The following is a 230,686-nucleotide window of genomic DNA, read 5'->3' on the forward strand; positions in this document are numbered from 1 at the left end:
GGGGGGGTGCTCCCCACCCCCCCCCGGGGGGGGGGGGGGGCGGCGGGCCGGGGGGGGGGGCGGGGGCCCGGGGGGCCCCCCCCCCCCCGTCCGTGTACTGCGGGCCCCGGCAGCCCGTCCGTGTACTGCGAGGTCCCGGCAGCCCTTCCGTGTACTACGTCCCGAGGAACACAGGGTTGGTGAACGCGGCGAGCGGACCCGGCAGCCCCGGCACCAGAACCGGGTGCCGGACCTCGGCGCGTACATAGGTCGCGTACTCCGGCGTCGTCCGCCACTCCACCGTCCCCGTGCCCGACGCCGGCAGGGTCACCGTGTGCAGCACGCCCTGGTCGGTCACGAACCGCGCCGAGCAGCCCGGGGCGCCGGTGACCTCAAGGCGGACCGTCACCGGGGCGTCCTCGTCGACGCGCAGGCGCTCACCGATCCCGGCCTGCTTGCCGCGCCCTCCGGTCGCCGAGAACGACAGCGACACCGCCTTCGACTCGGCGACATAGCTGCGGCCCGCCCTGATGCCCTCGAGGATCGCCTCCCGGGTCAGGTCGTCGGCGAGCACCACGGTCTGCGGGGTCCCGATGGGGTCCGGGTCGCGGTGCGCGTCGCTGTTGCCCATGGCCGGGGTCCAGCGCCCGCGCGAGCGGGCGGCGACGGCCAGCGTGCTGTCCCAGTCCGCGAGCGACACCTCGTCGTCGGGGGTGTAGGGGCCGTTCCACACCTCCAGCGCGTCCGCCTCGGCGAAGCCGAACTTCCAGTTGCAGCCGATGCAGGTGGCGTGCGGGTGCGCGGGCACGACCAGACCGCCGGCCCGCCGGATCTCGCCGGCGTAGTGCCCGAAGCGGTTGTCCCTGGCGCGGTAGCGCCAGTCGACGAAGGTCCCCGGGTCGGTGCCGAGCGCCAGGACGTGCCCGTTGCGGGTCGTGACCTCCTCGCCCGTCAGGATGAGCAGATCGTCGCCCGCGAGGTCCGCCCAGTGCGCGTGCGCGGAGTGCGTGTTGTGCTCGGAGGAGTTGATGAAGTCGAGCCCGGCGGCGCGCGCCAGCGTGGCGATCTCGGCGAGGGTGCGCCGCCCGTCCGAGTACACGGAGTGCACATGGCAGTCGCCCCGGTACCAGGCCCGGCCACGGCCCTTGGCCCGCTCCGGCGGATAGACGGGCTTCGGCGTCCGGCCGGGGGCGCCGTACCGCAGGGTGATGGTCACCTCGTACGCGAGACCCTGCGGCGCCACGGTGTACGGCCCGAGCGCGATGTGCCACGTCCCGGCGCGCACGGGCCCCGGGATGTACCCGGGCGTCGCCTCGTCGGCCCGGATGAAGAACTCGGTGCGGGCGCCGCCCGACCAGCCGCGGAACCCCTTCCCGCCGAGCGCCGTGCCCCGCTCGTCGAAGATGCCGATGTCCAGGGCGTTGCCCTGGGTGCCCGCGGGTACGACGGGCCGCTCGTAGCTGTACGCCACGTGCAGTTCCCGTACGCCCCGCGGGATCTCGACGGGGAGGTACACGAAGTCGGGCGAGCCCGGCGGCAGGGTGCCGCGGACGACCTCGGTGTGGTCGCCGGTGTCGTCCCCGGCGCCGGCGGGCGCGGCGTTCGCGAAGCTCACAGTGCCCAACGTAAGGGCGGCTGCGGCTCCCGTCACGAGCAGTCCGCGTCTACCCAGCGCGTGTTCGTCCTTGCACATGGCGTCGGCTCCCCAGGGGCGGTGAGTGGGACAGGAGTGGTGTACTCAAACCCTGGTATTGAGCCGTGAACTGCCGTGCAAGGGAAGGGGTGCGGCGGGTTGCGCGTGCCTTTCGGGGCGGGTTTCAGTCGCTCTTCCTCCGCCGCTGCACGAGGAGCGCGATGATGACGATCAGCGCGACGATGATGATCAGGCCGATGATCAGCCCGGCCCCGAAGCCGCCCTTCTTCTTCTTTTTCTTCTTCTTGCTCTTCTTGCCCTTGGCGACCGTGGAGGCCTCGGTGTCGGCCTGGGCGACGGTCGACGAGACGCCGGCCGGGGCCGCCGAGCCCGGCTTCTGAACCGCCGTCACCCCGGTCGGCGCGGGCGATGCCGAAGCGACCGGCGCACCCACCAGCAGCGCCCCGGACAGCACCAGGGCCGTGGTGGCGATACGTACACGCATCATGAAGCGGAACCTCCCCGTTGTGGCCGAGGGCCTGATCCAGAAGACAGGCCCTGGCCCGGTGTCGCCGGGCTCTCGGCATCTGGCACCGTACGGCATACGTTTGGGCCGCCACCAGAGACGATGACGGAGGGTTCCGTATGCGGATCTCGACCACGATCTTCCTCACCGACGAGACGATCACGCCGGTACGGCTCGCACGCGAACTGGAGGAGCGGGGCTTCGCCGGGCTCTATCTGCCCGAGCACACCCACATCCCGGTGGAGCGCGTGACGCCCTACCCCGCGGGCGGCGACCTCCCGCCCGAGTACGGCCGCACGCTGGACCCCTTCGTGGCCCTCGGCCAGGCGGCGGCGGTGACCTCGGGGCTCGGCCTCGGCACGGGCATCACCCTGATCGCCCAGCACGACCCGATCGACCTGGCCAAGCAGATCGCCACCCTGGACTTCCTCTCCGGTGGCCGCTTCACGCTGGGGCTCGGCTTCGGCTGGAACAAGGAGGAGGCGGCGGACCACGGCGTCGAGTGGACGACGCGCCGCGAACTGGGCCGCGACAGGATGCGCCTGATGCGGGCGCTGTGGACGGCGGAACCGACGGCGTACAAAGGCGAGTTCGGCTCGGTCCGCGCCTCCGACGCCTACCCGAAGCCGATCAGCGGCCCCCGCACCCTGATCGGCGGCGCGGCGGGCCCGAAGCTGTTCTCCCACATCACGGAGTACGCGGACGGCTGGCTCCCGATCGGCGGCCGCGGCCTGTCGGAGTCGCTCCCGGTCCTGCGCGACGCCTGGTCGGCGGCGGGCCGCGACGTCGCGACGCTCCAGGTGGTCCCGTACGCGGTCCTGCCCTCACCGGGCAAGCTGGCGCACTACGCGGAACTGGGCGTGGAGGAGGTCGTGCTGCAACTCCCGCCGGCGGGCGAGAGCGAGGTGCTGCGGGTGCTGGACGAGTACGGGCAGTACGTGGAGAGCTCACCCGCCCCGGGGGCCTGAACGGTCGGAGCGCCGCTGCGGGGCCCCTGAAGGGGCACGAGGGCGGCGGCGGGTACGGCGGCGACGGTGAGCAGAGCGACGAGGACGAGCCGTGAGGTGGTCACGCCCCCAGAGGCTGCCGCGATCTTGGGGGCGGGCCGGGGAGACACGCGTGCGGGGGTGCGGGTGGTACCCGGAGGGGGGATGGGTCGTGTACCGAGGTCCGGGTGGGTGGGGCTTTCGGTACGCGAGGGGGAGCGGGGCCCTTAGGGCGAAGCCACTCCCGAGGCCGCCGTGAGGGGTAACGCTCTGCCCTCGGGTTATGCCATGTCCTCCGGTCCGTCGGCGGGCGCCGACGGACCAGCGGCCAGAATGCTTCCCCGGACGAGGCCCGACATCGTCCCACCGGTCAGATGCACCTTCGCCGTATGCATCACGTCGAAGGCATCGACGTCCTGGCCGTACCGCTCGATCCTGTCGAGGCGCAGCCGAACCGTTCCACTCGGGCGATTCGGGCTGGCCTCGAGCATGAATATCTGCCCGACCCGGGCGACCCCTCCGACACACCGCACGATGCAAACGCCGCCGGAGCCGGTCTCCTCGACCACTTCGTATATCTGGATTCTGCTTGACTCCCTCATGCCCCGTCCTTTGGTGTGATGTTGGACCGTCTGAACACGCTGACGATCGGAAGGCTGGAGGCGTTAGTTGAGTTGCGGTGGGGGCCGCGCTCGCTCCCACCTTCGCCAGCCCTCTGTGCCGCAAGGTGAATTGCGAACACGTGACGTGTGAGTGGCGCCCGCTGGTGATTACGGGACAGCTCTCAGGTCGAGATGCCATAGAGGTATAGCGGGCGGTTATGCCTCCTGCGCGGTTCGCATCCATGTGTTGAGGAGACGAACTGAGTCCGTTCGGCTACGGAAGGTTAGCGGCGATATCCGCCACGCGACGTCGGAGGTCTTCGTCACTCATGTCGTCCTCGTCTCGGAGGCTTGGATCTATGACGTACTCCTCGAGCGTGTAGAACACTTCGTCCAGCGCATTCGTGAGGGCGGCCCCCAAGCGCTCCCCGATGTTCAGTGCGTCGCGACGCGCAGCGAGCCACTGTCGAGCAAAAGTCGGCCCATCCAGAGTGTTTGATGCGAGGTCCCCCATCAGGGCCAGCTGTCGCCCAGTGTGGCTACGGTCGGGGACCTCAGCAGCTGATTTCCATGATCGGTTGGCCGGCGGGAAATTTGTGGCAACTTCCATGATGTCGGGCCTCCTATCTTCGACCTTTTGCGCGTACCGCAGGAAGTTGGTTCTGGCGCTGGCAATTCCTTCCGGCACGGCTCCTCTCATGAACTCGCTGGAACCCGCAAAGAGGGCGTATCCAGGCCTTATCAGTGCCGCCCCGAGAAAATTTTCAGCGACGAGTAGTAGCCCGGTTTCACATCTTATCCGGACTGCCACTCCAAGCAACTCCTCGGCGTCGAGCGGCATTTCGGCGACTGGGACCGCGTTGAGGTTCAGGTTGAGCGGCGACGCCAACACCTTTACCGCGCCGACTTCTCGGGAGCCGGATACCACTCGCCCAGCCGTTGCAGGGCTGGGGCTGGAATGGTCAGGCACGGGCGCGAGGCTTTTGGTGCTCACCGCGAGCCAGTCACTGCGAAACCTTTGCGAAGGAGACAAAATGCTTTCGATCAACTCGAAATTATTCATGCGGCTTGCTCATTTCCTACCTCAGGAACCCACGGTCAACGATACTGCGGAACTGACTCTCGCCGAGATTCCACGCCGACCAAAACTTTCCATCGGCGTGCAACATGACCATCCGCTTCGTCCCTGGATCGATAAATCCTATGGCTTGTCCCTGGCCGCGATAGTCGTACCTGTAGATCTTTGTGTCGGGTGCGGTCATATGGCTTCGCATGTTCTGTTCGAATTCTGTCATTGACTGTTTGTTCCGGTTGCCGGTGACGCCGAAGTCTGGAGCGTGTGCATCGAACTTCTTGCTCATCACCTTCTGGCTGGAAAAATCGGCCTTTTGCTCCCACTTGGCTTTTGCGTCTGGACAGGGGCTGAGCCCGAGAGGGTCTGACCACGTGTGTGGATTGTGTACGTAGGTAGAGGGATTGGGGGCTGGGGACAAGCCGAGGGGGTCGGAGGAGAGATACCGTGCTGTCTCAGGCTCGTAATGGCGAAGGTAGTTGTAGTGATGGCCGGTCTCAAGATCGTGATACTGGCCGGGAAACCGCAGCGGGGTGTAGGCGTTCGCGCTTCTGGTCCAAGCAGTGGCCCCCCATAGAGTGGTCATAGATCGCCAGGCAACGAGTCCGTCTTCATCTACTAGTTCGGTAGGAGTGCCGACGAGGTCGGTGATCACGGCGAAGAATCGAGAGTCGATCTCCTCTTGTGGTGCTTCAGTCGCTGTGATGCGCTCGACCTGGCAGATCGGGATCAGGCCATCGTGTTCCCAGGTCAGGGTTACGGGATTGGGAAGTGTTCCAGACTCGGCAGTCTCCTCGCACAGGGTGGTGTCATCCCAAGTGAAAACGGTCCGCTCGGCGACGGTCGTACCATCGTGGGCCATCTGTAGTTTGGCGATACGGCGGCCTAGGGGGTCATAGACATAGCGCCAAAGCACGCCGTCCGGGGTGATGACGCTGGTCAGGCGATCTTCGACATCCCACTCGTACCGCCAGGTATCGGGCTTGCGTGACAGCCGGCTCTTCTGCCGGAGGACGACGCGGCCGTGGACGTCGTGCTCGTAGCGGACGCTGCCGGCGCGGGTGATGCGGGTGCCCGAGCGTGTCCGCGCACCCGTGGCTTCATGGCCTGGGTGCGTGCCCGGCCAGTACGCTTCGGTCTGGTTGCCCGCCGGGTCGTAGGCGTAGTGCTCGCCCCAGTTGGCCGCGTGGACTGCGGTCACGCGGCTGGCGGCGTCCAGGTCGAAGGTGCGAGTGCCCGAGAAGTGGTCATCGACGCGGACCAGGTTGCCGTCCGGGCGGTACGTGTACCCGCGGCGTTGGAGGCTGCCGCTCGCACCGGTGACTTGCTGGTCAACGAGACGGCCCATCGCGTCGAAGGCATGGGTGAACGTAACCGCCTCGCCGATGTGGCGCGCCAGCTCCTGTCCCAATGCGTCACGTTCGAATGTGAGGGTGCGGCCCGAGACTGCCAGCTGCGTACGTCGTCCCGCCGCGTCGTACGACCAGGTGCTGACGGTCCTACCCGGCGTCGTCCTGCCAGTACGGCGACTCAGGGCGTCGTACTGGAAGGCGAGCTCTTGGCCGTTTACCGTCTCGGACCTGAGCCTTCCGTAGCGGTCGCGCATCCGGGTCAGCGTCGCGTCCTGGTTGGCTGCCGTCGCGAGCTCGTCGAATATGTCGTACTCGTACGTGGTGACGGAGCCGTCGGCGTCTTTGCGGGTGATCTGTCCCAAGGCGTTGCGCTCGAACCGCACACTCTGCCCGAGGCCGTTCGTCCTGGCGGCAAGTCGGCCCGCCGGGTCGAACACGTAGGTCAACACGCGGTCGTCGAAATCCGTTTCCGAGACCAGCCGCCCCGCCGCGTCATATGAGTAGTCCCACGTCAGGCCCTGCGGATTGGTGACCCGGGTCAGCCGCAGGTTGCTGTCGTGGCTGAACTCGTACCTCACGCCGTCCGGCCCCGTGCGAGCCACCAGAAGGTCGAAGTCCGTGTACTCGAAGGTCGAGACCGCGCCCATGGCGTCGGTGTGGCTGACGCAGTTGCCTTCGCCGTCGTAGGTCCACGACTGCTCGGTGCCGTCCGGCTCGATGCGCCGGGACGGCTTGCCCTCCACCGACCACGCCAACTGCGTGGCCGCGCCGAGGGCGTCAACGACGCGGACAGGCCGCCCGAACGCGTCCCGCTCGTAGCGGGTCGTCGCCCCCAGAGGGTCGGTGATCTCGACCGGTAGTCCGGCGCGGTCGACGCGCACGGACGACGTGTGCCCCAGAGCGTCCGTTACCGATGCCAGGTGACCCGCCGCGTCGTACGAGAACCGGGTCGTCGCCCCCGAGGGCTCCGTGACCGACGTGCGGTTGCCCCGATCGTCGTACGTCTGCCGCGTAACCGTGCCGTCCGTGCCCCGGATGTGTACCGGGAGCCCCAGCTCGTTGTACTTCGCGTGCAGCTCACGTCCGTCCGGGCGTACAACAGTGATCGGGCGGCCGGATTCGTCGTACACGGAGCGGCTGGTGCGACCCAGCGGGTCCGTGACGGACAGCAGCCGGTTGTGGTCGTCGCGTTCGAAGAGGGTGCGCGCTCCCGTCGCGTCGATCTCGCCGACGACCTGAACACGTTCGTCGATGAGGTAGCGCTCGGTATGGCCGAGGGCGTCCGTCACCGAGTTGACCCGCAGGCCGGTGTCGCGGTCGACCTCGTCCCAGCGGAACGTCGTCGCGAGATGCCCGTTCGTTCCGGATTGGGCGACGCAGCGGTCGTGTTCGTCATAGACGTAGTCGAAGTGACTGCCGTTCCTGTCCGTCCAGGATGTGATGCGACCGTGCTCGTCGCAGCCGAAACGCAGCGGCAGACCCGAGGAGTTGATCACCTCGGTGAGGTGGCCGTCGGTGTACCCGTACCGCAGGATCTCCTGGTCGGAGCCGTCCGCGGCGGCGCCGGCCAGGTGCAGGGCTGTGATGCGGCCGTCGTCCGTGGTCAGCTTCAGGTGGTAGCCGCTGTGGTGGACGATCGACGTCGGCGCGCCGTCCTCGTCGTACTCGAACGTGATCCAGCGCCCGTTGCGGTCATCGACCTGTGCCAGCAGAGCGAGTTCGGGGTTCCGTGTGGTGAAGTGCCGGACACGGCCCGAGTCGGGGTCGGTGATCGTGTAGCCGCCGCCCGCGTCGATCTCGAGGGGCCACTCTCTCCCGTGCGTGGGCAGCACCGGAACGCCTGGCGCCGGGTGCGGATACGCCAGCAGGCTGACGTCGTCGCAGATGAACACGACGCCCTCGGGATCGATCTCCAGGCGCTGGTCGGCGGTGCTCGACCATGCCGGGCCGAACCAGCCACCCGCTCGGTACGACGACTCGAAGGTCCTTTCAAACACCAGCGGCAGCGACGCCGGCAGCGCGATGTCCGTCTGCGGCAGGATCATGCGTCCCGTGGCGACATCGACGGGGTCCTTCTTGCAGACCTTCTCGCCGCACTCGCGACTGTTGCCCTCGGGTTCCTTGTCGTGCCCCGCACGCCCCTTCCCCGGCGGCTGGTCCGCAAGGTCCTTCGCCCCGGTCTTCAGCCCGGCACGCAAACCTCCCCGAGCCAGGCCCGTGCCCTTCGTTCCGAGCACCTCCGGCACCAGTCGCCCGAAGAACTCCCCTGGGTCGCCTTTCGCCGCCTCCCACGCGTTCTTCAGCGCCCTGTCCGGGTTCGCCGCCGTCGAGGCCAGGCCCGCAAGCGTCGTGTTGAGGCCCTTCCAGTACTCCGCCGGGTGCGTGATGTTGTACGGGTCGATCGGGTTCACCGAGCGGACGAAGTTCACCAGGCCCGCCGTGCCCTTGATGACGCCGCCGCCGAAGTGGGCCAGTTCGACTCCCTGGCCCATGCCGTAGTCCGCGAGCTCGAGCGTCAGCTTCTCGCGGCCCGTCGGCTCCTTCGGCGCGTGCGCCATCGCCGCCGTGACCGCCGACTTCGCCGTGTCCGCCGCCTCGTTGCGGTGGCGGCGTGCTTCCTTGAGGATCTCGTGCGCCCGCTCGCGCTTGGCGACACCCGGGTCGGAGAAGGGTTCGGGGCGCGGCGGCGGGTTGTCGCTGTTGCGGGCCGCGTTGTAGGCGTCGACCTTCTTGTTGTACGTGTCGGCCGCCGTCTTGGAGGACTCGTTGCCCTCCTTGTAGAGGGCGATCGCCTCCTTGGCCTTGCCCTGCGCGCCGGTGACCGCCTTGGAGTACGTCTCCAGTGCCTTCGCCGCGTCCTCGAAGGCGTCCGCCGCGCGCAGCCAGTCCGTGGGCAGGGTCTGGAACTTCTCCCGGAAGGTGTTGGCCGCCTCGCCCTTCCAGTGGCTGGAGTCGAGCTTCTTCATCCCGCCGCCGACCAGATCGAACGCCTTCTGGAAGTCCCGCAGGTTCTTCACGGTGGCGGCTATCTTGCCCGGGTTGCCGTGGATGAGCTCGTTGGCCTCCTCGGTCTGGCCCAGCTGCTGTTCGCCCACCTCCGCGCCGAGCGACGACGCGGTCTCATCGCCCCAGTCCTCGACGGAGTCCGCCCAGTCGTGCGCGCCGACCTTGTCCAGGCCGTCGCCGACCTTGTCCGTCGCCCAGTCGACACCCTCGCCGACCTTCTCCTTGGCCTTGTCGATGCCGCCGTCGATGGCATCGATGCCCTTGTCGGCCCATGCTCCCCAGTCCGGCATCAGCGGTTGTCCCCCCAACGCGGCTCTTCGGCCTGGGCGATGGTCTGCTCATCCGGATCGAACGTCTCCCGCAGATCCGCGTCGGCCGCGTCCCGCACCTTCGGATCGATGAGACCCGACCGCTCCATGGAGTCCAGCTGGGCGTCCATCACGTCGTAACCGGTGTTCTTCCAGGTCTGGTTGACCTCTTTCTGGGCTTCGGAGAAGGACTCGCCGCTCCAGGTGGCACCGTCGAACGCGGACTGGGTGCTGATCTTGTCCCAGCTCATGCCCTTGACCTCTTCCTCGGTCAAGTGCGGGTTCCCGTTGAGGGAGTTCACCCCGATCTTGATCGAGTCCTTGACGTACTGCTCCTGTTCGGCGAACGAGCCCGCCGACAGGCCGACGCCCTGTGCGAAGCCGTTCCCGCGCAGCGTCAGCGCCCGCACGCCCCACTCCCAGCGGTCGCAGAAGGTCTGGAACTGGTCGGTCAGGCCGGTGTGGCCCAACTCCATCCCGGACAAGGCCAGATCAGAGAAGCCGCGCCCCACGCTCGCCTCGCCGATCATGCCGAGGTCCTTCAGCTCGGCATGCGCCAGGTTGATGCCCTTGGCGATGTCGGCGAGAGCCGCCGGCGGTACGTTCAGATCAGAGCCTTCGCCGCTCACTGTGTTCCCCCGAGATCGACCGCCACCGCGTCGGGCACGATGCCCTTCACCGGCGGAAAGAGCATTCCGTCGTCGCTTGCCGCATCGAGCGCGACACCGGCGGGCATGCCGAGCATCGGCACCATCACATCCAGCAGCCGTGCACCGAGGATCGTGCGGTACGTCCACTCACGGGCGGCGCCGCCCTGGGCCTCGGCGAACCGGGCCAGGGACTCCTCGTTCGAGAACGCGCAGATCCAGCGGACGCCGTTCTGATCAGCGGTCCACAGGCTGCCCTGGTCGTCGAACGGCACCAGTACCGCCGTACGCCGGAATTCGCCGAGCAACACGGCAAACTCGTGCTTGCCGCGTGCTACAAGGACCTCTTCCGACGGTGGCTCCGCCCCGCCCGCCCCTGGTGAAGTCGCCGTCGAGCCAACCAAATCGGCCAGCCTCGACTGCTGACCCGGCTCCTCGGAGCCGCCCCCGTTCTCCGTCATGCGTAGCATCGTGCCATGGTCGTTTTTTCGAAAGCAACGGGGTAAATGTGGATTAATGAGGGGTGAACCGAACGAATGTGCCTGATTGATGCCTCAACCACTCCCGTCGGCGTCACCGGCGTCCAGCACCCAGTCGGCCCCGCCACCAGCTCGTACGGCCCGCTGGACGGTTCGAGCGCCGGATCAGCCCAAGCTGACGCTCCACACATCGCCGTGCCCCACCCAGGAGTCGCGCTCTTCATGGTCGTTGTTCACGATCACCGACACCTTCGTCGCCGCTGCCCGGTACTCGAGAAAATCGCCCTGATCCGTCATCGCGAGGGCGGGGGAGTCGGGAGTCCGAGCGAGTTCCTCTCGCAAGTCGGCCCATGTCAGGTACTGCGGGAGGTCGACCTGCATGTCCTGACGCCACATCTCGGCTCGCTCGTATCCCGACGCCAACCTGTGCAGTTCGAGCGCCCCGCCGCTCACCACCCAGTCCGGCCCCGGGTTGAAGTAGAACTCCAGGAAGCCGTAGTCCCGTCGTAGGGAGTGGCCGCTCTCGTCCACCACGTCCACGTGGCTGGAGGGAATGGCCCGGTCGACCTCGCTGAGGGTCGAGCCGATCCCGACCCCGTGCAGCCGACCCGTCACGATGAACGAGGCGATCAGTTGAATGGCGGTCACGGCCAGTTCTCCGGTTTGTCGATGAGGTCCTGCACTTCTTCGGCGCGGTTGTGCCTGGAGCCACCCCCGTCGCCCCCTACCCACCACACCACCAGCTCGTATCCTCGACCCCATGACCGATCACCAGCCCGAACCCCCCGCGCGGCCCACCCGGAACGCCATGCGGCGCGCACTCAAGCGCGCCCGGGACGGGGTGGCTCTCGATGTCGGGGAGGCCGCCGTGCTGTTGCAGGCGCGGGGGGAGGATCTCGACGATCTCTGTGCGTCCGCCGCCCGGGTGCGGGATGCCGGGCTGGAGGCCGCCGGGCGGGCCGGGGTCATCACCTACTCCAAGAGCGTGTTCATCCCGCTCACCCGGCTGTGCCGGGACAAGTGCCACTACTGCACCTTCGCCACCGTCCCCGGCAAGCTCCGGCGTGCCGGGCACGGGATGTTCATGTCGCCCGACGAGGTGCTCGCCATCGCCCGGCGCGGGGCCGAGATGGGGTGCAAGGAAGCCCTCATCACGCTCGGCGACAAGCCCGAGGACCGGTGGCCCGAGGCGCGGGAGTGGCTGGAGGCCGAGGGGTACGACGACACCATCGCGTACGTACGGGCCATGGCCATCCGGATCCTGGAGGAGACCGGGCTGCTGCCCCATCTCAACCCCGGGGTCATGACCTGGACCGACTTCCAGCGGCTCAAGCCCGTGGCGCCGTCCATGGGGATGATGCTGGAGACCACCGCGACCCGGCTGTGGAGCGAGCCCGGCGGGCCGCACCACGGGTCGCCCGACAAGGAACCCGCCGTGCGGCTGCGCGTGCTGGAGGACGCCGGGCGCAGCTCCGTGCCGTTCACCAGCGGGCTGCTGATCGGGATCGGCGAGACCTACGAGGAGCGCGCGGACTCGCTGTTCGCGTTGCGCCGGATCTCGCGGGCGTACCACGGCATCCAGGAACTGATCCTGCAGAACTTCCGCGCCAAGCCGGACACGGCGATGCGCGGTATGCCGGACGCCGAGCTGGACGAGCTGGTGGCCACCGTCGCCGTCGCCCGGCACATCATGGGCCCGTCCGCCTGTCTTCAGGCGCCGCCGAACCTCGTGGACAGCGAGTACGGACGGCTCATCGGCGCCGGCATCGACGACTGGGGCGGGGTCTCGCCGCTGACCATCGACCATGTGAACCCGGAGCGGCCCTGGCCGCAGATCGACGTCCTCACCGAGCAGTCGGCCGCCGCGGGCTTTCGGCTGGAGGAACGGCTGTGTGTGTACCCGGAGTTCGTCCGTCGCGGTGAGCCGTGGCTCGATCCGCGGCTCATGCCGCACGTACGGGCACTGGCCGATCCGGAGACCGGGCTCGCCAACCCCGAAGCCCCCGTGCAGGGCCACCCGTGGCAGGAGCCCGACGAGGGCTTCACCGCCGCCGGGCGTACCGATCTGCACCGGACCATCGACACCGACGGCCGCACCCACGACCGCCGTGACGACTTCGACGAGGTGTACGGCGACTGGGAGTCGCTGCGTGAGGCCGCCGCCCCCGGGATGGTGCCGCAGCGCATCGACACGGATGTGCGGGGCGCGCTGAAGACCGCGGCCGACGATCCGACCCGGCTCACGGACGACGAGGCACTCGCCCTGCTGCACGCCGACGGGCCGGCCCTCGACGCCCTGACGCGGATCGCGGACGAGCTGCGGCGCGATGTCGTGGGCGACGACGTCACCTACATCGTCACGCGCAACATCAACTTCACCAACGTCTGTTACACCGGCTGCCGTTTCTGCGCCTTCGCGCAGCGGCGCACCGACGCCGACGCGTACACCCTCTCCCTCGACCAGGTCGCCGACCGGGCGGCGCAGGCGTGGGACGTCGGTGCGGTGGAGGTGTGCATGCAGGGCGGTATCCATCCCGACCTGCCGGGCACGGCGTACTTCGACATCGCGCGCGCCGTGAAGGAGCGCGTCCCGGGGATGCATGTGCACGCGTTCTCCCCGATGGAGGTCGTCAACGGCGCCTCCCGGACCGGCCTGTCGATCCGCGAGTGGCTGACCGCCGCGAAGGAGGCCGGGCTCGACTCGATCCCGGGCACCGCGGCCGAGATCCTCGACGACGAGGTCCGCTGGGTGCTGACGAAGGGCAAACTGCCCACCGCCACCTGGATCGAGGTCGTCACCACGGCGCACGAACTCGGCATCCGGTCCAGCTCGACCATGATGTACGGGCATGTGGACCAGCCCCGGCACTGGCTCGGCCACTTCCGGACGCTGGCGCGGATCCAGCAGGAGACCGGCGGGTTCACGGAGTTCGTGACCCTGCCCTTCATCCACACCAACGCGCCCGTCTATCTCGCCGGCATCGCGCGGCCGGGGCCGACCGCCCGCGACAACCGCGCCGTGATGGCGATGGCCCGCCTCCTGCTGCACCCGCACATCACCAACATCCAGACCAGCTGGGTGAAACTGGGCACGGAGGGCGCGGCCGAGATGCTGCGCTCGGGTGCCAACGACCTCGGCGGCACCCTGATGGAGGAGACCATCTCCCGTATGGCGGGATCCAGTTACGGCTCGTACCGCTCGGTGAAGGATCTGGTCGCGATCGCCGAGGCGGCGGGGCGGCCGGCGAAGCCGCGGACGACGCTGTACGGCGAGGTGTCCGAGGAGCGGCAGCAGGCCGCCGCCGCGTCCGACGGGCATCTGCCGGAGCTGCTGCCCCTGGTGGACTGACGCACGCCGCACGGTCACGCGCCGGGAGGATCTCGACCGGGCGGACCTGCCGGCGCCGGACACCGCGGCGGCGGTGGGGGAGCGCGGTGAGGTGTACCGCTTCATGGGCCGGGAGGAGGAGGCGGTCGAGCAGTCGACCGGGCTCTGGCGCTCCATCCGGTGTACACGTGGGCGCCCGGCAGCCGGGCGATGGCGTACGCGGCGCCGGGGCGGCCCGAGAGGGCGTTGGCGGACCTGGAACGGGCCCTGGCGCTCGACCCGGACCACGCGTGGGCCCTGGCGCAGCGGGAGCGGCTGCGGGGCGGAGACGCGCCTGGGTGAAGGGGCCCGTGACACGGGGCGCCGGCAACTCGGCGAGCGTCCGTGGCAGGGGTCGCCGACAGCGGCAAGGTCGGCACGGCAGGCGCCGTGAACCCTGCCGCCCCACGCATGCAGAGATCAGCACCCTGTTCAGCACCACGCACAGCACCGGTCCGGCACGCCGTGCGGACCGACCACCGTCACCAAGGAGCCGACATGTCCGTCAGAGCCCTCGTCGTGGACCCGTCCGCGACCGACGCCGTTCGCCTGACCGAAGTGCCCGAACCCGTACCGGGGCCCGGACAGGTGCTCGTGGACGTCCACCACGTCTCGCTCAACCACGGCGACCTCAACGACGCCCGGTCGGGACGCGTACCCGAGGGGGCCGTGCTGGGCTCGGACGCCGCAGGCGTGGTGGTGCGGTCCGAGGGCGCGGGACCCGCGGTGGGCACCCGGGTCGTCGCCCTCTCGTCCGGCGCCTTCGCGGAACGGATCGCGGTGGACGCGGACGCCCTGGCCGAGATCCCGGACGGCCTCTCGCAGGCGGAGGCGGCGGCGCTGCCGGTCGCGGGGATCGCCGCGCTGCGGTCCCTGCGGGCCGCGGGTCTCGCCCCGGGCAAGCGGGTACTGGTCACCGGGGCATCGGGCGGCGTCGGACGCTTCGCGCTGCAACTCGCCGCGGCCGCGGGTGCCCGGGTGATCGCGTCGGTGGGCTCGGCCGCCCGCCGCGAGGGGCTCGTCAAGGCGGGTGCGGACGAGGTGGTGGTGGGCCTGGAGGGTCTGCGCCGGCCGGTCGACGTGATCATCGACAGCGTCGGCGGCCCGCAGATGGTCGCGGCCTGGGAGCTGCTGGCGCCGGGCGGCAGCCTGCAGAGCGTCGGCTGGACCTCGGGGGAGCCGGCCGTCTTCCCGCCGTACTCGACGATCGGGCCCGCCAAGTCGCTCACGTCGTTCGTCAACGACCTGTCCGCCCCGGCCGCCGACCTCGCCCTCCTGGTCGGGTACGCGGCGGAGGGGAGCCTCGCGGTGGAGATCGGCTGGCAGGGCCCGTGGGAGCAGTTCGCCGACGCGGCGGACGCCCTGCGCCGGCGCACGGTACGGGGCAAGGCGGTGCTGCGGGTGACGGCGACGGTGTGAGTCACCGGCACCCGGCGGAGGGCGACGGTCGCCGGGCGGGCGGTGCGCGGTGGCGCGGCGAGGAGCCTGTTGAGGCCGAGGCCCCTGGGGCTCCTGAGGCGCGACTCGCTCAAATCCGGCCCGACGTGCGACCCATCACATACCGCATCGGCCCCCTTACAGCCCTGAACCGATCTCCCGCGGTCGATTAAAGTGCTCCGCCAGGTGCATACGTTCGACGTCCAGGGAGGGACGCGCGGTGAGCGCAGCAGCCACAGCCGTCTGGGGGCGTGCGGAACAGCAGGACTTCCGTGCCCGGGTGCGCGGCGCCCTGCTCGGCGGTGCCATCGGCGACGCGCTGGGCGCCGGGGTCGCGTCCCTCACGCTGGACGAGATACGCGCCACACACGGGCAGGACGGCATCGGCGATCTCGTACCCGCCCACGGCCGTCGCGGCGCCGTGACGGCGGCGACCCAGCTCACCCTGTTCACCGTCGACGGGCTCATCCGCGCACAGGTCCGCCGCGACACCGGCGCCTGGCATCCGCCCACCGATGTGCACCGCGCGTATCTGAGATGGGCCGCCACGCAGCGCGACTGGGGACCCGACGAGCGCCGCAAGGACAACGGCTGGCTCGCCCGCGAGGAGTGGCTCTACACCCGCCGCGACCCCTCCCGGTCGACCCTGGTCGGCCTCGGCGACGAGACGATGGGCACCCTCGAAGCGCCCAAGAACCCGACCGCGCGCGATGGCGGCGCGCTCGCCCGGTCCGCTCCGTTCGGGCTGCTCGTCGGCTGGGAGCCGCAGCTGGTGTTCCAGTTGGCGGTGGAGTGCGCGGCCCAGACGCACGGGCACCCGACCGCGTATCTGTCGGCGGGGGCCTTCGCGGTCATCGTGCACGGACTGGCCCGCGGGGAGACGCTCGACGGCTCCGTGCAGCGCGCGCTCGCCCTGCTGGCCGCCCGCCCGGGGCACCAGCCCGTCACAGACGCCCTCAAGCACGCGCTCGGCGCCGTACGCCAGGGCATTCCGAGCCCGGCACGCATCGCGTCCCTCGGCGAGGGGCATCACGCCGAGGACGCGCTCGCCATCGCCGTCTACTGCGCGCTCGTCGGCGAGGACATCCGGCACGGCCTGCGGCTGGCGGTGAACCACGACGGCCCCTCGGAGACGACGGGCATCGTGACCGGCTCGCTGCTCGGGGCGCTGCACGGCGAGACGGCGCTGCCGCCCGCCTGGCTGTCCGAGATCGAGGGCCGTCCCACGATCCTGGAGCTCGCCGACGACTTCGCGATGGAGATGACCCAGGGGCCGGCGCTGCACGGACCGACGATCAACTCCCCGGGCTGGCTGGCCCGGTACCCCCGCAGCTGACCCGGCCGGTCGCGCTTTCGGCACCGGCACGGACCTGCACCGGGGCCCGGCTCCCCCCTCGGGAAGCCGGGCCCCGGTGCGCAGGGGGCGTCCGTCAGCGCGCCGTCAGCCGTCGGCCCCTTCGCGGCCGAGGACCTTCTCCCCGGCGGGCGCCGTCTGTCCCGGCACGGTCGCCGCCGCGGCACCCACCTCCGGGCCGTCGTCGTCCGAGTTGATCCGGGCGATCACCGCATCGCGCTCGGGGGTGTCCTCCGGCTTGAGGAAGCCGATCACGATGTAGAGCACCAGCGAGATCGCGAGCGGTACGGACACCTGGTACTGGAGGGCCACATCGGTCCTGGCGGTGCCGTCGATCTCGTAGTTGAGGAAGAAGAACGCGATCAGACCGGCCGCCCAGCTGGTGAGCGCCGCCGTCGGTCCGGACCTGCGGAACGGACGCAGCAGGCCGAGCATGAACGGGATCGCGATCGGTCCCATCAGCCCCGCCACCCACTTGATCACGACGGTGATGATGTCCTTGAACGTGGGCGAGTTGACCTGTGTCGCGATCGCCATCGACAGCGCGAGGAACGCGATCGTCGACAGACGGGCGGCGATGAGCCCCGACCGCTCGCTCCAGCCCCGGGCCTTCTTCGACAGCACGGGTGCGATGTCCCGGGTGAAGACGGCGGCGATGGCGTTGGCGTCGGACGAGCACATGGCCATGGTGTGCGAGAAGAAGCCCACGATGACCAGGCCGAGCAGTCCGTGCGGCAGCAGCTGCTCGGTCATCAGCGCGTACGAGTCGGAGGCGTCCGGCTTCTTCGCCTCGATCAGCAGCGGCGCGCACCACATCGGGAAGAAGAGCACCAGCGGCCAGACGAACCACAGGATCGCGGAGAGGCGGGCGGAGCGCGTCGCCTCGCGGGCGTTGGCGGTCGCCATGTAGCGCTGCGCCTGGTTCCACATGCCGCCGTTGTACTCGAAGGTCTTGATGAAGAGGAACGCCAGCAGGAAGGTCACCGTGTAGGGGCCGGCGGTCGCGTCCGCGTGGCCCTGCATCTCCGGCTCGTCCCACACCGTCCACAGCGTGCTGAACCCGTCGAGTTCGCTCATGACGGCGAACAGCATCGCCAGACCGGCGAACAACTGGATGATGAACTGACCCAGTTCGGTGAGGGCGTCGGCCCACAGACCGCCGATGGTGCAGTAGACGCCGGTGATGACACCGGTGATGAGGATGCCCTGGTTGAGCGAGATGCCGGTGAAGACGGAGAGCAGGGTGGCGATGGCGGCCCACTTGGCGCCCACGTCCACGATCTTCAGCAGCAGGCCCGACCAGGCGAGCGCCTGCTGGGTCTTCAGGTTGTAGCGGTTCTTCAGGTACTCCAGCGGGGACGCGACGTGCAGCTTGGAGCGCAGCCGGTTCAGCCGCGGGGCGAAGAGCTTCGCGCCGATGAAGATGCCGATGGCGATCGGGAGGGACCACGTCACGAAGGACGTGACGCCGTACTTGTACGCGATGCCCGCGTAGCCGGTGAACATCACCGCGCTGTAGCCGGACATGTGGTGCGAGATGCCCGACAGCCACCACGGCATCTTGCCGCCCGCGGTGAAGAAGTCGCTGACGGTGTCCACGCGCTTGTGCGACCAGAGTCCGATCGCGACCATCACACCGAAGTATCCGATGAGCACGGTCCAGTCGAGACTGTTCATGTGCCCCCTCCTGGGGTCCGCCTTGTGAACGTCCATGGCACTTCGTCAGTACGTCCGATCAGCGGCGCCCCCGTGCGGGATCGGGGACTTCCGGGATTGAACCGCCTGTTCGGGCGGCGGGTCAAGGGTTTCCGTGGTCATAAATGTGAACGCAGATCAGAAAGCAGAACGATTTTGCTCGTTCTTGACCTTCGAGGGCGTTGTCGTGAACGTGACGACGGCCACACCATGAGCAGGCACTTCGTCAGGCTCCGGCCACAGAGAAAGACCGCACGGGATGCGGGTCCCGTGCGGCCGAGGAAAGGTGAGGCCAACTGCCCCCATGAGTAAGCCTGTTGGCGCGACAGCGCTGGGGGCCTGTTCGGATCAGGTCCTACCGCATGAGTTCGCCGGCGTTGACCAGCAGCGACTGACCCGTGATCGCCCGGGCCCGGTCGGAGGCGAGGAACGCGGCCGCCTCCGCGACATCTCCGTCCGTCGCCAGCTCGGGCAGCGCCATCCGCTCGGTGAGCCGGCCGAGCACCTCGGTCTCGGACACCCCCTCGGTGTGCGCGGTGAACTGGACGTACGCCTGGACCGGCGGGCCCCACATCCAGCCCGGCAGCACCGTGTTCACCCGGATCCGGTCCGGGCCCAGCTCCCGGGCCAGCGAGTACATCGCCGAGGTCAGAGCCCCCTTGGACGCCGCGTACGCCGCCTGCCACACCTGTGAGGGCGCGGCGACCGCCGACTGCGTACCGATGATGACGACCGAGCCGCCGCGCTCCTTCAGGGCGGGCAGGCAGGCCCGGGTCATCCGCAGGGTGCCCAGCAGGTTCACATCGATGACCTGCTGCCAGGTCGCGAAGTCGGCGTCCGCGAGACCGCCGAAGTAGCTGTCCCAGGCGGCGACATGGACGACCGCGTCGACCCCTCCGAAACGCTCCACGGCGAGCGCCGCCAGGGCCTCGCACTGCGCCTCGTCGGTGATGTCGGTGGGCCGGTAGGCGGTCCGGGCGCCCTCCGGATCGATCTCGCCCGCCGACTTCGCGAGGTTCTCCTCGGTGCGCGCCCCGAGGACGGCGCGGCCCCCGTCGCGTACGACGGTCGCGGCGATCTGATGGCCGAGCCCGGCGCCGACGCCGGACACGATGACGGTCTTCCCCTGCAGCAGCATCTCGGCGGCTCCCGGCTCTGGCGAAACATCTGACGGCCCGTCAGAGTAGGGGCGTCCGCGGACGGAGGGAAGGGAGACGGTGGAATGAGCGACCGTACGACGAGCGACACCCGCAGCGAGGTGTACGCCGAACTGGCCGGTGTGGGCCCGTACGGAGTGCGCCCCGGCCATGCCCTGATCACGATGGTCGAACCGCACCCGGGCCACGAGTACGCGTACAACCGCTGGTACGAGGACGACCACTACTACGCCGGCGCGATGGCCATGCCGTGGATCTACGCGGGCCGCCGCTGGGTCGCCACCAGGGACCTCCAACTGCTGCGCTACCCGGAGAAGTCGGCGGTGGCCCAGCCGGTCACCGCGGGCTGCTACATCTCCACGTACTGGATCACCGACGGCCGCTACGCCGACCACATGAAGTGGACGGTCGGCATCAACAAGCGCCTGAACCGCGACGGCCGCGTCTACCAGGACCGTACGCACGTCTTCACGGCCTTCCAGGACCACGAGGCGACGGTCTACCGCGACGGAGCGGCGGGTCCGCGCGACCATCACGCACTCGACCACCCCTACGCCGGCCTGGTCGTCGAGGTCATCGACACGGACGGCCCGGAGCAGCGAGCCGAACTGCTGGACTGGCTGCGCACCCGTCACCTCCCGAAGCGCCTCGCGGGCTCCGGCACGGCCATGGTGACCGTGTTCCGCCCCACCCCGCTGCCGGGCGACCGCATGACGTACGTCAAGCAGGTGGAGGGCGTCGACACGCGCCTGACGCTGCTCTGGTTCCTGGAACAGGACCCGCGGGAGCGCTGGGACGCCGACTTCGCGGATCTCGACGGGGAGGTCGCCGCGTCGGGTCTCGGGCGGGTGGAGCTGGTGGCGCCGTTCATTCCGACGGTGCCGGGGACGGACCGCTACGTGGACCGGTTGCGCTGACGGACCCGGCCCTGCATGTGGCCGAGCCCCCTCGGCCGGGACGGCGGACCAGTCGAGAGGGCTCTGTCAGGTGGTACGTGGACAACAGGTGCTCTTCGGTACTCGGCGTACGGCTCAGCCGAGATCGAAGGCTCCCTGTCCGACCTCGTTCACGAACGCGTTCCACGATTCGGGGACGAAGCTGATCGACGGGCCCGCGGGGACCTTGGAGTCCCGGACGGCGATGGCTTGCTCGACGGGTGACTTGACCTCTACGCAAGCACCGTTGCCCGTGGAGTACGAGGACTTGGTCCAGGTCTCCGTGGCGCCCTGAATGATTGCCATGTTCGCTCCGCTTGTGCGAGTGATGGTGATGTGCGCCAACCTTCGTGCTGGCGTGATCGACGCTACTCGCCGCCATCGGCCGGTGAGGCAGCCGTTCACTCGACCGGATGGCATATTCCAGATGACACCTCCGCCGCACCTGGCGGGGGTGTACCTTACGGTTTTCATCGTTGCGAACGCGTTCCTGACGGCCTTTCGGCCAACTCCTAGCGCGCGTAGTCCTTGGCGATGTCCGCGATGAAGGCCCGCGTCTGGTCCACGTTCAACGCCTGGGCGCGCAGGTGCTCGTACATGACGCTGTACTTCTGGACGTCGTTGGCCTTCTCCAGATACAGGTCGCTCGTCACGCCCTCGATGTAGACCACGCTCGAGTCCGAGGCGTCCGGGAACTCCAGGATCGCGTACTGGCCGTTGATCCCCGGGTGCGCGCCCATGTCGAAGGGCAGCACCTGCACGGTGACATGCGGCAGCTGGGACAGCTCCACCAGATGCTCCAACTGCTCACGCATCAGGTTCTTGCCGCCGACGAGCCGGCGCAGTGCGGCCTCGTCGATGACGACCCACAGCCGCAGCGGATGGTCGGAGTCCTTGATCCGGTCCTGGCGGCGCAGCCGGACGCTGACCCTCTTGTCGATGTCGGTGGTGCCGGTCTCCGGCAACGCGCCCGCGATGAGGGCCTCCGCGTACTGCCGGGTCTGCAGCAGACCGGGCACGACCTGCGGTTCGTACACCCGCAGGCTCGCCGCGTCCGTCTCCAGGCCGATGTAGACGCTGTAGGGGATGTCGCCGAAGGCGTGCCACCAGCCCTGCTGGCGGGAGTCCTTGGCCATCTGCATCAGGGAGTCGACGATCCGGTGGTCGTCGACCTCGTACACGCCGCACAGGTCGCGGACATCGCGCTGGCTGATGGAACGGCGGCCGTTCTCGAGGCGGCTGATCTTGGACTGCGACACCAGCAGGCGTTCCGCGACCTCTTCGGCCGTCATGCCCTTCAGCTCACGGAGCCGGCGCAGCTCCTGGCCCAATCGGCGTCGCCTGACGGTGGGATTGACACTGGACGCCACGGAAACTGCACCTCCGGCTGCGTTGCTGAGCGTATCTACCGCTCAGCAGACTGCCACCAATGGTCATGGCCGCGCTGAGAAATAGCCACACGCGCGGCACGCACCGTACGGAGTCCACCACCATGTGGTCACAACGGGAGCACAGGCGGAAGGGCATGCGGCACCGGACGCGAGGCCGCGAAGGACACGCGGACGTGAAGGACACGCGCGGACGCGCGGGGCGGCCGTGAGGCTGCCCCGCGCGTCATGTGCGGCTCCCGAACCGGGTCATGGGGACGTCGGTGCGGCGAAATACCGGTGGTGCTGTCCTGCTCTCGGTGCGGATCGTGCTGCTGAACTCAGTGCGCCGGGATGCGGGCCATGGTCCCGCGGTGCGGCTGCATCGACGCGGCGGCCACCTGACGGCTACCGGTCGCTGCGGCGGGATTGCGGCGTGGCTGAGCGGCCACACCGTTCTGGACGTCCATCACGGCGTGCGCCACGAGACCGCCCATGGGGTCGTGCCTGATGAGATCCCGCAGACGGGATCGCGAGGAACGCCCCTCATTCCCTGGGTACAGATGCTTGCCGAGTCCGACCGCGTGGGCCAGCGCGGCGAGCGCCGCGGTCCGCGGGTCCGGCGGTACGCCGGTGCGGATCGCACTGTCCAGCCGGGCTCTGATGTCCCGGCTGATCGCCGTCTCCGTCGCCTGGTAGCGCGTCGTCGGCAGCACCCCGCACATCTGGCCCGCCACGGCATGCACCATGCCGCACCGCTCCAGATGGGAGAGGTAAATCTGGCGCAGCCCCAGCCGGGGCCCGCCAATCCAGTGAACTGCGCGAACCGGGCTGCCGCGTCTGCGCAACAGCTCCAGTGCGGAGTCCAGTGTCGGATCTCCTGTCGGCCGTGGCATCACCACGGCGATACGATCCCCGTCCGGGGCTATCCGTCCTGCCAGAGCCAGCTCCACTAGCTGAGCTCCGGCCAGGCCGAGGTCGAGCGACTGCGGCTGCGCTGTGGTACCCGTGGTCGGGTCCAGAGCGAGCAGCAGAAGCTCTTCCGGAAGTGTTCTGCGGCTCCTGCCCATCCATGCCTCCCCGCGTGGATGAATGACAGGGTGACCCCTCTCACATTGGTCTGTCGAGAGCGCGTGGGTGCTTCGTACTGGAACCGACACGTATGTCGTTCTCGTCTAGGCGCAAGGGGCGCACTCTCACACAGGACACTGGTAGATGGTTCGGACAACACGGGCTGTCGTTGCCGGCGGCGCCCCAGGGCGTACGTACGGCAGATGACGCATGACTCATGGAGGAGGCACGGTGGCGGGCGAGTCCCCCGACAAGTCGGAGCAGCGGAGGTCGTCGGGGGAGACGACTTCGGGTGAACGTGACCCGCGGCTCGCCGTGTTCCGCCAGGCCCCGGCCCCGGCCGTGGACCAGCCGACAGCGGTCTTCAAGATGCCGGAGGCTCCCGAGCCCGATCCGGTGAGCCCCGATCCGGCCGGCCCCGAACCGGGCACGGAGTCGGGCTCGGTGGAGAACGACGCGAGGCTGCGGGCCGCGGTGGCGGCCTGGGTGGCGTCGGCGGACGACGAGCCGGCGAAGCCGGACGCGGAGTCGGACGCGGGATCCGGTGCGGAGGAGGGTTCGGCTTCGGACTCGGCTTCGCGCTCGGGCTCCTCGGCGGACGCCGGGGCCGAGTCGGACAGCGAGCCGGAGTCGGTGGCGCAGACGTCGGAGCTGCCGGAGCCGGCGGCGACGGCGGAACTCCCCGTGACGCCGGACGAGGTGGAGGCGGAGGAGCCCGCCCCGAACGAGGAGCCCGAGGGCGCGCCCGCGGCCGCGAGCGCGCCGGACACGGCTGAGCCTGCCGTCCGGGACGAGGAGCCCGCGTCCGACGACGACCAGCCCGCACCGGCCGACCAGTCCGAACCGGCCGTCGCGCCCGCCGCGGTGGTTGCCGAGGACGCGGTCCCGGTCGAGGACACGACCGAGGCGGAGACGCCGGAGGACGCCGAGCCGGCCACGGCCGATGACAGCGTTGCCGAGGCTGAGGCGGACGCCGTTGACGAAGCCGAAACCGAAACCGAAGCCGAAGCCGACGAGCCTCGCTCGTCCGGTACGGCAGCGGCCGACGCCCCTGCAGAAACGTCCGCACCCGAGCGCCCCGCCGACAGGACCGATGGCGACACCGGCAAGGACGCCGACACCGGCAAGGACGCCGAGGCCGAGAACGGCCCCTCCGACTCCACGGCATCCGACGGATCATCCCCCGCAAAGGTGGACGTCGCCCCCGCAAAGGAAGACGCCGCCCCCGCCAAGCCTGCCGTCGACCAGCCCACCGCCGTCTTCAAGGCGCCCCGGAAGCCTCCCGTCGACAGCCCCACCACCGCGCTCAAGATGCCGCCGGCGCCCCGGCCCGGGGCCGACCCCGCGCCCGTCGAGCGGACCAGCACCTTCGTACCGCTGCGTGTCGACGACGGCGTGCGGACGCCGAGCGCGAAGAGGCCCGAGGCCGCTGCCCCGGCGGCGCCCGCGAAGCCCTCGGCCGTACCGGGCAAGCCCGCGGCACCCGTGAAGCCGGCGGCCGCCGCACCCGCGTCCGCCGCCGCACCGGACTCGCTCACCGAGGCCGAGCGCACCCGGCAGCAGCCCATGCCGCCGCTGCCCCCGCTCGACCTGCTCGCCGAGCTGACCAATACGCCGCCCCCGCCGCAGACGGCCGTGCGCACGGTCTTCCGGCGGTTCAAGATCTGGACGCCACTCGTCGTCCTGCTCCTGATCGTCTTTGCCATCGCACAGGCCGTGCGTCCGCTCCCCGAGCCGGAGCTCGCGCTCTCCGTCGACCCCACGTACACCTTCCAGGGCGGCAAGCTCAGCCTGCCGTTCCCGGGTGAGGGCCAGGGCGCCGTCGAGGTCGAGGGCGTCGGGACCATCGGTACGTACGGCGCCCAGAAGCCCGCGCCGATCGCGAGTGTCGCCAAGACGATGACGGCGTACGTGATCCTCAAGAACCACCCCATCACCGGCGAGGAGGTGGGGCCGAAGATCACGGTCGACCAGCAGGCCGAGGACGAGGGCCGGAACGAGGACGAGTCGACGGCGAAGATCAGGCAGGGGCAGCAGTTCACCGAGCGTCAGATGCTCCAGCTGCTGATGATCCCCTCCGGGAACAACGCCGCGCGGCTGCTCGCCCGCTGGGATGCCAAGACGGAGGCCGAGTTCGTCAAGAAGATGAACGACGCCGCCAAGGAACTCGGCATGACCAACAGCACCTACACGGACCCGAGCGGCCTCAAGGCCACGACCGTGTCCACGCCGCTGGACCAGCTGAAGCTGGCCAAGGCGGTCATGCAGAACGACATCTTCCGCGAGATCGTCGACACTCCCATGACGACTATCCCCGGTATCAACGGCTCGATCAGGAACAACAACGACGAGGCCCTGCTGAAGGACGGTGTCGGCGGCATCAAGACCGGCTCGTCCACCCCGGCTGGCGGCAATCTCCTCTGGGCCGCCAACACCATGGTCGACGGCAAGGTCCGCCGCATCGTCGGCATCACCATGGGCGTCCAGAACGCGCAGATCCTCAACGACAAGCTCGAGCTGGCCATCGACCACAGCATCAAGGTGATCGAGGCGGCCCAGGGCGGCGTCACCTCCGCGACCGTCGTGAAGAAGGGCGCCGTCGTGGGATACGTGGACGACGGGTTCGGCGGCCGTACCGCCGTAGTCGCCACCAAGGACCTCAAGGCCGTCGGCTGGGGCGGTCTGGAGATCAGGATCGCGATCAACGACGGGGGCAAGAGCCTGCCGCACACCGCCTCGGCGGGCGACATCGTGGGCCAGGTCTCCGTCGGCTCCGGCACCGGCAAGGTGACGGCACCGGTCGCGCTCCAGAAGGACCTGGCGGAACCTGGGTTCGGCGACAAGCTGACGCGCATCGGCTAGGACGGCCCGAGCCGTACGGCCGACGTACGTCGGCCAGGACGGCCCGAGTCGTAACGGCCGGTGCGGGACCTGCGGACCGGGGTCCCGCACCGGCCACGCGGGCGCCCCGGTACCGGGGCGCCCGCGTGCTAGCGTCCCGGGCAACTCGCCGGGCAACTCGAAGACGCCGGGACAGCGTCCTTGAGGATGGAATCGCCGGCGACGGCGCGCCGCGCACAGCGAGCCGGACGACAACGGCCCGCGGCGCACGGCGGGCCCGACGACAACGGCACACGGACGGGGAAGACGGGGAGAGCCGCAGTGACCACTGCTGAGCCGGCCCAGGCGGACGGCAGCAGCACCGGGGCGGGGCCGCGAATACGCGGGCCCCTGACCGGCTCCGACCGCGCCCGGAACGACTCCGACGCCCTCGGCGACGGCCCCTCCGACGGATCCTCCGACGGTTCGGACGGACCTGCGGGCGGGTCCTCGGGAGCCGACCGCGGACCCCTCGCCGATCTCCGCGACCGTCTCTCACGCCGTCCCGTGCTCGTCGCCACCGCTCTCGCGGCGTTGGTGCACCTCGTCTGGTTCTTCTTCTTCGCCAACAGCGGCGGCGACATCGCCGCCCAGGACGCCTGGGCGGAGTTCGTCGGCCGCCATCCCGACTCCGCGTACAACCTCGCCTGGTACGGCGGGATGCACCCGGTCTCGTACAGCGTCGTCTCGCCGTATCTGATGTCGCTGATCGGCGTCCGCTCGACGATGATGGTCGCCGGTACGGTGTCGGCCGCTCTGACCGCGCTGATCCTGGTGCGCGTGCGTGCCGTCCGCAATCCGCTGGCCTGCTCGCTCGCCGGGGTCTTCGCCTTCCTGTGCAACGCCCTGTCCGGGCGGGTCACCTTCGGCCTCGGCATGATGTTCGCGCTCGGCGCCGTCGCCGCGGTCTTCTGCTGGCCGCACCGCTGGCGGATGAACCGCTGGGCCAAGGCGTCCGTGGCCGCTCCGCTCGCCGGTCTCGCCACCGCGGCCAGCCCGGTCGCCGGTCTCTTCCTCGGCGTCATCGCGGCCGCGCTGTTCCTGAACGGGCGCCGGCCGGGGGCGTACGCCCTGGGCCTCGCCCCGGTCGTCGTCGTGGCGCTGTCCGCCTGGCTGTTCCCCTTCTCCGGCACCCAGCCGATGTCGTTCTGGTCGACGTCCCTCCCCTTCCTGTACGGGGTGTTCGTTCTCGTCCTCGTACCGAAGGACTGGCGCACGGTCCGCACCGCGGCGGCCGTCTACGCGCTGGGCACGCTGCTGACCTGGCTGATCGACTCCCAGATCGGCTCGAACGTCTCCCGGCTGCCGATGCTGTTCGCGGGCGTGGTGCTGCTGGCGGCGCTCCCGTTCACCCGGCCGCGCTCGCGGAAGTGGTACGCGCTCGTCATCGTCTTCGCGGGCCTGAACTTCTGGATCGGCTTCAAGGCCGTGGACGACATGGTCCGTACCGCGCCGACGGCGTCCTGGAACCGTGAGCTGGCCCCGCTCGTGAACCGGCTCCAGCAGGTGAACGCCGAACGCGGCCGGGTCGAGGTGGTCCCGGCAAGCAGTCACCGCGAGGCGTCCGCCCTCGCTCCGTACGTCAATCTGGCCCGCGGCTGGAACCGCCAGGCCGACATGAAGCGCAACCCGCTCTTCTACGACGACGACAAGACGCTCACCTCCGCCGGCTACCGCGCCTGGCTGGACCGGTGGGCGGTGCACTACGTCGTCCTGCCCAAGGGGTCGCCCGACGAGAGCGGCGCCCGCCAGGAGGCGGAACTGGTCCGCGAGGGACAGCCCTACCTCACGCGCATCTGGGGCGACGGCAACTGGCAACTGTTCGCCGTCAAGGACCCGATGCCGCTGGCCGACCCGCCGGCCACGGTGGACCACGCCGGCGCGGGGGACCTCACCATCCAGGTGAAGACGGCGGGACGGGTGCTGATCCGGGTGCCGTACTCGCCCTGGCTGAGCCTCGTCGACGAGGACGGCAAGAAGGTGGAGGGTCCCCAGGAGACGGAGGCGTCGAAACTGCGCGAGGACGGGCCGAAGAGCTTCACCAATCCGAACGGCTGCCTCATCAAGGTGGAGCAGGACACGGAGGGCGACGAGTGGACCGAACTGCTCGCGCCCCGTCCCGGCGTCTACCGGCTGGCCGCTCCGTACGGGCTTTCGCGCGGCACCGCGTGCCCGGATGAACTTCGATAGCCCCCTTACCCGCGTTAACACCTACAGGGCCCTGGCCTGCTGATGCATAGTGGACACGTTTTCCATACCGAGCAGTTGGTCTAGTGGTGCGGGTGTGACATGGCGTGCGAACGATGCGACGGCAACGGCGGTGGCGCGCTGTCGGGTCGGCGCTGCCCGCAGTGCGGCGACACCGGGACAGGCGGGCCGTACGGGCACGCTGGGGGCGGGGACTGGATGGCACGCACGGCAGTGACGGGACGAGTGCCTCGCCTCTCCCGTGGAGGAAGGATTCTGCTGATCGGTGGAGTCGGGCTGACAGCGCTGGCGCTGGCGGTCTCGGCGGCCGCGATGTACGGGGGTGACTCGCCGTCGGACGCGTCCGACGACTCCGGGTCCCGCTTCGACCCCGGCACCATCGGCGGGGCCCCGCAGCGGATCGAGCCCTCGGTCGAGCCGTCCCGCTCGGCATCGGACCAGCCGTCCCCCGGAGAGGGGGAGGGCGGCCGGAAGTCCCCGAAGCCACCGCAGAACGGCAAGCGTCCCGCGTACTCCGCCTGGGCGGGCCCGGGTTGCGACGGCGGCGGCCGGTACGAGGAAGAAGGCCGCTTCCGCGACGGCTTCGCGGGCTGGTACACGGTGAACGTCGGCGGCCACAAGGGCGACGGCTGCGACGGCCGGTTCACCTCGATCCCCATGTCGGGCAGCGCCACGAAGGACACCGACGGCACGGCGACCTGGTCCTGGTACGTGGGCAGCGGCTACACGACCTGCTCGGTGGCGGTGGTGGTCCCGAAGGGCGGCCGGGACGAGGACGTGGCGGGCGACCCCACGGTCTACAAGGTGCTGGCGGACCCGGACGATCCCGGCAGCCTGATCAAGACGTTCCAGGTCGACCAGGTCGCGCTGCGCGACAGAGGCGCGGTCATCCAGAAGATCCCGGTCCGCGGCCAGCAGCTGACGGTCCAGCTCGTGGACAGGGGAGTGGACTTCGGCGCCGGCCGCGAGGGAGCCCACCACGCGGCGGCGCAGATGCGGGCGGACTGCACGGTCTGACCCGGCAGGGCCCTGGTACTGCTCGGTCGACACGCGCCGCGCGGGGAGGCGTTGGCGGGTCGACCGAGCGTATGCGGCGGCGCGTTGCCGGCGGCCGGACGGGGGGCTCCTGGCGTCAGCCCGTCGCGGAGGGGGCCTTGGCCGTCGCCGAACGGACGGCCTCGTCGCAGCCGTCGCACGTCAGCCCGCTCCACCGCGGCGCATGCCACGCGTCGGGGTCGGGGGCCGTGTGCGAGGTCTGCTCCATGTCCGACGCCGGCTGTCCGCACATGGTCCGCGCCTCGACCCACTCCGCACCGTCGGGGTCGGGCCACTGGACGGCGTGCACGCGGACCGGCCGGCGGATGTCATGACCGCTCGGGCCGAAGTGTTCGTGTTCCTGCGCGGCGGCCTGTATCGCCGTGGCGTACTGACTCATGCGCAGACCTTAGGACGGAACCCCGTTTTCGGAACCCCGTGTGCGCACCAAATTTTCGCCTTCCCGGTCAGCGGCACAAAGCGGTTCCGGAGCTCGCGGGGCCGGTCCGCCGGCCCGGCGGAACAGGACCTTCACCCGGCATTTCCCTCCTTTCGGGACCCCTCTGAACAGCGAACTCCCGGTAACCCTCGGGGATTTCGCAATGTTGTTTCGCAACGCCTACCCACCGGAATGACCTTGCTGCATAGTGTCGCCATGACGTGCAGGGGATGTGGGCGCAATCACAGGGGTGCGCTCCCGGGAATGCGGGCGGACAGCTGTTCCCTCGATGCCGTGGCGCTGCCGCCGGCGGACTCGCGGTACGACTGGAACGAGCAGTGGACCCCCGAAGGCCCCGCGCACGCCCGGACGCCGGTTCTGACGCGCGTCAGAACGGCGATGCTCGGGACGGGCATCGCCCTGGTCCTCGGAGCGCTGGTGTCGAGCGTGGCGCTGGCGGGCGGAGGCGACGGCACGTCCGAGTACACCCCGCTGGACGGTGACCTCGGCGGCCGCCCGAACCTCATCACCCCGGCGGCCCCGCCACCTGCCCCGTCCCCGAGCGCCACCTCCCGCACCCCGTCCCCGGACCGCACCCGCGAGGTGGTCCCCGCGACGGAGCGCCGCCGCGAGCCCACCCCGACCCCGACGAAGTCGACCACTCCCGAACCGACGCCGAGCGCTACCCCGACGGTGGGGGCGTCGATCCAGCCGTGGCCCGAGTACACGTGGCGCGACGAGGACGATGACGACTGGCGGGACGACGACGACTGCCGGGACGGGCAGTACGGCGACCGGGACGGCCATCACCACGATCATGGGTGCTGGTGAGGGGGAGTCAGACGGGCGGGCGGGGCACACGGTCCATTCGCCGCCGGTAGCGCTCGGCCCCGGCCGCTACCGCCTGAGAGCCCTGTACCGCTTGAGAAGGACGGCGATCCTCTCGGGCTCCGCCGAGCCGTTCAGCTCCCGGAGGAGCTCGTCGGGGCAGAGCTCGTACAGGTCACCCCACCACCGACGTCCTCTGTTGTCCCAGATGCGATAGCCACCGGGCACGCCTCTGGCCACGTACCGTCTTCTGCTCACAGCGGCGCATCCACTCCCTCGGTCGAGTGCGCAGGATGACACGCCGGCGAGCCGCGAGGGTCATGGGCCGGTGGTTCTGAGTACTCCCGCTCGCAGCAACCCTCCCGCGCGTGCACGTTGGAGTCGTGGGAATGGCCCATGACCTCCGTGCACCCCGCGTCGGCCGATGCCGTCCTGACGTTCACGTCCGTGCGCGACTCACCCGTCGGGACCACCCGGGTCGCGTTCCGGGCGCCGCGCGGATCTTCTGGACCCATGAGCAACCCAGGCGGTGAGCCGGGCTCGAACCGGGAGCGCAGCGAGATCGACGAGCTCCGGCACCGGGTGGGCGCCCTGGAGGGCGCCGCGCCCCCGTCGGCGCGGCACCCGTTGCGTTCCACGGGCTCGGTCCTGCTGATCCTCTTCGCGGCCCTGCTGTCGGTGCTCGCCGTCGTCGCCGTCTGGGCGAACAGCATCGTGCGGGACACGAACCGCTACGTCGCCACGGTGGGGCCGCTGGCCTCCGATCCGGATGTGCAGCAGGCGGTCACCAACCGGGTCACCAACGAAGTGCTGGCACGGATCAACGTGGACGCGTTGGTCAAGGAACTCCAGGCCGCCGTGTCGGAGCGGGGTGTCCCGCCGAGGGCGGCCGAGCTGGTCGGCAATCTGGAGAAGCCGATCACCAACGGTCTGGAACAACTGGTCAGCCGCACCACGGAGAGGGTCGTCAGCAGCAGCGCCTTCGAGACCGTCTGGGTCGACGCGAACCGCTCGGTCCACAGCGCTCTGGACAAGGCTCTGACGGGGAGCAGCGACAGCGCGGTCTCCCTGAAGGGCAACCAGGTGGCCATCGACGTGGGGCCGCTGGTCGCGAAGGTCAAGCAGAAACTGATCGACGCAGGACTCGGGGTGGCCGCGAAGATCCCGGACGTCCAGACCGACTTCGTGGTGTTCCAGTCGGATGACCTCGGCAAGGTGAAGACCTACCTGAGGGTGCTCCAGATCATGGGCGCCTGGTTGCCCTTCATCGCCCTGCTGATCGCCGCCGCGGGTGTGTACACCGCGTTCAACCGTCGCCGTGCGCTGATCGGCGCCGGGCTCGCGGTGTTCGTGGCCATGCTGTTGCTCGGAATCGCGCTCACCGTTTTCCGCGACGTGTACCTCGACCATCTGCCCCCGGAGGTGTCCCAGGCCGCCGCCGGCACGGTGTACGACGCGCTCATCACATTCCTGCGCGCGGGTGTACGGGCGCTGGGCGCCGTCGCCTTGATCACCGCTGTGGGCGCGTTCCTCTGCGGACCGTCGCGGATCGCCGTCTTCGTCCGTACGGGATGCACCAGGAGCATCGGTGCTCTACGGGGCGTTGCGGTGTCGGCGGGCCTGCGCCTGGGCGCGGTCGGCAGGTTCGTGCACCGCTTCAAGCGGTGGATCGGGGCCGCGATCCTGCTGGTCGCCGTGATCGTCCTCTTCACCTGGAGCTATCCGACCACGATGGTGGTGGTGTGGACGACGCTGATCGTGCTCGCGGGCTTCGCGATCCGGGAGTTCCTGGACGACGACTCCACGACGCCGTCCGACTCCACGACGCCGTCCGGCTCCGCGGCGGGTGCCGCGGCCGGCTGACGGCCGACGGGACTGAGGGGGCCGTAACGCCTCACCCCGCCGGCGGCCGTCGCAGCCGACGCCTCGTCAGCGAATCGCGCTCGTGGTTCGCTGACTGCCGCCCGCGCCGATGCCGCCGTGAAGGTCAGAACCATCCGGGCTTCGCAGTTCGGTCGAGAACGGTCGACTGCATGGTCACGGTCAGTCAATACCCGAGATCTCGATGGGATCGTACGTTCCGTCGCGGAAGTCGAAGACGGTCACCGCAGTGTCGTAACAGTCGCGGAAGTGGCCTCCGTAGCCCGGGTGAGCGATGTGTGGGGCGAGCAGGTCCAAGAGGTCACGGAGATAGAGCATGGAGTCGTCGATCCAGTCGTTGCGTGCGAAGAGCTCCCACTCGTACCGCTCGCCGGACTGAGTGAACCCCTGCACTGTGCGGCGCAAGGAGACGATGTCCCCACCAGGTATACGGCTGTTGTCATTGCCCGGAGCGAGCAGCGGGCGGAGCTGCCCGTCGTCCAGGTCCTCGGGGTCCTCGGCATCCATGCCCAGATGCCAGCGCAAGTCGTTCATCACCGATGCGGGGGTGTCGTCCCGCAGGAAGCAGGAGAAGACGACTTCGTAGTGATCACTCATGACCGCATTGTGTACGGCGGCACCGACACCGGTGCGAGGGTCGATCTTGAAAACCGTGGCGGCGGTAATGCCCGGCTGCTCCAGGCGGCGGCCCGGTCGCGAGTGACCCCCCGCGCTGGTGCCGCCTTGAACATCAAAAGGCCCCGGACCATGATCGGCCTGAGTCCTTGTCCGGTCGGGCGCGGTTGCGGGGCACGGGGAACTGCCACGGGTCACTGTCCCTGGGGATTCGCCCAATAGATCATGCGGCCGTAAGGAACGAGTGCTGAAGGATCCGGCTCACCCACGTGAATCCTGGCCTCGATCAGCGGATGGTCTGCGGAGAAGAGCGCGTCCAGCTCGAAGACCGCCTGCTCGACATCGTCGTCGAGTTCGGTCGTACGACGGCGCACCCAGAAGTTGAGCGCCACCTTCTCCGTCGCTGCCAGTACTGCCACTGCGACCACGTCCGTGGAGATCAGTCCCAACAGGGGATGTGGCACGGGCTTCCATCCGCTCTGACGGGTCGCGTCACCGACCCCGCACCCGACAACACGTTCACCCGAATGGCCCAACATGACGTGCCACCCAAATGGGTGAAGATCAAGCTGGATAGTGCCCTAACCGAGGCAATCTGTGAAAGGCGAACCAAATGCGCATTCGACGAATTCTCGCCGCGGTCTTCGCCACGGCAGCCCTCGCCGGACTCGGCCTCACAGGCGCCGCCACCGCGAGCGCCACCGCCGTCAGCGCCATTCCGGCCAGTGTCACGCCGGGTGAGTGCACGGATGGCGGCGGAACGATCGATCGGTCGACGGCCCCGCTCCCGACGTGCAGAGGCGGTGCGCACAACGGGCAGACGGTCGACTGAACCCCACTAGAGCCCGTTGTGAAAGTGGATCGGCGCCCCGCAGCCACGCGTTGCGGGGCGCTCCCTCGCGAGCGTTCCCCCTCGGCTGACGGCTCAACATACCTGGGAGGCGTGACGATCGCACACGGGCCCGATGGGGTCGGCGGGAGCGGCTTTGGGCTGGAGCTGCCATGGGGCGAGAGATCGGGGCCCCTCCCCGCGTCGTGATGGAGATCCTTGGTCACAGCCGGATCGGCATCATCATGGACGTGTACACGCACGTTGTGCAGGACACGCAGCGGGAGGCGATCAGCCACATGGACCGGCTGCTCAAGAGGCGGCCCGGCCGTGAGTGACCGTCACCGTTGATGTCAGATGCTGATGTCAAAGGCCCCGGACCATGACCGGTCCGGGGCCTTTGCGCTGGTGCCGCCGGCAGGATTCGAACCTGCGACACCCGCTTTAGGAGTTCGATCAACCGATCTGCGTGCCTGGGTGCCGAGCACGCGACAGGACTGGTGAGTACGCGGGGACGTGCCCAAGACCGGTCCAGTCTGCCGACGTTGCCGTCAGAGTCCGCCGTCACGACGACTTCATCCTGAACAGGGTCCGGACGCTCTTGGCACGGACGTGCCGTGCACAGAGCATCGCCTGGCCCGATGCAGAGCGATCGTCGCTGGCTGAAGGGTGGTGGGGCCACGATCGAGCGCCCGGTCCACGTCCGTCGCCAGGGATGCCTGGTGGCGGGTTGTGCCGAACCAACCACACGTCGCAGCTGGGCGATCTACCGTATGTAGTCACGTGGCGTGGGTCGGTGGGGAGGCGGACTTGCAACCGTTGACGAAGGACGAACTTCGATCTGCTTATCCTGACGAGGGCGAGCAGAAAACCATCTTCCGCCTGATGATCCTAAGCGAACTACTAAGCTATTGCCTAATTGCACGTGACTACAAGCCGTCAACCAGTCTAAATAATCACATCAAATTGACCAATTACGGTCACGAGAAAATTCAGGCCTTTGCCAAGAAGAGGATTCCGATCCCCGAGGCGCGGGCAATATGCTTTCTTGAATTCTCCTGGATCGACTTGCTGGTCGACCATAAGGCCACGGACCCGAAGGCCGTTCAGAGGGAAATTGGGAAGCAGATCCGAGACCGCGCGATCATATTTCCGTTTGTCTTCGGGCGTGAACTGTACGACAAGGCTTACGAAAAGCTGGACCCAGAAAAGAGAGAGCTAGACGTAGCTGACACCCTGGACTTCCTCTCGGACACTCCGCAGGGTGTTTTTCAGATGCACGAGTATGTGACTGGGCCATTTGGCCTACTCAGCAGCGAAGAAGTGAGATTTTATCAGCCTCAGCGGTTCGCAAACTTGATTCACTGTAGCGACAAAAGCTGTCACGATCTACACGCCGTTCAGTTCTCGACGGCCAATGAAGCTCCTATAAATAAGCACCGAACAGAGGCCAATAGGGTAATAACGAGAGAAAGTGAGATCCCTAGCGCTTGGGCCTCTTTTCTGGTGGACGTCTACTCCAACCTCGCGAATCCTGCCCGTGAAAATATGGGAGAGACTTTGATTCCCATCCTTGGGGACTGTCTCACCAAAGCAGAGATCGAGGAGCTAACGAAGTGGCTCCTGGATAACACGGGCGGGTTGCTTCGGGGGACTTGTAGCGATCTGGGGCTTCGCGGCAGCGCGACGGAGATTGTGGAGTCGATGGATCGGGCTCAACTCATGCAGTTGTGCCTTACCGTGAGTGATCGGCATCTCACGCAGGGGATCGACACGCTTGTGCATCAAGGGGCCATTCGAGTACCCAGCTCGGAAATTCGGGTACCGCCAATAAACGCCGACTCCACTTTCGGTAAGTTCCGCCTAAGCGCGGAATTGGGATACCACGGCATTCGCGCTCGATCAGGGCGTATGAACTTGGCGCCCCTTAGGCTGCGAAGTTTGATCGAGCGCATGTATCGACTTTCGGATGTCGTCGACCGTGAGGAATTGGAGTGGCAGCTACGAGATATTGATGGAGAAAGTCTAGAGGCGCGCCTAGAAAAGTATCTCCTCGACTGTTCGCCAGATTCTGTGGTTCGGAGTTTGGTTCTGGCGCGCAAGAGCAACGCTGTAGCGGCCTGCGAGATATTGCATCTACGCGAAGGGGCGACTGAGAGCAAGGACTTCATTCCCCTTATCCTCTGGAAGCTAGGGTTTGGATCACCCAACGAAGCTGATCCTCACGCCGACTTCTGGAGGCTTCACGAGGAGATGGAGAGAATGGCTAGAATGGGGCCAGGTCGACCCCTGTCTCCCTCGGTTGAAGACTTTCGAGGAGCGGCAGCAAACTACTTCGTCCACCTCGAAAGCGCTTTGGACGACGCAATTGCCTTCACTGTCTGGGCCCTCTCTCACGACCACGTAACTGACGGGCGCCCCTTTATCTACGAACCAGATCGACAGCGAGATAGCTCTTACGAATGGCTGCAATCTGCTGTTGGAAATTCAACAGACAATGAACTCACGTACGGGGAGAAGAATACTCTCTACGCTCTATGCCGCGGGTTTCAATGCCTTGGCTCCGAGCTGAAAAGAATAGCTGCGGCGCGTGTCGCGCACGAGCGAGGAACTGACCGTCTTCCAAAGTGGGTCGAACATCAAACGCTGCAAAGATTCCCCTTCTCTCACGACGTGCCATTTCTAGATCTGACGGACGACTCGCGGGAGATGATTCTTCGGAATCTACAGGAAATTAGTCGCATGCTTGTGTCTGAGCGGATCTATGACGCTCGCAACAGCTGGCTGCATGGCGGCAAGCAGAATCTCGACTTTGGCAATGTGCGCGCAACCCTGTCGGCGATTCGAGATGCCATTCAGTTGATCGAGGACTGTGGATTCTTGAGAACGAATTTCGCCATCGTCTCTCGCCGATCGGACGGTTTCGGCCGGCGGGTCACCACTGTACGGAACCCTCGGGGCGTCACGCTGAATTTCCACGAACCGTCGCCATACTCCTGGCTGGGCCTGCCAAGTGTGGGCAGCGGCGTACACGTAATTACCGCAGCCTGCTTCTCTGCCCCTAGTAACTTCCTCAGATTCCGATCTGAGGTTTCCTCCCCGTTCACTGAAATGTGGTCAGACTATCCACGAAGGAAGCCTCAATCCCAGAAGGTAGGGCATGCTCTGGATGCGGTCGCCGGAGCTGCGAGCAGCCAGGGCAGGGGCGACGGTGCTATCCCACCCATGACTTGATGCGTCTGCACGGAAGCCGCGTCCCGGGCGGATAAGTCCCGTTGTCGATCTCGCGGCGCAGAGCATCCGCGACTTGCCGGTACTTCGGCTGCTTGCTCATGACCCCATCATGACGCACTCGCTCAACTTGTTGGTACATGTCAGCGAGCCGGCGCCGCAGGGTCGTCCCGATGCCCGCGCTGTGCATCGCACCGCTCCGCTGGCACCGGCTGCGGCAACGGGAGACGTTCGCCGCTACGGGCGTCTCTTGGTCCGAGGACGGATACATCTTTGCGACGAGGAACGGCCGACCGGTGGAGCCCCGGAACGTCTACCGGTCCTTCACTCGGGTCGCCGCCGACGCGAGTCTGCGGGTGGTCCGGCTGCACGATGCCCGACACGGCTGCGCCACGCTGCTGACGGCGGCCGGCGTCGCCCCGCGGGTCATCATGGAGATCCTCGGGCAACAGCCAGATCAGCATCACGATGGACGTCTACACCCACGTCGTCCATGACACCCAGCGGGAGGCGATCAGCCATATGGACCGGCTCCTCAAACGCCGCCTGCCCGCAGCGTGAAGAGCGTGGCGGTCTGCTGAAGATGCAGAGGGTCCGGGCGGGCGTCTCGCTAGGCATCCGCCCGGACTACGTAGCGGCGGTACGTCGAAACACGCCCACCGGGTCAAATGTCTTTCCAGAATGGCGAGATGGAGATGACAGAGAGTTTCGCCACCACGGCTGCGGCCGTGGCCCCCCTGTTGTGGGCAATCGGCACAGTGGAAGTTCAACAGGTCCGCAAGCACTTGCGTAGCTGGATCGATGAACAAGAGCGCCGGTACAACGAGGCTGTTGTAGCCATGACTGAAGCGTCGGATGAGGAGAGCCTGGCTCGTGCCCGAGGGCGCTGGGAGCGGGCGCAGCGGGGGTGGGTGGGCTCGCTTCCGACATTGGCTCTGTACCAACTTTGGGCCTGCTTGAGCATCGCAATGTGTTCGTGCACCATCGTGGCGCTCAGGTGGTTGTCTGAGGACGGCGGACCAGGCAAGGTCTCAGGGCCGGATCCCGGCGATGCCGAGTTCATCTTCTACGCGCTCGCGGGTGCGTTGCTGTTCATCACTGCGCTCCCGGGATGGGTCGTGACGTCCGACCTGATGGGCTGGCGGGAGCACCGGAAGAGCGCGGGGAAAGCTTTGGAGCACTTGGACGCTCAGGCTCAGGCCCGAGTGCAGGCCCGCACGGCGGACCCGTCAACCGATGAACTCCCACAGCCCTGAGGGTTCAGACGCGACTGCCGTCAACTGCTGCCGTCAAAGGCCCCGGACCATGACCGGTCCGGGGCCTTTGCGCTGGTGCCCCCGGCAGGATTCGAACCTGCGACACCCGCTTTAGGAGAGCGGTGCTCTATCCCCTGAGCTACGAAGGCGCTGCGGGGACAGTGTAGCGGGTGGTCGATCGTCGGCCGAGGCGGTTGATGCGGTGTTGTGTGTGGGGTACACGCAGTCGTCTTGACCTGTCTCCCCGCTGCGCATAGCGTCGCGCTCGTACTGAGCGAGCGCTTAGAGAGGTGTGACCGTGCCGCAGACGGAAGAGATCCTCAGCGCCCCCGGCGCGCCCTTCGCCGTCGTGCGGGGGGAGGACGGCGGGCTGCTGTACGCCGATGGGCCGCGGAGTCTGCGGGAGGTCGTCGAGGCGACCTGGGCGTACGGGGATCAGCCCTTCCTCGTGGGGGAGCACACCGTCTACACGTACCGCGAGTTCTTCGCCCGCGCCTCCGCCCTCGCCGGGCGGTTCGTCGACGAGTACGGGCTGCGGCCCGGGGACCGTGCCGCCGTGGCCATGCGGAATCACCCCGAGTGGCAGATCGCCTTCTGGGCAACGCAGTTGGCCGGGCTCGTCGCCGTGCCCCTCAACGCCTGGTGGACCGAGGAGGAGTTGGCGTACGCCCTCGACGACTGCACCCCGCGCGTGCTCCTCGTCGACGGTGAGCGGCTGCCGCGCGTGGATGCCTGGCGCGAGCGGGCCGGGGCGCGTGCCGTCGTCTTTCATGGGGGGTTCCGCGACGGGGACCCGGTGCCCCAAGGCGTCGAGCGGTACGAGGACTTCGGGACGCCCGACCCCCTCACCGCGCCGCCCGCCGTGGAGGTGCGGGCCGAGGACGACGCCACCATCATCTACACCTCCGGGACCACCGGGCGGCCCAAGGGTGCGGTGGCCACGCAGCTCGCGCAGGCCGGGGCGGCGCTGCATCCGCGGTTTCATGCCAGTGCCGCCGCCCTCGCGCGCGGCGCCATGCCCGGGCAGGCGCCGGCCCCGGTCACGCTGATGACGTTCCCGTTCTTCCATGTCGCCGCGTTCACCACGCTGTACTCCACGATGGGCGTGGGCGGCACGCTCGTGCTGATGCGGAAGTGGGATGCCGAGCGGGCTCTCGCGCTCATCGACGAGCACCGGGTCACCCACTACTCCGGCGTGCCGACCACGGCGCTTCAGCTGCTGGAGGCCGCCGAGCGGACCGGTGCGGAGCTGGAGACGCTCTCCCACCTCAGTACCGGCGGGGCCGCCGCGCCGCCCGATCTCCTCGCGCGGCTGGCCTCTCGTCATGGGCAGCGCATCGAGCCCCGAAGTGGCTACGGCCTGACCGAGACCAGCGGTGGCGTGCTCGCCAACTTCGGTGATGCCTACCGCGAGCACCCCGGCAGCGTGGGCCGGCCGTCGCCCGCCACCGAGGTGCGGATCGCCGGGCCGGCCGGGGAGGCGCTGCCCGAGGGGGAGGTCGGCGAACTGTGCCTGCGCGGTCAGTCCCTCGTCCGCGGGTACTGGCGCGACGAGCAGGCGACCGCCGCGGCCTTCCGGGACGGCTGGTTCCGGACCGGGGACCTCGCGACCGTGCGGGACGGGCGGGTCAGCATCGTCGACCGCATCAAGGACATGGTGATCCGCGGCGGCGAGAACGTGTACTGCGTCGAGGTGGAGGCGGTCCTGCACTCCCATCCGGGTGTCGCCGACGCCGCCGTCCTGGGCGTTCCGCATCCGGTGCTCGGTGAGGAGGTCGCCGCCGTCGTCCAGGTGCGCGCCGGGACGACGGTCACCGTCGACGAGCTGAAGGAGCATGTCGGCAGGGAACTGTCCGCGTTCAAGGTGCCGGCGCATCTGCTGCTGCGGGAGGAGCCCGTGCCGCGCAATCCGACGGGCAAGATCCTCAAGCGGGAGCTGCGCGGGCCGGTGGAGGAGTACGTGCGCGGAGGCGCGTGAGCCGCCGGGATGCGCAGCAGTTCAGGAGCGGGTGACGCGTACCTTGTGCACACCGCCGCTGTCCGCGCGGATCACTGCGATCTTGATGCCGTTCTTCTTGTCCACGAAGGACTCCCCGGGCTGGTACGGAGCGTCGGAGAGCTCCGAGTGCACGTTGGGGCGCCGGGTGCAGCCGCCGCTGTCCCGGGTACTGTCCGAGACCGTTATCGGACCCTGGCCGGTGTCCACGTCGGTGTGCACGCGGTAGATCAGTACGCCCGGTGCGCACACGGCCTCGTCGTTGCCGGCGCGCGTGCGGACCTCGACGGCGTAGCCCGCGTCCTCGGTGACCGGCACGATCACCATCTTGGCGCCGCCGGCGGTGGCCAGCGGGGTCAGTGAGTACTCGGTCGTGCCCGGTGTGGAAGCGCACCCGATCTGGTGGGAGTCGAGCCAGCCCAGTTTCCACTTGTGCCAGCCGAGCAGGTCGTTGTTGGCCCCCCAGTCCTCGCTCATGATGTCCCAGTGCCCGACGGAGCCGCCGCCCTCGGAGGTGTAGAGGTCGGGCAGCCCGAAGACATGGCCGTTCTCGTGGGGGAGCACCCGGTAGCCGGTCTCGGCGTACGAGCCGGAGCCGTCGTCCTGCCGGCTGTAGACGAAGGACGTGTTGGCGAGCGGCACGCCGTCGGCGACCGGGGCGTCGTGGTTCCCGGAGAAGGTCACGGACAGCACGGTGTCCAGCGCCGAGGGCCCGGCGTTGGGGGTGACCAGTATGTTGACCAGGTCGTACTCGCTGAAGTCCACCTTCGGGTCGGCCACCGAGACGATGTCCTCGACGAGGTTGCGATAGCCCGGCTCGTAGGGCGAGCCGCGCTCTATCCCGTACGCGGCGAACGGTGTGGGCATCCGCAGCCACTCGGTCACCGGTGCGTGCGGGATGTAGCTGAGGCGGCCGTACGAGCTGGTCCTGAACCAGTCGGAGGTCTGCGGGAAGAACTCGGCGAGCCGGTCGACGGCCCGTCCCTGGCCCACGGCGTCCGAGAAGTCGATCATCAGGTTGAGGGCGCGGATCTCGCCGGTGGAGGGGGAGTAGCCGGGCGGAGTCGGTATGCCCTCCGACATCTGGATACCGAGCGTGGTGGGGATGCGGCACGGTCCGAGCCCGGTCTCGTCGGCTGTCGCCACCGGTCCCGCCGACGCCCTGGTGGGGGTGGGGAGCGTGGCACTGGCCGTGGTCAGGGCGGCGAGCGCGAGGGCCGCGAGGGCGGCGAGTCCGCCGAGGCGGCGGGATCGGCCGGTCCTGCGTATCCGGTGGCGCGTGTGCTGCATGCAAATCGCCTTCGGGCCCACGGCAGCAGGCCGGGCCCTGGCTGCGCTCTGTGCGATCAGCCTGTGACGGCCGGTGCGCACCCGCTCGCCGGGTGGGCCGATCGTGGGATCTCCGAGGCCCCTTCCCTGATGTGACGCAGGTCACATCCGGGACGGGAAATAACCGGGGATCGTTTCCCCGTTTGCATATCTGTCCCCGCGAAATGGGGAAGCGGTCCCCGCTTACGCAGAGCTGTGAGGCGGATACGACCGGTGGACCCGAGCTCGATACGAGACAGACGCCTGAGAGGTGGAGTTGTGACCCCCGCCGTGGAAACCGAAACGCGCCGCACGCCCCGGCCGAGGGCGGACGCCCTGCGGAACCGGGAGCGGATCGTCTCGGCGGCGCGCGAGATGTTCGTGGAGTTCGGGGCCGACGTCCCGCTCGACGACATCGCCCGCCGTGCGGGCGTCGGCAACGCCACGCTCTACCGACACTTCCCCGACCGCTCCGGACTCGTCCGAGAGGTCGTCATCTCCGTCATGTCCCGTACGTGCGACCGCGTCGACCAGGCCGTGGCGGAGGAGGAGGATCCCTTCGCCGCCGTGCGCCGATTCGTCCACGCGGCAGCCGACGAGCGCATCGGGGCCCTGTGCCCGATGCTCGCCGGCGGGTTCGATCAGGACCACCCGGATCTGCACGCCGGACGCGAACGCCTCGAGGAGTCCGTACTGGGGCTCATCGAACGGGCGCAGTCGGCGGGCCGGATGCGTACCGATGTCGCCGTCGGCGATCTGATGGTGGCCCTCTCCCAGCTCACGCGGCCACTGCCGGGCATCGGATGCCTGGGAATCGACCGCTATGTCCACCGCCATCTGCAGCTCTTTCTGGACGGACTCGAAGCACCCGCTCGCTCCGAACTGCCCGGCAAGGCGGCGACCATGGAGGACCTGCGAACCACGCAATGACGCAGTGACACACCGCAGTTCGTGAGGCATCAGGGACGCGGGGCGCGACAGCGAGGTCGGGTCCGGCGCCGGGGGGAGGCCGCCCGGACCGCGTCCGGGCCCGGCGGCCGAGACCGATGAATCGCGCGCCCGCCTCACGTCCCACAGACGACCAAGACGATCACACGACGACTCAGACCGACTTCGACTGACACATACGACGGCTTCGACCCGTACACGACGGCTCGTGCACGGGGGCATTGACCACGTCCGTTATGACTTCTTCGCACCCATAGGTGGCCCTTCCCATGCCAAAAACACCCGACATATCCCTTGCCGACCCGAAGCGCTGGAAAGCTCTGGTCTTCATCGCCCTCGCCCAGCTGATGGTGGTGCTCGACGCGACGATCGTGAACATCGCGCTGCCCACCGCCCAGCAGGACCTGGGAATCTCCGACGGAAACCGCCAGTGGGTCATCACGGCCTACGCCCTTGCCTTCGGCGGACTGCTCCTCTTCGGCGGCCGTATCGCCGACCTGTGGGGCCGTAAGCGCACCTTCGTCGTCGGCCTGCTCGGTTTCGCCGCGGCCTCCGCGCTCGGTGGCGCCGCCACCGGCGAGGCGATGCTGCTCGGCTCCCGCGCACTGCAGGGTGCCTTCGGCGCACTGCTCGCGCCGGCCGCGCTCTCCCTGCTGGCCGTGATGTTCACCGATGCCAAGGAGCGCGCCAAGGCGTTCGGCATCTACGGCGCGATCGCCGGTGGTGGCGGTGCCGTCGGCCTGATTCTCGGCGGCTTCCTCACCGAGTACCTGAACTGGCGCTGGACCTTCTTCGTCAACATCCCGTTCGCGATCGTCGCCGCCGTCGGCGCGTACTTCGTGATCCGTGAGCCCGCGGGCTCTCGCAACCGCTCCTCGCTCGACATCCCCGGTGTCGTCCTGTCCACGCTGGGTCTCGTGGCCCTGGTGTACGGCTTCACCCGCGCCGAGTCCGCCGGCTGGTCCGACGGTCTGACCGTGGGCATGTTCGTCGCCTCCGCGGTGCTGCTCGCCGCCTTCGTCGTCACCGAGGCCAAGGTCAAGGCCCCGCTGCTGCCGCTGCGTGTCCTGACGGAGCGCAACCGCGGCGGTGTCTACCTGTCGCTCGGCCTCGCCATCATCGCGATGTTCGGCCTGTTCCTCTTCCTGACCTTCTACCTCCAGGTCGTGAAGGGCTACTCCCCGGTCATGACCGGGTTCGCCTTCCTGCCGATGATCGCGGGCATGATCGCGGGCTCGACGCAGATCGGCGCCCGTCTGATGACCCGGGTGGCTCCGCGGCTGCTGATGGGCCCCGGCTTCGTCCTCGCCGCGCTCGGCATGCTGCTGCTGACGCAGCTGGAGATCGACAGCTCGTACGCCGGGCTGATCCTGCCGGCGCAGCTGATGCTGGGCCTCGGTATGGGTACGGCGTTCATGCCGGCCATGTCCCTGGCCACGCACGGTGTGAACCCGGCCGACGCCGGTGTCGCCTCCGCGATGGTCAACACCTCGCAGCAGGTCGGCGGCGCGATCGGTACGGCGCTGCTGAACACCATCGCCGCCTCGGCGACCAGCTCGTACATCGCCTCGCACGCGGCGGGAGCGACCAACCCGAAGCTCCTGGAGATGCAGGGCCTGGTGCACGGCTTCTCGTCCGCGATCTGGTGGGCGGTCGGCATCCTGGTGGCAGCCGCGGCCATCGCGTTCACGCTGATCAACACCGGGCGTCCGGACGCCGGTTCGCTCACCGCCGCCTCGGGTGACGGTGTCGAGGACGAGGTCAGGATCCCCGTGGTCGCGCACTGACCCACGCGAAGAAGTCGGACGACAAGGGCCCTGCCCGGGGTGAACCCGGGCAGGGCCCTTCGCCCATGTGCACGCGGATCAGCGCAGCCAGGGGAGGTCCGCGCCGGACTCCTGCGGCTGGAGCGCGTCGGACATGATCCGCATGATCTCGCCCAGCTGGTCCACCTGTTCGGGGGTGAGCCGGTCGAACAGGGCCTGGCGCACCGCCTCGACATGGGCGGGTGCGGCTTCCTTCAGAACCTCGAAGCCGGCCTCCGTCAGGACGGCGTTCTGGCCGCGCTTGTCGGAGGGGCAGTCCTCGCGGCGCACCCAGCCGTTCTTCTCCAGCCGCGCGATCGCGTGCGAGAGCCGGGAGCGGGTGATCTTGGCGTCGATGGCCAGCTCCGTCATCCGCTTGCGTCGGTGCGGGGACTGGGAGAGCTGGACGAGCAGGCCGTAGTACACGTGCGGCATACCGGCGTCCCGCTGCAACTGGCGGTCGAGGTGGTCCTCGAACAGCATGGTGGCGTGCAAATAGGCGCGCCAGACGCGCTGTTCGTCCTCGGTGAGCCAGCGCGGTTCGCTCTCGCCGCCACCGGTGGATGCCGTGTTCATGTATTCCACTATTCCACGGTACGCCCCAGTTCTTGAAACTTGAACAAAGTGGCTCTAGGCTGTGGTGTAGCTTGAAACTTCAAGCAGATCGGGAGTCGCCTCATGAACGCCACGCCAGTCACGGAGCGGATGCCCGCCCTCTATCTCTCGCACGGCGCCCCGCCGCTCGCCGACGACCCCGTGTGGCCCGGCGAGCTCGCCGCGTGGTCCGCCGATCTGCCCCGCCCGCGCGCGATCCTGATGGTCTCCGCCCACTGGGAGGAGGCCCCGCTCGCGCTCGGCGCGACCGAGTCCGTGCCCCTGGTGTACGACTTCTGGGGCTTCCCCGAGCACTACTACCGGGTGCGGTACGACGCGCCGGGCGCTCCCGCGCTCGCCGACTCCGTACGCAAGATGCTCCGCACCGCCGGGATGCCCGTGCAGGACATCCCGGACCGTGGGCTCGACCACGGCGCGTATGTGCCGCTGGTCGAGATGTTCCCGGGTGCCGACATCCCCGTCCTCCAGATCTCCATGCCCACCCTCGACCCGCGGAAGCTGATGGAGATCGGGCGCAGGCTGGCGCCGCTGCGGGACGAGGGCGTACTGATCGTCGGCAGCGGGTTCTTCACGCACAATCTGGCGGCGCTGCGGCAGGGCGGAATCCCCGGCTGGTCGGCGGAGTTCGACGACTGGGGTCAGCGGGCACTGGCGGCCGCCGATGTGGACGCGCTGCTGGACTTCGAGCACAAGTCCCCGGCCGGGAAGCTCGCCCATCCGCGCACCGAGCACTTCGCGCCGCTGTTCGTCACCCTCGGAGCGTCCGAGGGTGATCTCGCGACCGGGAAGAGCGTGATCGACGGCTTCTGGATGGGCCTGGCGAAGCGGTCGGTGCAGTTCGGCTGACCGGCAGGCCGTGCACCCGGAGAGCCGGCCGTGCTCCTCAGAGGAAGGGCTCGTTCAGCTCGATCGAACGGACGGCCGCGGCCAGGGCGACCGGATCACCGATGTCCAGGGCGGTGTCGGTGAACTTGATCGTGTGATCGTCGCCGTGCGCGGCGGCCCGCTCGAAGATCTCCTCCGGGCTCGCCGTCGTGGGCCGGTACGGGGCGGCCTCGGCCGGTGTGTACGCGGCCGTCACCGCGGCACTCGCCGCCCAGGCGGCCCCGAGGCTCGGCACCCACAGCTCGCGGGGGAGCGCAGGCAGCGTGCGCAGCACGGCATTGGGCGCGGTCGCCGCGTGCACCAGCATGACCGGCTCGCCGTGCCCGTGACTCGCGTAGCGATGGGTGGCGGCGGTGACGAGCTCGACGAGCTGCGCGCGGGCCGCTTCCGGGTCGGCCGTGGCGCCGGGCCAGGCGGGAAATGCGGTCAGCCGACCGAGCCGGCCCAGAATGCCGCCGCTCTGATCGGGTACGGCCGGAACGGCGTCGAGCGCGGCCGCCGCGGTCGCCTCCGCAGGCAGGGCGCGCAGCTCGGGCAGCGGCAGATGCCGGGCGGCCCAGTAGCCGAGCGCATGCGCCAGCTCGGTCACCCGCGGACCGGTCTCCTCTCCGGTCAGCAGGGTACGTACGGCGTGGCCCACCCGGATCGCCGGATGTGTGGCCCCGCCCGCGATGCCGGGCAGCAACCGCGGCCACCACTCGGCGAGTACGTCCCGCCAGGGGCGTTCGGCGGTCTCGCGCTCGAAGTACACGGCCCAGTCGGCGATGCGGCGCGGATCGCCGAGAGCCTCGCGCCAATCGGACGCCGTCACCGGGGTGCTCGGCTCCGGCATGTCCTCCAGCTTGCTGCCGTAGTGGTCGAGCCAGCGGTGCACGGACGACGACCTGCCGTGCCGCACCAGCGCCTCGACGGCCATCGGACCGTGATTGCTCAGCCAGCCGTCGCGCTCGGGGCCGGACGAGTGAAGCCGCTCCAGTGCTTCGTCGAGGGTGCCGGTGGTGTCTTCGAGGGTGCCGGTGGTGTCGCCCGTGATCTCCATGAACGCCGACCCTAGGGGCGGCGCTCCCGCCGCGTAACGGTCCGGCGACCTAGTCCTGAGGGCCCAGCTTCTTCTCGTACCAGGCGACATCCCAGTACCGGTCGAACTTCCGGCCCACCTCCGCGTACGTCCCGAGATGACGGAAGCCGAAACGGTCGTGCAGGCGGACAGATGCCTCGTTCGGCAGGGCGATCCCCGCGTACGCCCGGTGCAGATCCTCACCGGCGAGCGCCTCGAAGAGCGCCGTGTAGAGCAGCGTGCCGATGCCGCGGCCCGAGGCTCCGGGCGCGCAGTAGACGCTCACCTCGACCGACGTGGAGTACGCGGGCTTGGGGCGCAGGGGACTACTCGTGGCGTAACCGAGCAGGCTCTCCCCGGGTGACGTCCTCGCATTCGGGGCATCGCGAGCAACCAGAAGACGGTGCGGGCCGTCTTCAGGGTGGGAGCGCAACCAGGGGCGGCGCTGCTCGGGGGTGAACGGGGCCGTGTCGAATGTGACGGCCGTCTCACGGATGTAGTGGTTGTACAGCTCGGTGAGGGCCACGAGATCGGCCTCACTCCCGGGCCTGACCTGCACTTCTGTACGTCCCTGCGGCATTCGTCCTCCGGTGGTGGCCGGACAGGGTACTGCAAGATCACCAAAATCGACGCAGCCCCGGGGAATTCTGTCCGGATTCCAGTCGTTGTTTCCTTCGGATGCAGGGCACCCGAGAGGGTGTCGCGACCTACTCAGTAAGGGAGCTCGCATGGCAACCCGTGCCGTCGCCCGCCGTCAGTCCGAGACCAGTGGGACCGACCGGGCAAGCAGCGTTCGCGCAGGCGGGGAGATCGCCGACCGCGACCTGGTCGGCATGTACCTCGACGAGATCGCGCGTACGCCGCTGCTCGACGCCGCCAAGGAGGTCGAGCTGTCCCAGACCATCGAGGCGGGTGTGTACGCCCAGCAGATCCTCGCCAAAGAGGTGGAGAGCGAAGCCGACGGAGCCACGCGCGAGGAGCTCGAGGCACTGGTGGCCGAGGGCGAGCGCGCCAAGGACGTCTTCATCCGCTCCAACCTCAGGCTCGTCGTGGCTGTCGCCCGTCGCTACCCCCGCAGCGGACTGCCCCTGCTCGACCTGATCCAGGAGGGGAACGCCGGCCTGGTGCGCGCGGTCGAGAAGTTCGACTACGCGAAGGGCTTCAAGTTCTCCACGTACGCGACGTGGTGGATCCGCCAGGCCATCACCCGCTCCATAGCCGACCAGTCCCGCACGATCCGTCTCCCCGTCCACCTGGTGGAGGAGCTCGGCCGCATCCGCAGGGTGCAGCGCGAGTTCAACCGGGAGAACGGCCGTGAGCCGGAGGCCACGGAGATCGCGAAGGAGCTCGACTCCACGCCCGAGCGCGTCACCGACGTCCTCGACTGGGCACGCGACCCGGTCAGCCTCAACATGGCGGTGGACGACGCGGGCGAGACGCAGTTCGGCGACCTCCTGGAGGACACGTCGGCGGTCTCACCGGAACAGTCGGTGCTCACGCTGCTGCGCAGCGAGGAGCTGGAAGACCTGATCGGCAAGCTCGACAACCGTACGGCGTCGATCATCCGCATGCGGTACGGCATCGAGGACGGCCGCGAGCGTACGCTGACAGAAGTGGGCAAGGAGCACGGCCTGACGCGCGAAAGGATCCGCCAGATCGAGAAGCACGCGCTGCTCGAACTGAAGCGGATGGCCCGCGACACGGGCTTCGACGCGGCAGCCTGACCCTCGGCGGACATCCCGCCCCCTATACGGACCCCGGCACCCTCCCCCCCGGTGTCGGGGTCCTCGTCTGTCCGGAGGGCTGCACCTGCCCGGTGTGGGGAAGCGGGCCTTGCGGGGCCGCGCCCCTTTGCGCGCGGCAACTTCGCGCCGCCCCGGGGGCCGCACTTGTCCGGTGCGGGTGGGAATGGTCTTGGTGGCTGCGCCCCCAGGCCCCGGTGCCTGCGGAGTTCGCGCCCCCACGCCGTCCTGGTGGACGAACTGGTTCATGCGGGGCTGCGCCCCGCACCCCCTGGCTGCGGCAGCTTCGCGCCGCGCCGGCTGGTCGCCCCGGTCAGGTGCGGGTGGAGGTGATCCTTTGGGGCTGCGCCCCACACCCCCTCTGCGGCAGCATCGCGCCGCGCCGGCTGGTCGCCCCGGTCAGGTGCGGGTGGAAAGGTGAACCTTTGGGGCTGCGCCCCACACCCCCTGGCTGCGGCAGCTTCGCGCCGCATCCCATCTCCCGGCCGCCCGAATCGGCTCGGGTTCGCATGTGCCCGCACTGCCACCGGCCGGGTCCTCGACCCGCCGGGAGGGGGCGTGCAGGGTCGTCCCCGCAGGGGATCGGCGGCAACACCCGGGTGCTCAATACAACAGACCTGTACGCCGCCGACCCCGAGGAGTCGAGCCCGGAGGGCCCCCGGACCCGACGCCGGACAAGGACCCGAGGCTCAAGTGCCAGGCCCCGCCCCGGGACCCGACGCCCGACAAGAACCCGAGGCCCAAGTACCCAGGCCCCCGCCCCCGGGACCCGACGCCCGACAAGAACCCGAGGCTCAAGCACCCGACGCCCGACAAGAACCCGAGGCTCAAGCACCCGACACCGCACCCCTCACCCCGACGCCCTCACCAACCGACTCCCCAGCTCCGTCACGTACTCCACCAGCACCCCCGGCCCATTCACCCTGAACTCGCAGTCCACCAGCGCCAGTCGCAGCGCCAGCCACTCCACCGAGTCCACCGAGCGCGTCCGCAGCCGGCATCCGCCCCCCGGTGTCGGTACCGGTGAGCCGAAGGACTCCGGCAGCCTCGCCACCACGAACTCCGCCGGCGCATCGAAGCTGACGTCCACCTCCAGCTCCGGCTGCCGCGACATCGTCGCTCCCAGCAGCGCCTCCGCGCTCCCCGTCGGCAGCTCCCTCGGCTCGAACCTCGCCCCCGTCGCGAACGGCTCCGAGATCCGGTCGACCCGGAACGTGCGCCAGTCCTCCCGCCCCCCGTCGTACGCCACCAGATACCACCGGCGCCCCGTCGAGACCAGCCGGTACGGCTCCACCAGGCGCTTTGTCTCCGTGCCGTCGCCCGCCCGGTAGCCGAACCGCAGCCGCTCCCGCCCGCTCGCCGCCCCCGCGATCACCGTCAGCGTCTGCGGGTCGATCGTCGCGCCGTCACCCCGCGTCAGCGGAACCGTCGCGGCCTGGAGAGTCGTGACGCGGTGCCGCAGCCGCGACGGCAGCACCTGTTCCAGTTTGGCCAGCGCCCGTACGGACGCCTCCTCGATGCCCTCGATCGCATGGCCCGCACCGGCCCGCAGCCCCACCGCGATGGCGACCGCCTCCTCGTCGTCGAGGAGCAGCGGCGGCATCGCGGCGCCCGCCACCAGCCGGTACCCCCCGACCGCGCCCATCGTCGCCTCGACCGGATACCCCAGGTCGCGGAGGCGGTCGATGTCGCGCCGGATCGTCCGCGGGCTCACGGCCAGGCGTTCGGCGAGCTCGCTGCCCGGCCACTCGCGCGGAGTCTGGAGGAGGGAGAGCAGATTCAGCAGTCGTGCCGGAGTGTCCGTCATGTCTCTCAGGATGCCTCGCATCTAGGACATGAGCTGACCTATATCACCTCTAACTTTCTTCTTATGAGTTCACAGCCCGCCGTACCCGATACGGCTTCGGACCGAAGGCGCTGGATCGCGCTCGCCATCGTCATGACCGCGGCCTTCATGGACCTGGTCGACGTCACGATCGTCAACATCGCGATCCCCAGCATCGAACGCGACCTCGGGGCGTCGTTCGGCGCGATCCAGTGGATCACCGCCGGATACGCGCTCGCCTTCGCCGCCGGTCTGATCACGGGCGGCCGGCTCGGCGACATCTACGGCCGCAAGCGGCTCTTCCTCATCGGCATCACCGGCTTCACGCTCGCCTCGGCCCTGTGCGGGTTCGCGGCGAACGAGGAGATGCTGGTGGCCTCGCGTCTCCTTCAGGGCGCGACCGCGGCCCTGATGGTGCCGCAGGTCCTGGCGATCATCCACGCCACCTTCCCGGCCCATGAACGCGGCAAGGTCTTCGGGATGTTCGGCGCGGTCATCGGTCTCGGCGCGGTATCCGGCCCGCTGCTCGGCGCGCTGCTGACCCAGTGGAACCTGTTCGGTCTCGAATGGCGGCCGATCTTCCTGATCAACCTGCCTGTCGGCATCGCCGGTCTGATCCTGGGCCGCAAGTACATCACCGAGTCCCGCGCCCCGAAGGCGCTGCGGCTCGACCTGATCGGTGTCGTGCTCGTGACGCTCGGCCTGCTGATGCTGATCTACCCGCTGACCCGCGGCCGTGAGCTGGGCTGGCCGCTGTGGGGTCATCTGTGCATGGCCGGCAGCCTGTTGGTGTTCGGCGCGTTCGTGGCGTACGAGAAGCACAAGACGCGCAGGGACGGTTCGCCGCTGGTCGAGCTGTCGCTGTTCCGGGTGAAGAGTTTCGCGGCCGGCATCGCCGTGCAGCTCACGTTCGGCATCGTCTGCGGAGTCTTCTTCCTGGTCTGGACGCTCTACATGCAGATCGGCCTGGGCTGGAGCCCGCTGCGGGCGGGACTGACCGGTGTTCCGTTCTCGATCGCGGTGTCGGCGGCGGCCGGCATCTCCGTACAGAAGCTGGTGCCGCGCTTCGGACGCAAGGTGCTCCAGGCCGGCGCGGTCACGATGGCCGCGGGAATGCTGCTCTACATCTGGGAGGCCGGGCGGTACGGCACGGCGATCCACTCCTGGCAGATGATGCTGCCGCTCGTCGTGATGGGCCTCGGCATGGGCCTGATCGTGGCGCCGCTGACGGACGCGGTGCTCTCCGACGTGCCCCACGAGCACGCCGGTTCGGCGTCCGGGCTGATCAACACGACGATGCAGATGGGCAACGCGCTGGGGCTCGGACTGGTCTCGGTGGTCTTCTTCGGCTCGATCGACGACAGGATCGCGCCGAGCGCGGTGGGCAAGGCGTTCGGCGAGGCGTTCCAGAACTCGCTGTGGTGGGCCGTCGCGGTACTGGGCCTGATCTTCGTGGTGATGTTCGCACTGCCCTCGCGGCCGAAGCAGCATCTGGAGGGCGCGGAAGCGTCCGGCGGGACGGCGGCGGAGCGGGAGCCCGCGCTGACGCACTGAGCCTCAGACGTACCCGCAGAAGGAAGGGCCCGGCCCGGGACGAGATCCCGGGCCGGGCCTTTCCGCTGCCCGCGCCATCCGTCGGCCGGCCCGACCCCAGGCGCAGACGGCGCAGCCCGAACGTGTCCGTCCGCCGCCCGTATCTGTTTACTTTGCCGAAATCTGAGCGTACTCTCCCCTCAAAACCACAGGGTCGGGCATGGAACGGATGTAAAACCACATGTACGCACCGGAGCGCCAGCAGGAGATCCTGCGTCTCGCCCGCGACGGCGGGCGAGTCGACGTGCTCTCCCTCGCCGAGGAGTTCCAGGTCACCGCCGAGACCATCCGGCGCGACCTCAAGGCCCTCGACCGGGCGGGGCTCGTGCGCCGTGTGCACGGCGGCGCCATCCCGGCCGGGCGGCTCGACTTCGAGCCCGACCTGTCCGAGCGCGAGTCGACGGCGGCCGACGAGAAGGACCGCATCGCGCAGGCGGCCCTCGCCGAACTCCCCACCGACGGCAGCGTGATCCTCGACGCAGGCTCCTCCGTGGGACGCCTCGCGGGAATCTTTCCGCTGGAGTGCTCCCTCACCGTCGTCACCCACGCCCTGCCGGTGGCCGCCCGGCTCGCCGACCATCCGGGGATCGACCTCCATCTGGTGGGCGGCAGGGTCCGGCACCGTACGCGCGCGGCGGTCGACGCCTGGGCGCTACGGGCGTACGGAGAGGTCCGCGCCGATGTCGTCTTCCTCGGCGCCAACGGTTTCTCCGCGGAACACGGCCTCACCACCCCGGATCTCGCCGAGGCTTCCGTGAAGCGGGCGATGGTCTCCGCCGCCCGGCGCGTGGTGCTGCTCGCGGACTCGGCCAAGCACGGCGAGGAGCACTTCGCCCGCTTCGGCGACCTCACCGACGTCGACCTGCTCATCACCGACAGCGGGCTCGCCCCGAAGGACGCCGCGGCGATCGAGGCCGCGGGCACGGAAGTCGTACGCGCATGATTCTCACCGTCACCCCGAACCCGTCGCTGGACCGCACGTACGAGATCCCGGCGCTGGACCGCGGCGAGGTACTGCGCGCCACGGCCGAGCGGATGGACCCGGGCGGCAAGGGCGTCAATGTCTCGCGGGCCGTCGCGGCGGCCGGGCACCGCACGGTCGCTGTCATGCCGCTCGGCGGGGCGCCCGGCGCGCTCGTCGCGGAACTGCTCGCCGGGCAGGGCATCGAGGTCGCCGCCGTGCCGGTCGGCGGCGGGACACGTTCCAACATCGCGCTCGCCGAACCGGACGGCACCCTCACCAAGATCAACGCGCCCGGACCCGAACTGTCCGCCGCGGAGGCCGAGTCACTCCTGTCCATGGCCAGGGCGCACTCCGCGTCGGCGTCGTGGATCGCCTGCTGCGGCAGTCTGCCGAGGGGCCTCGGACCCGAGTGGTACGCCGAGTTGGTCACCCGCGCGCACGCGGCAGGCGCCCGGGTGGCCCTCGACACCTCGGGTCCCTCCCTGCTCGCGGCGCTGCGCTCGCACCCCGACGTCGTCAAGCCCAACGCCGACGAACTCGCGCAGGCCGTCGACCGCCCCCTCGTCACCGTCGGCGACGCGGTCAAGGCGGCCGAGGAGCTACGGGAGCTGGGGGCGCGTGCGGTACTGGCCAGCCTGGGCGGCGACGGCCAACTGCTGTCCTGCGCCGAGGGCACCTGGTTCGGCAGCGCGGCCGTGGACGCCGTCCGCAGCAACGTCGGCGCGGGCGACGCCTCTCTCGCGGGATTCCTCGCGGCGGGCGGCGAGGGCCCGGGCGCACTGGCCGCCGCCGTCGCGCATGGAGCCGCCGCCGTGCAGCTGCCGGGCAGTGTGATGCCGACCCCGGCCGACCTCGACCCGTCCGCCGTCGCGGTGACGGCGGACATCCCTCTGGACCGAGTACTCACCGAGCAAGGGAGCCCGCGATGAGCGAGATGATCACCGCGGACCTGGTCGACCTCGACCTGGCCGCGACGACGAAGGAGGCCGCGGCCCGCTCGCTGGCCGAACGGATGGTGGCGCTCGGCCGGGTCACGGACCTCGAGGGGTTCCTCGGGGACGTGGCCGCACGCGAGGCGCAGATGCCGACCGGTCTGGACGGCGGCATCGGCATCCCGCACTGCCGCAGCGCCCATGTCACGGAGCCGACGCTGGCGTTCGGCCGCAGCGCCGCGGGTGTCGACTTCGGTGCGCCGGACGGTCCGGCGGACCTGATCTTCCTCATAGCCGCCCCGGCGGGCGCGGACGACGCGCATCTGACGATCCTGTCGTCGCTGGCCCGCCGGCTGATGGACGAGTCGTTCACCTCGGCGCTCCGGACGACGGCGGATGCAGCCGCGGCGGCCTCCCTGATCCGCGGCGAGGCCCCGGCGACGGAGCCTGAGACGGCTGCCGGGTCGGATTCGCCCGGTGAACCGGAGACGGCAGCCGGACCGGCCGATGCGGCAGTCACGCCCGCACCCGCGGAGGACGCACCCGCGGAGGCCGCATCCACCCAGGCCGCACCTGCCCAGACCTCACCCACCCGGACATCACCCGCCCGGGACGACGACGCGCCCTTCCGGATCGTCGCCGTCACCTCCTGCCCCACCGGCATCGCCCACACCTATATGGCCGCCGAATCGCTCCAGAAGGCGGCCGAGGCGGCCGGGGTCCACATCGACGTCGAGACGCAGGGCTCGGCAGGATTCACCCGGCTCGACCCCGAGACCGTGCGAGCCGCGGACGGTGTGATCTTCGCCCACGACGTCCCCGTACGGGACAAGGCCCGCTTCGCCGGGAAGCCCACCGTCGATGTCGGCGTGAAGGCCGGTATCAGCAGGGCGGCGGCGCTCGTCGAAGAGGTACGGGGCAAGGCCGAACGCGGTGAGGTCAGCGCGGGGGCGGGCTCGGCCGCGCCCGCCGACTCCGCCGGAGACCCCGGTGACGGCTACGGCACCCGGCTGCGCAAGTGGCTGATGAGCGGCGTCAGTTACATGGTGCCCTTCGTCGCCGCCGGCGGGCTCCTCATCGCTCTCGGCTTCGCCATCGGCGGCTACGAGATCTCCGACGCCAAGTCCGTCGCCGAGCACTTCGCATGGACCGACCACACCAGCTGGGCCGCGCTCCTCTTCCAGGTCGGCGGCCTCGCCTTCAGCTTCCTGGTGCCCGTACTGGCCGGATACATCGCCTACGGCATGGCCGACCGTCCCGGTCTGGTCCCCGGATTCGTCGGTGGCGCGATCGCCCTCACCATCAACGCCGGATTCCTCGGCGGCCTGATCGCAGGTCTTCTCGCGGGTGCGACCGTCATGGCCGTCCAACGCGTCCCGATCCCCACTCCACTGCGCGGCATCATGCCCGTGGTCGTGATCCCGCTCGTCTCCTCCGCCGTCGTCGGCTTCCTGATGTTCCTCGTCGTGGGCAAGCCCATCGCCGAGCTCCAGAAGGCGCTGACCGACTGGCTGTCCGGCCTCTCCGGCGCCAACGCCGTGATCCTGGGCGTCATCCTCGGGCTGATGATGTGCTTCGACCTCGGCGGTCCGCTGAACAAGGTCGCCTACGCCTTCGCGGTCGGCGGGCTGGCCAACCCCAACGAGGGGTCGCTGAAGGTCATGGCCGCGGTGATGGCCGCCGGCATGGTGCCGCCGCTGGCGATGGCCCTCGCCACCGTCGTCCGCAAGCGGCTGTTCACCACGACGGAGCGGGAGAACGGCAAGGCCGCCTGGGTGCTGGGTGCTTCGTTCATCACGGAGGGCGCGATCCCGTTCGCCGCGGCCGACCCGCTGCGGGTGATCCCGGCGGCGATGGCGGGCGGCGCGGTCAGCGGCGGGCTGTCGATGGCCTTCGACTGCACGCTGCGCGCTCCGCACGGCGGCATCTTCGTGGTGCCGCTGATCGGCAACCCGTTCCTCTACCTCGTCGCGATCCTCGCCGGCACGCTGGTCAGCACCGCGACGGTCGTCCTGCTCAAGGGACTCCGCACGGCACAGCCGGAACAGGCGTCCGCGCAGGCCGAAGAGGAGACCAAGGTCCTCGCCGCCGCCTGACGGCCGCGCCGGACCCCCGGGCGACAGGCCCGGTCAGCGCACCCGCGCGCGGAGTTCCATGGCTTCGCGCGCGGTGTGCTCCGATCCGTACACCTCGCACATGTGGCGGCCGTCCGGGGTGGCCGTGTGCTCGACCTCCCACAGGCTCGTCTCGGTGCCGTCGAGCAGCAGGAACGCGTGCTCGTACAGCGTGAAGCCCGCGTCCTTGCCGTCCACCCGGTACTGACGGCCGAAGACCTGCGTGATGTGGTGCGCGAACGCCGCGCGCAACGGCCCCGCGGTCTCCTCGCCCGGCCGGTCGCCGTTCTCGGCGCGGCGCAGGACCCGGCGGGCGTGGTCCGCGGAGTTGTCCGGGACATACATCCGGGGGAGCGCGGCCGGGGGCGCGGTCATGAGGGCGGCGAGGAGCTCGAAGTCGGCGTCGAGGTCCGCGCCCAGGTCGCTGATGCTCAGCCCGCCGGCCCCGGAACCGGAATCGCCGTCCGCCGTGGCGAACCCGGGGAAGCCCGAGGGCAGGCGGGACGCGGCGAGCCGGGCCTCCGACTCCTCGGTGTAGAGCTCGTGTTGCTCGGAGCCGCTCCGCCCGGTGCTGTGGACGAGCTCCCACAGGACGAGCGAACTGCCGTCGCTGAGCAGATACGCGTGCCGGTACGTCACGCGGTCCAGGACCGCGCTGTGGTGCGAGGAGTGCAGCGAACTCGCGTGAGCCAGCGCCGAGTCGAGCCGCCCGACCGTGGCATCGGGCAGATCGAAGGAGTTGAGCGCCCGACCGAGGAGTCGCTCGAGGTGCGCCTCGGTTGTCTCGTACGGATCGTTCAAGGTGGGTCTCCAGGCCGTCGCCGCAAGTCACTTGGTGGTTGCTAAACGTAGCCCCTGGGTCTGACAACGTGTCCTGCGTTCGGGAAAACGAAGGGGCTCATTGTGAAGTTCCCCGCACTCGACGGACCGTCATGTCACGTAGGTCGGCCGATGTCGTACAGCTCCCGGTACGCGGGGAAGACCCCGCCCGGTCCCTCGATGCCCTGTGCCGCGAGGACCGCCTGCACGATGGCCCGCGTCACCACGTCCGCGCCGGCCGCGAGAACGTCGTTGAGCGCGAGGGGATTCGCCGCATCCAGCGGCAGCGCACCGGTGGCGAGGGTGAACACGGTGTCGCCGTCGCTGAGGAGATGCACCGGCCGTACGGCGCGCGCGATGCCGTCGTGCGCGGTGCCCGCGAGCTTCTGGGCCTGGGCGCGGGTGATGGCGGCGTCGGTGCCGACGACGACAAGGGTGGTGTTGAGCGGTGGTGGGCCGCCCGCCGCCCGCGCCTCCTCCAGCCGCCGGGTCGCGGCCGTGTGCACCTCCGCGGTCGGATACCGCACCGGCCCCTGGATGTACTGCCCGTAGAGCACGCCGGTGACCGGATCGACCGCCGAGCCCGCCGCGTTCGCGACCACGAGGGCCGCGACCGTGATGCCGGAGTCGAGCACCGTGCTCGCCGTGCCGACACCGCCCTTGAGGCCGCCGATCACAGCGCCCGTGCCTGCCCCGACGCAGCCCGTCGCGACCCGCGCGCCGGTCTCGGTGCGAGCGGCATCCTCGACGGCCGCCCGCCCGGTCGACGCGTCGGGCCGCGCCTTCCAGTCACCGCCGCGGCCCAGGTCGAAGACACAGGCGGCCGGCACCACCGGAACGACCCGGCCGGGTCCGCCGACCGGAACGCCCCGCCCCTGCTCCTCCAGCCAGGCCATCACACCGGCCGTCGAGTCCAGCCCGAAGGCGCTGCCGCCGGTCAGGACCACGGCGTCGATCCGTTGAACCAGATTGCGCGGGTCGAGCGCGTCAGTCTCATGTGTACCGGGGCCGCCTCCCCGCACGTCGACGGCAGCGATCGCCCCACCTTCGGGAGCGAGGACGACGGTGGTGCCGCTGAGCGCGCCGTCGCCCGCCACGCGTGCGTGGCCGACGCGCAGCCCGGCCACATCGGTCAGTGCGTCGTGGCGGGTCCTGTCCGCTGACTGGGTCATGTCCCTTGCGTATCACGGGGATAGGCGTCCGGGTGCTGGGTGCTCAGGATCACGCCCACGGCCACCGTCGCCGCCGCGGCCAGCCCCGCCAGCAAAACGGCGAATTCCCCCGCGAACGTACAGGCGAGGATCACCACCGCGCCGGCCGGCAGGTCCAGCTGCTGCGCCTTGCCGCGCTTGAAGTAGCGCGCGTGCAGCAGCCAGACCATGAACATGAACAGCGCCGCCGGGACGGTGACGGCCGCCGCCGCCGCGAAGGAGCTGATGTGGGCCTTGCCGATCGCGTGCTCGACCGCCACCTCGATGCCGGCACCGATCGCGGCGGCCGACCCGAAGATCAGGAGGTGCCCGTAGCCCCAGGGAATGGCCTGCCGGTTGGAGACCAGTCGTTCGTGGGCCGGCACGGCGAAGTAGACCCACCAGGCGGAGAACACGATCAGCAGGCCACCGCATGCGATGGGCAGCAGTTTCCCGATGGCCTCGTTCTCGTCCAGAGCGGACTGCACGGCGACGGTGCTGGCCGCCATGGTCTCGCCCAGCACGATCAGGGTGAACAGGCCGTACCGCTCGCTGATGTGGTGGGCGTGCCACGGCGTCTGATGGTTGCGTTCGGCGATCATCGGGATCATCAGCTCGGCCACGACCACGACGAGGAACAGCCAGCGCTTCCAGTCGTCCGGCACGAACAGCAGAACCACCCAGCCGGCCTGGCACACCACCAGGCTGGCCGCGTACGTCAGCGTCGTCCTCCTGGCCGGGCCGCTCTCGGCCCGGGCTGCCCGCAGCCACTGCGTGGTCAGGGCCGCCCGCATGATCAGGTAGCCGACGACGGCGACGGTCCAGTCGTTGTCGTTGAAGGCGCGGGGCACACCGGCCGCGTAGACGAGGACGCCGGCGATCTGGAAGAACGTGGCGATGCGGTAGGGCACGTCGTCGCAGTCGTAGGCGGAGGCGAACCAGGTGAAGTTCATCCAGGCCCACCACACGCCGAAGAAGACGTAGGCATAGCCGATGACGCCGGTACCGGGGTGGCCCTCGGCGAGGGCGTGGACGAGCTGAAGGCCCGCCTGGGCGACCGCGACGACGAAACACAGATCGAAGAAGAGTTCGAGCGGTGTGGCCGCGCGGTGTTCCTCGTCGCGACTGCGGGGAGTCATGCGGCGCAGTGGCCCGAAGCCGGGTCCGGTGGCTGAGGACGTCATGTACCCAGCACAGCAGAGCGGACGCGCCCCGGCACCCAGAGGCGCGGAACCCGGACTCGCGGCGTCCGTGCGGACCTGCGCCATCAGGGTCCCGTGCGGGCGCGCGGGGCGTCAGGCGAGGGGCGGACCCGGGTGCGGGCCGGGATGGGGAGCGGGGCAAGGACCGACCCCAGCCGGCCCGTGCGCTGCCCGGGCCGCGAGGAGGGGCTGGATCGGCGCCGGGAGATCGGGCCGGGGCCGACCTGATCGTGTTGTTCGGGTCGCGACGGCGGGCCGGGTAGGGGTCGCGAGCACGGACCGGTTCTGGGCCTCGGTCACGTACCGCTTCTGGGCCTCGGCCACGGGCCGGGCCCGGGCCGGGAGGAGGGCCCTGACCGTCGCCGTACCCTGGAGGGATGAGTGCCGCCCCCGCCCCCGGACCGCGAGACGCGAAGCAGCCCCGGCAGCAGCCCCCGAAGCCGAGGATCGACTTCGACGATCCGCTGGACCAACAGTCATCGGACGATACGGACCGCGGGTGGGGTGAGCGGCCCTCCGCCGGCGGTGGGAGTGCCGATGACCTGGCGCGCTTCCTCGACGAGAAGCCGCCCCACCACATCTGAGCCCCAGCCCGTCCGGGCCGCCCCTGTCCGGGCCGCCCCCGTCCGGGCCGCCCCTGTCCGAGCCGGTGCGAGCGGGTCGGCGCCCCCGGGGTGGCGAGAGACGCTAGGCCCTGTCGTGCCCCGAACCGCGCTGAGACTGGGCCACGACGGCGTCGCGGATCTCCTTCAGCACCTCCAACTCGCTCAGCTCGACGATCTCCTTCGCGCCTTCCTTCGCCGCGTCCCGCTCCGCCTTCCTGGCCAGGTACTTGGACATCGGGAGCACCATCAGGAAGTAGACGACGGCGGCTGTGATCAGGAAGGTGAGCGTCGCGCCGAGGACGGAACCCCACATGATCTTGATGCCGTCGATCTCGCCGTTCACCTCCCGGCAGGTTCCCTTGAGGCAGGAGCTGTAGGAGTCGAGGTTCTTGGTGCCGAACGCGCCGACCAGCGGATTGATGACGCCCTTCACCACGGCGTTCACGATCTGGGTGAATGCCGCACCGATGACGACCGCGACGGCCAGGTCGATGACATTGCCGCGCATCAGGAAGGCCTTGAAGCCCTCCAGGACGCTGACCTTCTTCTCGCTCACCAATGAACCCTTCTTCGCATGTGCAGGTCACCGAAACAAACCCTCGCAACCTACGACAGCGCCCGGTCGTACTGTCCAATCGCCGGGGGGAGGGGAGGTGACCTGACGGCACGCCAGTGCGACTGGTGACCGACCACCGGATGCTCGTCGCTCGCGTCGGGGTCAGCACACCGTCACCGCCAGCCGTGAGGTCGTGCCCGCGCCGGCGAGCTGGGCGGCGGTGGCCCGTGGAACGGACAGCACCACCAGGGCGCCGCTGTCGGCGCCGGAGTCCGCCGGGCCCGGTACTTCGGCCACCCGGGCGCCGGTGGCGACGACCCGAGCAGCCGGCTCGGCCTGCCCCACGGGGGAGTTGGGCGCCGCGATCACATCCACCCGGTCACCCGGCCGCAGAAGCCGCACGGTCGCGGCATCCGCGATCCGGACGGGGGCGGACACCATCTCGGCGGCGGGCTTCGGAGCTCGCGGCGGAGTGACCGCATGGGCCCCACCACCCGGCGCGTCCGCTCCCCGGGCGCCCGATGCGGCGAGGGCAGCCGCTGTCAGGGCGAGACCGGCGGCGAGCGCCCTTCGTCGGCGACGCAGCGCCCGCCGCAGCCGGTGTGCTCCGCCGCGCACGCGCAGCGGAGGGAAGGGCGGGACGCCTGTGGGAGCGGGCGCGGAGGAGGGAGGCAGGAGCGACATGGCACGTACCACCTGTCGTGAGAGGGGGAGTCGAAAGACCGAACGGTCCTCACGATCCACCTCTCACGGGCCTCCCGCCGGAGCCTGTGGACGGTCCACCGCATGTGGACAACTCCCTCACCCCGGCGGGCGACCTACCTCAGCGACCCACCCCAGCGACCCGATCAACATCCGCCCCCTCAGGGCAGTTCGATCCCCAGGTCCCAGCCGTCGTGCGCGTGCGTGCACAGGCAGTCCCGGTCCTCGTTCGCCGGCAGCGCGCCCACCGCGTCGAAGAGCACCTCGCGCAGCCGTCCCACGTTCTCGCCGAAGACCCGCAGCACCTCGGTGTGGGAAACGCCCTCGCCGGTCTCGGCGCCCGCGTCCAGGTCCGTGACCAGCGTCAACGACGTGTAGCAGAGGCCCAGTTCACGGGCGAGCACGGCCTCCGGGTGCCCGGTCATGCCCACCACCGACCAGCCCGCCGACGCGAACCACTTCGACTCCGCACGCGTGGAGAAGCGCGGCCCTTCGATGACCACGAGCGTTCCGCCGTCCACCGGCTCCCACTCGCGGCCGCGCGCCGCCTTGAGAGCGGCCGCGCGCCCCGCGGGGCAGTAGGGGTCGGCAAAGGTCGTGTGGACGACGTTGGGGATGCTTCCGTCGGGCAGCGGGAGACCGTCGAAGTACGTCTGCTCGCGCGCCTTCGTCCGGTCCACCAGCTGGTCCGGAACGAGCAGCGTGCCGGGCCCGTAGTCCGGGCGCAGCCCGCCCACCGCGCACGGCCCGAGCACCTGCCGTGCGCCGACCGAGCGCAGGGCCCACAGATTCGCGCGGTAGTTGATGCGGTGCGGCGGGAGGTGGTGCCCGCGTCCGTGCCGGGGCAGGAAGGCGACCTTCCGGCCGGCCACCTCACCGAGGAAGAGGGAGTCGCTCGGACTGCCGTACGGGGTGTCGACCTCGACCTCGGTCACGTCCTCCAGGAAGGAGTAGAAGCCGGAGCCGCCGATCACGCCGATCTCTGCGTTCGCGTTCGCCATACCGATCACACTATCGACGCGGCAGAGGACCGAGGGCAGGGCCGTAGGTCCTACCCGACGGGCCCGGCAGGCGCGCCGCAACGAAACGCATCCGAGCACGGGTACGGCGAGGACCCCGCCGTGCGGAACGGCGGGGTCCTCGGAACGAAATCAGTGGGTCAGGCGGCCGAGCTGCCGGAGCTCGACGACGAGCTCGAGCTGCTGGAAGAGCCCGACGAAGAAGACGCGGACGACGACGAAGAAGACGACGTCTTCGAGTCGGACGACTTCGACTCCGAGGTCTTCGTGCCCGTCGACGAGGACGACGTCGACGACGGCGAGCTGCTGGACGACGAGCCACGGCTGTCGTTGCGGTAGAAGCCCGAGCCCTTGAAGACAATGCCGACGGCGGAGAACACCTTCTTGAGGCGTCCCTCGCAGTTGGGGCACACGGTCAGGGCGTCATCGGTGAACTTCTGCACCGCCTCGAGGCCCTCGCCGCATTGGGTGCACTGGTACTGGTAGGTCGGCACTGGTCTTCCTCCTGGCACTCTCACTCAATGAGTGCTAACGACGGTCCATAGTGACGTATTCCGCTGGATCAGTCCACCGCCACCGGCACTCGGTGACCGACGCCACGCGCCATGATGCGTCCCGGGTTCTTCGGCGAGAGCCGTGAACGCAGGGCCAGCAGGGTGACGAGGGCGAGTGCGGTGCCCGCCAGCGGGACCACGAATCCGGCGCTCGCGCCGTGCGCGTCGGCCAGTCGCCCGGCCACCGTGACGGCCGCCGCCTGGCCGAGGGCCACCGCGCCGGTGAGCCAGGTGAAGGCCTCGGTGCGGGCCGTGGCCGGCACCAGCGGTTCCACCAGCGTGTAGCCGCTGATCAGCGCCGGAGCGATGCACAGGCCGACGATCAGCCCGAGTCCGCCGAGCAGGGCCACCGAGTGGACCGACCAGAGGAGGGAGGCCGCCAGGGTGAGCCCGGTGTAGCCGAGGATCATGCGGCGGCGCGGGCTGCTCTTCCAGGCGATCGCGCCGCAGGCGATGCCGGCGAGCATGTTGCCCGCCGCGAAGACGCCGTACAGCAGTCCGTTCGCGCCGGGGTTGCCGATCTCCTCGGAGAAGGCGGTCAGGGACACCTGCATGCCGCCGAAGACCGACCCGATGCCGAGGAAGGCCACCGCGAGGACCCGTACGCCCGGCACGGACAGTGCGGAAACGCGCGGGGCGGAGTCCGCGGTGAGGGGACGGACGGCGGGCTGCGTACGGCTCTGGGCCGCGAAGAGCAGGCCGCCGGCCAGGGTCAGGGCGGCTTCCGCGATCAGACCGGCCGCCGGGTGGACGCCGGTGCAGAGCGCGGTCGCGAGGACCGGTCCGACGACGAAGGTGAACTCGTCGGTGACGGACTCGAAGGCCGCGGCCGTCGGCATCAGCGGCGAACGTTCGAGCTTGGCGGCCCAGCGGGCACGCACCATCGGGCCGACCTGGGGCACCGAGGCACCGGCCGGAACCGCGGCGGCGAACAGCGCCCACAGGGGGGCGTCCGCCAGCGCGAGAGAGGTGAGGGCCACGACGGACGCGGCGTGCACCAGGACGCCCGGCAGCAACACGGCGCGCTGGCCGAAGCGGTCGGCGAGCTTGCCGCTCTGCGGCGCGAACAGTGCCATGGAGACACCGGTGACGGCGGCGACGGCTCCGGCGCTGCCGTACGAACCGGTGGTGTGCTGGACCAGCAGAACGATGCCGATGGTCAGCATCGCGAAGGGCTGTCGCGCGGCAAAGCCGGGGAGCAGGAAGGTCCAGACGCCGGGAGTGCGCAGCAGCTGCCCGTAGCCCGGGCGCTTGCCGGTGGTGACCGTGGATGCCACGGTCCGTGCCTTTCTGCCGCCTGGTAGCGCTCCCCTGGATGTACGGGAGCCGCCGAGAGCTGTCCTCTTGCGCGGAACTGCGGTAGATGCCGGGGCCCATGGAAGGGGCACGCCGGCCGCCATACGGTCGCGCCAGCTCTGCGTCAGGCAGAGTTGGTCGATCAAGTGTGCCTTCATGGTACAGGTGGTACGGGGTGCCGTGCCTGGGAAATGCGCCACACTCCCGGATGTACACCTGGGATTAATCGGACGTACGCAATGCGGCACGGAGCCCGGCCCGGCATCCCACCCCGGCTGCCCGAACGGGCTCGGCTTCGCGTGTGCCCGCACCCCAACGAGGCACGTGCTCGACCGCCGGGAGGGGGCGTGCAGGGCCGTCAGCTGAGTCCCCCCGTCCCCAGCCACCCCGCGAGCTTGCCCCCCTGGCCGACCGCCCGCAGGCGTCGCTCGGCCGCGTCCCGGACCGGATCCGTCGCCACGACCAGCAGCTCGTCGCGCCGGCGCAGCACGGTCGAGGGCAGCGGTACGAAGCTCTTGCCCTCCCGCACGACCAGGGTGACCGCGGAGCCCGCGGGCAGCCGCAGCTCCGCAACCTCCACACCGTGCATCTTGGACTCGTCCGGGATCGACACCGAGAGCAGATGTCCGCGCAGCCGCTCCAGGGGTGCCGACTCGACGCCGAGGTCGGCGGCGTCCGTGGAGCCGAGTTTCAGCCACTTCGCGAGCCACGGCAGCGTCGGCCCCTGGATCAGGGTGTAGACGACGACCAGCACGAAGACGATGTTGAAGATCCGGTCGCTGCCCTCCACGGCCGCCACCATCGGGATGGTGGCGATGATGATGGGCACGGCGCCACGCAGGCCCGCCCAGGACATCAGCACCTGTTCCTGGCGTGGGATGCGGAACGGCAGCAGGCTGATCATGACCGACACCGGTCGCGCCACCATGGTCAGCACCAGGCCGACGACGACGGCGGGCCAGAAGTCGTCGACCAGTTCGTGCGGGGTGACCAGCAGGCCCAGCAGGACGAACATGCCGATCTGGGCGATCCAGCCGAGGCCCTCGGCGAAGCCGCGGTTGGCGGGCGCGTGCGGCAGTTTCGCGTTCCCGAGGACCATCGAGGCCAGATAGACGGCGAGGAATCCACTGCCGTGCGCCATGGCGCCGGCCGCGTACGCCACCACCGCGATCGCCATCACCGCGATCGGGTACAGGCCCGACGCGGGCAGTGCCACATGCCGCAGCCCGAACGCTCCGAGCCAGCCCGCCGCCAGGCCGACGCCCGCGCCGATCGTCAGCTCCAGCGCGATCTTGCCGACGAGGACGTACCAGTCGTCGACCGGACCGGCCGCGGAGAACGCGACCACCAGGATCACCACGGGGGCGTCGTTGAAGCCGGATTCGGCCTCCAGCACACCCGTCACCCGGGAAGGCAGCGGGACCTTGCGCAGGACGGAGAAGACGGCCGCAGCGTCGGTCGAGGAGACCACCGCGCCGATGATGAGCGCCTGCCGCCATTCCAGACCGACGAGATAGTGCGCTCCGGCCGCGGTGACGCCCACGCTCACCGCGACGCCGACGGTCGACAGTGCGACCGCCGCGGGCAACGCGGGTTTGACCTCCTGCCATTTGGTGCCCAGACCGCCCTCGGCCAGGATCACCACGAGCGCGGCATAGCCGATCACCTGCGTCAGTTCGGCGTCGTTGAAGGTGACGTCGAAGATGCCGTCCTGCCCGATGGCGACGCCGATCCCGAGATACAGCAACAGGCTGGGGAGCCCGCTGCGCGAGGAGACGCGGACCGCAGCCACGGCGAAGAGCAGGATCAGCGAGCAGATGAGCAGGAGTTCGTTGAGCTGGTGGACAGTCAGTGGCCGATCCTTCCCCTCGCGCCTACGTGCCGGAGCGCTCCTCCAGCAGGCGACACTTCGTTACCTTACCTAATCTTTAACGTTTTCTTGACGCCCTGGATCACCTGTTCGAGGGATCGGTCCGTTGGCCTGCTTACGGATACCGCGTCCGGACCGCCTCGACGCTGCGCCTATGGTTGCTCCAGCACTCCCAGGATCAGCCTGCGCCTCGAAGGACAGCGATGCCCGCCAACACAACCGCCTCTTCCCCCAAGAAGAAGAAGGGGCGACGCGCCCGCCTGCTCGTGATCGTCCTGGTGCTGGCGCTTCTGGCGGGTATCGGGTTCGGCACGTACTGGAGCATCAGTACGGTGCGCGCCTCGTTCCCGCAGACGACCGGGTCGATAGAAATCGACGGTCTCAGCGGCCAGGTCGACGTCAAACGCGACGACTTCGGCATCCCGCAGATCTATGCGGACACCGACGAGGACCTCTTCCGCGCCCAGGGCTTCGTCCAGGCGCAGGACCGCTTCTGGGAGATGGACGTCCGCCGCCACATGACGGCCGGCCGGCTCTCGGAGATGTTCGGCTCCGGTCAGGTCGACACGGACGCCTTCCTGCGCACGCTGGGCTGGCGCGAGGTCGCGCAGCAGGAGTACGACAAGATCCTGTCGCCGCAGACGAAGAAGTTCCTCCAGGCTTACGCCGACGGCGTCAACGCCTATCTGAAGGGCAAGGACGGCAAGGAACTCTCCGTCGAGTACGCCGCCCTCTCCTTCACCAACGACTACAAGCCCGAGCCCTGGACGCCGGTCGATTCGGTGGCCTGGCTCAAGGCGATGGCGTGGGACCTGCGCGGCAACATGCAGGAGGAGATCGACCGCTCGCTGCTGACGAGCCGGCTCGACGCGAAGCAGATCAAGGATCTGTATCCGGACTATCCGTCCGACCGGAACAAGCCGATCGTGGACAAGGGCGGCATCGACCCGGTCACGGGCAAGTTCGACCCCGCGGCCGAGCCCTCCGGCGAGTCGGACGGGTCCTCGGGCGGCGACGGCGGGAACGGCGACGGCAACGGGAACGGTTCGGGCGACAACGGCACCGGGCAGGGCACCGGCAGCGGCCTGAACAACGGCGGCGGCAGCGCGGCCGACGCCGCGCAGGGCCTGAACTCCCAGCTCTCGGCGCTCTCCAAGACTCTCGAGACCATCCCGGAACTGCTCGGCCCGAACGGCAACGGCATCGGCTCCAACTCCTGGGTCGTCGCCTCCAAGTACACGACGACCGGCAAGCCGATGCTGGCCAACGATCCGCACCTGGCGCCCCAGCTGCCCTCGCTCTGGTACCAGATGGGCCTGCACTGCCGGAAGATCTCGGCGTCCTGCCAGTACGACACCGCGGGATACACCTTCTCCGGTCTGCCGGGCGTGATCATCGGTCACAACCAGAACATCGCCTGGGGCTTCACCAACCTCGGCGCGGACGTCACCGACCTCTACCTGGAGAAGATCAGCGGCGACAGCTACCAGGTCGGCAACCAGCAGAGGAAGCTGACCACCCGCAAGGAGGTCATCAAGGTCGCCGGGGGCAAGAGCAAGACGATCACCGTCCGCTCCACCGGTCACGGCCCACTGGTCTCCGACCGCAGCACCGAACTGGAGAAGGTCGGCCAGCAGGCGCCGGTCACCAACGCTCCCGACCGCGCCACCGGATACGGCGTGGCACTCCAGTGGACCGCGCTCCAGCCGGGCAAGTCGATGGACGCGGTGTTCGACCTGAACCGCGCCAAGGACTTCAAGACCTTCCGTGCGGCGGCCAAGAACTTCGAGGTCCCCTCGCAGAACCTCGTCTACGCGGACTCCGCCGGCAACATCGGCTACCAGGCGCCCGGCAAGATCCCGGTCCGCGCCAAGGGCGACGGCTCGGTGCCCGCTCCCGGCTGGGACCCGGCGTACAAGTGGAAGGGCTACATCCCCTACGACGAGCTGCCGTTCGAGGAGAACCCGGAGCGCGGCTACATCGTCACCGCGAACCAGGCGGTGATCGACGCCGAGAAGTACCCCTACCTGCTGACCGAGGACTACGGCTACGGCGCCCGCAGCCAGCGGATCAACGATCTCATCGAGACGAAGATCCAGGGCGGCGGCAAGATCTCCACCGAAGACATGCGCACCATGCAGATGGACAACAGCAGCGAGATCGCCGAGCTGCTGACGCCGTACCTTCTGAAGATCGACATCTCGGACCCGTACGTCCGTGAGGCGCAGAAGCTTCTGGAGGGCTGGCGCTACACCCAGGAGCCCGACTCCGGTGCCGCCGCCTACTTCAACGCGGTCTGGCGCAACGTCCTCAAGCTCGCCTTCGGCAACAAGCTGCCCAAGGAGCTGCGCGTCGAGGGCCAGTGCCTGAACGTCCTGCCCGCCGACAGCACGGCGCCCGAGGACGAGCTCACCGAGCGGGTGCGCGAGTGCGGCCAGCGCGACACGGACACCGCGCAGCCGGACGGCGGCGACCGCTGGTTCGAGGTGGTGCGCCGGATACTCAAGGACGAGAAGAACCCGTGGTGGCACTCGCCGGGCAACCGTACGGAGAAGCCGACCGACACCCGTGACGAGCTGCTCGCCCGTGCGATGGACGACGCCCGCTGGGAGCTGACGGCCGAGCTGGGCAAGGACGCCTCCCGCTGGAGCTGGGGCCGTCTGCACCAGCTGACGCTGAAGAACCAGACGCTCGGCACCGAGGGCCCGGGCTTCCTCCAGTTCGTGCTCAACCGCGGTCCGTGGAACCTGGGCGGCGGCGAGGCCGCGGTCAACGCCACCGGCTGGAACGCGGCGGGCGGTTACGACGTGGTCTGGGTACCGTCGATGCGGATGGTCGTCACCGTCGGGGACTGGGACAAGTCGAGGTGGATCAACCTGACCGGCGCCTCGGGGCACGCCTACAGCGCGCACTACACCGATCAGACCGACAAGTGGGCCGACGGTGAACTGCTCGACTGGTCCTTCAGTGAGCGGGCGGTGTCCGCGAACACGGTGGACACCCTGAAGCTCATGCCGAAAAACGCCTGACGGCATCGGGTGTGACGACGGCATGGACGGGGTGGTCGTGCGGTTCCCGCGGAACGTGCGCGACCACCTCGTCCGCGTACAGCAGCACCACCAGCGCGGGATCGGCACCGGCCGCCGCGAGCCGGGCGAGCACCCGGTCGTAGGAGCCGCCCCCGCGGCCGAGCCGCATCCCCTGTCCGTCCACGGCGAGCCCGGGAAGGAGCACGGCATCGGCCTCCAGCACGGCGTCCGGCCCGAGGCGTGTTCCGTCCGGCTCCAGCAGCCCGCGCCCGGCGCGCACCAGTTGCCCGGCGCCCTCGTACACGGCCCAGTCCAGGTCGTTGTCCGGCAGCAGGACGGGCAGCAGCACGCGTACGCCGCGGTCGCGGAGCGCGTCGAGCAGCGCGCGGGTGCCCGGTTCGCGGCCGACCGAGACATACGCGGCGACCGTGGCCGCCTCGGCCAGTTCGGGCAGGGCGAGCGCCTGTCGCGCGAGGACCGCGCCGGCGGCGCGGACGTCCTCGGGGGACAGCAGGCCGCGTGCGTCCAGGAGTTCACGGCGAACCGCACTCTTTCCGGACAAGTCACTGCACATGGTGACTTCACAAACCTCTCGTATACGTCTTTATGAGAAGGAAGTTAACCGGAGGCTCATCTTCAGCCCATACTCACCGGTTATTGTGCAGCGCATGACTCCTCCGAAGCCCAGGATCAGCAAGGCTGTCATCCCGGCCGCCGGTCTCGGCACGCGGTTCCTGCCCGCCACGAAGGCCACTCCCAAGGAGATGCTGCCTGTCGTCGACAAGCCCGCGATCCAGTACGTCGTCGAGGAGGCGGTCTCCGCCGGTCTCTCCGACGTGCTGATGATCACGGGCCGCAACAAGCGGCCGCTGGAGGACCACTTCGACCGGAACTACGAGCTGGAGCAGGCGCTCACCCGCAAGGGCGACGAGAGCCGGCTGAAGAAGGTCCAGGAGTCCAGCGACCTGGCCACCATGCACTATGTGCGCCAGGGAGATCCGCGCGGCCTCGGTCACGCCGTCCTGTGCGCGGCGCCGCACGTCGGCGACCAGCCCTTCGCCGTCCTCCTCGGCGACGACCTCATCGACCCGCGCGACCCGCTGCTCGCGCGCATGGTCGAGATCCAGGAGCGGGAGGGCGGCAGTGTCATCGCCCTCATGGAGGTCGACCCCGCCCAGATCCACATGTACGGCTGTGCGGCCGTCGAGGCCACCGGCGAGAACGACGTGGTCAAGGTGACCAAGCTGATCGAGAAGCCCGACCGGTCCGAGGCCCCGTCGAACCTCGCCATCATCGGCCGGTACGTCCTGGACCCGGCCGTCTTCGACATACTGCGCGAGACCGCGCCCGGCCGCGCCAACGAGATCCAGCTGACCGACGCCCTGGAGAAGCTCGCCGAGGACGAGACGATCGGCGGGCCGGTGCACGGCGTCGTTTTCCAGGGCCGCCGTTACGACACCGGCGATCGCGGCGACTATCTGCGGGCCATTGTCAGACTGGCGTGCGAACGTGATGACCTGGGACCCGAGTTCCGGACCTGGCTCCGCAGTTTTGTGACCGAGGAGATGTAACACGGTGAGCAGTACGACCTGGTCGGTGGACGACCACCTCGAGGACATCCTCGCAGCGATCCGCCCGCTCGACCCGATCGAGCTGCAACTGCCGGACGCCCAGGGCTGTGTCCTCGTCGAGGACGTCACGGTCCCGGTCGCGCTGCCGCCGTTCGACAACAGTTCCATGGACGGGTACGCCGTCCGTACGGCCGATGTGCGGGGCGCCACCGAGGAGTTCCCCGCCGTCCTCACGGTGATCGGCGATGTGGCGGCCGGCAGCGGCGGGCTGCCGACGGTCGGCCCCGGCCAGGCCGCACGGATCATGACCGGTGCCCCGCTGCCTCCGGGCGCCGAGGCCGTCGTCCCGGTCGAGTGGACCGACGGCGGCACCGGCGGGGGAGCGGCCACCACGATGCGCCCCGCCGGCGAGGCCCCCGAGGGCGCGAGCGGTGAGGTCCGCGTCCACCGGTCCGCCGAGGCCGGCGCCCATGTCCGCTCCCGCGGCAGCGACGTCCAGGCCGGTGACCTCGCCCTCGCGGCGGGCACGGTGCTCGGCCCGCCGCAGATCGGCCTGCTCGCCGCGATCGGCCGCGGCACCGTGCGGGTCCGGCCGCGTGCGCGCGTGGTCGTGCTCTCCACCGGCAGCGAACTGGTCCAGCCCGGCGAGGCGTTGGGCGAGGGCCAGATCTACGACTCCAACAGCTTCGCGCTCGCCGCGGCCGCGCGGGACGCGGGCGCGATCTCCTACCGGGTCGGCGCGGTCACGGACGACGCCGAGACCCTGCGCGCCACCATCGAGGACCAGCTGATCCGCGCGGACCTGCTGGTCACGACGGGCGGCGTCAGCGTCGGCGCGTACGACGTGGTCAAGGAAGCCCTGTCCTCGGTGGGCGACGAGGACGTCCCGGGCAGCGGCATCGACTTCCGCAAGCTCGCCATGCAGCCCGGGAAGCCGCAGGGTTTCGGCACGATCGGCCCCGAGCACACCCCGCTGCTGGCGCTCCCGGGCAATCCGGTCTCCTCGTACGTCTCCTTCGAGCTGTTCGTCCGCCCGGCGATCCGCCGTCTGATGGGCCTGGCGGACGTCCGGCGGCCGACGACGCGCGCGACCCTGAAGGCCGACAAGGCGCTCACCTCGCCCTCCGGCAAGCGCCAGTTCCTGCGAGGTGCGTACGACTCCGGCTCGGGCGCCGTCACTCCCGTGGGCGGTTCCGGTTCCCATCTGATCGCCGCCCTCGCGCACGCCGACTGCCTGATCGTGGTCCCGGAGCAGGACACCTCGGTCCAGCCCGGCGCGGACGTCGAGGTGGTCCTCCTCGGCTGACCTGCTTACCGTGGCGGTACCGTGTCTGCCCACACAGGCCCCGAGGGCCCGGACGGGAGCAGCGCACCGACATGAGTACCCAAGGCAGGCTGACGCACATCGACGAGGCGGGGGCGGCCCGTATGGTCGACGTCTCCGAGAAGGACGTCACCGCACGCACCGCCCGGGCCAGCGGCCGGGTCCTGGTCTCCCCACGCGTCGTGGAACTGCTCCGGGGTGAGGGCGTCCCCAAGGGGGACGCCCTGGCGACGGCCCGTATCGCCGGGATCATGGGCGCCAAGCGCACCCCGGATCTGATTCCGCTCTGTCACCCGCTCGCCCTCTCCGGCGTCACCCTCGATCTGGCCGTCGCCGATGACGCCGTCGAGATCCTCGCGACGGTCAGGACCACCGACCGCACGGGCGTCGAGATGGAGGCGCTGACCGCCGTCTCGGTCGCCGCGCTCACGGTCGTCGACATGGTCAAGGCCGTGGACAAGGCGGCCGTGATCACGGACGTCCGGGTGGAGGAGAAGACCGGCGGCAAGTCCGGCGACTGGAGCCGGCAGTGATCCGGGCGGCACGCGCCGGAGAGGTGCACAGCCACAGTCACGGCCCCGGCCCCGACGCGGTCCGCCGCGCCCTGGTGATCACCGCGTCCAACCGCGCCTCCGCCGGGGTCTACGAGGACAGGGGCGGCCCGGTGCTCGTCGAGGGGCTGACCGCGCTCGGCTTCCGGGTCGACGGTCCGCGCGTGGTCCCGGACGGCGAGCCGGTCGAGCGGGCCCTGCGCGAGGGTGTGGCTGCCGGCTACGACGTCATCCTCACCACCGGCGGCACCGGCATCTCGCCGACCGACCGCACCCCCGACGTCACCCGGTCCGTCATCGATCACGAGGTCCCCGGCATCCCGGAGGCGATCCGCGCGTACGGGCGCGAGAAGGTGCCGACGGCCGCCCTCTCCCGCGGCCTCGCCGGTGTCGCCGGCCGCACCCTGATCGTCAATCTGCCCGGTTCGACCGGTGGGGTGCGTGACGGGATGGCGGTGCTGGAACCGCTGCTGCCGCACGCCGTCGACCAGCTCCGCGGCGGGGACCATCCGAATCCGGGGAGCCCGACCTGAACGCGCCCTGGCCGGTCATCCTGGCGGACGGCGACATCGTCCTCCGCCCGATAAAGCTGCGCGACCAGCGGAGCTGGCGCGAGGTCAACCGGCGCAACCGTGACTGGCTGCGGCCCTGGGAGGCGACGATCCCGCCGCCCGGGCCCGGCGCACCCCTCACGCAGCGCCCCACGTACCGGCAGATGGTCCGGCACCTGCGGGCGGAGGCCAACGCGGGCCGGATGCTGCCGTTCGTCATCGAGTACCAGGGCAGGCTGGTCGGCCAGTTGACGGTCGCCGGCATCACCTGGGGTTCGATGTGCTCGGGCCATGTCGGCTACTGGGTCGACCGCGAGGTGGCCGGCCGCGGGGTGATGCCGACCGCGGTGGCGCTCGCCGTGGACCACTGCTTCCGCTCGGTCGGGCTGCACCGGATGGAAGTCTGCATTCGGCCGGAGAACGTGCCGAGCCGCCGCGTCGTGGAGAAACTCGGTTTCCGGGAAGAGGGTCTGCGCCCCCGATATCTGCACATCGACGGTGCGTGGCGGGACCATCTGGTCTTCGCGCTCACGGCCGAGGAGGTCCCCGACGGTCTGCTCCGCCGCTGGCACCGGGCACGACCGGGAACACCACGAGAAATAAAATAAACGTTCGAAATTGATCGGCACCGACCATGCGGTGATCTGAACAATCGCAAAAAAAGTCAGTGATATCGGCCGGATCGTGCGACACACCGGGCCAATTGGCGGATGCCCTTGCGCGAATCCCTCTACGGTGTGATGCGTGAGCAGCAGCGGCCTCATCTACGCAGTCATCGTCGGGGCCTGGGCCGCCTACTTGGTGCCGATGTGGCTCCGCAGGCAGGACGAGCTGAACGAAGCCCGTCCGACGGAACGCTTCTCCACCGCCATCCGGCTGCTGTCCGGACGCGGGGCGATGGAGCGCCGGTACGCCAGGGAGCTGCGGGAACGCACCGCCGAATCGGCGGAGCCGTCACACGGCGACGCCGACGAGGCAAGGCGGCCGGGCGAAGGGCGCAACGAACCCGACGCGGACCCGGATGTCGCCACGGACCCGATGAGTTCCGTGGACGTCCGGGCCTTCGCCGCGCCCCGCACCGAAGCCCGGATCCCGGTCCCCGCACCCCGTTCCCGCCGTCCGCGCCAGAGCGGCCCGGCCGCCGAGCGCGCACGGCGGAGCAAGGTGCTCGCCCGTCGCAGACGCACCACCGTGATGCTGTTCCTGGCCTTCACGGTGGGCGCGGTGGTGGCGGCGGTCGGCGGACTCGGCTTCCTGTGGGCACCCGGTGTTCCCGCCGTCCTTCTCAGCGCGTACATCATGCATCTGCGCGCGCAGGAGCGACGGCGCTTCGTGGTGGTCATGGACCGGCGCCGTGCGGAGATCGCCGCGCAGCGGCTGCGGGAGAACCGGCCCCGCCGGCATCAGGCCGCGGCAGCGTCCGCCGCCGAGCCGGACGAGGAGCCCGAAGCCCGCCCGGAGCCCGACGCCGCCAGGCTCTCGCCGCAGGAGGCGGGCCGCCGGGCGCTGGTCGAGCAGACCGACCACGCGGAGTGGGTGGACCAGCAGCGCGACCGCGGTCCGGCGACGGGCGACAGCTGGGACCCGGTCCCGGTGCCTCTGCCGACGTATGTCACCGCACCCGTCGCCCCGCGGGCGACGAGTGGCGTGGACATGAGTGACCCGGAGACCTGGAGCTCCGCCCGCTCCTCGACGGCGGAGCCCGCGGCCGACCAGGCCGAGGAGGCGGAGCCGGCCCCGAGCCGCCGCGCACCGCAGCCCCGCCGCTCCTCGCGCGACCGTGGCCGCACCCCGCTGTTCGACCAGTACGCGGACCAGGACCGACCCCGCGCCGCCAACGAGTGACCCTCGTGACCAGCGAAGGAACGGATTTCCAAGCACCCCGATGGGGATGCTAGAGTTTCATTCGTTGCAAGGGCCTGTGGCGCAGTCTGGTAGCGCACCTCGTTCGCATCGAGGGGGTCTGGGGTTCAAATCCCCACAGGTCCACCGCAGCTGAGAGCCCCTGTCGGAGTCATCCGACAGGGGCTCTCTCTTGTTGTCCGGCGCCGGCGGCGCCCACCGGCCCCAACTGGTGTCCGCACGGCGGCCGGTGGTCCTGGCCGGTCCACGGGTCGTTCGGATCAGGTCGTCAGCAGCCGGTCGAAGAAGGACCGGTACTGGCGCAGCGCGATCCGCAGGTCCTCGGTGGCGACCTCGTTGCCCTGGTGCCACTGCTTCTCCAGGCCGTCCTTGTGCTCGGCGAACGTCGTGGCGAGCAGTTGCATCACCTCGGCGACCAGAGCGTCCGCGGATCGTACGGCCGCTTGCGGGTCGTCGACGAAGCCCTGCTGGATGTCGCTCCAGCGGGAGCGCATGTCCCCTTCCGTGCCGGAGTCCAGAAGCGGAACGGCCTCTTCGTCGTGGCCCGGGGTGTCCGTCTTCCGCGGGCTCTTCGGGGTCGTCTCGGTGGCCGACGGCCTCATGTCCTCCGTGGCCGGGGCGGTGCGCTCGCCGGGCTCCGCGGGCGCCGCGTCCGTCATCTCCTTGCGGGACGGCATCGCCGGCTTCGCCGGGGGACTCGCCGGTGCGGACGGCGCCGCAAGCCGGGGCGCCTGCGCCGCTTCCGTGTCCGTCCTGGCGATGTCCTCGGTGGACAGCTTCTCCTCGCCCGGTGCGAAACGACCGGGGTTCTCTCGCCCGAGTCCGCCTTCTCGCTGCATGTCACTCTCCCTTGCTCACGGCTGTCGTCGGCCGGTGTCGGGTGAGCTGTCGGTCTCGTCCCTCAACAGCTCGTCGAACAACGCGCGGTAGTGGACCATGGCGCTCCGTAGCTCTTCGGTGGAGGTGTTCCCGACGCCGACCCGGCTGTTGATCTCATGGGCCGTCCGGTAGTGCTCCAGCGTGCGGGCGTGATCGACCGACAGGTCGCGCGTCTGCTGCTCGTAGCCCTCGGTCGGGTAACCGCGTTCGCCCATCAACAGGATCACCAGCCGGTCCGCCTCGCCCACCGCCTGGCCGGGACTGTCCACGAACCGTTCCTGCACCGCGTTCCAGTCCCGCGCGTAGCGGTCCCGGGTCGCCGGCGGCAGCGCTCTGATCTGCAGGTCCTCATGGCGCTGTTCCCGTGCGGCGAGGTCGCGCTCGGCCTCTCGTCGGCTCTCGCCCTTCTGCACCGCGCGGTCGTACTCGGGGCCGAAACGCTCCTGGAGGCGTCGGCGCCGCGTGGTCTGCTGCGCGGTCATGGCGAGCAGCGCGACGACGATCACAGCAACCACGATGATGACGATCAACCACACCGTATCCATGGCACTCTCCGCTCATGAGCAGCCAGGGGACCGCTTCACTCATCGGGTTCCACGTTCGTCGCACAAAATGCGCAATTCTGTCCATCACTCCTGAATCACCCCGCCTCGGCGGTGACCGGACGGGCCGCGCCCCGGTCGTCACGATCCGGCAGGGCCTCGCCGTTGCGCCCACACTCTCGGCGGAATCAGCTATTTAATGCCTGATGTCCCTTTGGTCTCGCTCGGTCGGGAGAAGCCATGCTGCGTCGGCTCGGTGAATGGTGTGCTCGGCGCTGTATCTGGGTGATCGTGATCTGGCTGGTCGGCCTGGCCGGGCTTCAGGTGCTCAATCACGCCTACGGCGGGGACTACTCCGACAACTTCGCGCTTCCGGGTGTCCAGTCGACGGAGGGGTTGGACGTACTGAAGGCGCACGACCCCGCGGCCGGCGGGTACGGCAGCCAGATCGTGCTGCACGACAGCGAGAAGCCGCTCACCGCCTACAGCTCGCAGATGTCCACGGTGATCGGCAATCTGCAGAAGCTGCCGGACGTGCTCTCCGCCCAGAACCCGTTGCCGCCCGCGGGCAGCACACCCCCGCCCCCGCCGCCCGGGCCGAACGTCGGACCGCTGTCCACGGACGGCGAGACCGGCTACATCACCGTCCGCTTCGCCGTGCAGCCCTCGACGCTGCAGGAGTCGTACCTCGACGGTGTCGACGAGGCCGTGGAGCCGCTGCGGGCCGCCGGGGTGGAAGTGGAGTACGGCGGGCAGCTCGGCGAGCTGGCGCGGCCCGAGGCCAACGACCGGATCAGTGAGCTGATCGGCTTCGGGGTCGCGATCGTGGTGCTGCTGATCGGGTTCGGCAGCGTGCTCGCCGCCGTACTGCCCCTGGTCACGGCCCTGGTCAGTGTGATCTTCGGGCTCGCGGGGCTGGGGCTGCTCGCCGCCGCGTTCACCTTCGCCACGGTCTCGCCGACGCTCGCCACCATGATCGGTATCGGTGTCGGGATCGACTACGCGCTCTTCCTGATCACGCGGCACCGGCAGAACCTCATGGACGGCGTCGATCCGGTCGCCTCGGCCGGCAGGGCGGTCGCGACCAGCGGACGGGCGGTGCTCGTCTCCGGCTGCACGGTCATCATCGCCCTGACGGGTCTGTCGGTCTCCGGGATCAGCTTCATCTCGCTGCTCGGGGTGGCCGCCGCCGTCACCGTCGTCTCGGCCGTCCTGGGCGCGCTCACCCTGGTGCCCGCGCTGCTGGGGCTCATCGGGCGGGCGATCGACAAGTACCACGTGCGCAAGCCGATCGCGGAGACGGACACGGAGCCGGGCCAGGAGGCGCACGGCACCTGGCACCGGTACGCGATGCGTGTGGAGCGGCGGCCCTGGTGGTTCCTCGCCGGGGGAGTGATCGCCATCGTCGTCCTCGCCATCCCGGTCTTCTCCATCCAGCTCGGGCACATCGGGGACGGCGCGGATCCGAAGTCGTTCACGGACCGGCGCGCGTTCGACCTGATGTCGGACGCCTTCGGGCCGGGCTCCAACGGCCCGCTGACCATCGTGATCGACCAGACCTCGGTGGCCGCGGCCGACCGGCCGGCGCTCGCGAGCCAGGCGCAGAAGGCACTCACCGACGTCCCGAACGCCGCGTTGATCACTCCGCTGAAGCCGACGCAGGACGGAGACGTACTGGTCGGCACGGCCTACTCGACGCAGGCGCCGCAGGACGAGCGAACCACCGAGCTGACCAATCACCTGGTGGACGACGTCCTGCCCGAGGCGGTCGCGGGCACCTCTGCCAAGGGCTATGCCGCCGGCACGACGGCCGCGCAGGTCGACTTCCTCGACATCGTCTCCAGCCGGCTGCCGGTGATCATCGCTGTGGTGGTCGCCCTCGCGTTCCTCATCATCCTGATCGTCTTCCGCGGTGTGCTGGTCGCGGTCAAGGCGGCCGTGCTGAACGTCCTGTCCATCGCCGCCTCGTACGGCGTGGTCGTGGCGGTCTTCCAGTGGGGCTGGGGCGGCCCGGCGCTCGGGGTGTCGGGCACGGTGCCCATCGAGAGCTATGTGCCGATGATGATGTTCGCGATCGTCTTCGGTCTGAGCATGGACTACGAGATCTTCCTGCTCTCGCGCGTCCACGAGGCGTGGGTGCGCACGGGCGACCCGAAGGCCAGCGTGGCGCACGCACTGGAGATCACGGCCCGGGTGATCACCTGTGCGGCACTGATCATGGTGAGCGTCTTCGCCGCCTTCATCGTCAGCGACAACATCGTGATCAAGATGATGGGTCTCGGGCTGGCGGTGAGCGTGCTCATCGACGCGACCGTGGTGCGGCTGCTGCTGGTGCCCGCGGTGATGACGCTTCTGGGCAGTGCGGCCTGGTGGACGCCGCGCTGGCTGGACCGGATCCTGCCGCATGTGGACACCGAGGGGGAGCACGAGAAGGGGAGCCCGGCCTCCCGCTGACGCAGCGTCATATGGGCGTGGGAGTGCCCGTGGTGACGGTGTGACACAGGTCATTCACGGGGTCGGCGGGAACGTCCTCGGCGGCTGCGGCGCGTGTGGGATCGTACGGCCGGTTGTTACTCGTCGGTATTCGCGAGTCCCTTCCTGTTGCGCGTACCCCCCACCACACGCTCCGAGGATTCCTACGTGCCCAAGCTGTCAGTCAGACACGCCCTGTTGGCGACTCTGGCCTCCATATCCCTGCTGACCACCGGCTGTTCGGCAGCCGCCACGGCGACGGCGCCGACCGCCGCCGATGTACCGAGCAGCACTGCTCCCACCCCCGACCCCGGCCCGTCGAGGCGGCTCGCCGTCGCCGGGGCGCCGGAGGGCCGGCCCACCGCCGTCGCTCGCTCGGGCAAGGACGGGCAGGCCCGCAAGTCCCCGCTGAAGGTGGCCTCGTACGACCGCGCGAAGCGCCGGGCCGTCATCTCCGCGGAGGGCATCGGGACATCGCCGCAGAAGCCGGCGGAGAAGGCCCCCGCGGTAGGGGACATCATCGCCAGCGGGCCCGCCCCGGGAGCTCCCGACGGGCTGCTGGCCAAGGTCACCGACGTGGCCGGGAAGACCTCCCGGGGGACCGAGGTCGCCACGGAGCCGGCCACGCTGGGCGCGCTGCTCGGTGACGACACCGCGCGGGGCACGGTCCCGGTCGACCCCGCCACGGTCGATGTCGAGCCGCTCGTCGAGGGTGTCAAGGTCTCGTGGGCGAAGAAGGGCAATGTCCATGTCGGCCCGCAGGGCGCGAAGGTGCCGCTCGGCAGCCTGCGTATCGACGTCGGGGCCTCGGTCCCGCTCCCGGTCACCGAAGGCGTGCCCGTCGCCGGTGCGGCCTCGGTCGCCGGCCATGTGCAGCTCGCGCCCGAGGTCGAGTTCTCCTACGACGGGTCCTCGGTGCTCTCGCCGGACTCCGCGTTCCTCGGGCTGAGCGGGCAGTGGACGTCCGGCTGGGAGCTGAAGGGCAAGCTGACGGCCGGGAACAAGCCCGTCCGGATCCCCTTCGCCAAGCTGCACGCCGACCCCGTGATCCAGGTCGGTCCGGTGCCGGTCGTGGTCAACCTCGACCTCACCGTCTACGTCCAGGTCGCCGCCGACGGCAGCGTCAGCGTGGAGGTCGCGCAGGACCTCCGGGGCGGCTTCCGTGTCGGCGGCGGCTACACCAAGGCGGAGGGGTGGAAGCCGGTCAGCGCCTCCGACATGACCGGTACCCCGGTGCGGGCGAAGGTCACCGCGGCCGGCAAGGTCAAGGCCGCGCTCGGCGCCGAGGCCTCGATCGGTCTGTACGGCGCGGTCGGCGTGACCGCCGATCTCGCTCCCTATCTGCGCGGTGAGGCCGCCGCGTCCGCGACACCCGGGTCCGTCGTCGGATCGTGGAAGCTGTACGGCGGCGTCGATCTGAGCGGCTGGCTGCAACTCCAGCTGTCCGTCTTCGGCACCCCGGTCTTCCAGCACCGCATCCCGCTCGGCACCCTCAACCGCGAGTGGCCGCTGGCGTCGGGCGAGGCCGCCCTCGCCTGACGCGGCGCACCACGTGAGAGCCCCTGCCGGGAGTCCGGCAGGGGCTCGTGCGCGTCAGGCCACCTGCGCCTTGTCGTAGACGGCCTTGGCGTCGTTGCCGAAGTAGGGGCCGAACATCCGGTTCGGCAGGAAGACATAGCCGAAGCTGTTCACCGACGCCTGGAGTCCGGTGCCGGTGGCCTCGTCGAAGGACGTGAACCAGGGGCCGCCGCTGGAGCCGCCGGTCATGTTGCAGCCGAGGCTGTGGTCCTGCGAGAAGAGGAAGTCGCGGGAGGAGTTGCCGCTGCAGTGGATCAGCTTGCTGCCGTCGTAGGGGGCCGCCGCCGGGAAGCCGAAGGCGTACATCGCCTTGTTGTAGCCGCCGTTGAAGTTCAGGCCCTGTGCGCCGACCGCCGCCGCGAGAGTCGTGCCGTTGAGCGGGGCGACGACCGCCGCGCCCACGTCGTAGTTGATGTCCTCGCGCGCCACCCACTGCGGTGTCGAGAACGTCTGGGTGGCGGACCACTGGCCGTACGGCGCCTGGCCGTTGTCGTAGCCGGGGACGAAGACCCAGTTGGTGTGCCAGGCGCCCTGGTACTTCACGCAGTGGCCCGCGGTGATCACCGTGCTGCCGTTCTGGCTGGTGACCGAGTTGCCGGAGCACGATGCCGTCCGGCCCTGGAAGGTGAAGAAGACCCGGCCGGACGTCTTGACGACGGCGCCGCCGCTCGTCCAGGGGCCGCCGGGCTGCGGGAAGGACAGGACCGATGCGCCGGATGCGGTGCCGGACGGGAGGGTCGGCGGGATCACGGTCGGTGTGCCCGCCGGCGCCGGGGCCGTGAGCGTGCTCCGCCGCTCACGCGGCAGCAGGTCGAGCGGTGTGGCGCCGCGCATCCGATCCGCGGTCCAGAAGCCCTTCGTGTGCTGCTGGGTGAAGGCGGTGGGTGTGGGGGCGGGGGCGGCGTGCGCGGTGGCGGCCGAGAGGGCGCCTGCGAGCAGGGTGCCGACGGTCAACAGGATCCCGGCGGCGGTGCGATGGCGTCTCACGCATGTCTCCTTCTGCCGCGCCCGCGCGTGAGGCCGCGCGGGCAGGGTGGGGGATGAGCCGGTGCGGATCGGCGTGCGTGAGGCAGAGTGCCACGGGAAGCGTGGGTTGTCAGGAGCGCGACAAGACCTTGGCGAAGCAGCGGCTGCTGTCGTACTCGCGGTAGTGGCCGAATTTCTGCGGCGCGGGGGTGTACCCGCTGGAGAGGTAGAGCGCGATCGCCTCGGGCTGAGCGGTGCCCGTCTCCAGCACCATCCTGGTCCGGCCGGCGGCCAGGGCGTCCGCCTCCAGGGCCGCGAGGATCCGGCGGGCGAGACCCAGGCCGCGCGCCTCGCGGATCACGAACATCCGCTTGAGCTCGGCGTCGCCGTCCTCGTACCCCTCGCCGCCGGCGGCGTCCTGGGACCGCCAGCCGCCGGTGGCGACCGGGCTGTCCCGGTCGTCGTACGCCATCAGATACAGGCCGCGCGGCGGGGTGAACATGGATGCGTCGAGGGGTGTCACATCACCCTCGTCCCCGTACCGCTCGGCGTACTCGAGCTGGACCTGGTCGTTGAGTTTGGCGGCATCGGGGTGGTCGAAGGCAACCGGGCGCACATGCATGGCATCGAGCGTACGTGCAGCGCTTTCGCGGTCGTGGGTAAGGTGCCCGGATGCTCACCGTGACCTCCGTGAATGTGAATGGGCTCCGCGCCGCCGCCAGGAAGGGCTTCGTGGAGTGGCTGGCCGGCACCGCCGCCGACGTGATCTGTCTCCAGGAGGTGCGGGCCGAGCCGCAGCAGCTCCCGGAAGAGGTGCGGCAGCCGGACGGCTGGTACACGGTGCACGCCCCGGCCGCCGCGAAGGGCCGCGCGGGCGTCTCCCTCTACACGCGCCGGGAGCCGGACCGGGTGCGGATCGGATTCGGGTCGCAGGAGTTCGACGGCAGCGGACGCTACGTCGAGGCGGATCTGCCCGGTGTCACGGTCGCCAGCCTCTATCTGCCGTCCGGCGAGGTGGGGACGGCGAAGCAGGACGAGAAGACCCGCTTCATGGACGAATTCCTGCCGTATCTGGCCGGACTGAAGGAACGGGCCGCGGCCGACGGGCGCGAGGTCGTCGTGTGCGGCGACTGGAACATCGCGCACCGCGAGGCCGACCTCAAGAACTGGCGCGGCAACCGCAAGAACTCCGGCTTCCTGCCCGAGGAGCGGGCCTGGATGTCCCGCGTCTTCGACGAGGTGGAGTACGTGGACGTGATGCGGGCGTTGCACCCCGACCAGGAGGGGCCGTACACCTGGTGGTCCTACCGCGGGCGGGCGTTCGACAACGACTCGGGCTGGCGCATCGACTACCAGGTGGCGACGCCGGGGCTGGCGGGGCGTGCGGTGAAGGCGTGGGTGGAGAGGGCGTCGTCGCACGGGGAGCGGTGGAGCGACCACGCGCCGGTGAGTGTGGCGTACGAGTCGGCGCTCGGGTAGCGAGGGGTTCGGCCGGCCGGGCGGGCGGATCGGGGCCGAGCGTTCAGGCGGATCGGGGCCGAGCATTCAGGCGGCCCGGCCCGGCTCGGCTCGGTGGGCCCGGCCCGGCCCGGCCCGGTCGGTCGGGCTCGGCTCTTGTGCCCGGCCCGGCCTGAGTGGTTCGGCGTGGCCGGTCGTCGTCGCCCCGCCTCAGTCCCCCGCCGGAGCCGGACCCGTGTTCTCCCGCAGCCGCCGGTCCAGGGCCATCGACAGTTCCGCCTCCACCACGCTCTTGGCCAGCGGCCGCAGTTTCTCCACGTCCGACGCGGCCGTGTGCGCGCTGAGGACCTCGACGAACAGGTCCGCCAGCGCCTCGGCGTGCGTCCGCACCCGGCGGCCCGCGTCCAGCACCGCCGCCAGCGGTACGCCTTCCCGTACCAGGGCCGCCGACACGTCGAGCAGGCGGCGGCTGATGTGGACGATCTCGTCGCCGTCCGTGGCGAGATAGCCGAGGTCCAGGGCCGCCGCGAGGTTCTCCGGGGTGACCTCGCCCTCGAAGTAGTCGGCGAGTTCCTCGGGGCTCAGCCGCACCGGTGTCTCCTCGGTGGGTTCGCCGAGGCCGAGCACCTCCCCGACGTCCCGTCCGCTCTCGAAGGCGGTGGCGAGGTCGGCTATCCCGTTCAGGGTGTGCCCGCGCTCCAGGAGCGCGGCGATCGTGCGCAGTCTTGCCAGGTGGTGTTCGTCGTACCAGGCGATACGGCCCTCCCGGCGAGGCGGCTGGATCAGCCCGCGCTCGCGGTAGAAGCGCAGGGTGCGCACCGTGATGCCGGCCTTCGAGGCCAGCTCCTCCATGCGGTACTCGCGTACTTCAGCCACGGGGGAAGCCTATGTTGTACCGCCGGTAACTTGTCGCGCCGTACCCCTACCGCTCGGTATGGCGCTGCTCTAGTCTCCCAACTGTGCCAGTGATTGCTGGCATGGTTTTCGGGTCGGGTTGTGACGTTCAGCGAGAGGCGGCGGCATGGGCCAGGGGAAGCAGGCAGCGCACGAACATGTGCGGGTGGCGGTGATCGGATCCGGGTTCGGCGGCCTGGGGGCCGCTGTCCGGCTGCGCCGCGAGGGGATCACCGACTTCGTCGTCCTGGAGCGGGCGGACTCCGTCGGCGGGACCTGGCGGGACAACAGCTATCCGGGCTGCGCCTGTGACGTGCCCTCGCATCTGTACTCCTTCTCCTTCGCCCCCAACCCCGACTGGCCCCGCACCTTCTCCGGCCAGGAGCACATCCGCGCCTACCTCGAACACGTCGCGGACACCTTCCATCTGCGTCCCCACCTCCGCCTCGGCCACGAAGTGCGGATGATGACCTGGGACAACGAGAAGCTGCACTGGACGATCGAGACGTCCCGGGGCACGTTCACGGCGGACGTCGTCGTCTCGGCGACCGGGCCGCTGTCCGACCCGAAGGTCCCCGACATCCCGGGGCTCGCCGGCTTCCCCGGCCAGGTCTTCCACTCCGCCCGCTGGGACCACGACTACGACCTGCGCGGCAAGCGCGTGGCGATGATCGGGACCGGGGCGTCCGCGATCCAGATCGTCCCCGCCATCCAGCCGGAGGCCGGAAAGCTGACGCTCTTCCAGCGGACCCCGCCGTGGGTGATGCCGCGCGTGGACCGGAAGATCACCGGGGCCGAGCGCTGGCTGCACCGGCAGCTGCCGTTCACCGGGGCAGCGCGGCGCGGACTGCTGTGGGGCATCCGGGAGTTGCAGGTCCAGGCGTTCACCAAGCGGCCGAACGAGCTCGGGCTCGTCGAGTCCCTGGCCAAGGCGAACATCGCCAAGTCCATCAAGGACCCGGAGCTGCGGGCCCGGCTCACCCCCTCGTACCGCATCGGCTGCAAGCGGATCCTGCTGTCGAGCACGTACTACCCGGCCCTGGCCCGCCTCAATGTGGACGTCGTGGCGTCCGGGCTCGCGGAGGTGCGCGGCTCCACGCTGGTGGCGGCCGACGGTACCGAGACCGAGGCCGACGTGATCATCTTCGGTACCGGATTCCATGTCACCGACCTGCCGATCGCCGAGCGGGTCGTCGGGGCGGACGGCATCACCCTCGCGGAGGCGTGGAAGGACGGCATGCAGTCGCTGCGCGGCGCCACCGCCGCCGGCTTCCCCAACTGGATGACGATCATCGGCCCCAACACGGGTCTCGGGAACTCCTCGATGATTCTGATGATCGAGTCCCAGCTCTCCTACATGGCCGACTATCTGCGGCAGTTGCACATCCTCGGCGGGCGCAAGGCGCTCACCCCGAGGGTGTCCGCGGTCGGCGCCTGGAACCGCCGGGTGCAGGACCGGATGAAGCGCACCGTGTGGAACACCGGCGGCTGCACCAGCTGGTACCTCGACGCGAGCGGGCGCAACACCACCATCTGGCCCGGGACGACGGGTGAGTTCCGCCGGGCGACGCGGGAGGTGGACCTCGCGGAGTACGAGATCCTGCGGGCGCCCGTGCCGGCCGGTGCGCCGGCACCCGCCGTTGAGGCCGCGGCGACCGGCGCGTCCGGGTCCGCCGGGTCCGCCGATGACATCGCGACCGAGCAGCCGGAGGCCGTGCGATGAGCCGTACACCGACCGAGAGCCGCATACTGACCGCCGTCTCGGCCGACGGATCGCGCATCCACGCCGAGGTGTACGGCCCCGACGGCGCGCCCGCCGTCGTCCTCGCCCACGGTTGGACCTGTTCGACCGAGTTCTGGTCCGCGCAGATCCAGGACCTGGCCGGTGACTTCCGGGTCGTCGTCTACGACCAGCGCGGCCACGGCCGCACCGCTGCCGCCGCCGTGAGCACGGACGTGCTCGCCGACGATCTGGAGGCGGTGCTCGCGGCCGCGCTGGCTCCCGGTGAGAAGGCCGTCCTCGTCGGACACTCGATGGGCGGGATGACGCTGATGGCGGCGGCGGGACGGGCCGCCTTCGCGGAGCACGCCGCCGCGGTCCTGCTGTGCAGCACGGGCAGTTCCCGGCTGGTCGAGGAGTCGCTGGTGCTGCCGATGCGCCGCGGTCCGCTGCGGACCCGGCTCACCGGCATGGTGCTCGGGGCACGCGCCCCGCTCGGGCCGGTGACGCCCCTGTCCCGGCGGCTCCTCAAGTACGGGACCATGGGGCCCGATGCCACGCCCGGGCAGGTGAAGGAGTGCGCCAGGATCGTCCATGCCTGTGCCCGGGCCGCCCGGGTGGCCTGGTCGCAGGTGCTCGCCGGCCTCGATCTCGACGACGGAGTACGGCAGTTGAACGTCCCCGCCGTGGTGCTGGCGGGCACCGCCGACCGGCTCACGCCGATGGTGCACGCCCGGCGGATCGCCGCCAATCTGCCCGACTGCCGTGAGCTGGTGGAGCTCGACGGCACGGGCCACATGACACCGGTGGAGGCCCCGGCGACCGTCACCGCGAAGATCCGCGAGCTGGCCGGTGCCCATGGGGTCACCGACTCCTCCGGGGACGCCGAGAGCGGGGCCCACGGGGACATCAAGAGTGTGAAGGAGGAGGCCGCATGAGCAGGACGAGCCTGGAGGGACAGGTCGCCGTCGTCACCGGCGCCGCCCGCGGCGTGGGCGAGCTGCTGGCCCGCAAGCTGTCGGCGCGCGGTGCGAAGGTCGCCCTGGTGGGCCTGGAGCCCGACGAGTTGAAACAGGTCTCGGCGCGGCTCCACAGCGAGAGCGACCACTGGTACGCGGACGTCACCGACCACGAGGCGATGGCGCGGGTCGCCCAGGAGGTCAAGGAGCGCTTCGGCAAGGTCGACATCGTCGTCGCCAATGCCGGAGTCGCCGCGGGCGGGCCGTTCATGGACTCCGACCCCGTCGCCTGGCGCCGGGTCATCGAGGTCAATCTGATCGGAAGTGCCGTCACCGCACGGGCATTTCTGCCGGTCCTGGTGGAGAGCCGGGGCTATCTCCTCCAGATCGCGTCGCTGGCCGCCATCACACCCGCGCCGATGATGACGGCGTACTGCGCGTCGAAGTCCGGGGTGGAAGCCTTCGCGCACAGCCTGCGGGCCGAGGTCGGCTACCGCGGGGTGCGGGTCGGCGTCGCCTATCTGTCCTGGACGGACACCGACCTCGTACGCGGTGCGGACCAGGACGACGTGATGCGCGAACTGCGGCAGCGGCTGCCGTGGCCCTCCAACCGCACCTATCCGCTGGGCCCCGCGGTCGACCGCATCGTGGCCGGTATCGAACGGCGCTCGGCGCATGTCTACGGACAGTGGTGGCTGCGCGGAATGCAGTCGCTGCGTGGGTATCTCCCGCCCGTGATCGGGCTCGTGGGACAGCGCGAGATGAAGCGCTTCGAACCGCGTCTGGCCAGTGTTGCCAAGGGCCTTGTGGGTGCCGGAGGGGCGGCCGACGAGGCGGCGCGTACGCAGCGTAGTTGATCGAAATGCGCAGCGTGTCCGTGCGTGCCACGCTGGTCGAGGCCCAGGGGGCACACCAGTCCCCGCTCTCCCTCACACCCCTCTAGGAGTGAACAAGCATGGGCATTCAGGACCAGTTCAAGGACAAGGCGCAGGAGCTCAAGAACCAGGCCAAGCAGGCCCCGGCCGGCGCGAAGGACGAGATGTCCCAGCGCGGTCAGCAGGGTCAGGAGCGCCGGCGCCCGCAGGGTCAGCAGCAGCCGCAGGAGCGTCGTCGGCCGCAGGGTCACGAGGAGCCGCGCGAGCGGACCTCCCGTGAGGAGCCCACGCGCGAGCGGACGCCCCGCGAGGAGCCCATGCGTGAGCAGTTCGGCCAGGACCGCAACGCCTGACGCTGCGCCTGACTGAAGAGGCGCATCCGCGCGAGCGGATGCGCCTCTTGCGTGCGGTGTCTGCCCTGACCTGCGACGTCGGCCCAACTGCCTCAGCGCGGCGGGAGCTTGGGGCGACGGAGATCCGGCGCGGTGTCGTAGCCGGGAGGCTCCGCCGCCGGCTGCCGGGTCAGCATGTCCAGGGCGAGCTGTACCGCGTCGTCCAGCTGGACATGGCGGCCTTCCGCCCAGTCGAGCGGTGAGCGCAGCGCGTCCAGGTCCGGTTCCACGCCGTGGTTCTCGACGGACCAGCCGTAGGCGTCGAACCAGGCCGCGTTCATCGGCACCGTGATCACCGTGCCGTCTCCCAGCCGATGGCGGCCGGTCATGCCGACCACCCCGCCCCAGGTGCGACTGCCCACCACCGGGCCGAGGTTGAGCAGTTTGAACGCCGCCGTGATCATGTCGCCGTCCGAGGAGGTCGCCTCGTCGGCCAGCGCGACCACCGGGCCGCGCGGTGCGTTGGAGGCGTACGAGACCGGCTGCGCGTCCCGCGTCAGGTCCCAGCCGATGATCTTCCGGGTCAGCGTCTCCACCACCAGTTCGCTGATGTGTCCACCCGCGTTGCCGCGGACGTCCACGATCAGCGCCGGCAGGGAAACCTCCAGCCGCAGATCGCGGTTGAACTGCGCCCAGCCGGAGCCGCCCATGTCGGGGATGTGGAGGTAGCCGCACTTGTCGCCGCTCAACTCCCGTACGACTTCGCGGCGTTTGGCCACCCAGTACTGGTATCGCAGCGGGCGTTCGTCGATCAGCGGCACGATCGCCACCCGGCGCGAGCGCTCCTCGTTCTCGGCCGGGCAGAACGTCAGCTCCACCGTCGTCCCGCCCGCGGCCGCCAGCATGGGGAAAGGCCCGGTGACCGGGTCCACCGGCCGGCCGTCCACATGCGTGAGGATCTCGCCCGGGTGGACGCCCGTACCGGCCAGCGGGGAACGGGCCTTGGAGTCGGACGAGTCGCCGGGCAGGATCCGCTTGACCATCCACTGCCCGTCCCGGCAGACCAGGTCCGTGCCCAGCAGGCCCATCGCGCGCTGGTAGTGCGGCGGCCCTTCGTTGCGGCGCGCCGGGGTGACGTATGCGTGCGAAGTGCCCAGCTCGCCGAGCACTTCCCGCAGCAGATCCGCGAACTCGTCGGGGGACGCGACCCGTTCGACCAGCGGGCGGTACTGGTCGAGCACCGCGTCCCAGTCGATCCCGCACATCTCCGGTTCCCAGAAGTAGGCGCGGATGAGCCGGCCGGCCTCGGCGTACGCCTGGCGCCATTCGGACGCCGGGTCCACGTCGTGCAGGATCCGTCGCAGATCGAGGTAGACCGTCGAGTCGCTGTCACCCGACTCGGTGGCGGGCACCGCCCGCAGATCGCCGTCGTCGACGACCACCAGTCTGCTTCCGTCACCGCTGACCGCGAACCAGTCGAGATGGCCGACCAGTTCGGTCTTGCGGGCCTTGGCGATGTCGAAGTGCTCCAGTGTGGGGCGCCCGGAGGTGTCGGCGGGATTGACGAAGGTCTCGCCCAGGGCTCCGGAGATCGGCCAGCGCAGCCAGACGAGTCCGCCGCCGCTGACCGGGTACAGCGCCGAGTACTTGGAGGCCGAGACCGGGAACGGCGTCACCCGGCTCTCCAGACCCTCGATCTCCACCATGACCGTGCTGGAACCGGCTCCCTCCTCGGGCGGCAGAAGGGTCTCGTCGATGGGGTCGAGACCGCCGGCCGCGGGCCGTCCGTCCGGGGACAGCGCGAAGGGTGAGGGCGTGGCCGAGGACAGCGGTACGAGGTAGGGCCGGCAGCCCAGCGGGAAGGACAGGTCCCCGGTGTGCACGTCGTACACCGGGTCGAAGCCGCGCCAGGACAGGAACGCGAGATAGCGGCCGTCGCTGGTGAAGACCGGATTCTCGTCCTCGAAACGGCCGTTGGTGACATCGACGATCGTGCGATCCGCGATCCGGGCCATCTTGATCTGGCGCAGGGACCGGCCGATGCCCGGGTGCGACCAGGTCAGCCAGGTCCCGTCGGGGGAGAAGGCCAGATCGCGCACCGGCCCGTTGAGGGACCGGATCAGCTCGGTGGTCTCGCCCGCGGAGTCCTCCGCGGCGTCGAGCAGCAGCAGCCGCCCGTCGTGCGAGGCGACGGCGAGCCGCTCCCCGTCCGGGTCCGACACCATCTCCAGCACCCGGCCGAGCCGGCCGGACGCCGGCCGCCGCGGCTCGCGCTCGCCGCTCGCCCGCGGGAGATAGGCGATCTCGACGGCGTCGTCGCCCTCCGCGTCGGTGACGTAGGCGACCTGGCCGCCGGTGCCGAGCATCTCGGGCAGCCGCACGCGTACGCCCGGGGTGTCGGCGATCGTCCGGGCCGGCCCGTCCCGGTGGGTGAGCCAGTACAGACTGCCGCGGACGGTGACGGCGCTGGCCCGGCCCGTCAGGTCGACCGAGATCGAGTCGACGTGACTGGCGGCCGGTACCTGGTAGGGGCGGCGGCCGGCGCGCGGTCCGCCGAGCCGCACCTCCAGCTTGCGGGGCATCCCCTCCGGGCTGAGGTCGTCGACGATCCACAGGTCCCCGGCGCACTGGTACACGACCCGGTGGCCGTCGCTGGAGGCGTGCCGGGCGTAGAACGCGTCGTGGTCCGTGTGGCGCCGCAGGTCGCTCCCATCGGGAAGGCACGAGTAGAGATTGCCGATGCCCTCGTGGTCGGAGAGGAACGCGATCCGGCCGCTGACGAACATCGGGCAGTCCAGATGTCCGTCCAGGTCGGCGAGGAGTCGCCGGCCGTGCAGCCACAGCCGGCCGGTGGCGCCGCCGCGGTAGCGCTTCCACGCGGCCGGCTCGTGCGGCGGCTTGCCGGTGAGCAGCAGGGTGCGCCGCTCTCCCTCCACGTCGGTGACCGCGATGTGCGCGACGGGCCCCCACGGCAGCTTCGCGCCGGGAGCGCCGTCGGTCGGGACGTTGTAGGCCCAGGAGAAGTACGAGAAGGGCTGGGCGTGCGAGGAGACGGCGAGGATCTGGCCGTCCGGGGTCCAGCCGCACACCCGGGTGTCGGTGGAGCCCCAGTAGCTGAGTCTGCGGGCCGGGCCGCCCTCGACGGGCGCGAGATGGATCTCGGGATCGAGGCTGCGCCAGGTCGTGTAGGCGATGTGCCGGCCGTCGGGGGAGAAGCGGGGATGGCCGACCCGGGTCCGGTCGACGGTGAGCCGCCAGGCCCGTCCCGGCCGCTGTCCCTGCGGCACCAGAGGGGCGATCCACAGATCGTCCTCGGCGGCGAAGCACAGCAAGTCGTCGTGCAGATGCGGGAAACGGAGGTATGCCACGTCGTCGCTCACCTTCCAATGCTTTCCGTGTGCAGGGGGTGCGGCAACTCGTGGGACCGGGTGAATCGGCCGGATCCGATGTGGCCGGAACCGGTCCGTGATCCATGACACAAGCGAAACGTTGTCGTTTCGCAGAAGGGTGGGGTACCTTCGAGGTGTACGAAACCGTTTCGTTCGGATGGATGGGAGGCCGATCATGACCACACGCAGTCGGCTCACCCCCGAGCGCGAGGCAGAGCTGTACGAGGCCGTACTGGACCTGCTGCGCGAAGTCGGATACGACGCCCTGACCATGGACGCCGTGGCCACCCGGACCCGATCGAGCAAAGCGACCCTCTACCGGCAGTGGCGCGGCAAGCCCGAACTGGTGGCCACCGCCCTGCGGCACAGCAAGCCGGTGAATGTCGGCGACATCGACACCGGCACCCTGCGTGGTGACTTCCACGCGATGCTGGACGAGACCGACGACTGCCAGATGGAGAGGGACTCCGCGCTGATGCGGGGTCTGGCCCAGGCCATCCACGGCAACCCCGACCTCCATGAGGCGCTGCGGGAGCTGCTGATCGAGCCCGAGATCACCGGGCTGGACACGCTGCTGCGGCGGGCGGTGGAGCGCGGGGAGGTCAGTGCGGACAACCCCGCGCTGGACTTCGTGCCGCACATGCTGGTCGGCGCGTTCGTCGCCCGGCAGATGATCGAGGACCGGCTCCCCGACCGGGCCTTTCTCACCCAATACATCGATGCCGTGGTCCTGCCGGCCCTCGGAGTCTGATGCCCCGTCGCCGCCCCACGGCGACTGACGTTCCCCACGTCACCCCTCCCCGCAGCACGACCCGCACCACCTGACGCGCGCCGCTCTCGTCGTCGGGCCGGCTCCCCATGCCCTGTTCACCTCACACACGGGAGTACGCCCTCGTGGCCACGTTCCTCTACAAACTCGGGCGGTCCGCCTTCCGGCGCCGCAAACTCGTCCTGCTGCTGTGGGTCGCTCTGCTCGCGCTCGCCGGGGTCGGTGCGGCCTCCGCGTCCACCGCCACCTCGTCGTCCTTCTCGATACCCGGCACCGAGGCGCAGAAGGCCTTCGACCTGCTGGAAGAGCGGTTCCCCGGGGCCAGCCCCGACGGTGCGACCGCACGTGTCGTCTTCAAGGCCCCGAGCGGCGAGAAGATGACGCAGGCGGACAACAAGGCCGAGGTGAACAAGGCGGTCGCCGACCTCAAGGCCGGCTCCGACCAGATCGCCTCCGTCACCGACCCGTACACCGCGAACGCGGTCTCCAAGGACGGTTCGACGGCCTACGTCTCGGTCACCTACAAGGTCAACGGCATGGAGCTGACCGACGAGACCCGGGAGGCCCTGGAGAAGACGGGCCACCAGGCGCAGGGCACCGGACTGACCGTCGAGATCGGCGGCGACGCGCTGCAGACCGTCCCGGAGACCGGAGCCGGCGAGATCATCGGCGTCGCGATCGCCGCGGTCGTCCTGGTCATCACCTTCGGCTCGCTCGTCGCCGCCGGACTGCCGCTGCTCACCGCGATCATCGGTGTCGGCATCGGCATCTCCACGATCACGGCGCTGGCCAACGTCCTCGACCTCGGCTCCACCACCTCCACGCTGGCGATGATGATCGGCCTCGCGGTCGGCATCGACTACGCCCTCTTCATCGTCTCCCGCTACCGGGCCGAACTCGCCGAGGGGCGTGAGCAGGAGGACGCGGCCGGCCGGGCCGTCGGCACCGCCGGCTCCGCCGTCGTCTTCGCGGGCCTGACCGTGGTCATCGCCCTCGTCGGCCTCGCCGTCGTCAACATCCCGATGCTCAGCAAGATGGGCTTCGCCGCCGCCGGCACGGTCGTGATCGCCGTTCTCATCGCGCTCACCCTCATCCCCGCCCTGCTCGGCTTCGCCGGCAAGCGGGTGCTCGGCCGCAAGGTCCGCAAGGGCAAGCCGGTCACCGACAAGCCGAACATGGGCACCCGCTGGTCCCGCTTCGTGCTGCGCCGGCCGGTCATGGTGCTGCTCGCGGGTGTGGTGGGTCTCGGCGCCATCGCCATCCCGGCGGCGTCGCTGGAGATGGGACTGCCCGACGACGGTTCCCAGCCGGTCAGCACCACGCAGCGCAAGGCCTACGACATGCTGTCCGACGGCTTCGGCCCCGGCTTCAACGGACCGCTGCTGGTGGTCGTCGACGGCGACAAGAGCGCCGCCGACCGCACGGTCGAGACGATCAAGGGCCTGGAGGGCGCCGCGGCGGTCACCCCCGCGACGCTCAACAAGGCCGGCGACACCGCGATGATCACGGTCATCCCGAAGGACCGTCCGTCCTCGGTCGCCACCGAGGACCTGGTCCACTCCATCCGCGACTCCAGCGGCGACGACGTGCTCGTCAGCGGTGCCACCGCGATGAACATCGACTTCTCGCAGCGGATGAACGACGCCCTGCTGCCCTACCTCGCCCTCGTCGTGGGACTCGCGTTCCTGCTGCTGATGGTGGTCTTCAGGTCGCTGCTCGTGCCGCTGAAGGCGGCCCTCGGCTTCCTGCTCTCCGTCGTCGCGGCGCTGGGCGCGGTCGTCGCCGTCTTCCAGTGGGGCTGGCTGGGATCGCTGTTCGGGGTCGAGCAGACCGGCCCGATCATGTCGATGATGCCGATCTTCATGGTGGGTGTCGTCTTCGGCCTGGCGATGGACTACGAGGTCTTCCTGGTCACCCGCATGCGGGAGGCCTACGTGCACGGGGAGCGGCCCGGTGCGGCGATCGTCACCGGGTTCCAGCACGGTGCCCGCGTCGTCAGCGCCGCAGCGGTGATCATGATCGCCGTCTTCTCCGGGTTCATCGGCTCCAGCGAGCAGATGATCAAGATGATCGGCTTCGGTCTCGCGATCGCGGTGTTCTTCGACGCCTTCGTGGTCCGGATGGCCGTCGTGCCCGCGGTCCTCGCCCTGCTCGGTCACAAGGCCTGGTGGCTGCCGCGCTGGCTGGACCGGCTGCTGCCGAACGTCGACGTCGAGGGCGAGAAGCTGCACAAGCAGCTGACCTCGAAGGACGACGGAGTCAGCCCCGAAGACCCGGACGAGGAGCGCAACCTGGTGCGCGTCTGACTCCGGCACGAGCCCGGGGGCGCCGCTGCGAGCGGCTGTGAGCGCCCCCGGTGACGCGACGGACCCGTGGGGACGGGGGCCGTCGCGGGGACACGGTGGTCGTGCTCGTCACCCCTGGGGGGCGGGTGCGGCCACCGCGTACGTGTGGCGCAGGAAGCGCATCAGGGCCTTGGAGTCGAACTGCACCACCGCTACGCCGTCCGAGGTGTGGAACTCCACGACGGTCTGGACCCGGCCGCACGGCCAGACCTCGACATCTCCGCGGCGCACGGGGACGCGCAGCCCCTTCTCCAGCAGCTCACGGGGGAAGGTCCACTCGCGTCCGTCGGGGAACGTGAAGCGGACGGACTTCGGCGCATCCGTAGGTTCGTACCAGAGGGCGACCCGGACGGGCCTGTGCTGAGGAGCGTCCGTGACGATGCGGGCCCATGCGTGCTCTTCGACGACCGTGGACATCTGCCGCTCCTCACACTTTGTACGCTATGCCCTCCAATGTCCCATATTTCTCGGGCGAGGGACTTGGCCACCAGTTGTGACCCGCCCGCTCTTGCAAGTCGTTCGCAACAGGGCACTATCATTGAACAGTTATTCACCTGTCCGGAGCGGAGCCCGCTATGCATGTCCCCGACGGATTCATCAACGCCCCGGTATCGGTGGCCGCCGGTGTCGTCGCCGCCGGCGCGGTCGCCGTCAGCCTCCGCGGCGCCCGCCGTGAGCTGGGCGGATCCTCCCTCGCGCTGAGCGGCGCCGAGCGCACGGCGCCGCTGGCGGGCCTCGTCGCCGCCTTCATTTTTGCCGTACAGATGCTCAACTTTCCCGTCGCGGCCGGCACCAGCGGACATCTGCTGGGCGGTGCGCTCGCCGCGATACTCGTCGGTCCTTACACCGGCGTGCTCTGCATAGCCGTCGTTCTGCTGATGCAGGGCGTGCTCTTCGCGGACGGCGGCCTCACCGCGCTCGGCGTGAACATCACCGTCATGGGCGTGGTCACGGTCCTCGTCGCGTACGGGCTGTTCCGCGGGCTGCTGGCGGTGCTGCCCCGCAAGCGCCGCTCGGTCACCGTCGCCTCCTTCGTCGCCGCGCTGGTCTCCGTACCGGCCGCCGCCGCTGCCTTCACCCTGATCTACGCGATCGGCGGGACCACCGACGTACCGATCGGCAAGGTCCTCACCGCGATGGTCGGCGTCCATGTCCTCATCGGCATCGGCGAGGCCGTCATCACCATGCTCACCGTCGGCGCCGTCATCGCCGTCCGGCCCGACCTGGTCCACGGCGCCCGCGGTCTGAGCACCCCGCTCAAGCTCCGCGTCGGCGGCGAACTGGTCGACGCCGAGCCCGTCGCCCCCGCACCGGTCGCCGCGCGCTCGCCGCGCACGGTCTGGCTGGCCGGCCTCGCCACCGCCGTCGTCCTCGCCGGCTTCGTGTCCTTCTACGCCTCCGCCAGCCCCGACGGGCTGGAGAAGGTCGCCGCCGACAAGGGCATCGACAAGAAGGTCGAGGAGCACGCGGCCGCCGACTCCCCGCTCGCCGACTACGGAGTCGCGGACGTCTCGAACTCCCGCATCTCCGGCGGCCTCGCGGGCGTCATCGGCGTCGGCTCGACCGTCGTGGTGGGCAGCGGGATCTTCTACGTCGTCGTGCGCCGCCGCCGGGCGTCCGAGTCCGAGGCCACCCGCGTCCCCGACTCCGTCTGACATGGGCGCCGGTCACAGCCACAAGCTCTACCGGCACGGGCACTCGCCCGTGCACGAGCTCCCCGCGCACTGCAAGCTCGTCGCCGTCTTCTGCTTCGTGCTGGTCGTGGTCTCCACGCCGCGCGAGGCGGTGTGGGCCTTCGGGCTGTACGCGGTGCTGCTGGCCACGGTCGCGGCCGTCGCCCGGGTGCCCGCCGGGTATCTGCTGCGCCGACTGCTCATCGAGATCCCCTTCGTCGCCTTCGCGCTGCTGATGCCCTTCGTGGTGCCGGGCGAGCAGGTCTCCGTCCTCGGCCTCTCGGTGAGCGTCCCGGGCCTGTGGGGCGCGTGGAACATCCTCGCCAAGGGCACGCTCGGCGTCGCCGCGTCCGTGATCCTCGCCTCGACGACCGAGCTGCGCTCGCTGCTGCTCGGACTCCAGCGGCTCAGGCTGCCGCCCCTGCTGGTCCAGATCGCCTCGTTCATGATCCGCTACGGCGATGTCATCGCGGACGAGATGCGCCGGATGTCCATCGCCCGCCGTTCGCGCGGCTTCGAGGCGAAGGGGGTACGGCACTGGGGTGTGCTCGCCAAATCCGCGGGCGCGCTGTTCATCCGCTCCTACGAGCGCGGAGAGCGTGTGCACCTGGCGATGGTGAGCCGGGGATACACCGGGACGATGCCCGTGATCGACGTGGTCACCGCGTCCCGGGCCCAGTGGTCGTACGCGGCCGCCCTCCCGGTGACCGCGCTCGCGGTCTGTCTGCTGGGATGGACGCTGTGACAAACGACCCGAACGACCGGCACGACCTGCGCGACCCGGTGACGAACGCCCCGGCCGGCCCGACGCCCCCGTCCCTCGAGGTGAAGGGGCTCGCCTACGCCTATCCCGATGGGCATCAGGCGCTCTTCGGCGTCGACCTGACGGTCCGGCGCGGTGAGCGGGTCGCCCTCCTCGGCCCCAACGGCGCGGGCAAGACCACCCTCGTCCTGCATCTCAACGGCATCCTGGCCGGCGGCGCGGGGACCGTGGCCGTCGCCGGGCTTCCGGTCGCCAAGCGGCATCTCGCGGAGATCCGCCGCCGCGTCGGCATCGTCTTCCAGGACCCGGACGACCAGCTGTTCATGCCCACGGTCCGCGAGGACGTCGCCTTCGGGCCCGCGGCCTCGGGCTTGCGCGGCCCGGAGCTCGAAGCGCGCGTCGTGGCGGCGCTGACGCAGGTGGGCATGGCGGAGTTCGCCGACCGGCCCCCGCACCATCTCTCCTTCGGCCAGCGCCGCCGGGTCGCGGTCGCCACCGTGCTCGCGATGGAGCCGGAGATCCTCGTACTGGACGAACCCTCGTCCAACCTCGACCCGGCGTCGCGGCGAGAACTCGCCGACATCCTGCGGTCGTTGGACGTCACCGTCCTGATGGTCACGCACGATCTGCCCTACGCCCTGGAACTCTGCCCGCGCGCGGTGATCCTCAGCGAGGGCGTCATCGCCGCCGACGGTCGTACGCAGGATCTCCTGGGGGACGACGCCCTGATGCGAAAGCACCGCCTCGAACTGCCCTTCGGCTTCGACCCGAAGTCCGTGACAATGGGCGCGTGAACGAGGATCCCAGCAGTACGGCACCGGCGGCTTCGCTGCTTCTCGACGACCAGCTGTGTTTCGCGCTGTACGCGGCCCAGCGCGCGGTGACGGCCCTGTACCGGCCGCTCCTCGACGAACTGGGCCTGACCTACCCGCAGTACCTCACGCTGCTGGTCCTGTGGGAGCGCGGCGAGGTGCCCGTCAAGGAGCTGGGGTCGGCACTGCGGCTCGACTACGGCACCCTTTCGCCGCTTCTGAAGCGGCTGGAAGTTGCCGGTCTGGTGCGGCGCGAGCGGGCCGTGGACGACGAGCGCTCGGTGCGGATCCAGCTCACGGGTGAGGGGGAAGCACTGCGGGCCCGCGCCGTGCGGGTGCCGGCCCAACTCCTGGTCGGCACCGGCCTGGAGGTCGAGGAGATCGCCCGGCTGCGGGGTGATCTGCACCGGCTGACCGAGACGGCGGCCTCGGCCGCGTCGAGCTGAGGCGGCCGGAAACGCAGCGCTACCCCCAGGTAACAAGCGGCCGGTTCCTTCGATACATTGTGCGCAATGTATTTATGCCGTGCCATCACCTCGGGGGCGCACCGTGAGCAGCCAAGCAGACAGCCGGCCGACCAAGATCATGTATGTCGCGGAGGCCACCGCGCACGGCGGCCGTGACGGCTACGTCACCAGCCAGGACGGCAGGATCGACCTGAAGGTCGCGATGCCACCGGCCATGGGCGGCGACGGTCGGGGAACGAATCCCGAGCAGCTCTTCGCCGCCGGGTACAGCTCCTGCTTCCACAACGCCCTCGTGCTCGTCGGCCGCCGGGCGGGTTACGACCTCACCGGCTCCACCGTCGCCGCGAAGGTCGGCATCGGACCCAACAAGGCCCGCGGCTACGGCCTCGCGGTCGCCCTCAGCGTCTCGCTGCCCCTGGTCGACCAGGAGCTCGCCGCCGAACTGGTCTCCGCCGCTCACCAGGTGTGCCCGTACTCCAACGCCACCCGCGACAACATCGACGTCTCGATCGTTCTGAGCTGACCCGCGAGTCACGAGCGGTGGCGTCCGATGCACCATGGAGGGATGAGCGGGAGCGGGAGATCAGCAGCAGTGGATGTCCGGGGCACGGTGGCGGCAGGCTTCGAGCCGGTCCAGGACGCCTTCCTACGCAACTTCGAACAGCGCGGTGACCGGGGCGCGGCCGTCGCCGTCTACCGGGACGGGAAGAAGGTCGTCGACCTCTGGGCCGGCACACGTGACGTGGACGGCCCCGAACCGTGGGCCGTGGACACCGCACAGATCGTCCGCTCCGCCACCAAGGGCGTCGCGGCGGCCGTCGTGCTCCTGCTCCACCAGCGCGGCCAGATCGACCTGGACGCCCCCGTCGGCACGTACTGGCCCGAGTTCAAGGCGGCCGGCAAGGACCGCGTCGTCGTACGGCAGTTGCTCTCCCACCGCGCCGGAGTGCCCGTGCTCGACCGCCCGCTGACCACGGCGGAGGCCTGCGACGGTGTCAGCGGGCCCGCCGCTCTGGCCGCGCAGCACCCCGCCTGGGACCCCGGAACCGCTCACGGCTACCACGCACAGACCTACAGCTGGCTGATCGGCGAACTCGTCCGACGGGTCACCGGCCGGACCATCGGCCGCTGGGTCGCCGAGGAGATCGCCCGCCCGCTCGGCCTCGACTTCTGGATCGGACTGCCGCGGGACGAGGCCCACCGTGTGGGCCGCATCGGACCGGTGCCCGAGCCGGAGACTGCCGACGGCGGCGGACTCAAACTGCGGCCCAAGCCGGCCGTCGTGGAGGCCTACCACAACCCCGACTCCCTCACCCGGCGCGCGTTCGGGGCCATCGACCCGCTGCCCGACGAGAACGACCCCGCCTACCGCGCCGCCGAACTCCCCGCCTCCGGCGGCATCTCCACCGCCCGCGCCCTCGCCCGTTTCTACGCCTCCACCATCGGCACGGTCGACGGCGGCCCGCGGCTGTTCGCCCCGGCCACCCTCACCCTCGCCCGCACCGAGGAGTCGGCCGGCCCCGACCGCGTCCTGATCGTCAACACCCGCTACGGCCTCGGCTTCATGCTCCACGGCCCGGCCGCCCCGATGCTCGGCCCGGGCTCGTTCGGCCACCCCGGCCGCGGCGGCTCCCTCGGTTTCGCCGACCCCGAGTCGGGCATCGCGCTCGGCTATGTGACCAACGGGATGCGCAAGGGCGTCACCGCGGATCCCCGTGCCCAGGCGCTGATCCGGGCGGTACGTTCGGCGCTATGAGCAGCGGAAGCGGGATCGGCGGACCCGGGCGGTTCGAGGGACAGGGCGCACTGATCACCGGCGCGGCGCGCGGGATCGGCGCGGCGATCGCACGACGGCTCGCCTCCGAAGGCGCCCGTGTCCTGGTCACCGACCTGGACGCGGAAGCCGCGGCACGGACCGCGGAGGGCATCCCCGGAGCCGACTCCCTCGGCTGCGACGTCGCCGACCGCGCCCAGGTCGAGGCGGCCGTGGCGTACACCGTCGAACGGTTCGGCGCCCTGCACGTCCTGGTCAACAACGCGTACTCCTGCGCCCCGGACACCCCGAGGCTGGAGGACCAGCCCGACGACACCTGGGCGCGCGACCTCGACATCTCGCTCACCGGGGCCTTCCGCTGCGCCCGCGCGGCCCTGCCGCATCTGGAGGTCTCCGGCGCCGGCGCGATCGTCAACATCGGCTCCGTCAACGCCGAACAGGATTTCGGCAACCACGCCTACAGCGCGGCCAAGGCGGGCCTCGCCTCGCTCACCCGCACGCTGGCGGGCGACGCGGCACCCCGCGGCGTGCGGGTGAACCAGGTCAACCCGGGGACCGTCCGTACGCCGTCGTGGGCGGGCCGCGAGGAGAGCCTCGCGGCACTCGGCCGGGTCTACCCCCTCGGCCGCGTCGGCGAGCCGGAGGACATCGCGGCGGCCGTCGCCTTCCTGGCCTCGCGGGACGCGGCCTGGATCACGGGCATCACCCTGCGGGTGGACGGCGGCCTGCTCGCGGTGAACACAGGGTTCGACGAGGTGATCGCGCCGCACCGGGTGACCTGGGCGCAGCAGGACTGACGCCGGGCAGGGCTGACGGCGGGCAGGACTGACGGGCGGTCCCGCCTGCACTGCCGGCGCACGTCGGGGCGGTCCTGCACTGCCCGCGGCGCGTCGGGCCGGTCCCGTGTGGCCCGAGCGCGTCGGGCCCGTCCGGCGAGCCCCGGGCCCGTCAGGCCCGATCTGCCGGACCGGCGGCGACGCAGAACTCGTTGCCCTCCGGGTCGGCCATGGTGATGTGATGGCCGTCGAACTCGTGCTGGACGCCGGCACCCGCCGCGACCAGCCGGTCCGCCTCAGCCCGGATCCTGCTCCACCGCTCCTCGTCGCTGCCGTGCCCCGGCACCCGGATGTCGATGTGCAGCCGGTTCTTCGCGGTCTTCGGCTCGGGCACCTTGAGGATCGAGAGCCGCGGCCCCGCACCCTGCGGATCGCAGAGCCATGCCGCGTCTCCCTCGTCGTCCTCCGGCAGGTCGAACTGCGCGAGCCACTCCTCGCGGGTGGCGAACGGCGGCGGCGGAGGCTCGTCGATGTACCCGAGCGCCAGCTTCCAGAACTCCGCCAGCCGTTGCGCGTCCGTGCAGTCGAGGGTGAGATCGATTCTGGCTGTCATGAGGCCGACCGTAACGCGCGCCTGTGACAACGCCCACCGACGACAACGGCTGACCCACGACAACGCCCTGCTACGACGACGGACGCTCAGCCCGCCCGCAGCATCAGACCGATGCCGACGACCATCAGCCCCGCCGCCGCGATGCGCGGGGCGCCGAACCGCTCCTTGAAGAAGACCGCGCCTATCGCCGCGCCCACGATGATCGACGACTCCCGCAGCGCCGCGACCGGCGCCAGCGGCGCCTGCGTCTGCGCCCACAGCACCAGCCCGTACGCCGCCATCGACAGCGCCGCCCCGAGCAGGCCGCGTACCGCGTACGGCTTCATCCGGGCCACCAGCTCGCCCCGGTACACGTGCACGGCGTACGCCGGGATCAGCAGGCCCTCCAGGATCATCAGCCAGGCGATGTAGCCGACCGCCGACCCCGAGGCGCGCACGCCGACGCCGTCCACGACCGTGTACGCGGCGATCGACAGGCCGGTCGCAAGCGCGGCCAGCAGGGCGGGCCAGTGCGGCCGGGCGCCCTTCCCGCGGAAGCCCCACAGCGCCACCCCGACCAGACCCGCGGAGGCCAGCACCACACCGGCCAGCTGCCAGCCGTTGAGCCGCTCGCCGACGAACACCGTGGCCAGGACGGTCACCACCAAGGGGGCGGTGCCCCGGGCGAACGGATACATCTGGCCGAAGTCACCGAGCGAGAACGACCGCATCAGCAGGGCCTGGTAGCCGATGTGCAGCAGCGCGGAGACGACCAGATACGGCCACGCCCCGGCGGCAGGCACCGGGGTGAAACAGGCCAGGACGGCGCCGATGACCGCGGCCCCGCCGCCGATGAGCGTGAAGCCGACGAGCTGATCGCGGACGGTGTGCGCGATCGCGTTCCAACTGGCGTGCGTGACTGCCGCGATGAGAACCGCTACGGCGACCGGTACCGTCACGCCGTGCGCTCGCGGACGTCCACCACGGTGCCGCCCGCGTGCGCGATCAGCGACTTCGGGTCGAGCGGAAAGACGGTGTGCGGGGTCCCGGCCGCCGCCCACACCACCTCGTGGGCGAGCAGCCCGCGGTCGGCCAGCACCCTGGTCCTGGTGACGTGCCCGAAGGGCGGTACGCCCCCGATCGCGTAGCCGGTGGTCTCGCGGACCAGGTCGGCGTTCGCCCGCCCGACCTTCGCCGCGCCGAGCTCCTCGCGCACCCGCTCGACGTCGACCCGCGAGGAGCCGTCCATCAGCACCAGCACCGGCTCGCCGTCCGCCTCGAAGATCAGTGACTTGACGATCTCGCTGACGTCGCAGCCGATGGCGGCCGCGGCCTCCGCGGCCGTCCGCGTGGCGTCGGGGAACCGGCGGACCGGCACATCGAGCCCCAGCTCCCGCAGGGCGGCCGCGAACCGGGGATGGGCTTCCGTTTCGTGAGTGCTCATGACCGCACGCTAACGGTCGTTGTACGGGCCACGCGAACAGATTCCGGATGATGGAAGCGACGGCGGGCGGGCGTCCGAACGAGCCTTCCGGCGCCCGCCCTCACGGCCCGTACCGCTAGCGGGCGTTGAGCACCTGCGCGACCACCGGGCCCGCCGCGTCGCCGCCGTGACCGCCGGACTGGACGACGGCCGCGGCGGCCAGATCCCCGGCGTATCCGGTGAACCAGCTGTTGGACGTGCCCTGACCGTCGACCTCCGCCGAGCCCGTTTTGGCGCCCTTGTCGCCCTGCACCACGGACATCGCGGCCTGGCCGGTGCCGTAGCGCGCGGTCGCGCCCATCATCTGGCGTAGCGCCCCCGCGATGGAGCCGGGCAGCCGCTGCGCGGTGGCCAGCGCGCGGTCGTCGAGGGCCTTCGGCACGATGATCGGCTGAAGGAAGCCGCCGTTCTTCACGGTCGCCGCGACGGACGCCATGTTGAGGGCGTTCATCGTGATCCTGCCCTGGCCGATGTACGAGGCGGCGGTCTCCGCGCCCGCCGACTCGGGCACACTGCCGTCGACGCTGACGGCGCCGGTCTGCCAGTCGAGGCCGATGCCGAAGTACTTGCTCGCGGTGGCGCCGAGCGCCGTCCCGGACACATCACGGTCGTCGAGCGGCTTGACGGCCTTGATGAAGGCGGTGTTGCAGGAGCGGCGGAAGCTCTCCTCGAACGTGCCGCTCGGGATGGAGAAGCCGTCCAGGTTGGTGAACGTCCTGCCCATCCACTGCACGTTCGCCGGGCACTCCACCTTCGCGGACGGGCCCTTGACGACGTCCTGGTCCATCATCATCGCCGCGGTCACGATCTTCATCGTGGAACCGGGGGCCTGGGCGCCCATCATCGCCGTGTTGTACCCGTCGGCAGGGCTGTTGGCGACGGCCCGGATCTCACCGGTGCTGGGCTTGACGGCGACGGCCGACGCCTGGCCGTACTTCTTCACCGCCCGCTCGGCGGCGGCCTGGACGTCCGCGTCCAGCGTCGTCGTCAGCTTGCCCTCCGTGCCCTCGCTCAGCGTCAGCAGCGTCCGGTCGGCGACGGCCTCGTCGGTGGAGGTGACGACGAGTTCGATGCCCGCGGTACCGCCCGCGGCCTCCCCGTACTTCTTGCGCAGGGCGTCCAGGACGGCGCCCAACGAGGGGTACTTCTCCTTCGTCAGCTCCCGGCCCTTGTGGTCCACGGCCTTGATGGGCGGGGCGGACGCCTGGTCGGTCCTGAGCGAGGTGTTCTTCGTCAGCTTCGGGTGCACGACGGCCGGCGCCCAGTCGACGAGCGCCTTGCCGGTGCTCAGTCCGCGCACCACGGTGAGCGCGGAGCTGTACGTCCAGGGCTTGCTCTGCCCCTCGTACGACACCGTCGCGTTCACGGTGAACGGCACCTTCGCGCCGACCGCCTTGCCGGGGGTGATCACGGCCTTGGAGACATGGGCCTGCTGCCGGTAGCCCGCGAGAAGCGGCTCGGCCTCGACGGCGTTGTTGGTCAGCTGCGCGGCCTTCGTCGCGTCACCACCGGCCCACGCCGCGAGGAAGTCCTTCGCGGTCCCGTCGATCTCCTCGGCACTCGGCGGCCCGGACTTCCGCTCCCCGGACGCGGACCTGGTGCTGACATCGTTGCCGTCGGTCAGCCCGCTGTACAGGTTGTACCCGCCATAGCCGACGCCACCGGCGACCACCAGGAACACTCCGCCGATCACGGCGACCTTCGCCCCACTGCGCATGACTTGCAGTCCCCTCCCCAGGAGCACACTTCCTTGAACGTGTTCAAGGGCATGTATCGCGTGCACTCTACGGGACGGGGGTGATCGTCTTCGATGCTGTTACGAGACCGCGACGATCGGCCCGGAACCGCGGGGCTCACGGCGGATTCGCCCCGCTGCTACGGGGTTTCGAGGTGTGGCAGGCGCGGCAGTCGCCCGGTTCCGCCGCGCGATGAGCCCGGTCGCAGGAGTCGCAGTTCCGGAGCGGGAGCGGTGCTCCGGAGGTGGGTGAGCGGAACGGCGGTGGCGGCGGGAGCTGCGCCGAGAGCCGGTGCGCGAGGAAGCCGGCGGGACGGCGCACCCCGCCGGGCGGCAGGTCGGACGTCAGGGCATGCCGTACGGCGGCGGGGCCGACGTCCCGCTCCAGCCAGGCGGCAACTCCCGGTGCCAGGGCTTCCGTGTCCCGAGCGGAGAGCAACAGGCGTGGGTCCTGGTGGTGCAGGCCCGCGAGGAGGTCGGTGGCGGACCGCAGGAGGGTCTCGGACGGGAAGGATGGCTGCGGCACGCGCGGGGCCGTGGGTGCGCGGTACGACGCCTGGCGCGGCTCGCTCGCGACCGGCCGGGTCGGGCGGGTCGCCGGCGTCCTCGTGACGGGGCCGGCGGACGAAGCCGGCGGCAGACAGGGGCGGTCGGGCACGGACCGCTCGGGCACGGACCGCTCGGTCGCGCACCGCTCGGTGGCCCTGCCGTGAGGACGGTTCCGCTCGGCTCCCGGCTGGTTGCAGGAAACGGTGCGGGTGACGATCCGGCCGCCGGGGACGCGCTCGCGTTCGCGCCGCAGATAGCCGTGGGCCTCCAGCTCGCGCAGGGCACCCCGAGATGCGGTCCGCGCCCTCGGGAAACCGGGCGGCGAGCGTCTTGATGTCCACGCGGGCACCGGTCGGCAGGGACTGGATGTGCACGGACAGGCCGATCGCCAGCAGCGACAGCTCGGCGTGCTGCGCGAGGTGGTTGCCGATGACCGTGAAGCGGCTGGTGTGGCGGGTGTTGGCGTGGGTGACGCCGTACGGCTGCCGCTCGCGCGGCTCGACAGGGAGCCGGGTGCGGATGACGCCGGGTGGTGCGTCGGCAACTCCGGGCGGGGCGTGCGAGGGCACGCTAAGGTGCTGTGTATCCATCAGGAAGGGGCCTATCTTCCTCGGTGGTCAGGCCCTCGATCGGGATTGCGAGTCCCGGCCGGGGGCCGTCGCATTTCTGCGGTCTTCGGTTGTGTCGCGGTGAGCCTAGAACACGTAACCCGGCTCCCCACCAGTCCGGTTGGCGATGTTCACTCCTGGGGGTGAGTGCGGCCGACGGGCGGGAGGGGTGGGGCTGGGTGGGGTTCTTTTCTCTGTTCGGTTCCTTGGGAAAGACCGCGCGTACGACCTGAGCACGGGCGGCCGGAACGGGGACGGCCGTGCTCCGGTGCCCGGTGCGCTCTATCTGCCACAACTCGGCGTTGATCGCATCGCCGGCGGCGATCACATCGGGTGTCGCGACCAGTCGGACCATGTTCATCGCGTGGCCCCATTCCGCCCATTCGATGTCGGGCCGTTCCCCTCGACGGGCCCAACGGCCGAGCTGGCCATGGAGGATGACGTACGCGCGGAGAACGTCGGCGCACGCCTCACGCCGGGCGTTCCTCATCCAGTGGCGTTCTTGTGAACGGCTACCGATGCCACCTCCGGCGACAACACCTGCCAGTGTCGCCAGAGCGCCTATCGACGGTCCGAGGAGCTCATGCAAGGTCATCGAATCACGGTAGGTGAGGGGATGGTCACCCAGGTAGCGGGCGTTCCGGAGAGCGCGGGGTGTCAGAGAGCGCGGGGTGTCAGGCAGGGCGGGTGCCGGTCCGCGGCCGCGCCCGGCAAGATCCGAACGGCAGCCCCTAGACCCAGGTGTCCAGCCACATCCTGTTGCGCCAGTCCTCCACCGGGATCGGCGTCCCCGTGTACAGCGGGTGGAAGTAGATGAAGTTCCAGATGATCAGCAGCACCAGCACCCCCGCGCCGATCGCGCCGATCGCTCGGCGGCGTTCGTCCGAGCCCGGTGGGCCCAGGATCGCGCCGAGCATCATGGCGACCGCCAGACACAGGAACGGCACGAACACCACCGCGTAGAACAGGAAGATCGTGCGCTCCTGGTAGAAGAACCACGGCACCCACCCGGCCGCGATGCCGCACGCGATCGCGCCCGCGCGCCAGTCGCGGCGGAACAGCCAGCGCCACAGGATGTAGGCGATCGCGAAGCAGGCCGCCCACCACAGCAGCGGGGTGCCGAGGGCCAGGACCTCGGACGCGCACTTGTCGGCCGCGTCCGAGGGGCAGCCGCCGACGCCCGCGGACGGGGACTCGTAGTAGTACGAGACCGGGCGGCCCAGCACGATCCAGCTCCAGGGGTTGGACTGGTACGTGTGCCCCGAGGTCAGGTTGACGTGGAACTGGTAGACCTCGGTCTCGTAGTGCCACAGGCTGCGCAGCCAGTCCGGGAGCCAGGTGAAGCTGCCGCCCTTGCCCGCCGTCCCCGCCCAGTCGCGGAAGTAGCCCCTGTCGGTGACGATCCAGCCGGTCCACGACGCGATGTACGTGGCGATCGCCACCGGCACCGTCGAGACGAACGCGGGCACCAGGTCCTTCTTCAGCACCGCTCTGTACGGCTGCACCGCGCCGGCCGTGCGGCGGGCGCCCACGTCCCACAGCACCGTCAGCAGACCGAACGCGGCCATCACATAGAGGCCGTTCCACTTGGTGCCGGCGGCCAGGCCGAGCATCAGGCCCGCCGTCAGCCGCCACGGCCGCCAGCCGAGCCGCAGGGTCTCCGCGACCGTCGCGTCCGGCCGCAGCACGCCGTCCTCGTCCACGGGCAGCGCGGCCGCGAGTCTGCGGCGCGCCCAGTCCCGGTCGACGACCAGCGCTCCGAAGGCCGCGAGCACGAAGAACATCAGCACCAGGTCGAGCAGAGCCGTACGGCTCATCACGAAGTGCAGACCGTCCACGGCGAGCAGCGCTCCCGCGAGACAGCCGAGGAACGTGGAGCGGAACAGCCGGCGTCCGATGCGGCAGAGCATCAGCACCGACAGCGTGCCGAGCACCGCCACCATGAAGCGCCAGCCGAAGGGCGTGAAGCCGAACAACTGCTCACCGATGCCGATGACCCACTTGCCGACCGGCGGATGGACCACATAACCGGGGTCGGTGGGGATCGGGACGGACGAGGGGTCCCGCAGGATCGACTTGTCGATGTCCTTCGGCCAGCTGCCCTCGTACCCCTGGTTGATCAGGGCCCAGGCGTCCTTCGCGTAGTACGTCTCGTCGAATATCACCGCCTTCGGCGAGCCCAGGTTCCAGAACCGGAGCACACCCGCGACCAGCGCGACCAACAGCGGTCCGCCCCAGGCCGCCGTACGCAGCAGCGGGTTCACCACCGCCGGAGGGATGCCGAACACCGGCCACAGCCGTTCGGAGGGGCGGGTATAGGGCGGCACCAGGCGTTCGCGCAGCCCGATCACGGCCCGGGGCGCGTAGCCGAATCTGCGCAGCCGTTGCTGCCGGCTGGCGGGCTGCTGATCGGCGTCCTTGCCCTGAAGGGTCTTCGGCGCGGTACTGGTCACCGCGCCATCGTAGGGAACGCCACTGTGCGAGTCGTGCGCACGGCCCTGGGAGGATGGCCCGTGTGACAGGAACGCTGGTACTCGCAGGGACGCCCATCGGCGATGTGGCGGACGCGCCGCCCCGGCTCGCCGCCGAGCTGGAGGGCGCCGACATCGTCGCCGCCGAGGACACCCGGCGGCTCCGCCGCCTCACCCAGGCCCTCGGTGTGCACACCACGGGGCGGGTCGTGTCCTACTTCGAGGGCAACGAGACCGCCCGTACGCCGGAACTCGTCGAGGCACTCGCCGGCGGCGCCCGGGTGCTGCTGGTCACCGACGCCGGCATGCCCTCGGTCTCCGACCCCGGCTACCGGCTGGTCGCCGCGGCCGTCGAGAAGGACATCAAGGTCACCGCGGTCCCCGGCCCGTCCGCCGTCCTCACCGCGCTCGCCCTGTCGGGACTGCCGGTCGACCGTTTCTGCTTCGAGGGTTTTCTGCCGCGCAAGGCGGGCGAACGGCTCGGCCGGCTCCGCGAGGTCGAGTCCGAGCGCCGCACGCTCGTCTACTTCGAGGCGCCCCACCGTCTGGACGACACCCTCGCGGCGATGGCCGAGGTCTTCGGCCCCGAGCGCCGGGCCGCGGTCTGCCGCGAGCTGACCAAGACCTACGAAGAGGTCAAGCGCGGCGGCCTGGGAGAACTGGCGGTCTGGGCGGCCGAGGGCGTGCGCGGCGAGATCACGGTCGTGGTGGAGGGTGCGCCGGCCGCCGGACCCGGAGATCTCGACGCCGAGGAGCTGGTGCGCAGGGTGCGGGTGCGCGAGGAGGCGGGGGAGCGGCGCAAGGAGGCCATTGCGGCGGTCGCCGTCGAAGCAGGCCTGCCCAAACGCGAGGTGTTCGATGCCGTCGTGGCGGCAAAGAATGCGAATCGTCCGGCCCCCGGGGACGGCAAAGGACTATCGTAAAAGGCAAAGCGCAGACCGTGTTCTGCCTCTTTGTGCATGGGAAGACCCAAGACCAATCCATTAATCGACAGGCGCTGATGCGCTCCCGCCGTCAAAGGCGTCCACTGGACCGGTGGAGAGGAGCTGGCATGAGTGAGGTCACAGGCACCGCCAAGGTCCATGAGGCATACGCGTTCTGCTGCATGCGCTGTGGGCACGGCTGGGAGCAGTCCTACGAAATAGAGCACCATGTGGACGGCGCCGGCCAGGAATTCATCGTCTACACGGCGGACGGGGTGCGGGTGCCGTCGCCCCTCTCGAGCCCGACGTGCACCAACTGCGGGGGGCATGTCGTCAGGATCATGCGGTCCGGACAGGTCTCCTCGGTGCTCGACCTGATGGCGCGTCCGGTCGCGCGCCGCCCCGCGAAGCCCGCACGTGCCGCCCGGAAGGCATCGTCGGAGGGGGACGAGGGGCAGCAGCCGGACAGTACGGTCGTGCGGCAGGCGGGGAGCCCGGAGAAGCCGGCGCACCACTGGCATCTCTCCGATCTGCTCCATCCCTTCCACCGCAAGTGAGCTCGCGGGCGCGGGCCTCGTAGGATCGCGCCCATGAGTGCGAAGTCCGACCCGCCGCCGCTGCCCGACCCCCTGCGGGTCCCCGTCGCCGATTCCCACACCCACCTGGACATGCAGGAGGGCACGGTCGAGGAGGCGCTGGCGAGGGCGGCCGCGGTGGGAGTGACGACGGTCGTGCAGGTCGGCTGCGACATCAAGGGCTCGCGCTGGGCCGCGCAGACGGCCGCCGACCACGACGCGGTGCACGCCGCCGTCGCGCTCCATCCCAACGAGGCGCCGCGGATCGTGCTGGGGGACCCGGATGGCTGGTCGCGGCAGGGTGCGCGCGAGGGCGGCGGTGACAGCGCGCTCGACGACGCGCTCGCCGAGATCGACGCGCTCGCCGCGCTGCCGCAGGTGCGCGCGGTCGGCGAGACCGGACTCGACTACTACCGAACGGGCCCCGACGGAATCGCGGCCCAGGAGCGCTCCTTCCGCGCGCATATCGAGATCGCGAAAAGGCACGACAAGGCCCTCGTGATCCACGACCGCGAGGCGCACGCCGATGTTCTGCGCGTTCTCGCCGAGGAAGGCGCACCCGCGCGAACCGTGTTCCACTGCTATTCCGGCGACGCGGAAATGGCGGAGATCTGTGCCGCCGCGGGCTACTACATGTCCTTCGCCGGCAATGTGACCTTCAAAAACGCGCAGCCGCTGCGGGACGCGCTCGCCGTCGCGCCCCGAGAACTCGTACTCGTCGAAACGGATGCGCCGTATCTCACGCCGGTGCCGTACCGCGGACGGCCTAACGCGCCGTATCTCATTCCGGTCACGCTGCGGGCCATGGCCGCGGTGAAGGGGCTCGACGAGGACACCCTGGCGGCCGCTGTCTCCGCCAACACCGCCGAGGCGTTCGGTTACTGACGGACAACGGGCCGGGGCCGCCGAGGGGGTCTCGCACCGAGTGCCGACGCGACACTGTGTAGCCGAGTCGCTTTGGAGAGTGACCGCGCCTCCGATAGTGTCCCGGGCCGCAACGCCATCGGGCGGACCGGAACCGGACCTTACGGAGCGTCGTGAGCAATTCGCAGGGCAGTCACCGTGCCGCACGAGGCGTTCGCCGCGCCGCGACCAGAGCCGCCGAACCGTACGAACCACCCGGCCCCACGGAGCCGTCGTTCCCGCAGGACCGCACGGTGGCAGGCTGGACGCCCACGTACGCCGGTCCGGCGCCGCGGGCCGGAAGCCCGGTCCCGTACGACGCGGCGGTGACCCGAGTCGCGGGTTCGGTCCCGTATGACGCGGCGGTGACCCGAGTCGCGGGTCCGGTCCCCTACGACGCGGCGGTGACCGGCCCCCGTGCGACCGACCCGTACGAGATCCCCCCGCCCGGGGAACCCGGCGCCGGATCTGCCGGTGCGTACGCAGCCGCCTACGCGCCGACCGTGGCCGCTCTCGCCCTGCCACGCCAGAATTCCGCCGTCCGCCCCGCGGGCGTCCCCGAACCTCCCGCGCCGCCCGGGGAGACGCCGCCCTCCGGCCGGGCCGAGGCCCGCAGGGCGGCGCGGCGGCGGAAGACCTCCGAACGGCCCGACACCTTCCGCAAGCTGGTGCCCCAGGCCCTCGTCGTCGCCTTCCTGGCGGGCGGGACCTCGGCGTTCGTCGCGAGCGACAAGGACGTACGCCTCACCGTCGACGGGGTGCCCCGCACCCTGCACACCTTCGCCGACGACGTGCAGGAGCTGCTCGACGACGAGGGGCTTGCCGTCGGCCGGCACGACATCGTCGCGCCCGGCCCCGGCGCCGATCTCGCCAGCGGGGACGACATCGTCGTCCGCTACGGCCGGCCCGTCACGCTCACCGTCGACGGGCAGCGCCGCCAGGTGTGGACCACCGCCCGCACCGTCGACGAGGCGCTGCGCCAGCTCGGCGTGCGGGCCGAGGGCGCCTACATGTCCGTCTCGCGCTCATCGGTCATCTCCCGCAGCGGCCTCGCCCTGGACGTGCGGACCGAGCGGACCGTGACCTTCATGGCCGACGGCCGCGAGCGGACCGTCCGGACGAACGCCGCCACCGTCCAGGAGGCGCTGCACGACGCGGGTATCGCGCTCAGCGGGCAGGACACCACATCCGTACCGCTCGGCAGCTTCCCCCGGGACGGGCAGACCGTCACCGTCATGCGCATCACCGGCACCCAGCAGGTGCGCGAGGAGCCCGTCGGCTTCGACGTCGTGCGGACCCGGGACTCCGCCCTCTTCGCCGGGACGGAGGTCGTCGACCAGCAGGGCAGACCCGGTGTGCGCCGTGTCACCTACGCCCTGCGGACCGTCAACGGTGTGAAGCAGAAGCCCCGCAGGATCGCCGAGGAGATGGTGCGGCAGCCGGTCACCCAGCGGGTCAGGGTCGGCACCCGGCAGCTGCCGGACTCCGTGCAGGGGGCGGACGGGCTGGACTGGGGCGCCCTCGCGCACTGCGAGTCCGGCGGACGGTCGGGCGCGGTGGACGCGTCGGGGACGTACGGCGGGCTGTACCAGTTCGACACCGGGACCTGGCAGGCGCTCGGCGGCAGCGGACGGCCGCAGGACGCCTCCTCGTCGGAACAGACCTTCCGGGCCAAGAAGCTCTACGTGCAAAGGGGGGCGAGTCCGTGGCCGCACTGCGGCCGTAGGCTGTATCGGTGAGCACCACTGAGCCCGACGCCCTCCTCGGCCCCGCCGACATCCGTGAACTGGCCGCCGCGCTGGGCGTACGCCCCACCAAGCAGCGCGGCCAGAACTTCGTCATCGACGCGAACACCGTCCGCCGGATCGTCCGCACGGCAGGCGTCCGCGAGGACGACGTGGTCGTCGAGGTCGGGCCCGGGCTCGGGTCGCTGACCCTGGCCCTGCTGGAGGCGGCCGACCGCGTCGTGGCGGTGGAGATCGACGACGTGCTGGCGGCGGCGCTGCCCTCCACGATCCTGGCCCGGCTGCCCGAGCGGGTCGCGAACTTCTCGTTGGTGCACTCCGACGCCATGCTCGTCGACGAACTGCCCGGCGTGGAGCCGACCGCGCTGGTCGCGAACCTTCCGTACAACGTCGCCGTGCCGGTCCTCCTGCACATGCTGGACCGCTTCCCGACCATCGAGCGGACGCTGGTGATGGTCCAGGCGGAGGTGGCCGACCGGCTCGCGGCCGCACCCGGCAACAAGGTCTACGGCGTCCCCTCCGTGAAGGCCAACTGGTACGCCGAGGTGAAGCGGGCCGGATCCATCGGGCGCAACGTCTTCTGGCCGGCGCCCAATGTGGACTCCGGTCTGGTGTCCCTCGTCCGCAGGGACCCCCCGAAGACGACCGCGACGAAGCGTGAGGTCTTCGCCGTCGTCGACGCGGCCTTCGCCCAGCGCCGCAAGACCCTGCGGGCCGCGCTCGCCGGATGGGCGGGATCGCCCGCCGCCGCCGAGACCGCCCTGGTCGCCGCGGGCATCTCGCCGCAGGCGCGCGGTGAGGCCCTGACGGTGGAGGAGTTCGCACGGATCGCGGAGGCCAAGGCGTGAGCGTCACGAACCCCGGGCCGGTGACGGTACGCGTCCCCGCGAAGGTCAACGTCCAGCTGGCGGTGGGCGGCGCGCGGGCCGACGGGTTCCACGACCTGGCCAACGTCTTCCTCGCGGTCTCGCTGTACGACGAGGTCACGGTGAGCCCCGCGGCCGAGCTGACGGTCACCTGCCAGGGCCCGGACGCCGGCCAGGTCCCGCTGGACCGGACGAATCTGGCGGCGCGGGCCGCGGAACTGCTCGCGGCGCGCCACGGACTGTCGCCCGACGTCCACATCCACATCGCCAAGGACATCCCGGTCGCGGGTGGCATGGCGGGCGGCAGCGCGGACGGCGCCGGTGCGCTGCTCGCCTGCGACGCGCTGTGGGGGCTGGGCTCGTCCCGCGCCGAACTGCTCTCCATCTGCGCGGAGTTGGGCAGTGATGTGCCGTTCAGCCTGGTCGGCGGTGCGGCGCTCGGCACCGGCCGCGGCGAACAGCTCACGGAGCTGACGGTCGGCGGCGCCTTCCACTGGGTGTTCGCGGTCGCGGACGGCGGGCTGTCGACCCCCGCGGTGTACGGGGAGTTCGACCGCCTCCACGAGGGATCGCAGGTCCCCGCGCCCGAGGCGTCCGCGGCGCTGCTCGATGCCCTGCGTACGGGAGACGCGTCCGCGCTGGCGGCCGCGCTCTCCAACGACCTCCAGCCGGCGGCCCTTTCGCTGCGTCCGTCGCTGCGCACGACGCTCGACACGGGGCTCGCGGCCGGTGCGCTGGCCGCGCTGGTCTCGGGCTCGGGGCCGACGACGGCGTTCCTGGTGAAGGACGAGGACACGGCGGAGTCCGTGGCGCAGGCGCTGCGGGCGTCGGCGACGTGCCGCGCGGCGCGGGTGGCGGTGTCGCCGGCGGGCGGTGCGGTGGTCCTGTAGGGCCGCGGCGCCTCCGGGCGCGCGCCCCGGGCCCCGCTTCGGCGCCCGCGTCCGGTGGGAACGGCCGGCCGGGGTCACGTACTCAGGACCGAGTTGAGTATCCGCGCCCTGACCCGGCGGGCCGGCTCCACGGGACCGTGGGGCCATGGGATCAAGCGTTCGTGAGCTCGCCGCCGCCACACCCGGGGACCGGGACCGGTACATAGACCTGCTGCGGGTCGCCTCTCTCGGGACGGTCGTGCTGGGGCACTGGCTGATGGCCGTCGTCACCGACGACGGCGTGGGCAATCTCCTCGCCGTCGTGCCCGAGCTCCAACTGCTCACCTGGGCCTTGCAGATCATGCCCGTCTTCTTCTTCGTCGGCGGGTTCTCGCACGCGCTCTCCTACCGCTCCCTGCGCCGCCGGCACCCCGAGGGCTCGGTCTACTCCGCCTTCCTGCGGGCGCGGCTCCAGCGACTGCTGCGTCCCACGATGGTGTTCATCCTGGTCTGGGGCGCCGCCGCACTCGTGGTGCAGCTCCTCGGCGGTGACGGCGGGCTGACCGGTGTCGCCCTGCGCCTGGTCGCGCAGCCGCTCTGGTTCATCGGCATCTATCTCGCGATGGTGGCGTTCACTCCGCTCCTGCTGAAGCTGCACGAGCGCTACGGCTGGGCCGCCTTCGCGGCGCTCGTGACGGGAGCCGTGGCCGTCGACGTGGCACGGTTCGCGTTCGGTGTGCCCTTCGTCGAGTTCCTCAACTTCGCCTTCGTCTGGCTCGCCGTCCACCAGCTCGGCTTCCTGCGCGCCGACGGCCGCATCCGCGTCCCCGCCGCCCTCGCGGCCGGCGGGCTCGCCGCCGCCGTCGCCCTGGTCGTGTACGGGCCGTACCCGCTGTCCATGGTCGGGATGCCCGGCGAGAAGGTCTCCAACATGGCCCCGCCCACCCTGGCGCTCCTGTGCCACGGGCTCTGGCTCGTGGGCGCCGTCGAGCTGCTGCGCGGCCCGGGCACCCGCTTCGCCGAGCGTGCCCGTGTGTGGCGGGGAGTCGTCGCCGCGAACGGGATCGCCATGACGGCGTTCCTGTGGCACCTCACCGCCATGCTCGGCGTCTACGGGGCGTTCCTCGCGCTCGACGTGGCTCTGCCGGAACCGGCGTCCGGCGCCTGGTGGGCGCAGGTCCCGGTCCGCCTCGTCCTGGCCGCGGCGCTGACCGCGGTGCTCGTGGCCGCCTTCCGCACCTTCGAGCGCCCCGCCGTGAGCGCCCCCGCGTCCGCGCCCGCCGCGGCCACGGGCGGCAGGTCCGGCGGCCCGGTCGCCGCCCTCGGGATCACGCTGTGCCTCTTCGGGGTCCTCGGGCTGTCCATGGTCGGCTTCGGCGGCATGCTGGAGGGCAGGTCGGCGGTGCTGATCGCCGTACGGGTCACGGCGCCGGCAGCCGTCGCGACGGCGCTCGCCGGCTGGTTCCTGGTCGAGCGGGCGGGACGCCGGAACCGGAGTCGCTGACGGCGACTACGCTGGGACGTCGATCCGTCCCCCCGTACAGGAGAAAAATGGCCGTCAATCTGGTCAATGTCGAGGCAGTCAGCAAGGTGTACGGAACCCGTGCCCTGCTCGACGGAGTCTCCCTCGGCGTCTCCGAGGGCGATCGCATCGGCGTCGTCGGCCGCAACGGCGACGGCAAGACGACGCTGATCCGCATGCTCGCCAAGCTGGAGGAGCCCGACACCGGGCGGGTCACCCAGAACAGCGGTCTGCGTCTCGGCGTGCTCACGCAGCACGACTCGCTCGACCCCGAGGCCACCGTGCGGCACGAGGTGATCGGGGACCTCGCCGACCACGAGTGGGCGGGCAACGCCAAGATCCGTGACGTGCTCACCGGACTGTTCGGCGGGCTGGACATGCCCGGCTTCCCGCAGGGGCTGGACACCGTCATCGCCCCGCTGTCCGGCGGTGAGCGACGCCGGGTCGCGCTGGCCAAGCTGCTCATCGCCGAGCAGGACCTGATCGTCCTCGACGAGCCGACCAACCATCTCGACGTGGAGGGCATCGCCTGGCTGGCCAAGCACCTCCGGGCCCGGCGCTCGGCCCTCGTCTGCGTCACCCACGACCGCTGGTTCCTCGACCAGGTCTGCACCCGGATGTGGGACGTCCAGCGCGGATCGGTCTTCGAGTACGAGGGCGGCTACAGCGACTACGTCTTCGCCCGCGCCGAGCGCGAGCGCATCGCCGCCACCGAGGAGTCCAAGCGGCAGAACCTGATGCGCAAGGAGCTGGCCTGGCTGCGCCGCGGCGCCCCCGCCCGTACGTCCAAGCCGCGGTACCGCATCGAGGCGGCGAACGAACTGATCGCCGACGTGCCGCCGCCGCGGGACACCAGCGAGCTGATGAAGTTCGCCAGCGCCCGGCTCGGCAAGACGGTCTTCGACCTGGAGGACGTGACGGTCCAGGCCGGTGCGAAGGTGCTCCTCAAGCACCTGACCTGGCAGCTCGGCCCCGGCGACCGGATCGGTCTGGTCGGGGTCAACGGCGCGGGCAAGACCTCGCTGCTGCGCGCGCTGGCCGACGCCGCCGTGAGCGACGGCGAGCAGCAGCCCGCGGCCGGGCGGGTCGTCGTCGGCAAGACGGTCCGGCTGGCGTATCTGTCGCAGGACGTCACCGAGCTCCCGCCGGCGCTGCGCGTGCTGGAGGCCGTCCAGCAGATCCGCGACCGGGTCGACCTCGGCAAGGGCCGGGAGATGACCGCGGGCCAGCTGTGCGAGCAGTTCGGCTTCGGCAAGGAGAAGCAGTGGACCCCGGTGGGGGACCTGTCCGGCGGTGAGCGCCGCCGGCTCCAGCTGCTGCGGCTGCTGATGGCCGAGCCCAACGTCCTCTTCCTCGACGAGCCCACCAACGACCTCGACATCGAGACCCTCACCCAGCTCGAGGACCTGCTCGACGGCTGGCCGGGCACGATGGTCGTGATCTCCCACGACCGGTTCTTCATCGAGCGGACGACCGACCGGACGTTCGCGCTGCTCGGCGACTCCACGCTGCGGATGCTGCCGCGCGGTATCGAGGAGTACCTGGAGCGCCGCCGCCGGATGATCGAGACCGCGGCCCCGGCGCCCGCGCCCGCCCCGGCGGCGAGGGAGAAGACGTCGGGGGACGCCCGCGTCGCGAAGAAGGAGCTCCAGAAGATCGAGCGTCAGCTCGACAAGCTCTCCGACAAGGAGACGCGACTGCACTCCCAAATCGCCGATAACGCCACGGACTTCGAGAAGGTTGCCAAACTGGACGCGGAGCTCAGGGAACTGGTCGGTGAGCGCGAGGAGTTGGAGATGCGCTGGCTGGAGCTGGCCGACGACGCGTAGTCCGACCCCTTCAGCGGCCCGCGTAGAGAGCGCGTGCAGGTCTCGTAACAACGGCATCACGGGCCGGTCCTCCCTTGGGAACAGGGGCGGACCGGCCCCTTGTTCGACACGCCCCGAGTGATAGAAAGAAGCACCGCTCGACTGGTACAGGACAGCGGATTTCATGTCCGAAACGCTTCCTCGCGGAGGTGGGCGCCCGCCGGATCACCGAGGCGAGCGGCTCGGGCAGCAGGACCGCACAAGGGGGAAGTGCAGATGACTCAGCCGCCCGGGCAGCAACCGCCGCACGGGGGCTCCGGCGTTTTTCGGGGCACGCAGCAAGCGGTTCCTCCTCAGCCGGCCCGGCCGCCCGCTCCGTACGGCGGGCCTCCCGCGCCGCCGCCGCAGCACGCCGGTGCACTCGCTCGGCCCGGCAGGCGCCGGCTTCCGCACCACCTCGACGACGCGGAAGAGAGGGAGACGAAAACGATGATGGCCTTTGGCAAGTGACCGCGTTCTGAGTCATTCGGACCCTTCGGACATCCCTACTCCTTCTCCCATCTCCCCACTTCCAGAGGTAAGCAGATGACACAGCCGCCGCCGCCCAACCAGCCGCCGAACCAGCCTCCGTACGGCGCCCCGCAGCCTCCGGCGCAGCCGCCGCAGAGCCCGCCCGCCGGTGCGCCCGGCTACGGCTACCCGCAGCAGCCGCCCGCCCAGCCCGGTTACGGCTACCCGCAGCAGCCTCCGGGGCAGCCGGGTCCGTACAACCAGCAGCCCGGCCCGTACAACCAGCAGCCGGGGCCCTACAACCAGCAGCCCGGCCCCTACGGCGGTTACCCGACCCAGCCGCAGTACCCGGGTATGCCCACCCCGCCCGGCAACGGCGGCGGCGGCTTCTTCAAGGGCAAGCCCGGTGTCATCATCGGCGCGGCGGTCGCCGGGCTCCTGGTGATCGGCGGCGGTACCTGGTTCGCCCTCAGCGGCGACGACAAGGACGACAAGCAGAAGAACGTCAGCAAGAGCGACGACCCGAAGCCGTCCACGTCCGAGTCCGTCGACCAGGGCGACGGCAACGGCACCGGCGAGGAAGGCAACGACGACCTCAACGCCGGGCGCAAGCCGGGCGAGGCGAAGGTCCTGTTCCTCACCAAGAACGACGTCGACCTGCCGCGCAACGGCTCGGAGACCTTCGGCCCGTGGGTGGCCGGCGACACCGTCGTCAAGGCCATGTACAAGGAGGTCGTCGGCTACTCGGTGACCGACGGCAAGAAGAAGTGGACCCTGACGCTGCCGACCGAGGTGTGCTCGGCCCCCGCGCAGACCACCACCGACGGCCGGATCGTCATCGGCATCAAGGACGGTCTCACCGAGAAGGCCAAGTGCCTCAACCTGCAGATGATCGACCTCAAGACCGGCAAGGCGGGCTGGAAGAAGCCGATCCCGAAGGTCAGCGGTTTCGGTGGCCTGTCCGACTTCACCCTGTCGATCAGCGGCAACACCCTCGCCGCGGGCGGCAGCGGCAACTCCTACGGCTTCTCGATGGCCGACGGGAAGCAGATCTTCCAGGGCCCGAGCAGCGGCTGCAAGCCGTTCGCCTTCGCCGGCGGACCCAAGCTGATCGCCGCCGCCAGCTGCCCCACCTCGGACTACAACAAGCCCAAGCACCAGCTGTCGGAGGTCGACCCGGCCACCGGCAAGCCGAAGTGGACGTACAACGCGCCCGTCGGCTGGGAGATCGACAAGGTCTACTCGACCAGCCCGCTCGTCATCTCCCTCACCCAGCGCGAGCCGAAGAAGTGGTCCATCGTCGCGCTCAAGGACAACGGCACGCCGCGCTCGCAGATCGACGGCGGCAAGGACAAGTTCCAGCCCCGCTGCGGCGGTTCGTTCGTGATCTTCGGTCAGAACCTCGAGGGCTGCACCGGTGTCGCCGCCGACGCGAACACCTTCTACATGGCCACCGAGCCCGCACAGGCCGGCAAGGCCAATGAGGTCGTCGCGTTCAACCTGGCCACCGGCAAGGCCAAGTGGCGCTCGCCCTCGGGCGGCGACAGCCAGATGACGCCGCTGAAGATGGAGGGCGGCAACGTCATCGTCTACCGGGAGGCGTCCTACGACGCCGGCGGCGCCATCGCCTCGATCGCTCCGACCGGCGGTGCCCCGAAGGTGCTCCTCCAGCACCCCGAGTCGACCGCGGAGATCGAGAACACCTTCTACTCCCCGCACATGGTCTACGCCGACGGCAGGTTCTTCCTCGCCGCGGGCCGGGTCAGCGCGAGCAACGACGCCGAGGAGAAGGAGACGAAGACGATGATGGCCTTCGGCAAGTGACCGCGTCCGAGCACCCGACCGCCGCCCCGCATCCCCTTTCATCCGAGGTACCCACGCCATGACGCAGCCGCCACCGCCGCCGCCGAACCAGCCCCCGCAGGGGGGAGGGTTCGGCGCGCCCCAGGAGCCTCCGGCCGGAGGCTTCGGGGCTCCGACCCCGCCGCCGCAGGACCCCTCGTACGGCTATCCGCAGACCCCGCCCGCCGGCGGCCCGCCGCAGGCGCCGCCGCCCACCCAGCCCGGCTACGGCTATCCGCAGGCGCCCGACCAGGCGCCGGGCTACGGCTATCCGCAGACCCCGCCGGGACAGCAGCCGCCCACCCAGCCCGGCTACGGCTATCCGACGCAGCCCGTACAGCCGCAGTACATGCCGCCGCAGCCGGGCGGCGGTGGCGGCAAGAAGCTGAACACACAGATGCAGATCATCATCGCGGCGGCCGTCGCGGTGCTGCTGATCGTCGGCGGCGGCGTCTGGTTCGCCTCCACCAAGGACGACGGCGAGAGCAAGAAGGACGAGGCGAAGAACAGCTCCGGCGGCTCGTCGGAGGGCACCACCGGGGCCACCGGCGGCAAGGCGGCCGACGGACCCGGCAAGGAGAAGGCGCCTGCCAACGTCAACTCCAAGGTCGCCTTCCAGCTTCCGGAGCCGGCCCGCACCGACCTCACCAACGTCAAGGGCGCCTGGGTCACCGACAAGGCGTTCGTCAAGCCCGGTGTGAACTCGATCGTCGGCTACGACGCGGCCAAGGGCACCCCGCTGTGGACCCTGCCGCTGCCCGGCCAGGTCTGTGCCACCTCCCGCCACCAGTCCACGGACAACAAGGTCGGCATCGTCTTCGAGGCCGCCAAGCGCAAGCCGCCGCGGAACTACGAGCCGTGCACCGAGGTCGGCGTCGTCGACCTCAACACCGGCACGCTGAAGTGGCACAAGTCCGTCACCGGCACCCAGAGCGGTGACGGCAAGGCCAAGTTCACCGAGGTCACCCAGAGCGGGACCACGGTCGCCGTGGGCGGCACCGACGGCGGCGCCGCCTTCGACATCAACACCGGCGCCATCCGCTGGAAGCCCGACATCGGCGCCGACGGCTGCTACGACATGGGCTACGGCGGCGGCGCGGCGATCGTCGCGGTCCGCAAGTGCGGCTCGTACGACAACCGGCAGGTCGTCATCCAGGGCGTGAACCCGGACAACGGCACCCCGCTCTACTCGTTCAAGATGCCCGCCGGCGTGGAGTGGGCGAGCATCGTCAACTCCAAGCCGCTGGTGGTCGCCGCCGATGTCGGCGACACCGGTTCGTTCGGCATCTCGGACTTCTTCTCGGTCGACGACAAGGGCGTCCTCAAGACCAAGATCTCCGCGACCGGCGACAAGTTCCAGGCGCGCTGCCGCTCCACGGAGGTCGAGTCCTGCACGAAGGTCACGGTGGGCAACGGGCGGATCTACCTGCCGACCGCCGACCACGAGGGCACGGGGGAGTACGGCGACACCAACGAGATCGTCTCCTTCGACCTCGCCACCGGAAAGCCGACCAGCGACCGTGCGGACGCGGGCGACCGGTACACGATGTTCCCGCTGCGCATGGACGGCGGAAACCTGATCGCGTACAAGTGGCCTCCGTACGACAAGGGCGGCCAGGTCGTCAGCATCGACGGCGCCACCTTCAAGCAGACGGTGCTGATGGAGAACCCCTCCGACAAGTCGGTGCGCGAGGCGGAGACCAGCTTCGTCGCCGACAGCGCCGACTACCGGTACGCGAACGGGCGGTTCTACATCGGCGCCACCCTGATGAGCAAGCCGACCTCGACCTCGTCGTCGTTCGGCAAGAAGTATCTGGCGGTCGCCTTCACCACGGCGGACTGATCGCCCCACCCCGTCGCCGGCCGCCGGCGACCGCACATGATCAAGGGCCCGGCACATCGGAGAACCGATGTGCCGGGCCCTGGTCACAAGTAGCCCCGTTTGGCGAAGAATTCGGCACCTTGGGGGGCTTCTGCCGAGTTAGGGGCGCGCAAAGTCGAACAAGCGTGTAGCTTGCCGGGTCAGAAGGCCGGGGGGTCATCCGCGGCGGGGGATGGGGGTTGCTCGATGGGCGTGCGGCTCATGGTGCTGGACGATCACCGACTGCTCGCGGAGGCACTCGCCTCGGCCCTGAAACTGCGGGGACACCGGGTGCTCGCGGCCGCGGCACCCGCGGCGGGCGCCGCCGATCTCGTCGTCAGCAGGGCGCCCGAGGTCTGTCTGCTGGGCACCGCGACACCGGCCGAGCCGGGCGCGTTCGACCCGATCGTGAAGATCAAACGGGAGCGGCCCCAGGTGGCGGTGGTGGTGCTGGGCCCGGTGCCGAGCCCGCGCGGAATCGCCGCGGCCTTCGCGGCCGGCGCCTCGGGTTACGTGCGCCACGACGAGCGCATCGAGGGCGTGGAGCGCGCCATGGTCAAGGCGCGGGCGGGTGAGGCGGTGGTGGCCCCGCAGCTGCTCCAGGGCGCGTTCGCCGAACTGCTCAACCCCGCGGTCCAGCCGGACGACGAGGGGCAGCGGCTGCTGCAACTGCTCACCCCGCGCGAGGTCGAGGTACTGGTCAGGGTGGCGGAGGGCGAGGACACCCGGCTGATCGCGGCCGGTATGGGCATCGCGCCGAGCACGGCCCGTACCCATGTGCAGCGGGTGCTGATGAAACTGGGGGTGGGCTCCCGGCTGGAGGCGGCCGCGCTCGCGGCCCGTACCGGACTGCTGGACCGGGCGGCGATCGCCTCACCGCCCGGCCCGCTGCCCGGTTTCCCGGGGGCGACCGGTCTGTCCGACCCGCCTCCTCCACCGGAGCAGTAGCTCAGGCATCCTCGGCCGGGGTCGGCGCCCTCGGCTCAGGCGTCCTCGGCCGGGGTCGGCGGCGCGATGGGGCGCAGCTTCAGCCAGAGGAGGAAGAACAGCCCCAGGGCGAGCATGCCGAGGCCGGTCCAGAGATTGATGTTGACGCCCTCGGCCTTCTTGAGATCCGCGTCGGACGCCATGATCCCGGCGATCGTGACGATGATCCCGTAGAGGGTGAACAGGCCGCCGATGATGAGCCGGATGTCGAAGAGACGGGCCGCGGTGGCGGACTTGCGCTCCAGCTCGGAGACTTCACGCTGCAGTTCGGACATGGGGGGTGCCTCCGATCGGGTCAGAAGGAGAAGGGGATGTAGCAGGCCGCGGCGAGGACGATCGCGCCCCAGCCCAGCAGGGCGGGCCTGCGGTACCAGGCGCTGTCGCCCTCCTCCGGCGCCTCCTCCATGCCCGGTGAGGTGGTTCCGTAGACCAGACCGGCCAGTTCGGCCTCGGGCTTCGGCGCGGTGAACAGGGTGACGACCACCATCACGAGGGCGCCGGCGACGAAGGCGACGATCGCGGAGACGAAGTTGGCGCCCTGGTCGGTCGGGATGTCGATGACGCCCTGCTTGTAGATCCAGAAGTAGTTGACCATCGCGGCCGATGTGCCCGCGAAGAGGCCCCAGGCGCCGGACTTCATCGAGGCCCGCTTCCAGAACATGCCGATGATGAAGACCACGAACATCGGGACGTTGAAGAACGAGAACAGCGTCTGGAGGTAGCCCATGATGTTGCTGAAGCTGGAGGCGAGGAAGGCGGTGCCGATGGAGCACAGCACGCCGATCGCCGTGATCAGCCGGCCGAAGCGCAGGTAGTAGCGGTCCTCGCGGCCCTGCTTCACGTACTTCGCCCAGATGTCGTACGTGAACACGGTGTTGAACGACGAGACGTTCGCCGCCATGCCGGCCATGAACGCGGCGAGCAGTCCGGTCACCGCGATGCCGAGCACACCGTTGGGCAGCAACTCCTGCATCAGCAGCGGAATGGCGTCGTTGTAGGTGAGGTCGGAGCCCGCCGTGCCGATCTTCGGCACGAGGACGGCGGCGACCAGGCCCGGGATCATCACCAGGAAGACGATGAAGATCTTCGGGAAGGCGGCGATCAGCGGGGTGCGCTTGGCGGCGGACAGGTTCTTCGCGGACAGGGCGCGCTGGACCTCGGCGAAGTTGGTGGTCCAGTAGCCGAAGGAGAGCACGAAGCCGAGGCCGAGGACGATGGTGAGCCAGTTGGCGCCGAGCGGATTGGGGTCGCCGATGCCGGTGCCGCCCCAGGCCGTGAGGAAGTCGTCGCCGTGACTCGCGGTGAGCGAGTCGCTCAGACCGTCCCAGCCGCCGACGCGCTTCAGACCGAGGAAGGTCAGGGGTATGAGCGCGGCGAGGATGACGAAGAACTGGAGGACCTCGTTGTAGATCGCCGAGGAGAGCCCGCCGACGGTGATGTACGCGAGGACGAAGAATCCGGCGACGACGATCGAGATCCACTGCGGCCAGCCCAGCAGCGCCTCGACCACGATCGACAGGGCGTAGAGGTTGACGCCGGCGATGAGGATCGCGGCGAAGGCGAAGAGGACCGAGCTCAGCAGGTGTGCGGATGTGTCGAACCGCTGGAGCAGGAACTCGGGGACCGACCGGACCTTGGAGCCGTAGTAGAACGGCATCATCACCAGGCCCAGGAAGACCATCGCCGGGATGGCGCCGATCCAGTACCAGTGCACGACGGCGACGCCGTACTGCGCGCCGGTGGCGGCCATGCCGAGGATCTCGGTGGCGCCCAGGTTGGCGGCGACGAAGGCCAGGCCGGTGACCCAGGCGGGCAGCGAGCGCCCGGACAGGAAGAAGTCGAGACTGGTCTTGACGCTCGCCCGCGCGGCGAAGCCGATGCCCAGGACGACGGCGAAGTAGATCGCCAGGATTGCGTAGTCGAGTCCGTTGGTGGGGAGCCGAAGCCCTTCGGCCAGGTATTGCATGAAGTACTCGCTTCGTCGCGCGAACTGATCCCTGCGGAACCTACGCGTCCGTGTTCAATAACTGAACAGTTCTGTTGGTGTTCTTTGTTTGATCGTGATCGAGCTGGTGGAAATGTCCGAGGTAGGTGCATGCTGCACGCCCATTGACGGCGCCTGTTGGCTTGTGATTTGTTATGTGCGGTTCTGTTTGGGAGGGTGAGGGAGTGCCATAGTGAAGAAGACGTCGACCCGGCTTGCCGACGGTCGTGAACTGCTCTACTTCGACTCCCGGGACGACACCGTCCGCGACGCCGTGGACCGGCGCCCGCTCGACCCCGTCGCCACCAGTGCCGAGATCCGCCGGGACCCCTTGCTCGGTGACTCGGTGGCCATCGCCTCGCACCGTCAGGGCCGCACCTACCACCCGCCCGCCGACGAGTGCCCGCTGTGCCCGTCTCGCGACGGCCGTCTCAGTGAGATCCCGGCGTCCGACTACGACGTCGTCGTCTTCGAGAACCGCTTCCCCTCGCTCGCCGGCGGTTCGGGCCGCTGCGAGGTCGTGTGCTTCACCTCCGACCACGACGCGTCCTTCGCCGACCTCGACGAGGACCGGGTCGCGCTCGTCCTGGAGGCGTGGACCGACCGCACCGCCGAACTCGCCGAACTCCCGCAGGTGGAACAGGTCTTCTGCTTCGAGAACCGGGGCGCCGAGATCGGCGTCACCCTCGGCCACCCGCACGGCCAGATCTACGGATACCCCTTCGTCACGCCGCGCACGGAGCTCATGCTGCGCTCGGCCGCCGAGTACCGGGAGTCGACGGGCCGCAACCTCTTCGACGACGTCGTGGAGCGTGAACTGGCCGACGGCGCGCGGGTGGTCCTCACCGGTGAGCACTGGGTGGCCCTCGTGCCGTACGCCGCGCACTGGCCGTACGAGGTGCACCTCTACCCGCGGCGGCGGGTGCCGGACCTGCGGGCTCTGGACGACGCGGCGCGCACAGAGTTCCCACAGCTGTATCTGGAACTGTTGAGGCGCTTCGACCGGATCTTCGGGGAGGGTGAGCCGCCGACGCCGTACATCGCGGCCTGGCACCAGGCGCCGTTCAGCGAGCCCGGACGGGAGGACTTCGGGCTCCATCTCGAGCTTTTCACCATCCGACGCACTTCCGGCAAGCTGAAATTCCTCGCCGGTTCCGAGTCCGGTATGAGCGTGTTCATCAACGATGTGCCGCCGGAAACCGCGGCCGAGCGACTGCGAGAGGTAGCGAGCGAGTGAGCAAGTACCTGGTGACGGGCGGAGCCGGATACGTCGGCAGCGTGGTGGCGCAGCACCTGCTGGAGGCGGGGCACGAGGTGACCGTCCTCGACAACCTGTCGACCGGCTTCCGGGAGGGCGTCCCGGCGGGCGCCGCCTTCGTCGAGGGCGACATCCGCGACGCCGCCAAGTGGCTGGACGACTCCTTCGACGCGGTGCTGCACTTCGCGGCGTTCTCGCAGGTCGGCGAGTCGGTGCTGAAGCCCGAGAAGTACTGGGACAACAACGTCGGCGGCACGATGGCGCTGCTCGCGGCGATGCGGTCGGCCGGAGTGCGCACGCTCGTGTTCTCCTCCACGGCGGCCACCTACGGCGAGCCCGTCTCCACGCCGATCACCGAGACCGACCCGACCGCGCCGACCAGCCCGTACGGCGCATCCAAGCTCGCCGTCGACCACATGATCACCGGCGAGGCGGCGGCCCACGGACTCGCCGCGGTCTCGCTGCGCTACTTCAACGTGGCCGGGGCGTACGGCTCCTGCGGCGAGCGCCACGAGCCCGAGTCACACCTCATCCCGCTGGTCCTCCAGGTGGCGCTCGGCCAGCGGGAGTCGATCTCCGTGTTCGGCGACGACTACCCGACCCCCGACGGCACCTGCGTCCGGGACTACATCCATGTCGCGGACCTCGCCGAGGCCCATCTGCTGGCGCTGGACGCCGCGGCACCCGGCGACCACCTGATCTGCAACCTCGGCAACGGCAACGGGTTCTCGGTGCGCGAGGTCGTCGACACCGTGCGCCGCGTCACCGGGCACCCCGTGCCGGAGGTCGTGGCCCCGCGGCGCGGCGGCGACCCGGCGGTGCTGGTCGCATCGGCGCGCACCGCGCGCGAGCGCCTTGGCTGGCAGCCGTCCCGCGCGGACCTCGCGGGCATCGTGTCGGACGCGTGGGCCTTTGCCCGGGAGAGGGAGAACGTTTCATGAGCGACGGTGTGTGGGCGGCGCCCGGGCGGGTCAACCTGATCGGTGAACACACCGACTACAACGACGGTTTCGTGATGCCCTTCGCGCTGCCGCACACCACGGTCGCGACGGTGTCACGGCGCGACGACGGCGTCCTGCGGCTGCACTCGGCGGATGCCCCGGGCGATGCCACCGAACTGCGCGTCACCGAACTCGCGCCCGGGCACGGGCCGCGGGGCTGGACCGACTACCCCGCCGGCGTCGTGTGGGCCCTGCGCGAGGCGGGTCACGCGGTGGGCGGCGCGGACATCCACTACGAGTCGACCGTGCCGACGGGCGCGGGCCTGTCGTCCTCCGCGGCACTGGAGGTCGTCACCGCGCTGGCCCTGAACGACCTGTACGAACTGGGCCTTAAGCGCGGCCGGATGGCGCGCCTGTGTCAGCGAGCCGAGAACATCTACGTCGGGGCGCCGACCGGGATCATGGACCAGACGGCATCGGCGTGCTGCACCGAGGGCCACGCGCTGCACCTGGACACCCGCGACCTGTCCCAGCGCCAGATACCGCTCGACCTGGCCGGACAGGGCCTCGAACTCCTCGTGGTCGACACACGCGTCCAGCACGCGCACAGCGACGGCGAGTACGGCAAACGCCGGGCGGGCTGCGAGTCGGCGGCCGCGGCCCTGGGCGTACCCGCGCTCCGCGACATCGCCCACGACGCGCTCCCCGAGGCCCTCGACCGGCTGCCCGACCCTCAGATCCGGGCACTGGCCCGGCACATCGTCACGGAGAACCACCGGGTGGAACGCGTGATCGCCCACCTGGAGGCGGGCGACATCCGCGCCACGGGCCCCGTCCTCACCGAGGGTCATGCCTCACTGCGCGACGACTTCCGCATCTCCTGCCCCGAACTGGACCTGGTGGTCGACACGGCACTGGCCGCGGGCGCCCTCGGCGCGCGGATGACCGGCGGCGGCTTCGGCGGCTCCGCGATCGTCCTCACCGACATCACACAGACACCCACACTGACGAAGTCCATCCAGGAAGCCTTCACTTCGGCGTCATGGAAGCAACCACGGATCTTCCCGACAACACCGTCGCGCGGCGCACGGCGACTGTCCTGACACCTGGCCCGAGCCATCGGGCGGACCGGACCGAGCCGGACCGGACCGAGCCGCGCCGGCGGGCGGGCCCCGCGGGTGCCGGCGGACGGGGTCGTGCAGGTGCCGTCGGGCGGGGCCCGGTGGGTGCCGACCGACCGCGCCGCGCATGTGCCATCCGACCATGCGTCCGCCCTTTGCGTCCGGAAGGACGGACGTCACCACCCGCGCCCCGGCGCGCGTCCACGCGCACACTCCGCCCCTGTTCCGGAGAGTGCCTCCTCACGCCCCCCGCGTCCTGCGCCAGCAGGATCTCCGCGGCCCGGGGCCGTGAACCGGGCAGTCCGCGCCGAACTGCGTCGACTTCTGTCTCACGACGAAACATCCGGCTCACCCTGCACAGGGTGAGCCATCAGTTCTGCAAATAACCTTCCCCTCCGGCCCCCCGCCCGTACGCTGATGCTCAGCACCGGTGGGGGCCGGTGTTGATCAGGGGGCGAGACAGTCGGGTACGACGCCCGGGGTGGGGTAGCAGTCACAGCACGGCGGCGGCCGAGCAACCGCTGTACCACCCCTCCTTTCCGGGCGCCGTACCCGCGCCGGTCCGTCCTCCGAACCTGGGGGTGTCTGTGGTTCGTATCCGGGTCCTGGTGGTGGACGACCACCGCATCTTCGCCGAGTCGCTCGCTGCCGCCCTCGCGGCCGAGCCCGACGTCGACGTCTCCGCGGCCGGCAGCGGCCCCGCGGCGCTGCGATGTCTGGAGCGCGCCGCGTCCGAGGGCCGCCGGTTCGACGTCATGCTCGTCGACGCCGACCTCGGCACGTCCGCGGTCCCGAACCGCCCCGGCACCCACGCCGTCGTGGCGCCGCGTGCCGTGTCGGACGACGGCGAGGACGGCCTCGTCGACGGCATCTCCCTGGTCGCGGGCGTCCGTTCGGGCCAGTCGTCCGTCCGCAGCGTCGTGCTCGCCGAGAAGGACGACCCGCGCCGCGCCGCACTCGCGCTGCAGGCCGGCGCCTCGGGCTGGGTGGCCAAGGACTGCTCGCTCCAGCGGCTGCTCGCGGTGATCCGGGGCGTCCTGCGGGACGAGACGCATCTGCCGCCCGCACTGCTCACCGGCGTACTGCGCGAGCTGACCGCGGCCCGCAAGCACCGCACCGAGAGCGAGCGGCTCGTCGAGTCCCTCACGCCGCGCGAGCGGGAAGTGCTGCGGTGCATGGTCGCGGGCCTGGGGCGCAAAGCCGTCGCCGAGCGCCTCTTTCTGTCACCGCACACCGTCCGGACGCATATGCAGAACGTCCTCGGGAAGCTCGGCGTGCACTCGACGCTCGCCGCGGTCGCCCTCGCCCGCCGGGCCGGCGTCGGCCCGGCCGAGCTAGCCGGGGATGTTGTCGAACGGGGCGGTCAACTGGCGTAGCAGACCGGCCAGTTCCCCGCGCTGGGCGCGGGAGAGTTCGGCGAGGATCGCCCGCTCCTGGGCGAGCAGCCCGGCGAGCGCCTGGTCCGCCCGGTCCCGCCCCTCGGGGGTCAGCCGCACCAGCACCCCACGCCGGTCGCTGGGGTCCGGAAGCCGCTCCACCAGGTCTTTCTTGGCCAGCCTGTCGATGCGATTGGTCATCGTGCCCGAGGTGACCAGAGTCTGGGTGAGCAGCTGACCGGGCGAGAGCTGGTACGGGGCGCCCGCGCGCCGCAGCGAGGTGAGAACGTCGAACTCCCACGGCTCCAGCTGGTGCTCGGAGAAGGCGAGCCTGCGGGCGCGGTCGAGATGGCGGGCGAGTCTGGAGACGCGACTGAGGACCTCGAGCGGTTCCACGTCGAGGTCCGGGCGCTCACGGCGCCATGCTGCGACCAGTCGATCGACCTCGTCCTCCATGTCGATCAGTGTAGAGGGTCTGTCGATGTGAAGTCTCTTGACGTCAAGATATAATCTGCTGGACGATTGGGCATGGTCGGGCCGGACCTCAGTTCCGGTTCGGCACACCGTTCCAGCAAGGGGGCTCGACCATGCATTCCGCACCAACGTGGGATCCGCACCAGTACCTTCGCCACTCCGGGCACCGTACCCGCCCGTTCCTGGATCTCCTCGCCCGTATACCCGACCTGCCTCGGGGCGGCGGCAGGCCCGCCCGCATCGCGGACGTCGGATGCGGGCCCGGCAATGTCACCACGCTGCTCGCCGACCGCTGGCCCGAAGCCCACATCACGGGCTTCGACCTGTCGCCCGAGATGCTCGCCCTGGCGGAGAAGGACCACGCCGGCACCACCTCCGGCGGCGGCTGGCTGGACTTCCGGCCCGCGGACGCCGCGCACTGGGTCCCCGAGGAGCCCTACGACCTGATCGTCTCCAATGCCGCACTGCAATGGGTGCCCAACCATCCCGAATCGTTTCCGCGCTGGATCGAGGGCCTGAACCCCGGCGGCACCCTCGCCTTCCAGGTCCCCGGCAACTTCACCTCGCCCAGCCACGCCCTCCTCGGCGAACTGTGCGACACCCCGCAGTGGCGCGGCCGGCTCGGCGACCACGGGCGGCGCTTCGTCCACATCCTGGAGCCGGCCGACTATCTCTCGCGACTGGCCGACCTCGGCTGTGAGACCGACACCTGGGAGACGACCTACTTCCAGCTCCTCGCCGGAGAGGACCCGGTCCTGGACTGGGTCAAGGGCACCGCCCTGCGGCCGGTCCTCACCGAGCTCGCCGATGACGCGAACGCCACTCATGAATTCCTTGCCCAGTACCGCGACCTGCTCCGCAAGGCCTACCCGCCGGGACCGCACGGCACGGTGTTCCCCTTCCGCCGCATCTTCGCCGTCGCACGGAAGGCGCTCTGATGCTCACCGCCGTCGACCATGTCCAACTGGCCGCGCCACCCGGCTCCGAGGACGCGCTGCGCGTCTATTACGGGGACGTCCTCGGTATGACGGAGATCCCCAAACCGCCGGTGCTCGCTGCCCGCGGCGGCTGCTGGTTCGCACGGGGGGCCGTCCAGCTCCACCTGGGCATCGAGGCGGACTTCCGCCCTGCCCGCAAGGCCCACCCCGGCCTGCGGGTGTCGGACATCGAGGCGTACGCCGCGCGCCTGGCGGAGCACGGCGCGTCCGTGGTCTGGGACGACGCGCTCCCGGGCCACCGGCGCTTCTACTCGGAAGACCCCGTCGGCAACCGGCTGGAATTCCTCGAGCCGGTCCTTTGAGGAACCGCGGCGCCCCGTCAGCCCGATCCGGTGACGGGGCTGACGGGGCTGACGGGGCGTGCGGGGCGACTCTTCGGGATGGCCGAAGGCGGTGCGGATTCAGGCGGTGCGGATTCGGGTGAGGCGGATTCGGGCGCGCCGGATTCGCGCGGTGCCGATCAGCTCTTCCGGTGCCCGATCAACCGCGGCTTCGGCTCCAGACCGTCAAGTCCATGCCAAGCAAGATTCACCAGATGCGCGGCGACCTCGGCCTTCTTGGGACGGCGCGCGTCCAGCCACCACTGACCCGTCAGCGCCACCATGCCCACCAGGGCCTGGGCGTAGAGCGGGGCCAGCTTCGGGTCGAACCCCCGGTTCTTGAACTCCATCCCCAGGATGTCCTCGACCTGGGTGGCGATGTCGCTGATGAGCGAGGCGAACGTGCCCGTCGACTGGGCCACGGGGGAGTCCCGCACCAGGATGCGGAACCCGTCCGTATACGTCTCGATGTAGTCGAGAAGGGCGAACGCCGCCTGTTCCAGCAGCTCACGGGGGTGACCGGCGGTCAGCGCGCCGGTCACCATGTCGAGCAGCTGACGCATCTCGCGGTCGACGACCACCGCGTACAGCCCCTCCTTGCCGCCGAAGTGCTCGTAGACCACCGGCTTGGAGACCCCGGCCTTCGCGGCGATCTCCTCGACCGATGTGCCCTCGAAGCCCTTGTCGGCGAACAGGGTGCGACCGATGTCGAGCAGCTGCTCGCGGCGCTGCGCGCCGGTCATCCGCACCCTGCGCGCCCGCCTGGATGACCGGTTCTTCTCCGTACCGCTGCTGCCGCCGTCGATCGCCACGTCGTCAATCATGCCGCGTCTACGGGCTCGCCCTTGCGCCGGGCGTCGATACGGGACGCACTGGGCCACCGGACGTCATAGGCCCAGCCGAGCTTCTCGAACCAGCGGATCAACCGCGCGCTGGAGTCGAGCTGGCCGCGCAGCACGCCGTGACGTGCACAGGTCGGGTCCGCGTGGTGCAGGTTGTGCCAGGACTCGCCGCACGACAGGACCGCGAGCCACCACACGTTGCCCGAGCGGTCACGCGACTTGAAGGGGCGCTTGCCGACCGCGTGGCAGATCGAGTTGATCGACCAGGTCACGTGGTGCAGCAGGGCCACGCGGACCAGGGAGCCCCAGAAGAAGGCGGTGAACGCGCCCCACCACGACATCGTCACCAGACCGCCCACGATCGGCGGGATGGCGAGCGAGAGCATGGTCCAGAAGATGAAGTCGCGGGAGATCCGCACCAGGGCCTTGTCCTTGATCAGGTCCGGGGCGTACTTGGTCTGCGACGTGCGCTCCTCGTCGAACATCCACGCGATGTGGGCCCACCACAGGCCCTTCATCAGCGCCGGCAGCGTCTCGCCGAACCGCCACGGCGAGTGCGGGTCGCCCTCGGCGTCCGAGAACTTGTGGTGCTTGCGGTGGTCGGCAACCCAGCGCACCAGCGGCCCCTCCACCGCCAGCGATCCCATGATCGCCAGGGCGATCCGCAGCGGACGCTTGGCCTTGAAGGCGCCGTGCGTGAAGTAGCGGTGGAAGCCGATCGTGATGCCGTGGCAGCCGATGTAGTACATCGCCACCAGCAGGCCCAGATCCAGCCAGCTCACGCCCCAGCCCCAGGCCAGCGGCACCGCGGCCAGCAGGGCGATGAAGGGAACCGTGATGAAGAGCAGCAGGGTGATCTGTTCGATGGACCTCTTGCTGTCGCCACCGAGGGTCGCGGAGGGAGCGTCGGTGGCGGTCGGCTTCGGGGTGTCGTCGAGCAGGTCGGGGCTTGTCGTCATTGTGGGGTCCCCTGGGGGGTGAGAGATGCACGGTGAGGGCCGGGCTACGGATGCGTAACCTACGGCATCGTAAGTATGGCAGTGAGGAGCCTCGCGGCAAGAGACCTGTGGACAACGCCAGGGAAATGGACACCTATCCTGGGTCTCGTCGGACAGCGCGGTCCGCAGCCTCCAGTACCCCTCCAGACGTGCTCAAACACTGCAAGGAGCCGCACCTGTGAGCAGTGCCGACCAGAACCCCACGGCCAACGCCGAACTGCGAGCCGACATCCGCCGACTGGGCGATCTCCTGGGCGAGACCATCGTCCGCCAGGAAGGCCCTGACCTGCTCGAGCTCGTGGAGAACGTCCGCGCGCTCACGCGCAGCGACGGCGAGGCCGCAGCAGAGCTGCTGGGCGACACCGACCTGGAGACCGCGGCCAAGCTCGTCCGCGCGTTCTCCACCTACTTCCATCTGGCCAACGTCACCGAGCAGGTGCACCGCGGCCACGAGATGCGTGAGCGGCGCGCCGCCGAGGGCGGCCTGCTGGCCCGCACCGCGGACCGGCTCAAGGACGCCGACCCCCAGCACCTGCGCGAGACGGTCAAGAACCTCAACGTCCGCCCCGTGTTCACCGCGCACCCCACCGAGGCCGCCCGGCGCTCCGTCCTGAACAAGCTGCGGCGCATCGCCGAACTGCTCGAAAACCCCGTGGTCGCCTCCGACCGGCGCCGGCACGACCTGCGGCTCGCCGAGAACATCGACCTCATCTGGCAGACCGACGAGCTGCGGGTCGTACGGCCCGAACCCGCCGACGAGGCACGCAACGCCATCTACTACCTCGACGAACTGCACGCCGGCGCCGTCGGCGACGTCCTGGAGGACCTCGCCGCCGAGCTCGAACGCGTCGGCGTCGAGCTGCCCGCGGGCACCCGCCCGCTGACCTTCGGCACCTGGATCGGCGGCGACCGCGACGGCAACCCCAACGTCACCCCATCCGTGACCTGGGACGTCCTGATCCTCCAGCACGAGCACGGCATCACCGACGCCATCGAGGTCATCGACCAGCTGCGCGGACTGCTCTCCAACTCCATCCGCTACGCCGGCGCCACCGAGGAACTCCTCACCTCCCTCCAGAACGACCTCGACCTGCTGCCGGAGATCAGCCCCCGCTACAAGCGCCTCAACGCCGAGGAGCCCTACAGGCTCAAGGCCACCTGCATCCGGCAGAAGCTCGTCAACACCCGCGAGCGCCTCGCCAAGGGAACCCGGCACGAGAGCGGCCGCGACTACCTCGGCACCACCGAGCTCATCGCCGACCTCACCCTGATCCAGACGTCCCTGCGCGAACACCGCGGCGGCCTCTTCGCCGACGGACGCCTGGACCGCACCATCCGCACCCTCGCGGCCTTCGGCCTCCAGCTCGCCACCATGGACGTACGCGAGCACGCCGACGCCCACCACCACGCCCTCGGCCAGCTCTTCGACCGGCTCGGCGAGGAGTCCTGGCGCTACGCCGACATGCCCCGCGACTACCGGCAGAAGCTGCTCGCCAAGGAGCTGCGCTCCCGCAGGCCGCTCGCGCCCACACCCGCCCCGCTGGACGCGGCGGGACAGAAGACCCTCGGCGTCTTCGACACCGTCAAGGAAGCCTTCGAGCGCTTCGGCCCCGAGGTCATCGAGTCGTACATCATCTCGATGTGCCAGGGCGCCGACGACGTCTTCGCCGCGGCCGTCCTGGCCCGCGAGGCCGGCCTCCTCGACCTCCACGCCGGCTGGGCGAAGATCGGCATCGTGCCGCTGCTGGAGACGACCGACGAGCTCAAGGCCGCCGACGTCATCCTCGACGGCATGCTCGCCGACCCCTCCTACCGGCGTCTCGTCTCCCTGCGCGGCGACGTCCAGGAGGTCATGCTCGGCTACTCCGACTCCTCCAAGTTCGGCGGCATCACCACCTCCCAGTGGGAGATCCACCGCGCCCAGCGCCGGCTGCGCGACGTCGCCCACCGCTACGGCGTCCGGCTGCGGCTCTTCCACGGCCGCGGCGGCACCGTAGGCCGCGGCGGCGGCCCCTCGCACGACGCCATCCTGGCCCAGCCCTGGGGCACGCTCGAGGGCGAGATCAAGGTGACCGAACAGGGCGAGGTCATCTCCGACAAGTATCTGATCCCCTCCCTGGCCAGGGAGAACCTGGAACTCACCGTCGCCGCCACCCTCCAGGCGTCCGCCCTGCACACCGCCCCGCGACAGTCCGACGAGGCGCTGTCGCGCTGGGACGCGGCGATGGACACCGTCTCCGACGCCGCGCACGACGCCTACCGGCGGCTCGTCGAGGACCCGGACCTGCCCGCGTACTTCTTCGCGGCCACCCCGGTCGACCAGCTCGCCGACCTCCACCTCGGCTCCCGGCCCTCCCGCCGGCCCGACAGCGGCGCCGGCCTCGACGGACTGCGCGCCATCCCGTGGGTCTTCGGCTGGACCCAGTCCCGGCAGATCGTGCCCGGCTGGTTCGGCGTCGGCTCCGGCCTCAAGGCCCTGCGCGAAGCGGGGCTCGACACGGTCCTCGACGAGATGCACGAACAGTGGCACTTCTTCCGCAACTTCATCGCGAACGTCGAGATGACCCTCGCGAAGACCGACCTGCGGATCGCCCGCCACTACGTCGACACCCTCGTGCCCGATGACCTCAAGCACGTCTTCGCCACCATCGAGGCCGAACACGCCCTGACGGTCAGCGAAGTCCTCAAGGTCACCGGCGGGACCGAACTGCTCGGCTCCAACCCGGTGCTGCGGCAGACGTTCGGCATCCGCGACGCCTACCTCGACCCGATCTCCTACCTCCAGGTCTCGCTGCTGGCGCGCCAGCGCAAGGCCGCAGAGAAGGGCGAGGAGCCCGACCCGCTGCTGGCCAGGGCTTTGCTGCTCACGGTCAACGGTGTGGCGGCAGGTCTGCGCAACACCGGCTGATGACATGGGACCGGGCCCTGCGCGAGGACGCGCAGGGCCCGGCACCGACCACGGTGTGAATCTCGGCCACAGTGTGAATCTCGGCTACAGCGTGAAGAAGGCCCCCACCAGCAGCGCGCCGCCCAGCGCCGCCGCCGACCAGGCCAGACGCGTCATCCGCAGCCCGCCCCCGATGACGAGCGCCGCCAGCACCAGCGCCCCGCCGAACGGCAGCCACGCGTGCAGCGCGCCGCCCACGCCGGTACGGACCAGTTCGCTGGAACCCGGCTTCACCACCACGGGCAGCAGGGCGCCCTTCTTCACGGCGACCGACTTCTCGATCGTCATGCCGCCCCGGGCAGGCAGCGAACCCTCGGGCTCGTAGCGCCCGGTGCAGGTCTCCTCGCCACAGCGGTCGACCCTGAACGTGCCGTGCTCGCGGCCCTTGGCCAGCAGAACATGCTGCGCCGTGCCCCACGACGACCAGAAACCGGCCACCAGCAGCAGGACGGCGACGCATCCCATCGCGGCACGGCGGGCGTAGAGGAGCAGGTCAGTCCGCTTCATAGGGCGCGATCCTTGGCCATACGACCGCGCTCGGTCAACCTGAGGCCTGAACTTGTCAGGAGTTGTACGTACTTTGGGCCCGCTCCAGGCCCTCCGTCACCAGACACTCCACCGAGTCCGCCGCCCGGTCCACGAACCAGCCCAGCTCCTTGCGCTCCACCGAGGAGAAATCCTTCAGCACGAAATCCGCCACCTGCATACGACCCGGCGGACGGCCGATCCCGAAACGCACCCGGTGATAGTCCGCGCCCATCGCCTTCGTCATCGACTTCAGACCGTTGTGACCGTTGTCCCCGCCACCCAGCTTCAGCCGCAGCATCCCGTAGTCGATGTCCAGCTCGTCATGAATCGCCACGATGTTCGCCGTCGGCACCTTGTAGAAATCCCGCAGCGCCGTCACCGGACCGCCCGACAGATTCATGTACGACAGCGGCTTCGCCAGCACCACCCGCCGGCCCATCGGACCCGGCGGGCCCACCCGGCCCTCCAGGACCTGCGCCTGCGCCTTCTGCGCCCGCTTGAAACTCCCGCCGATACGCTCCGCGAGCAGATCGGCCACCATGAAACCGACATTGTGACGATTGGCGGCATACCCGGGACCCGGGTTGCCGAGGCCCACGACCAGCCACGGGGCGTTCGCATCCGACATCTGCGCTGCGTCTCCTCGCACGACCAACAGCTCGCACCACGTACAGCGGCGGCACACGCTGCCGCCGGCACAACCTACGGACAGAGAAACGGGGTGGCGGGCCAGGCCCGCCACCCCGTCACACAGAGCCTACGGCTCAGACCTCGGCCGACTCGTCGCCCTCGGCGGCCTCTTCCTCGCCCGACGGCTCCTCGGCCTGCGCGGCCAGGATCTGCAGCACGACGGTGTCGTCCTCGACAGCCAGCGTCGTGCCCTTCGGCAGCGCGATGTCCTTCGCGAGGATGGAGGCGCCGGCCTCCAGGCCCTCGATGGACACCGTGACCGACTCGGGGATGTGCGTGGCCTCGGCCTCGACGGGCAGCGCGTTCAGCACGTGCTCGAGGAGGAAGTTGCCCGGGGCCAGCTCGCCCTCGGTGTGCACGGGGATCTCGACGGTGACCTTCTCGCCGCGCTTCACGAGCAGCAGGTCGACGTGCTCGATGAAGCCCTTCAGCGGGTCACGCTGCACGGCCTTCGGGATCGCGAGCTCGTTCTTGCCCTCGATGTCCAGGGCGATCAGGACGTTCGGCGTACGCAGGGCGAGCAGCAGCTCGTGGCCCGGAAGCGTGATGTGGACCGGGTCGGTGCCGTGACCGTAAAGGACACCGGGAACCCGGTTGTCACGACGGACGCGGCGGGCGGCGCCCTTGCCGAACTCCGTACGGGTCGCGGCGGCGAGCTTCACCTCGGACATGTGCACTCCTCGTCAAGGCAGACATTGTGGTGGTCACCCGGCCACGACAGGCCTGCTACGAAGAGCGCGTCGATAACGGACAGCCGCACCGAAAGTGCGGCCTCCCTCGCCGAGCAACTTCGACAGTCTACGCAACACCGCCCCTCCCACCCAATCGATCATCGGGGACCGTTACGCGGGCATGCGAGAGGGCCGCACCCGCCACGGGGTGCGGCCCTCTCGGCGACTACCGGGAGACCGTCAGGCCTGCTCCTCGAAGAGGCTCGTCACCGAACCGTCCTCGAACACCTCACGTACCGCCCGTGCGATCGTCGGCGCGATCGACAGCACCTTGATCTTGTCGAGCTCCAGCTCACCCGGCGTCGGCAGCGTGTTCGTCAGAACGAACTCACTGACCTTCGAGTTCTTCAGACGGTCGGCCGCGGGACCGGACAGGATGCCGTGCGTCGCCGTGACGATCACGTCCTCCGCACCGTGCGCGAACAGCGCGTCCGCCGCTGCGCAGATCGTGCCGCCCGTGTCGATCATGTCGTCCACCAGCACACAGACCCGGCCCTCGACCTCACCGACGACCTCGTGCACGGTCACCTGGTTCGCCACGTCCTTGTCACGGCGCTTGTGCACGATCGCCAGCGGCGCGTCGAGACGGTCGCACCAGCGGTCGGCGACCCGCACGCGGCCCGCGTCCGGGGAGACGACCGTCAGCTTGTTGCGGTCGACCTTCGCACCCACGTAGTCCGCCAGCACCGGCAGCGCCGACAGATGATCCACCGGGCCGTCGAAGAAGCCCTGGATCTGGTCGGTGTGCAGGTCCACCGTGAGGATGCGGTGCGCACCCGCGGTCTTCAGGAGATCGGCGACCAGACGGGCCGAGATCGGCTCACGGCCACGGTGCTTCTTGTCCTGACGGGCATAGCCGTACGACGGAATGATCACGGTGATGCTCCGGGCCGAGGCCCGCTTCAGCGCATCGATCATGATCAGCTGTTCCATGATCCACTTGTTGATGGGAGCCGTGTGGCTCTGCATCAGGAAGCAGTCCGCTCCACGGGCCGACTCCTGGAAACGGACGTAGATCTCGCCGTTCGCGAAGTCGAAAGCCTTCGTCGGCACGAGGCCCACACCCAACTGGTGCGCAACCTCCTCGGCCAGCTCGGGGTGGGCGCGGCCGGAGAAGAGCATCAGCTTCTTCTCGCCGGTCGTCTTGATCCCGGTCACAGCACTGTCTCCTCAGACGTGTTCTCTGGCCGCGAAGACACGAAGCGCGAGCCAGCCGAATTTGTGTGCACGTATCACCGTACGCCGAGTCCGACGCACCCGTTTCCGGTCAGTTCCCGTCGGCGACCTGCTCCGTTGCCGCCGCGGCCGCCTGCGCGGCAGCACTGCCGGGACGCTTTCGAGCCACCCAGCCCTCGATATTCCGCTGCTGGCCGCGGGCGACGGCCAGTGAACCCGCCGGCACATCCTTCGTGATGACCGACCCCGCGGCGGTGTACGCGCCGTCCCCGACCGTGACAGGAGCCACAAACATGTTGTCCGAACCCGTCTTGCAGTGCGAACCGATCGTCGTGTGGTGCTTCGCCTCGCCGTCGTAGTTCACGAACACGCTCGCCGCACCGATGTTCGAGTACTCGCCGATCGTCGCGTCGCCCACATACGACAGATGCGGAACCTTCGTCCCCTCACCGATCGTCGCGTTCTTCATCTCCACGTACGTACCCGCCTTGGCCTTCGTGCCGAGCCGGCTACCGGGACGCAGATACGCGTACGGGCCCACCGAAGCACCCTCGCCGATCTCCGCCGAGACCGCGACCGCGTTGTCCACGCGTGCGTTCCGGCCGACGACCGTGTCCGTCAGACGCGAATTCGGGCCCACCTCGGCGCCCTCGGCCAGATGCGTGGCCCCCAGTAGCTGCGTACCGGGATGAATCACCGCGTCCGGCTCGAACGTGGCGGTCACATCGATCAGCACCGACCCCGGATCGACGACCGTCACACCCGCCAGCATCGCCCGCTCCAGCAGGCGCTCGTTCAGCAGCCGGCGCGCCTCGGCCAGCTGCACCCGGTTGTTGATCCCGAGGATCTCGCGATGATCACCGGCGACCGACGCCCCCACCCGGTGACCGGCCTCGCGCAGGATGCCGAGCACATCGGTGAGGTACTCCTCGCCCTGGCTGTTGTCGGTACGCACCTTGCCCAGAGCATCCGCGAGCAGCTGCCCGTCGAAGGCGAACACACCGGAATTGATCTCCCGGATCGCACGCTGCTCATCGGTGGCGTCCTTGTGCTCGACGATCCCGGTCACGGCGCCGGTGCCGTCGCGGACGATCCGGCCGTAGCCGGTCGAGTCCGGGACCTCGGCGGTCAGCACGGTCACGGCGTTGCCGTCGGCGGCGTGCGTGGAGGCGAGGGCGGTCAGCGTCTCGCCGGAGAGAAGAGGGGTGTCGCCGCAGACGACGACCACGGTCCCGTCGATGCCCTGACCGAGCTCCTCGAGCGCCATCCGGACGGCGTGCCCGGTGCCGTTCTGCTCGGCCTGGAAGGCGGTGCGGGTGCCGGCGTACGTCTCGGTGAGATGGCCCTTGACCTGCTCACTCGCATGGCCGACCACCACGACGAGGTGCTCGGGGTCCAGCTCGCGCGCGGCGGAGACGACGTGACCGACGAGCGAACGCCCGCAGATTTCGTGCAGGACCTTGGGGGTCTTCGACTTCATGCGGGTGCCCTCACCCGCTGCGAGGACGACGACGGCTGCCGGGCGGTTGGCGCTCACGGGAATGCCCTTCGGCTTCGGGTGGTGGACATCCGAAGGATACCGGGGGGTTTCGGGGGTGAAATAAGGGCGGGTCCTGACGGTGAACGTCAGGACCCGAACGTGGCATGTTTGCTCCCGGGGGAGGACTCGAACCCCCATGATCAGATCCAAAATCTGACGTCTTGCCCTTAGACGACCCGGGATTACCGCTATGTCCGATTTCTTCGATCGGTTGCGGATGCCGACCCTACTATGCCGCACCACCAGCCCTCGATGCGACGGTAGAGATCTGCACTTTGCAGCACGCGGACGACCAGGCAGCCTCGGTAGGTCTCTCCGACGTTCTTCCGGACGGTCTTCGGGTTGTGCTTCTTCAGTGTGGTCTTCTGGAGGGTGGAGACATCGACGCCGACCAGGTCGGCCCAGTAGTGCTCTGCTGCTTCCACTTCGGCGGTTTCGTGGATCATGACGCGGTAGCGCAACTGCTCCGCTTTCACGCCGAGAAGTCTCAGCCAGGCGAGATAGACCTCGATCACGTCGGTGTCGCTGTTGATGAAGGTGACGGTTTCGCGACGGTCGTACGGCTTGTCCTTGGTGCCTTCTGCCCAATAGAGAGCCACGCCTGCAATGAAAAGCTCACGCTCTGTCAGGGAAGCGACCTCCCGCGCTGCGGCGACTTTGGTCCGGCGGCGCTTCTCGTCCCGCACCGAGAGCTCGTGCTCCCACCGCTTCCGGGCGGCAAGCTTCGCCTGCTCGGTGGGGGCGCGGCGCTCAGGCTTCGGCAGATCCCGCACCCACAGCGATATCGAGCTCTTCGAACACCCCAGCTCCACCTGGATCGCGTCGTACGTCAGGCCCTTCAGGCGCAGCTCCCTCGCCCTGGCCCTCAGGTCGTCCTTCGCGTTCGGGCGCTTCGTCCACTCCGGTGGGGGCTCTCCCTGGAGGAGGCGGTTGAGGATGTCGTTGTTGTGGACGTGGAGCCGGTCGCGGATCTGGCGGCGGCTGAGGCCCTCCCGGCGCAGGGTGAGGGCCTGTTCGCGGAGGGTTTCGAAGTCGGCGTGTCTGCCGGGTGTTTCCGTCATGCGGCGAGAGTCGTCCGGAATGCGGACGTCCGGGTCGAAACTCTGGCCGATTCACCAGTTCGAGCGGTTCTGGTGCATTCCGTGCCAGGGGCGACTCGCCCGCGCTCCGATACTCCCGAGAAAATGACGTACACCCGCCCGTAGGCTGGAAGACATGACCACAACGGGGGCACACCAGGACGGCACGGGCACGACCGCCCGTACCTGGCTGTGGTGGGGACGGCGGCGAAGTGTCGCGCTGGACGTGGGGCTCGGGCTGTTCTCCGCCTTGGAATGCGCTCTGGAGGGTGTGGGGTTCGCGGAACAGGCCGCCATCCCCGTGCCGATCGGGGTGCTGTTCGGGCTGCTCGTCGGATCCGTGCTGGTGCTGCGGCGGCGCTGGCCGATCGCCGTCGTGCTGGTGTCGATCGCGATCACGCCGGCCGAGATGGGCTATCTCATGGGCGTCGTCGGGCTGTACACGCTCGCCGCGTCCGAGGTTCCCCGCCGTATCACCGCACTGCTGGCGGGCATGTCGCTGACGGCGACGCTCATCGTGACGTTCGTGCGGGTCCATCAGGATGTGCAGTCCGCGGGCTTCGATCCGGAGCCGGGGGCCTGGTACGTACCGACGATGGCGGGCTTCATGTCGCTGGGTCTGACCGCCCCTCCGGTGCTGTTCGGCCTCTACATAGGTGCCCGGCGCCGGCTGATGGAGAGCCTGCGGGAGCGCGCCGACAGTCTCGAGCAGGAGCTGTCGCTGCTGGCGGACCGGGCGGAGCAGCGGGCGCAGTGGGCGCGGACGGAGGAGCGGACCCGGATCGCGCGGGAGATGCACGACGTGGTGGCGCACCGGGTGAGTCTGATGGTGGTGCATTCCGCGGCGTTGCAGGCGGTGGCGTTGAAGGATCCGCAGAAGGCGGTGAAGAACGCGGCGCTGGTGGGGGACATGGGTCGGCAGGCGCTGACGGAGTTGCGCGAGATGCTGGGTGTGCTGCGGGCGGGGGACGACGAGCAGCGGCGGGTGGCTCCGGTGCCGTTGGCGGCGGTGGCCGCGGCTGCCGCGGCGGCGGCGGAGGCGGCTGCGGAGGACGGGCCGTGCATCGCCGATGTCGAGGATCTGGTGGGTCAGTCGCGGCAGGCGGGGATGGTGGTGGAGCTCGCGGTGCAGGGTGAGGTGCGGGTGTATGCGCCGGAGGTCGAGCAGACCGCCTATCGCGTGGTCCAGGAGGCGCTGACGAATGTGCACAAGCACGCTGCGGGGTCGAAGGTGATGGTGCGGCTCGCGCACCGTGACGCCGAGGTGGCCATGCAGGTGGAGAACGGTGCGCCGGACGCGGCCGGTGAGGCGGGGGTCGCGCGGCTGCCGAGCGGGGGGAACGGTCTGGTGGGGATGCGGGAGCGGGTGCTGGCGTTGGGCGGGGTGTTCGTGTCGGGGCCGACGGACTCGGGGGGTTTCCGGGTGTCGGCGGTGCTGCCCGACCGGGATCCGTCCACCGAGCAGGAGTTTCCGGCGTCCGTGAGTCTTTGACGCGGCGGGGGTGTCCCTGCCGCGGTTCGGCGGCAGGAGCGTGTCAGCCGAGGGTGAGCCGCGCGGGCTGGACGCCGCCTACGAGGGTGGCTAGTGCCTGGTCGACGTCGGGTCCGAGGTACCAGTCGCCGGTGTGGTCGAGGCTGTAGACGCGTCCTTCGCTGTCGATGGCGAGGACGGCCTGGTGGTCCCCTTCCATGCCGAGCGGTGAGACCTCGGTGTCGAGGGCGCGTCCCAGGTCGGCGAAGGTTCGGGCGAGGTGCAGTCCGGCGAGCGGGTCGATGTGCAGGGCTGTGGGTGCGGTCTGCCGGCCGGGGCCGGATGCGGTGATGTGCAGTCCGCCGAATTCCGCCCAGGCTTCGACGGCCGCGGGGAAGACGGTGTGCCGGTGGCCGGCGGGTGAGGCGTGGGAGCGCAGGGTGTCGGCCCAGTGTTCGGCGAGTTTGATGTCCCAGCGCCCGGGTTGCCAGCCCGCGTCGCGCAGGGCGGCGTCGACGGCGACCGGGAACCGGGTGGTGCTGAGGTGGTCGGGCATCGGTGCTGGTTCAGCCATTCTCGGAGGTGCCGGCGGCGGTCGGATCCACTGCCCGGACACCGAAGTGGTCGAGCATCGCCGTACAGGAACGGCAGGGCGGCGCGTAGCTGCCGTGCAGCGGGTCGCCGTCCTCGCGGATCCTACGTGCCGTCAACTTCGCCTGTTTGAGGGTGCGTTTGGCCTCGCTGTGGGTGAGGGGCTTTCGCTGGGCCCGCTTGGAGCGCTGGTTCTCGGCGGCGGTGAGGTGCCGGGAGAGCAGGATGGCCTCGGGGCAGCGGCCGGTGAAGCGTTCGCGCTGGCCGCTCGTGAGGGTGTCGAGGAAGTCCTGTACGAGTGGGTGGAGTACGGGTGGCTGGTCACCCTTTCCGGCGGTGCTGGTGAGGGTTTCGCCGCGTACGGAGAGTGCTGCCGCGACGGCGGGCAGGATGCCGTCGCGGCGGTGGCTCAGCGCGGGTGTGCGGGCTGTTTCCGTGCTGCTCCAGCTGAGACGAGGATCACCTGATGTGCCTGACGTACGTGGTTGCGCTGTGTGCATGGTGCTGCAGTCCCCTCCCGTGCACTCCCCCGAGTTGCGGGACAGCCTGCCAAATGGGCGCTTGGGTGGGGAAGCGGGGGCACTGAAACGTGTCGGTCCGTCGTCGTTCGGTCACTCGGTTGTGACAGTTGGTGACGGAACCGGAGGGCCGGTACTGCCTATTGCAGCACCGCATAGGCTGTCCTGAACGAGTCAGAAGCAGCAGGGGGCAGATCGCCATGACGACAGGTCGGCAAGGGCTGGGGGCACCTCCCGGCCCCCGGGCCGGGGGACACGTCGCGCCACCGAATGCGGCCTACGCCGGTCAGGTCGTGAACTTCCCGGACCCGGTTCGGGCTTCGCGCCATCCGCGGGGTGTGCAGGTGGACGAGAACGGGTTTCCGGTGTTCTCGCCGTATGCGCGTGCGGCCGCGGAGATCGCGGAGCCGCCGGAGGGCTTCGGTGTCGATGAGTTGCGGCTGACCGACTATGTGTCGGCGAACGCGGCGCTGCACGCGGACGGTCATGAGCTGTGGGACACGATCCCCGCGGTGGCGACTCCGCACGGCTGGACGTGGCACCACGTGGCGGGGACGCGCCGGCTGGAGCTGGTGCCGGTCGAGGTGAAGGCGTTGCTGCGGCATCACGGCGGGCTGGCGACGACGGCGGTCGACGGGGACAAGCGGGGCACGCGCCCGTTGCAGGAGACCCGGCCGGCGCACTTCGGGCTGCCGAAGGGTTCGGTGTCGGTGTCCGAGCAGCAGTTGCTGGGCGTGGAAGAGGATCTGGGCTACCGGTTGCCGGGTGCGTACCGCTCCTTTCTGAAGGCGGCGGGCGGGTGTGCGCCGGTGGGTGCGGCGCTCGACGCGGAGCTGGGGCTGCTGGTGGACCAGCCGTTCTTCACGGTGCGGGACGAGGCGGCGGTCAATGATCTGGTCTATGTCAACAAGTGCCTGCGGGACCATCTGACGAAGGACTTCCTGGGTGTGGCGTTCGTCCAGGGCGGGATTCTGGCCGTGAAGGTCAGAGGCTCGGATGTCGGTTCGGTGTGGTTCTGTGCCTATGACGACGCGCGTGACCAGGACGGGTGGAATGTCCAGGAGCGCGTGGACCGGCTGTTGTTGCCGTGCGGCGAGGATTTCGACGCCTTTCTGCAGCGGCTGGCGGGCAATCCGCCGGAGCTGGAGACCGTGGCGAATCTGATGGTGGACGGCGGCTTCGCGCGTGCTGTCCCCATTGCGGACGAGGGGTGACGCTCCGATGGTGACCTTTGCGCAGGCGCAGGAGCGCGCGGAAGAGTGGGTCAACGGCGATGTGCCCGGCTACCAGCACCGTGAGGTGCGGGTGCGGGAGTTCGAGCTCGGGTTCGTGGTGTGGGCGGAGGACCGCGAGGGCGGTGCCCGTTCGGACGGCGGCCGGCAGCGGCTCGTGATCGCGCGGGACAGTGGTGAGGCGACGCTGTGGCCCGGGCTGCCGGTGGGTGAGGTGATCCGCCGGTACGAGGAGGAGTACGGGATCCAGGACGCGCCGGCCGTGGTGCCGGAGCAGCCGCAGCGGATCGATCTGAATCAGACGTCGTTCCTGCTGAGTCCGCCGGAGTGGTTGCAGGACGCGGCGGACAAGCTGGGGATTCCGGACCGGCGGCCGTCGGCGGGCGAGCCGGCCGCGCCCGCGGCTTCCGCGCCCGCGGACGCCGTTCCGGCTGCTCCCTCGGCACCGGCTGCTCCCTCGTCTCCCTCGGTCCCGGCGGCCCCGGCGGCTGCCAGTACGCCGCCGGCCGGGTCCGACTGGTCCCTGGCGGACGCCTCTTCGGGGCCGGGTGGGGCCAACGCCTCGCAGGCGGGCGGGAGTTCGTCGCTCGGCGGTTCGTCCTGGCCGGAGGCGGGGTCCTCGGGGGCGGATGCCTCGCGCGGCGGGTCGGTGTGGCCGAGTGCCGGTTCGGACGACGACGCGTCGCCCGCTGCGGACGGTGCGCCGTCGTCGCGGACGGGTGGTACGCCGTGGACGGACACGAATGCCACGGGCGGTGACGACGCGTCTGTGCCGCTGCCGGCGACGGTGTTCGCGCCGCCGATCTCCGGCCGTGACGACGACGACACTCCGCCGCCGGTGGTGGGCGCGGACGCGCCGACCGCGCTGATGTCCGGGGGCAGTCAGCTGCCGCGGACGGCGGTGGCGCCGGCGGTGGGTGAGCCGCAGCAGGGTGCCGCCGACATAGCGGACGCGGCGACGAGCAAGGCGCAGGCTCCGCCGCGGGGGGCACGTTCCCCGCGCGGGGGAGGGTCGACGACTCCGCCGCCGCCCGGCGCGCCCGGTACTCCGGGTGCGCGGCCGGGTGCGACGCCGCCGCCGTCGGGGCCGGGTGCTCCGGGTGCGCCGGCGGGCGGGTATCTGCCGACGCAGCTCGTCTCGCAGTCGGGTCCTGGTGCTCCGCAGCCTCCCGGGCCGCCGGGTGCGCCTGGTGCTCCGCAGCCTCCTGGTCCTCCCGGGCCTCCTGGTTCGACGCCGCCTCCTGGGGGCGGTGTGCACCATGCCGCGACGATGTTCGCCGATCCGGGTCAGGTGGGTCCCGGTGCTCCGCAGCCTCCCGGGCCGCCGGGTGCGCCTGGTGCGCCTGGTGCTCCGCAGCCTCCTGGTCCTCCCGGGCCTCCCGGTTCGACGCCGCCTCCCGGGGGCGGTGTGCACCATGCCGCGACCATGCTGGCCGGCCCCAACCCCATGGCTCCCGGTGCTCCGCAGCCGCCCGGCCCGCCCGGTGCGCCTCCGGGCGCCGTACCGCCCGGCCCGCCGCAGCAGGGCGGTCAGCCGCCCGCGTACGGCTATCCGCCGCGGCCGCCCGGGCAGCCGACGGTCGGTCCCGGCTACCAGGCCGTGCTGCGCTACCGCGCGCCCGACGGTTCCGAGGCCCAGCTGATCCGCCGCTCCGCGCCCGGTACGCCGCACCCGGAGTGGCAGATCCTGCATGAGCTGCGGGCCATGAACGTGCCCCCGCAGCAGGTGCTGGAGCTGCACACCGAGCTGGAGTCGTGCGAGCTGCCGGGCGGTTACTGCGCCCGGATGATCCGCGAGACCTGGCCGCAGGCGCGGATCACCAATATCGCGCCGTACGGCAGGGATCACGCGAGCCGTCAGCAGGGCATGCAGCAACTGGTGACGCATCAGGGCGAGTTGCACCAGGTCGCGGACGGCCCGGCGCGCCCCGCGCCGGTGCGGACGCCGCTGCCGCCGGTGCAGGCCGTGCCTCCGGTCCCGCCGCAGGCCGTCGCGCAGGAGCTGGTTGCGGCGTTCGGGCCGCAGGGCATCTGCCGGTTCGACCAGCGGGCCGTGTCGCGTCAGGGCGTGCCGGAGGTGGTCGGCGCCACGCTGGTGTGGGCCGGTCTGCCGGGTGACTTCAACCCGTTCTTCTGGGCTCAGCCCGCTCAGCCGGTCGTTCCGACACTGGCCGAGCTCGCGGCGCAGCGGCAGGTGCAGCCCGCGGTGGACGCGGGGTCGTATCTGGTGGTGGGCAGCGACTTCGGCCGGGCGATCTGTGTCCAGTACGGCACGGCGCACATCGTGGCGGTGCCGGTGGAGGCCGGTCCCGGGGGCCAGGCGGTGGCGCCGCAGTTCGTGAACAGCGGGCTGCCGGAGTTCGTGCGCGCTCTGGCGCTGCTCGGCCGGATGTGGCGGCTGCGCTTCGGTCTGAATCCGGAGCAGGCGGGCCGTTGGACGGTCGATTTCCAGGCGCAGCTCGCCGCGCTGGATCCGGCGGCGCTGTCGTCGCCGGAGAGCTGGTGGTCGGTCCTGCTCGAGCAGATGTGGGACGGTCTGCTGTAACGCAGTCAGTACGACAATTGGGGCGCCCGGTCGGTGGTCGGACCGGGCGCCCCTCTTTGCTTTCTCCGCAGGGAGTGTCGCGTTATGGGCGCTTCGCCCGTATCCATCAGGATATGCGCACAATCGCGTTTTCTGTCGGAGAGGGGCTTGAAGGATGAGCGCTGCATCGGTGTCACCCCACGGCTTCGCCGCCGTCCGTGGCCGCGGCTACCGCATGGAGGAGACGGACGCCTACGTCACCGCCCTGTCGCAGGACCGCGACGACGCCTGGGAGCGTGCCGCGCGGCTGACCGTCCTCGCCAAGGACATGGAGGCGGAGGCGGGCCGGCTGCGTGAGGTCGTCACGACGCTCGTCCCTCAGACGTACGAGACCTTCAGCCGCCGTGCCCAGTACCTCCTCGCGCTGACCGAGGAGGAGGCCGAGGAGGTGCGCGCGTCGGCGCGCAACGAGGCGCAGGCGGAGGCGGATGCCGCGCAGGCGGAGGCGGAGCGGCTGCGGGACAAGGCGCGCGAGGAGGCGGACGGGCTGCGGGCCGACGCCGAGGAGCGCGCCCGGCAGATCCTTCTCGCGGCGCAGGCGGCGGCCGACGAGGCCCGTGCGCAGGCGCGCGGCGAGATGAAGGAGCGGCGCGGCGAGGTGATGGGCGCATGGCGGGAGATGCGCCGCCGTGCGGAGGGCATGCTCGCCGAGCTGGAGGGGGAGCAGGCCGAGCGCTGGGAGACGGTGGAGCGTGAACTCGCCGAGCGTGAGGCGGCGTTCGAGGCCGAGCACGCCGAGCGGACCGCGGTCGCGGAGGACGCTCTCGCCGAGGCCGAGCGCACCTTCGCGGAGACGGAGGAGTACGCCCGCCATGGCCAGGCGGACGCGGAGGCGCAGGCGGCCGAACTGCTCGCCCAGGCGCGTATGCAGGAGGAGCGCACGGCCCGTGAGACGGAACGGATGCTGCGCGAGCACGAGGAGACGCGTGAGGAGATGCACGCGAACATGGCGCACATCCGCAACAGCCTGGCGACGCTGACGGGCCGCGCGGCGGCGGAGGGCTGAGCGCCCGCCCGGACGCACGGGCGGCATCGGCACCGCAGTCGGGGATTTGGCCCGCGGTACCGGCGCGGCCCGGGGAGCGCCCGGTCTAACTCTTCGGCACCGGCTGCTCGTTGTCGTCCAGTACGGGAAAGCGCCGGGGTGCCACGAACAGCAGCACCAGCAGCGAGAGCCCGGCCGCGACCGCCGCGCCGAGGTAGACGTGGTCGACGGCCGCGTCCACCGCCCGGCGCAGCTGGTCGGCGGCGTCGGCCGTGAGGGCCGCCGGGTTCTCCAGGGCGTGCGAGACGGAGTCCAGGTCGCCCGCGCTGCCGAGTCGGGCGGCGAGGACCCCGTTGGCCACGGCGCCGAAGAGCGCGGCGCCCATGCTCTGGCCGACCTGGCGGCAGAAGAGGACGGACGCGGTCGTCGTACCGCGTTCGGCCCAGCCCACGGTGGACTGGACGCCGACGATCAGGGGGAGTTGGAAGAGTCCGAGCGCCCCGCCGAGCAGCAGCATGAGCAGGGCGGGCTGCCAGGGGGCGCCCGGGTAGGGCAGCAGGGGGAAGGCGGCGAGGATCAGGCCGGCGAGGGTGATGCCGATCATCGCGGTGCGCCGGAAGCCGATGCGGTTGTAGACGTGGTTGGACAGGGCCGCGCTGACGGGCCAGCTGAGGGTCATCACGGACAGCACGAAGCCGGCGGCGATCGGTCCGAGGCCGAGGACCGACTGGGCGTAGGTGGGCAGGAAGACGGTCGGGGCCACCATCAGCAGACCGAGGGCGCCGAGGGCGAGGTTCACGGCGGCGATGGTGCGCCGGCGCCAGACCCAGCCCGGGATGATCGGTTCGGCGGCCCGTCGTTCGACGACGACGGTGACGGCGATGAGGACCGCGCTGCCGCCGAGCAGGGCGAGTGAGGGTGCGGACCACCAGGCCCAGGCGATGCCGCCCTGGACGAGCGCGGTGAGCAGCAGCACGCCCGCGCCGAAGATGGCCAGTGCGCCGGGCCAGTCGATACGGGGGCGTGCCGCGGGCCGGGTGCGGGAGGGTTCGCGCAGATGGCGGGCGACCAGCCAGAGGGCGACGGCGCCGACGGGAAGGTTGATCAGGAAGATCCAGCGCCAGTCGGCGTACGAGGCGAGCAGTCCGCCGATCGCGGGTCCGGCGACGGCGGAGACGGCCCACACGGTGGACAGCCGCGCCTGGATCTTCGGCCGTTCCTTCAGGGGGTAGAGGTCGGCGGCGATGGTCTGCACGGTGCCCTGGAGCGCGCCGCCGCCGAGGCCCTGGACGACGCGGAAGGCGATCAGCGCGCCCATGTTCCAGGCGGCCGCGCACAGGACGGACCCGAGCAGGAAGAGGATGATCCCGGCGATGAGGACGGGCTTGCGGCCGAAGGTGTCGGAGAGTTTCCCGTACACCGGCAGGGTGACGGTGACGGCGAGCAGATAGCCGGAGAAGAGCCAGGAGAAGACGGAGAAGCCGCCGAGGTCGCCGACGATCTGCGGTACGGCGGTGGACACGATGGTGCCGTCGAGCGCGGCGAGCGCCATGCCGAGCATGAGAGCGGCGGCCACGGGGCCGCGGCCCGTAGGGGCTGCCGTGCCGGCGTCGCCGCCGTTCGTGGGGGAGACGGGCCCTCGCGGTTCCGTCTCCGGTGTCTCCGTCACCGCTGGATCCTTTCCCCCTGCATCTATTTTCCCCACACCTTCTCACTTGAGGCTGACGCTGCGGGAGGGTGCAGCCTGAGCGGGTCGGCCTCCACCCGCGGGTGGAGGCCCCCTAGGGGGACCTCCCTACTTGTGGCCAGGGGGCTTTCGTTCCGGGGGACGACGAAGCGGCGGGCGCGTTTCCTTAAGTTGTTCTTACGGCCGCAACGGGGGCCGCACCACCGGGGGGTGGGGAAAACCCCCGGTCGAAGACTGCGCCTCGCACCAGCGCGCCGGAACGCTTCCGCCGACAGACTCGAACCGCACGCGGCGACACCCTCACCTCACCGACATAGGAGATTTACCGTGACAACGGCTGTGACCATTCCCCCGCACGGGGACACCGGAGGGCGTACGGCCGTCGCCGCGCGTGGGCGGCAGGTCGTCAAGGCGTACGGCAGCGGGGAGACTCGTGTCGTCGCACTCGACCACGTCGATGTCGACATCGCCCGCGGGCAGTACACCGCGATCATGGGCCCCTCGGGCTCCGGCAAGTCCACCCTCATGCACTGCCTCGCCGGGCTCGACACCGTCACCTCGGGGCAGATCTACCTCGACGACACCGAGATCACCGGTCTCAAGGACAAGAAGCTCACGCAGCTGCGCCGGGACCGGATCGGCTTCATCTTCCAGGCCTTCAATCTGCTGCCGACGCTCAACGCCCTGGAGAACATCACGCTCCCCATGGACATCGCGGGCCGCAAGCCGGACGCCGGCTGGCTGAACCGGGTCGTCGAGACGGTGGGCCTGTCCGACCGGCTGAGGCACCGGCCCACCCAGCTCTCCGGCGGTCAGCAGCAACGCGTCGCCGTGGCCAGGGCGCTCGCCGCCCGGCCCGAGATCATCTTCGGTGACGAGCCGACCGGAAACCTCGACTCCCGCGCCGGCGCGGAGGTTCTCAGCTTCCTGCGCCGCTCGGTGGACGAGCTCGGCCAGACCATCGTGATGGTCACCCACGACCCGGTGGCCGCCTCGTACGCGGACCGGGTCCTCTACCTGGCCGACGGCCGGATCGTGGACGAGATGTTCCGGCCCACCGCCGACGCCGTACTCGACCGCATGAAGGACTTCGACGCTCGGGGGCGTACGTCGTGACCGTCTTCAGAACCTCCCTGCGCAACTTCCTCGCGCACAAGGGGCGGATGGCGCTCTCGGCCGTGGCGGTGCTGCTGTCCGTGGCCTTCGTGTCGGGGACGCTGGTGTTCACCGACACCATGAACACCACCTTCGACAAGCTCTTCGCCAGCACCGCCTCCGACGTCACCGTCAGCCCCCGGGGCGCCGATGACGACGACGCACCGCAGACCGGCCGGCCCGAGACGCTGCCCGCCTCCCTCGTCGAGAAGGTCAAGACCGCCGAGGGCGTCAAGTCCGCCGACGGCGGCGTCTCCAGCATGAGCGTCACCGTCGTCAACGCGAAGAACAAGGACGTCGGCGCCACCAACGGCGCCCCGACCATCGCCGGCGGCTGGAGCGACAACGACCTCAAGTCGATGGAGATCACCTCCGGCCACGCGCCGCGCGGACCCACCGAGATGATGGTCGACGCCGACACCGCCGACAAGCACCATCTGAAGATCGGCGACGAACTGCGCACCATCGCGGTCACCGGCGACTTCAAGGCGAAGATCTCCGGCATCGCCTCCTTCAAGGTGACCAACCCCGGCGCCACGATCGTCTACTTCGACACCGCCACCGCCCAGCGTGAACTCCTCGGCCGCGAGGGCCTGTTCACCGGCATCTCGGTCACGGCGGCCGACGGGGTCAGTGACGAGCAGCTCAAGAGGAACATCGCCGCCACGCTCGACGCCCCCTACAAGCTGCAGACCGCGAAGGAGGCCGCCGACGCGGGCCGTGAGGAGGTCGGCTCCTTCCTCGACGTGATGAAGTACGCGATGCTCGGCTTCGCCGGGATCGCCCTCCTCGTCGGCATCTTCCTGATCGTCAACACCTTCTCGATGCTGGTCGCCCAGCGCACCCGCGAGATCGGTCTGATGCGGGCCATCGGCTCCAGCCGCCGCCAGGTGAACCGCTCCGTCCTGATCGAGGCGCTCTTCCTCGGCATCGTCGGCTCGGTCGCGGGCATCGCGGCCGGTGTCGGCCTCGCCGTCGGACTGATGAAGCTCATGGGCTCCATGGGCATGAACCTGTCCACCGATGATCTGACGGTGAAGGTGACGACCCCGGTCGTGGGCATGGTCCTCGGCATCGTCGTCACCGTCGTCGCCGCCTATGTGCCGGCCCGGCGCGCCGGCAAGGTCTCCCCGATGGCCGCACTGCGTGACGCCGGAACCCCGGCCGACGGCAGGGCGGGCAAGGTCCGGGCCGCGATCGGACTCCTCCTGACCGGCGCCGGCGCCGCGGCCCTGCTGGTCGCGACGCAGGCCGACAAGGCCGCCGAGGGCTCGATGTTCCTCGGCCTCGGTGTGGTGCTCTCGCTCATCGGCTTCGTGGTCGTCGGACCGCTGCTCGCCGGTGTCGTGGTCCGGGTGATCAGCGCGCTGGTGCTGCGGATGTTCGGCCCGGTCGGGCGGATGGCCGAGCGCAACGCACTGCGCAACCCGCGCCGTACCGGAGCGACCGGTGCCGCCCTGATGATCGGGCTCGCCCTGGTGGCCTGCCTGTCGGTGGTCGGCTCCTCGATGGTCGCCTCCGCGACCGACGAGCTCGACAAGTCGGTCGGCGCGGACTTCATCGTCCAGTCCTCCAACGGCCAGCCGATCGTGCCGCAGGCCCAGAAGGCGCTGGAGAAGACGCCCGGCATCGCGCACGTCACCCAGTACAAGGGTGTCAACGCGAAGATCACCTCGCCCGACGGGAAGACCGTCGACGACGAACTGGTCGCCGCCGACGCCACCTACGCCCAGGACCTGCGCCGCAAGACCGTGGGCGGCGAACTGTCCGCCGCGTACGGCAAGAACGCCATGTCGGTCGGCGACACCTACGCCGAGGAGCACGGCGTGAAGGTGGGTGACACGCTCACCGTCGCCTTCAAGGGCGGCGAGAGCGCGAAGCTGAAGGTCGCGGCCATCACCTCCGACGACGGCAACGTCGACAAGGGCGTGAAGTACACCAGCACGGCCACGGCCGAGCAGTACATCCCGGCCGACAAGCTGCCGAAGAACCTGATCCTGTTCGCCTCCGCCGACGACGGCAAGGAGAAGGAGGCCTACACCGCGCTCAAGTCCTCGCTCGCCGCGTACCCGCAGTACAAGGTGCAGGACCAGACCGACTTCAAGCAGGACCTGAAGGACCAGGTCGGCCAGCTGCTGAACATCGTCTACGGTCTGCTCGCCCTCGCGATCATCGTCGCGGTGCTCGGGGTGGTGAACACCCTGGCGCTCTCGGTGGTCGAGCGGACCCGTGAGATCGGCCTGCTGCGGGCGATCGGCCTCTCCCGGCGCCAGCTGCGCCGCATGATCCGGCTGGAGTCCGTGGTCATCGCCCTCTTCGGAGCGCTGCTCGGCCTCGGTCTGGGCATGGGCTGGGGCACGGCGGCCCAGAAGCTGCTGGCACTGGAGGGCCTGGGGGTCCTGGAGATCCCGTGGCCGACGATCCTGACCGTGTTCGTCGGGTCGGCGTTCGTGGGGCTGTTCGCGGCCCTGGTCCCCGCCTTCCGCGCGGGACGGATGAACGTCCTCAACGCCATCGCCACGGAGTAGCACCACAGCCTCCGGGCGCATGGAACGGGGGGCGGCCCCGGAGTGTCCACCGGACACTCCGGGGCCGCGGTGTGTACGGCCGCGGTGTGTACGGCCGCGGTGTGTACGGGGGCGGTGGTCCGGGGCGCCGGGCCGCGGTCCGGCGCTGCGGGGCGTGTCCGAGGTGATCGCCCCGCCGCGAGGCCGGACCGGCGGGAGGCAGCGGGTCGGCGGTGGGCGGCCGGTGTCTCGTGGGGGAGGCTCCTCGCCGGTCAACGCGGCTCCGGTGCCGGGCGGGCCCGTCCCGGTGGTGCGGAAACGCCTGGTCACCCCGGTCCGGGCCGCACCGCGCAGCGTGGATTCCGGACGCGAGTGTCGGAGCAGCGTCGTACGCTGGAGACCCCCGGCCCTCCCCCTGCCCTCGACAGGGGGCGCGACAGACGAGCCGGGTTATTCGCGTTGCCCACTCCCCGGGATGGAAGCCCTTGATGAGCCTGCACGGTCTGCTCGATGCCGTCGTCACCGACCCTGCGCTCGCCGAAGCGGTGCGGGCCGCACGGGATGCCAACCGTATGCATCTGGACCTGGTCGGACCTCCGGCGGCGCGCCCCTTCGCCGTGGCGGCGCTGGCCCGCGAGGCCGGGCGTCCGGTGCTCGCCGTGACCGCGACCGGGCGGGAGGCGGAGGACCTGGCTGCGGCGCTGCGCTCGCTGCTGCCGGAGGAGGGCATCGCCGAGTACCCCTCGTGGGAGACGCTGCCGCACGAGCGGCTCTCGCCCCGCTCCGACACCGTGGGCCGCCGGCTCGCGGTGCTGCGCAGGCTGACCCACCCGTCGAAGGACGACCCGGCCGCGGGCCCGGTCTCGGTCGTGGTCGCACCGATCCGCTCCGTGCTCCAGCCGCAGGTCAAGGGCCTCGGCGAGCTGGAGCCGGTGGCGCTGCGCACCGGGCAGCAGGCCGATCTGAACGAGATCGTGGACGCTCTCGCGGCAGCCGCCTACTCCCGGGTGGAGCTGGTCGAGAAGCGCGGCGAGTTCGCCGTGCGCGGCGGCATCCTGGACGTCTTCCCGCCGACCGAGGAGCACCCGCTGCGGGTGGAGTTCTGGGGCGACGACGTCGAGGAGATCCGTTACTTCAAGATCGCCGATCAGCGTTCGCTGGAGATCGCCGAGCACGGACTGTGGGCGCCGCCCTGCCGTGAGCTGCTGCTGACCGACGAGGTGCGCCGGCGGGCGGCGGTTCTCGCCGAGCGGCACCCGGAGCTCGGCGAGCTGCTGAACAAGATCGCCGAGGGCATCGCGGTCGAGGGCATGGAGTCCCTCGCGCCCGTCCTGGTGGACGAGATGGAACTGCTCCTGGACGTGCTGCCGCAGGGCGCGATGACCGTCGTGTGCGACCCGGAGCGGGTGCGGACCCGCGCAGCCGACCTGGTGGCCACCTCGCAGGAGTTCCTTCAGGCGTCGTGGGCCGCGACGGCGATGTCCAGCGCGGGCGGAGCCGGCTCCGGCACGGGTGGTGGTGGGCGACGGGCGGGCGGCGAGGCGCCGATCGACGTCGGCGCGGCATCGCTGTGGGGCATCGCCGACGTCCGGGACCGGGCCCGCGAGCTCGGCATGATGTGGTGGTCGGTCTCGCAGTTCGCCGCCGACGAGGAGCTGTCCGACGACACCCTCAAGCTGGGCATGCACGCCCCGGAGACGTACCGCGGCGACACCGCGCGCGCCCTCGCCGACACCAAGGGCTGGCTCGCGGACGGCTGGCGCACGGTCTATGTGACCGAGGCGCACGGCCCCGCGGCCCGCACCGTCGAGGTGCTCGGCGGTGAGGGCATCCCCGCCCGGCTGGACTCCGCGCTGACCGACATCTCGCCGTCCCTGGTCCATGTCGCGTGCGGCTCGATCGACTACGGCTTCATCGACCCGGGCCTGCGGCTCGCCGTCCTCACCGAGACCGACCTGTCCGGCCAGAAGGCGGCCGGCAAGGACGGCCGGCGGATGCCGGCGAAGCGCCGCAAGACCATCGACCCGCTCACGCTGGAGGCGGGCGACTACATCGTCCACGAGCAGCACGGCGTGGGCCGCTACATCGAGATGGTCCAGCGCACCGTCCAGGGCGCGACCCGCGAGTATCTGCTCGTCGAGTACGCCCCCGCCAAGCGCGGCCAGCCCGGTGACCGGCTCTACATCCCCACCGACCAGCTGGAACAGGTGACCAAGTACGTCGGCGGCGAGGCGCCCACCCTGCACCGGCTCGGCGGCGCGGACTGGACGAAGACGAAGGCGCGCGCGAAGAAGGCGGTCAAGGAGATCGCCGCGGACCTCATCAAGCTCTACAGCGCCCGCATGGCCGCGCCCGGCCACGCCTTCGGAGCGGACACGCCCTGGCAGCGCGAGCTGGAGGACGCGTTCGCGTACGTGGAGACGCCCGACCAGCTGTCCACGATCGCCGAGGTCAAGGAGGACATGGAGAAGACGGTCCCGATGGACCGGCTGATCTGCGGCGACGTCGGCTACGGCAAGACCGAGATCGCGGTGCGAGCGGCCTTCAAGGCGGTCCAGGACGGCAAGCAGGTCGCCGTGCTGGTGCCGACGACACTGCTGGTGCAGCAGCACTTCGGGACGTTCTCCGAGCGCTACTCCCAGTTCCCGGTGAACGTGCGCGCGCTGTCCCGCTTCCAGTCCGACACGGAGGCCAAGGCGACCCTGGAAGGGCTGCGGGACGGCTCGGTCGACATCGTCATCGGCACGCACCGGCTGTTCTCCTCCGAGACCAAGTTCAAGGACCTGGGCCTGGTCGTGGTGGACGAGGAGCAGCGCTTCGGCGTCGAGCACAAGGAGCAGTTGAAGAAGCTCCGCGCCAACGTCGACGTGCTGACGATGTCGGCGACACCGATCCCGCGGACGCTGGAGATGGCGGTCACCGGCATCCGCGAGATGTCGACGATCACCACCCCGCCGGAGGAGCGGCACCCGGTGCTGACCTTCGTCGGCCCCTACGAGCAGAAGCAGATCGGCGCGGCCGTCCGGCGTGAACTGCTGCGCGAGGGCCAGGTCTTCTACATCCACAACCGCGTCGAGTCCATCGACCGGGCCGCCGCCCGGCTGCGGGAGATCGTTCCCGAGGCCCGGATCGCGACGGCGCACGGTCAGATGGGCGAGTCGGCGCTGGAGCAGGTCGTCGTGGACTTCTGGGAGAAGAAGTTCGACGTCCTCGTCTCCACCACGATCGTCGAGTCGGGCATCGACATCTCCAACGCCAACACCCTGATCGTGGAGCGCGGTGACAACTTCGGTCTCTCGCAGCTGCACCAGCTGCGCGGCCGGGTCGGCCGTGGCCGCGAGCGCGGTTACGCCTACTTCCTCTATCCGCCGGAGAAGCCGCTCACCGAGACCGCGCACGAGCGTCTCGCGACGATCGCCCAGCACACCGAGATGGGTGCCGGCATGTACGTGGCGATGAAGGACCTGGAGATCCGCGGCGCGGGCAATCTGCTCGGCGGCGAGCAGTCGGGCCACATCGCGGGCGTCGGCTTCGACCTGTACGTGCGCATGGTCGGCGAGGCGGTCGCGGACTACCGTGCCTCGCTCGACGGCGGAGTGGAGGAGGAGCCGCCGCTGGAGGTCAAGATCGAGCTCCCGGTCGACGCGCACGTCCCGCACGACTACGCCCCGGGCGAGCGCCTGCGGCTCCAGGCGTACCGCGCGATCGCCTCCGCTAACTCGGAGGAGGACATCAAGGCGGTCCGTGAGGAACTCACCGACCGCTACGGCAAGTTGCCCGAGCCGGTCGAGAACCTGCTGCTGGTGGCGGGCCTGCGGATGCTGGCACGGGCGTGCGGCGTCGGCGAGATCGTGCTCCAGGGCCCGAACATCCGCTTCGCCCCGGTGGAGCTGAGGGAGTCGCAGGAGCTGCGCCTCAAGCGTCTGTACCCGCGCACGATCATCAAGCCGGCGATCCACCAGATCCTGGTGCCGCGACCGACGACGGGCAAGATCGGCGGGAAGCCGGTGGTGGGACGCGAACTGCTGAGCTGGACCGGGGAGTTCCTCACGACGATTCTGGGGTCGTAGGGACGCCTCACGGCACGGGCGGCCTTACGGTGCGGGGCGCTTCATGGCACCGGGGCGCCCTACGGTGCGGGGCGCTTCATGGCGCCCGGCCCGGTACCGGGGTCCGTCCGCTCCTCGGTGCCGCTCCTCGGTGCCGGTGCCGGTGCCGGGCCGGTGCCGCGCGCCGGGTCCCGTCAGCCGGCGGCGTCGGCCGCGGTCAGCTTGCGTATGTAGCCCGTTCCCGGCTCGCCGGCCAGGGTGATCTCACCGGTGGGCACGAACCCGGCGCGGGCCAGCACGGCCCGCGAGCCGGCGTTGTCGAGCGTCGCCCGGGCCCGCAGGCTCGTCAGCCCGTACTCCCCGGCGGCCAGTGCGCAGATCCGGCGGACGGCGGAGGTGGCGAGGCCCTGCCGGGCGGCGCTCTTGGCGATCCGGAAGCCGAGTTCGGCGGATCCGTCCGCCACATCGACCAGGTTGACCCGCCCCAGTACCTCCCCGTCGGCGCCGATCAGCAGATGGAAGTGGTCCACCCCGGCCGCCTGTGCGGCGAGCAGTTCGGCGTGCCGCGCGTCGAACTGCTCGAAGTACTCGTCGCCCCGGTCGGGGACGGAGGCGGCGAAGTAGTCCCGGTTCTCCAGCTCGAAGGCGAGCAGGGCGGGGGCATGGTCGGCGCGCAGGCGCTGGAGTTCGGGCATGAACGTACGGTACGCAGCCGCGCGCCCCGATCGGACCTGATTAACGGGTGAGCAGCCCGGGGACGGCTTCCGCGCCCGCTGCCCCGGTGCCGGGCGGCGCGCTGCGACCCGCCCGGCACCGGGTGCACGGGCGCGCGACGGCCGCACCGCCCGCGGGGGCCGGCTCGGCTCCGCGGACGGTGCGTGTGCGATTGATGCGTGGATCGATCTGAAGAGATATGTGCGCTCCTCCTCCTTCCGGAGGGGATCTGGGCACTCTCGACGCTACGCCCGCCGTCCGCGTTCCGCGCGGTGAGGAATCACCGGCCGGCACCATATCGGTGCACAGGGTGCGATACGGGCCGAACCCGGCTGCCCCGTACGGCAATTGGGCGCGGCTCAGTAACCTACGGACGTGACCACACCCGGAGCCCGAACATCGCGCACACTCGCCGCCGGCCTCACCGCGGTCGTCGCCGCCGCACTGCTCACCTCCTGCGAGGGCACCGCGCTCCCCGGGGACCCCAAGGCCACCGCATCGGCCGTCGTCCCCGGCAAGGGATCCGGCACCAGCCCGCTCGCCAACCCGGACGGGACCAAGCCGGGGCTCGCCCCCATCAGCTCCGAAGGCGACCGGGCCGCCGCCCGCCGGCTGATCGGGAAGGTGGCCACGAAGGGCCGCGGCCCCAAGACGGGATACGACCGGGACCGCTTCGGCTACGCCTGGATGGACAGCGCCGACGGTGTCCCGCTGGCCCGCAACGGCTGCGACACCCGCAACGATCTCCTGGCCCGCGACGGCAAGGAGGTGCGGCACCGCTCGGGCTCCGACTGCGTCGTCGTCGCGATGACCCTCGACGACCCGTACACCGGCGCCGTCATCGACTGGCGCAAGCAGGACGCGTCGGAGGTCCAGATAGATCACGTCGTCCCGCTCTCGTACGGCTGGCAGCTCGGCGCCGCGCGGTGGCCGGTGAAGAAACGGCAGCAACTCGCCAACGACCCGCTGAATCTGCTGCCCGTGGCGGGCCGGGCCAACAGCTCGAAGAGCGACTCGGGCCCGGCGTCGTGGCTTCCGCCGAACACGTCGATCCGCTGCTCGTACGCGGTGCGGGTCTCGCAGGTCGCGGTGAAGTACGCCCTCCCGGTGACGGTCGCGGACAAGAAGGTCATGCTCGCGCAGTGCGGCGGCTGAGCGCGGGCCACAGCTGCTGAACGCGGCCACCGCGTCCGGGACCTTGCGGGCGGTGCCCGGACCTGTGGGCAGGCCACCGCCGGAAATCCAGTGGGGGCGAGAGGATCCCGAAGCTAGCCTGCCCGGATGGACCTGACCGTCACGACCCTCGCCGAACGGCCCGAACTGCGGGACCCGCTCTGGCAGATGCCCGAGACCTGGCCCCAGTTCGTGCTGCACGACCCGGTGGGCTGGGCCAACATGGGGCGGATCCTCGCGGAACTGCCCGAGTACGTACTGGTGGCGACCGACCCGGAAGGCCACGTCGCCGCACGGGCGTTCAGCGTGCCCTTCCGGCTCGATGCGGACGGGCGTCGCTCCCTGCCCCCGGGCGGCTGGGACCAGGTGATGCTGTGGGCCTTCTCCGATCTGCGGCACGGCCGCGCGCCCGACACGGTGAGCGCGATCGAGATCACCGTCGCGGACGGCCGCCAGGGCAAGGGCATCTCGGGCCGGATGCTGGCCGCGATGCGCGACAACGTGCGCCGGCTCGGCTTCACCGATCTGGTGGCGCCGGTGCGGCCGAGCCGTAAGAGCGAGGAGCCTCGGACCCTGATCGAGGAGTACGCCCACCGCACCCGCCCCGACGACGGGCTGCCGTACGACCCGTGGCTGCGGGTGCACGTCCGGGCGGGCGGGGTGATCGACTCGGTGGCTCCGGCGTCGATGACCGTCTCCGGGTCGCTGGCGCAGTGGCGCACCTGGACCGGGCTGCCGTTCGACACGGCGGGACCCGTGGAGGTGCCCGGCGCGCTGGTCCCGGTGCACTGCGAGAGCGACCGCGGGTACGCGGTCTATGTGGAGCCCAACGTGTGGGTGCGCCACAGCGTGTGACCCTTTCCGGCGGCGCGGATTCCGGAACGGCGCGGATCCGGGAACGGCGCGGATCCGGAACGACGCGAAGAAGCCGCCCTCAGGGGCGGCCTCTTCGGTTTCCGGGCCCTCTCGTACCACCCGTACTCCTGGCGGCTCCGTGTTCCCGGCGGGCTCGTGCGTCGCGGGCGCTCACGCGCCGCCGTCCGTCACTGCCCGCCGAGCTTGTCCAGGTCGAGGATGTCCTTGGCTGCCGGCTTCTTCGCCGGCACGGGCCTGTCGAACCCGGAGAACGTCATCGTGCCCGGCTCCTCGCCGCCCACCTGCTCGAACTTCAGCAGATACGGCTCGCCCTCCGCGGCGACGTACATCGTGTAGGTCTCCTTGCCGTCCGACTCGGTGAGCTTCACCGCCTTGCGGTCGCCGACCGTGGTCTCGCCGACCCGGCGCGCGGCGGTGTCGTTCGCCTCGACGTCCGCCAGCAGTGCGTTCAGATCGCAGAGTTCGAGGCTGTCCCGGGCCTCGGCGTCGGAGGCGTCCGTCTTGACCCAGCGGCCCTTCATCATGTCCAGCACCGCCTTCTGCTCCTCGGCCGGCGCCCCCTTGTTCTGCGACGTCAACAGCGCCTCGTCGAAGCGGAGATAGGCGGTGCCGCCCGTCTTGATCAGCTCGGCGGTCCCGTCGGAGCCGACCGACAGGGTGCCGGCGCAGTCGCCCTTCTTGCTGATCGCCATGTAGCCCTTCAGGGGGCCGTCGGCCGTCTTCAGCGTGACGTCGAGGGTCAGCGAGGTGGCCGCCTTGGTGGCGGTGACCGCTCTGTTGACTATCTCGGGGCCTGACAGCCCGGGGAACGCCTCGGCGGACTTCTCGGCGGTGGCACCGGCCGGACCCTTCGTGCTCTGGGGGTCCGCGTCGAGCGATCCGCAGGCCGCGCCGCCGAACGCGAAGGCGACGGCGAGAGCGGTGGCGGCGGTGCGGCGGTGGCGGGCGGAAGCGTTGGCCTGCATGACTGGTCTCCGGGGTGGGTCGGGACGGCGGGGAGGAAGGACAGACAGAGGGAGAGAGGCGGAGGGAGAGAGGCAGAGGATTGAGGGAGGCAGAGGAGTGAGGGAGGAGAGGGAGGGGAGCAGGAGAAGGGGGCGCCGGGAAGCGGGGGTGTCAGGGCCCGGCGCGGCCGGTCAGAGCTTCAGCTCCCACTGCGAGGCGTCGTAGGTGAAGCCCGGGCTGACCTCGACGGTGAGGTCCTTGGCGGCGGCCGGGACGTCGAAGGCGAACCGGACCGTGGACTTCTTGCCGGGCAGGACGGTGCCGCTGAAGCCGGTGCCGACCTTGTCGTCGAAGATCTGCTCGGCGGGGACACCGTCCTTGCCGGCGTGGGCGTCCGGGGTCACCAGCGTGGCGTCGAACTTCTTGCTGCCGCCGTTCTCGAGGACCACGGTCACCTCGTACGCCTTGTTGCCCTCGGTGTGACCTACGGCGAACTCGCTCGGCCTGTACGCCTTCGGGGCGGAGACGGTGATCTTCACGCCGTCGTCGTAGACGGCGCTGTCGCCCGCCGCGAGACCCGCGCCCTTGTTGCCCTTGGTGTCGTCCTTGGCGGTGTCCTTCGCCGCGCCGTCGCCCTTCGCGGCGCCCGGCTCCTTCGACGCGGTGGTGCCGGTGGCCGCCTTGTTGAGCTCGTCGACCGCGTCGTCCACGGCCTTGAAGGTGAGCACCGCGCCGACCACCGAGAGGATCATCGCGACGAGCCCGAGCACCGCGCCGGTGGTGGTCACTCCCTTGTTGCCGGCCTCGCCGCGCTTGACCCGGCCCCGGCCCGCCAGGCCCAGGATCAGGGCGATCAGTCCGAGGATGCCGGCCAGCCAGAAGAAGAACGGGATCAGACCGGAGACGGTGCCGATGATGCCGAGCACCAGCGCTGCCGTGCCGAGACCGTTGCGCGCCGGGGCGGGTGCCGGGGTGTACGGCGCCTGCGGCGCGTTGTCCTGCGGCTGCTGCATGGAATGGGACATGGGTGTCCTCCGGGGACGTGGAGTGTGGCGGGGACCGGTGAAGTCCCGTGTAGCGACGGGTCAATGAGAGCAGAGGCTGTGAACCGAGTCAACACAGTTCACGGGATTTGGGTCCACTCACACTGTGAAGCGTCGTATTCCGCGTACGCCGGTATGCTCGGCGGCACAACCCACGGGCAGGGCCGGGCGGTGCGGACGAAGGAGGCGGCAGGTGCCGGAGAACGCGAGCGAGGTGACGGCCGCGGGGATCGCCCGGCTGGCGGGGGTCGGACGGGCGGCGGTCAGCAACTGGCGGCGTCGGCACGCGGACTTCCCGAGGCCCGTCGGCGGCACCGAGACCAGCCCCTCCTTCGCTCTCACGGAGGTTGAGCAGTGGCTGCGTGACCAGGGGAAACTAGCCGAGGTCCCGTTGCGTGAACGGGTCTGGCAACAACTCGCCGACCACCCGTCCACCGCCGCCACCGCGCTGATCCTGGCGGGCTGCACCCTGCTGCTCGTACGGGAGCGGCCGACCGTCTGGCAGGAGCTCACGGCCGCGTCGGACGAGCGGATGGCGGAGTTGCTGCCGACCGCGGTGGAACAGGTGCTGGCCGTGCGGTTCGGCGACGACCGCGGTGAACTCTTCCGTGAGCTCGGCGCCTCCGAACGCTCGTCGGGCGTGCCCTCGATCGCCGGAGGTGTTCACAGCGTGCCCCTGCTGCGCTCGGTCGCCGAGCTCGCGGGCGAGCTGGGCCACCGGCAGACCTATGAGTTCCTGCTCGGGCGCTTCCTCGACGCCAACCTCCGTCAGTACACGCTCACCCCGCCCGGCCCGGCCGCCCTCATGGCCGCCGTGGCCGGACCCGCCGCGAGCGTCCTCGATCCGGCCGCGGGAGCCGGCACGCTGCTGCGCGCCGTGGAGTACCCCGAAGCCCTCTGTGCCCAGGACGCCGACCCCGACCTCACCGCGCTCACCGCCCTGCGTCTCGCGCTGCACTCCGACGCCACCGTCCGGGCCCGCTGCGGCGACACGCTGCGCGCGGACGCCTTCCCCGAGGCCGCCGTCGACGCCGTGCTGTGCCACCCGCCGTTCAACGAGCGCAACTGGGGCCACGACGAGCTCGCCTACGACCCCCGCTGGGAGTACGGCTTCCCGGCCCGTACCGAGTCGGAACTGGCCTGGGTCCAGCACGCGCTGGCCCGGCTGCGCCCCGGCGGCACGGCGGTGCTGCTCATGCCGCCCGCCGCCGCGTCCCGCCGCTCGGGTCGCCGCATCCGCGCGGGGCTGCTGCGGCGCGGTGCGCTACGGGCCGTCATCGCCCTGCCCGCCGGGGCCGCGCCCCCGTACGGAATCCCGCTGCATCTGTGGGTGCTGCGCAAGCCGGAGGCGGGCCGGCCGCCCGCCTCCGAGCTGCTGCTCGTCGACACCGCCGAGCTGGCCGGTGCGGCCGGCGGCCGCGACAAGCTCGACTGGCAGGCCGTGCAGAGTGCCGTTCTCGACGCCTGGCGGCGCTTCGACCGCGACGGCACCGCCGACGAACGGCCCGGCGTCAGCCGCTCGGTGCCGGTCATCGGGCTCCTCGACGACGATGTGGATCTGGCGCCGGCCCGCCATGTGCCGCCGACCGCCGCGGGCGGCGGTGCGGACGAACTCCTGCTCGTACGCGACCGGCTCGCCGACACCCTGCGGCTGACCGGCGAACTCACCCCCACACCCGCCGCCGGTGACCGGCCCGCGCCCTGGCCCGCCACCACCGTCGGCGAACTGGCCCGAGCGGGCGCGCTGTTGATCCGGGCCGGCGGCACGGGAGCGACGGCGGGCCCGCATGTCCGCGTCCTCACCGAGCACGACGTCCTCGCGGGGGCCGGGCCCTCCGGCGCGCTCCCCGAGGGGCCCGAGGAGGAGCCCGTCCTTTTGGAGGAGGGCGATGTCGTGGTCCCCGTCCTCGGCGGCGGATCGGTGGTCCGTGTCGTCGACACGGCGACGGCGGGCGCGGCGCTCGGCCGCAACCTCCAGCTGCTGCGGCCCGATCCGGCCGCGCTCGACCCGTGGTTCCTCGCCGGGTTCCTGCGCGGCACGGCCAACACCCGGCAGGCCAGCAGTTATGCGTCGACCGCGACCCGGCTCGACGTGCGCCGGCTGCAACTGCCGCGGCTGCCACCGGCCGACCAGCAGCGCTACGGCGAACGCTTCCGCACCCTGGCCGCGTTCGAGGACGCGCTGCGGCTGGCGGGACGGCTCGGGGAGCAGCTCGTCCAAGGGCTGTACGACGGTCTGACGGACGGCACGCTCAGGGCGTGACGGGGCGACGTGGGTGACGGGCGTGACAGGGCCCCGGGACGGCCCCGGGACGGCCGGAACGGCCACGCCCCAGGCCCGCGGCACGGCACTGATCACCTGCCCGGGCGCCCCCGGCGGGAGGGGCGGGAGGGGCGGGCTTCTTCCGAAGTGACGTATCGGACAGCCGGTCCGTACAACCCGGGTCACGTTGTCCGTGTCGGTGTATACGCTCGTCCCCTCATCATCTGCCTTGTCCCCAGGCCATCAGGAGCAGGAATGCACGGCCACGGCTATCCCCCGCCGCAGCCCGGTACCCCGTCGAGCGCGGTCCTCGTCACCCTCCGCGTGCTCTTCGTGGCCCTCGCGCTGCTCACCTGCGGCCTCCTCGCCTGGGGCACGATGCTGCGGATCGCCGTCATGCGCCGCCGGCGCCTGGACTGGCTGCTGTTCTGGCTGAGCCTCGCCCTGTCGATCACCACATTCGTGATCATCGGGGTGTTCGGCTCCGAGACCGAGGTGAACGCCGCCCAGGAGGCGGAGCCCGGCCCGATCGACTATGTGTGCCTGGCCGTGCTGTTCGGCATGGCTCTCGGTGTGCCCGTGCACTATCTGGTGGCGGACATACGCCACTTCCAGCAGCCGCGCCCCGCCTGGAACGCCTACGGGCCGCCGGCCCACCCCGTCGGACATCCGATGCAGTCCACGCCGCCTCCGCCGGTGACACCCGCGCCCGGCTACGGCTACCCGCCCGCGCAGCCGATCCCGCCGCAGCAACCGCACCAGGCACAACAGCCGCACCAGACACCGCCGCCGCACCCGGCACCCCAGCAGCAGGGGCAGCCTCACACGCCGTCCGACAAGCCCCGCATCGATCAGGTACGCGCCGAGCTGGACGAGCTCAGTGACTACCTGCGCAAGGAGCAGGGCCGGTGAACGGACGCGTCATCGCGGGCCGTTACGAGCTCTCCACCATCATCGGGCAGGGTGGCATGGGCCAGGTCTGGACGGCGTACGACGGGCGGCTCGACCGCCGGGTCGCCGTCAAGCTGCTGCGCCCCGACCACATGGCCGCCGCCACCGCCGCCGGCGAGATGCGCCGCCGTTTCGTGCGCGAGTGCCGGGTGACCGCCCAGGTCTCGCATCCCGGCCTGGTCACCGTCCATGACGCGGGCAGCGACGACGACGACCTCTATCTCGTCATGCAGTACGTGGAGGGCGCCGACCTCGCCGACCATCTCGCCGAGCACGAGCCCTACCCCTGGCAGTGGGCCGTCTCGGTCGCCGCCCAGCTGTGCGCCGTCCTCGCCGCCGTGCACGCCGTACCCATCGTCCACCGCGACCTCAAGCCGCGGAACGTGATGGTGAAGCCGGACGGCACCGTCACCGTCCTCGACCTCGGCGTCGCCTCCGTCATCGACACCGACACCACGCGCCTCACGCACACCGGCTCACCGATCGGCAGCCCCGCCTACATGGCCCCCGAGCAGGCCATGGGCGGCGCCGTGGGGCCGTACACCGATCTGTACGCCCTCGGGGTGCTGCTGCACGAACTGCTCAGCGGGAACGTGCCGTTCGCCGGCTCCACCGCGCTCGGGGTGCTGCACCGCCATCTGTACGAGGCGCCGCTCCCGATCAGGCGGCTGCGCCCCGAGATCCCCGAGCCGCTGGAGGCCCTCGTCCTGCGGCTGCTCGCCAAGGACCCGCAGCACCGCCCCTCCGGCGCCCAGGACGTGTACGAGGCGCTCGCGCCGCTGCTGCCGGTGCGCGGCATGCCCGCCGCCTCCGCCGTACGGACCCCGGCGGGCGGGCCGCTCGATCCGACGCGCCCCTTCCTGCGCCCGCACGCGCCCTGGCCCGACCGGGTCGCGACCCCGCCGCCCGCGATGCCCACCGCCCCGCCCGCGCCGCGCCCCGATGTCGCGGGCGCCGTCGACGAGGTGAAGCGTCTCCTCGGCGAGGGAAGCATCACGAGGGCCGTGGACATCCTCGGCGGGATCCTCCCGGCGGCCGCGGCCGAGCACGGCGAGCACTCGCCGGTCGTGCGGATCCTGCGCAAGCAGTACGCCACCACGCTGATGGACGACGGGCAGTACCGCCGCGCGCTGCCCGAGCTGCGCCGGCTCGCGGACGACCGGGCCGCGGAGGCGGGACCGGCCGATCCGCAGACGCTTCAGTTCCGCTACGACGCGGCGCAGTGCCTGGAGCAGCTCGGCGAGCCGGCGGCGGCACTCGCGGAGTACCGGGCGGTCCTGCCGTTCTACGAGAATCAGCAGTCGGCGAGTTCGGACCCGGCCCGGGCCTTCGAGGTGCGGCACCGGATCGGGAACCTGCTGCTGGCCGTGGGCGATCACACGGCGGCCCAGCAGCAGTTCCAGGGCCTGCTGTACGACACGGAACGGGCGTACGGGCCCTATCACCAGATGCCGCAGGAGCTGCGCCGGGCGATCAGCCGGCAGCAGAAGTTCTTCAGCCGCTGACGGTCTCGGGCACCGGGCACCGGGCCACCCGTCCGACCGTGCTCAGTCGGCGCGCAGGAACGCGGACGTGGCGACCCGCCCCAGCATGCGCAGCCGCGAGGCTCCGCCCACCAGGTGCTTGTCCAGGGCGTCCTGGACGCCGGGCCAGGCCACGTCGCCGTAGTCGTCGAGGACCACGATGCCACCGGGGGCGGCGATCTCCTCGACCCACTCCAGGTCGGCGCGCACGCCCTCCTCGGAGTGGTCGCCGTCCACGATGATCACGCCGTACTTCCGGTCGGAGACCGCGGCGCGCACCTCGGGGTCGGAGGAGAAGCCCTGCTGGATCCGGGCGTCGAGGCCCGCGCGGCTGCCGCCGAGCGCCAGGTTGGCCCGCACCACGTCCTCGCGCACCGGCGTCCCGGTGGGGTCGGCGCCCGTCGAGGTGCCCGGCTGGAGCTGTGCCCCGGCCAGCGGGTCGACGATGGTGAGGTCGGGCTCGATGCCGGCCCGGTGGACCATACGCACCAGGGCGGAGGCGAACAGCCCGTGCAGGGTGCCGATCTCCAGGATGTTGCCGTTGGGCGGGGCGAGCAGCGGAACGGTGGCGAGCTTTCCGCAGATGTTGGAGGTGGAGCCCGCGATCCGGCCCACCGCGAGGGCTTCCATCGCGATCAGCGTGCGGTAGGCGACGACGACGTTCCGGCGGGCGTGCCCGGTGCCGCCGCTCACCGTCTCTATCGCGCCCACGAGCATGTCGATCTGCCGTTCCTGCGGGACGCGGTGGCCGCTGCGGGCGGTGGCGTCGAACAGCAGCCCGACCGCGTACTGCTGCCGCTTCATCTCGTCCATCTCGCGCCGCAGGACGTCGAGTTCGTGCCGCAGGGGCTTCGCGTTCCGGACCGCACCACGGTCCAGGAGGTGGTCGACCGCGGCGACCGCGGGGTGCAGGACTCGCTTCGTCAGCCGGTTGCGCAACAGAGAGGGCATGTCGGGAACGTAGGGGTGGACGGGCGGCACGCACACCACGGGCCGGTGTGAGGCAGGTGAAGTGTTGGCGTCGTCGCGGCGATGCGGCGCGGGGGCCGTGATCAGCGGGGCGGAGGCCGGCTTCCGGGACTCGCAGCGCCGCCGCCCCGCCGCACCGCAGCCCCGCCGCCGGACGGGCCGTGTGGGGCGCCCGGCCGGCGGCGGAAGGTGCGCAGCGGGTGGCCGCGGGTGGCTGCTGGACCATCGCCGGCTCGCTGCGAGGGGCTCGTCACATCCGAGCGTAGCCCTGAGCGCTCACCGTCTCGAACGGCAGCCGCACCGTGGTCGCCGTCCCGGTGTCCGCGTTCGACGACCTCAGCGCGGCCGCCTCCGTCTCGCTCAGCGCCCGCCGGATCAGCCGGAACTCGTCCAGCGAGCCCTTGAACCGCTCCACGCCGTCCGGCCGGGCGCCCAGCTGGAAGCCGGTCACCGCGAAGCTGTCGCCATAGGTCACCGAACCGGCCGGGGCGGGTGCGTCGTCCAGGACCCTGCCGTCGACCGACAGGGACAGCAGCCCGCCGGAGCGCTCGATCACGACGTGATGCCAGGCCCCGTCGCCGAAGCCGGACGAGCTGCCGCTGTCGGTCCCGTACAGCGGGACGGTCGCGGTGTCCGTCTGGAGGAGTGCGGAGAGCCGGTCCTGGCCCGGCTGGGCGCGCAGCCACAGCTGGCGTTCCGAACTACCCGTCCCGTACGCCCACAGGACCACCTGGCTGCCCGTCGACGGGCCCGCGGTGTACTTCAGCCAGGTCGCGACGGTGAAGTCCCCTGCGCCCAGGGCCTCGTCGGCGCCGTACGGCAGCTCCACACCGTCGTCCGCGCCGTCGAGCGCGAGCCCGTCGCCGAATCGGCCGCCGGCCGACGGCAGGGCTCCGCCCCGCACATGGGCGTGGTTGCAGTGCGCGGACGCGTCGGGTGTCGCGGGCCCGGCCGCGGGCCGTGCCACCGAGTGGACCTCGGTGTTCCCGGACTCCATGGACCACCACAGCGAGGGCCGGTCGGCCGGGTAGCCGCCGGTCGAACCCACCGCGGACTGCGCGGCCTTCGTCAGTTCGGCGTCGCCGAGCGCGCGCGGGTACAGCCGCACGTCGTCGATGCGTCCGGTGAGGACGTCGGAGTTGCCCGGCTTGGAGCCGACGCGCAAGCCCTCCGGGTTCGCGGCGCCCGTCAGCGACCCGGACAGTCCGCTCGCCTCCACGGCGGGGCCTCCGTCCACGCTCAGCCGCAGGGTGCCGCCGCTGCGGCCGACGGCCAGCAGATGCCAGCCGCCGTCGCCGTACGCGACCGAGGCTCCCGGGTCGGGCAGCGCGATCTGCACCGGGCCCGCCGGGGTCTCGGCCCAGGCGAACAGCCGGTCCTGGGCGGGCTGGGCCCGCACCCACAGCGACGGCTCACCGGACGCGGAGCCGTACGCCCACAGCAGCGCCGAGTTCGGGGTCGTCCTGCTCGCCGAGTGCGAGAACCACAGCGAGTAGGTGAAGTCGCCGGAGCCCACGCCGAGCGCCGGGACGTAGGGCACCTCGACGCCGGGACGGGTGGCCGATACGCCGATCGCGCCCTTGCCCACGCGACCGGCCGTCTCGGTGGGCAGGCCGCCGAGCAGAGTGCCGTCGGCGCAGTGGCCGGAGACGTCGTCCTCGACGCCCACCGACGTGAGCGCGGGCACCTCGGCGGTGTCCACCGACTGGAAGGGCAGCCGCACGGACTGAGTGCCGTCCTCCTCCGGGGCGCTGTTGGACGTCCGCAGCGACTCCAGCCGGCTGTCCGCCAGAGCGGTGCGGTGGAGCCGGAACTCGTCGAGCGAACCGCTGAAGTGCTCGCCCGCTCCGGCGGCCGGCTTGCCGCCCAGCCGGATGCCGTCGACGCCCTGGGCGCGGCTGCCGGTCAGTGACCCGGTCGCCCCGGTGCCGAGCGCGGGCACCCCGCCGTCCACCGCGAGCCGGAACTGTCCCGCCGAGCGCACCAGCGACAGCTGATGCCAGGCGCCGTCGCCGTACGCGACCGAGGCCCCGGGGTCGGGCAGCGCGATCCCCACCGAACCGGCGGTGGTCTGCGCCCAGGCGTACAGCCGGTCCTGGCCGGGCTGGGCGCGCACCCACATCTGGGGATCGCCCGCGCCGAATCCGTAGGCCCACATCAGGGCCTGCTGCGGGCTGCTCGCCGTCGCCGAGTAGCGGAAGAAGAGGGAGTACGTGACGTCTCCCGTGCCCGGATCCAGCGACGGGGTGTACGGCAGATCGGCTGTGCCTCCCGTCCCGTCCAGCACCAGGCCCTGGCCGAAGCGGCCGCTGCCGAGCGTCGATGTGCCGCTCAGATACGCGTCGTTCGCCTCGGGCCCGGCGTCCGGTGTGGTCCGCCCGGCGGGCGGCGAGGGCTGCGGGTTCGGAGTGCCGGTGAAGGTGCCGGGCACGCCGACCGAGGAGGGGGTGAAGCGGTTGAAGTAGAGGTTCGCGGCGGAGAAGTCCGTGCCGCCCTCGTAGAGGAGCCCGATCTCTCCGTCGCCGAGCTCCGCCAGATCGGAGTAGCCCGCCCGCTTGCTGTTGATCTGACCGCCCGGTGCGTCGCGCCAGGTGGTACCCCGGTCCGTCGACCAGCGGATGCGCAGGGACTGCCGGTCGGTGGCGTGGGACGGTGCGGCGAAGACGAGGGTGTCGCCCGGAGTGCTGCGGTAGGTCTGCCGCAACGCGAGCACCGACCCCTGCACCTGCGGGGTGACGAGGCCGGGAACGATCCGCTGGACGGGCGCGGTGGTGCCCGCGTCGGTGCTCACGGCGTGCGTGCGATGGCCCGCCGGGGTGTTGTTGCGAGCCGCGATGTAGACGTCTCCGCCGGTCAGTTCGGCGACCGCGGGCTCGCCCGGCAGCAGTACGTCCTTCTCGTAGGAGTTCGCGGTCTCGCTGGTCCGCCAGCTCGCTCCGTGGTCGTCGCTGTAGAGCAGACCGACGTACTGCGTGGTGGAGCCGGGGCTCTCGTACGCCCCCACCACCAGGCGGCCCTTGGCCGCGCCCTGCTTCAGCTGGATGCCGTGCGCGGGGCCGGTGCCGTACCAGCCCTTGTCGGCGCCGCTGAGCCGCGGCAGCGGCGTGGGCGCGCCGAAGGTGAGTCCGTCGTCCGTGCTGCGCTGGAGCCACGGCAGTCGCTTGCCACCGGGCTCGGCGGTCGCCGGCTCCGACGTGGAGAGCAGGAAGACGTCGCCGGTGATCTCGTCGGCGACGGGCGACGCGTTGCCGCGGGTGAAGGGCGCCTCCGGATCGCTCTCGCTGCCGGTGAGCGCCACCCTGACCGGACCCCAGGTCCGGCCGTCGTTGGTGGACCGGCGGACGACGATGTCGATCGCGCCGCGGTCGGCGCAGGAGGGCGACTTGCGGGCCTCGGCGAAGGCGAGCAGCGTGCCCGCCCTGGTGCGGACGAGTGCCGGGATGCGGAAGCAGCCGTAGCCCCCGGTGCCGGAGCGGAAGAGGATCTGCTCCGTACCGGTCAGCGCGTCGGCGGACGTCTGGGTGCCGCTCGCGGCGGCGGGTGGCGCGGCCGCGACGGGGGCGAGAGTAGCCGCCAGAAGCAGGATCGGACCGGCGATTGCACGTCGGAGCCGGGTGCGGACATCGGGCACAGGGAGGGGGCCTCTCTCGGGGCGACGGGGGAGACAAGGCCGCCGCCCGGTCCTCGGCGGGACCGGGCGGCGGCGGTGCAGGGACTATGGGCGGGGCAGCGCGCGCCCGGCGAAGTCCGGTGCCTTGTCCGCGGTGCGCATCGCGGACAGCGGCGACGTCACCTGGACCTGGTACACGCGGGTCTGGTTGTCGGGCGTGCGGAAGGAGTACGCCCAGGCCGGACCCGCGGAGTTGGTGAAGGTGAACGCGGTCGGTTCCGTGGCGGACGTCTCGGAGGAGACCTTCTGCCAGGTGCGCCAGGCGCCGGAGCCCTGGGTGGTCTCACCGGTGCTGTAGACGCTGCCGTCGCTGCCGCGGACGACGACCTCGGTGAGACCGGTCAGCGGGGAGATCACCGCGCTCGGGGAACCGTCGGCGGTGAGGCTGACGGGGTTGCCGTTGTCCTGCGCGGCGTCACCGAGCGCGCTCCACTCGCCGTAGGCGCCGCCCTCGGCGGACTGGGCCGCGGTCACGACCTTGCCGAGTCCGTCCGTCGCGAAGACGCGCAGGCGGTAGCCGGGGTACACCACCACGGTCGGCGTTCCGGAGATGCCCTGCGCGCCGAGCGCGGACCAGGAGGACAGGGTCCCGGCCTCCTTGAACAGCGCGGTGCTCAAGGCGCCGGAGGAGTTCTTGCCGAGGAGCTGGATGCCGTCGCGCACGGTCACGGCGGTGAAGGGGCCGGTGAAGCCGGAGCCGGCGAGCGGCGTCCAGCCCATGAAGTCCACGTTCGCGCGCTGCTGGATGCGGTACCAGGGCTTGCCGTCGGCGGCCACGGCGAACTGCACCAGCAGCCCGGTCGGGGTCTTCCCGGTCACGACGTGCTGCGCCATCGCACCGGCCAGGTCGATCCAGCCGCCCCAGTCGGCACTGGACTTGGCGGCCTGGTTGCGCTGCCAGACGCTGCCGGAGATGTTGTGCGCGGAGACGACCACGCGTCCGTCGGTGTGCTCGGCGAGCGATGGCTGTCCGGAGAAGGCCTCGTTGCCGGAGATCGTCGTCCACTGGACGTCGTTGAGGTTGGAGGCGTCCGCCGCCCGGCCGTGCACCAGGCGCCCGATGTTGTCGGTGTAGGCGAACTCCAGCGAACCGGCCGACGACTGCGTCACCGAGGCGCGGCTGTAGTTCTCCAGTGCGACGGACGGCGAGGCGGGGGTGTGGTTCACATCGATCCGGCAGCCGTCCGGCGCACCGGACACCGCGGTGTACCCCGCCCAGCCGCTTGCCTCGACCTGCTTGTTGTAGACCGGGAAGTCCCGGATGCCCTCGTCGAAACGGTAGTACGCGACCGCGCCGTTGCCCTTGACCCGGAAGAGGGTGTCGCCGCCGTAGGAGGTCATCGACTTGGTGTCGGACCAGTCGGCGGCCGACTCCAGGACGTGCTGCTCGATCCAGCGCTGGCTGGTGACGTCGTAACGGGACCGGTAGAGCTTGCCGTCCGTGGCCGAACGCCCGTAGATCACACCCTTGTCGGTGGCATAGATCGCGTCGTAGCGGCTCCATCCGGAGGCGACGATCCTGCCGCTGCCGGTGACGAACGCCTGGGCGGCGGCGTCGTAGCGGTTCCAGCGCAGGGTGTCGCCCGTCAGCGTCCAGATGTAGCCGCCGCGGTCGATGGTGATGTCGTCCTTGCGCCCGGCGTTGTCGAACTCCGCGAAGCCGGTGCTGATCTTCCGGTGGTGCACGTCCCACGTGGTGGTGGCGGTGATGCGGTGGGAGTAGTACAGGCCGTCCGACTTGACGCCGTAGAAGGACGCGCCGGGACCGGCGAGCATGTTCCCGTAGCCGGTCCAGGTGGTGTCGATGACGCCACCGGCCGGCAGGGCCGAACCCGTCAGCGGGGAGGGCATGTCGGACCGGGTCAGCTTGCCCGCCGAGTCGAGCATGTACGTGGGACCGATGCCGTTGCAGGTGACCGGGGCGGGGGCCGCCTGGGCGCTGCCGGCGGGAAGCGTCACGAGCAGGGGCACGGCGACGGCGAGAGCGGCGGTGAGAGCGGTGCGTCTTATGTGTGCACGGGGTGAAGTCCTAGTCATGGTCTGGACGTTAGGCGTCGTCAGGTGAACGCTGCGGTGGCCTTCACGTGAACAAGATCCACCGGAAGATCAAAGACTGATGAACAGTCAGTGCCCTTACCCGTGTGGGGTGTTGACCGTCTCTGCGCTGATGCGGGCGCCCTTGTCTGCACCGGCACCGGCACGGGCACCGGCGTCGGCGGCCGTGCCTGCGCCCGTCGCGGCTCCGCAGCCGCGACCGCGCACCCGCGTACGGACTCCGGGCAGTACGCCGAGCGCGATGAGCGCCAGCAGCCCGGCCGATCCGGTGAGCACCCCCGCCTTCAGGCCGGGAGGCCGGAACGAGCAGTCGACCGTCGTCGAGCCCTCGTCCAGCGGTACGGCGACGAGACCGAGGTAGGAGTCTGCCGGCCTGCCGTTGCAGCTCCATCCCGCGATCCTGGGTGCGGCGAGTACCGCCGTCCCGCGGGCTCCGGGCGGCAGCTCGGCGCGTACGCCGCTCGGGGTGACCCGTATCGACACCGCTCCGGTCGTCGTCAGCTCCGCCACCGCGGCGTCGAGCTTCGTCCGGTCCAGACAGCCCAGCGTCGTGCGCGGAGTGCCCTTGCTGTAACTCACCGGGGTGCCAGGGGAGTTCGCCACGCCCAGCGAGGTGAGCGCGGCACGCCGCTTGGGCTGTCCGCCACGCAGCGTCACCCACGCCGCGTCGCCGAGCCGGGCCTTGCCGGTGTAGTTCGGTGCCCACAGGAAGACCTCGCTGCCCACCGGACAGGCGCCGTCCACCGGGGCGCCGTAGACCGGGGAGCCGAGCAGCAGCTCCTGGTTGCGGAAGGGGTTCCACCCGTACCGGCCCCGCGGCTCGGTGGTCCGCACGGTCACCAGCGGCGGCGTCTGCTCCGCCCGGATCGCCCGGGGGTGCTGCCCGGGGAGGGTGCGCACCCGCACGCCGACCGAGAAGATCGCGTCGGTGACCGGGTTGTCGAGGGACTGCACGCTGCGCCCGTTGGACGTCCAGCCGGCGCCGAGCGCGGCCAGCGTGCGCGTGAACACGTCGGGTGTGTGACTGCTGTAGTACGAGCCGCCCTGGCCGCCCATCAGGACGGGGTCATTGCCGGTGATCTGGTCACGGCCCACGTCGGTGCGGTACTCGGGCCAGCCGTCCGCCTTGGCCACGGCGGCCGCCCGCTCGCTGTGCTGCTCGCCCCAGGCCGGATAGTCGTCCAGCCTGCCGAGCCGCTGCCGGTCGGCGTACGCGGTGGTCGCGGCCGCCTGCCCCACCAGCGCCCCGCACAGCAGCAGGGCGGCGACCACGAGGTACTTCCCGCGCCGGGCCAGCAGCAGACCGCCGAGCACCGCGGCGATCCCGGCCGCGAACAGCGGGAAGGTCCAGGCGGTGATCAGCTCGCTGCCGGACGCCCCGAGCGCGACCAGCGCGACCACGGCGCCGCCGCCGAGCAGCGCCCGCCGCCCCGGCCAGTCCTGCGAGAGGCAGATCCAGGCGGCGATCACCAGGACTCCGGCGAAGACGAACGTCTGCCGGTAGGGGCTGCCGTTGGGTGTGGCGAAGACGTGCCACACCAGATGCGTCGGCGCCCACTGGAGGGACACCAGCGTCGCCGCCGCGAGCCCCGACCACAGCCACCGCTCACGCCGGGGGACCGCGCTGTTGAAGGCGAGCGCGCAGGCGAGGAGCAGCGCACCACTGCCGAGGAAGACCGCGGGGGTGAAGAAGCTGTACGTCGCCGGCAGCGTACGGGCGAACACATCGCCCCAGCCGGCGGGCGCGAACTCCTTCGTCCACCCCGGGTAGGCGTGCTTCGAGCCGAGGAAGACCGGGATCAGGACGGGCGTGGCCACCGCGATCCCGAGGAGCACGGAGCGTACGGCCCTCAGCAGCGCCCGTATCCGCTCGCGTGCGTCGGCGTCCGACAGCAGCAGCCGGACCGCCAGCACCAGCGCGGCCCCGATGGTCGCCATGTAGGCGGTGTAGAAGTTGGCGACCCAGGCGACGGTGACGACGAGGGGCCCGAGGACCGGCCGCCGCGCCGTGCGCGCCCACTCTCCGACCAGGCACAGCAGCGGGAAGGCGACGAGTCCGTCCATCCACATCGGGTTGTAGGAGGCCTCGACGACCGACCAGCCGCACAGGGCGTACGAGGCGCCGAGCACCGCCGCCATCCACCAGCGCCCGCCCTTGTGCAGCGTGAACAGCAGCCAGGTCATGGCCGCGGCGGCGGTAGCCATCTTCAGCAGCGTGACCACGTAGACGGCCAGATCGATCCCGTCCCGCGGGAAGAGCCCGACGAGTATCGAGAAGGGACTCGTCAGATAGGTCCCGAGGTCGGGCAGGAAGCTGGTGCCGTACCCCGACTGCCAGTTGAGCAGGACTCCGCCGTCGGCGCGGCCGTGCAGCAGATCCCACAGATGAGCGTGAAACGGGACGAACTGGTTGCCGAGATCGTTCACGCTGCGGGTCCGGGACCCGAACGGGAAGCTGCGGGCGACGGCGTCACCGGTGCACACGGCACCCACGGTGATCAGTGCGGCGAGGGCGGCAGCGCGGCCGCGCACGGATTCCAAGGTCGACATGATGTCTCGAATATGCCAGCGCCGATCGTGAAAACATCCTGAGGGCGGCCCAGTTCATGCAATGGTCGCCCACCCGTCATGTGGCGAATCCGCCGACGACATTCGGGTGGGATGTTGTTCTTCCGTGCTGATCTCGATAGTGGTCCCGTGCTTCAACGAAGAGGAGATCATCGGCCGCTTCCACGACCATGTGACCGCCGAGCTTTCCCTGCTGGAGCAGGAATTCGAGCTGGTCTATGTCGATGACGGAAGTCAGGACCGGACGCTCCCTCTCCTCGAGGAGATCGCCGAGGCCGACCCTCGTACCCGCTATGTCTCCTTCAGCCGCAACTTCGGCAAGGAGGCCGCGATGCTCGCCGGCCTCCAGCACGCCGAAGGCGACGCGGTGGTCATCATGGACGCCGACCTCCAGCACCCTCCGGAGCTGGTCAGGCGCATGCTGACGCTGCACGAGGAGGGCTTCGACCAGGTCATCGCACGCCGTACGCGCACCGGCGACCGGGTCACCAGGACCATCACCGCCCGCGCCTACTACTGGCTGATCAACCGGCTGGTCGACGTGGAGCTGGTCGACGGCGTGGGTGATTTCCGGCTGCTGTCGCGCCGTACTGTCGACGCCATTCTCGAACTCACCGAGTACAACCGCTTCTCCAAAGGCCTGTTCGCGTGGGTGGGTTTCCGCACGACGACCTTCAGTTACGAGAATGCGCTGCGTGAGCAGGGACGTTCCAAATGGAGCTTCGGAAAACTGCTCAACTACGGTCTCGACGGACTTCTCTCCTTCAACAACAAGCCACTGCGTGCCGCCGTCTATCTCGGTCTCGTCCTGCTCACCGTCGCCATGGCGTATTCCGCCTGGATCGTCGGTGTCGCCATGGTGAACGGCGTGGACACCCCCGGATATGTCACCCTGCTGGTGGCAGTCACCGCACTCGCCGGCGTCCAGATGCTGATGCTGGGGGTGGTCGGTGAGTACGTCGGCCGTATCTACTACGAGGTGAAACGGCGGCCGCACTTCCTGGTGAAGGCCACCAACGCCGGCCTCCCGCGTGAGCAGGAGGGAGACCGGCCCGCACGCACGGGGGAGCTCGTAAGACGATGACGGTCCGGGGCCAGATGGTCAGATTCGTCCTGGTGGGAGCGGTGAACACCGGGACGTACTACGGCCTGTACCTGATCCTGCTGACCTGGCTGCCGTATGTCGCGGCGCATGTGATCGCTTTCCTGCTGAGCATGATCGGGTCGTTCTTCCTGACCTCGCGCTTCACCTACCGGACCCGTCCGACCTGGCGGAAGTTCCTGCTCTTCCCGCTCACCAACGCGGCGAACTTCGTGGTCACGACCACGGGCGTCTACGTCCTGGTGGACGTGCTGCACTTCGCCACCCACTACGCACCGCTGATCTCGGCGGCGGCGGCCATCCCGATCACGTTCGTGGTCTCCCGGACGATCATGCTGCGTCCGGAGCCGGCGAACGGGGAGAGGAAGCGGGAGCCGGAGCGGGTGCGGGGCTGAGCCCTGCCACAGCGCGTACGGGGGCGGCGCAAGGGCCGCCCCCGCGGTGGTGCCGCTGTCAGCCGGCCGGAGGCGCGGGCAGCGAGCGCGCGCTGAACGCCGACGTCTGCTGCGCGGCGTAGAGGCGCGTCTGGTTGTCGGACGTGCGGAACGAGTACGCCCAGGCAGGCCCGTTGCTGTTGGTGTAGGTCAGCGCGGTCGGCTCGGTCGCGGACGTCTCGAAGCTCTCCTGCTTCCAGGTGCGCCAGACACCCGAGGCCTGCGTGGTCTCACCCGTGTTGTGGATGAAGTCGTCGTCCGCTCCGCGCGCCACGATCTCGGTGAGGCCCGTCAGGGGAGAGATCACCGCGCTCGGCGAGCCCTTGACCGTGAGGTCGCCGACCTGACTCCACTCGCCGTACGCGCCGCCCTCGGCGGGCTGCGCGGTGGTGACGACCTTGCCATCGACATCGGTGGCGAAGAGGCGGATGCGGTAGCCGGGGTAGACGACCACGGCCGGCGTGCCGGTGACGGCCCGGGTGCCGAGCGGGCTCCAGGCGGTGAGGGTGCCGTCCGCCGTGAACAGGGCGGTGCTCAGCACGCCCGACGCGTTCCGGCCGAAGAGCTGGATCCCGTCGCGCACGGTCGCCGTGGTGAAGGACCCGGCGAAGCCGGAGCCGGCGAGCGGCATCCAGCCCTTCAGATCACCGTTGACCGCGGTCTGGATGCGGTACCAGGGTCTGCCGCCCGCGTCGGCGGCGAACTGCACGAGCAGCCCCGACGGCGTCTTCGCGGTCACCGCGTGCTGGGTCATCGCGCCGGCCAGATCGATCCAGGGCGCCCAGTCGGCACTCGACTTGGCGGCCTGGTTGAGCTGCGAGGTCGCACCGGAGATGTTGTGTCCGGTGACGACGACCCGGCCGTCGGCCTGTTCGGCGAGCGAGGGCGTCCCCGTGAAGGCCTCGTTGCCCGAGACGGTGGTCCACTGCACGCTGCCGGTGTCCGACGCGTCCGCCATCCGGCCGTGCACCAGCCGGCCGATGTTGTCGGTGTACGCGAACTCCAGCGAACCGGCGGAGGACTGCATCACCGAGCCACGGCTGTAGGACTCCTGGGTGAGCGAGGGCGCGGCCGGCGTGTGGTTCGCCAGGATGCGGCAGTTGTCGGGCGCGGCCATGACGTCCCGGAAGTTCTGCCAGCCGCTGCTGCCCACCTTGACCCGGGAGACCGGCCAGGTGCGGGTGTTCTCGTCGAAGCGGTAGTAGTACGCCTCGCCGCTGCTCTTCACGGTCGCGACCAGAGTGTCGCCGCCGTTGGAGGAGAGGGACTTGAACTGGTTCCAGTCGCTGGTGCTCACCAGGACGTGCCGCTCGATCCAGCGCTGGCTCGCGATGTCGTAACGGGAGCGGTAGAGCTTCCCGTCCGTCGCGGCCCGCCCGTAGAAGACCCCCGCGTCGACAGCGGTGATCAGGTTGTAGCGGTTCCACCCGTCGTCGTGCGCCTTGCTGACGCTGACGTCCCACGAGCCCGCAGCGGCGTTGTACTTGTACGCGCGCAGCACGCCGGCGTTGTCCACGACCCAGAACCAGCCGTTGCGGTCGACGGTGGCCTGGTCGCGATCGGCCGCGCCCGCGAGAAAGCCGAAGCTGTTGCTGACCTTCTTGGGGGCGATGTCCCAGGTGCCGGCGGCGTTGCGGTGGCCGTAGTAGAGGCCGTCGGACTTGACTCCGTAGAACGAGCCGTCGGGCCCGGCGAAGACGCGGGCGAAGTTGTTCCAGCCCGTCCCGATCCCGGTCGGCCCGGCGTAGAACGTGCCGCTGAGCGGCGTCTTCATCGTGTACTGCTGCAACGCCCCGGCCGCGGTCACGGCGAACGTCGGCCCGTTGGCGTCGCAGCTGGCGGCGTCGGCGGCGTGGGCGGTGCCGGGTACGGCTATGAGGAGGGGCAGCGCGGCGGCGGCGGTGGCGATCGCCGCCCACCGCCGGGGTCTGTGCGTGGAATTCTGAGTCATGAACGGCCTTCTGGTCCGAGTGTCCGGTGGGTCATTTCACGGGCGGGGCGGGCAGCGAGCGCGCGGCGGAGCCGGTGGTGGGCTCGATCTTGCGGATGTGGGTCGCTTGGTCGGCGGTGCGGAAGAAGTAGGCCCACGCGTCCCCGCCGCTGTCGTTGTAGCGGAAAGCCGTCGGATCCGTCATCGAGATCTCCTGATCGGTCCAGGGGCCCCAGACCCCGGACCGCAGGGCGGTCTCGCTGGTGTGGTGGATGCGACCGTCGGTACCGCGGACCAGGATCTGAGTGGTGCCCAGGGAGGAGCTCACCGAGCTGGGCGGGCCTGCCGCGGTGACTGTGCCGACCTCGGCCCACGCGCTGAACGTCCCTCCCTTGACGGACTGGATCGTGGTCACGACACGGCCCGTGCTGCTCGTCGCAAAGACGCGCACGCCGCCGCCGGGGTAGGCGATGACGGCCGGCGTGCCGGTGACCGCGAGGTCGCCGAGCGATGTCCAGGCCGACAGGGTCCCGTCGTTCTGGAACAGGGCGGTGGACAGGGTGCCGTCGGTGTTCCTGCCGAAGAGCCGGGTGCCTTCGTAAACGGTCTCGGCCGTCAGGGGTCCGGTGAGGCGTGGGCCGGCGAGCGGCATCCAGCCCATGAAGTCGGCGTTGGGAGCGGTCTGGATGCGGTACCAGGGCTTGCCGTCGGCGTCGACGGCGAACTGGGCGAGCAGCCCCGCGATACTCCTCACTGTCTCGGGGTGCTGGGCCATCGCGCCTGCCTGGTCGCTCCAGTTCGCCCATTCCGGGCTGGACCTGGCGGCCTGGTTGCGCATCCATACGCTGCCGGAGAGGTTGTGCGCGGTGACGGTGACCCGGCCGTCGGCCTGCTCGGCGAGTGAGGGTTCCCCCGTGAAGGCCTCCGGCATCCCCGAGATGTTGCTCCACTGCACTTCGTCGATCTTGTTGGGGTTCGCCACCCGGCCGTGCCAGAGGGTTCCGTCGTGGCGCGTGTATGCGAACTCCACTGCCCCGGCCGACGACCCGAGGACCGAGGCGCGGCTGTAGTCCTCGATGGGCACCGACGGTGAGGCCGGCGTGTGCTGGGCGACCAGGCTGCAGTTGTCCGGCCGAGAGGTGACGTTGGGGAAGTTCTGCCATCCGCCGGCCGCGACCTGCTTGGCGACGACAGGCCAGGTGCGGGTGTTCTCGTCGTAGCGGTAGTACAGCGCTTCACCGCTGGTCTGGACGGTGACCAGGGTGTCGCCGCCCCCCGCCGTGATGGTCTTGAAGTTGCCCCAGGACGCGGAGCCGACCAGGACATGGCGCTCGATCCAGCGCTGGCTGGTGACGTCGTAACGCGACCGGTAGAGCCGGCCGTCCGCGGCACGCCCGTACAGAACGCCCTTGTCACCCGCGGTGATCAGGTTGTAGCGGTCCCAGCCCTTGTCCAGGATCTTGAGCGACTTCAATCCACCGCTCGTCCCGATCGTCGGGTCGTACCGGTACGCGTACAGCTGGCCGAGGTTGTCGGCCACCCACAGCCATCCGTCACGGTCGACGGTGGCCTGCTCACGGTCGGCGGCGTTCCCCAGCCAGCCCAGTGCTGTACTGATCTTCTTGGGGTTGATGTCCCAGGTACCGCTGTCCGTGCGGTGCGCGTAGTACGTGCCGTCCGACTTGAAGGCGTAGAACTCGCCCTTCGGTCCGGCGAGCACCTTGCCGTAGGCCCCCCAGCCCGCGCCGACCTGGCTGTAGCCCGAGAACGTGGAACCGGTCAGCGGATTCGCCATCGTGTACTGGAGCAACGAACCCACCGAGTTGACCACGTACGTCTTGCCGTTGGGTGTGCACGTCGCCGATTCGTCCGCGTGCGCCGTGCCCGGTATCGCGACGAGCAGGGGGAGGGCGGCCGCGGCCGCCGTGGTTGCCGCGGCGAGGGATCTCCGCTTGCGTCTCAAGGTGAACGTCATCTGAATCCAAACTGTCGATCCGTCAAACAGTGCTGTGTGAACTGTTTTTGAGGCACCATCACCAAATCTCCGAGGTAACTCGGAAGATTACGGGCGATCGCGGGCCTCATGATCACGACAAGATAACGCCCAGGTGAATGGTCTACACAACCAGTCGACATGGTCATCACAAAGCGGTGAGGATCGGACTGCTCATTGACTTCTGTCCTGTGGGGGGACCGCCGGTGTACCGGAGACACGCGCGCACTTTGCTGATGACCAGGCTGCGCGGCAGCAATGTCGCGAAGGTCATCGGCGTCGCCGTCGCCCTGGTGATCGCCGTGAGTTCGCTCGCCGTCGCCGGTGTCGGCTTTCCCCTCTTCCCCGAGGCGCCTGCCGCCGCCAAGGGGCCCGGGCAGCGCTGGGGGAGCGCCGAGGGGCGCAGTCACGAAGCGGGCGGGCCCGGCAACACCGAGGCGCCCGAGTCGATGCGGTCCAAGTACCCGCTGACGAGCCCGGCGTCGGCCCGGCCCGCCGCAGGGCGGAACACCGCCGAGGTCGTCACGCCGCCCGCGCCGAAGGTCAAGGGCTTCGACCGGAAGACCAGCCAGGAGATCGTCTCCGAGCGCGACGCGCGCAGTCGCACCTACGCCAACCAGGACGGCACGCAGACCAGCGAGCTGTCCACCACGCCCATCAACTACCGCGACAACAGCGGCACGTGGCGTCCGATCGACGCCGGCCTGGTCGAGCAGAACGGCGGCTGGGTCAACACGGCCGACTCCGTGGACCTGCGCATCTCCGAGCGCGCCGACGCCCAGCAGCTCGCCGCCGTCACCTTCCCCTCGGGCGAGTCCTTCGGCTACGGACTGAGCGGAGCGGCCGCGGCCAAGGGCAGCGCCGAGGGGAGCCGCGTCGCGTACGACAGCGTCCTGCCGAGCACCGATCTGTGGCTCGACTCGCAGGCGGGCGGGGTCAAGGAGACCCTCGTCCTGCGCTCGGCGACCGCCCCCGCCGGCTTCGTCTTCCCGCTCACGCTCACCGGTCTCACCGCCCGTGCCGTCGGCGGAACGATCGTGCTGGCGGACACCGAGGGCCGTACCAAGGCCGTCATCCCGGCCGGTTTCATGGAGGACGCCAAGGGCGCCGTCTCGCACGCCGTCCGCTACGAACTGATCCAGCAGGGCGGCGGCCAGGCCCTGAAGGTGACCGCCGACGCCGACTGGCTCTCCGACCCCGGCCGCGCCTTCCCGGTCCGTATCGACCCCTCTGTCGACACCACCGCGGCCTCCACCTCGATGTATGTCAGGAACGGCGGCGCCTCGGTCGTCGGTTCCAGCGAGCTCCAGGTCGGCAAGGGCCCGAACGGCGCCACGTACTCGTTCCTCGGTTTCCCGGGGCTCGACGAGGAGCTGCGGCGCCACCGCATCTTCGGTGCGCAGCTCCAGGTCGTGAACTTCGACTCGGCCTCCTGCAAGCCGCGGGCCGTCTCCGTGCATCCGGTGACCGAGTCCTGGACGGCCGGGACCGGCACCTCCTACCCGGGCCCGTCGGTCGGCGGTTCGCTCGCCTCGAAGTCCTACGCGTACGGCCACATCGGCTTCGGCCAGTCGCAGTCCGCGTGCCCGGCCGCCGGTGAGCTGTACGACCTCGGCAAGGGCGGCCGTGACCTGGTGCAGCGCTGGGTGGACGGCACGCAGCCCAACTACGGTCTGTCCCTGCGTGCTTCGGCCTCCGACTCGCTCGCGTTCAAGAAGTTCACAGGTCACTCCACGGCCAACCCGCCGAAGCTGTTCGTCACGCACTCGCCGTACAGCGCCTCCTACTCCTTCCCCAAGCCCGTCCCCGACCCGCCGGTCCTCCAGAACCAGGCCGGCAAGGTCAAGGTCACGGTCACCAACAAGGGCGCGGAGACCTGGACGCCGGGCACGTACTACCTCGCCTACCGGGCCTACAACTCCAAGGGCAAGCTGGTCACCCAGCAGCGCGCGGGCAGTCTCCCCGGCAACCTCGCCCACGGGGCGAAGGCGACCCTCGACGCCACGATCAAGGCGCTGCCGCCGGGCACCTACATGCTCGACTTCACGATGGTGCGCCAGGGCGGCAAGGTCTTCACCGACGAGCAGGTGCCTCCGGGCCGCCTCACGCTCCAGGTCTTCGACATCGCTCCGGTGGTCAAGGAGCAGTTCCCGCCCAACGGTTACCAGGCGCAGACGCTCACGCCGCAGCTCTGGGCGGCCGGTGTCGACATCGACGCGCCGGCCGGGTCGCAGCTCCAGTACAAGTACGAGATCTGTGAGTCGGACAAGGACGGCAAGCCGACCGGCTGCACCACCTCCGCCTATCAGACGGCTTCGGCTTATCCGGTCCCGGCCGGGCGGCTGAAGTGGGGCAAGACCTATCTGTGGCGCGGCTTCGTGAAGGACGCCTCCAACGAGGTGCCGACCGCGCAGATCGCCCTGGTGGCGGCCGTCCCCCAGCCCGAGATCACCTCCCGCCTCTCCGAGGCGCAGGGCAAGGAGTTCGACCCCAACGTCGGCAACTTCACCAGCGCGGCCATCGACGCGTCGGTCACCAACGTGGGCCCCGAGCTGACCCTCGTGCGGACGTACAACAGCCTCGACCCGCGCCGTGACCTCGCCTTCGGTGCCGGCTGGTCCACCCGCTACGACATGCGGCTGACCGCGGACGACGACGGAACCGGCAATGTCCTCATCCGCTACCCGGACGGCCAGGACGTCCGCTTCGGCAAGAACTCGGACGGCACCTTCGCGCCGCCGCCGGGCCGCTTCGCCAAACTGACGTACGACGCGACCACCAGCACCTACAAGCTCCAGGACAAGTCAGGTACGACCTACGACTTCAGCACGAGCGGCCTGCTGACGAGGATCACGGACAAGTCCTCCAACGTCGTCACCTACACCTACTCCAGTGGCAAGCTCTCGACCGCGCTGCACGCCCGCAGCGGCCGCTCGCTGACCTTCACCTGGACCGGCGCGCACGTCACCAAGGTGTCCACGAACGCCGTCAACGGAGCCCCGCTGAGCTGGACGTACACTTACACCGGCGATCTGCTGGACAAGGTCTGCGACCCCGAGGGCGGCTGCACCCAGTACACCCACGGCACCGGCAGCCACTACGGCACCACCGTCCTCGACTCCCGCCCCCAGTCGTACTGGCGGCTCGGCGAGGCGGAGGGCGCGGCGGCGAACAGCACCATCGAGGCCAACCTCGGCAAGGACCGCGGCACCTACACCAACGTCAGCCTGGGTGCGGCCGGCGCCATCACCGGCGATCCCGGCACTGCCGCCGGCTTCAACGGCTCCACCTCACGCGTCGACCTGCCCACCGGCACCCTGAAGAAGAGCCGTGACGCGGCGGTCGAGGTGTGGTTCAAGACCTTCCCGGGCGGCGTCGGCGGACCGCTCGTCGGCTACCAGAACAAGGCATGGGGCACGACGCCGACCACCGGTGTCCCGATGCTGTACGTCGGCACGGACGGCCTGTTGCGCGGCCAGTTCTCGACCGGCACCGTCGCCCCGATCACCGACATCACCAAGTACGTCAACGACGGCAAGTGGCACCATGCCGTGCTGTCGGCGTCCGGCTCCACACAGACCCTGTACCTGGACGGCAAGCTGTCCGGAACCACCACCGGAAAGCAGCTGGTCCAGGGCGATCTGACGTACAACCAGATCGGCGCGGCGAACGCGACCACGCCCGCCTCCTGGCCGGGTTGGGGCGCCACCGTCGGCAAGTCCTTCGCCGGCACCATCGACGATGTCGCCGTCTACCACCACCCCCTCGGCACCGCGGCCGTCGCCGGCCACTACCGCGAGGGCAACCGCGCCTCGGCCGTGCTGACGAAGACGACCTTGCCGTCCGGCCGCATCGCTTCCGAGGTGCAGTACGACACCTCCCGCGATCGTGTCGAGGAGTACACCGACCGCAACGGCGGCACCTGGAAGATCGGCACCCCCGCGGTCTTCGGCAACGACAAGGATCTGCGTCGCACGGTCGAGGTCCACGACCCGCTGGACGCCCCGTACTTCTACGAGTACGACGGTATGACGGCGCGCATGCTGCGACTGGGCGAGCCGATGGCGCTCGGCGCGCGCGAGCCCGCCACCCCGTCGCCGACCCCGTCCGGCACCGATCCGCCCGAGCAGATCTGTACCCAGCCCGACCCGGGCGACCCGGCCTTCTGCACCAATCCGCCCGGCGACGGCGGGGGCGAGCCGGACTTCATCCGGCACCCCGTCGACGGTGTGGCGATCAGGCTGTTCGAGTACGACGACAACGGTTACCAGACCGGGATCGTCAGCGAGAACGGCGACAAGGTCACCCTCGGGTACGACAACCGCGGCAATGTCACCAGCAGGAAGACGTGCCGGGCCAAGGACGACTGCCAGACGGCGTACACCACGTATCCGGCGGCGGCGGGCGACTTCGATCTGCGGGGCGACCAGCCGACCGAGACCCGCGACGGACGCTCGTCGGGCCCGACGGACAACCGCTTCCGCACGCAGTACCAGTACAACACCGCCGGTGCGCTCACCCTCCAGACCGCGCCCGACAACGGCACCGTCAAGCACACCTACACCACCGGAGCCGAGCAGGCCGTGGGCGGCGGCAACACCCCCACCGGACTGCCGCTCACGACGACCGACCCGCGCAACAAGGTCACCCGCTACCAGTACTTCACCAGCGGCGACCTGGCACAGGTGACCCAACCGTCGGGCGCCGTGGTCAAGTTCACCTACGACACGCTCGGTCGCAAGCTCACCGAGACGGCCGTCTCGGACGCGCAGCCGGCGGGTGTCACCACGACGTACACCTACGACAAACTCTCCCGCGTCGTCTCCACCACCGACCCGGCGGTGACCAATGTGGTCACCCTCGGCAAGCACCAGCAGAAGACCGTCAGCGCCTACGACGCCGACGGCAACGTGGTGCGCACGGAGGTCAGCGATCCGCTGGGCGGCGACGCCACCCGGGTCATGACCTTCGAGATGGACGACCACGGCCGCCCGGAGAAGGCGGTCGACGCCGCGGGCAACGAGACGACCTACACCTACGACGCCCTCGGCAACAAGACGTCGATGGTGGACGCCAACGGCAACAAGTTCTCCTACCTGTACACCGCGCGGAACATGATGGCCGAGTCGCGGCTCCACGACTGGGAGGACGACGGAGGCGACGACGACTACACGGTCCTCCAGTCGTACGCGTACGACATGGGCGGCCGTGTCGCCCGGCACACCGACTCCATGGGCCGGACGCTGAACTACCAGTACTACGGCGACGACCTCATCAAGTCGATCACGCTGAAGGACTTCCGCAACCCGGACGGCACCAAGCGCGACATCCTGATCGAGTCCAACACGTACGACGGCGCGGGCAACGTCCTCACCGAGACCGGTGACAACGGCAAGCTCGTCACGCAGTACACCTACGACGCGGTCGGCCGCCAGAAGACCGAGGTCACGGACCCGACCGGGCTCGCCCGCCGCACCACCTACACCTACGACCTGGCCGGCAACGTCGAGACCACGGCCACCAGCGGCCAGCCCTCCAACGTGCCGTGGCCGACCAGCGCCACCGCGGAGACCGTCCGCTACGTCTACGACGACGCGGGCAACGCCAAGCAGGAGATCGTCGAGAACGGCTCCGACTCCCGCACCACGTCGTACGAGTACGACCAGCGCGGTCTGATCAAGGCGAAGACGGACCCGGCGGGCAACCGCACGGACTACGCCTTCGACGAGCTCGGGCGGCCCCTGTCGGTCACCGCGCCCACCGTTCAGACCGAGTCGAACGGTTCCGCGCCGATCGCCTCGCGCCCCACGACCTACACCGGCTACGACACCTTCGGTGCCGTGACCGAGTCCGTGGACGCGCTCGGCAACACCAACCGCACCACGTACGACACCCTCGGCCGCCCGGTCACCAGCACCGCACCGTCGTACACGCCCCCCGGTTCGGCCGTGCCCGTCACGCCGAGCACCAGCAACACGTACGACGCTCTGGGCAATGTGGTGGAGGCGACCGACCCGCTGGGCCGCGTCACCAAGTTCACCTACGACCGCCAGAACCGGATGACGGTCAAGGACGTCCCGGTCGGCACCGGTGACGACCGCGCCCAGTGGAAGTACACCTACACGCGTACCGGCCAGGTGCTCACGGTCACCGACCCCAACGGGTCGCGCGCCGAGTCCACCTACGACGACCTCGACCGCCCGGTCACCAGCACCCGGATCGAGCGCAAGCCGGTACCCGGCGCCTTCACCACCCGCAACGAGTACGACGACGCGGGCAACGTCGTGAAGCAGACCGCCCCCGGCGGCGGTACCGGCGTCTTCACCTACGACTCGCTCGGGCAGATGACGCGGATGGTCGACCCGTCCGGTGTCGTCAGCCAGCTCGGCTACGACATGTCCGGTCGCACCGTGCGCGAGACCGACGGCCTCGGCCGCACCTCCGCCAAGCTGTACGACCGCCTCGGCCGGCTGATCGAGGACGCGGACCTGGACGCGACCGACGGCCAGCTGCGCAAGGTGCGTTACGGCTACGACAACGCCGGCAACCTCACCTCGTCGACGGACCCGCTGAACCGAGTCACGACCTTCGCGTACGACGGACTGAACCGGCTGACCGGTCAGACCGAACCGGTCTCGGCGACCAAGTCGATCACCACTTCCTTCGGGTACGACGCGCTGGGCAACCGCACGCGCTACACCGACGGCCGTGGCAACAAGACGATCTACACGGTCAACACCCTGGGCCTGTCCGAGTCGGTGATCGAGCCCTCAACCGCCCGGGACCCCTCGCTCGACGCCCGCACCTGGACGACGGCGTACGACAAACTCGGCCAGGCTGTGAAGCTGACGGCGCCGGGCGGTGTGGTCCGCGAGCGTGAGTACGGCAAGGCCGGCGAGCTGGTCCGCGAGACGGGTTCGGGTGCCGAGGTCGCGACGCCGGAGAAGACGTTCCGGTACGACTCGGCCGGACGGCTCACCAAGGCATCGTCCCCGAAGGGCGACAACAGCTACGAGTACAACGACCGCGGTGCGCTGCTGAAGGCGGACGGCCCCTCCGGCAAGGCCGAGTACGAGTACAACAACGACGGCCAGCTCGTGTCCCGCACCGACGCTTCGGGCACGGCGAGCTTCAGCTACGTCAAGCAGCAGCTGAAGACGGCGACGGACCCGCTCACCGGGGTGGCGCAGAACTACGGCTACGACAACGCGGGTGCGATCAAGCAGGTCAACTACGCTGCGGGCCAGTCCCGTTCGTTCACCTACGACGATCTGGGCCGGCTCGACACCGACACCGTGAAGAACAGCGGCGGGGGCACCGTCGCCGCCACCGACTACGGCTACGACAACGACGACCACATGACGTCGAAGACAACGGTCGGGACCACCAAGGCCGGTGAGAACACCTACGACTACGACGACGCCGGCCGCCTCACGTCCTGGACGGGCGACGGTCGGACGACGCAGTACGAGTGGGACGACAGCGGCAACCGGGTCAGGAACGGTGCCAAGACGTCGACGTTCGACGAGCGCAACCGGCTGCTGTCCGACGGGGACTACACCTACGACCACACCCCCCGCGGCACGCTGTCGAGCCGCACCAGCTCGGGTCTGACGGAGAACTTCACCTTCGACGCCTTCGACCGCATGACCAAGGCGGGCGAGTCGGAGACGCAGTACACCTACGACTCCCTGGACCGGGTGGCATCCCGCAACGGCACGGACTTCAGCTACGCGGGGCTCTCCCCGGACCCGGTGAAGGACAACTCCTCCACCTACGGCCGCGGCGCGGCGGACGAGCTCTTGTCGGTCGCGGAGGGCACCGGCCCGGCGCAGTTGTCGGTCACCGACAAGCACGGCGACGTCGTCGGCGACATGTCCCCGACGAACGGCGCGGCGGCCTCGCTGACCCAGTCGACGGCGTACGACCCCTTCGGCCAGACGCTGGGCACCGGCGACGTCACCGGCAACGCGGGCTACCAGGGCGACTACACCGACCCCGACACCGACCAGGTGAACATGGGCGCGCGGTGGTACGACCCGGGCACGGGAGCCTTCGACTCGCGCGACTCCTACACCTACGCCTCGGGCGCCTCGATCCTCGCCAACCGGTACACGTACGGCGCCGGTTCACCGATGGACTACGCGGACCCGGACGGCCACTGGCCGAGCTGCGGCTGGTGCAAGAAGGCAGGCAACTGGGTCGCCAAGAAGGCATCCCAGGGCGCGAGCTACGTCTACAAGGGCGCGCGTGCGGTCAAGAACGCCGTGGTCTACGCCGTCCGCCACCCGGGCGCGGCCCTGAGGAACACCCTCAGCTTCATCGGCAAGGCCGCGAGCTGGGCCTACCGGAAGTCGGGCCTCAAGACGGTCGTCGACCATGTGGTCAAGGCGGCGAAGTGGGTCGGCCAGAAGACCGGCTTCACCCAATGGGCCCGAGAAAAGGCCGCACAGGCCCGACAAGCGGCGTACCAGGCCAAGGTCTACGTCACCCAGAAGGCCAAGGCGGCGGCGTCCTACGTCGCCAAGCACAACCCGATCCCGGAGATCGTCGCCGCGACGAAGCCGCTGCTGGCGGTCGCCAAGGCGATCGTCACGGCGGACCCGAACCTCCCGGCGATCCTGGTCAGCGCGACGCGTGACGTGATCGCGGACGTCGCGAAGGTGACGAACGCGATCCGCGACGCGGTGGTCGAGCAGGTCGGCAGCGTGGTGGAGACGGTCACCAACGCGGTGGACTGGGGCGCGGTCTGGGAGGGCGTGAAGACCGTCGGCAACGTGGTCGGCGAGGTCACGGGCTTCAACGACATCAAGAACTGCGTCACCAAGGGCGACATGGAGGCCTGCGCCTGGGCGGTCGCGACGGTGGCGGGCCTGGCACTCGGCGGCGCGGGCGCGGGCCTGGTCCGGGCGGCGAAGGCCGGCCGGATGATGTCGAAGGCGGCGAAGTACGCGGACGACATCGGCAAGGCCGCGAACCGCATCGAGGAGACGGTCGACAAGGTCGAGACGGCGGTCGAGTGCGCGAGCACGGCCGCGGATGTCGCGTCGCTGGCCGCGGGCAACAGCTTCACCGCGGGCACGAAGGTGGTGATGGCCGACGGCACCCGTAAGCCGATCGAGGAGATCAAGCCCGGGGAGTCGGTTCTCGCGACGGACCCGACGACGGGGGAGACCTCGAAGCAAGAGGTCACGGACACGATCAAGGGCAAGGGCCTCAAGAAGCTCGTCAAGCTCACCGTCGACACGGACGGCGACAAGGGCGAGGCGACGGACACGATCACGGCCACGGCGGGCCACCCGTTCTGGGTCCCGTCCCTGAAGAAGTGGCTGAAGGCCGGCGAACTGAAGCCGGGCCAGTGGCTCCAGACGGGCGCGGGCTCGTGGGTCCAGGTGGACGCGGTCCAGGCGTGGACGCAGCAGGCGGCGGTCTACAACCTGACGGTTGATACGGCGCACACGTACTACGTGGCGGCGGGCGATGCGCCGGTCCTGGTTCACAACTGCGCCGCGGGCAAGGGGACGCGAGGCGCGAAGGGCTCGTTCAAGCCCACCATCACCGTTCACCGTGCCCAGGGCAACTGGAACATGGACGACCGGATCTCCGAAGCCACCGGTCTGCGCGACGAGGCCGCCCGCGCGGCGACGGGCAAGGCAAAGAGCCGCACGTACACCGCTGCCGTGAACAAGAAGAACGGTGACATCGCCGTTGGCTGCTCGGGCAATGGAAGCTGCGCCGAGCCGAATATCCTCGAGCACACGGGTTGGGACGCGGACGATGTCACCTTCACCCGGGCAGTCCGCAGGGAGGACGTCGAGGACGGAATGGGGAAGGTCTTGCAGGAGAAGGAGATCTGCGTGGTCTGTCAGGGCAATTATCCCCCGGAGAATTTCGTTCCCGGAGTCCTCTACGACCCCAAGGGTCCTTGGATGATCGGCAACTGATGAGGGCGTCGCGGTTCGAACTGGAGCGTCACGACTGGGCGGCTCTGCGATGCGGGTGCAGAGAGTCGGGCGCGCACCTTCCGGAGACCTTCTCCAGGCTCCTCGAAGCCAGAACGATCGAGGAGACCGTGGGCCACAGGCTGGACGGCCACCTGGAAGAGCAGTCGATGCTCTTCCAGGTGGCACCGCACGCGGTCCCGGTGATCCTGGCGGCGCTCCAGGAAGAGGACCTGCCTGCTTTCGTCAGAAGCCACTTCCTGACGGTGCTCTGGCGACTGGTGACGGGGGAGTCGCACCGCAGTGAGGCGGAGGCCGGCTCTCCCGATCTCGAGGAGGAGTGTTGCGCGGGGGCGCGGGAGGGCATCTGGCTGCTCTACCACGAAGCGGTGTCAGGGGACGTCGAGACGGCGCTGGACATCCTGGAGTTCGTCGATCCCGACGAGGCCCGGTTCGAAGCCTTCCGGTCCGCTCTCCAGGATCGGCTGAAGAAGAAGCGGTCGTAGGTGATGCCGGCGGACCGGCCGCGTCCGCGCTGACAGCTGCATCGGGCCGGTCCTCATCGCGGTCGGTGAGCCCGAGGCGTGGCCCACGGTCGTCGTAGAGGCGGGACCCCGCATTCGAGCCATACCGGGCCTGACCCCCGGCCGGGTGGTACGTCCCCGGGCAGCGCGGCCCGCCGGTTCTTGTGATCCGCGCGCATGACGCACCCGGATCCGCCACCGAATCGTTGGTCGAACCAGTGGCCCAGACCCCCTGGACTGCCTACCATCGATCACCGCAGGACTTTGTGCACCGCCGCACAATCACGCCGGGAGGCTCCCTTGCACCGCCGTCGTCGTACCGCGATCACCGTCTCCGCCGCGCTTCTCGTCGCCGCGCCGCTCCTTGCCGGCTGCGGGAACGAGGCTCACCCCGGCGCCGCCGCCGTCGTCGGTGGGGAGCGGATCGACGTGTCCACCGTCCAGGCGAAGGTGAAGGACGTCCGCACCGCGCAGCAGAGTTCCCCGCAGTCCGCCCAGCTCATCAAGGAGAGCGGGCAGCTCAGCCGGGCCAAGCTCTACGACCTCATCGTCGAGCAGGTCGTCGAGCGTGCCGCGAAGGACGCCGGGGTGCGGGTCAGCCGCAAGGAGATCCAGGACGGGCGGGCCGCCCTCGTGCAGCAGTCCGGTGGGGAGGAGCAGCTCGCCGCCATGTATCTCCAGCAGCGCGGTGTCGCTCCGGGACAGCTGGACGACGTCGTCCGCCGCGACCTCCTCGTCAGCAAGCTCGCCGCCTCGCTCGGCGCCGGCAACACCCCCGAGGGCCAGCAGAAGCTGAACGACGCCTTCACGGCCGCCGCCACCGAGCTCGACATCGACGTCAACCCGCGCTTCGGTGTCTGGGACAACAAGAAGCTCGAACTCGGCGACTACAAGGCGCCCTGGATCGCCCAGGTCACCAAGGCGCAGGAGCCCGTCGAGACGGGTGCGTAGCGCGGGGTAGGTTCGAGGGGTGACCACACACACCCCTTCTCCCGGCCGCATCGTTCTGCTCACCGCCAGCCATCGCGTCGCCCCCGGACTGCTGTCCTGGCCCGCCTGGCAGACGCTGCAGGCGGCCGACCGGGTGCTGTGCGCCGATGCCTCGCACCCGCAGCTGCCCTACCTCCGCGAGGCCGGTGTCGCCGTGGAGATCGCCGCGCCGAGCGCCGAGGAACTCCTCGCCGCCTGCGAGGGCGGCGCCACCGTCGTGGTCGTGCCTTCCGGTGAGGGTGATCAGACGCTGACCGACGGGCTCGCCCGGCTCGCCGGCTCGGGCCGGGTGCAGATGCCGGACCTGGAGCTGCTGCCCGGCTCGTACGACCTCCCGGGCGCGCGGCTGCTCGATCTGGTGCAGGTCATGGACCGCATCCGTATCGAGTGCCCGTGGTCGTCGCAGCAGACCCACCGCGGTCTCGCGAAGTACGGGATCGAGGAGGCGTACGAACTCGTCGAGGCGATCGAGGAGGGGGACCGGGACGAGCTGCGTGAGGAGCTCGGGGACGTCCTGCTCCAGGTGATCTTCCACGCGCGCATCGCGCAGGAGGGCCGCGAGGAGGACGGCGCCGAGCCGTTCTCGATCGACGATGTCGCGGGCACGATCGTCGAGAAGCTGATCCACCGGCATCCGCATGTCTTCGGCGACGAGAAGGCCGAGACCCCGGAGGACGTGAAGGAGCACTGGCTCCGCACGAAGGCGATCGAGAAGCAGCGCGACTCGGTGACCGATGGCGTGCCGCTCGGCCAGCCGGGCCTGGCGCTCGCGGCCAAGCTGGCGTCCCGGGTGCGTACGGCGGGGCTCGACGTGCCGCTCCCGTCCGGCGAGGGAATCGGCTACGAGCTGCTGGCCGCGGCCGTCCGCGCCGAGGCGGCCGGGGTCGACCCGGAGGCGGCGCTGCGTGCCGCCGCCCGCGTCTACCGGGACGAGATCAAGGCCGTCGAGCGGTGACCGACCGGCCCGAGCTGTTCACCTGGGAGTTCGCCACCGACCCCTATCCCGCGTACGCCTGGCTCCGCGAGCACGCGCCCGTGCACCGCACCCGGCTGCCCAGCGGGGTGGAGGCGTGGCTCGTGACCCGGTACGCCGACGCCAAGCAGGCGCTCGCCGACCAGCGCCTGTCGAAGAATCCCGCGCACCACGACGAGCCCGCGCACGCGAAGGGGAAGACGGGAATTCCCGGCGAGCGCAAGGCCGAGCTGATGACGCATCTGCTCAATATCGACCCGCCCGACCACACCCGGCTGCGGCGGCTCGTCTCCAAGGCGTTCACCCCGCGGCGGGTCGCCGAATTCGTCCCGCGTGTTCAACAGTTGACCGATCAGCTCATCGACGGCTTCGTGGAAAAGGGAGAGGCGGACCTCATCCACGAGTTCGCCTTTCCGCTCCCCATCTACGCCATCTGCGATCTGCTCGGTGTCCCGCCGGAGGACCAGGACGACTTCCGGGACTGGGCGGGCATGATGATCCGTCACGGCGGCGGCCCGCGCGGAGGTGTCGCGCGGTCGGTGAAGAAGATGCGGGGGTATCTCGCCGAGCTGATCCACCGCAAGCGTGAGGATCCCGGCGACGATCTGATCTCCGGGCTGATCCGGGCGAGCGACCACGGCGAGCACCTCACCGAGAACGAGGCCGCCGCGATGGCCTTCATCCTGCTGTTCGCCGGTTTCGAGACGACGGTGAACCTCATCGGGAACGGTGTGTACGCGCTGCTGCGCCACCCGGAGCAGCGCGAGCGGCTGCAGGCCTCCCTCGCCGCCGGGGAGAGCGCGCTGCTGGAGACCGGCGTGGAGGAACTCCTGCGCTACGACGGCCCCGTGGAGCTCGCCACCTGGCGCTTCGCCACGGAGTCCCTCGTCATCGGCGGCCAGGAGATCGCCTCGGGCGACCCGGTGCTCGTGGTGCTCGCGGCCGCCGACCGGGACCCGGAGCGGTTCACGGACCCCGACGCGCTCGACCTCTCCCGGCGCGACAACCAGCACCTCGGTTACGGGCACGGCATCCACTACTGCCTCGGCGCACCGCTGGCCCGGCTGGAGGGACAGACCGCGATCGCCACGCTGCTCCGGAGAATGCCGGACTTGCGGCTTGCGGGCGATCCGGCCGATTTGCGCTGGCGCGGAGGTCTCATTATGCGTGGATTGCGAAGCCTGCCCGTTGAGTTCACACCTGGACGCAGCTGACGACCCGTCAAGACTGTGACTTTCACGTGATCTCCGCTGCATCGACTTGTGACACACGATCGAATCCGGCTACTTTCACGGTCGTCTCAGAAGACATCAGTTGTTCTGTAGTCACTCGAAGGGCACCCGCATGCTTTCCGGCCAAGGTCGTCACCGTCGTCCCCGTCAGGCTCCGGCCATCGTTGTCGCGGCAGGGGTGACGGGATCGGCCATCGCGATCCCCCTTCTCGGTGCGGGTTCGGCCTCCGCCGCCGACGCCGCCACCTGGGACCGCGTGGCGGCCTGCGAGAGCGGCGGCCAGTGGAGCGCCGACATGGACAACGGCTACTACGGCGGTCTGCAGATCGCCCAGGAGACGTGGGAGGACTTCGGCGGCACGGACTACGCGGACCGCGCCGACCTCGCCAGCCGCTCCCAGCAGATAGCCGTCGCCGAGAAGGTCCTGGAGGCCCAGGGCCCCGAAGCCTGGGCGACCTGCGCGGGCATCGCCGGGCTGACGCAGGGCGGCACCGGCGCCGGTGTCGACCCGGGCGCCTCGGCCCCCGCGGAGCAGGGTGCGACGTCCGACGACCCCCTCGCCTCGCTGGCGCCCTCGAAGTCCGCCTCGCCCTCCGAGACGGCCGAGCCCGCCCCGGCGCCGACACAGGGCATCGGCAACAGCGGGACCGGCGACAGCGGCAGCGCCACCGGCAAGCACCGCGGCGAACCCGCCGCCGAGCCGACGGAGCCGGAGGCGACCGGGTCGACCGGAACGGCCGAGCCGGGCAATACGGGCAATGAGCGTGAAGCGGGGCGTCACGCCTCGCGAGGTGACGATGCGGCACGCGACGGCGAGGGCGCGGCCGATGAGGCCGGCAAGCCGGCCGAGACGAACGACGCGGAGGCCGCGCCCGGTTCGTACACCGTCCGCCCCGGCGACTCCCTGTCGGCCATCGCGACCGCGCAGAAGCTGCCCGGAGGGTGGAGTTCCCTTTACAAGGCGAACGCGGAGACCGTCGGTGACGACCCCGACCTGATCCTGCCTGGCCAGAGCCTGGAGCTCGACCTGAAGTAGGGGCAGTACAGGCGCCTTTGTCCGAATCGTGCAACTGAGACAAGGGTCTCTTTGCGGCAACTCGCCCATCTTGCCCGGCGGAACGGGGCATTCCGCCCTCGACCTGCAGAAACGCATGGTCCCGGAGGGGCGGGATGGGCGTTTTCTCCCCGATGTTCGTCTTTGAACATCGGGGAGCTCTGTGTTTACGGTCTGAACCGTTCGCCATCGCGGGCACCGCTGACCGTCACGCCGAATCCTGCCGTCGGTCGGGGGGAGTAGTCGACGCGTATGCGCCGTAGGCAGGAGCGGGGGAACCAAGGTAAGCGCCGGCCCCGGCAGTTGAGGATGAACTGCGGGTACCGGCTTGGGGTGGAGCCGTGCGCACGACTGCGCGGCCGGGCAACTCACTTGGCCCGAACCCGACAGCTCACCTCGTAGGCGTCGGTGAGAGAGATGTTCCATGCTGTTTTCCGGCAAGGCCAAGCACCGTCGCCCGTCCAAGGCCACCCGTATCGCCACGCTCGCCGGTGTCACCGGTGCGGCAGTCGCCGCCCCGCTGCTCGGCGCCACCACCGCCTCCGCCGCGACCACGTCCGAGTGGGACCAGGTCGCGCAGTGCGAGGCCGGCGGCAACTGGTCGATCAACACGGGTAACGGGTACTACGGCGGCCTGCAGTTCTCCGCCTCCACCTGGGCCGCGTACGGCGGTACCCAGTTCGCCTCGACCGCCGACCAGGCCTCGAAGGCGCAGCAGATCCAGATAGCCGAGAAGGTCCTCGCGGGCCAGGGCAAGGGTGCATGGCCGAACTGCGGCGTGAACCTGTCCAACGCCGCCAACGACGCCGGCTCCGCGCAGGAAGCCCAGCCGCAGCAGCGCGCCGAGGCCCCGACCACCCGCTCCGAGCGCTCCGAGGCCCCCGCCCCGGCGAAGTCCTCGAAGCCGGCCGCCAAGTCCTTCAAGAAGGGCGACGGCGAGTACAAGGTCAAGGCCGGTGACACCCTCAGTAAGATCGCCAAGGCCGAGAAGGTCAAGGGCGGCTGGAAGAAGCTGTTCGACCTGAACAAGGGCGTCGTCACCGACGCCGACGTGATCCACCCGGGTCAGCAGCTCCACCTGAGCTGACCCCGCACGGGCCGGCGCGCGAGCGCCGGCCCGCCTGTGGTGTCCCCGAGGTCTCGTCCGGTTCGCCCTTCGGGCGGAGGACGGCGCTTCGCGGACACTCCCCCCGGGGAAACAGACCACCCCGGTCCGGAGCGCATCCCCCGTACGCGCCGGGCCGGGGTTCTCTCTGTTACCCATGGGTAGATTGGGGGCGTTTTGTCCCCAGCACCCGCTGTTCATGCCCTTTTTCGTCCCAGGAGGCGGGCATCGGGCGGCTGATGCCCCGCCGCCGGTTAGGCTCGTGCCGCAAGGCCAATGAGACCCTGCACTCCAAGCGTCACATCCCAGAAGGAGATGCTCGTGCCGTCCATCGACGTCGTCGTAGCCCGGGAAATCCTGGACTCCCGAGGCAACCCCACGGTCGAGGTCGAGGTTGGCCTCGACGACGGCAGCACGGGTCGTGCTGCAGTTCCGTCCGGCGCATCCACCGGTGCGTTCGAGGCTCTCGAGCTCCGCGACGGTGACCAGAACCGCTACCAGGGCAAGGGTGTCGAGAAGGCCGTCCTCGCCGTCATCGAGCAGATCGGCCCGGAGCTCGTCGGCTACGACGCCACCGAGCAGCGCCTGATCGACCAGGCGATGTTCGACCTGGACGCCACCCCGGACAAGTCCTCGCTCGGCGCCAACGCCATCCTCGGCGTCTCGCTCGCCGTGGCCCACGCCGCCTCCGAGGCCTCCGACCTGCCGCTCTTCCGCTACCTGGGCGGCCCGAACGCGCACCTGCTGCCCGTTCCGATGATGAACATCCTGAACGGCGGCTCGCACGCCGACTCCAACGTGGACATCCAGGAGTTCATGATCGCACCGATCGGCGCGGAGTCCTTCTCCGAGGCCCTGCGCTGGGGCGCCGAGGTCTACCACACCCTGAAGAAGGTGCTGAAGACCAAGGGTCTGTCGACCGGTCTCGGCGACGAGGGCGGCTTCGCGCCGAACCTCGACTCCAACCGCGCCGCGCTGGACCTGATCCTCGAGGCCATCAAGGAAGCCGGCTACGCCCCCGGCAAGGACATCGCGCTCGCGCTCGACGTCGCCGCGTCCGAGTTCTACAAGGACGGCACGTACGAGTTCGAGGGCAAGTCCCGCTCGGCCGCCGAGATGACCGAGTACTACGAGGAGCTCGTCGCCTCCTACCCGCTGGTCTCCATCGAGGACCCGCTGTTCGAGGACGACTGGGCGGGCTGGAAGGTCCTGCACGACAAGCTGGGCAGCAAGGTCCAGATCGTCGGCGACGACCTGTTCGTCACCAACCCCGAGCGCCTCGCCCGCGGTATCGAGGAGGGCTCGGCCAACGCTCTGCTCGTCAAGGTCAACCAGATCGGTTCGCTGACCGAGACCCTGGACGCCGTCGAGCTGGCCCAGCGCAACGGCTTCAAGTGCATGATGTCCCACCGCTCCGGTGAGACCGAGGACGTCACCATCGCCGACCTCGCCGTCGCCACCAACTGCGGCCAGATCAAGACCGGCGCCCCGGCCCGCTCCGAGCGCGTCGCCAAGTACAACCAGCTGCTGCGCATCGAGGAGATCCTCGACGACGCCGCGGTGTACGCCGGCCGCAGCGCCTTCCCCCGCTTCAAGGGCTAGGTCCTGGCCTAGCGGCTAGCAAGTCGTCCACACGTCCCCGGCCGCGGTCCCGTACCGTGTCCGGGGACGTGCGCACGTAACAGGGGAGGCAGGACATGGCCGCGAAGGACCGCGATCGGTTCTCCACCGCGACCAGGCTGCGGCTGCTCGGCGAGCAGACCGCGGCTCGTGTCTACCGCTCCCAGACCCGGCGGCAGGCCCGTCGCTCCCGGCTCACCGGCCGTGCGGCGTTCCTCGCCCTGATCGTCTGTTCCCTCGTCGTCGCCCTCGCCTATCCCATGCGGCAGTACGTCTCCCAGCGTTCCGACATGGCCGAGCAGAGGCGCCGGATGGCCGAGGCGGAGCAGCAGGTCGAGGAGCTGCGCGACGAGAAGGCGCGCCTCCAGGACGACATGTACATCAAGCGGCTGGCCCGCGAGCATCTGCACTACGTGATGCCGGGCGAGACCGGCTACACCATGATCGACCCCGAAGTCGCGGAGAAGCGCCGTACGGAGGAGGGGGCGGCCGACCGTCCCTGGTACTCCAACGTCTGGGACGGCGTCGACACCGCCGACCGCCGGTAGACGGCACCGCACGCCAGTAGAACCGTAGAACCGTAGAGCCAAGGCAGGCATGGAAACCCCTCCTCCCCACACCGATCCGACCGAGCCCACCGACGCGGACATCGCCGCGTTCAAGGAGCAGCTCGGGCGTCCGCCGCGCGGACTGCGCGCCATCGCGCACCGCTGTCCCTGCGGGCAGCCCGATGTCGTCGAGACGGCGCCCCGGCTTCCGGACGGCACCCCGTTCCCGACGCTGTACTACCTGACCTGCCCGAGGGCGGCGTCGGCGATCGGCACGCTGGAGGCGAACGGCGTGATGAAGGAGATGACCGAGCGCCTCGCCACGGATCCCGAACTGGCGGCGGCCTACCGGGCGGCCCACGAGGACTACATCGCGCGCCGTGACGCCATCGAGGTCCTGGCGAACTTCCCGAGCGCGGGCGGTATGCCGGACCGGGTGAAGTGCCTGCACGTCCTGGTGGGCCACTCGCTCGCGGCGGGCCCGGGGGTCAACCCGCTGGGCGACGAGGCGATCGCGATGCTGCCGGAGTGGTGGCGCAAGGGCCCGTGCGTCTCCGCGGGGATCGCGGACGAGCCGGATACGGCGGCCGCGGGCACGGCGGCGGACACAGCGGCCGGCGCCGGCGACACGGACGGTCCGGCATGACGAGGGTCGCCGCCGTCGACTGCGGCACGAACTCGATCCGCCTGCTCGTCGCCGACGCGGACCCGGCCACGGGCGAACTCGTGGACCTCGACCGCCGGATGACCATCGTCCGCCTCGGCCAGGGCGTCGACCGCACCGGCCGGCTCGCCCCCGAGGCACTGGAGCGCACCTTCGCGGCCTGCCGCGAGTACGCGGACATCATCAAGGAGCACGGCGCGCAGAGGGTACGCTTCGTCGCCACCTCCGCCTCCCGGGACGCCGAGAACCGGGACGACTTCGTCCGGGGCGTCCTCGACATCCTCGGCGTCGAGCCCGAGGTGATCACCGGTGACCAGGAGGCGGAGTTCTCCTTCACCGGCGCCACCAAGGAGCTCGCCGGCGACGAGGAGCGCCTGGTCGTCGACATCGGCGGCGGGTCCACCGAGTTCGTCATCGGGCGGCACGCCGTCGAGGCCGCCCGGTCCGTCGACATCGGCTGCGTACGGCTGACCGAACGCCATGTGCGCAGCGATCCGCCGGCCGCCGCCGAGGTCGCCGCCATAAGGACGGACATCGAGGCGGCGCTCGACCTCGCGGAGCTGACCGTCCCGCTGAGGGGCGCCGGCACCCTCGTCGGTCTCGCCGGTTCGGTGACCACCGTCGCGGGCATCGCGCTCGGCCTCGACGCGTACGACTCCACGGCGATCCACCATGCGCGGATCTCCTACGAGAAGGTCGCCGAGGTGACGCGCCGGCTCCTGGAATCCACCCACGACGAGCGGGCGGCGATCCCCGTGATGCACCCGGGGAGGGTGGACGTCATCGTCGCCGGAGCCCTCGTCCTGCTCGCCGTCATGGAGCGGATCGGGGCCCGGGAAGTGGTCGTGAGCGAGCACGACATCCTGGACGGGATCGCCTGGTCCGTCGCCGCCGAACGAACTTCGTGAAGTTCTTCACAAGGAAATGGTCCCTGATGGGCGCTTCAGGGGGCCGAATGGTCGGCGAGGCCCCCTGACGGGGGCCCGCCGGGCTCGGGTCCGCCGGTTCCGGACGGCTGCCGGGCGGCTGGGACGCGATGGTGGTTCACCCCGGGGCTCGCTCAAGCGAGCAGCTCACAGGGGGTGAACAACGACTCCGGCGGGGGCCTGGTTCCCTGTCGGGATCATGACCTCCATCACGTGGGCCGCGCAGTGTAGCAGAGGTGGGTCCACTCCTTGTGAAGGGGCTCACGAGCACCCCCTCCGAGGGGGGTGGATACTCGATGGCATGAGCACCACGGAGCGTCCCCGGATCCTCGTAGTAGGCGGTGGGTACGTAGGCCTGTACGCAGCCCGGCGCATTCTGAAGAAGATGCGCTACGGCGAGGCGACCGTCACGGTCGTCGACCCGCGCTCGTACATGACGTACCAGCCCTTCCTTCCCGAAGCTGCCGCCGGCAGCATCTCGCCCCGGCATGTCGTCGTCCCGCTGCGACGCGTCCTGCCCAAGGCCGAGGTGCTCACCGGGCGGGTCACGACCATCGACCAGGACCGCAAGGTCGCCACGATCTCGCCGCTCGTCGGCGAGGCGTACGAGCTGCCGTTCGACTACCTGGTCGTCGCGCTCGGCGCGGTCTCCCGTACCTTCCCGATCCCCGGCCTCGCCGAGCAGGGCATCGGCATGAAGGGCATCGAGGAGGCCATCGGCCTGCGCAACCACGTGCTGGAGCAGCTCGACAAGGCCGACTCGACCACCGACGAGGAGGTCCGCCGCCGGGCGCTGACCTTCGTCTTCGTGGGCGGCGGCTTCGCCGGTGCGGAGACCATCGGTGAGGTCGAGGACCTGGCGCGGGACGCGTCCAAGTACTACGCCAGCGTCAAGCGCGAGGACATGCGGTTCATCCTCGTCGACGCGGCGGACAAGATCCTTCCCGAGGTCGGCCCGAAGCTGGGCAAGTACGGCAAGGAGCACCTCGAGGGCCGCGGCATCGAGATCTACCTCTCGACGTCGATGGACTCGTGCGTGGACGGCCATGTCGTGCTGAAGAACGGCCTCGAGGTCGACTCCAACACCATCGTGTGGACCGCCGGTGTGAAGCCGAACCCGGCGCTCGCGCGCTACGGCCTCCCGCTCGGCCCCCGCGGTCACGTCGACACCGCCACCACCCTCCAGGTGCAGGGCACCGACTACATCTGGGCCGCGGGCGACAACGCCCAGGTGCCGGACATGGCGGCCCGCAAGGCCGGCGTGGAGAACGCCTGGTGCCCGCCGAACGCTCAGCACGCGCTGCGTCAGGCGAAGATCCTCGGTGACAACGTCATCTCCGGTATGCGGGGCTTCCCGCAGAAGGAGTACAGCCACGCCAACAAGGGTGCGGTCGCCGGGCTCGGCCTGCACAAGGGCGTCGCGATGATCGTCATGGGCAAGATGAAGATCAAGCTCAAGGGCCGGCTGGCGTGGTACATGCACCGCGGCTACCACGGCATGGCGATGCCGACCTGGAACCGCAAGATCCGTGTCTTCGCCGACTGGACGCTGGCGATGTTCCTCAAGCGTGAGGTCGTGTCCCTGGGCGCGATCGAGACGCCGCGCGAGGAGTTCTACGAGGCGGCCAAGCCCGCTCCGGCGGTGACGGCGGCGACGCCGGCCCCGGAGAAGGCCAAGGCTTCCTGACGCGGTATCCGTCCCTGAGGGCCGTCCGCCATCCGTGGTGCGGGCGGCCCTCCGGCATGTCCGGCGCCGGGCGGCGCAGGGGGGCGTGTCCTTCGAACACCGCGTCCGATGGGGCCTGATGGGTGTGCGGACCACACCTTTTGCTTGGGCATTGCGTGTCACGGGAAGCACCCACAAGGGTCGGGTTGTTCTCAGAAACGTGGATTTCTGGGACCCACCGTCACGGAGGTGTTCGCCATGGCCGACGCCGCACTGCGGCTGACCACCGTTGCCGAAGAACTGCTCGGTTTTCCGCTGCCGGTCCGCGTGCGGGCCTGGGACGGTTCGGAGTCCGGGCCGCCGGGCGCGCCCGTGCTCGTCGTACGGCACCGGCGGGCTCTGCGGCGGCTCCTGTGGCGGCCCGGCGAGCTCGGGCTGGCCCGTGCCTGGGTGGCCGGTGAGATCGACGTCGAAGGCGACCTCTACGCCGCTCTCGATCTCCTCTCCGGCATCATCTGGGAGCGCGAGGAGGATCTCGCTCCCGCCGTCCATCCCGTGCGCGACCCGCGACTGCGCACCGCCGCCCGCGCGCTGCTCTCGATCGGCGGGGCCCTGCCGCCGCCGCCCCCGCCGCCCGAGGAAGTGCGCCGCCGCAGAGGCCCGTTGCACACCAGGCGCCGGGACAGACAGGCCATCAGCCACCACTACGACGTGGGCAACGGCTTCTACGAACAGGTCCTCGGCCCGTCCATGGTCTACTCGTGCGCCTACTGGAGCGACGGCGGCACTCTCGAGGAGGCCCAGCGGGACAAGCTCGACCTCGTCTGCCGCAAGCTGGCGCTCCGGCCGGGCGACCGGCTGCTCGACGTGGGCTGCGGCTGGGGTTCGCTGGCGATGCACGCGGCCCGCGAGTACGGCGCCCAGGTCACCGGCGTCACCCTCTCCCGGGAGCAGGCCGCCTACGCCCGCAAGCGCATCGCCGAGGCCGGCCTCACCGACCGTATCGAGATCCGCGTCCAGGACTACCGGGACGTCAGGGACGGCCCGTACGACGCGATCGCGTCCATCGGCATGGCCGAACACGTCGGCCAGGTCCGCTATCTGGAGTACGCCGAGCAGCTCCTGACCCTGCTGCGGCCCGGCGGACGGCTGCTCAACCACCAGATCGCGCGCCGCCCCGAGCGCGACGAGGCCGACTACCGTCTCGACGACTTCATCGACCGGTACGTGTTCCCGGACGGCGAGCTCGCCCCCCTCGGCCGTACCGTCGCCACCCTGGAACTGGCCGGCTTCGAGGTACGGGACGTCGAGTCCATCCGCGAGCACTACGCCCTGACCCTGCGCCGCTGGGTGGCCAACCTGGAGGCCGACTGGCACCGCGCCGTGCGCCACAGTTCGCCGGGACGGGCCCGGGTCTGGCGTCTCTACATGGCCGCCTGCGCCCTCGCCTTCGAGCACAACAAGATCGGCGTCAACCAGGTCCTGGCCGTGCGGACCCCGCCGAGCGGTGACGCGGGACTCCCGTTGCGCACCCGCGACTGGCGCTGACCGGGAGACGCGAAGGGCCCCGCGACCGGATCGGTCGCGGGGCCCCTGTACGGACGGGCGGCTACTCCGTCTTGATCGCCGTCAGCATGTTCAGCCGCGCGGCGCTGCGGGCCGGCCACAGCGAGGCCAGCACACCGACGACTCCGGCCAGCAGCAGGAAGATGCCGATCCGCTCCCACGGCAGGACCAGGGCGTAGTTCGGGATGCTGGAGCGGATCGTCTCGCCGATCGCCCAGGCCAGGAACGTACCGAGTCCGACGCCGATCACCGCGCCGAAGAGCGAGATGACCACCGCCTCCAGGCGGATCATGCGCTTGACCTTGCCGCGGTCCAGGCCGATCGCCCGCAGCATGCCGATCTCCTGCTGGCGTTCGAAGACGGACATCGCGAGGGTGTTGACGACGCCGAGCACCGCGATCAGCAGAGCCATGGCGAGCAGCCCGTACATGATGTTCAGCATCGTGTTGATCATGCCGCCGAACATGTTGCGGATGTCCTGACGGTCCATGACGCTCATCGCCGGGTTGTCACCGAGCGCGTCCACGAGCGCCTGCTCGTTGGCCTTGCTCGCGCCGCCGTCCGTCTTCACCCAGATCTCGGGGATGTACGGCTTGGGCTCGAAGGGTGCGACCAGCGAGGTCGGCACCACGACCGGCGAGAGGAACTCGTTGTCCTGGTAGATCGCGCCGACCGTCATCGTCTTCGTCGCCGACTTGCCGCCGTTCTGGTCGTCGCCGACCGTCACGGGAAGCTTGTCGCCGGCCTTCCAGCCGTTGGACTTCGCGGTCTTCTCGGCGACGGCGATCCCGCCCTTGCCGAGAGTGTCCAACGAGCCGGAGAGGAGCTTCAGGTCGAAGACCTGCTGCACGTCGCCGGGGGTGACCGCGGAGGCGGAGTGGAAGGTGCCCTTGACCTTCACCGAGGTGGCCTGCTGCGGGGAGACCGCGGTGACGCCGTCGGCCTTCTCCAGCGCGGTCAGCGCGGACTTGTCGAGGGCACCGCCGCCCGCCATGGTGACCATGTAGTCGGCGCGGATGTTGTCCGTGGTCATCTTGTCGATGGCCTGGCCCAGCGTGACACCGATGACGGTGAGGCCGGTGACCAGCGTCAGTCCGATGGCGAGCGCCGAGGCGGTGGCTCCGGTACGGCGCGGGTTGCGCACCGCGTTCTTGCCGGCGAGCTTGCCGGACACGCCGAACACGCGGTGCAGCAGCGGCTTGGCGAGCGCGATGACCGGGCGGGACAGCAGCGGGATCAGCACGATGATGCCGATCAGCGCCAGGAAGGCACCGGCACCGATGAGCATGCGGCCGGTGTCCTTGCCGACGGCCGCGCCGCCGAAGATGGCCGCGGCGCCGCCCAGCGTGATGATGCTGCCGAGGGTGTTGCGCACGACCAGCGACTTGGTGCTGGCGGGCAGATGGGCGCTGCCCATGGCCGCCACCGGCGGGATCTTCGCGGCCCGGCGGGCGGGCAGCCAGGCGGCGAGGACGGTGATCAGGACACCGACGCCGAGGGCGGAGAGCACCGCGGTGGGGGAGACGATCAGCGGTCCGGCCGGGACCTTGGCGCCGAACGAGCCCATCGCGGAACGCAGTCCGGTGGCGAGTCCGATGCCGAGCGCGAACCCGACGACGGAGGCGATCACGCCGACGACCAGGGCCTCCAGGATCACCGAGCGCTTGACCTGTCGGCGGGAGGCGCCGACGGCCCGCAGCAGGGCGAGTTCCTTGGTGCGCTGGGCGACCAGCATGGTGAAGGTGTTGGCGATCAGGAAGACGCCGACGAACAGGGCGATGGCGGCGAAGGCCAGCAGCATCGTGTTGAGATTGCTCAGCCCGGACTCGATGTCCTTCGCCTGCTTGTCGGCGAGCTCGCCGCCGGTCTGCGCCTCGGAGTCCTTCGGCAGCAGCGGCTGCACGGCGTCGAGGAGCTTCGCGTCGGACGCGCCCGGCTCGGCGGCGATCGTGACGTCCTTGAAGTACCCGGGCTGGAGGTACAGCTTCTGCGCCACGGCGGTGTCGAACAGCACGAGGCTGCCGCCCGCGTTCACGGCGCCGTCCTCGGTGGTGAAGACACCGGCGAGGGTGTACTCCTTCACCGGCCCGTTGGTGGCGACCCGCACGGTGTCGCCGACCTCGTACCTGCCCTTGGCCGCGGAGTCCTTGTCGAGCGCGATCTGGTCGTTCTTCACCGGGCCCGAGCCGTCGGTGAAGGAGTACGCGGCATCCTTGCCGTTCTTGCCCGGGCTGTAGTTCGCCCCGGTGTTGGACCAGCCGTTGCCGATCAGCTTGCCGTCCTGATCGGCGACCCCGGCGAAGCCGGAGACCCGCCCGGTGGCCTCGGCGACCCCGTCCAGAGCGCGGATCTTCTCCAGGGTCGCGGTGTCGACGCCGGACTTCTTGCCGTCGTCCTGCCCGCCGTACGTGGTCACGGCGACGGCGACGTCGTCGTAGCTCTTGGCCGACTGGTTGCGGTAGGCGTTGCCGAGGGTGTCGGTGAAGACCAGGGTGCCGGAGACGAAGGCCACGCCGAGCATGACGGCGAGCACGGTCATCAGCAGTCTGGCCTTGTGCGCAAGCACATTGCGCAGGGCGGTACGGAACATGTCTGTGTCAGTCCTGTGGTGAGAGCCGGAGGTCGACGGATCGGCGGATGGTCAGCTGGTCCGGCCCTTGGCGTCGAATTCCTTCATGCGGTCGAGGACGCCGTCCGCGGAGGGGTGGATCATCTCGTCGACGATCCGGCCGTCCGCGAGGAAGATCACCCGGTCGGCGTAGGAGGCGGCCACCGGGTCGTGCGTCACCATCACCACGGTCTGGCCCAGTTCGCGTACCGAGTTGCGCAGGAAGCCCAGCACCTCGGCGCCGGAGCGGGAGTCCAGGTTTCCGGTCGGCTCGTCGCCGAAGATGATCTCCGGCTGGGAGGCCAGTGCGCGGGCGACGGCCACGCGCTGCTGCTGACCGCCGGAGAGCTGGGTCGGGCGGTGACCGAGGCGGTCGTGCAGACCCACCATGTCGATGACGTTCTGGAGCCACTTCTTGTCGGGCTTGCGGCCCGCGATGTCCATGGGGAGCGTGATGTTCTCCAGGGCGGTCAGCGTCGGGAGCAGGTTGAACGCCTGGAAGATGAAGCCGATCTTGTCGCGGCGCAGCTGGGTGAGCTGCTTGTCCTTGAGGGTGCCGAGTTCGGTGTCGCCGATGCGCACGGATCCGGAGCTGAAGGTGTCGAGGCCGGCCACGCAGTGCATCAGCGTGGACTTGCCGGAGCCCGAGGGGCCCATGATCGCGGTGAACTGCGCCTGCTGGAAGTCGACGGTGACCCGGTCGAGCGCGACCACCTGGGTCTCGCCCTGGCCGTACACCTTGGACAGTTCCGTGGCGCGGGCGGCCACGGCGGTGGCGCGGTGAGCGATGGGCGTGGTGGTCACGAGGAGGGCTCCTGTCACAGGGGGTGAGCATCGGGGACCACCCCATCGTGTCTGCCCCGCGGCCGCGGATCGTCAGTCCCCGTGCCCGTTCCCGGGGCCCTCTTGGGTCGGACCACGCACTCCGCTCCTCCTCCTCTGGTATGACGGTGCCCCTGAGAGGGGGCCGGTGGCGCGGGGTGGGGGGAAGGGCCGTCGGCGGGCGGGCCGCGGCGGCGACTTTCCGTCAATCCCATGGGGGTGCGGTGGCGCCCACCTGCTGGCACCGCTGCCCCGGCAGGCCATCTGACCTGGGCTGACGCACCCTCAGGCGGCAATGGAATAAGACAACATCGGGCCACGGCCGGCCGGGCGCGTCGATCTACCCGGATAGGCTCCTGTGCTTACGCGGAGCCGCGCACCTGGCCCGGATGGTGGAATGCAGACACGGCGAGCTTAAACCTCGCTGCCCTTCGCGGGCGTGCCGGTTCAAGTCCGGCTCCGGGCACCTCGTACGCCCGGTTACCCCCTCAGAATCGTTGAAAACCCAAGTGTCGGACATCACGGGGACCCGGCCGGCAGGCCCCGGGCGGGGCTCCGGCCGGTCACGATCGTGGAAAGATCCTCCCCGAGCACTAGGGTGCTTCTTTTGCTCGCGCATTACTCTTGACTTCAAGGCCGCGCTGGGTGGCCATGAAGGAGTGAGATGAGGAGCAGCAACCCGGTCTTCTCGCGACGGGGGTTCAGCCGTGACAGCGGCTACGCCGGCTTCAACGCGCAGCAGCCGCAGGCCGGGGGCCCCGCCGTAGGAAACAACCCCTACGCCCAGGGCACCGGCAACCCGTACGCGACCAACCCGTACGCCCCGGCCGACACCCGGACCGGTGCCGGACCGCAGGCGCCCGCGCGCGCCGATGTGATGACCATCGACGATGTCGTCTCGCGCACCGCGATGACGCTCGGCACCGTCGTGATCACCGCCGTTCTCTCCTGGGTCCTGCTGCCGGTCGACGAAGCCAACATCGGCAAGTCGTACGGCATCGCGATCGGCGCGGCCCTCGTGGCTCTCGTCCTGTCGCTCGTCCAGGCCTTCAAGCGCAAGCCGGTGCCGGCGCTCATCCTGGCCTACGCCGCGTTCGAGGGTGTCTTCCTCGGAGTCATCTCCAGCGCGGTCAGCACCTACATCAGCCCCGGTGTGGTGGTCCAGGCCGTCCTCGGCACGATGTGTGTCTTCGCCGGTGTCCTCTTCGCCTACAAGATGCGCTGGATCCGCGTCACGCGCCGTTTCTACGGCTTCGTGATGGCGGCCGCCATGGGCTTCCTGCTCCTGATGGTGGCCAACCTGCTGTTCTCCGTCTTCGGCGGCGGTGACGGCCTCGGCTTCCGCAGCGGCGGTCTCGGCATCCTGTTCGGTGTGATCGGCATCATCCTCGGTGCCTGCTTCCTCGCCCTCGACTTCAAGCAGGTCGAGGACGGTGTGACGTACGGCGCTCCGCGCGAGGAGTCGTGGCTGGCGGCCTTCGGCCTCACCCTGACCCTGGTGTGGATCTACCTGGAGATGCTGCGTCTGCTGTCGATCCTTCAGGGCAACGACTAGCCGACCACGCAATGACGAAGGGCCCGCAGGCATTGCCTGCGGGCCCTTCGGCGTCGAGACCTAGAGCAGTTTGCGCGCGGCGCGCCTCAGGTCGTACTCGTGGATGATCGCTTTGGCATGCCCGTACGCGAGGTTGTGTTCGCTCCGGAGCCAGCTCACCTTCTCCTCGAAGCGGAAGAGGGAAGGGCCTTCGTCGACGGCGCGGAGCCAGTCGGAGATCTCACGACCGGTGCAATGAGGGATTCGGGAGAGCAGATTTCGATGGGTCTCTTCGGAGAAGACTTGGGACATCGGCGCCTCCGGACGCGTTGCGCGTGTGCTCCTTCACGCCACCGTGCCTGAGTGTTCGCGTATTGGCAACAGTCCGTGGGGTGCACATAGGGTCGAACCGTGCTGGATACGAGTGAGCTGACCGACGCCGTGGACCGCTTCGCCGACCGTCTGCGGGCCGCTCCGCAGAGCCGTCTGCAGCGGGGCGCCGCGGCTGAAGGGCTGGACCTGGCCAGGGAGTTGGCCCGGCGGGCCCAGTGTGTCGAGGCCCCGGAGACGGAGCCGTCGATCATGCCGGACGCGGGCATCTTCGCAGTTGCGGATCAACTGTTGGTGGCCGGAACGGATTTGGCCGAAGCGCTGCGGACGGCCCCGTCCCGTTCCGTGGCGGAGGTGGACGAGGCCGTGGTTCTGGTGCGGGCGGCCGAGGCGCGGGCCGGGTTCTAGGGCCGGCCGGCCCCCCGTGCTGGGGGCTCGGGGGGACCGCTGAGGGAGCTCCGGGGGGAGCCCGCCGGGAGACCCCGGAAGGGGCCCGCAGGGCCCCTGGGGAGCCTCGGAGGGGGAGGCTCAGAGAGAGGCGATGACGCGGTCGGCCAGGATGTAGACCGTCTCCTCGCCGCACTCGAAGGTGAGGGCGTACGCCCCCGAGATGCTGGAGCCGCCGAGCAGGACCGGGGTGTCGCCGGTCCGCAGCGCCTCGGCGAGGCGCTCAGCGGTCTCGCGGTGGCCAGGGGTCATGCAGAGCGTGGTGCCGTCGGCGAAGACGTACACGTCGAGCGTGCCGAGCGGGCCCGGTCGGACGTCGGCGAGCTCGGTGCGGTTCTCGGAGAGCTCCTCCAGCCGGGAGACCGTGCGCTCGTGGTCGGTGACGACCGGCGTCTGGACCGGGACGAAGTCCGGGTGCGAGGGGTGGCGGCGGCGGGCCGCGGCCAGCTCGGGGGAGTCCTCGGCGAACTCGGTGACCTCGGGGAGGTCCGCCATGTCGTCGAACGCCTCGACGGCCTCGAAGTCCATGGCCTCCAGGCCCACGAAGTCCGACTGGCGCGGGACGTAGAACGGGAGCTCGTCCCCGGGGGCCACCAGACCGCCCAGCAGGGTCACGGGGGCCTCACCGATGAGACGCGGGGAGGCGTCCGCGGCGTCGCGGGACTCCTGCGCGGCCCAGAAGGCGCGCGCCTCGGCGAGCTCGCGCTCCCGCTCCTCGGCCAGCGCCTCGGCGACGGCCTCGCGTATCTCCGCGGCGGGGGTGGGGCGGGCCTGCGGCACGGAGACCTTCGGCCCGGTGCCGTGCACCTCGGCCAGCTCGCTGCGCAGGGCGGTGACCTGCTTGCGGAGCCCGTGGGCGGCGTGCAGGGCTGCGGCGCCCACAGCCGTCGCGGCGGCCGTGGTCAGCAGCAGGGCAAAAGACATGGCGCTCACTGACATACTCCCGGTTCCATCGATACCCCCGACTTCCTACCTCAGCTTGGGGTGAGCCCGCGCCCCCTGTCAGTGCATTACGTCACGAAATGGACAGGACTTTGGGCCTGGTGTTTAGCGGGATAACCACTGTGACCTGGGGGAATGATGATCCCCCAGGAGATAGGTCACATCCTGGGGGAGTTTCGGTCACGACTTGAGCTCCGAGAGGCCCGAAAACGTGTCCGGAGGCTCATCCGCGGGGGCTGCGCGGGGCCACGGGCAGGTGCCGCCCCTGGTGCCTCGGGCGACCCCGGCTCAGCTCAGCCGCCACTGTTCTTGTGGTCGCGCTGAGCTTCGCCTCCGCTGCGGGCAGGTGCCGCCCTCGTACCTCGGACAGCCCCTACCCTCCGCTGCGGCTCAGCTCAGCCGCTCGATGACCATCGCCATGCCCTGGCCGCCGCCCACGCACATCGTCTCCAGGCCGAACTGCTTGTCGTGGAACTGGAGGCTGTTGATCAGCGTGCCCGTGATGCGCGCGCCCGTCATGCCGAAGGGGTGGCCGACCGCGATCGCGCCGCCGTTGACGTTGACCTTGTCCAGCGGGATGCCCAGGTCCCGGTACGACGGGATGACCTGCGCGGCGAACGCTTCGTTGATCTCGACCAGGTCGATGTCCCCGGCGGTCAGGCCGGCCCGCTTCAGCGCCTGGTTGGACGCCTCGACCGGGCCGTAGCCCATGATCTCGGGGGACAGGCCGGAGACGCCGGTGGAGACGATCCGCGCCAGCGGGGTCAGGCCCAGCTCGCGGGCCTTGGTGTCGCTCATGATGACCAGCGCCGCGGCACCGTCGTTCAGCGGGCAGCAGTTGCCCGCCGTGACCATGCCGTCGGGGCGGAAGACAGGCTTGAGGCCCTCGACGCCCTCCAGCGTGACCCCCGCGCGCGGGCCGTCGTCCGTGCTGACGACCGTGCCGTCCGGCGTGGTGACCGGGGTGATCTCGCGCTCCCAGAAGCCCTTCTTGATGGCTTCCTCGGCGAGGTTCTGGGACCGGACACCGAACTCGTCCATGTCCTGACGCGTCACGCCCTTGAGGCGTGCCAGGTTCTCGGCGGTCTGGCCCATGGCGATGTACGCGTCGGGGACGAGACCGTCCTCGCGGGGGTCGTGCCAGTCCGCGGCGCCCTTCTCGGCGACGGAGGCGGTACGGGCCTCGGCCTCGGCGAACAGCGGGTTGTGCGTGTCCGGCAGGCTGTCGGAGTTTCCCTTGACGAAGCGGGACACCATCTCGACACCGGCCGAGATGAAGACGTCGCCCTCGCCGGCCTTGATGGCGTGCAGCGCCATGCGCGAGGTCTGGAGGGACGACGAACAGTAACGGGTAACGGTGCAGCCGGGGAGGTGGTCCATCCCCATCTGCACGGCGATGATGCGGCCCAGGTTGTGGCCCTGCTCGCCGCCCGGCAGACCGCAGCCGAGCATCAGGTCGTCGATGTCCCGGGGGTCCAGCTCGGGCACCTTGGCCAGCGCGGTCTGGATGATCGTCGCGGTGAGGTCGTCCGGCCGCAGATCCTTGAGCGAGCCCTTGAAGGCCCGTCCGATGGGGGAGCGGGCGGCGGAAACGATGACGGCTTCGGGCATCACGGCTCCAGGAGGAGTGCGGGTGGCGGACTGCTTGGAAGTTACTAGGAGGTACGGGCCGGGTCACGGGTGAGCCGGTGTGACAGTCGCCTCAATTCTAAGCGAGCGCTCACTTTTTCGGGATGCCCCGGTAGAAGCCGGGCCGCTTCCCGCGCCCGGCCACCCGCTTTCCCCGGACGACAACCCTCAGGGCCGCGCCCGGGACGGGGACGGGCTCGGTTCCGCCGACGTGGCCGTGGACGGCAGCCGCCGGCGCCTGCGGTGCTTGAGCAGAGCCCAGGGCCCGCGCGCGCCCGTGACCTCGGTGCCCGCCTCCTTCGCCGCCGTCGCCGCGGCCTTCGCCACCGGGAGCATGCCCTCGTCGCGGTCGGCGTCCGGGCGGTCCGACTCGGGCCACACGCCCAGCACCGCGCCCAGCGTCGGGAGCATCGCCATCGCCGCCGTCGCGTAGCCCTCCGCCGAGGGGTGGTAGTTGTCCGCGCCGAACATCTCCCGCGGGTTCGCGGCGAACTCAGGGCCCAGCAGGTCGCCCAGCGACACCGTGCGCCCGCCCTGCTCCACCACCACGATGGTCTGCGCGGCCGCCAGCTGGCGCGAGACCCTGCGGGCCAGCCAGCGCAGCGGCTGGTAGACCGGCTCGATGGTGCCGAGATCCGGGCACGTGCCGACCACCACCTCCGCCCCTGCCGTACGCAGCCTCCGCACCGCGGAGGACAGATGGCGGACGGACTCCGTGGGCGGCATCCGGTGGGTGACGTCGTTGGCGCCGATCATGATCACACAGACGTCGGGCAGCCGGGACCTGTCCTCCAGCAGCACCGTGACCTGGCGGTCCAGATCGTCGGACTGGGCACCCGGCAGTGCGACATTGCACACCTCCACGGGGCGCTCGGCCACCGCGGCCAGCCCGGACGCGAGCAGCGCCCCCGGGGTCTGGCCCGCCCGGCGCACCCCCTGGCCGGCCGCTGTGGAGTCGCCCAGCACGCCGAGGAGCAGCGGATCGTTGTGCCCGAAGGCCAGCCCGTACAGTCCGTCGCCGCGCGGTGGCATCGGGGCGATGCCCCCGCCCACCGAGCGCTTGGCCAGCTGGACCTCCGCGAGCACGACTCCCACGGCCGCCGCTCCGAGCAGACCGATGCTGCCTCCGCCGTACGCCGCGCCTGCGGCGATCCGCCGTGCCACCCTCGCCCTCGACACCGAGCCACCTCCTCTCCTCGTCGCCTGTCATCAGCTAACTGCCCCGTAGCGGCCGTCGCCCAATCCCGCGCCGGTCCGCATACCCTGGCCGCATCACTACGGAGATCCCGGAGAACATTGTGCGCATCCATGACTCGATGATCAGTCTTGTCGGCAATACCCCGCTGGTGAAGCTGAACAGCGTGACCGCGGGCATCCAGGCGACGGTCCTGGCCAAGGTCGAGTACTTCAACCCGGGCGGTTCGGTGAAGGACCGCATCGCCGTGCGCATGATCGAGGCGGCCGAGGAGAGCGGAGCACTTCAGCCCGGCGGCACGATCGTGGAGCCGACCAGTGGCAACACGGGTGTGGGCCTGGCGATCGTGGCCCAGCAGAAGGGCTACAAGTGCATCTTCGTCTGCCCGGACAAGGTGTCCACGGACAAGATCAACGTGCTCCGTGCGTACGGTGCCGAGGTCGTGGTCTGCCCCACCGCGGTCGACCCCGAGCACCCCGACTCGTACTACAACGTCTCCGACCGTCTGGTGCGGGAGACGCCGGGAGCCTGGAAGCCCGACCAGTACTCCAACCCGAACAACCCGCGCTCGCACTACGAGACGACCGGTCCCGAGCTCTGGGACCAGACGGACGGGAAGATCACCCATTTCGTCGCGGGCGTCGGCACGGGCGGCACCATCTCGGGCACCGGCCGCTACCTCAAGGAGGTCAGCGGGAACGGTGTGCGGATCATCGGCGCGGACCCCGAGGGCTCGGTCTACTCGGGCGGCTCCGGGCGGCCGTATCTGACGGAGGGCGTCGGTGAGGACTTCTGGCCGACGGCGTACGACCGGACCGTGACCGACGAGATCGTCGCCGTGTCCGACAAGGACTCCTTCCAGATGACCCGCCGTCTCGCCAAGGAGGAGGGCCTGCTCGTCGGCGGCTCCTGCGGCATGGCGGTCGTCGCCGCGCTGCGCGTCGCGGAGGGCCTCGGTCCCGACGACGTGGTGGTCGTCCTGCTGCCGGACAGCGGCCGCGGTTATCTCTCCAAGATCTTCAACGACGAGTGGATGGCCGACTACGGCTTCCTGGAGGAGGCCGGCCACGCCGCGCGGGTCGCCGACGTGCTGCGGCACAAGGAAGGCGGCAAGATCCCCAGCCTGGTGCACATGCACCCGGAGGAGACCGTCGGCGAGGCCATCGAGGTGCTGCGCGAGTACGGCGTCTCGCAGATGCCGATCGTGAAGCCGGGCGCGGGCCACCCCGACGTGATGGCCGCCGAGGTCATCGGCTCGGTCGTGGAGCGCGAACTGCTGGCCGCGCTGTTCACCCAGCGTGCCGCGTTGAGCGACCCGCTGGAGAAGCACATGAGCGACCCGCTGCCGCAGGTCGGCTCGGGCGAGCCGGTCGGCGACCTGATGACCGTGCTCGGAGCCGCGGACGCCGCGATCGTGCTGGTCGAGGGCAAGCCGACGGGCGTGGTGAGCCGTCAGGACCTGCTGGCCTTCCTCGCCGGCGGCGGCAAGTAGCAGCGGGGAGAAGGGGCTTCGCGCAAACGGTACGCGCACGTCACGTACGCGCAGCACCCGCTTAACACGCGTCCGTCACAGTCATGGGTGTCGGCAGGGTTCCCGGGCAGGGAACCAGGCCGGCGCACAGGCGGCGTCGAAGAACTCCGGAGCGGCTCCCGGACTCCCAGACGCCCCGGACGCGGCGACCGGCCCTGACCCGGGACCGTGTCCCACGCGGGGACCGTCGTCGTCCCGCCCCCCGGCCCTGCCGGGGGTGAGGCGGTCCCCGCGCACACTCTTCCCGGGCGCCCGCGTGGCACAGACTGCCCCGGCGCCGGTGTGTCGACCGGCGACCGGGCTCACTCGCGCGGCGAGGACGCCGTCCAGCTCGCCGGCACCGGCAGACGCTACGCCGTGGGGGAGCCTGGCTCCGGTGTGCAGACCACGAGCGGCCGGTCCGGGTTGCCCGGCAGCGTGGGCGTCTCGTACGGCAGCGTCAGCTCGCCCACCGTCGGCTGCGAGATGCGCCATGGGTCTTCTTCTTGACCTGGTGGTCCGCCCACAGCCGCCGGAAGTGCTCGCTCTTCACCGACAACTCGCCGATCAGCGCGCTGAGTTCGCTGTCGTCGGGATGGCGGCCGGCGTCGAGGCGCAGACAGCCGACCACCTCGGCGGCCACCGCCTCCCGGTCCGTGTACATCTCCCGCGCGGCCGGGTCCAGGGAGACCTGGCGGGGAACATCGCGCTCGCGCCGGCCGTGAGGCCGCGGCCCGGCAGCACGCGATCGCCGGGCCTCAGCCCTCCCAGTCGGAGGTCTTCTCCGGGGTCCTGTGCCGCAGCCACGGCCAGCCCTTGGCGGCGTGCACGGCGTTGACGCCGACGATGCCGCCCCAGGCGACGATCAGCCCCGGCAGATCGGCGTTGACGACGCCGATCGCCGAGAGCGGGATCGCGAGGATCATCGAGATGATCCCGAAGCCGAAGCGCTCGCCGAAGTTGGGGTCGGCGGGCTGCTGCGGCGGCCGGGTGCCGCGGGCGACCACCATCTGCTGCTCGGCGAGCTGCCGGCGCACACGGCGGTCCACCGTGCCGTCCAGGCGCTGTTCGACCTTCTCCAGGAAGGATTCGACGAGCGCTGAATCGTATTCTTCGCCCAGCTCGCGGCGGGCGTGCAGGGTGGCGTCGAGCTCTTTCTCGAGCTCAGGGTCGCGGGCTTCCATAACCGTTCACGCTACGGGCGCCCGGCCGTCGCGTCAGTGGGGGTAGCCCCACTGTTTTCGGTCGGGGTTACCCCGGGGGCGAGGATCGTCTGCTCCGGGATGTGCGCGGTACGGCGGCGGGCGATCAGCCAGTACAGCAGCGCCGGCACGGCGAGCCCCACCATCCAGGAGATGTCCGCACCGCCCAGCGGCTCCACCAGCGGACCGGTGTAGAAGTGCGTGACGAGGAACGGCAGTTGGGCCAGCAGGCCCACCCCGTACACGGCGAGGGCGTCCGCGCGCCAGGCGCCGTAGCGGCCGTGCGGATCGGCGAGCGCCGGGATGTCGTAGCGCTCACGCGAGATCAGGTAGTAGTCGACCAGGTTGATCGCCGACCAGGGGGTGAAGAAGGTCAGCAGGAAGAGCAGGAAGTCCTTGAACGAGGTGAGGAAGCTGTCCTTGCCGAGCAGGGCGACGACCGTGCCGGCGATCATGATGGCCGCGATGTAGAGCGCCCGGCCGCGCGGCGACAGCGTCTTCTGGCCGCGGAAGCCGCTGATGCTGGTCACCATCGACATGAAGCCGCCGTAGGTGTTGAGCACATTGATCGTCAGCTTGCCGAGCGCGATGACGAAGTACAGGAACGAGGCGATCAGGCCGGTGCCGCCGAGCGCCACGACATAGCTGACCTGGCCCCCGAGGAAGGCGTCCCCGGCCGTCGCGGCGACCAGCACGCCGAAGACCATCGACCACTGCGAACCGATGGCCGAGCCGGACAGCGTCCACCAGAACGTGGCGCGGGCGCTGGTGTGCCGCGGCAGATAGCGTGAGTAGTCGGCGACGTACGGGCCGAAGGCCAGCTGCCAGGACGCCGAGAGCGAGACCGCCAGCAGGAACATCGGCAGGTCGAAGGCCCGGTCGGCCAGCACCGTGCCGAGGTCGATCCGCTCCAGCAGCCGGATCCCGAGGTAGACGAAGGCGAGCGCGCAGACGACGCTCGCCACCCGGCCGAGGACATGGATGACGCGGTAGCCGATCGCCGCCGTCACCGCGGTCACCAGCGCGAAGATCACGATGCCGGGCGTCTCGCCGAGATGCGTGAGCTCGCCGACCGCCTGGCCGGCCAGCACGCTGCCGCTGGCGAAGAAGCCGACGTACATCACGATCACCAGCAGCAGCGGGATGATCGCGCCCTTCACGCCGAACTGCGCCCGGGACTGGATCATCTGCGGCAGGCCGAGCTTCGGTCCCTGCGCCGAGTGCAGGGCCATCACCGCGCCGCCGAGCAGATTGCCCACCGCGAGGCCGACGACCGACCAGAAGGGGCCGCCGCCGAAGACGACGGCGAGCGCACCCGTGACCACCGCGGTGATCTGGAGATTCGCGCCGAGCCAGAGAGTGAACTGGGAGAAGGCGGTGCCGTGCCGCTCGCTGTCGGGAACGACGTCGATGGACCGTACTTCGACGAGGCCTGCCATGGTTCAGCTGCCCTTCTTCGTGATTCCGTGCTGCCGGGCCCAGTCGTTCGCGACGTCCTCCGGGTCCTTCTTGTCCTTGTCCACCAGCCGGTTGAGCTCGGTGAGCTGCTCGGTCGTCAGGACGGCGCCGAGCCGGGCCAGCGCCTTGTGTACGCGCGAGTCCGCCTTGCGGTCGGCGATCAGCGGGACGACGTGCTGACCGGGAATCAGGTTCTTGGGGTCGGAGAGCACGACCCAGCCCTCGGCCTTGATGTCGGTGTCCGTGGTGAAGAGGTTGGCGACGTCGACATCCCCCTTCTTCAGCGCGCCCTTGACCAGGGGCCCGGAGGAGTCCAGGGACTTGAACTCCTTGAACTCCACGCCGTACATGTCCTTCAGACCGACGACGCCGACGACCCGCTTCTTGACCTCGGGGGCCGCGCCGATGACGAGTTCGCCGTTCTTCCTGGCGAGGTCGCCGAGGGACCGGAGCCCGTACTTCCGTGCCGTCTCGCTGGTGACGGCGAAGGCGTCGGAGTCCTCGGCCAGCCCGTACGGGAGGATCTGGAGGCCCTGGGGGAGGGCGACGGCGAGTGCGTTCTGCATCTCGCCCTCCTCGGTGGCCGTGGCCTTGGGGTCGAGGTAGTGCAGCAGGGCGCCCTGGTACTCCGGCAGCAGATCGATGTCGCCGCCGCGCAGCGCGGGGATGAGGATCTCGCGGGTGCCGAGGTTGGGGCGGACGGTCGCCTTCACACCCGACGCCTTCAGGGCGGCGGCGTAGAGGTAGCCGAGTATCTGGTTCTCGGTGAAGTTGGCGGTGCCGATGGTGACACCGTCCTTGCTGGAGCCGCCGCCGGACAGCGAGCCGCCCTCACCTTCGAGCGAGGTGATGCCACTGCTGCACGACGCGAGGGCGGGGACGGATGCGGCGGCCAGCAGACCGCCGAGCAGGGTGCGTCGGTTCATGGGAAGTCCTTACGCGGGGCGGTTGCTGAAGAGGGCGCGCTGGAGCCCGGCGAGCGCCAGGTCGAGCACGACGGCGACGACCGCGACGAGGACGGCTCCGCCGAGCACCTGGACGAGGTCGCGCTGGGCGAGGCCGTCGAAGACGTAGCGGCCCAGTCCGCCGAAGCTGACGTACGCGGCGATGGTGGCCGTGGCCACGACCTGGATCAGGGCGAGCCGCAGTCCCGTCATGATCAGCGGCATCGCCAGCGGCACCTCCACCTGGAGCAGCACCTGGTGGCCGCGCATGCCCTGGCCGCGGGCGGCGTCCCGGACCTCGGGGTCGACCGCGGACATGCCGGCATAGGTGTTGGTGACGATGGAGGGGATCGCGAGGGCGACCAGGGCCACGTACACCGGGGTCATGGACAGGCCGCTGGCGAGGAAGACCAGCACCACGAGGCCGACGGTGGGCAGGGCCCGCCCGAACGACGAGAGGTTGATGGCGAGGAACGCGCCGCGGCCGGTGTGCCCGATCAGCAGGCCGACCGGCAGGGCGATCACGGCGGCGATGAGCGTCGCGAGCAGTGAGTACTGGAGGTGCTCGACGAGCCGGTGGGCGATCCCGTCGCTGCCGGACCACTGGGCGCCGCTGGTCAGCCAGGAGCCGAGGTCCTTGACGAGCTCGTACATCTCAGGCCCTGCCCTTCCTGGTCCAGGGGGTGAGGACGTACTGCACGGCGACGAGCAGCGCGTCCGCGATCAGCGCGAGGAGGAGGGTGAGGACCACTCCGGCGACCACGGGGGTCGGGAAGTTGCGCTGGAAGCCGTCGGTGAAGAGCTGGCCGAGGCCGCCGTCGCCGATGTAGGTGGCGACGCTGACGAGCGAGATGGACATGACGGTGGCGATCCGCACGCCGGCCATGATCACGGGCAGCGCCAGCGGGAGTTCGACGGTGAACAGGGTCCGCAGCGGGCGGGTGCCCATGGCCTTGGCGGCCTCCTTGGTCCGGGCGGGAACGGCGTCGAGGCCCTCGACGGTGTTCCGCAGGAGGACGACGAGGGTGTAGATCGTCAGCCCGATCACGGTGGTCGTGCGGGTGAGCCCGGAGACCGGCAGGAGCAGCACGAACACGGCGATCGACGGGATCGTGAACAGGACGTTCGACATCCCGAGGAGGAAGCCGCGCAGCGGGCGCACGCGGTGGGCGAGCACCGCGAGCGGGAGGGAGATGACCAGCCCCAGGAGCACCGCGCTCAGAGCGGCCTGGAGATGGGAGACGCTCAGCGTGGTGAGGTCACCGGCATGGTCGGAGATCCACGACCAGTCGACGGTCATACGGCCACCCGGGCCGCGGAGTGGGCGGAGCCGGCCCGCTCGTGGATGTCCTCGCGCGAGGTGACGCCGGTGAGCACGCCGTCGGCGTCCACGCGGGCCACCAGCCCGGAGGGGGAGGCCACCGACTCGTTCAGCGCGGAGAGCAGGGAGTCCGTGTCGCGCAGCGGGCGGACCGGGAGCAGGTCGGCGGCGAGCGAGTCGCCGTCCCTGTCGCGCCAGCCGAGGGGGACGCGGGCCTCGTCGAGGGCGAGCTCCCAGCGGCCGGTCCGCGGAAGGGGGCTCTGCGGTACGTCCGCGAGGGTGCTGAGCGACAGCAGCTTCAGGCCCCGTTCGGCGCCGAGGAAGTCCGCCACGAAGTCGTCCGCCGGACGGGCCAGCAGTTCGGCCGGGGTCGCGCACTGCACCAGATGACCGCCCGTGCGGAACACGGCTATGCGGTCGCCGAGGCGCACGGCCTCGTCGATGTCGTGCGTGACGAAGACGATCGTCTTGCTGAGTTCCTGCTGGAGACGCAGCAGTTCGTCCTGGAGCTGGGTGCGGACGACGGGGTCGACCGCGCCGAAGGGCTCGTCCATCAGCAGGACGGGCGGGTCGGCCGCGAGGGCCCGGGCCACGCCGACGCGCTGCTGCTGGCCGCCGGAGAGCTGGTGCGGGTAGCGCTTGGCGGTCTCGGGCGCGAGGCCGACCGTCTCCAGCAGTTCCGCGGCACGGGCCCGGGCCTTCTTGCGGCCCCAGCCCAGCAGCAGCGGGACCGTCGCGATGTTGTCGATGATCGTGCGGTGCGGGAACAGTCCCGACTGCTGGATGACGTAGCCGATGGAGCGGCGCAGTTCCGCCGCGTCCTGTGCGAGGACGTCCTTGCCGCCGACGTGGATGGTGCCGGACGTCGGGTCGACCATCCGGTTGATCATGCGCAGGGTCGTGGTCTTACCGCATCCGGAGGATCCGACGAGGACGGTGATCCCGCCGTCCGGCATCTCCAGAGTGAGGTCGTGGACTGCAGTGGTGCCGTTGGGGAAGCGCTTGTTCACTGCATCGAATTTGATCATCAGTCGTCCCTTGCCCGGGCTGCATATAGTCATGCAGAGTTCTCGGTGTCTGAATAAGTTGTCAATGCCTCGGGGTAAATCGCTGGGTACGGATGCTCGCGAGGCAAGACAGACCGTCCGGAAAAGGAGGGTTTCGCGCATGATGTCGTCCCACATGGTGGACTCACCCACCGGCATCGTGGTCCTCGACGGACAGAGCCTCCCGGTCGCGGACATCGTCCGGCTGGCCGACGGCGCGGCCCGTCCCGTACCCGGTTCCGAAGCGATGAAGCGCGTCGAGGTCGCCTGGGACGCCGCCCGTGAGCTGGCCGCGTCCGGCAGGGTCTACGGCCGTTCCACCGGCGTCGGCGCCAACCGGAACGAGGCCGTGCCCTCCGACGCGGCCGCCGGTCACGGCCTGCGGCTGCTGCGCTCCCACGCCGGAGCGATCGGCGACGAGCTGCCCGCCCGCGAGGTCCGCGCCATGCTCGCCGTCCGTGCCAACCAGTTGCTCGCGGGCGGCGCGGGGCTGCGGCCAGGCGTCGTCACGGCGCTGTGCGAGGCCCTGGAGACGGGTGCGTACCCGGTCGTCAACGAGTTCGGCTCGGTCGGCACCGGTGACATCGCGGCCCTCTCGCAGATGGGTCTCGCCCTCGCCGGCGAACACCCCTGGCGGGGCGGCACGCCTCCGCAGGCGCAGGCCCTCGACAACAACGACGCCCTGGCGCTGATCAGCTCCAACGCCCTGACGCTCGGCCAGTCCGCGCTCGCCCTCGGCGAACTGCGCGCCCTCGTCCGCGCCACCGAACTCGTCGCCGGGCTCTCGCTGCTGGCCGTCGACGGCTCCTACGAGGCGGTCGCCGAGCCCGTGCACGCGGCGCGCCCGCACCCCGGCACCTACGCCGTCGCGACCAGGATGCGCCGGCTGCTCGGCGCGCCCGAGCGGCCCACCCCGCCGCTCGGCCGCATCCAGGACCCGTACGGATTCCGCTGTCTGCCCCAGATCCACGGCCCCGCCGAGGACGCCGCCGACGCCCTGGAGCGCACCCTCGCGGTGGAGATCAACGCGGCCGCCGAGAACCCGCTGATCTGCCCGTCGGACATGGCCGCCTATCACCACGGCGGCTTCTACATGGCCCAACTCGCCCTGGATCTGGACCACTTCAGGCTGGCGCTGACCCAGACGGCCCGGCTCTCCACCTCCCGGCTCTCCGCGCTCAACGAGCCCGGGTTCACCCGGCTGCGGCCCTTCCTCGCCGACGCGGAGGCCGCGAGTTCCGGCGTGATGATCCTCGAATACGCGGCCGGGGCCGCCCTCGGCGATCTGCGCGCGTACTCCGCGCCCGCGTCGCTGGGTCACGCGGTACTGTCCCGTGGCGTCGAGGAGCAGGCCAGCTTCGCGTCGCTGGCATCACGTCAGACACTGCGCACGGGCGCCGCCTACCGGCTCGTGGTCGGCTGTGAACTCGTCGCCGCGGTACGGGCGTTGCGCCAGCGCGGGCTGCGGCCCGACCCGGAACTCCCGGTGGGGGCGGCCTACGAGCTCGCCGAGTCCGTCCTGGACGAGGAGCTCGCCGACCGGCCGCTGACCGACGACGTGACGGCGGCAGCCGCACTGCTCGACCGGTTCACGGACCTGATGACGGATCACATGAGGGGGACGGCATGAGCGACAGCCCTGCCGCACGACTGCAGCAGCTCTTCGAGGGGCACCGGCTCACCCCCACGCAGCGGCGGATCGCCCACAGCATGGTGCGCCGGGCGGGCGACGTGCCGTTCCTGTCCAGCGTCGAACTCGCCGAACTCGCGGGCGTCAGCCAGCCGTCCGTCACCCGCTTCGCCGTCGCCCTCGGCTTCGACGGCTACCCCGCGCTGCGCAGGCACCTGCGGGAAGTGGCGCCCGCGGAGAGCGAGGAGACCGAGGACGGCCTCAACGAGTACCAGCAGGCGGTGCAGGCCGAGATCGAGAACCTGCGCCACCTCTCCGACCTGCTCGCCGACCCCTCGCCGGTCGAACGCGCGGGCCGGCTGCTCGCCGCCTCCCGCCCGCTGCCCGTGCTCGGTCTGCGGGCCGCGTCCTCGCAGGCCCGCGGCTTCGCGTACTTCGCCGGCAAGGTCCACCCCGACGTACGCCTTCTCGACGAGGGCGGCACCATGCTCGCCGACCGCGTCGACTCCGCCCGCCGTGCCGGCGCGAGCGTGCTGCTGTGCTTCGCGCTGCCCCGGCACCCCAAGGAGGTCGTCGAGGCACTGGCGTACGCCCGCTCGGCCGGGCTGAAGGTCGTCACCGTCGCCGACTCCGCCTTCGCCCCCGTCGCCGCGCACAGCGATCTGCTGATCCCCGCCGCCGTCGGCACGGGCCTGGCCTTTGACACCGCCTGCGCGCCGATGCTGCTCGGCCGGGTGCTGCTGGAGGCGATGTGCGACGACCTGCCGGACGCGCAGGCACGGCTGGAGGAGTTCGACGGGCGGGCGGCGGCGCGCGGACTGTTCGTGGAGTAGCGCCGGTTGGTGGAGCGGGACCGGCTCGTGGGCCGGCGCCGGTTCGTGGATCGGCACCGGTTCTCCGCGCAGGACACCGGTCGGCCGGGCGTGATCGGGCCGGGCCCTTTCCACGCTGTCTTCTCTCACGCTGTCTTCAGAATCCGCCGCTGGTCTCCGCGCCCGATGGGCATCTGCCCGAGGGATGCGCGGAAGGGGACCGGACGTGGGGCGCGGGGCGCAGTCGCTGGTGAGGGTGGCGGTGGTCGTACGGGCCGGGGCGGCGCCCCTGTGGTGGCTGGGGGTGTTCGCCGCGGGCATCGGACTTCTCGTGCCGGGGCTCACCGGACGCCGGATCGGAGTGCTCGCCGGGGCGGCGCTGTTCATCGTCACGGCCGCCGCGGTCGCCCTCGTACGACGGAGGCGGTACGTGCACCTCGCCGAGGCCGCCACTCGCGCCGGGCGCACCGACTACCTCCAGGACCGCCGGGTGACGGTGCGGGCCTGGCCGCGCGCGCACCGGTGGCAGTTGGTCGGGGCCTTCGTCCTCGCGGCCGGCACCTCGTTGGCGCTGCCCGCCGCGGGTGGTGCGATGCTGGCGGGCGCGGGGGCCGGGCTGTGGGCCAAGGCCGGGTGGCTGGGCCACCGGGAGAGCCGCGCCGAGAAACTGCTGTGGCTGCGGTCCGACTGGACCGCAAGGGGCCCGGTCGGCAGGCCGGTCAAGGGATTCCGGAGCACCGGCATCGCGGCGGGGGACGCCGCGCCCGGAGGGGCGCGGCGCCGCTGAGCGCCCACGGGGGCGGACGGCGGCGCCGCGGCCGGTCAGAGTTCCAGCTCCGCCTCGATCTTCTTCAGCTGGTGGCGGGCCATGGCGAGGTTCGACCGCTCCTTGTCGAGCGCCAGGTAGAGGAACAGGCCGTTCGTTCCCCGGCCCTTCATCAGCCGGATCAGGTGGTACTGCGTCCCGAGGGTGATCAGGATGTCCTCGATGCCGTCCTTGAGTCCGAGCTGCTCCATGGTGCGGACCTTGGCGCGCACCACATCGGTGTTGCCGGCGGCGGCGACCGAGAGGTCCAGGTCCTTTCCACCGCCGACCGTGCCCAGCGCCATTCCGCTGGTGTAGTCGACGAGCGCGGCGCCGATGGCGCCCTCGATGACAGTGGTGGCTTCCTTGAGGGCGCGTTCGGTGTTGGCCATGAGATGCGCACTTCCTTTCCGTCTGCTGGGTGTGCGTGATGGTGTGTCGGTCATGGGTCAGGTGTTCTCCGGTCGTTCGAGGGCGCCGTCGACCAGTTCTCCGACGCGAACGCCGGAACGGCGGGCCTCGAGATGGAGCCGTCCCACGTTGATGCGTGGCTCGGCCAGGAGGGTGAGGACGGCCGACGAGCCCGCCGCGTAGGTCGCGACGTACCCCCGGTCGCCCCGGACCAGCAGCTCGCAGAAGCTCCCCTGTCCGGTGGCCTCGGTCAGCCGCACCCCGACGCCGAGTGCGGCGGCGGTGAGTGCGGCGACGCTCTCCGCGTCGGCGGTGTCGGACGCCAGCACGAGACCGTCCGCGGTGGCGGCGAGTGCGCCCGTCAGCTGCGGCACCCGCAGGCGCAGCCGCTTCAGTTCGGCGAGCACATCCGCCGTGGCCGTCATGAGCTGTCTCCTTTCTGCGCGCAGCCTCATCGCGCGCCTCATGACGTGCAGCAATGGACCTGGTGGGCGGAGCGGGGCGTCACAGCGTGGCCTCCAGGGCGTCACGGAGCCGGCGGAGCATGGCGGAATCCAGTGCCGAGGACGGCTCCTGGCCCCCCGTCCGCACGGCGTTGGCGCTGACGGGTGGGGCTGCGGGTGCCGCGGACTCCTCCGGTGTGCCGATGAGTCCCTCGGCGGCCAGCCGCCGTATCTCGATGAGGGTGTTGAAGGCGGGACGGCCCAGTTCCCGGGCGATGGCGGACGGCGTCCGTACGCCGTCGGCCAGGTCGAGCAGCGACCTCCGGCGGGGGCTGACCGCCCGTCCCCCGAGGTGCCGGCTGCGCGCCACCGGCGCCGTGTCGACCGCCGGGTGCGGCCACACGGCGTCCAGCAGCATGGACCGCCGCCGGGCCTCCCGTTCGACGACCCGGGTGGGCACCGGCCGGACCCGGCCGATCCAGTGGGCCACCCCGTAGCGGAACCGGGTCGGGCCGCTGGTCGGCGCGAGCGCGAAGAACGCGGCGTCGAAGACGGCGGCGAGATGGCAGATCTCCAGCTCGCCCCCGGGTACCTGGCCGCTGTCGACGAGAAAGCGTGCGACCTCGTGGCGCGCGCCCGCCCGGGCGACCGCCTCGGCCCAGCTGTCCGGCCGCAGCCGGCCGCTCGCCGTCAACAGGACGTCGAGGCCGGGCGCTTCGGGGCTCTCGGCGTGCACGACCTGGCCGTCGGCCAGATAGAGCACACCGTGGTCACGGACGAGGACGCCGGTGGCGCGCTCGTCCGCGAGTCTGACGAGCATCGGGGACACGGCCGCTCTCATCCGAGCACCAGCCCTTCCGCGAGGTGCTGCAGACGGATGCGGGCCAGTGCGAGATTGCCCAGGTCCCGGTCGAGCCACAGATGCAGGAAGACGCTGCTGTCGACGGTGGTGTCGACGAACCGCACCAGGTGATAGCAGGTGCGGGTGGTGACGATGAGGTCCTCGACGACCAGCCCGTCGTCCTTGAGCGGCTTTGTGCCGCCGCCGTCGAGGTCCCGTCCGCCGTCGCCACCCAGCATGCTGGGCTCCTGGGCGACGACCGCGGTGTACTCGGTGGCCATGCGGGCCACCTCGGCCGTCTCGGCCGCGGTGGTCTCGTGATCGGGCCCGGCCGCTTCACCGACGGTGCCGAGCGCGAGCCCGCTGATCCAGTCCACGATGGACGCCCCGCGCGCACCGGGCACCAGCATGGCTTCCAGCAGACACTCGTCGATTCCGGGCACGCCGACTCCCCTCCCCGCCTCGGCGTTCCGCGCACTGTTGTGCGCCAGTGACGGGGAGGTTACGCAACGTGGCTACTGTCGGAGGGAGTTGGGGCATTTTCCATCGGAACATGCCCCGATCCCGATAAGGTCCGCGCCTCGAACGTCGGACTCTGTCGTCGGCGGTGGCACGGATCAGGCCGTGTCCTCGCCGCCCGCCTTCATCACGAGCTTGTTGACCGCCCACAGTCCGATGCCGATCGCGATCAGCACGCCCGCCCGGATGTAGACCTCGGCGTCACGGTCGGCCAGCGGACTGGCCAGGATCAGCGAGGTGATCGCACCGAGCACCGGCAGCACGGTGGGCGCGCGGAAGTGGGAGTGCTCGACAGGGGTCTTGCGCAGCACCAGAACGGCCACGTTGACCACCGCGAAGACGCACAGCAGCAGGAATGCCGTGGTGTCGCCGAGCCCTTCGATCTCGCCCGTCGACACCAGTCCGATGGCCAGCGCCGAGACGAAGACGATGCCGACGATGGGGGTGCGGCGCTGGGGCAGGACCTTGGCCATCGCCCGCGGCAGGATGCGTTCGTTGGCCATGCCGTAACAGAGCCGCGAGGCCATCATGATGTTGATCAGCGCGGAGTTGGTGACCGCGAACAGCGCGATCAGGGCGAAGAGTTTGGGCGGGAAGGCCACGCCGCCGGCCTCGACCACCTCCAGCAGGGGCCCGCTGGACTTCTCCAGCGTCTTGTAGTCGACCAGCAGCGAGGACGCCAGCGCGACCAGCACGTAGATCGTGCCCGTGACACCGACACCGATGAAGATCGCCCGGGGGAAGGTGCGCACGGGGTCCTTGGTCTCCTCGGCCATGTTGACCGAGTCCTCGAAGCCGACGAACGCGAAGAAGCCGAGAGCCGTGGCGCCGAGCACGCTGGTGATCAGCGCGTATCCCGTGCCGGTCGCCTGGAACTCGGTCAGCCGGGACGGGTCACCCTCGCCGGTCAGCACCGCCCAGGCGCCGATCACGAGGATGATCAGCAGGCCGGTCAACTCGACGATGGTGAGCACGACATTGGTCTTCACCGACTCCGACACACCCCGCAGATTGAGTGCGGCCAGCGCGAGGATGAAGAGGATGGCGACGAGGGTGGCCGGGATGGCGTCGGTGAACTCCTGGAAGTAGTCCCCGCTGAACGCCCGGGCCGCCGCGCTCGCGGACGACAGCCCGGAGCACATCACCATGAAGGCGATGATGAAGGTCAGGAACGGGACCTTGAACGCCTTCTGGGTGTAGAGCGCGGCTCCGGCGGCCTTCGGGTACTTGCCGACGAGCTCGACGTACGACGCGGCCGTGAGGATCGCGACGACGAACCCGATGACGAACGGCAGCCACAGCGCACCGCCGACCTTGCCGGCGACCTTGCCGGTCGTGGCGTAGATGCCGGTGCCCAGGATGTCGCCGATCACGAAGAGGATCAGCAGCTTGGGCCCGATGGCTCGCTTGAGCGGACTGTCTCCGCCCGGAACCTCGGAAGCCTGGGACGATTCGGTGGTCACGGCAGCCTCCCCCGGAGTTCGGTGTGGGTTGAGGTGTGCCCGGTCCGGCGCGGGTGATGCCTCCGGGGCGCCGATCACGCCTGTCCGGGGGAGCCCGCCCTGGCCGGGGGGAGCCCGCGCGCCCTGGCCGGGGGGAGCCCGCGCGCCCTGTCCGGGGAAGAGGCCGCCCAGGCGGGGAGGAGTCCGCGCGCCCTGTCCGGGGAAGAGGCCGCGCCCCGGATCAGGTGCTGCGGCCCTCCACCGCGGCCGCCACGTCGTCGAGGTCCTTCGCGATCGCCTTGGACACCGCCCGTGCGCCGAGCGGACCGAGGACCTTGGCCAGCAGCCCGGCGAACCCTCCGGGCGGCTCGGCGCTGAAGGTCATCCGCACCTGTGTCGCGTCCGGGCCCTCCGCCCGCAGCAGGAACTCCGAGACGTAGTGCGCGCCCTGCGAGTCGGCCTCCGCCACATAGCGGGCGGGCGGCTCGCTGGCCGTCACGTAGATCTCCTCGGTCGCCTGCTTGCCCATCATGCGCCGGGTCTCGCGCCAGCGGGTGCCGACGCCGAACGGGCCGGGGGAGAGGACCTCCACCGCGTCCACACCGCTCAGCACCTTCGGCGCGTTCTCCAGATCCGTCAGGGCGTCCCAGACGGCGGCCGGCGGGGCCGCGATCCTGCGCTCGACGACAACACTCGTGTTGGCCATGCTCACAGGAAAGCAGCCGGGTACGACACTCGCTCCCCGGCCGCGCGCCACGGCCTACAGCAGGGCGTCCGGCCGCGCTCCGCCCGACTCGGCGACGATCTCGGCCATGGTCTGCGGAGCCCGTACGAGCGAGAACCGCACCGTGTCGTCCGGGCCGGTGGTGTACCCGTGCACCCCGGGCCGCGGCAGGCTGTTGTAGCCGTAGTGGCTGGAGAAGTAGTACGCGCCGGTGTCGAGCGCGGCGATCACGTCGCCCTGCTCCAGCCGCGGCAGCGCCCGGGCCTCGGCCAGCAGGTCCCCGGCGAAACAGGCCGGGCCCGCGACGTCCTGCACGACCTTCTCGCCCGTCCGGGGCAGTCCCTTGGCGTCGTAGGCATCGATGCGCAGCGGCCAGGACGCCGGGTCGTAGACGGTACGGGTGGCGACCTGCACGCCGGCGTGGGTGACCGCGACGGGCCGCCCGCCCGAGGTCTTGGTGTACTCCACGCGGGCCAGGATCAGCCCGTGCTTGGCGAGCAGCGATCGGCCGAACTCGGTCACCAGGCCGTACCGGCCGTCGAGCAGCCCCGGCACCCGCTCCCGGAGCAGCCGTGCGTATTCGGCGAAGGACGGGGTCTGCTCGTCGGAGGCGAAGTTGACCGGAAGCCCGCCGCCGATGTCCAGGGTGTCGATCTGCTGCCGGCCGGCGGCCCGGTTGATCTCCTCGGCGAGGTCGTACGCCGCGGCGACGCCCTCGGCCATCAGCGTGAGCGGTACGCCCTGCGAGCCCGTGTGGGTGTGCAGCCGCGTCAGCCAGGGCCGGTCGAGATACGCGCGGACGACGCTCTCGCGGGCGCCCTCGTCGCGCAGCGCGACGCCGAACTTCGAGGTGGCCGTGGCGGTGGAGAGCGCTTCGATGGCCCCTGAGCCGACCTGGGGGTTGACGCGCAGTCCGACCGGCGACGTGCTGCCCGCCGACCGTACGAGGGCGTCGATGCGTGCGAGTTCCTGGGGGTTGTCGGCGTTGACCGCGATGCCGAGGGCGAGGGCCTCGCGCAGCTCGGCCGGGGTCTTGGCGGGGGAGTCGAGCACGATGCGCTCGGGGCGTACACCCGCGGCCCGGGCCAGCGCCAGCTCGCCGGGGCTCGCGACCTCCGCCCCGATGCCCTCGTCGTCGAGCAGCGCCAGCACCGGTACGAGGGGCGCGGCCTTCACGGCGAAGGCGTGCAGCACGGTCGCGTCGGTCACGGCGGCGAAGGCGTCCCGCAGGGCGGTTGCACAGGCGCGGATCCCGGCCACGTCGAGGAGGGCCGCGACGGGCTGCTCCTCGCTGAGAAGGCCCTGTTCGACGGCTGCT

184 protein-coding genes, 4 tRNA genes, 5 pseudogenes and 1 riboswitch (1 of these 194 cut by a window edge) are annotated in these 230,686 nt (G+C 70.4%); of the genes and pseudogenes, 102 read left to right on the forward strand and 91 right to left on the reverse strand.

What is annotated here, in order from left to right; translation table 11 throughout:
- Nucleotides 1–154 precede the first annotated feature (154 nt).
- Together ACFWU3_RS08470 and ACFWU3_RS08475 are read right to left on the reverse strand one after the other, a co-directional pair.
- Entirely contained in the window at nt 155–1,672 is a 1,518-nt protein-coding gene (locus tag ACFWU3_RS08470; protein WP_384433097.1) for a CehA/McbA family metallohydrolase, read from the reverse strand.
- A 124-nt stretch (nt 1,673–1,796) separates the two neighbouring features.
- Nucleotides 1,797–2,120: a hypothetical protein gene (locus ACFWU3_RS08475; RefSeq protein WP_384433100.1), complete on the reverse strand. Its 324-nt coding sequence runs from the start codon at nt 2,118–2,120 to the stop codon at nt 1,797–1,799.
- Nucleotides 2,121–2,257: 137 nt separating this feature from the next.
- Here ACFWU3_RS08475 and ACFWU3_RS08480 point away from each other — a divergent pair, with 137 nt between their 5' ends.
- Complete coding sequence (locus ACFWU3_RS08480) at nt 2,258–3,106, forward strand: LLM class F420-dependent oxidoreductase (protein ID WP_384433103.1); 849 nt, start codon at nt 2,258–2,260, stop codon at nt 3,104–3,106.
- A gap of 299 nt (nt 3,107–3,405) precedes the next feature.
- Here ACFWU3_RS08480 and ACFWU3_RS08485 read toward each other — a convergent pair whose 3' ends face one another.
- From ACFWU3_RS08485 to ACFWU3_RS08510, 6 genes are all read right to left on the reverse strand, one after another.
- On the reverse strand, nt 3,406–3,726 hold the full coding sequence (locus ACFWU3_RS08485) for a hypothetical protein (RefSeq protein ID WP_384433106.1): 321 nt from the start codon (nt 3,724–3,726) through the stop codon (nt 3,406–3,408).
- Between the two features lie 274 nt (nt 3,727–4,000).
- Nucleotides 4,001–4,789: a colicin immunity domain-containing protein gene (locus tag ACFWU3_RS08490; RefSeq protein WP_384433109.1), complete on the reverse strand. Its 789-nt coding sequence runs from the start codon at nt 4,787–4,789 to the stop codon at nt 4,001–4,003.
- Nucleotides 4,790–4,805: 16 nt separating this feature from the next.
- Nucleotides 4,806–9,446 (reverse strand): putative T7SS-secreted protein, encoded by a 4,641-nt coding sequence (locus ACFWU3_RS08495; protein WP_384433112.1) that lies wholly within the window; start codon nt 9,444–9,446, stop codon nt 4,806–4,808.
- Nucleotides 9,446–10,093 (reverse strand): hypothetical protein, encoded by a 648-nt coding sequence (locus tag ACFWU3_RS08500; protein ID WP_384433115.1) that lies wholly within the window; start codon nt 10,091–10,093, stop codon nt 9,446–9,448. The genes ACFWU3_RS08495 and ACFWU3_RS08500 overlap by 1 nt, the downstream gene beginning before the upstream one ends.
- Nucleotides 10,090–10,572, reverse strand: a complete 483-nt coding sequence (locus tag ACFWU3_RS08505; protein WP_384433118.1) for an SseB family protein — start codon at nt 10,570–10,572, stop codon at nt 10,090–10,092. The genes ACFWU3_RS08500 and ACFWU3_RS08505 overlap by 4 nt, the downstream gene beginning before the upstream one ends.
- A 183-nt stretch (nt 10,573–10,755) precedes the next feature.
- The gene (locus ACFWU3_RS08510; protein ID WP_384433121.1) at nt 10,756–11,238 is read right to left on the reverse strand and encodes a hypothetical protein; all 483 of its coding nucleotides are present in this window, start codon (nt 11,236–11,238) and stop codon (nt 10,756–10,758) included.
- A 112-nt stretch (nt 11,239–11,350) separates the two neighbouring features.
- On the opposite strand from ACFWU3_RS08510, the gene ACFWU3_RS08515 reads away from it, so the two are divergent.
- From ACFWU3_RS08515 to ACFWU3_RS08530, 4 genes are all read left to right on the forward strand, one after another.
- Nucleotides 11,351–13,939 carry a bifunctional FO biosynthesis protein CofGH gene (locus ACFWU3_RS08515; RefSeq protein WP_384433123.1) on the forward strand — a complete coding sequence of 863 codons (2,589 nt, stop codon included), beginning with the start codon at nt 11,351–11,353 and terminating at the stop codon, nt 13,937–13,939.
- Between the two features lie 189 nt (nt 13,940–14,128).
- Complete coding sequence (locus ACFWU3_RS08520; protein ID WP_384433611.1) at nt 14,129–14,260, forward strand: hypothetical protein; 132 nt, start codon at nt 14,129–14,131, stop codon at nt 14,258–14,260.
- A 195-nt stretch (nt 14,261–14,455) separates the two neighbouring features.
- Complete coding sequence (locus ACFWU3_RS08525) at nt 14,456–15,376, forward strand: zinc-binding dehydrogenase (RefSeq protein WP_384433126.1); 921 nt, start codon at nt 14,456–14,458, stop codon at nt 15,374–15,376.
- Nucleotides 15,377–15,614: 238 nt separating this feature from the next.
- On the forward strand, nt 15,615–16,730 hold the full coding sequence (locus ACFWU3_RS08530) for an ADP-ribosylglycohydrolase family protein (RefSeq protein ID WP_384433129.1): 1,116 nt from the start codon (nt 15,615–15,617) through the stop codon (nt 16,728–16,730).
- Nucleotides 16,731–16,835: 105 nt separating this feature from the next.
- Here ACFWU3_RS08530 and ACFWU3_RS08535 read toward each other — a convergent pair whose 3' ends face one another.
- Together ACFWU3_RS08535 and ACFWU3_RS08540 are read right to left on the reverse strand one after the other, a co-directional pair.
- Nucleotides 16,836–18,425 carry a sodium:solute symporter family protein gene (locus ACFWU3_RS08535; RefSeq protein WP_384433132.1) on the reverse strand — a complete coding sequence of 530 codons (1,590 nt, stop codon included), beginning with the start codon at nt 18,423–18,425 and terminating at the stop codon, nt 16,836–16,838.
- A 373-nt stretch (nt 18,426–18,798) separates the two neighbouring features.
- Nucleotides 18,799–19,581: an SDR family oxidoreductase gene (locus ACFWU3_RS08540; protein ID WP_384433135.1), complete on the reverse strand. Its 783-nt coding sequence runs from the start codon at nt 19,579–19,581 to the stop codon at nt 18,799–18,801.
- Between the two features lie 84 nt (nt 19,582–19,665).
- Between ACFWU3_RS08540 and ACFWU3_RS08545 the strand changes: the two genes are divergently transcribed.
- Nucleotides 19,666–20,517, forward strand: coding sequence for a hypothetical protein (locus tag ACFWU3_RS08545; RefSeq protein WP_384433138.1), 852 nt, complete (start codon nt 19,666–19,668; stop codon nt 20,515–20,517).
- A gap of 114 nt (nt 20,518–20,631) precedes the next feature.
- Here the strand turns inward: ACFWU3_RS08545 and ACFWU3_RS08550 are convergent, their stop codons facing one another.
- The 3 genes from ACFWU3_RS08550 to ACFWU3_RS08560 form a co-directional block, all read right to left on the reverse strand.
- Nucleotides 20,632–20,841, reverse strand: coding sequence for a DUF397 domain-containing protein (locus tag ACFWU3_RS08550; RefSeq protein ID WP_313945767.1), 210 nt, complete (start codon nt 20,839–20,841; stop codon nt 20,632–20,634).
- A 206-nt stretch (nt 20,842–21,047) separates the two neighbouring features.
- Nucleotides 21,048–21,905 (reverse strand): helix-turn-helix transcriptional regulator, encoded by an 858-nt coding sequence (locus ACFWU3_RS08555; RefSeq protein WP_327683197.1) that lies wholly within the window; start codon nt 21,903–21,905, stop codon nt 21,048–21,050.
- A gap of 338 nt (nt 21,906–22,243) precedes the next feature.
- Nucleotides 22,244–22,972 (reverse strand): GPP34 family phosphoprotein, encoded by a 729-nt coding sequence (locus tag ACFWU3_RS08560; protein WP_313945769.1) that lies wholly within the window; start codon nt 22,970–22,972, stop codon nt 22,244–22,246.
- A 232-nt stretch (nt 22,973–23,204) separates the two neighbouring features.
- Here ACFWU3_RS08560 and ACFWU3_RS08565 point away from each other — a divergent pair, with 232 nt between their 5' ends.
- The 3 genes from ACFWU3_RS08565 (at nt 23,205) to ACFWU3_RS08575 (ending at nt 29,078) form a co-directional block, all read left to right on the forward strand.
- Nucleotides 23,205–25,835, forward strand: a complete 2,631-nt coding sequence (locus tag ACFWU3_RS08565) for a serine hydrolase (RefSeq protein ID WP_384433142.1) — start codon at nt 23,205–23,207, stop codon at nt 25,833–25,835.
- A gap of 300 nt (nt 25,836–26,135) precedes the next feature.
- Nucleotides 26,136–28,043 (forward strand): MFS transporter, encoded by a 1,908-nt coding sequence (locus tag ACFWU3_RS08570; protein WP_384433146.1) that lies wholly within the window; start codon nt 26,136–26,138, stop codon nt 28,041–28,043.
- 216 nt (nt 28,044–28,259) lie between these two features.
- Nucleotides 28,260–29,078, forward strand: a complete 819-nt coding sequence (locus ACFWU3_RS08575; RefSeq protein WP_384433149.1) for an adhesin — start codon at nt 28,260–28,262, stop codon at nt 29,076–29,078.
- A 115-nt stretch (nt 29,079–29,193) separates the two neighbouring features.
- Here the strand turns inward: ACFWU3_RS08575 and ACFWU3_RS08580 are convergent, their stop codons facing one another.
- Nucleotides 29,194–29,496, reverse strand: a complete 303-nt coding sequence (locus ACFWU3_RS08580) for a hypothetical protein (RefSeq protein WP_384433152.1) — start codon at nt 29,494–29,496, stop codon at nt 29,194–29,196.
- A gap of 303 nt (nt 29,497–29,799) precedes the next feature.
- Between ACFWU3_RS08580 and ACFWU3_RS08585 the strand changes: the two genes are divergently transcribed.
- Entirely contained in the window at nt 29,800–30,366 is a 567-nt protein-coding gene (locus ACFWU3_RS08585; RefSeq protein ID WP_384433155.1) for a hypothetical protein, read from the forward strand.
- A gap of 66 nt (nt 30,367–30,432) precedes the next feature.
- On the opposite strand, the gene ACFWU3_RS08590 is transcribed toward ACFWU3_RS08585, so the two are convergent.
- Complete coding sequence (locus tag ACFWU3_RS08590) at nt 30,433–30,621, reverse strand: hypothetical protein (RefSeq protein ID WP_384433157.1); 189 nt, start codon at nt 30,619–30,621, stop codon at nt 30,433–30,435.
- 255 nt (nt 30,622–30,876) lie between these two features.
- Here ACFWU3_RS08590 and ACFWU3_RS08595 point away from each other — a divergent pair, with 255 nt between their 5' ends.
- Nucleotides 30,877–32,226: a hypothetical protein gene (locus ACFWU3_RS08595; protein ID WP_384433160.1), complete on the forward strand. Its 1,350-nt coding sequence runs from the start codon at nt 30,877–30,879 to the stop codon at nt 32,224–32,226.
- Nucleotides 32,227–32,406: 180 nt separating this feature from the next.
- Here ACFWU3_RS08595 and ACFWU3_RS08600 read toward each other — a convergent pair whose 3' ends face one another.
- On the reverse strand, nt 32,407–32,841 hold the full coding sequence (locus tag ACFWU3_RS08600) for a hypothetical protein (RefSeq protein ID WP_384433163.1): 435 nt from the start codon (nt 32,839–32,841) through the stop codon (nt 32,407–32,409).
- Between the two features lie 212 nt (nt 32,842–33,053).
- Entirely contained in the window at nt 33,054–33,323 is a 270-nt protein-coding gene (locus ACFWU3_RS08605; protein ID WP_384433166.1) for a hypothetical protein, read from the reverse strand.
- A gap of 149 nt (nt 33,324–33,472) precedes the next feature.
- Between ACFWU3_RS08605 and ACFWU3_RS08610 the strand changes: the two genes are divergently transcribed.
- The 3 genes and pseudogenes from ACFWU3_RS08610 (at nt 33,473) to ACFWU3_RS08620 (ending at nt 36,922) form a co-directional block, all read left to right on the forward strand.
- A complete protein-coding gene (locus tag ACFWU3_RS08610; protein ID WP_384433169.1) occupies nt 33,473–33,691 on the forward strand; it encodes a hypothetical protein in 219 nt (72 codons plus the stop codon).
- Nucleotides 33,692–33,876: 185 nt separating this feature from the next.
- Nucleotides 33,877–34,026: pseudogene (locus ACFWU3_RS08615) on the forward strand (site-specific integrase); the annotation flags it as partial.
- Between the two features lie 481 nt (nt 34,027–34,507).
- Nucleotides 34,508–36,922 (forward strand): hypothetical protein, encoded by a 2,415-nt coding sequence (locus ACFWU3_RS08620; protein ID WP_384433172.1) that lies wholly within the window; start codon nt 34,508–34,510, stop codon nt 36,920–36,922.
- 10 nt (nt 36,923–36,932) lie between these two features.
- Here ACFWU3_RS08620 and ACFWU3_RS08625 read toward each other — a convergent pair.
- Nucleotides 36,933–37,022, reverse strand: a pseudogene (locus tag ACFWU3_RS08625) (GntR family transcriptional regulator); the annotation flags it as partial.
- A 46-nt stretch (nt 37,023–37,068) separates the two neighbouring features.
- Here ACFWU3_RS08625 and ACFWU3_RS08630 point away from each other — a divergent pair.
- Both ACFWU3_RS08630 and ACFWU3_RS08635 read left to right on the forward strand, forming a co-directional pair.
- Nucleotides 37,069–37,480: pseudogene (locus tag ACFWU3_RS08630) on the forward strand (tyrosine-type recombinase/integrase); the annotation flags it as partial.
- Between the two features lie 128 nt (nt 37,481–37,608).
- Nucleotides 37,609–38,175, forward strand: coding sequence for a hypothetical protein (locus ACFWU3_RS08635; RefSeq protein WP_384433175.1), 567 nt, complete (start codon nt 37,609–37,611; stop codon nt 38,173–38,175).
- 73 nt (nt 38,176–38,248) lie between these two features.
- On the opposite strand, the gene ACFWU3_RS08640 is transcribed toward ACFWU3_RS08635, so the two are convergent.
- A tRNA-Arg gene (locus tag ACFWU3_RS08640) sits at nt 38,249–38,324 on the reverse strand.
- 149 nt (nt 38,325–38,473) lie between these two features.
- Here ACFWU3_RS08640 and ACFWU3_RS08645 point away from each other — a divergent pair.
- Nucleotides 38,474–40,153 carry a class I adenylate-forming enzyme family protein gene (locus tag ACFWU3_RS08645; RefSeq protein ID WP_384433177.1) on the forward strand — a complete coding sequence of 560 codons (1,680 nt, stop codon included), beginning with the start codon at nt 38,474–38,476 and terminating at the stop codon, nt 40,151–40,153.
- Nucleotides 40,154–40,174: 21 nt separating this feature from the next.
- Here ACFWU3_RS08645 and ACFWU3_RS08650 read toward each other — a convergent pair whose 3' ends face one another.
- On the reverse strand, nt 40,175–41,461 hold the full coding sequence (locus ACFWU3_RS08650) for a M6 family metalloprotease domain-containing protein (RefSeq protein WP_384433180.1): 1,287 nt from the start codon (nt 41,459–41,461) through the stop codon (nt 40,175–40,177).
- A 297-nt stretch (nt 41,462–41,758) separates the two neighbouring features.
- Between ACFWU3_RS08650 and ACFWU3_RS08655 the strand changes: the two genes are divergently transcribed.
- Entirely contained in the window at nt 41,759–42,409 is a 651-nt protein-coding gene (locus tag ACFWU3_RS08655; protein WP_384433183.1) for a TetR/AcrR family transcriptional regulator, read from the forward strand.
- Nucleotides 42,410–42,696: 287 nt separating this feature from the next.
- Entirely contained in the window at nt 42,697–44,214 is a 1,518-nt protein-coding gene (locus ACFWU3_RS08660; protein WP_313945782.1) for an MFS transporter, read from the forward strand.
- Between the two features lie 78 nt (nt 44,215–44,292).
- Here the strand turns inward: ACFWU3_RS08660 and ACFWU3_RS08665 are convergent, their stop codons facing one another.
- On the reverse strand, nt 44,293–44,817 hold the full coding sequence (locus tag ACFWU3_RS08665) for a MarR family winged helix-turn-helix transcriptional regulator (protein ID WP_384433186.1): 525 nt from the start codon (nt 44,815–44,817) through the stop codon (nt 44,293–44,295).
- Between the two features lie 93 nt (nt 44,818–44,910).
- Here ACFWU3_RS08665 and ACFWU3_RS08670 point away from each other — a divergent pair, with 93 nt between their 5' ends.
- On the forward strand, nt 44,911–45,693 hold the full coding sequence (locus tag ACFWU3_RS08670) for a dioxygenase (protein WP_384433189.1): 783 nt from the start codon (nt 44,911–44,913) through the stop codon (nt 45,691–45,693).
- Between the two features lie 37 nt (nt 45,694–45,730).
- Here the strand turns inward: ACFWU3_RS08670 and ACFWU3_RS08675 are convergent, their stop codons facing one another.
- Complete coding sequence (locus tag ACFWU3_RS08675) at nt 45,731–46,771, reverse strand: questin oxidase family protein (RefSeq protein WP_384433192.1); 1,041 nt, start codon at nt 46,769–46,771, stop codon at nt 45,731–45,733.
- Nucleotides 46,772–46,820: 49 nt separating this feature from the next.
- Complete coding sequence (locus ACFWU3_RS08680) at nt 46,821–47,369, reverse strand: GNAT family N-acetyltransferase (RefSeq protein ID WP_384433195.1); 549 nt, start codon at nt 47,367–47,369, stop codon at nt 46,821–46,823.
- Nucleotides 47,370–47,517: 148 nt separating this feature from the next.
- Here ACFWU3_RS08680 and ACFWU3_RS08685 point away from each other — a divergent pair, with 148 nt between their 5' ends.
- The gene (locus ACFWU3_RS08685) at nt 47,518–48,513 is read left to right on the forward strand and encodes an RNA polymerase sigma factor RpoD/SigA (RefSeq protein ID WP_384433198.1); all 996 of its coding nucleotides are present in this window, start codon (nt 47,518–47,520) and stop codon (nt 48,511–48,513) included.
- Between the two features lie 868 nt (nt 48,514–49,381).
- Here ACFWU3_RS08685 and ACFWU3_RS08690 read toward each other — a convergent pair.
- Nucleotides 49,382–50,338 carry a helix-turn-helix transcriptional regulator gene (locus tag ACFWU3_RS08690; protein ID WP_384433201.1) on the reverse strand — a complete coding sequence of 319 codons (957 nt, stop codon included), beginning with the start codon at nt 50,336–50,338 and terminating at the stop codon, nt 49,382–49,384.
- A gap of 63 nt (nt 50,339–50,401) precedes the next feature.
- On the opposite strand from ACFWU3_RS08690, the gene ACFWU3_RS08695 reads away from it, so the two are divergent.
- The 4 genes from ACFWU3_RS08695 (at nt 50,402) to ACFWU3_RS08710 (ending at nt 55,941) form a co-directional block, all read left to right on the forward strand.
- The gene (locus ACFWU3_RS08695) at nt 50,402–51,910 is read left to right on the forward strand and encodes an MFS transporter (RefSeq protein WP_384433204.1); all 1,509 of its coding nucleotides are present in this window, start codon (nt 50,402–50,404) and stop codon (nt 51,908–51,910) included.
- Between the two features lie 220 nt (nt 51,911–52,130).
- Nucleotides 52,131–52,892 (forward strand): DeoR/GlpR family DNA-binding transcription regulator, encoded by a 762-nt coding sequence (locus ACFWU3_RS08700; RefSeq protein WP_384433207.1) that lies wholly within the window; start codon nt 52,131–52,133, stop codon nt 52,890–52,892.
- On the forward strand, nt 52,889–53,842 hold the full coding sequence (gene pfkB / locus ACFWU3_RS08705; RefSeq protein WP_384433210.1) for a 1-phosphofructokinase: 954 nt from the start codon (nt 52,889–52,891) through the stop codon (nt 53,840–53,842). Before ACFWU3_RS08700 ends, pfkB begins: the two co-directional genes overlap by 4 nt.
- Nucleotides 53,839–55,941 carry a fructose-specific PTS transporter subunit EIIC gene (locus ACFWU3_RS08710; protein ID WP_384433212.1) on the forward strand — a complete coding sequence of 701 codons (2,103 nt, stop codon included), beginning with the start codon at nt 53,839–53,841 and terminating at the stop codon, nt 55,939–55,941. The genes pfkB and ACFWU3_RS08710 overlap by 4 nt, the downstream gene beginning before the upstream one ends.
- A gap of 33 nt (nt 55,942–55,974) precedes the next feature.
- On the opposite strand, the gene ACFWU3_RS08715 is transcribed toward ACFWU3_RS08710, so the two are convergent.
- From ACFWU3_RS08715 to ACFWU3_RS08725, 3 genes are all read right to left on the reverse strand, one after another.
- A complete protein-coding gene (locus tag ACFWU3_RS08715; RefSeq protein WP_384433215.1) occupies nt 55,975–56,760 on the reverse strand; it encodes a DUF6227 family protein in 786 nt (261 codons plus the stop codon).
- 134 nt (nt 56,761–56,894) lie between these two features.
- Nucleotides 56,895–57,950: a P1 family peptidase gene (locus ACFWU3_RS08720; RefSeq protein WP_384433218.1), complete on the reverse strand. Its 1,056-nt coding sequence runs from the start codon at nt 57,948–57,950 to the stop codon at nt 56,895–56,897.
- Nucleotides 57,947–59,152, reverse strand: coding sequence for a low temperature requirement protein A (locus tag ACFWU3_RS08725; protein WP_384433221.1), 1,206 nt, complete (start codon nt 59,150–59,152; stop codon nt 57,947–57,949). The genes ACFWU3_RS08720 and ACFWU3_RS08725 overlap by 4 nt, the downstream gene beginning before the upstream one ends.
- Before the next feature lie 395 nt (nt 59,153–59,547).
- On the opposite strand from ACFWU3_RS08725, the gene ACFWU3_RS08730 reads away from it, so the two are divergent.
- Nucleotides 59,548–59,754 (forward strand): hypothetical protein, encoded by a 207-nt coding sequence (locus ACFWU3_RS08730; protein WP_384433224.1) that lies wholly within the window; start codon nt 59,548–59,550, stop codon nt 59,752–59,754.
- 103 nt (nt 59,755–59,857) lie between these two features.
- Here the strand turns inward: ACFWU3_RS08730 and mscL are convergent, their stop codons facing one another.
- From mscL to ACFWU3_RS08760, 6 genes are all read right to left on the reverse strand, one after another.
- Complete coding sequence (mscL, locus tag ACFWU3_RS08735; protein WP_384433227.1) at nt 59,858–60,331, reverse strand: large conductance mechanosensitive channel protein MscL; 474 nt, start codon at nt 60,329–60,331, stop codon at nt 59,858–59,860.
- A 162-nt stretch (nt 60,332–60,493) separates the two neighbouring features.
- Nucleotides 60,494–61,015, reverse strand: coding sequence for a hypothetical protein (locus ACFWU3_RS08740; protein WP_384433230.1), 522 nt, complete (start codon nt 61,013–61,015; stop codon nt 60,494–60,496).
- A 179-nt stretch (nt 61,016–61,194) separates the two neighbouring features.
- On the reverse strand, nt 61,195–62,034 hold the full coding sequence (locus ACFWU3_RS08745; protein WP_384433233.1) for an S-methyl-5'-thioadenosine phosphorylase: 840 nt from the start codon (nt 62,032–62,034) through the stop codon (nt 61,195–61,197).
- A 158-nt stretch (nt 62,035–62,192) separates the two neighbouring features.
- On the reverse strand, nt 62,193–62,546 hold the full coding sequence (locus ACFWU3_RS08750; RefSeq protein ID WP_384433236.1) for an FmdB family zinc ribbon protein: 354 nt from the start codon (nt 62,544–62,546) through the stop codon (nt 62,193–62,195).
- Between the two features lie 68 nt (nt 62,547–62,614).
- The gene (locus ACFWU3_RS08755; protein WP_384433239.1) at nt 62,615–63,883 is read right to left on the reverse strand and encodes an MFS transporter; all 1,269 of its coding nucleotides are present in this window, start codon (nt 63,881–63,883) and stop codon (nt 62,615–62,617) included.
- 377 nt (nt 63,884–64,260) lie between these two features.
- Entirely contained in the window at nt 64,261–65,709 is a 1,449-nt protein-coding gene (locus tag ACFWU3_RS08760) for a potassium/proton antiporter (RefSeq protein WP_384433613.1), read from the reverse strand.
- Nucleotides 65,710–65,975: 266 nt separating this feature from the next.
- Between ACFWU3_RS08760 and ACFWU3_RS08765 the strand changes: the two genes are divergently transcribed.
- A complete protein-coding gene (locus ACFWU3_RS08765) occupies nt 65,976–68,801 on the forward strand; it encodes a penicillin acylase family protein (protein WP_384433241.1) in 2,826 nt (941 codons plus the stop codon).
- Here ACFWU3_RS08765 and ACFWU3_RS08770 read toward each other — a convergent pair.
- Nucleotides 68,782–69,375 (reverse strand): 5-formyltetrahydrofolate cyclo-ligase, encoded by a 594-nt coding sequence (locus ACFWU3_RS08770; protein ID WP_384433244.1) that lies wholly within the window; start codon nt 69,373–69,375, stop codon nt 68,782–68,784. The genes ACFWU3_RS08765 and ACFWU3_RS08770 overlap by 20 nt on opposite strands.
- Before the next feature lie 94 nt (nt 69,376–69,469).
- On the opposite strand from ACFWU3_RS08770, the gene galU reads away from it, so the two are divergent.
- From galU to ACFWU3_RS08805, 7 genes are all read left to right on the forward strand, one after another.
- Nucleotides 69,470–70,372: a UTP--glucose-1-phosphate uridylyltransferase GalU gene (gene galU, locus ACFWU3_RS08775; RefSeq protein WP_384433247.1), complete on the forward strand. Its 903-nt coding sequence runs from the start codon at nt 69,470–69,472 to the stop codon at nt 70,370–70,372.
- 4 nt (nt 70,373–70,376) lie between these two features.
- On the forward strand, nt 70,377–71,678 hold the full coding sequence (gene glp / locus ACFWU3_RS08780) for a gephyrin-like molybdotransferase Glp (protein WP_384433250.1): 1,302 nt from the start codon (nt 70,377–70,379) through the stop codon (nt 71,676–71,678).
- Between the two features lie 71 nt (nt 71,679–71,749).
- Entirely contained in the window at nt 71,750–72,229 is a 480-nt protein-coding gene (gene moaC / locus ACFWU3_RS08785) for a cyclic pyranopterin monophosphate synthase MoaC (RefSeq protein WP_313945806.1), read from the forward strand.
- A gap of 23 nt (nt 72,230–72,252) precedes the next feature.
- Nucleotides 72,253–72,780, forward strand: coding sequence for a molybdenum cofactor biosynthesis protein B (locus tag ACFWU3_RS08790; RefSeq protein ID WP_384433616.1), 528 nt, complete (start codon nt 72,253–72,255; stop codon nt 72,778–72,780).
- Nucleotides 72,777–73,406 carry a GNAT family protein gene (locus tag ACFWU3_RS08795; protein ID WP_313948970.1) on the forward strand — a complete coding sequence of 210 codons (630 nt, stop codon included), beginning with the start codon at nt 72,777–72,779 and terminating at the stop codon, nt 73,404–73,406. The genes ACFWU3_RS08790 and ACFWU3_RS08795 overlap by 4 nt, the downstream gene beginning before the upstream one ends.
- 136 nt (nt 73,407–73,542) lie before the next feature.
- A complete protein-coding gene (gene glpR / locus ACFWU3_RS08800; RefSeq protein WP_384433253.1) occupies nt 73,543–74,643 on the forward strand; it encodes a gephyrin-like molybdotransferase receptor GlpR in 1,101 nt (366 codons plus the stop codon).
- Nucleotides 74,644–74,713: 70 nt separating this feature from the next.
- A tRNA-Ala gene (locus ACFWU3_RS08805) sits at nt 74,714–74,787 on the forward strand.
- A gap of 134 nt (nt 74,788–74,921) precedes the next feature.
- Here ACFWU3_RS08805 and ACFWU3_RS08810 read toward each other — a convergent pair.
- Nucleotides 74,922–75,500, reverse strand: coding sequence for a hypothetical protein (locus tag ACFWU3_RS08810; RefSeq protein ID WP_384433256.1), 579 nt, complete (start codon nt 75,498–75,500; stop codon nt 74,922–74,924).
- A gap of 15 nt (nt 75,501–75,515) precedes the next feature.
- Nucleotides 75,516–76,085, reverse strand: a complete 570-nt coding sequence (locus ACFWU3_RS08815) for a hypothetical protein (protein ID WP_384433259.1) — start codon at nt 76,083–76,085, stop codon at nt 75,516–75,518.
- A 237-nt stretch (nt 76,086–76,322) separates the two neighbouring features.
- Between ACFWU3_RS08815 and ACFWU3_RS08820 the strand changes: the two genes are divergently transcribed.
- Together ACFWU3_RS08820 and ACFWU3_RS08825 are read left to right on the forward strand one after the other, a co-directional pair.
- Complete coding sequence (locus ACFWU3_RS08820) at nt 76,323–78,536, forward strand: MMPL family transporter (RefSeq protein ID WP_384433262.1); 2,214 nt, start codon at nt 76,323–76,325, stop codon at nt 78,534–78,536.
- A 186-nt stretch (nt 78,537–78,722) separates the two neighbouring features.
- Entirely contained in the window at nt 78,723–80,093 is a 1,371-nt protein-coding gene (locus tag ACFWU3_RS08825) for a hypothetical protein (protein ID WP_384433265.1), read from the forward strand.
- Between the two features lie 54 nt (nt 80,094–80,147).
- Here ACFWU3_RS08825 and ACFWU3_RS08830 read toward each other — a convergent pair whose 3' ends face one another.
- Both ACFWU3_RS08830 and ACFWU3_RS08835 read right to left on the reverse strand, forming a co-directional pair.
- Nucleotides 80,148–81,119 (reverse strand): trypsin-like serine peptidase, encoded by a 972-nt coding sequence (locus ACFWU3_RS08830; protein ID WP_384433267.1) that lies wholly within the window; start codon nt 81,117–81,119, stop codon nt 80,148–80,150.
- Between the two features lie 109 nt (nt 81,120–81,228).
- Entirely contained in the window at nt 81,229–81,720 is a 492-nt protein-coding gene (locus ACFWU3_RS08835; protein ID WP_313945813.1) for a GNAT family N-acetyltransferase, read from the reverse strand.
- 50 nt (nt 81,721–81,770) lie between these two features.
- Here ACFWU3_RS08835 and ACFWU3_RS08840 point away from each other — a divergent pair, with 50 nt between their 5' ends.
- Nucleotides 81,771–82,577, forward strand: a complete 807-nt coding sequence (locus tag ACFWU3_RS08840) for an exodeoxyribonuclease III (protein ID WP_384433272.1) — start codon at nt 81,771–81,773, stop codon at nt 82,575–82,577.
- Nucleotides 82,578–82,766: 189 nt separating this feature from the next.
- Here ACFWU3_RS08840 and ACFWU3_RS08845 read toward each other — a convergent pair whose 3' ends face one another.
- The gene (locus ACFWU3_RS08845; protein WP_328863398.1) at nt 82,767–83,408 is read right to left on the reverse strand and encodes a MerR family transcriptional regulator; all 642 of its coding nucleotides are present in this window, start codon (nt 83,406–83,408) and stop codon (nt 82,767–82,769) included.
- A 169-nt stretch (nt 83,409–83,577) separates the two neighbouring features.
- On the opposite strand from ACFWU3_RS08845, the gene ACFWU3_RS08850 reads away from it, so the two are divergent.
- The 4 genes from ACFWU3_RS08850 to ACFWU3_RS08865 all read left to right on the forward strand — a co-directional run bounded on the left by ACFWU3_RS08850 (nt 83,578) and on the right by ACFWU3_RS08865 (nt 87,357).
- Entirely contained in the window at nt 83,578–85,173 is a 1,596-nt protein-coding gene (locus ACFWU3_RS08850; protein ID WP_384433274.1) for a flavin-containing monooxygenase, read from the forward strand.
- On the forward strand, nt 85,170–86,108 hold the full coding sequence (locus tag ACFWU3_RS08855; RefSeq protein ID WP_384433277.1) for an alpha/beta fold hydrolase: 939 nt from the start codon (nt 85,170–85,172) through the stop codon (nt 86,106–86,108). Before ACFWU3_RS08850 ends, ACFWU3_RS08855 begins: the two co-directional genes overlap by 4 nt.
- Nucleotides 86,105–86,986: an SDR family oxidoreductase gene (locus tag ACFWU3_RS08860; RefSeq protein WP_384433280.1), complete on the forward strand. Its 882-nt coding sequence runs from the start codon at nt 86,105–86,107 to the stop codon at nt 86,984–86,986. Before ACFWU3_RS08855 ends, ACFWU3_RS08860 begins: the two co-directional genes overlap by 4 nt.
- A gap of 98 nt (nt 86,987–87,084) precedes the next feature.
- Entirely contained in the window at nt 87,085–87,357 is a 273-nt protein-coding gene (locus tag ACFWU3_RS08865; protein WP_384433283.1) for a hypothetical protein, read from the forward strand.
- A gap of 92 nt (nt 87,358–87,449) precedes the next feature.
- On the opposite strand, the gene ACFWU3_RS08870 is transcribed toward ACFWU3_RS08865, so the two are convergent.
- Nucleotides 87,450–90,716 carry a S41 family peptidase gene (locus tag ACFWU3_RS08870; protein WP_384433286.1) on the reverse strand — a complete coding sequence of 1,089 codons (3,267 nt, stop codon included), beginning with the start codon at nt 90,714–90,716 and terminating at the stop codon, nt 87,450–87,452.
- A 184-nt stretch (nt 90,717–90,900) separates the two neighbouring features.
- Between ACFWU3_RS08870 and ACFWU3_RS08875 the strand changes: the two genes are divergently transcribed.
- Together ACFWU3_RS08875 and ACFWU3_RS08880 are read left to right on the forward strand one after the other, a co-directional pair.
- Entirely contained in the window at nt 90,901–91,476 is a 576-nt protein-coding gene (locus ACFWU3_RS08875) for a TetR/AcrR family transcriptional regulator (protein WP_384433289.1), read from the forward strand.
- Between the two features lie 143 nt (nt 91,477–91,619).
- Entirely contained in the window at nt 91,620–93,800 is a 2,181-nt protein-coding gene (locus ACFWU3_RS08880) for an MMPL family transporter (protein WP_384433292.1), read from the forward strand.
- A gap of 108 nt (nt 93,801–93,908) precedes the next feature.
- On the opposite strand, the gene ACFWU3_RS08885 is transcribed toward ACFWU3_RS08880, so the two are convergent.
- The gene (locus tag ACFWU3_RS08885; RefSeq protein ID WP_384433295.1) at nt 93,909–94,256 is read right to left on the reverse strand and encodes an SsgA family sporulation/cell division regulator; all 348 of its coding nucleotides are present in this window, start codon (nt 94,254–94,256) and stop codon (nt 93,909–93,911) included.
- 158 nt (nt 94,257–94,414) lie between these two features.
- Between ACFWU3_RS08885 and ACFWU3_RS08890 the strand changes: the two genes are divergently transcribed.
- From ACFWU3_RS08890 to ACFWU3_RS08920, 7 genes are all read left to right on the forward strand, one after another.
- Entirely contained in the window at nt 94,415–95,494 is a 1,080-nt protein-coding gene (locus tag ACFWU3_RS08890; protein ID WP_384433298.1) for an energy-coupling factor ABC transporter permease, read from the forward strand.
- A gap of 1 nt (nt 95,495) precedes the next feature.
- The gene (gene cbiQ, locus ACFWU3_RS08895; protein ID WP_384433301.1) at nt 95,496–96,257 is read left to right on the forward strand and encodes a cobalt ECF transporter T component CbiQ; all 762 of its coding nucleotides are present in this window, start codon (nt 95,496–95,498) and stop codon (nt 96,255–96,257) included.
- Complete coding sequence (locus ACFWU3_RS08900) at nt 96,245–97,069, forward strand: energy-coupling factor ABC transporter ATP-binding protein (RefSeq protein WP_384433304.1); 825 nt, start codon at nt 96,245–96,247, stop codon at nt 97,067–97,069. The genes cbiQ and ACFWU3_RS08900 overlap by 13 nt, the downstream gene beginning before the upstream one ends.
- Nucleotides 97,066–97,533, forward strand: coding sequence for a MarR family winged helix-turn-helix transcriptional regulator (locus ACFWU3_RS08905; protein WP_384433307.1), 468 nt, complete (start codon nt 97,066–97,068; stop codon nt 97,531–97,533). Before ACFWU3_RS08900 ends, ACFWU3_RS08905 begins: the two co-directional genes overlap by 4 nt.
- A gap of 139 nt (nt 97,534–97,672) precedes the next feature.
- On the forward strand, nt 97,673–98,077 hold the full coding sequence (locus tag ACFWU3_RS08910) for an organic hydroperoxide resistance protein (RefSeq protein WP_384433620.1): 405 nt from the start codon (nt 97,673–97,675) through the stop codon (nt 98,075–98,077).
- Between the two features lie 69 nt (nt 98,078–98,146).
- A complete protein-coding gene (locus ACFWU3_RS08915; RefSeq protein WP_384433623.1) occupies nt 98,147–99,310 on the forward strand; it encodes a serine hydrolase domain-containing protein in 1,164 nt (387 codons plus the stop codon).
- Nucleotides 99,307–100,125, forward strand: a complete 819-nt coding sequence (locus ACFWU3_RS08920; protein ID WP_384433308.1) for an SDR family NAD(P)-dependent oxidoreductase — start codon at nt 99,307–99,309, stop codon at nt 100,123–100,125. Before ACFWU3_RS08915 ends, ACFWU3_RS08920 begins: the two co-directional genes overlap by 4 nt.
- A 151-nt stretch (nt 100,126–100,276) precedes the next feature.
- On the opposite strand, the gene ACFWU3_RS08925 is transcribed toward ACFWU3_RS08920, so the two are convergent.
- The 6 genes and pseudogenes from ACFWU3_RS08925 to ACFWU3_RS08950 form a co-directional block, all read right to left on the reverse strand.
- Entirely contained in the window at nt 100,277–100,717 is a 441-nt protein-coding gene (locus ACFWU3_RS08925) for a VOC family protein (RefSeq protein ID WP_384433311.1), read from the reverse strand.
- Between the two features lie 86 nt (nt 100,718–100,803).
- Nucleotides 100,804–101,655: an EamA family transporter gene (locus tag ACFWU3_RS08930; protein WP_384433313.1), complete on the reverse strand. Its 852-nt coding sequence runs from the start codon at nt 101,653–101,655 to the stop codon at nt 100,804–100,806.
- Nucleotides 101,652–102,140, reverse strand: coding sequence for a YbaK/EbsC family protein (locus ACFWU3_RS08935; RefSeq protein ID WP_384433316.1), 489 nt, complete (start codon nt 102,138–102,140; stop codon nt 101,652–101,654). Before ACFWU3_RS08935 ends, ACFWU3_RS08930 begins: the two co-directional genes overlap by 4 nt.
- 115 nt (nt 102,141–102,255) lie before the next feature.
- Nucleotides 102,256–103,896 (reverse strand): penicillin-binding transpeptidase domain-containing protein, encoded by a 1,641-nt coding sequence (locus ACFWU3_RS08940; protein ID WP_384433318.1) that lies wholly within the window; start codon nt 103,894–103,896, stop codon nt 102,256–102,258.
- 136 nt (nt 103,897–104,032) lie between these two features.
- A pseudogene (locus tag ACFWU3_RS08945) lies at nt 104,033–105,053 on the reverse strand (helix-turn-helix domain-containing protein).
- Between the two features lie 749 nt (nt 105,054–105,802).
- Nucleotides 105,803–107,524 carry a dolichyl-phosphate-mannose--protein mannosyltransferase gene (locus ACFWU3_RS08950; protein WP_384433321.1) on the reverse strand — a complete coding sequence of 574 codons (1,722 nt, stop codon included), beginning with the start codon at nt 107,522–107,524 and terminating at the stop codon, nt 105,803–105,805.
- A 53-nt stretch (nt 107,525–107,577) separates the two neighbouring features.
- On the opposite strand from ACFWU3_RS08950, the gene rsmI reads away from it, so the two are divergent.
- From rsmI to ACFWU3_RS09005, 11 genes are all read left to right on the forward strand, one after another.
- Entirely contained in the window at nt 107,578–108,465 is an 888-nt protein-coding gene (rsmI, locus tag ACFWU3_RS08955) for a 16S rRNA (cytidine(1402)-2'-O)-methyltransferase (RefSeq protein ID WP_384433324.1), read from the forward strand.
- A gap of 128 nt (nt 108,466–108,593) precedes the next feature.
- Nucleotides 108,594–109,022 (forward strand): hypothetical protein, encoded by a 429-nt coding sequence (locus ACFWU3_RS08960; RefSeq protein WP_384433327.1) that lies wholly within the window; start codon nt 108,594–108,596, stop codon nt 109,020–109,022.
- A gap of 33 nt (nt 109,023–109,055) precedes the next feature.
- Complete coding sequence (locus tag ACFWU3_RS08965) at nt 109,056–109,925, forward strand: TatD family hydrolase (RefSeq protein ID WP_384433330.1); 870 nt, start codon at nt 109,056–109,058, stop codon at nt 109,923–109,925.
- Nucleotides 109,926–110,077: 152 nt separating this feature from the next.
- Nucleotides 110,078–111,682, forward strand: a complete 1,605-nt coding sequence (locus ACFWU3_RS08970) for a ubiquitin-like domain-containing protein (protein ID WP_384433333.1) — start codon at nt 110,078–110,080, stop codon at nt 111,680–111,682.
- A complete protein-coding gene (rsmA, locus tag ACFWU3_RS08975) occupies nt 111,679–112,536 on the forward strand; it encodes a 16S rRNA (adenine(1518)-N(6)/adenine(1519)-N(6))-dimethyltransferase RsmA (RefSeq protein WP_384433336.1) in 858 nt (285 codons plus the stop codon). Before ACFWU3_RS08970 ends, rsmA begins: the two co-directional genes overlap by 4 nt.
- On the forward strand, nt 112,533–113,444 hold the full coding sequence (locus ACFWU3_RS08980) for a 4-(cytidine 5'-diphospho)-2-C-methyl-D-erythritol kinase (RefSeq protein ID WP_384433339.1): 912 nt from the start codon (nt 112,533–112,535) through the stop codon (nt 113,442–113,444). Before rsmA ends, ACFWU3_RS08980 begins: the two co-directional genes overlap by 4 nt.
- 145 nt (nt 113,445–113,589) lie before the next feature.
- Nucleotides 113,590–114,927: an acyltransferase gene (locus tag ACFWU3_RS08985; RefSeq protein ID WP_384433342.1), complete on the forward strand. Its 1,338-nt coding sequence runs from the start codon at nt 113,590–113,592 to the stop codon at nt 114,925–114,927.
- A 47-nt stretch (nt 114,928–114,974) separates the two neighbouring features.
- A complete protein-coding gene (locus tag ACFWU3_RS08990) occupies nt 114,975–116,774 on the forward strand; it encodes an ABC-F family ATP-binding cassette domain-containing protein (protein WP_384433345.1) in 1,800 nt (599 codons plus the stop codon).
- A 564-nt stretch (nt 116,775–117,338) separates the two neighbouring features.
- A complete protein-coding gene (locus tag ACFWU3_RS08995) occupies nt 117,339–119,087 on the forward strand; it encodes a PQQ-binding-like beta-propeller repeat protein (RefSeq protein ID WP_384433348.1) in 1,749 nt (582 codons plus the stop codon).
- A gap of 58 nt (nt 119,088–119,145) precedes the next feature.
- Nucleotides 119,146–120,948, forward strand: coding sequence for a PQQ-binding-like beta-propeller repeat protein (locus ACFWU3_RS09000; RefSeq protein ID WP_384433351.1), 1,803 nt, complete (start codon nt 119,146–119,148; stop codon nt 120,946–120,948).
- Nucleotides 120,949–121,173: 225 nt separating this feature from the next.
- Nucleotides 121,174–121,914: a LuxR C-terminal-related transcriptional regulator gene (locus ACFWU3_RS09005; protein WP_384433354.1), complete on the forward strand. Its 741-nt coding sequence runs from the start codon at nt 121,174–121,176 to the stop codon at nt 121,912–121,914.
- Nucleotides 121,915–121,949: 35 nt separating this feature from the next.
- Here the strand turns inward: ACFWU3_RS09005 and ACFWU3_RS09010 are convergent, their stop codons facing one another.
- Both ACFWU3_RS09010 and ACFWU3_RS09015 read right to left on the reverse strand, forming a co-directional pair.
- Entirely contained in the window at nt 121,950–122,228 is a 279-nt protein-coding gene (locus tag ACFWU3_RS09010) for a hypothetical protein (protein ID WP_384433357.1), read from the reverse strand.
- A gap of 20 nt (nt 122,229–122,248) precedes the next feature.
- A complete protein-coding gene (locus ACFWU3_RS09015; RefSeq protein WP_384433360.1) occupies nt 122,249–123,919 on the reverse strand; it encodes a sodium:solute symporter family protein in 1,671 nt (556 codons plus the stop codon).
- Between the two features lie 211 nt (nt 123,920–124,130).
- On the opposite strand from ACFWU3_RS09015, the gene galT reads away from it, so the two are divergent.
- From galT to ACFWU3_RS09035, 4 genes are all read left to right on the forward strand, one after another.
- A complete protein-coding gene (galT, locus tag ACFWU3_RS09020) occupies nt 124,131–125,174 on the forward strand; it encodes a galactose-1-phosphate uridylyltransferase (RefSeq protein ID WP_384433363.1) in 1,044 nt (347 codons plus the stop codon).
- Nucleotides 125,171–126,136, forward strand: coding sequence for a UDP-glucose 4-epimerase GalE (gene galE, locus ACFWU3_RS09025; RefSeq protein ID WP_384433366.1), 966 nt, complete (start codon nt 125,171–125,173; stop codon nt 126,134–126,136). Before galT ends, galE begins: the two co-directional genes overlap by 4 nt.
- On the forward strand, nt 126,133–127,239 hold the full coding sequence (gene galK / locus ACFWU3_RS09030; protein ID WP_384433369.1) for a galactokinase: 1,107 nt from the start codon (nt 126,133–126,135) through the stop codon (nt 127,237–127,239). Before galE ends, galK begins: the two co-directional genes overlap by 4 nt.
- Before the next feature lie 605 nt (nt 127,240–127,844).
- On the forward strand, nt 127,845–128,633 hold the full coding sequence (locus tag ACFWU3_RS09035; protein ID WP_384433626.1) for a LuxR C-terminal-related transcriptional regulator: 789 nt from the start codon (nt 127,845–127,847) through the stop codon (nt 128,631–128,633).
- Here ACFWU3_RS09035 and tamR read toward each other — a convergent pair.
- Nucleotides 128,592–129,089 carry a MarR family transcriptional regulator TamR gene (gene tamR / locus ACFWU3_RS09040; RefSeq protein WP_384433372.1) on the reverse strand — a complete coding sequence of 166 codons (498 nt, stop codon included), beginning with the start codon at nt 129,087–129,089 and terminating at the stop codon, nt 128,592–128,594. The two genes, ACFWU3_RS09035 and tamR, sit on opposite strands and share 42 nt — an antisense overlap.
- A gap of 131 nt (nt 129,090–129,220) precedes the next feature.
- On the opposite strand from tamR, the gene ACFWU3_RS09045 reads away from it, so the two are divergent.
- Together ACFWU3_RS09045 and ACFWU3_RS09050 are read left to right on the forward strand one after the other, a co-directional pair.
- Complete coding sequence (locus ACFWU3_RS09045) at nt 129,221–130,045, forward strand: trans-aconitate 2-methyltransferase (protein ID WP_384433375.1); 825 nt, start codon at nt 129,221–129,223, stop codon at nt 130,043–130,045.
- Entirely contained in the window at nt 130,045–130,407 is a 363-nt protein-coding gene (locus ACFWU3_RS09050; RefSeq protein ID WP_384433378.1) for a VOC family protein, read from the forward strand. The genes ACFWU3_RS09045 and ACFWU3_RS09050 overlap by 1 nt, the downstream gene beginning before the upstream one ends.
- Nucleotides 130,408–130,565: 158 nt before the next feature.
- Here ACFWU3_RS09050 and ACFWU3_RS09055 read toward each other — a convergent pair whose 3' ends face one another.
- Entirely contained in the window at nt 130,566–131,249 is a 684-nt protein-coding gene (locus ACFWU3_RS09055; protein ID WP_384433381.1) for a TetR family transcriptional regulator, read from the reverse strand.
- Nucleotides 131,246–132,226, reverse strand: a complete 981-nt coding sequence (locus ACFWU3_RS09060) for a fatty acid desaturase (RefSeq protein ID WP_313945852.1) — start codon at nt 132,224–132,226, stop codon at nt 131,246–131,248. The genes ACFWU3_RS09055 and ACFWU3_RS09060 overlap by 4 nt, the downstream gene beginning before the upstream one ends.
- Before the next feature lie 217 nt (nt 132,227–132,443).
- Between ACFWU3_RS09060 and ppc the strand changes: the two genes are divergently transcribed.
- Nucleotides 132,444–135,173 carry a phosphoenolpyruvate carboxylase gene (gene ppc, locus ACFWU3_RS09065; RefSeq protein WP_384433384.1) on the forward strand — a complete coding sequence of 910 codons (2,730 nt, stop codon included), beginning with the start codon at nt 132,444–132,446 and terminating at the stop codon, nt 135,171–135,173.
- Between the two features lie 84 nt (nt 135,174–135,257).
- On the opposite strand, the gene ACFWU3_RS09070 is transcribed toward ppc, so the two are convergent.
- The 7 genes from ACFWU3_RS09070 to ACFWU3_RS09100 all read right to left on the reverse strand — a co-directional run bounded on the left by ACFWU3_RS09070 (nt 135,258) and on the right by ACFWU3_RS09100 (nt 140,938).
- Nucleotides 135,258–135,719, reverse strand: coding sequence for a hypothetical protein (locus tag ACFWU3_RS09070; RefSeq protein WP_384433387.1), 462 nt, complete (start codon nt 135,717–135,719; stop codon nt 135,258–135,260).
- A gap of 55 nt (nt 135,720–135,774) precedes the next feature.
- Nucleotides 135,775–136,368 carry an aminoacyl-tRNA hydrolase gene (pth, locus tag ACFWU3_RS09075; RefSeq protein ID WP_384433389.1) on the reverse strand — a complete coding sequence of 198 codons (594 nt, stop codon included), beginning with the start codon at nt 136,366–136,368 and terminating at the stop codon, nt 135,775–135,777.
- Between the two features lie 136 nt (nt 136,369–136,504).
- The gene (locus tag ACFWU3_RS09080; protein ID WP_384433392.1) at nt 136,505–137,101 is read right to left on the reverse strand and encodes a 50S ribosomal protein L25/general stress protein Ctc; all 597 of its coding nucleotides are present in this window, start codon (nt 137,099–137,101) and stop codon (nt 136,505–136,507) included.
- A 240-nt stretch (nt 137,102–137,341) separates the two neighbouring features.
- A complete protein-coding gene (locus tag ACFWU3_RS09085; protein WP_313945857.1) occupies nt 137,342–138,319 on the reverse strand; it encodes a ribose-phosphate diphosphokinase in 978 nt (325 codons plus the stop codon).
- Between the two features lie 109 nt (nt 138,320–138,428).
- The gene (gene glmU, locus ACFWU3_RS09090; protein WP_384433395.1) at nt 138,429–139,874 is read right to left on the reverse strand and encodes a bifunctional UDP-N-acetylglucosamine diphosphorylase/glucosamine-1-phosphate N-acetyltransferase GlmU; all 1,446 of its coding nucleotides are present in this window, start codon (nt 139,872–139,874) and stop codon (nt 138,429–138,431) included.
- Nucleotides 139,875–139,988: 114 nt separating this feature from the next.
- Nucleotides 139,989–140,059 (reverse strand) — tRNA-Gln (locus tag ACFWU3_RS09095).
- A gap of 6 nt (nt 140,060–140,065) precedes the next feature.
- Nucleotides 140,066–140,938 carry a hypothetical protein gene (locus tag ACFWU3_RS09100; protein WP_384433398.1) on the reverse strand — a complete coding sequence of 291 codons (873 nt, stop codon included), beginning with the start codon at nt 140,936–140,938 and terminating at the stop codon, nt 140,066–140,068.
- Nucleotides 140,939–141,092: 154 nt separating this feature from the next.
- Between ACFWU3_RS09100 and ACFWU3_RS09105 the strand changes: the two genes are divergently transcribed.
- On the forward strand, nt 141,093–142,448 hold the full coding sequence (locus ACFWU3_RS09105) for a sensor histidine kinase (RefSeq protein WP_384433401.1): 1,356 nt from the start codon (nt 141,093–141,095) through the stop codon (nt 142,446–142,448).
- Nucleotides 142,449–142,491: 43 nt separating this feature from the next.
- Here the strand turns inward: ACFWU3_RS09105 and ACFWU3_RS09110 are convergent, their stop codons facing one another.
- Nucleotides 142,492–142,983: an SUKH-3 domain-containing protein gene (locus tag ACFWU3_RS09110; protein ID WP_384433629.1), complete on the reverse strand. Its 492-nt coding sequence runs from the start codon at nt 142,981–142,983 to the stop codon at nt 142,492–142,494.
- 10 nt (nt 142,984–142,993) lie between these two features.
- On the reverse strand, nt 142,994–143,518 hold the full coding sequence (locus ACFWU3_RS09115; protein WP_384433404.1) for a YwqJ-related putative deaminase: 525 nt from the start codon (nt 143,516–143,518) through the stop codon (nt 142,994–142,996).
- 218 nt (nt 143,519–143,736) lie between these two features.
- On the opposite strand from ACFWU3_RS09115, the gene ACFWU3_RS09120 reads away from it, so the two are divergent.
- From ACFWU3_RS09120 to ACFWU3_RS09130, 3 genes are all read left to right on the forward strand, one after another.
- Nucleotides 143,737–144,750, forward strand: coding sequence for an SMI1/KNR4 family protein (locus ACFWU3_RS09120; RefSeq protein WP_384433632.1), 1,014 nt, complete (start codon nt 143,737–143,739; stop codon nt 144,748–144,750).
- A 7-nt stretch (nt 144,751–144,757) separates the two neighbouring features.
- Nucleotides 144,758–147,313 carry an SUKH-4 family immunity protein gene (locus tag ACFWU3_RS09125; RefSeq protein ID WP_384433407.1) on the forward strand — a complete coding sequence of 852 codons (2,556 nt, stop codon included), beginning with the start codon at nt 144,758–144,760 and terminating at the stop codon, nt 147,311–147,313.
- A gap of 154 nt (nt 147,314–147,467) precedes the next feature.
- A complete protein-coding gene (locus ACFWU3_RS09130) occupies nt 147,468–148,358 on the forward strand; it encodes a cellulose-binding protein (RefSeq protein ID WP_384433410.1) in 891 nt (296 codons plus the stop codon).
- An 85-nt stretch (nt 148,359–148,443) separates the two neighbouring features.
- Here ACFWU3_RS09130 and ACFWU3_RS09135 read toward each other — a convergent pair whose 3' ends face one another.
- Nucleotides 148,444–150,006: an MFS transporter gene (locus ACFWU3_RS09135; protein ID WP_384433412.1), complete on the reverse strand. Its 1,563-nt coding sequence runs from the start codon at nt 150,004–150,006 to the stop codon at nt 148,444–148,446.
- 345 nt (nt 150,007–150,351) lie between these two features.
- Between ACFWU3_RS09135 and ACFWU3_RS09140 the strand changes: the two genes are divergently transcribed.
- The 3 genes from ACFWU3_RS09140 (at nt 150,352) to mfd (ending at nt 157,756) form a co-directional block, all read left to right on the forward strand.
- The gene (locus ACFWU3_RS09140; RefSeq protein ID WP_384433415.1) at nt 150,352–151,140 is read left to right on the forward strand and encodes an ABC transporter ATP-binding protein; all 789 of its coding nucleotides are present in this window, start codon (nt 150,352–150,354) and stop codon (nt 151,138–151,140) included.
- Nucleotides 151,137–153,707: an ABC transporter permease gene (locus tag ACFWU3_RS09145; protein ID WP_384433418.1), complete on the forward strand. Its 2,571-nt coding sequence runs from the start codon at nt 151,137–151,139 to the stop codon at nt 153,705–153,707. The genes ACFWU3_RS09140 and ACFWU3_RS09145 overlap by 4 nt, the downstream gene beginning before the upstream one ends.
- A gap of 467 nt (nt 153,708–154,174) precedes the next feature.
- Nucleotides 154,175–157,756 (forward strand): transcription-repair coupling factor, encoded by a 3,582-nt coding sequence (mfd, locus tag ACFWU3_RS09150; protein WP_384433421.1) that lies wholly within the window; start codon nt 154,175–154,177, stop codon nt 157,754–157,756.
- 173 nt (nt 157,757–157,929) lie between these two features.
- Here mfd and ACFWU3_RS09155 read toward each other — a convergent pair whose 3' ends face one another.
- Complete coding sequence (locus ACFWU3_RS09155; RefSeq protein WP_384433424.1) at nt 157,930–158,430, reverse strand: GNAT family N-acetyltransferase; 501 nt, start codon at nt 158,428–158,430, stop codon at nt 157,930–157,932.
- Between the two features lie 394 nt (nt 158,431–158,824).
- On the opposite strand from ACFWU3_RS09155, the gene ACFWU3_RS09160 reads away from it, so the two are divergent.
- The gene (locus ACFWU3_RS09160; protein ID WP_384433427.1) at nt 158,825–159,604 is read left to right on the forward strand and encodes an HNH endonuclease family protein; all 780 of its coding nucleotides are present in this window, start codon (nt 158,825–158,827) and stop codon (nt 159,602–159,604) included.
- Nucleotides 159,605–159,730: 126 nt separating this feature from the next.
- Nucleotides 159,731–160,477, forward strand: coding sequence for an N-acetyltransferase (locus ACFWU3_RS09165; RefSeq protein ID WP_384433430.1), 747 nt, complete (start codon nt 159,731–159,733; stop codon nt 160,475–160,477).
- A 188-nt stretch (nt 160,478–160,665) separates the two neighbouring features.
- Here ACFWU3_RS09165 and ACFWU3_RS09170 read toward each other — a convergent pair whose 3' ends face one another.
- Together ACFWU3_RS09170 and ACFWU3_RS09175 are read right to left on the reverse strand one after the other, a co-directional pair.
- Nucleotides 160,666–161,463, reverse strand: a complete 798-nt coding sequence (locus ACFWU3_RS09170) for a hypothetical protein (RefSeq protein WP_384433433.1) — start codon at nt 161,461–161,463, stop codon at nt 160,666–160,668.
- A 171-nt stretch (nt 161,464–161,634) separates the two neighbouring features.
- Complete coding sequence (locus tag ACFWU3_RS09175; protein WP_384433435.1) at nt 161,635–162,468, reverse strand: hypothetical protein; 834 nt, start codon at nt 162,466–162,468, stop codon at nt 161,635–161,637.
- 211 nt (nt 162,469–162,679) lie between these two features.
- On the opposite strand from ACFWU3_RS09175, the gene ACFWU3_RS09180 reads away from it, so the two are divergent.
- The 3 genes from ACFWU3_RS09180 (at nt 162,680) to ACFWU3_RS09190 (ending at nt 167,205) form a co-directional block, all read left to right on the forward strand.
- On the forward strand, nt 162,680–164,749 hold the full coding sequence (locus ACFWU3_RS09180; RefSeq protein WP_384433438.1) for an N-6 DNA methylase: 2,070 nt from the start codon (nt 162,680–162,682) through the stop codon (nt 164,747–164,749).
- Between the two features lie 255 nt (nt 164,750–165,004).
- Nucleotides 165,005–165,661 carry a hypothetical protein gene (locus ACFWU3_RS09185; RefSeq protein WP_384433441.1) on the forward strand — a complete coding sequence of 219 codons (657 nt, stop codon included), beginning with the start codon at nt 165,005–165,007 and terminating at the stop codon, nt 165,659–165,661.
- Entirely contained in the window at nt 165,658–167,205 is a 1,548-nt protein-coding gene (locus ACFWU3_RS09190) for a protein kinase (protein WP_384433444.1), read from the forward strand. Before ACFWU3_RS09185 ends, ACFWU3_RS09190 begins: the two co-directional genes overlap by 4 nt.
- Nucleotides 167,206–167,247: 42 nt before the next feature.
- On the opposite strand, the gene ACFWU3_RS09195 is transcribed toward ACFWU3_RS09190, so the two are convergent.
- From ACFWU3_RS09195 to ACFWU3_RS09210, 4 genes are all read right to left on the reverse strand, one after another.
- Complete coding sequence (locus ACFWU3_RS09195; protein ID WP_384433447.1) at nt 167,248–168,174, reverse strand: class I SAM-dependent methyltransferase; 927 nt, start codon at nt 168,172–168,174, stop codon at nt 167,248–167,250.
- Between the two features lie 268 nt (nt 168,175–168,442).
- On the reverse strand, nt 168,443–171,823 hold the full coding sequence (locus ACFWU3_RS09200; RefSeq protein WP_384433450.1) for a LamG-like jellyroll fold domain-containing protein: 3,381 nt from the start codon (nt 171,821–171,823) through the stop codon (nt 168,443–168,445).
- 84 nt (nt 171,824–171,907) lie between these two features.
- Entirely contained in the window at nt 171,908–173,899 is a 1,992-nt protein-coding gene (locus ACFWU3_RS09205) for a tachylectin-related carbohydrate-binding protein (protein WP_384433453.1), read from the reverse strand.
- A gap of 96 nt (nt 173,900–173,995) precedes the next feature.
- Nucleotides 173,996–176,467 (reverse strand): YfhO family protein, encoded by a 2,472-nt coding sequence (locus tag ACFWU3_RS09210; protein ID WP_384433456.1) that lies wholly within the window; start codon nt 176,465–176,467, stop codon nt 173,996–173,998.
- A 124-nt stretch (nt 176,468–176,591) separates the two neighbouring features.
- Between ACFWU3_RS09210 and ACFWU3_RS09215 the strand changes: the two genes are divergently transcribed.
- The gene (locus ACFWU3_RS09215) at nt 176,592–177,569 is read left to right on the forward strand and encodes a glycosyltransferase family 2 protein (RefSeq protein WP_384433459.1); all 978 of its coding nucleotides are present in this window, start codon (nt 176,592–176,594) and stop codon (nt 177,567–177,569) included.
- Entirely contained in the window at nt 177,566–177,982 is a 417-nt protein-coding gene (locus tag ACFWU3_RS09220) for a GtrA family protein (RefSeq protein ID WP_384433462.1), read from the forward strand. Before ACFWU3_RS09215 ends, ACFWU3_RS09220 begins: the two co-directional genes overlap by 4 nt.
- 58 nt (nt 177,983–178,040) lie before the next feature.
- On the opposite strand, the gene ACFWU3_RS09225 is transcribed toward ACFWU3_RS09220, so the two are convergent.
- Nucleotides 178,041–179,972: a tachylectin-related carbohydrate-binding protein gene (locus ACFWU3_RS09225; protein ID WP_384433465.1), complete on the reverse strand. Its 1,932-nt coding sequence runs from the start codon at nt 179,970–179,972 to the stop codon at nt 178,041–178,043.
- Between the two features lie 31 nt (nt 179,973–180,003).
- Nucleotides 180,004–181,926 (reverse strand): tachylectin-related carbohydrate-binding protein, encoded by a 1,923-nt coding sequence (locus ACFWU3_RS09230; RefSeq protein WP_384433468.1) that lies wholly within the window; start codon nt 181,924–181,926, stop codon nt 180,004–180,006.
- A gap of 254 nt (nt 181,927–182,180) precedes the next feature.
- Here ACFWU3_RS09230 and ACFWU3_RS09235 point away from each other — a divergent pair, with 254 nt between their 5' ends.
- The 13 genes from ACFWU3_RS09235 (at nt 182,181) to ACFWU3_RS09295 (ending at nt 204,735) form a co-directional block, all read left to right on the forward strand.
- Entirely contained in the window at nt 182,181–191,888 is a 9,708-nt protein-coding gene (locus ACFWU3_RS09235) for a polymorphic toxin-type HINT domain-containing protein (protein WP_384433471.1), read from the forward strand.
- Nucleotides 191,888–192,391, forward strand: coding sequence for a hypothetical protein (locus tag ACFWU3_RS09240; protein WP_384433474.1), 504 nt, complete (start codon nt 191,888–191,890; stop codon nt 192,389–192,391). The genes ACFWU3_RS09235 and ACFWU3_RS09240 overlap by 1 nt, the downstream gene beginning before the upstream one ends.
- A 318-nt stretch (nt 192,392–192,709) precedes the next feature.
- Nucleotides 192,710–193,360 (forward strand): SurA N-terminal domain-containing protein, encoded by a 651-nt coding sequence (locus tag ACFWU3_RS09245; protein ID WP_384433477.1) that lies wholly within the window; start codon nt 192,710–192,712, stop codon nt 193,358–193,360.
- A gap of 19 nt (nt 193,361–193,379) precedes the next feature.
- Nucleotides 193,380–194,354 carry a nucleoside triphosphate pyrophosphohydrolase gene (locus tag ACFWU3_RS09250; RefSeq protein ID WP_384433480.1) on the forward strand — a complete coding sequence of 325 codons (975 nt, stop codon included), beginning with the start codon at nt 193,380–193,382 and terminating at the stop codon, nt 194,352–194,354.
- A complete protein-coding gene (locus tag ACFWU3_RS09255; protein ID WP_384433483.1) occupies nt 194,351–195,586 on the forward strand; it encodes a cytochrome P450 in 1,236 nt (411 codons plus the stop codon). Before ACFWU3_RS09250 ends, ACFWU3_RS09255 begins: the two co-directional genes overlap by 4 nt.
- Nucleotides 195,587–195,716: 130 nt before the next feature.
- Complete coding sequence (locus ACFWU3_RS09260; RefSeq protein ID WP_384433486.1) at nt 195,717–196,640, forward strand: transglycosylase family protein; 924 nt, start codon at nt 195,717–195,719, stop codon at nt 196,638–196,640.
- Nucleotides 196,641–196,903: 263 nt separating this feature from the next.
- Nucleotides 196,904–197,078, forward strand: a riboswitch (cyclic di-AMP (ydaO/yuaA leader).
- Nucleotides 197,079–197,082: 4 nt separating this feature from the next.
- On the forward strand, nt 197,083–197,745 hold the full coding sequence (locus ACFWU3_RS09265; RefSeq protein WP_384433489.1) for a transglycosylase family protein: 663 nt from the start codon (nt 197,083–197,085) through the stop codon (nt 197,743–197,745).
- 333 nt (nt 197,746–198,078) lie between these two features.
- On the forward strand, nt 198,079–199,365 hold the full coding sequence (eno, locus tag ACFWU3_RS09270; RefSeq protein WP_340473506.1) for a phosphopyruvate hydratase: 1,287 nt from the start codon (nt 198,079–198,081) through the stop codon (nt 199,363–199,365).
- A gap of 95 nt (nt 199,366–199,460) precedes the next feature.
- Nucleotides 199,461–199,931 carry a septum formation initiator family protein gene (locus tag ACFWU3_RS09275; protein WP_384433492.1) on the forward strand — a complete coding sequence of 157 codons (471 nt, stop codon included), beginning with the start codon at nt 199,461–199,463 and terminating at the stop codon, nt 199,929–199,931.
- 49 nt (nt 199,932–199,980) lie between these two features.
- Complete coding sequence (locus ACFWU3_RS09280; RefSeq protein WP_384433495.1) at nt 199,981–200,577, forward strand: DUF501 domain-containing protein; 597 nt, start codon at nt 199,981–199,983, stop codon at nt 200,575–200,577.
- The gene (locus ACFWU3_RS09285) at nt 200,574–201,503 is read left to right on the forward strand and encodes an exopolyphosphatase (protein ID WP_384433498.1); all 930 of its coding nucleotides are present in this window, start codon (nt 200,574–200,576) and stop codon (nt 201,501–201,503) included. Before ACFWU3_RS09280 ends, ACFWU3_RS09285 begins: the two co-directional genes overlap by 4 nt.
- Nucleotides 201,504–201,822: 319 nt before the next feature.
- Nucleotides 201,823–203,208, forward strand: coding sequence for an NAD(P)/FAD-dependent oxidoreductase (locus ACFWU3_RS09290; protein WP_327683479.1), 1,386 nt, complete (start codon nt 201,823–201,825; stop codon nt 203,206–203,208).
- A gap of 237 nt (nt 203,209–203,445) precedes the next feature.
- The gene (locus ACFWU3_RS09295) at nt 203,446–204,735 is read left to right on the forward strand and encodes a class I SAM-dependent methyltransferase (RefSeq protein WP_384433502.1); all 1,290 of its coding nucleotides are present in this window, start codon (nt 203,446–203,448) and stop codon (nt 204,733–204,735) included.
- A 61-nt stretch (nt 204,736–204,796) separates the two neighbouring features.
- Here the strand turns inward: ACFWU3_RS09295 and ACFWU3_RS09300 are convergent, their stop codons facing one another.
- Both ACFWU3_RS09300 and ACFWU3_RS09305 read right to left on the reverse strand, forming a co-directional pair.
- The gene (locus ACFWU3_RS09300; RefSeq protein ID WP_384433505.1) at nt 204,797–207,343 is read right to left on the reverse strand and encodes an ABC transporter permease; all 2,547 of its coding nucleotides are present in this window, start codon (nt 207,341–207,343) and stop codon (nt 204,797–204,799) included.
- A 51-nt stretch (nt 207,344–207,394) separates the two neighbouring features.
- Nucleotides 207,395–208,165, reverse strand: a complete 771-nt coding sequence (locus ACFWU3_RS09305; protein WP_384433508.1) for an ABC transporter ATP-binding protein — start codon at nt 208,163–208,165, stop codon at nt 207,395–207,397.
- Between the two features lie 401 nt (nt 208,166–208,566).
- Here ACFWU3_RS09305 and ACFWU3_RS09310 point away from each other — a divergent pair.
- Both ACFWU3_RS09310 and ACFWU3_RS09315 read left to right on the forward strand, forming a co-directional pair.
- Nucleotides 208,567–208,649, forward strand: a tRNA-Leu gene (locus ACFWU3_RS09310).
- Between the two features lie 198 nt (nt 208,650–208,847).
- Nucleotides 208,848–209,738: a Bax inhibitor-1/YccA family protein gene (locus tag ACFWU3_RS09315; protein WP_384433511.1), complete on the forward strand. Its 891-nt coding sequence runs from the start codon at nt 208,848–208,850 to the stop codon at nt 209,736–209,738.
- Between the two features lie 60 nt (nt 209,739–209,798).
- On the opposite strand, the gene ACFWU3_RS09320 is transcribed toward ACFWU3_RS09315, so the two are convergent.
- Nucleotides 209,799–210,029, reverse strand: coding sequence for a DUF4287 domain-containing protein (locus ACFWU3_RS09320; RefSeq protein WP_313945908.1), 231 nt, complete (start codon nt 210,027–210,029; stop codon nt 209,799–209,801).
- Nucleotides 210,030–210,128: 99 nt separating this feature from the next.
- On the opposite strand from ACFWU3_RS09320, the gene ACFWU3_RS09325 reads away from it, so the two are divergent.
- Nucleotides 210,129–210,455: a hypothetical protein gene (locus tag ACFWU3_RS09325; protein WP_384433514.1), complete on the forward strand. Its 327-nt coding sequence runs from the start codon at nt 210,129–210,131 to the stop codon at nt 210,453–210,455.
- Nucleotides 210,456–210,575: 120 nt separating this feature from the next.
- On the opposite strand, the gene ACFWU3_RS09330 is transcribed toward ACFWU3_RS09325, so the two are convergent.
- The 3 genes from ACFWU3_RS09330 to ACFWU3_RS09340 all read right to left on the reverse strand — a co-directional run bounded on the left by ACFWU3_RS09330 (nt 210,576) and on the right by ACFWU3_RS09340 (nt 214,229).
- Nucleotides 210,576–211,418 (reverse strand): hypothetical protein, encoded by an 843-nt coding sequence (locus ACFWU3_RS09330; protein ID WP_356705566.1) that lies wholly within the window; start codon nt 211,416–211,418, stop codon nt 210,576–210,578.
- Nucleotides 211,419–211,826: 408 nt separating this feature from the next.
- Nucleotides 211,827–213,047 (reverse strand): acetyl-CoA C-acetyltransferase, encoded by a 1,221-nt coding sequence (locus ACFWU3_RS09335; protein ID WP_313945911.1) that lies wholly within the window; start codon nt 213,045–213,047, stop codon nt 211,827–211,829.
- 186 nt (nt 213,048–213,233) lie between these two features.
- Entirely contained in the window at nt 213,234–214,229 is a 996-nt protein-coding gene (locus ACFWU3_RS09340; protein ID WP_384433635.1) for an SGNH/GDSL hydrolase family protein, read from the reverse strand.
- A 134-nt stretch (nt 214,230–214,363) separates the two neighbouring features.
- Between ACFWU3_RS09340 and ACFWU3_RS09345 the strand changes: the two genes are divergently transcribed.
- On the forward strand, nt 214,364–215,752 hold the full coding sequence (locus tag ACFWU3_RS09345; RefSeq protein ID WP_384433518.1) for a cystathionine beta-synthase: 1,389 nt from the start codon (nt 214,364–214,366) through the stop codon (nt 215,750–215,752).
- Between the two features lie 389 nt (nt 215,753–216,141).
- Here ACFWU3_RS09345 and ACFWU3_RS09350 read toward each other — a convergent pair.
- The 7 genes and pseudogenes from ACFWU3_RS09350 to ACFWU3_RS09380 all read right to left on the reverse strand — a co-directional run bounded on the left by ACFWU3_RS09350 (nt 216,142) and on the right by ACFWU3_RS09380 (nt 221,723).
- Nucleotides 216,142–216,455, reverse strand: a pseudogene (locus ACFWU3_RS09350) (hypothetical protein).
- A gap of 73 nt (nt 216,456–216,528) precedes the next feature.
- Nucleotides 216,529–216,954, reverse strand: a complete 426-nt coding sequence (locus ACFWU3_RS09355; RefSeq protein ID WP_384433521.1) for a hypothetical protein — start codon at nt 216,952–216,954, stop codon at nt 216,529–216,531.
- A gap of 11 nt (nt 216,955–216,965) precedes the next feature.
- Complete coding sequence (locus tag ACFWU3_RS09360) at nt 216,966–218,411, reverse strand: purine-cytosine permease family protein (protein ID WP_384433524.1); 1,446 nt, start codon at nt 218,409–218,411, stop codon at nt 216,966–216,968.
- Between the two features lie 3 nt (nt 218,412–218,414).
- Nucleotides 218,415–219,356, reverse strand: a complete 942-nt coding sequence (locus tag ACFWU3_RS09365; protein WP_384433527.1) for an ABC transporter substrate-binding protein — start codon at nt 219,354–219,356, stop codon at nt 218,415–218,417.
- 9 nt (nt 219,357–219,365) lie between these two features.
- Nucleotides 219,366–220,028: an ABC transporter permease gene (locus ACFWU3_RS09370; protein WP_384433530.1), complete on the reverse strand. Its 663-nt coding sequence runs from the start codon at nt 220,026–220,028 to the stop codon at nt 219,366–219,368.
- Nucleotide 220,029: 1 nt separating this feature from the next.
- Nucleotides 220,030–220,674 carry an ABC transporter permease gene (locus ACFWU3_RS09375; RefSeq protein ID WP_313945917.1) on the reverse strand — a complete coding sequence of 215 codons (645 nt, stop codon included), beginning with the start codon at nt 220,672–220,674 and terminating at the stop codon, nt 220,030–220,032.
- Entirely contained in the window at nt 220,671–221,723 is a 1,053-nt protein-coding gene (locus ACFWU3_RS09380) for an ABC transporter ATP-binding protein (RefSeq protein ID WP_384433534.1), read from the reverse strand. Before ACFWU3_RS09380 ends, ACFWU3_RS09375 begins: the two co-directional genes overlap by 4 nt.
- A 142-nt stretch (nt 221,724–221,865) precedes the next feature.
- Here ACFWU3_RS09380 and ACFWU3_RS09385 point away from each other — a divergent pair, with 142 nt between their 5' ends.
- The 3 genes from ACFWU3_RS09385 (at nt 221,866) to ACFWU3_RS09395 (ending at nt 224,970) form a co-directional block, all read left to right on the forward strand.
- A complete protein-coding gene (locus ACFWU3_RS09385; RefSeq protein WP_384433638.1) occupies nt 221,866–223,371 on the forward strand; it encodes an aromatic amino acid ammonia-lyase in 1,506 nt (501 codons plus the stop codon).
- On the forward strand, nt 223,368–224,204 hold the full coding sequence (locus ACFWU3_RS09390; protein ID WP_384433537.1) for a MurR/RpiR family transcriptional regulator: 837 nt from the start codon (nt 223,368–223,370) through the stop codon (nt 224,202–224,204). Before ACFWU3_RS09385 ends, ACFWU3_RS09390 begins: the two co-directional genes overlap by 4 nt.
- Before the next feature lie 205 nt (nt 224,205–224,409).
- The gene (locus tag ACFWU3_RS09395; RefSeq protein ID WP_384433540.1) at nt 224,410–224,970 is read left to right on the forward strand and encodes a hypothetical protein; all 561 of its coding nucleotides are present in this window, start codon (nt 224,410–224,412) and stop codon (nt 224,968–224,970) included.
- Nucleotides 224,971–225,005: 35 nt separating this feature from the next.
- Here the strand turns inward: ACFWU3_RS09395 and ACFWU3_RS09400 are convergent, their stop codons facing one another.
- The 7 genes from ACFWU3_RS09400 to ACFWU3_RS09430 all read right to left on the reverse strand — a co-directional run.
- A complete protein-coding gene (locus tag ACFWU3_RS09400; RefSeq protein WP_313945921.1) occupies nt 225,006–225,380 on the reverse strand; it encodes a hypothetical protein in 375 nt (124 codons plus the stop codon).
- Nucleotides 225,381–225,437: 57 nt separating this feature from the next.
- Nucleotides 225,438–225,824 (reverse strand): roadblock/LC7 domain-containing protein, encoded by a 387-nt coding sequence (locus ACFWU3_RS09405; RefSeq protein WP_313945922.1) that lies wholly within the window; start codon nt 225,822–225,824, stop codon nt 225,438–225,440.
- 79 nt (nt 225,825–225,903) lie between these two features.
- On the reverse strand, nt 225,904–226,662 hold the full coding sequence (locus ACFWU3_RS09410) for a transcriptional regulator (protein WP_384433641.1): 759 nt from the start codon (nt 226,660–226,662) through the stop codon (nt 225,904–225,906).
- 17 nt (nt 226,663–226,679) lie between these two features.
- On the reverse strand, nt 226,680–227,126 hold the full coding sequence (locus ACFWU3_RS09415) for a hypothetical protein (RefSeq protein WP_384433544.1): 447 nt from the start codon (nt 227,124–227,126) through the stop codon (nt 226,680–226,682).
- Between the two features lie 174 nt (nt 227,127–227,300).
- Complete coding sequence (locus ACFWU3_RS09420) at nt 227,301–228,665, reverse strand: APC family permease (RefSeq protein WP_384433547.1); 1,365 nt, start codon at nt 228,663–228,665, stop codon at nt 227,301–227,303.
- A gap of 220 nt (nt 228,666–228,885) precedes the next feature.
- The gene (locus ACFWU3_RS09425) at nt 228,886–229,350 is read right to left on the reverse strand and encodes an SRPBCC family protein (RefSeq protein WP_384433550.1); all 465 of its coding nucleotides are present in this window, start codon (nt 229,348–229,350) and stop codon (nt 228,886–228,888) included.
- 54 nt (nt 229,351–229,404) lie between these two features.
- On the reverse strand, nt 229,405–230,686 hold the 3' portion of the coding sequence (locus tag ACFWU3_RS09430) for a diaminopimelate decarboxylase (RefSeq protein ID WP_384433553.1). It continues 32 nt past the right edge of the window; only the last 1,282 of its 1,314 coding nucleotides appear in the window; the start codon falls outside the window, past its right edge — the gene reads right to left on this strand; the stop codon is at nt 229,405–229,407.

Origin of the sequence: Streptomyces sp. NPDC058685 (genome assembly GCF_042714725.1) — a bacterium.
Classification (GTDB): domain Bacteria; phylum Actinomycetota; class Actinomycetes; order Streptomycetales; family Streptomycetaceae; genus Streptomyces.

Excerpts from the sequence above, each read along its gene's own strand:
- ACFWU3_RS08725 (WP_384433221.1), bottom strand. The coding sequence starts at position 59,152 with ATGACGTCCTCAGCCACCGGACCCGGCTTCGGGCCACTGCGCCGCATG.
- ACFWU3_RS08900 (WP_384433304.1), top strand. The coding sequence starts at position 96,245 with ATGGACGCTGTGACAAACGACCCGAACGACCGGCACGACCTGCGCGAC.
- ACFWU3_RS09115 (WP_384433404.1), bottom strand. The coding sequence starts at position 143,518 with ATGCACACAGCGCAACCACGTACGTCAGGCACATCAGGTGATCCTCGT.
- ACFWU3_RS09290 (WP_327683479.1), top strand. The coding sequence starts at position 201,823 with ATGAGCACCACGGAGCGTCCCCGGATCCTCGTAGTAGGCGGTGGGTAC.
- ACFWU3_RS08525 (WP_384433126.1), top strand. The coding sequence starts at position 14,456 with ATGTCCGTCAGAGCCCTCGTCGTGGACCCGTCCGCGACCGACGCCGTT.
- ACFWU3_RS08890 (WP_384433298.1), top strand. The coding sequence starts at position 94,415 with ATGCATGTCCCCGACGGATTCATCAACGCCCCGGTATCGGTGGCCGCC.
- ACFWU3_RS09425 (WP_384433550.1), bottom strand. The coding sequence starts at position 229,350 with ATGGCCAACACGAGTGTTGTCGTCGAGCGCAGGATCGCGGCCCCGCCG.
- ACFWU3_RS09295 (WP_384433502.1), top strand. The coding sequence starts at position 203,446 with ATGGCCGACGCCGCACTGCGGCTGACCACCGTTGCCGAAGAACTGCTC.
- ACFWU3_RS08490 (WP_384433109.1), bottom strand. The coding sequence starts at position 4,789 with ATGAATAATTTCGAGTTGATCGAAAGCATTTTGTCTCCTTCGCAAAGG.
- ACFWU3_RS09010 (WP_384433357.1), bottom strand. The coding sequence starts at position 122,228 with ATGTCCGAACTGCAGCGTGAAGTCTCCGAGCTGGAGCGCAAGTCCGCC.
- ACFWU3_RS08650 (WP_384433180.1), bottom strand. The coding sequence starts at position 41,461 with ATGCAGCACACGCGCCACCGGATACGCAGGACCGGCCGATCCCGCCGC.
- ACFWU3_RS08520 (WP_384433611.1), top strand. The coding sequence starts at position 14,129 with ATGGCGTACGCGGCGCCGGGGCGGCCCGAGAGGGCGTTGGCGGACCTG.
- ACFWU3_RS09365 (WP_384433527.1), bottom strand. The coding sequence starts at position 219,356 with ATGAACCGACGCACCCTGCTCGGCGGTCTGCTGGCCGCCGCATCCGTC.
- ACFWU3_RS08580 (WP_384433152.1), bottom strand. The coding sequence starts at position 29,496 with ATGAGTCAGTACGCCACGGCGATACAGGCCGCCGCGCAGGAACACGAA.
- ACFWU3_RS08680 (WP_384433195.1), bottom strand. The coding sequence starts at position 47,369 with ATGCCGCAGGGACGTACAGAAGTGCAGGTCAGGCCCGGGAGTGAGGCC.
- ACFWU3_RS09260 (WP_384433486.1), top strand. The coding sequence starts at position 195,717 with ATGCTTTCCGGCCAAGGTCGTCACCGTCGTCCCCGTCAGGCTCCGGCC.
- ACFWU3_RS09000 (WP_384433351.1), top strand. The coding sequence starts at position 119,146 with ATGACGCAGCCGCCACCGCCGCCGCCGAACCAGCCCCCGCAGGGGGGA.
- rsmI (WP_384433324.1), top strand. The coding sequence starts at position 107,578 with ATGGCCCGTGTGACAGGAACGCTGGTACTCGCAGGGACGCCCATCGGC.
- ACFWU3_RS09105 (WP_384433401.1), top strand. The coding sequence starts at position 141,093 with ATGACCACAACGGGGGCACACCAGGACGGCACGGGCACGACCGCCCGT.
- ACFWU3_RS08990 (WP_384433345.1), top strand. The coding sequence starts at position 114,975 with ATGGCCGTCAATCTGGTCAATGTCGAGGCAGTCAGCAAGGTGTACGGA.
- ACFWU3_RS09275 (WP_384433492.1), top strand. The coding sequence starts at position 199,461 with ATGGCCGCGAAGGACCGCGATCGGTTCTCCACCGCGACCAGGCTGCGG.
- ACFWU3_RS09045 (WP_384433375.1), top strand. The coding sequence starts at position 129,221 with ATGCATTCCGCACCAACGTGGGATCCGCACCAGTACCTTCGCCACTCC.
- mfd (WP_384433421.1), top strand. The coding sequence starts at position 154,175 with ATGAGCCTGCACGGTCTGCTCGATGCCGTCGTCACCGACCCTGCGCTC.
- ACFWU3_RS08925 (WP_384433311.1), bottom strand. The coding sequence starts at position 100,717 with ATGACAGCCAGAATCGATCTCACCCTCGACTGCACGGACGCGCAACGG.
- ACFWU3_RS09315 (WP_384433511.1), top strand. The coding sequence starts at position 208,848 with ATGAGGAGCAGCAACCCGGTCTTCTCGCGACGGGGGTTCAGCCGTGAC.
- ACFWU3_RS09170 (WP_384433433.1), bottom strand. The coding sequence starts at position 161,463 with ATGCAGGCCAACGCTTCCGCCCGCCACCGCCGCACCGCCGCCACCGCT.
- ACFWU3_RS08585 (WP_384433155.1), top strand. The coding sequence starts at position 29,800 with ATGCGGGCGGACAGCTGTTCCCTCGATGCCGTGGCGCTGCCGCCGGCG.
- moaC (WP_313945806.1), top strand. The coding sequence starts at position 71,750 with ATGAGTACCCAAGGCAGGCTGACGCACATCGACGAGGCGGGGGCGGCC.
- ACFWU3_RS09285 (WP_384433498.1), top strand. The coding sequence starts at position 200,574 with ATGACGAGGGTCGCCGCCGTCGACTGCGGCACGAACTCGATCCGCCTG.
- ACFWU3_RS08535 (WP_384433132.1), bottom strand. The coding sequence starts at position 18,425 with ATGAACAGTCTCGACTGGACCGTGCTCATCGGATACTTCGGTGTGATG.
- ACFWU3_RS08985 (WP_384433342.1), top strand. The coding sequence starts at position 113,590 with ATGGGATCAAGCGTTCGTGAGCTCGCCGCCGCCACACCCGGGGACCGG.
- ACFWU3_RS09080 (WP_384433392.1), bottom strand. The coding sequence starts at position 137,101 with ATGTCCGAGGTGAAGCTCGCCGCCGCGACCCGTACGGAGTTCGGCAAG.
- ACFWU3_RS09125 (WP_384433407.1), top strand. The coding sequence starts at position 144,758 with ATGGTGACCTTTGCGCAGGCGCAGGAGCGCGCGGAAGAGTGGGTCAAC.
- ACFWU3_RS08875 (WP_384433289.1), top strand. The coding sequence starts at position 90,901 with ATGACCACACGCAGTCGGCTCACCCCCGAGCGCGAGGCAGAGCTGTAC.
- ACFWU3_RS09120 (WP_384433632.1), top strand. The coding sequence starts at position 143,737 with ATGACGACAGGTCGGCAAGGGCTGGGGGCACCTCCCGGCCCCCGGGCC.
- ACFWU3_RS09265 (WP_384433489.1), top strand. The coding sequence starts at position 197,083 with ATGCTGTTTTCCGGCAAGGCCAAGCACCGTCGCCCGTCCAAGGCCACC.
- ACFWU3_RS09225 (WP_384433465.1), bottom strand. The coding sequence starts at position 179,972 with ATGACTCAGAATTCCACGCACAGACCCCGGCGGTGGGCGGCGATCGCC.
- ACFWU3_RS08695 (WP_384433204.1), top strand. The coding sequence starts at position 50,402 with ATGAGTTCACAGCCCGCCGTACCCGATACGGCTTCGGACCGAAGGCGC.
- ACFWU3_RS08545 (WP_384433138.1), top strand. The coding sequence starts at position 19,666 with ATGAGCGACCGTACGACGAGCGACACCCGCAGCGAGGTGTACGCCGAA.
- ACFWU3_RS08885 (WP_384433295.1), bottom strand. The coding sequence starts at position 94,256 with ATGTCCACGGTCGTCGAAGAGCACGCATGGGCCCGCATCGTCACGGAC.
- ACFWU3_RS09165 (WP_384433430.1), top strand. The coding sequence starts at position 159,731 with ATGGACCTGACCGTCACGACCCTCGCCGAACGGCCCGAACTGCGGGAC.
- ACFWU3_RS09210 (WP_384433456.1), bottom strand. The coding sequence starts at position 176,467 with ATGTCGACCTTGGAATCCGTGCGCGGCCGCGCTGCCGCCCTCGCCGCA.
- ACFWU3_RS09375 (WP_313945917.1), bottom strand. The coding sequence starts at position 220,674 with ATGACCGTCGACTGGTCGTGGATCTCCGACCATGCCGGTGACCTCACC.
- ACFWU3_RS08710 (WP_384433212.1), top strand. The coding sequence starts at position 53,839 with ATGAGCGAGATGATCACCGCGGACCTGGTCGACCTCGACCTGGCCGCG.
- ACFWU3_RS08475 (WP_384433100.1), bottom strand. The coding sequence starts at position 2,120 with ATGATGCGTGTACGTATCGCCACCACGGCCCTGGTGCTGTCCGGGGCG.
- ACFWU3_RS08610 (WP_384433169.1), top strand. The coding sequence starts at position 33,473 with ATGCGCATTCGACGAATTCTCGCCGCGGTCTTCGCCACGGCAGCCCTC.
- ACFWU3_RS09405 (WP_313945922.1), bottom strand. The coding sequence starts at position 225,824 with ATGACGGCCACGGCGGATGTGCTCGCCGAACTGAAGCGGCTGCGCCTG.
- galK (WP_384433369.1), top strand. The coding sequence starts at position 126,133 with ATGAGCGACGGTGTGTGGGCGGCGCCCGGGCGGGTCAACCTGATCGGT.
- ACFWU3_RS08505 (WP_384433118.1), bottom strand. The coding sequence starts at position 10,572 with ATGACGGAGAACGGGGGCGGCTCCGAGGAGCCGGGTCAGCAGTCGAGG.
- ACFWU3_RS09070 (WP_384433387.1), bottom strand. The coding sequence starts at position 135,719 with ATGAAGCGGACTGACCTGCTCCTCTACGCCCGCCGTGCCGCGATGGGA.
- ACFWU3_RS08815 (WP_384433259.1), bottom strand. The coding sequence starts at position 76,085 with ATGGATACGGTGTGGTTGATCGTCATCATCGTGGTTGCTGTGATCGTC.
- ACFWU3_RS08635 (WP_384433175.1), top strand. The coding sequence starts at position 37,609 with ATGGAGATGACAGAGAGTTTCGCCACCACGGCTGCGGCCGTGGCCCCC.
- ACFWU3_RS08485 (WP_384433106.1), bottom strand. The coding sequence starts at position 3,726 with ATGAGGGAGTCAAGCAGAATCCAGATATACGAAGTGGTCGAGGAGACC.
- ACFWU3_RS08550 (WP_313945767.1), bottom strand. The coding sequence starts at position 20,841 with ATGGCAATCATTCAGGGCGCCACGGAGACCTGGACCAAGTCCTCGTAC.
- ACFWU3_RS08940 (WP_384433318.1), bottom strand. The coding sequence starts at position 103,896 with ATGCGCAGTGGGGCGAAGGTCGCCGTGATCGGCGGAGTGTTCCTGGTG.
- ACFWU3_RS09390 (WP_384433537.1), top strand. The coding sequence starts at position 223,368 with ATGAGCGACAGCCCTGCCGCACGACTGCAGCAGCTCTTCGAGGGGCAC.
- ACFWU3_RS08515 (WP_384433123.1), top strand. The coding sequence starts at position 11,351 with ATGACCGATCACCAGCCCGAACCCCCCGCGCGGCCCACCCGGAACGCC.
- ACFWU3_RS09330 (WP_356705566.1), bottom strand. The coding sequence starts at position 211,418 with ATGTCTTTTGCCCTGCTGCTGACCACGGCCGCCGCGACGGCTGTGGGC.
- ACFWU3_RS09015 (WP_384433360.1), bottom strand. The coding sequence starts at position 123,919 with ATGCAATACCTGGCCGAAGGGCTTCGGCTCCCCACCAACGGACTCGAC.
- ACFWU3_RS09230 (WP_384433468.1), bottom strand. The coding sequence starts at position 181,926 with ATGACGTTCACCTTGAGACGCAAGCGGAGATCCCTCGCCGCGGCAACC.
- ACFWU3_RS09220 (WP_384433462.1), top strand. The coding sequence starts at position 177,566 with ATGACGGTCCGGGGCCAGATGGTCAGATTCGTCCTGGTGGGAGCGGTG.
- ACFWU3_RS08720 (WP_384433218.1), bottom strand. The coding sequence starts at position 57,950 with ATGACCCAGTCAGCGGACAGGACCCGCCACGACGCACTGACCGATGTG.
- ACFWU3_RS08600 (WP_384433163.1), bottom strand. The coding sequence starts at position 32,841 with ATGAGTGATCACTACGAAGTCGTCTTCTCCTGCTTCCTGCGGGACGAC.
- ACFWU3_RS09235 (WP_384433471.1), top strand. The coding sequence starts at position 182,181 with ATGACCAGGCTGCGCGGCAGCAATGTCGCGAAGGTCATCGGCGTCGCC.
- ACFWU3_RS08765 (WP_384433241.1), top strand. The coding sequence starts at position 65,976 with ATGCCCGCCAACACAACCGCCTCTTCCCCCAAGAAGAAGAAGGGGCGA.
- galU (WP_384433247.1), top strand. The coding sequence starts at position 69,470 with ATGACTCCTCCGAAGCCCAGGATCAGCAAGGCTGTCATCCCGGCCGCC.
- ACFWU3_RS09130 (WP_384433410.1), top strand. The coding sequence starts at position 147,468 with ATGAGCGCTGCATCGGTGTCACCCCACGGCTTCGCCGCCGTCCGTGGC.
- tamR (WP_384433372.1), bottom strand. The coding sequence starts at position 129,089 with ATGGAGGACGAGGTCGATCGACTGGTCGCAGCATGGCGCCGTGAGCGC.
- ACFWU3_RS09195 (WP_384433447.1), bottom strand. The coding sequence starts at position 168,174 with ATGCCCTCTCTGTTGCGCAACCGGCTGACGAAGCGAGTCCTGCACCCC.
- ACFWU3_RS09385 (WP_384433638.1), top strand. The coding sequence starts at position 221,866 with ATGTCGTCCCACATGGTGGACTCACCCACCGGCATCGTGGTCCTCGAC.
- ACFWU3_RS09360 (WP_384433524.1), bottom strand. The coding sequence starts at position 218,411 with ATGGCAGGCCTCGTCGAAGTACGGTCCATCGACGTCGTTCCCGACAGC.
- ACFWU3_RS08835 (WP_313945813.1), bottom strand. The coding sequence starts at position 81,720 with ATGCATGTGCGCCCGGTTGCCTTCGACCACCCCGATGCCGCCAAACTC.
- ACFWU3_RS09320 (WP_313945908.1), bottom strand. The coding sequence starts at position 210,029 with ATGTCCCAAGTCTTCTCCGAAGAGACCCATCGAAATCTGCTCTCCCGA.
- ACFWU3_RS09300 (WP_384433505.1), bottom strand. The coding sequence starts at position 207,343 with ATGTTCCGTACCGCCCTGCGCAATGTGCTTGCGCACAAGGCCAGACTG.
- ACFWU3_RS08470 (WP_384433097.1), bottom strand. The coding sequence starts at position 1,672 with ATGTGCAAGGACGAACACGCGCTGGGTAGACGCGGACTGCTCGTGACG.
- ACFWU3_RS09280 (WP_384433495.1), top strand. The coding sequence starts at position 199,981 with ATGGAAACCCCTCCTCCCCACACCGATCCGACCGAGCCCACCGACGCG.
- ACFWU3_RS08820 (WP_384433262.1), top strand. The coding sequence starts at position 76,323 with ATGCTGCGTCGGCTCGGTGAATGGTGTGCTCGGCGCTGTATCTGGGTG.
- pfkB (WP_384433210.1), top strand. The coding sequence starts at position 52,889 with ATGATTCTCACCGTCACCCCGAACCCGTCGCTGGACCGCACGTACGAG.
- ACFWU3_RS08675 (WP_384433192.1), bottom strand. The coding sequence starts at position 46,771 with ATGGAGATCACGGGCGACACCACCGGCACCCTCGAAGACACCACCGGC.
- ACFWU3_RS08995 (WP_384433348.1), top strand. The coding sequence starts at position 117,339 with ATGACACAGCCGCCGCCGCCCAACCAGCCGCCGAACCAGCCTCCGTAC.
- ACFWU3_RS08810 (WP_384433256.1), bottom strand. The coding sequence starts at position 75,500 with ATGCAGCGAGAAGGCGGACTCGGGCGAGAGAACCCCGGTCGTTTCGCA.
- ACFWU3_RS08495 (WP_384433112.1), bottom strand. The coding sequence starts at position 9,446 with ATGCCGGACTGGGGAGCATGGGCCGACAAGGGCATCGATGCCATCGAC.
- eno (WP_340473506.1), top strand. The coding sequence starts at position 198,079 with ATGCTCGTGCCGTCCATCGACGTCGTCGTAGCCCGGGAAATCCTGGAC.
- ACFWU3_RS08850 (WP_384433274.1), top strand. The coding sequence starts at position 83,578 with ATGGGCCAGGGGAAGCAGGCAGCGCACGAACATGTGCGGGTGGCGGTG.
- ACFWU3_RS09400 (WP_313945921.1), bottom strand. The coding sequence starts at position 225,380 with ATGGCCAACACCGAACGCGCCCTCAAGGAAGCCACCACTGTCATCGAG.
- ACFWU3_RS09335 (WP_313945911.1), bottom strand. The coding sequence starts at position 213,047 with ATGCCCGAAGCCGTCATCGTTTCCGCCGCCCGCTCCCCCATCGGACGG.
- ACFWU3_RS09370 (WP_384433530.1), bottom strand. The coding sequence starts at position 220,028 with ATGTACGAGCTCGTCAAGGACCTCGGCTCCTGGCTGACCAGCGGCGCC.
- ACFWU3_RS09155 (WP_384433424.1), bottom strand. The coding sequence starts at position 158,430 with ATGCCCGAACTCCAGCGCCTGCGCGCCGACCATGCCCCCGCCCTGCTC.
- ACFWU3_RS09055 (WP_384433381.1), bottom strand. The coding sequence starts at position 131,249 with ATGATTGACGACGTGGCGATCGACGGCGGCAGCAGCGGTACGGAGAAG.
- ACFWU3_RS09110 (WP_384433629.1), bottom strand. The coding sequence starts at position 142,983 with ATGCCCGACCACCTCAGCACCACCCGGTTCCCGGTCGCCGTCGACGCC.
- ACFWU3_RS08685 (WP_384433198.1), top strand. The coding sequence starts at position 47,518 with ATGGCAACCCGTGCCGTCGCCCGCCGTCAGTCCGAGACCAGTGGGACC.
- ACFWU3_RS09380 (WP_384433534.1), bottom strand. The coding sequence starts at position 221,723 with ATGATCAAATTCGATGCAGTGAACAAGCGCTTCCCCAACGGCACCACT.
- ACFWU3_RS08770 (WP_384433244.1), bottom strand. The coding sequence starts at position 69,375 with ATGTGCAGTGACTTGTCCGGAAAGAGTGCGGTTCGCCGTGAACTCCTG.
- ACFWU3_RS08575 (WP_384433149.1), top strand. The coding sequence starts at position 28,260 with ATGGCACGCACGGCAGTGACGGGACGAGTGCCTCGCCTCTCCCGTGGA.
- ACFWU3_RS08595 (WP_384433160.1), top strand. The coding sequence starts at position 30,877 with ATGAGCAACCCAGGCGGTGAGCCGGGCTCGAACCGGGAGCGCAGCGAG.
- ACFWU3_RS08730 (WP_384433224.1), top strand. The coding sequence starts at position 59,548 with ATGAGTGCCGCCCCCGCCCCCGGACCGCGAGACGCGAAGCAGCCCCGG.
- ACFWU3_RS09175 (WP_384433435.1), bottom strand. The coding sequence starts at position 162,468 with ATGTCCCATTCCATGCAGCAGCCGCAGGACAACGCGCCGCAGGCGCCG.
- ACFWU3_RS08560 (WP_313945769.1), bottom strand. The coding sequence starts at position 22,972 with ATGGGCAGGAGCCGCAGAACACTTCCGGAAGAGCTTCTGCTGCTCGCT.
- ACFWU3_RS08860 (WP_384433280.1), top strand. The coding sequence starts at position 86,105 with ATGAGCAGGACGAGCCTGGAGGGACAGGTCGCCGTCGTCACCGGCGCC.
- ACFWU3_RS09410 (WP_384433641.1), bottom strand. The coding sequence starts at position 226,662 with ATGCTCGTCAGACTCGCGGACGAGCGCGCCACCGGCGTCCTCGTCCGT.
- ACFWU3_RS08965 (WP_384433330.1), top strand. The coding sequence starts at position 109,056 with ATGAGTGCGAAGTCCGACCCGCCGCCGCTGCCCGACCCCCTGCGGGTC.
- ACFWU3_RS09355 (WP_384433521.1), bottom strand. The coding sequence starts at position 216,954 with ATGGAAGCCCGCGACCCTGAGCTCGAGAAAGAGCTCGACGCCACCCTG.
- ACFWU3_RS09060 (WP_313945852.1), bottom strand. The coding sequence starts at position 132,226 with ATGACGACAAGCCCCGACCTGCTCGACGACACCCCGAAGCCGACCGCC.
- ACFWU3_RS09050 (WP_384433378.1), top strand. The coding sequence starts at position 130,045 with ATGCTCACCGCCGTCGACCATGTCCAACTGGCCGCGCCACCCGGCTCC.
- ACFWU3_RS08700 (WP_384433207.1), top strand. The coding sequence starts at position 52,131 with ATGTACGCACCGGAGCGCCAGCAGGAGATCCTGCGTCTCGCCCGCGAC.
- ACFWU3_RS08910 (WP_384433620.1), top strand. The coding sequence starts at position 97,673 with ATGTATGTCGCGGAGGCCACCGCGCACGGCGGCCGTGACGGCTACGTC.
- ACFWU3_RS08840 (WP_384433272.1), top strand. The coding sequence starts at position 81,771 with ATGCTCACCGTGACCTCCGTGAATGTGAATGGGCTCCGCGCCGCCGCC.
- ACFWU3_RS08660 (WP_313945782.1), top strand. The coding sequence starts at position 42,697 with ATGCCAAAAACACCCGACATATCCCTTGCCGACCCGAAGCGCTGGAAA.
- ACFWU3_RS08865 (WP_384433283.1), top strand. The coding sequence starts at position 87,085 with ATGGGCATTCAGGACCAGTTCAAGGACAAGGCGCAGGAGCTCAAGAAC.
- ACFWU3_RS08845 (WP_328863398.1), bottom strand. The coding sequence starts at position 83,408 with ATGGAGGAGCTGGCCTCGAAGGCCGGCATCACGGTGCGCACCCTGCGC.
- ACFWU3_RS08855 (WP_384433277.1), top strand. The coding sequence starts at position 85,170 with ATGAGCCGTACACCGACCGAGAGCCGCATACTGACCGCCGTCTCGGCC.
- ACFWU3_RS08740 (WP_384433230.1), bottom strand. The coding sequence starts at position 61,015 with ATGTCGCTCCTGCCTCCCTCCTCCGCGCCCGCTCCCACAGGCGTCCCG.
- ACFWU3_RS08745 (WP_384433233.1), bottom strand. The coding sequence starts at position 62,034 with ATGGCGAACGCGAACGCAGAGATCGGCGTGATCGGCGGCTCCGGCTTC.
- ACFWU3_RS08540 (WP_384433135.1), bottom strand. The coding sequence starts at position 19,581 with ATGCTGCTGCAGGGGAAGACCGTCATCGTGTCCGGCGTCGGCGCCGGG.
- ACFWU3_RS08960 (WP_384433327.1), top strand. The coding sequence starts at position 108,594 with ATGAGTGAGGTCACAGGCACCGCCAAGGTCCATGAGGCATACGCGTTC.
- ACFWU3_RS08690 (WP_384433201.1), bottom strand. The coding sequence starts at position 50,338 with ATGACGGACACTCCGGCACGACTGCTGAATCTGCTCTCCCTCCTCCAG.
- cbiQ (WP_384433301.1), top strand. The coding sequence starts at position 95,496 with ATGGGCGCCGGTCACAGCCACAAGCTCTACCGGCACGGGCACTCGCCC.
- ACFWU3_RS08935 (WP_384433316.1), bottom strand. The coding sequence starts at position 102,140 with ATGAGCACTCACGAAACGGAAGCCCATCCCCGGTTCGCGGCCGCCCTG.
- ACFWU3_RS09185 (WP_384433441.1), top strand. The coding sequence starts at position 165,005 with ATGCACGGCCACGGCTATCCCCCGCCGCAGCCCGGTACCCCGTCGAGC.
- pth (WP_384433389.1), bottom strand. The coding sequence starts at position 136,368 with ATGTCGGATGCGAACGCCCCGTGGCTGGTCGTGGGCCTCGGCAACCCG.
- ACFWU3_RS09205 (WP_384433453.1), bottom strand. The coding sequence starts at position 173,899 with ATGACTAGGACTTCACCCCGTGCACACATAAGACGCACCGCTCTCACC.
- ACFWU3_RS08480 (WP_384433103.1), top strand. The coding sequence starts at position 2,258 with ATGCGGATCTCGACCACGATCTTCCTCACCGACGAGACGATCACGCCG.
- ACFWU3_RS08920 (WP_384433308.1), top strand. The coding sequence starts at position 99,307 with ATGAGCAGCGGAAGCGGGATCGGCGGACCCGGGCGGTTCGAGGGACAG.
- ACFWU3_RS08670 (WP_384433189.1), top strand. The coding sequence starts at position 44,911 with ATGAACGCCACGCCAGTCACGGAGCGGATGCCCGCCCTCTATCTCTCG.
- ACFWU3_RS09005 (WP_384433354.1), top strand. The coding sequence starts at position 121,174 with ATGGGCGTGCGGCTCATGGTGCTGGACGATCACCGACTGCTCGCGGAG.
- ACFWU3_RS09100 (WP_384433398.1), bottom strand. The coding sequence starts at position 140,938 with ATGACGGAAACACCCGGCAGACACGCCGACTTCGAAACCCTCCGCGAA.
- ACFWU3_RS09240 (WP_384433474.1), top strand. The coding sequence starts at position 191,888 with ATGAGGGCGTCGCGGTTCGAACTGGAGCGTCACGACTGGGCGGCTCTG.